General features: G+C 70.9%; 228 protein-coding genes and 1 riboswitch (2 of these 229 only partly in view). Of the genes, 110 read left to right on the top strand and 118 right to left on the bottom strand.

The annotated features are described in order from the left end of the window. A protein-coding gene (locus tag KFLA_RS06595; RefSeq protein WP_041289181.1) for a hypothetical protein crosses the window boundary here: on the top strand, positions 1-13 show its end. 182 nt of this gene lie to the left of the window's left edge; 13 of the gene's 195 nt are visible here — the last part of the coding sequence; its start codon lies beyond the left edge, outside the window; it ends in the stop codon at positions 11-13. 125 nt (positions 14-138) lie between these two features. On the opposite strand, the gene KFLA_RS06590 is transcribed toward KFLA_RS06595, so the two are convergent. Both KFLA_RS06590 and KFLA_RS06585 read right to left on the bottom strand, forming a co-directional pair. Then, positions 139-564 carry a DUF2000 domain-containing protein gene (locus tag KFLA_RS06590; RefSeq protein WP_012918993.1) on the bottom strand — a complete coding sequence of 142 codons (426 nt, stop codon included), beginning with the start codon at positions 562-564 and terminating at the stop codon, positions 139-141. Between the two features lie 59 nt (positions 565-623). Continuing rightward, positions 624-1505 carry a M55 family metallopeptidase gene (locus KFLA_RS06585; RefSeq protein WP_012918992.1) on the bottom strand — a complete coding sequence of 294 codons (882 nt, stop codon included), beginning with the start codon at positions 1503-1505 and terminating at the stop codon, positions 624-626. A gap of 23 nt (positions 1506-1528) precedes the next feature. Between KFLA_RS06585 and KFLA_RS06580 the strand changes: the two genes are divergently transcribed. After that, entirely contained in the window at positions 1529-2320 is a 792-nt protein-coding gene (locus KFLA_RS06580) for an AraC family transcriptional regulator (protein ID WP_012918991.1), read from the top strand. 1 nt (position 2321) lies between these two features. Here the strand turns inward: KFLA_RS06580 and KFLA_RS06575 are convergent, their stop codons facing one another. The 7 genes from KFLA_RS06575 to KFLA_RS06545 form a co-directional block, all read right to left on the bottom strand. Continuing rightward, the gene (locus KFLA_RS06575; protein ID WP_012918990.1) at positions 2322-2564 is read right to left on the bottom strand and encodes an SCO4848 family membrane protein; all 243 of its coding nucleotides are present in this window, start codon (positions 2562-2564) and stop codon (positions 2322-2324) included. A 186-nt stretch (positions 2565-2750) separates the two neighbouring features. Continuing rightward, on the bottom strand, positions 2751-5522 hold the full coding sequence (locus tag KFLA_RS06570) for a helix-turn-helix transcriptional regulator (protein WP_012918989.1): 2772 nt from the start codon (positions 5520-5522) through the stop codon (positions 2751-2753). 203 nt (positions 5523-5725) lie between these two features. Then, the gene (locus KFLA_RS06565; RefSeq protein ID WP_012918988.1) at positions 5726-6469 is read right to left on the bottom strand and encodes a FadR/GntR family transcriptional regulator; all 744 of its coding nucleotides are present in this window, start codon (positions 6467-6469) and stop codon (positions 5726-5728) included. Positions 6470-6640: 171 nt separating this feature from the next. After that, positions 6641-7420, bottom strand: coding sequence for a 3-oxoacyl-ACP reductase (locus KFLA_RS06560; protein WP_012918987.1), 780 nt, complete (start codon positions 7418-7420; stop codon positions 6641-6643). Beyond that, a complete protein-coding gene (locus KFLA_RS06555; RefSeq protein ID WP_012918986.1) occupies positions 7421-8779 on the bottom strand; it encodes an aldehyde dehydrogenase family protein in 1359 nt (452 codons plus the stop codon). Continuing rightward, on the bottom strand, positions 8776-9498 hold the full coding sequence (locus KFLA_RS06550; RefSeq protein ID WP_012918985.1) for a gamma-glutamyl-gamma-aminobutyrate hydrolase family protein: 723 nt from the start codon (positions 9496-9498) through the stop codon (positions 8776-8778). Before KFLA_RS06550 ends, KFLA_RS06555 begins: the two co-directional genes overlap by 4 nt. After that, positions 9479-10843 carry a glutamine synthetase family protein gene (locus KFLA_RS06545; protein WP_041289845.1) on the bottom strand — a complete coding sequence of 455 codons (1365 nt, stop codon included), beginning with the start codon at positions 10841-10843 and terminating at the stop codon, positions 9479-9481. The genes KFLA_RS06550 and KFLA_RS06545 overlap by 20 nt, the downstream gene beginning before the upstream one ends. 150 nt (positions 10844-10993) lie before the next feature. Here KFLA_RS06545 and eat point away from each other — a divergent pair, with 150 nt between their 5' ends. From eat to KFLA_RS06530, 3 genes are all read left to right on the top strand, one after another. Further along, the gene (gene eat, locus KFLA_RS06540) at positions 10994-12433 is read left to right on the top strand and encodes an ethanolamine permease (RefSeq protein WP_012918983.1); all 1440 of its coding nucleotides are present in this window, start codon (positions 10994-10996) and stop codon (positions 12431-12433) included. Between the two features lie 240 nt (positions 12434-12673). Further along, positions 12674-13609: a zinc metalloprotease gene (locus tag KFLA_RS06535; RefSeq protein ID WP_012918982.1), complete on the top strand. Its 936-nt coding sequence runs from the start codon at positions 12674-12676 to the stop codon at positions 13607-13609. Positions 13610-13981: 372 nt separating this feature from the next. Beyond that, positions 13982-15124 carry a D-alanyl-D-alanine carboxypeptidase family protein gene (locus tag KFLA_RS06530; protein WP_012918981.1) on the top strand — a complete coding sequence of 381 codons (1143 nt, stop codon included), beginning with the start codon at positions 13982-13984 and terminating at the stop codon, positions 15122-15124. Positions 15125-15267: 143 nt separating this feature from the next. Here KFLA_RS06530 and KFLA_RS06525 read toward each other — a convergent pair whose 3' ends face one another. The 8 genes from KFLA_RS06525 to KFLA_RS06490 all read right to left on the bottom strand — a co-directional run bounded on the left by KFLA_RS06525 (position 15268) and on the right by KFLA_RS06490 (position 23872). Continuing rightward, positions 15268-16398 (bottom strand): YihY/virulence factor BrkB family protein, encoded by a 1131-nt coding sequence (locus tag KFLA_RS06525; protein ID WP_012918980.1) that lies wholly within the window; start codon positions 16396-16398, stop codon positions 15268-15270. Positions 16399-16442: 44 nt separating this feature from the next. Further along, entirely contained in the window at positions 16443-16955 is a 513-nt protein-coding gene (locus KFLA_RS06520; RefSeq protein ID WP_012918979.1) for a 2'-5' RNA ligase family protein, read from the bottom strand. A gap of 235 nt (positions 16956-17190) precedes the next feature. Continuing rightward, on the bottom strand, positions 17191-18222 hold the full coding sequence (locus tag KFLA_RS06515; RefSeq protein ID WP_012918978.1) for an iron-siderophore ABC transporter substrate-binding protein: 1032 nt from the start codon (positions 18220-18222) through the stop codon (positions 17191-17193). Positions 18223-18277: 55 nt separating this feature from the next. Then, positions 18278-19627: an N-acetylglucosamine/diacetylchitobiose ABC transporter substrate-binding protein gene (gene ngcE / locus KFLA_RS06510; protein ID WP_012918977.1), complete on the bottom strand. Its 1350-nt coding sequence runs from the start codon at positions 19625-19627 to the stop codon at positions 18278-18280. A gap of 100 nt (positions 19628-19727) precedes the next feature. Beyond that, positions 19728-20654, bottom strand: coding sequence for a carbohydrate ABC transporter permease (locus KFLA_RS06505; protein ID WP_012918976.1), 927 nt, complete (start codon positions 20652-20654; stop codon positions 19728-19730). Positions 20655-20664: 10 nt separating this feature from the next. Continuing rightward, positions 20665-21576 carry a carbohydrate ABC transporter permease gene (locus tag KFLA_RS06500; protein ID WP_012918975.1) on the bottom strand — a complete coding sequence of 304 codons (912 nt, stop codon included), beginning with the start codon at positions 21574-21576 and terminating at the stop codon, positions 20665-20667. Positions 21577-21615: 39 nt separating this feature from the next. Further along, entirely contained in the window at positions 21616-23040 is a 1425-nt protein-coding gene (gene ngcE, locus KFLA_RS06495) for an N-acetylglucosamine/diacetylchitobiose ABC transporter substrate-binding protein (RefSeq protein WP_012918974.1), read from the bottom strand. 22 nt (positions 23041-23062) lie between these two features. Further along, positions 23063-23872: a sugar isomerase domain-containing protein gene (locus KFLA_RS06490; RefSeq protein ID WP_012918973.1), complete on the bottom strand. Its 810-nt coding sequence runs from the start codon at positions 23870-23872 to the stop codon at positions 23063-23065. Between the two features lie 209 nt (positions 23873-24081). Between KFLA_RS06490 and KFLA_RS06485 the strand changes: the two genes are divergently transcribed. Together KFLA_RS06485 and KFLA_RS35390 are read left to right on the top strand one after the other, a co-directional pair. Then, positions 24082-25146 carry an N-acetylglucosamine kinase gene (locus KFLA_RS06485; RefSeq protein WP_012918972.1) on the top strand — a complete coding sequence of 355 codons (1065 nt, stop codon included), beginning with the start codon at positions 24082-24084 and terminating at the stop codon, positions 25144-25146. 69 nt (positions 25147-25215) lie between these two features. After that, positions 25216-25761, top strand: coding sequence for an RDD family protein (locus KFLA_RS35390; RefSeq protein ID WP_049797277.1), 546 nt, complete (start codon positions 25216-25218; stop codon positions 25759-25761). Here the strand turns inward: KFLA_RS35390 and KFLA_RS06475 are convergent. Then, on the bottom strand, positions 25660-26307 hold the full coding sequence (locus KFLA_RS06475; RefSeq protein ID WP_012918971.1) for a response regulator: 648 nt from the start codon (positions 26305-26307) through the stop codon (positions 25660-25662). The genes KFLA_RS35390 and KFLA_RS06475 overlap by 102 nt on opposite strands. 70 nt (positions 26308-26377) lie before the next feature. Beyond that, complete coding sequence (locus KFLA_RS06470) at positions 26378-27646, bottom strand: sensor histidine kinase (protein ID WP_158307264.1); 1269 nt, start codon at positions 27644-27646, stop codon at positions 26378-26380. A gap of 219 nt (positions 27647-27865) precedes the next feature. Between KFLA_RS06470 and KFLA_RS06465 the strand changes: the two genes are divergently transcribed. After that, positions 27866-28264, top strand: coding sequence for a DUF805 domain-containing protein (locus KFLA_RS06465; protein ID WP_012918969.1), 399 nt, complete (start codon positions 27866-27868; stop codon positions 28262-28264). Positions 28265-28275: 11 nt separating this feature from the next. Further along, positions 28276-30015, top strand: coding sequence for an alpha/beta fold hydrolase (locus KFLA_RS06460; protein ID WP_012918968.1), 1740 nt, complete (start codon positions 28276-28278; stop codon positions 30013-30015). A 55-nt stretch (positions 30016-30070) separates the two neighbouring features. On the opposite strand, the gene KFLA_RS06455 is transcribed toward KFLA_RS06460, so the two are convergent. Beyond that, a complete protein-coding gene (locus tag KFLA_RS06455) occupies positions 30071-30448 on the bottom strand; it encodes a YciI family protein (protein ID WP_012918967.1) in 378 nt (125 codons plus the stop codon). 243 nt (positions 30449-30691) lie between these two features. Here KFLA_RS06455 and KFLA_RS06450 point away from each other — a divergent pair, with 243 nt between their 5' ends. The 4 genes from KFLA_RS06450 to KFLA_RS06435 all read left to right on the top strand — a co-directional run bounded on the left by KFLA_RS06450 (position 30692) and on the right by KFLA_RS06435 (position 34919). Then, positions 30692-31540 carry an alpha/beta fold hydrolase gene (locus KFLA_RS06450; protein ID WP_012918966.1) on the top strand — a complete coding sequence of 283 codons (849 nt, stop codon included), beginning with the start codon at positions 30692-30694 and terminating at the stop codon, positions 31538-31540. Between the two features lie 107 nt (positions 31541-31647). Next, positions 31648-32883, top strand: a complete 1236-nt coding sequence (locus KFLA_RS35385) for a serine/threonine-protein kinase (protein WP_012918965.1) — start codon at positions 31648-31650, stop codon at positions 32881-32883. A 180-nt stretch (positions 32884-33063) separates the two neighbouring features. Continuing rightward, the gene (locus tag KFLA_RS06440) at positions 33064-33660 is read left to right on the top strand and encodes an ArsR/SmtB family transcription factor (RefSeq protein ID WP_012918964.1); all 597 of its coding nucleotides are present in this window, start codon (positions 33064-33066) and stop codon (positions 33658-33660) included. After that, complete coding sequence (locus tag KFLA_RS06435) at positions 33657-34919, top strand: MFS transporter (protein WP_012918963.1); 1263 nt, start codon at positions 33657-33659, stop codon at positions 34917-34919. The genes KFLA_RS06440 and KFLA_RS06435 overlap by 4 nt, the downstream gene beginning before the upstream one ends. Here KFLA_RS06435 and KFLA_RS06430 read toward each other — a convergent pair. Continuing rightward, complete coding sequence (locus KFLA_RS06430) at positions 34908-36206, bottom strand: hemolysin family protein (protein WP_012918962.1); 1299 nt, start codon at positions 36204-36206, stop codon at positions 34908-34910. The genes KFLA_RS06435 and KFLA_RS06430 overlap by 12 nt on opposite strands. Positions 36207-36338: 132 nt before the next feature. Between KFLA_RS06430 and galT the strand changes: the two genes are divergently transcribed. After that, the gene (gene galT, locus KFLA_RS06425; protein ID WP_012918961.1) at positions 36339-37385 is read left to right on the top strand and encodes a galactose-1-phosphate uridylyltransferase; all 1047 of its coding nucleotides are present in this window, start codon (positions 36339-36341) and stop codon (positions 37383-37385) included. Next, positions 37382-38512, top strand: coding sequence for a galactokinase (galK, locus tag KFLA_RS06420; RefSeq protein WP_012918960.1), 1131 nt, complete (start codon positions 37382-37384; stop codon positions 38510-38512). The genes galT and galK overlap by 4 nt, the downstream gene beginning before the upstream one ends. 216 nt (positions 38513-38728) lie before the next feature. On the opposite strand, the gene KFLA_RS06415 is transcribed toward galK, so the two are convergent. Continuing rightward, positions 38729-39544: a DeoR/GlpR family DNA-binding transcription regulator gene (locus tag KFLA_RS06415; RefSeq protein WP_012918959.1), complete on the bottom strand. Its 816-nt coding sequence runs from the start codon at positions 39542-39544 to the stop codon at positions 38729-38731. Positions 39545-39657: 113 nt separating this feature from the next. Between KFLA_RS06415 and KFLA_RS06410 the strand changes: the two genes are divergently transcribed. Together KFLA_RS06410 and KFLA_RS06405 are read left to right on the top strand one after the other, a co-directional pair. Further along, positions 39658-40809 (top strand): GNAT family N-acetyltransferase, encoded by a 1152-nt coding sequence (locus KFLA_RS06410; protein WP_012918958.1) that lies wholly within the window; start codon positions 39658-39660, stop codon positions 40807-40809. 69 nt (positions 40810-40878) lie between these two features. Beyond that, a complete protein-coding gene (locus KFLA_RS06405; protein WP_041289180.1) occupies positions 40879-41538 on the top strand; it encodes a GNAT family N-acetyltransferase in 660 nt (219 codons plus the stop codon). 44 nt (positions 41539-41582) lie between these two features. Here the strand turns inward: KFLA_RS06405 and KFLA_RS39275 are convergent, their stop codons facing one another. Then, entirely contained in the window at positions 41583-42491 is a 909-nt protein-coding gene (locus KFLA_RS39275) for an NAD-dependent epimerase/dehydratase family protein (RefSeq protein WP_012918956.1), read from the bottom strand. Positions 42492-42633: 142 nt separating this feature from the next. Between KFLA_RS39275 and KFLA_RS06395 the strand changes: the two genes are divergently transcribed. From KFLA_RS06395 to KFLA_RS06380, 4 genes are all read left to right on the top strand, one after another. Continuing rightward, on the top strand, positions 42634-43506 hold the full coding sequence (locus KFLA_RS06395; protein ID WP_012918955.1) for a CAP domain-containing protein: 873 nt from the start codon (positions 42634-42636) through the stop codon (positions 43504-43506). 160 nt (positions 43507-43666) lie between these two features. After that, entirely contained in the window at positions 43667-44662 is a 996-nt protein-coding gene (locus KFLA_RS06390) for a CAP domain-containing protein (protein WP_012918954.1), read from the top strand. 201 nt (positions 44663-44863) lie between these two features. Beyond that, positions 44864-45793 (top strand): CAP domain-containing protein, encoded by a 930-nt coding sequence (locus tag KFLA_RS06385; RefSeq protein WP_012918953.1) that lies wholly within the window; start codon positions 44864-44866, stop codon positions 45791-45793. Positions 45794-45945: 152 nt separating this feature from the next. Next, positions 45946-46203: a hypothetical protein gene (locus KFLA_RS06380; RefSeq protein WP_012918952.1), complete on the top strand. Its 258-nt coding sequence runs from the start codon at positions 45946-45948 to the stop codon at positions 46201-46203. A 6-nt stretch (positions 46204-46209) separates the two neighbouring features. On the opposite strand, the gene KFLA_RS06375 is transcribed toward KFLA_RS06380, so the two are convergent. Then, positions 46210-47157 carry a GlxA family transcriptional regulator gene (locus KFLA_RS06375; protein WP_012918951.1) on the bottom strand — a complete coding sequence of 316 codons (948 nt, stop codon included), beginning with the start codon at positions 47155-47157 and terminating at the stop codon, positions 46210-46212. A gap of 70 nt (positions 47158-47227) precedes the next feature. On the opposite strand from KFLA_RS06375, the gene KFLA_RS06370 reads away from it, so the two are divergent. After that, positions 47228-48016 (top strand): MBL fold metallo-hydrolase, encoded by a 789-nt coding sequence (locus KFLA_RS06370; RefSeq protein WP_012918950.1) that lies wholly within the window; start codon positions 47228-47230, stop codon positions 48014-48016. A gap of 28 nt (positions 48017-48044) precedes the next feature. Here the strand turns inward: KFLA_RS06370 and KFLA_RS06365 are convergent, their stop codons facing one another. The 3 genes from KFLA_RS06365 to KFLA_RS06355 form a co-directional block, all read right to left on the bottom strand. Further along, the gene (locus tag KFLA_RS06365; RefSeq protein ID WP_012918949.1) at positions 48045-48908 is read right to left on the bottom strand and encodes an MOSC domain-containing protein; all 864 of its coding nucleotides are present in this window, start codon (positions 48906-48908) and stop codon (positions 48045-48047) included. Positions 48909-48975: 67 nt separating this feature from the next. Then, positions 48976-49782 (bottom strand): spermidine synthase, encoded by an 807-nt coding sequence (locus tag KFLA_RS06360; RefSeq protein WP_012918948.1) that lies wholly within the window; start codon positions 49780-49782, stop codon positions 48976-48978. A 60-nt stretch (positions 49783-49842) separates the two neighbouring features. Next, on the bottom strand, positions 49843-51039 hold the full coding sequence (locus KFLA_RS06355) for a glycerophosphodiester phosphodiesterase (RefSeq protein ID WP_012918947.1): 1197 nt from the start codon (positions 51037-51039) through the stop codon (positions 49843-49845). Positions 51040-51259: 220 nt separating this feature from the next. Here KFLA_RS06355 and KFLA_RS06350 point away from each other — a divergent pair, with 220 nt between their 5' ends. Further along, positions 51260-52252, top strand: a complete 993-nt coding sequence (locus KFLA_RS06350; protein ID WP_012918946.1) for a malate dehydrogenase — start codon at positions 51260-51262, stop codon at positions 52250-52252. Between the two features lie 72 nt (positions 52253-52324). Here KFLA_RS06350 and KFLA_RS06345 read toward each other — a convergent pair whose 3' ends face one another. Further along, positions 52325-52594 (bottom strand): DUF3017 domain-containing protein, encoded by a 270-nt coding sequence (locus KFLA_RS06345; protein WP_012918945.1) that lies wholly within the window; start codon positions 52592-52594, stop codon positions 52325-52327. Next, a complete protein-coding gene (locus tag KFLA_RS06340) occupies positions 52594-53523 on the bottom strand; it encodes a bifunctional methylenetetrahydrofolate dehydrogenase/methenyltetrahydrofolate cyclohydrolase (RefSeq protein WP_012918944.1) in 930 nt (309 codons plus the stop codon). Before KFLA_RS06340 ends, KFLA_RS06345 begins: the two co-directional genes overlap by 1 nt. A 404-nt stretch (positions 53524-53927) precedes the next feature. On the opposite strand from KFLA_RS06340, the gene KFLA_RS37275 reads away from it, so the two are divergent. After that, the gene (locus KFLA_RS37275) at positions 53928-54314 is read left to right on the top strand and encodes a hypothetical protein (protein WP_148256558.1); all 387 of its coding nucleotides are present in this window, start codon (positions 53928-53930) and stop codon (positions 54312-54314) included. Positions 54315-54369: 55 nt separating this feature from the next. On the opposite strand, the gene KFLA_RS06335 is transcribed toward KFLA_RS37275, so the two are convergent. Next, positions 54370-57441 carry an RHS repeat domain-containing protein gene (locus KFLA_RS06335; RefSeq protein ID WP_012918943.1) on the bottom strand — a complete coding sequence of 1024 codons (3072 nt, stop codon included), beginning with the start codon at positions 57439-57441 and terminating at the stop codon, positions 54370-54372. Positions 57442-57740: 299 nt separating this feature from the next. Here KFLA_RS06335 and KFLA_RS35380 point away from each other — a divergent pair, with 299 nt between their 5' ends. The 3 genes from KFLA_RS35380 to KFLA_RS06320 all read left to right on the top strand — a co-directional run bounded on the left by KFLA_RS35380 (position 57741) and on the right by KFLA_RS06320 (position 61642). Then, a complete protein-coding gene (locus KFLA_RS35380) occupies positions 57741-58301 on the top strand; it encodes a TetR/AcrR family transcriptional regulator (RefSeq protein WP_012918942.1) in 561 nt (186 codons plus the stop codon). Between the two features lie 40 nt (positions 58302-58341). Continuing rightward, positions 58342-60516, top strand: a complete 2175-nt coding sequence (locus tag KFLA_RS06325) for an MMPL family transporter (protein WP_012918941.1) — start codon at positions 58342-58344, stop codon at positions 60514-60516. A 139-nt stretch (positions 60517-60655) separates the two neighbouring features. Beyond that, positions 60656-61642 (top strand): pirin family protein, encoded by a 987-nt coding sequence (locus KFLA_RS06320; RefSeq protein WP_012918940.1) that lies wholly within the window; start codon positions 60656-60658, stop codon positions 61640-61642. Between the two features lie 142 nt (positions 61643-61784). Here KFLA_RS06320 and KFLA_RS06315 read toward each other — a convergent pair whose 3' ends face one another. Together KFLA_RS06315 and KFLA_RS06310 are read right to left on the bottom strand one after the other, a co-directional pair. Beyond that, complete coding sequence (locus KFLA_RS06315) at positions 61785-62423, bottom strand: aminoglycoside phosphotransferase APH(3') (RefSeq protein WP_012918939.1); 639 nt, start codon at positions 62421-62423, stop codon at positions 61785-61787. Positions 62424-62541: 118 nt separating this feature from the next. Next, complete coding sequence (locus tag KFLA_RS06310; protein ID WP_041289179.1) at positions 62542-63825, bottom strand: glycoside hydrolase family 18 protein; 1284 nt, start codon at positions 63823-63825, stop codon at positions 62542-62544. A gap of 143 nt (positions 63826-63968) precedes the next feature. Here KFLA_RS06310 and KFLA_RS06305 point away from each other — a divergent pair, with 143 nt between their 5' ends. After that, positions 63969-64844, top strand: a complete 876-nt coding sequence (locus KFLA_RS06305) for a neutral zinc metallopeptidase (protein WP_148256557.1) — start codon at positions 63969-63971, stop codon at positions 64842-64844. A gap of 39 nt (positions 64845-64883) precedes the next feature. Here KFLA_RS06305 and purH read toward each other — a convergent pair whose 3' ends face one another. Genes purH through KFLA_RS06290 form a run of 3 tightly spaced genes read right to left on the bottom strand, consistent with a single transcriptional unit; the run spans position 64884 to position 68342 of the window. Next, a complete protein-coding gene (gene purH / locus KFLA_RS06300; RefSeq protein ID WP_012918936.1) occupies positions 64884-66443 on the bottom strand; it encodes a bifunctional phosphoribosylaminoimidazolecarboxamide formyltransferase/IMP cyclohydrolase in 1560 nt (519 codons plus the stop codon). After that, a complete protein-coding gene (gene purN / locus KFLA_RS06295; RefSeq protein WP_012918935.1) occupies positions 66440-67072 on the bottom strand; it encodes a phosphoribosylglycinamide formyltransferase in 633 nt (210 codons plus the stop codon). The genes purH and purN overlap by 4 nt, the downstream gene beginning before the upstream one ends. 10 nt (positions 67073-67082) lie before the next feature. Then, a complete protein-coding gene (locus tag KFLA_RS06290; protein WP_012918934.1) occupies positions 67083-68342 on the bottom strand; it encodes a cell division protein PerM in 1260 nt (419 codons plus the stop codon). 155 nt (positions 68343-68497) lie between these two features. Here KFLA_RS06290 and KFLA_RS06285 point away from each other — a divergent pair, with 155 nt between their 5' ends. Further along, a complete protein-coding gene (locus tag KFLA_RS06285; RefSeq protein WP_041289178.1) occupies positions 68498-69835 on the top strand; it encodes a hypothetical protein in 1338 nt (445 codons plus the stop codon). A 56-nt stretch (positions 69836-69891) separates the two neighbouring features. Here the strand turns inward: KFLA_RS06285 and sucD are convergent, their stop codons facing one another. Both sucD and sucC read right to left on the bottom strand, forming a co-directional pair. Further along, positions 69892-70782 carry a succinate--CoA ligase subunit alpha gene (gene sucD, locus KFLA_RS06280; protein ID WP_012918932.1) on the bottom strand — a complete coding sequence of 297 codons (891 nt, stop codon included), beginning with the start codon at positions 70780-70782 and terminating at the stop codon, positions 69892-69894. Between the two features lie 13 nt (positions 70783-70795). Further along, the gene (gene sucC, locus KFLA_RS06275; protein WP_012918931.1) at positions 70796-71968 is read right to left on the bottom strand and encodes an ADP-forming succinate--CoA ligase subunit beta; all 1173 of its coding nucleotides are present in this window, start codon (positions 71966-71968) and stop codon (positions 70796-70798) included. Between the two features lie 196 nt (positions 71969-72164). Between sucC and KFLA_RS06270 the strand changes: the two genes are divergently transcribed. After that, entirely contained in the window at positions 72165-73802 is a 1638-nt protein-coding gene (locus KFLA_RS06270; protein ID WP_012918930.1) for a glycoside hydrolase family 13 protein, read from the top strand. A gap of 57 nt (positions 73803-73859) precedes the next feature. Here KFLA_RS06270 and KFLA_RS39270 read toward each other — a convergent pair whose 3' ends face one another. The 5 genes from KFLA_RS39270 to KFLA_RS06250 all read right to left on the bottom strand — a co-directional run bounded on the left by KFLA_RS39270 (position 73860) and on the right by KFLA_RS06250 (position 78098). Beyond that, the gene (locus tag KFLA_RS39270) at positions 73860-73988 is read right to left on the bottom strand and encodes a hypothetical protein (protein ID WP_012918929.1); all 129 of its coding nucleotides are present in this window, start codon (positions 73986-73988) and stop codon (positions 73860-73862) included. Next, a complete protein-coding gene (locus tag KFLA_RS06265) occupies positions 73985-74836 on the bottom strand; it encodes a carbohydrate ABC transporter permease (protein WP_012918928.1) in 852 nt (283 codons plus the stop codon). Before KFLA_RS06265 ends, KFLA_RS39270 begins: the two co-directional genes overlap by 4 nt. Next, entirely contained in the window at positions 74833-75900 is a 1068-nt protein-coding gene (locus tag KFLA_RS06260) for a carbohydrate ABC transporter permease (protein WP_012918927.1), read from the bottom strand. Before KFLA_RS06260 ends, KFLA_RS06265 begins: the two co-directional genes overlap by 4 nt. Before the next feature lie 93 nt (positions 75901-75993). Next, positions 75994-77280, bottom strand: coding sequence for an ABC transporter substrate-binding protein (locus KFLA_RS06255; RefSeq protein WP_237706740.1), 1287 nt, complete (start codon positions 77278-77280; stop codon positions 75994-75996). A gap of 398 nt (positions 77281-77678) precedes the next feature. After that, a complete protein-coding gene (locus KFLA_RS06250; RefSeq protein ID WP_012918925.1) occupies positions 77679-78098 on the bottom strand; it encodes a coenzyme B12-dependent isobutyryl CoA mutase small subunit in 420 nt (139 codons plus the stop codon). A 182-nt stretch (positions 78099-78280) separates the two neighbouring features. On the opposite strand from KFLA_RS06250, the gene KFLA_RS06245 reads away from it, so the two are divergent. From KFLA_RS06245 to KFLA_RS06225, 5 genes are all read left to right on the top strand, one after another. Beyond that, positions 78281-79177 (top strand): esterase/lipase family protein, encoded by an 897-nt coding sequence (locus tag KFLA_RS06245; RefSeq protein WP_012918924.1) that lies wholly within the window; start codon positions 78281-78283, stop codon positions 79175-79177. Positions 79178-79613: 436 nt separating this feature from the next. Then, positions 79614-80270 carry a M23 family metallopeptidase gene (locus KFLA_RS06240; RefSeq protein WP_012918923.1) on the top strand — a complete coding sequence of 219 codons (657 nt, stop codon included), beginning with the start codon at positions 79614-79616 and terminating at the stop codon, positions 80268-80270. Positions 80271-80333: 63 nt separating this feature from the next. Then, positions 80334-80861, top strand: a complete 528-nt coding sequence (locus KFLA_RS06235) for a DUF6886 family protein (protein WP_012918922.1) — start codon at positions 80334-80336, stop codon at positions 80859-80861. Between the two features lie 179 nt (positions 80862-81040). Continuing rightward, positions 81041-81604, top strand: a complete 564-nt coding sequence (locus KFLA_RS06230; protein ID WP_012918921.1) for a hypothetical protein — start codon at positions 81041-81043, stop codon at positions 81602-81604. A gap of 72 nt (positions 81605-81676) precedes the next feature. Then, entirely contained in the window at positions 81677-82141 is a 465-nt protein-coding gene (locus KFLA_RS06225; RefSeq protein ID WP_148256555.1) for a hypothetical protein, read from the top strand. 39 nt (positions 82142-82180) lie between these two features. Here KFLA_RS06225 and pcrA read toward each other — a convergent pair whose 3' ends face one another. Further along, entirely contained in the window at positions 82181-84502 is a 2322-nt protein-coding gene (gene pcrA, locus KFLA_RS06220) for a DNA helicase PcrA (protein WP_012918919.1), read from the bottom strand. Between the two features lie 112 nt (positions 84503-84614). After that, positions 84615-85505, bottom strand: a complete 891-nt coding sequence (locus tag KFLA_RS06215; protein WP_012918918.1) for a LysR family transcriptional regulator — start codon at positions 85503-85505, stop codon at positions 84615-84617. Positions 85506-85575: 70 nt separating this feature from the next. On the opposite strand from KFLA_RS06215, the gene KFLA_RS06210 reads away from it, so the two are divergent. After that, positions 85576-86328, top strand: coding sequence for an SDR family oxidoreductase (locus KFLA_RS06210; RefSeq protein ID WP_012918917.1), 753 nt, complete (start codon positions 85576-85578; stop codon positions 86326-86328). Between the two features lie 45 nt (positions 86329-86373). Here KFLA_RS06210 and KFLA_RS06205 read toward each other — a convergent pair whose 3' ends face one another. The 3 genes from KFLA_RS06205 to KFLA_RS06195 all read right to left on the bottom strand — a co-directional run bounded on the left by KFLA_RS06205 (position 86374) and on the right by KFLA_RS06195 (position 89102). Continuing rightward, positions 86374-87018, bottom strand: coding sequence for a LysE family translocator (locus tag KFLA_RS06205; protein ID WP_012918916.1), 645 nt, complete (start codon positions 87016-87018; stop codon positions 86374-86376). Between the two features lie 105 nt (positions 87019-87123). Further along, positions 87124-87978 (bottom strand): alpha/beta fold hydrolase, encoded by an 855-nt coding sequence (locus KFLA_RS06200; RefSeq protein WP_041289175.1) that lies wholly within the window; start codon positions 87976-87978, stop codon positions 87124-87126. Positions 87979-88127: 149 nt separating this feature from the next. Further along, positions 88128-89102, bottom strand: a complete 975-nt coding sequence (locus KFLA_RS06195) for a helix-turn-helix transcriptional regulator (protein WP_012918914.1) — start codon at positions 89100-89102, stop codon at positions 88128-88130. A 130-nt stretch (positions 89103-89232) separates the two neighbouring features. On the opposite strand from KFLA_RS06195, the gene KFLA_RS06190 reads away from it, so the two are divergent. Then, complete coding sequence (locus KFLA_RS06190; protein WP_041289174.1) at positions 89233-89628, top strand: RidA family protein; 396 nt, start codon at positions 89233-89235, stop codon at positions 89626-89628. A gap of 28 nt (positions 89629-89656) precedes the next feature. Here KFLA_RS06190 and KFLA_RS06185 read toward each other — a convergent pair whose 3' ends face one another. Beyond that, positions 89657-90391, bottom strand: a complete 735-nt coding sequence (locus KFLA_RS06185) for a Type 1 glutamine amidotransferase-like domain-containing protein (protein ID WP_012918912.1) — start codon at positions 90389-90391, stop codon at positions 89657-89659. Positions 90392-90562: 171 nt separating this feature from the next. On the opposite strand from KFLA_RS06185, the gene KFLA_RS06180 reads away from it, so the two are divergent. Both KFLA_RS06180 and KFLA_RS06175 read left to right on the top strand, forming a co-directional pair. After that, positions 90563-91183, top strand: a complete 621-nt coding sequence (locus tag KFLA_RS06180) for a ClpP family protease (protein ID WP_012918911.1) — start codon at positions 90563-90565, stop codon at positions 91181-91183. After that, positions 91180-91815: a ClpP family protease gene (locus KFLA_RS06175; protein WP_012918910.1), complete on the top strand. Its 636-nt coding sequence runs from the start codon at positions 91180-91182 to the stop codon at positions 91813-91815. Before KFLA_RS06180 ends, KFLA_RS06175 begins: the two co-directional genes overlap by 4 nt. Before the next feature lie 11 nt (positions 91816-91826). On the opposite strand, the gene KFLA_RS06170 is transcribed toward KFLA_RS06175, so the two are convergent. The 4 genes from KFLA_RS06170 to KFLA_RS06155 are packed head-to-tail and all read right to left on the bottom strand — an operon-like array spanning position 91827 to position 93205. Continuing rightward, entirely contained in the window at positions 91827-92162 is a 336-nt protein-coding gene (locus tag KFLA_RS06170) for a YnfA family protein (RefSeq protein ID WP_012918909.1), read from the bottom strand. Next, a complete protein-coding gene (locus KFLA_RS06165) occupies positions 92159-92590 on the bottom strand; it encodes a MerR family transcriptional regulator (protein WP_012918908.1) in 432 nt (143 codons plus the stop codon). The genes KFLA_RS06170 and KFLA_RS06165 overlap by 4 nt, the downstream gene beginning before the upstream one ends. After that, positions 92583-92936: a hypothetical protein gene (locus KFLA_RS06160; RefSeq protein WP_012918907.1), complete on the bottom strand. Its 354-nt coding sequence runs from the start codon at positions 92934-92936 to the stop codon at positions 92583-92585. Before KFLA_RS06160 ends, KFLA_RS06165 begins: the two co-directional genes overlap by 8 nt. Before the next feature lie 41 nt (positions 92937-92977). After that, positions 92978-93205 carry a hypothetical protein gene (locus KFLA_RS06155; protein ID WP_012918906.1) on the bottom strand — a complete coding sequence of 76 codons (228 nt, stop codon included), beginning with the start codon at positions 93203-93205 and terminating at the stop codon, positions 92978-92980. Positions 93206-93352: 147 nt separating this feature from the next. Between KFLA_RS06155 and KFLA_RS06150 the strand changes: the two genes are divergently transcribed. Then, complete coding sequence (locus KFLA_RS06150; protein WP_237706739.1) at positions 93353-94081, top strand: PIG-L deacetylase family protein; 729 nt, start codon at positions 93353-93355, stop codon at positions 94079-94081. Positions 94082-94133: 52 nt separating this feature from the next. Here the strand turns inward: KFLA_RS06150 and KFLA_RS06145 are convergent, their stop codons facing one another. Then, positions 94134-95018, bottom strand: coding sequence for an NAD(P)-dependent oxidoreductase (locus KFLA_RS06145; protein WP_012918904.1), 885 nt, complete (start codon positions 95016-95018; stop codon positions 94134-94136). A 112-nt stretch (positions 95019-95130) separates the two neighbouring features. Here KFLA_RS06145 and KFLA_RS06140 point away from each other — a divergent pair, with 112 nt between their 5' ends. Together KFLA_RS06140 and KFLA_RS06135 are read left to right on the top strand one after the other, a co-directional pair. After that, a complete protein-coding gene (locus tag KFLA_RS06140; protein WP_012918903.1) occupies positions 95131-95703 on the top strand; it encodes a TetR/AcrR family transcriptional regulator in 573 nt (190 codons plus the stop codon). Positions 95704-95743: 40 nt separating this feature from the next. Further along, positions 95744-96490: an alpha/beta fold hydrolase gene (locus KFLA_RS06135; RefSeq protein WP_012918902.1), complete on the top strand. Its 747-nt coding sequence runs from the start codon at positions 95744-95746 to the stop codon at positions 96488-96490. An 89-nt stretch (positions 96491-96579) separates the two neighbouring features. Here KFLA_RS06135 and KFLA_RS06130 read toward each other — a convergent pair whose 3' ends face one another. From KFLA_RS06130 to KFLA_RS06110, 5 genes are all read right to left on the bottom strand, one after another. After that, positions 96580-97902 (bottom strand): C1 family peptidase, encoded by a 1323-nt coding sequence (locus KFLA_RS06130; protein ID WP_012918901.1) that lies wholly within the window; start codon positions 97900-97902, stop codon positions 96580-96582. A 138-nt stretch (positions 97903-98040) separates the two neighbouring features. Further along, the gene (locus KFLA_RS35375) at positions 98041-98646 is read right to left on the bottom strand and encodes a hypothetical protein (RefSeq protein WP_012918900.1); all 606 of its coding nucleotides are present in this window, start codon (positions 98644-98646) and stop codon (positions 98041-98043) included. A gap of 76 nt (positions 98647-98722) precedes the next feature. Then, a complete protein-coding gene (locus tag KFLA_RS06120) occupies positions 98723-99076 on the bottom strand; it encodes a hypothetical protein (protein ID WP_012918899.1) in 354 nt (117 codons plus the stop codon). 55 nt (positions 99077-99131) lie between these two features. Next, a complete protein-coding gene (locus KFLA_RS06115; protein ID WP_012918898.1) occupies positions 99132-99773 on the bottom strand; it encodes a response regulator in 642 nt (213 codons plus the stop codon). Further along, positions 99770-101305 carry an ATP-binding protein gene (locus KFLA_RS06110; protein WP_012918897.1) on the bottom strand — a complete coding sequence of 512 codons (1536 nt, stop codon included), beginning with the start codon at positions 101303-101305 and terminating at the stop codon, positions 99770-99772. Before KFLA_RS06110 ends, KFLA_RS06115 begins: the two co-directional genes overlap by 4 nt. A 217-nt stretch (positions 101306-101522) precedes the next feature. Here KFLA_RS06110 and KFLA_RS06105 point away from each other — a divergent pair, with 217 nt between their 5' ends. From KFLA_RS06105 to KFLA_RS06095, 3 genes are all read left to right on the top strand, one after another. Continuing rightward, entirely contained in the window at positions 101523-102890 is a 1368-nt protein-coding gene (locus KFLA_RS06105; RefSeq protein ID WP_012918896.1) for a PspC domain-containing protein, read from the top strand. Next, on the top strand, positions 102887-103066 hold the full coding sequence (locus tag KFLA_RS06100) for a hypothetical protein (protein ID WP_012918895.1): 180 nt from the start codon (positions 102887-102889) through the stop codon (positions 103064-103066). Before KFLA_RS06105 ends, KFLA_RS06100 begins: the two co-directional genes overlap by 4 nt. A gap of 273 nt (positions 103067-103339) precedes the next feature. Beyond that, on the top strand, positions 103340-104497 hold the full coding sequence (locus KFLA_RS06095; RefSeq protein WP_041289825.1) for a Cmx/CmrA family chloramphenicol efflux MFS transporter: 1158 nt from the start codon (positions 103340-103342) through the stop codon (positions 104495-104497). Here the strand turns inward: KFLA_RS06095 and KFLA_RS06090 are convergent. Continuing rightward, the gene (locus KFLA_RS06090; RefSeq protein WP_012918893.1) at positions 104454-105068 is read right to left on the bottom strand and encodes a CGNR zinc finger domain-containing protein; all 615 of its coding nucleotides are present in this window, start codon (positions 105066-105068) and stop codon (positions 104454-104456) included. The two genes, KFLA_RS06095 and KFLA_RS06090, sit on opposite strands and share 44 nt — an antisense overlap. A gap of 52 nt (positions 105069-105120) precedes the next feature. On the opposite strand from KFLA_RS06090, the gene KFLA_RS06085 reads away from it, so the two are divergent. The 3 genes from KFLA_RS06085 (at position 105121) to KFLA_RS06075 (ending at position 108224) form a co-directional block, all read left to right on the top strand. Beyond that, entirely contained in the window at positions 105121-106572 is a 1452-nt protein-coding gene (locus KFLA_RS06085) for an MFS transporter (RefSeq protein WP_012918892.1), read from the top strand. 81 nt (positions 106573-106653) lie between these two features. Continuing rightward, a complete protein-coding gene (locus KFLA_RS06080) occupies positions 106654-106854 on the top strand; it encodes a cold-shock protein (protein ID WP_012918891.1) in 201 nt (66 codons plus the stop codon). Positions 106855-106982: 128 nt separating this feature from the next. Continuing rightward, positions 106983-108224 (top strand): MFS transporter, encoded by a 1242-nt coding sequence (locus KFLA_RS06075; protein WP_202797087.1) that lies wholly within the window; start codon positions 106983-106985, stop codon positions 108222-108224. Here KFLA_RS06075 and KFLA_RS06070 read toward each other — a convergent pair. After that, entirely contained in the window at positions 108211-109233 is a 1023-nt protein-coding gene (locus KFLA_RS06070) for an alcohol dehydrogenase catalytic domain-containing protein (RefSeq protein ID WP_012918889.1), read from the bottom strand. The genes KFLA_RS06075 and KFLA_RS06070 overlap by 14 nt on opposite strands. 52 nt (positions 109234-109285) lie before the next feature. Here KFLA_RS06070 and KFLA_RS06065 point away from each other — a divergent pair, with 52 nt between their 5' ends. From KFLA_RS06065 to KFLA_RS06055, 3 genes are read left to right on the top strand one after another with little or no spacing between them, the layout of a single operon-like run. Further along, complete coding sequence (locus KFLA_RS06065) at positions 109286-109765, top strand: hypothetical protein (RefSeq protein ID WP_041289171.1); 480 nt, start codon at positions 109286-109288, stop codon at positions 109763-109765. Continuing rightward, positions 109762-110109: a hypothetical protein gene (locus KFLA_RS06060; RefSeq protein WP_012918887.1), complete on the top strand. Its 348-nt coding sequence runs from the start codon at positions 109762-109764 to the stop codon at positions 110107-110109. The genes KFLA_RS06065 and KFLA_RS06060 overlap by 4 nt, the downstream gene beginning before the upstream one ends. Before the next feature lie 46 nt (positions 110110-110155). Beyond that, positions 110156-110566, top strand: a complete 411-nt coding sequence (locus KFLA_RS06055; RefSeq protein ID WP_237706738.1) for a GNAT family N-acetyltransferase — start codon at positions 110156-110158, stop codon at positions 110564-110566. Between the two features lie 30 nt (positions 110567-110596). Here KFLA_RS06055 and KFLA_RS06050 read toward each other — a convergent pair whose 3' ends face one another. From KFLA_RS06050 to KFLA_RS06030, 5 genes are all read right to left on the bottom strand, one after another. After that, complete coding sequence (locus tag KFLA_RS06050) at positions 110597-110872, bottom strand: ubiquitin-like small modifier protein 1 (RefSeq protein ID WP_012918885.1); 276 nt, start codon at positions 110870-110872, stop codon at positions 110597-110599. Further along, positions 110869-112137, bottom strand: coding sequence for a threonine synthase (thrC, locus tag KFLA_RS06045; RefSeq protein WP_012918884.1), 1269 nt, complete (start codon positions 112135-112137; stop codon positions 110869-110871). The genes KFLA_RS06050 and thrC overlap by 4 nt, the downstream gene beginning before the upstream one ends. 10 nt (positions 112138-112147) lie before the next feature. Then, a riboswitch (SAM riboswitch) is annotated at positions 112148-112289 on the bottom strand. 65 nt (positions 112290-112354) lie between these two features. Further along, complete coding sequence (locus tag KFLA_RS06040) at positions 112355-113350, bottom strand: helix-turn-helix domain-containing protein (protein ID WP_012918883.1); 996 nt, start codon at positions 113348-113350, stop codon at positions 112355-112357. Between the two features lie 155 nt (positions 113351-113505). Beyond that, complete coding sequence (locus KFLA_RS06035) at positions 113506-114750, bottom strand: cation:proton antiporter (protein WP_012918882.1); 1245 nt, start codon at positions 114748-114750, stop codon at positions 113506-113508. 58 nt (positions 114751-114808) lie between these two features. Next, complete coding sequence (locus KFLA_RS06030; RefSeq protein ID WP_012918881.1) at positions 114809-115771, bottom strand: DNA-3-methyladenine glycosylase family protein; 963 nt, start codon at positions 115769-115771, stop codon at positions 114809-114811. Positions 115772-115821: 50 nt separating this feature from the next. On the opposite strand from KFLA_RS06030, the gene KFLA_RS06025 reads away from it, so the two are divergent. Next, positions 115822-116271, top strand: a complete 450-nt coding sequence (locus KFLA_RS06025) for a hypothetical protein (protein WP_012918880.1) — start codon at positions 115822-115824, stop codon at positions 116269-116271. An 11-nt stretch (positions 116272-116282) separates the two neighbouring features. Here KFLA_RS06025 and otsB read toward each other — a convergent pair whose 3' ends face one another. The 3 genes from otsB to KFLA_RS06010 are packed head-to-tail and all read right to left on the bottom strand — an operon-like array spanning position 116283 to position 118073. Then, on the bottom strand, positions 116283-117122 hold the full coding sequence (gene otsB, locus KFLA_RS06020) for a trehalose-phosphatase (protein ID WP_012918879.1): 840 nt from the start codon (positions 117120-117122) through the stop codon (positions 116283-116285). Next, complete coding sequence (locus KFLA_RS06015; protein WP_012918878.1) at positions 117119-117751, bottom strand: LytR C-terminal domain-containing protein; 633 nt, start codon at positions 117749-117751, stop codon at positions 117119-117121. Before KFLA_RS06015 ends, otsB begins: the two co-directional genes overlap by 4 nt. Positions 117752-117761: 10 nt before the next feature. Continuing rightward, positions 117762-118073, bottom strand: a complete 312-nt coding sequence (locus tag KFLA_RS06010) for a DUF3263 domain-containing protein (protein WP_012918877.1) — start codon at positions 118071-118073, stop codon at positions 117762-117764. 153 nt (positions 118074-118226) lie between these two features. Here KFLA_RS06010 and KFLA_RS06005 point away from each other — a divergent pair, with 153 nt between their 5' ends. The 6 genes from KFLA_RS06005 to KFLA_RS05980 are packed head-to-tail and all read left to right on the top strand — an operon-like array spanning position 118227 to position 125473. Continuing rightward, a complete protein-coding gene (locus KFLA_RS06005; RefSeq protein WP_012918876.1) occupies positions 118227-119660 on the top strand; it encodes an amidase in 1434 nt (477 codons plus the stop codon). After that, the gene (locus tag KFLA_RS06000; protein ID WP_012918875.1) at positions 119651-120649 is read left to right on the top strand and encodes a Gfo/Idh/MocA family protein; all 999 of its coding nucleotides are present in this window, start codon (positions 119651-119653) and stop codon (positions 120647-120649) included. The genes KFLA_RS06005 and KFLA_RS06000 overlap by 10 nt, the downstream gene beginning before the upstream one ends. 6 nt (positions 120650-120655) lie before the next feature. After that, complete coding sequence (locus tag KFLA_RS05995; RefSeq protein WP_012918874.1) at positions 120656-122053, top strand: alpha,alpha-trehalose-phosphate synthase (UDP-forming); 1398 nt, start codon at positions 120656-120658, stop codon at positions 122051-122053. Beyond that, complete coding sequence (locus tag KFLA_RS05990) at positions 122040-123500, top strand: FGGY family carbohydrate kinase (RefSeq protein ID WP_012918873.1); 1461 nt, start codon at positions 122040-122042, stop codon at positions 123498-123500. Before KFLA_RS05995 ends, KFLA_RS05990 begins: the two co-directional genes overlap by 14 nt. 44 nt (positions 123501-123544) lie before the next feature. Further along, a complete protein-coding gene (gene panD, locus KFLA_RS05985) occupies positions 123545-123967 on the top strand; it encodes an aspartate 1-decarboxylase (protein WP_012918872.1) in 423 nt (140 codons plus the stop codon). A gap of 18 nt (positions 123968-123985) precedes the next feature. Then, a complete protein-coding gene (locus KFLA_RS05980; RefSeq protein WP_012918871.1) occupies positions 123986-125473 on the top strand; it encodes an aminopeptidase P family protein in 1488 nt (495 codons plus the stop codon). 108 nt (positions 125474-125581) lie between these two features. On the opposite strand, the gene KFLA_RS05975 is transcribed toward KFLA_RS05980, so the two are convergent. Continuing rightward, the gene (locus tag KFLA_RS05975) at positions 125582-127537 is read right to left on the bottom strand and encodes a M13 family metallopeptidase (RefSeq protein ID WP_012918870.1); all 1956 of its coding nucleotides are present in this window, start codon (positions 127535-127537) and stop codon (positions 125582-125584) included. 210 nt (positions 127538-127747) lie between these two features. Between KFLA_RS05975 and KFLA_RS05970 the strand changes: the two genes are divergently transcribed. Beyond that, positions 127748-128749, top strand: a complete 1002-nt coding sequence (locus tag KFLA_RS05970; protein WP_012918869.1) for an SMP-30/gluconolactonase/LRE family protein — start codon at positions 127748-127750, stop codon at positions 128747-128749. Between the two features lie 100 nt (positions 128750-128849). On the opposite strand, the gene KFLA_RS05965 is transcribed toward KFLA_RS05970, so the two are convergent. Further along, complete coding sequence (locus KFLA_RS05965; protein ID WP_012918868.1) at positions 128850-129143, bottom strand: HU family DNA-binding protein; 294 nt, start codon at positions 129141-129143, stop codon at positions 128850-128852. Positions 129144-129295: 152 nt separating this feature from the next. Between KFLA_RS05965 and KFLA_RS05960 the strand changes: the two genes are divergently transcribed. From KFLA_RS05960 to KFLA_RS05930, 7 genes are all read left to right on the top strand, one after another. Beyond that, the gene (locus KFLA_RS05960) at positions 129296-130231 is read left to right on the top strand and encodes a 1-phosphofructokinase family hexose kinase (protein WP_012918867.1); all 936 of its coding nucleotides are present in this window, start codon (positions 129296-129298) and stop codon (positions 130229-130231) included. Further along, positions 130228-131013: a 5'/3'-nucleotidase SurE gene (gene surE, locus KFLA_RS05955; RefSeq protein ID WP_012918866.1), complete on the top strand. Its 786-nt coding sequence runs from the start codon at positions 130228-130230 to the stop codon at positions 131011-131013. The genes KFLA_RS05960 and surE overlap by 4 nt, the downstream gene beginning before the upstream one ends. 157 nt (positions 131014-131170) lie before the next feature. Beyond that, entirely contained in the window at positions 131171-132184 is a 1014-nt protein-coding gene (locus KFLA_RS05950) for an LCP family protein (RefSeq protein ID WP_012918865.1), read from the top strand. 118 nt (positions 132185-132302) lie between these two features. Beyond that, positions 132303-132824 (top strand): DUF1990 family protein, encoded by a 522-nt coding sequence (locus KFLA_RS05945; RefSeq protein WP_012918864.1) that lies wholly within the window; start codon positions 132303-132305, stop codon positions 132822-132824. A gap of 58 nt (positions 132825-132882) precedes the next feature. After that, positions 132883-133332: a GNAT family N-acetyltransferase gene (locus KFLA_RS05940; RefSeq protein WP_012918863.1), complete on the top strand. Its 450-nt coding sequence runs from the start codon at positions 132883-132885 to the stop codon at positions 133330-133332. A 155-nt stretch (positions 133333-133487) separates the two neighbouring features. Beyond that, positions 133488-134075 (top strand): GNAT family N-acetyltransferase, encoded by a 588-nt coding sequence (locus tag KFLA_RS05935; protein ID WP_049797529.1) that lies wholly within the window; start codon positions 133488-133490, stop codon positions 134073-134075. Between the two features lie 113 nt (positions 134076-134188). Next, the gene (locus KFLA_RS05930; protein ID WP_012918861.1) at positions 134189-134818 is read left to right on the top strand and encodes a dihydrofolate reductase family protein; all 630 of its coding nucleotides are present in this window, start codon (positions 134189-134191) and stop codon (positions 134816-134818) included. Between the two features lie 110 nt (positions 134819-134928). On the opposite strand, the gene KFLA_RS05925 is transcribed toward KFLA_RS05930, so the two are convergent. Next, positions 134929-136026, bottom strand: coding sequence for an ABC transporter substrate-binding protein (locus KFLA_RS05925; RefSeq protein WP_012918860.1), 1098 nt, complete (start codon positions 136024-136026; stop codon positions 134929-134931). 898 nt (positions 136027-136924) lie between these two features. Here KFLA_RS05925 and KFLA_RS05920 point away from each other — a divergent pair. Continuing rightward, positions 136925-137608 (top strand): uracil-DNA glycosylase, encoded by a 684-nt coding sequence (locus KFLA_RS05920; RefSeq protein WP_012918859.1) that lies wholly within the window; start codon positions 136925-136927, stop codon positions 137606-137608. Here the strand turns inward: KFLA_RS05920 and KFLA_RS05915 are convergent. Together KFLA_RS05915 and KFLA_RS05910 are read right to left on the bottom strand one after the other, a co-directional pair. After that, a complete protein-coding gene (locus KFLA_RS05915) occupies positions 137586-139355 on the bottom strand; it encodes an ABC transporter ATP-binding protein (RefSeq protein ID WP_012918858.1) in 1770 nt (589 codons plus the stop codon). The two genes, KFLA_RS05920 and KFLA_RS05915, sit on opposite strands and share 23 nt — an antisense overlap. Then, complete coding sequence (locus KFLA_RS05910) at positions 139352-141058, bottom strand: ABC transporter ATP-binding protein (protein WP_012918857.1); 1707 nt, start codon at positions 141056-141058, stop codon at positions 139352-139354. The genes KFLA_RS05915 and KFLA_RS05910 overlap by 4 nt, the downstream gene beginning before the upstream one ends. 201 nt (positions 141059-141259) lie before the next feature. Here KFLA_RS05910 and KFLA_RS05905 point away from each other — a divergent pair, with 201 nt between their 5' ends. Genes KFLA_RS05905 through KFLA_RS05890 form a run of 4 tightly spaced genes read left to right on the top strand, consistent with a single transcriptional unit; the run spans position 141260 to position 145380 of the window. Continuing rightward, positions 141260-142480, top strand: coding sequence for an ROK family transcriptional regulator (locus tag KFLA_RS05905; RefSeq protein WP_012918856.1), 1221 nt, complete (start codon positions 141260-141262; stop codon positions 142478-142480). A gap of 40 nt (positions 142481-142520) precedes the next feature. Further along, the gene (locus KFLA_RS05900; RefSeq protein ID WP_012918855.1) at positions 142521-143774 is read left to right on the top strand and encodes a 6-phospho-beta-glucosidase; all 1254 of its coding nucleotides are present in this window, start codon (positions 142521-142523) and stop codon (positions 143772-143774) included. Continuing rightward, the gene (locus KFLA_RS05895; RefSeq protein ID WP_041289169.1) at positions 143765-144823 is read left to right on the top strand and encodes an N-acetylglucosamine kinase; all 1059 of its coding nucleotides are present in this window, start codon (positions 143765-143767) and stop codon (positions 144821-144823) included. Before KFLA_RS05900 ends, KFLA_RS05895 begins: the two co-directional genes overlap by 10 nt. Positions 144824-144852: 29 nt before the next feature. Next, on the top strand, positions 144853-145380 hold the full coding sequence (locus KFLA_RS05890) for a hypothetical protein (RefSeq protein ID WP_012918853.1): 528 nt from the start codon (positions 144853-144855) through the stop codon (positions 145378-145380). A 158-nt stretch (positions 145381-145538) separates the two neighbouring features. Here KFLA_RS05890 and KFLA_RS05885 read toward each other — a convergent pair whose 3' ends face one another. Further along, positions 145539-146390: a mechanosensitive ion channel family protein gene (locus KFLA_RS05885; protein ID WP_012918852.1), complete on the bottom strand. Its 852-nt coding sequence runs from the start codon at positions 146388-146390 to the stop codon at positions 145539-145541. 224 nt (positions 146391-146614) lie between these two features. Here KFLA_RS05885 and KFLA_RS05880 point away from each other — a divergent pair, with 224 nt between their 5' ends. Further along, positions 146615-147070, top strand: coding sequence for a GNAT family N-acetyltransferase (locus KFLA_RS05880; RefSeq protein ID WP_012918851.1), 456 nt, complete (start codon positions 146615-146617; stop codon positions 147068-147070). A 21-nt stretch (positions 147071-147091) separates the two neighbouring features. Here KFLA_RS05880 and KFLA_RS05875 read toward each other — a convergent pair whose 3' ends face one another. Together KFLA_RS05875 and KFLA_RS05870 are read right to left on the bottom strand one after the other, a co-directional pair. Then, on the bottom strand, positions 147092-148411 hold the full coding sequence (locus KFLA_RS05875; RefSeq protein ID WP_012918850.1) for a neutral zinc metallopeptidase: 1320 nt from the start codon (positions 148409-148411) through the stop codon (positions 147092-147094). A gap of 24 nt (positions 148412-148435) precedes the next feature. Beyond that, on the bottom strand, positions 148436-149581 hold the full coding sequence (locus KFLA_RS05870; protein WP_237706737.1) for a neutral zinc metallopeptidase: 1146 nt from the start codon (positions 149579-149581) through the stop codon (positions 148436-148438). Between the two features lie 272 nt (positions 149582-149853). Here KFLA_RS05870 and KFLA_RS05865 point away from each other — a divergent pair, with 272 nt between their 5' ends. Together KFLA_RS05865 and KFLA_RS05860 are read left to right on the top strand one after the other, a co-directional pair. Then, positions 149854-150624: an SDR family NAD(P)-dependent oxidoreductase gene (locus KFLA_RS05865; RefSeq protein WP_012918848.1), complete on the top strand. Its 771-nt coding sequence runs from the start codon at positions 149854-149856 to the stop codon at positions 150622-150624. 25 nt (positions 150625-150649) lie between these two features. Next, the gene (locus tag KFLA_RS05860; protein WP_012918847.1) at positions 150650-151048 is read left to right on the top strand and encodes a PPOX class F420-dependent oxidoreductase; all 399 of its coding nucleotides are present in this window, start codon (positions 150650-150652) and stop codon (positions 151046-151048) included. Positions 151049-151105: 57 nt separating this feature from the next. On the opposite strand, the gene KFLA_RS05855 is transcribed toward KFLA_RS05860, so the two are convergent. The 3 genes from KFLA_RS05855 to KFLA_RS05845 form a co-directional block, all read right to left on the bottom strand. Beyond that, positions 151106-151552, bottom strand: a complete 447-nt coding sequence (locus KFLA_RS05855; RefSeq protein WP_012918846.1) for a hypothetical protein — start codon at positions 151550-151552, stop codon at positions 151106-151108. Positions 151553-151660: 108 nt separating this feature from the next. Beyond that, a complete protein-coding gene (locus KFLA_RS05850; RefSeq protein ID WP_012918845.1) occupies positions 151661-152455 on the bottom strand; it encodes a class I SAM-dependent methyltransferase in 795 nt (264 codons plus the stop codon). A 26-nt stretch (positions 152456-152481) separates the two neighbouring features. Next, entirely contained in the window at positions 152482-152937 is a 456-nt protein-coding gene (locus tag KFLA_RS05845; RefSeq protein ID WP_012918844.1) for a GNAT family N-acetyltransferase, read from the bottom strand. 88 nt (positions 152938-153025) lie between these two features. Here KFLA_RS05845 and KFLA_RS05840 point away from each other — a divergent pair, with 88 nt between their 5' ends. Both KFLA_RS05840 and KFLA_RS05835 read left to right on the top strand, forming a co-directional pair. Further along, positions 153026-153763 (top strand): SAM-dependent methyltransferase, encoded by a 738-nt coding sequence (locus KFLA_RS05840; protein ID WP_012918843.1) that lies wholly within the window; start codon positions 153026-153028, stop codon positions 153761-153763. Positions 153764-153807: 44 nt separating this feature from the next. Continuing rightward, on the top strand, positions 153808-154230 hold the full coding sequence (locus KFLA_RS05835) for a hypothetical protein (RefSeq protein ID WP_012918842.1): 423 nt from the start codon (positions 153808-153810) through the stop codon (positions 154228-154230). 2 nt (positions 154231-154232) lie between these two features. On the opposite strand, the gene KFLA_RS05830 is transcribed toward KFLA_RS05835, so the two are convergent. Genes KFLA_RS05830 through KFLA_RS05815 form a run of 3 tightly spaced genes read right to left on the bottom strand, consistent with a single transcriptional unit; the run spans position 154233 to position 156510 of the window. After that, a complete protein-coding gene (locus KFLA_RS05830) occupies positions 154233-154964 on the bottom strand; it encodes a class E sortase (RefSeq protein ID WP_083792809.1) in 732 nt (243 codons plus the stop codon). A gap of 47 nt (positions 154965-155011) precedes the next feature. After that, positions 155012-155575 carry a molybdenum cofactor biosysynthesis protein gene (locus KFLA_RS05820; protein WP_012918840.1) on the bottom strand — a complete coding sequence of 188 codons (564 nt, stop codon included), beginning with the start codon at positions 155573-155575 and terminating at the stop codon, positions 155012-155014. Continuing rightward, positions 155572-156510 (bottom strand): LysR family transcriptional regulator, encoded by a 939-nt coding sequence (locus KFLA_RS05815; RefSeq protein WP_012918839.1) that lies wholly within the window; start codon positions 156508-156510, stop codon positions 155572-155574. Before KFLA_RS05815 ends, KFLA_RS05820 begins: the two co-directional genes overlap by 4 nt. A gap of 85 nt (positions 156511-156595) precedes the next feature. Here KFLA_RS05815 and KFLA_RS05810 point away from each other — a divergent pair, with 85 nt between their 5' ends. Further along, positions 156596-157420: an alpha/beta fold hydrolase gene (locus KFLA_RS05810; RefSeq protein ID WP_012918838.1), complete on the top strand. Its 825-nt coding sequence runs from the start codon at positions 156596-156598 to the stop codon at positions 157418-157420. Positions 157421-157787: 367 nt separating this feature from the next. On the opposite strand, the gene KFLA_RS05805 is transcribed toward KFLA_RS05810, so the two are convergent. Both KFLA_RS05805 and KFLA_RS05800 read right to left on the bottom strand, forming a co-directional pair. Beyond that, positions 157788-158600, bottom strand: coding sequence for a TrmH family RNA methyltransferase (locus KFLA_RS05805; RefSeq protein WP_012918837.1), 813 nt, complete (start codon positions 158598-158600; stop codon positions 157788-157790). Between the two features lie 68 nt (positions 158601-158668). Further along, entirely contained in the window at positions 158669-159553 is an 885-nt protein-coding gene (locus tag KFLA_RS05800) for a DMT family transporter (protein WP_012918836.1), read from the bottom strand. Positions 159554-159594: 41 nt separating this feature from the next. Between KFLA_RS05800 and KFLA_RS05795 the strand changes: the two genes are divergently transcribed. Further along, the gene (locus KFLA_RS05795) at positions 159595-160092 is read left to right on the top strand and encodes a MarR family winged helix-turn-helix transcriptional regulator (protein WP_012918835.1); all 498 of its coding nucleotides are present in this window, start codon (positions 159595-159597) and stop codon (positions 160090-160092) included. Positions 160093-160112: 20 nt separating this feature from the next. On the opposite strand, the gene KFLA_RS05790 is transcribed toward KFLA_RS05795, so the two are convergent. Beyond that, a complete protein-coding gene (locus KFLA_RS05790; RefSeq protein WP_041289817.1) occupies positions 160113-161084 on the bottom strand; it encodes a phosphotransferase in 972 nt (323 codons plus the stop codon). Between the two features lie 123 nt (positions 161085-161207). On the opposite strand from KFLA_RS05790, the gene KFLA_RS05785 reads away from it, so the two are divergent. The 3 genes from KFLA_RS05785 to KFLA_RS05775 all read left to right on the top strand — a co-directional run bounded on the left by KFLA_RS05785 (position 161208) and on the right by KFLA_RS05775 (position 164039). Then, positions 161208-161963: an SDR family NAD(P)-dependent oxidoreductase gene (locus KFLA_RS05785; RefSeq protein WP_012918833.1), complete on the top strand. Its 756-nt coding sequence runs from the start codon at positions 161208-161210 to the stop codon at positions 161961-161963. A 63-nt stretch (positions 161964-162026) separates the two neighbouring features. After that, positions 162027-162689, top strand: a complete 663-nt coding sequence (lexA, locus tag KFLA_RS05780) for a transcriptional repressor LexA (protein WP_041289167.1) — start codon at positions 162027-162029, stop codon at positions 162687-162689. A gap of 60 nt (positions 162690-162749) precedes the next feature. After that, positions 162750-164039, top strand: coding sequence for a hypothetical protein (locus tag KFLA_RS05775; protein WP_148256554.1), 1290 nt, complete (start codon positions 162750-162752; stop codon positions 164037-164039). Here the strand turns inward: KFLA_RS05775 and KFLA_RS05770 are convergent. Together KFLA_RS05770 and KFLA_RS05765 are read right to left on the bottom strand one after the other, a co-directional pair. Beyond that, positions 164020-164925, bottom strand: a complete 906-nt coding sequence (locus KFLA_RS05770) for an aminoglycoside phosphotransferase family protein (RefSeq protein WP_012918830.1) — start codon at positions 164923-164925, stop codon at positions 164020-164022. The genes KFLA_RS05775 and KFLA_RS05770 overlap by 20 nt on opposite strands. A 97-nt stretch (positions 164926-165022) precedes the next feature. Further along, positions 165023-166300 carry a hypothetical protein gene (locus KFLA_RS05765; protein ID WP_012918829.1) on the bottom strand — a complete coding sequence of 426 codons (1278 nt, stop codon included), beginning with the start codon at positions 166298-166300 and terminating at the stop codon, positions 165023-165025. 180 nt (positions 166301-166480) lie between these two features. On the opposite strand from KFLA_RS05765, the gene KFLA_RS05760 reads away from it, so the two are divergent. Further along, complete coding sequence (locus KFLA_RS05760; protein WP_012918828.1) at positions 166481-167281, top strand: SDR family NAD(P)-dependent oxidoreductase; 801 nt, start codon at positions 166481-166483, stop codon at positions 167279-167281. A 21-nt stretch (positions 167282-167302) separates the two neighbouring features. Here KFLA_RS05760 and KFLA_RS05755 read toward each other — a convergent pair whose 3' ends face one another. Beyond that, on the bottom strand, positions 167303-168082 hold the full coding sequence (locus KFLA_RS05755; protein WP_012918827.1) for an ANTAR domain-containing protein: 780 nt from the start codon (positions 168080-168082) through the stop codon (positions 167303-167305). After that, on the bottom strand, positions 168079-168780 hold the full coding sequence (locus KFLA_RS05750) for an ANTAR domain-containing protein (protein ID WP_012918826.1): 702 nt from the start codon (positions 168778-168780) through the stop codon (positions 168079-168081). Before KFLA_RS05750 ends, KFLA_RS05755 begins: the two co-directional genes overlap by 4 nt. 168 nt (positions 168781-168948) lie before the next feature. Between KFLA_RS05750 and KFLA_RS05745 the strand changes: the two genes are divergently transcribed. Then, positions 168949-169539 (top strand): hypothetical protein, encoded by a 591-nt coding sequence (locus tag KFLA_RS05745; protein ID WP_012918825.1) that lies wholly within the window; start codon positions 168949-168951, stop codon positions 169537-169539. Positions 169540-169759: 220 nt separating this feature from the next. On the opposite strand, the gene KFLA_RS05740 is transcribed toward KFLA_RS05745, so the two are convergent. From KFLA_RS05740 to KFLA_RS05700, 9 genes are all read right to left on the bottom strand, one after another. Next, on the bottom strand, positions 169760-170485 hold the full coding sequence (locus tag KFLA_RS05740) for an HNH endonuclease family protein (protein WP_012918824.1): 726 nt from the start codon (positions 170483-170485) through the stop codon (positions 169760-169762). Positions 170486-170527: 42 nt separating this feature from the next. Continuing rightward, positions 170528-172654 (bottom strand): DEAD/DEAH box helicase, encoded by a 2127-nt coding sequence (locus KFLA_RS05735; protein WP_012918823.1) that lies wholly within the window; start codon positions 172652-172654, stop codon positions 170528-170530. Positions 172655-172951: 297 nt separating this feature from the next. Next, the gene (locus KFLA_RS05730) at positions 172952-173965 is read right to left on the bottom strand and encodes an RNA polymerase subunit sigma-70 (RefSeq protein ID WP_012918822.1); all 1014 of its coding nucleotides are present in this window, start codon (positions 173963-173965) and stop codon (positions 172952-172954) included. Positions 173966-173967: 2 nt separating this feature from the next. Continuing rightward, positions 173968-174393, bottom strand: a complete 426-nt coding sequence (locus KFLA_RS05725) for a VOC family protein (RefSeq protein WP_012918821.1) — start codon at positions 174391-174393, stop codon at positions 173968-173970. 120 nt (positions 174394-174513) lie between these two features. Next, positions 174514-175416: an RNA polymerase sigma-70 factor gene (locus KFLA_RS05720; RefSeq protein ID WP_012918820.1), complete on the bottom strand. Its 903-nt coding sequence runs from the start codon at positions 175414-175416 to the stop codon at positions 174514-174516. Between the two features lie 182 nt (positions 175417-175598). Then, the gene (locus KFLA_RS05715) at positions 175599-177989 is read right to left on the bottom strand and encodes an ATP-binding cassette domain-containing protein (RefSeq protein ID WP_012918819.1); all 2391 of its coding nucleotides are present in this window, start codon (positions 177987-177989) and stop codon (positions 175599-175601) included. Between the two features lie 100 nt (positions 177990-178089). Continuing rightward, positions 178090-178500 (bottom strand): VOC family protein, encoded by a 411-nt coding sequence (locus KFLA_RS05710; RefSeq protein WP_012918818.1) that lies wholly within the window; start codon positions 178498-178500, stop codon positions 178090-178092. Positions 178501-178505: 5 nt separating this feature from the next. Continuing rightward, positions 178506-178955, bottom strand: a complete 450-nt coding sequence (locus KFLA_RS05705) for a helix-turn-helix transcriptional regulator (RefSeq protein WP_012918817.1) — start codon at positions 178953-178955, stop codon at positions 178506-178508. Further along, complete coding sequence (locus tag KFLA_RS05700; protein WP_012918816.1) at positions 178952-181213, bottom strand: ATP-binding cassette domain-containing protein; 2262 nt, start codon at positions 181211-181213, stop codon at positions 178952-178954. Before KFLA_RS05700 ends, KFLA_RS05705 begins: the two co-directional genes overlap by 4 nt. A 62-nt stretch (positions 181214-181275) precedes the next feature. Here KFLA_RS05700 and KFLA_RS05695 point away from each other — a divergent pair, with 62 nt between their 5' ends. Then, positions 181276-182247: a helix-turn-helix transcriptional regulator gene (locus tag KFLA_RS05695; protein WP_041289164.1), complete on the top strand. Its 972-nt coding sequence runs from the start codon at positions 181276-181278 to the stop codon at positions 182245-182247. Here the strand turns inward: KFLA_RS05695 and KFLA_RS05690 are convergent. Together KFLA_RS05690 and KFLA_RS05685 are read right to left on the bottom strand one after the other, a co-directional pair. Beyond that, positions 182222-182977: a ZIP family metal transporter gene (locus tag KFLA_RS05690; RefSeq protein ID WP_012918814.1), complete on the bottom strand. Its 756-nt coding sequence runs from the start codon at positions 182975-182977 to the stop codon at positions 182222-182224. The two genes, KFLA_RS05695 and KFLA_RS05690, sit on opposite strands and share 26 nt — an antisense overlap. A gap of 54 nt (positions 182978-183031) precedes the next feature. After that, positions 183032-183490, bottom strand: a complete 459-nt coding sequence (locus tag KFLA_RS05685; protein WP_012918813.1) for a winged helix-turn-helix transcriptional regulator — start codon at positions 183488-183490, stop codon at positions 183032-183034. Positions 183491-183587: 97 nt separating this feature from the next. Between KFLA_RS05685 and KFLA_RS05680 the strand changes: the two genes are divergently transcribed. Further along, positions 183588-183971 carry a PPOX class F420-dependent oxidoreductase gene (locus KFLA_RS05680; RefSeq protein ID WP_012918812.1) on the top strand — a complete coding sequence of 128 codons (384 nt, stop codon included), beginning with the start codon at positions 183588-183590 and terminating at the stop codon, positions 183969-183971. Between the two features lie 10 nt (positions 183972-183981). On the opposite strand, the gene KFLA_RS05675 is transcribed toward KFLA_RS05680, so the two are convergent. Both KFLA_RS05675 and KFLA_RS05670 read right to left on the bottom strand, forming a co-directional pair. Continuing rightward, positions 183982-184989 carry a sigma-70 family RNA polymerase sigma factor gene (locus KFLA_RS05675; protein ID WP_012918811.1) on the bottom strand — a complete coding sequence of 336 codons (1008 nt, stop codon included), beginning with the start codon at positions 184987-184989 and terminating at the stop codon, positions 183982-183984. Then, positions 184989-185936 (bottom strand): LLM class F420-dependent oxidoreductase, encoded by a 948-nt coding sequence (locus KFLA_RS05670; protein ID WP_012918810.1) that lies wholly within the window; start codon positions 185934-185936, stop codon positions 184989-184991. Before KFLA_RS05670 ends, KFLA_RS05675 begins: the two co-directional genes overlap by 1 nt. A 136-nt stretch (positions 185937-186072) precedes the next feature. Between KFLA_RS05670 and KFLA_RS05665 the strand changes: the two genes are divergently transcribed. After that, positions 186073-186549, top strand: coding sequence for an SRPBCC family protein (locus KFLA_RS05665; RefSeq protein ID WP_012918809.1), 477 nt, complete (start codon positions 186073-186075; stop codon positions 186547-186549). A gap of 129 nt (positions 186550-186678) precedes the next feature. Then, a complete protein-coding gene (locus KFLA_RS05660) occupies positions 186679-187791 on the top strand; it encodes an epoxide hydrolase family protein (RefSeq protein WP_012918808.1) in 1113 nt (370 codons plus the stop codon). A 37-nt stretch (positions 187792-187828) separates the two neighbouring features. On the opposite strand, the gene KFLA_RS05655 is transcribed toward KFLA_RS05660, so the two are convergent. Further along, complete coding sequence (locus KFLA_RS05655; RefSeq protein ID WP_012918807.1) at positions 187829-188125, bottom strand: ANTAR domain-containing protein; 297 nt, start codon at positions 188123-188125, stop codon at positions 187829-187831. Positions 188126-188331: 206 nt separating this feature from the next. On the opposite strand from KFLA_RS05655, the gene KFLA_RS05650 reads away from it, so the two are divergent. From KFLA_RS05650 to KFLA_RS05635, 4 genes are read left to right on the top strand one after another with little or no spacing between them, the layout of a single operon-like run. Next, positions 188332-189036 (top strand): GAF and ANTAR domain-containing protein, encoded by a 705-nt coding sequence (locus tag KFLA_RS05650; RefSeq protein WP_012918806.1) that lies wholly within the window; start codon positions 188332-188334, stop codon positions 189034-189036. Between the two features lie 50 nt (positions 189037-189086). After that, the gene (locus KFLA_RS05645; protein WP_041289163.1) at positions 189087-189791 is read left to right on the top strand and encodes a VOC family protein; all 705 of its coding nucleotides are present in this window, start codon (positions 189087-189089) and stop codon (positions 189789-189791) included. Between the two features lie 55 nt (positions 189792-189846). Beyond that, complete coding sequence (locus tag KFLA_RS05640) at positions 189847-190683, top strand: metalloregulator ArsR/SmtB family transcription factor (RefSeq protein ID WP_012918804.1); 837 nt, start codon at positions 189847-189849, stop codon at positions 190681-190683. Next, the gene (locus KFLA_RS05635; RefSeq protein WP_012918803.1) at positions 190680-191279 is read left to right on the top strand and encodes a dihydrofolate reductase family protein; all 600 of its coding nucleotides are present in this window, start codon (positions 190680-190682) and stop codon (positions 191277-191279) included. The genes KFLA_RS05640 and KFLA_RS05635 overlap by 4 nt, the downstream gene beginning before the upstream one ends. Before the next feature lie 57 nt (positions 191280-191336). Here KFLA_RS05635 and bdeA read toward each other — a convergent pair whose 3' ends face one another. The 5 genes from bdeA to KFLA_RS05610 form a co-directional block, all read right to left on the bottom strand. Continuing rightward, positions 191337-192233, bottom strand: a complete 897-nt coding sequence (bdeA, locus tag KFLA_RS05630; protein WP_012918802.1) for a bis(hydroxyethyl) terephthalate hydrolase — start codon at positions 192231-192233, stop codon at positions 191337-191339. Between the two features lie 100 nt (positions 192234-192333). Then, positions 192334-192942, bottom strand: coding sequence for a QsdR family transcriptional regulator (locus KFLA_RS05625; RefSeq protein ID WP_049797273.1), 609 nt, complete (start codon positions 192940-192942; stop codon positions 192334-192336). Positions 192943-192986: 44 nt separating this feature from the next. Next, entirely contained in the window at positions 192987-193973 is a 987-nt protein-coding gene (locus KFLA_RS05620) for an ABC transporter substrate-binding protein (protein WP_012918800.1), read from the bottom strand. Then, on the bottom strand, positions 193970-194758 hold the full coding sequence (locus KFLA_RS05615) for an ABC transporter ATP-binding protein (protein WP_012918799.1): 789 nt from the start codon (positions 194756-194758) through the stop codon (positions 193970-193972). The genes KFLA_RS05620 and KFLA_RS05615 overlap by 4 nt, the downstream gene beginning before the upstream one ends. Beyond that, a complete protein-coding gene (locus tag KFLA_RS05610) occupies positions 194758-195846 on the bottom strand; it encodes a FecCD family ABC transporter permease (RefSeq protein WP_012918798.1) in 1089 nt (362 codons plus the stop codon). The genes KFLA_RS05615 and KFLA_RS05610 overlap by 1 nt, the downstream gene beginning before the upstream one ends. Positions 195847-196023: 177 nt before the next feature. Between KFLA_RS05610 and KFLA_RS05605 the strand changes: the two genes are divergently transcribed. Together KFLA_RS05605 and KFLA_RS35370 are read left to right on the top strand one after the other, a co-directional pair. Further along, positions 196024-196485 carry a hypothetical protein gene (locus KFLA_RS05605; protein WP_012918797.1) on the top strand — a complete coding sequence of 154 codons (462 nt, stop codon included), beginning with the start codon at positions 196024-196026 and terminating at the stop codon, positions 196483-196485. 5 nt (positions 196486-196490) lie between these two features. Continuing rightward, positions 196491-197360 carry a phosphotransferase family protein gene (locus KFLA_RS35370; protein ID WP_012918796.1) on the top strand — a complete coding sequence of 290 codons (870 nt, stop codon included), beginning with the start codon at positions 196491-196493 and terminating at the stop codon, positions 197358-197360. A 9-nt stretch (positions 197361-197369) separates the two neighbouring features. Here KFLA_RS35370 and KFLA_RS05595 read toward each other — a convergent pair whose 3' ends face one another. The 5 genes from KFLA_RS05595 to KFLA_RS05575 all read right to left on the bottom strand — a co-directional run bounded on the left by KFLA_RS05595 (position 197370) and on the right by KFLA_RS05575 (position 203436). Continuing rightward, positions 197370-198020, bottom strand: coding sequence for a response regulator (locus KFLA_RS05595; RefSeq protein WP_012918795.1), 651 nt, complete (start codon positions 198018-198020; stop codon positions 197370-197372). Continuing rightward, on the bottom strand, positions 198017-199177 hold the full coding sequence (locus tag KFLA_RS05590; RefSeq protein ID WP_049797271.1) for a sensor histidine kinase: 1161 nt from the start codon (positions 199175-199177) through the stop codon (positions 198017-198019). The genes KFLA_RS05595 and KFLA_RS05590 overlap by 4 nt, the downstream gene beginning before the upstream one ends. 103 nt (positions 199178-199280) lie before the next feature. Continuing rightward, positions 199281-199997: a GNAT family N-acetyltransferase gene (locus tag KFLA_RS05585; protein ID WP_012918793.1), complete on the bottom strand. Its 717-nt coding sequence runs from the start codon at positions 199995-199997 to the stop codon at positions 199281-199283. Positions 199998-200037: 40 nt separating this feature from the next. Next, positions 200038-200601, bottom strand: coding sequence for a putative immunity protein (locus tag KFLA_RS05580; protein WP_012918792.1), 564 nt, complete (start codon positions 200599-200601; stop codon positions 200038-200040). Positions 200602-200688: 87 nt separating this feature from the next. Next, positions 200689-203436: a helix-turn-helix transcriptional regulator gene (locus tag KFLA_RS05575; protein WP_049797270.1), complete on the bottom strand. Its 2748-nt coding sequence runs from the start codon at positions 203434-203436 to the stop codon at positions 200689-200691. Positions 203437-203624: 188 nt separating this feature from the next. Between KFLA_RS05575 and KFLA_RS05570 the strand changes: the two genes are divergently transcribed. The 7 genes from KFLA_RS05570 to KFLA_RS05540 all read left to right on the top strand — a co-directional run bounded on the left by KFLA_RS05570 (position 203625) and on the right by KFLA_RS05540 (position 209516). Then, positions 203625-204590, top strand: coding sequence for an alpha/beta hydrolase (locus KFLA_RS05570; RefSeq protein WP_012918790.1), 966 nt, complete (start codon positions 203625-203627; stop codon positions 204588-204590). Positions 204591-204710: 120 nt separating this feature from the next. Further along, positions 204711-205226, top strand: a complete 516-nt coding sequence (locus KFLA_RS05565; protein WP_012918789.1) for a MarR family winged helix-turn-helix transcriptional regulator — start codon at positions 204711-204713, stop codon at positions 205224-205226. Positions 205227-205367: 141 nt separating this feature from the next. Further along, on the top strand, positions 205368-205727 hold the full coding sequence (locus tag KFLA_RS05560; RefSeq protein ID WP_012918788.1) for a nuclear transport factor 2 family protein: 360 nt from the start codon (positions 205368-205370) through the stop codon (positions 205725-205727). A 13-nt stretch (positions 205728-205740) separates the two neighbouring features. Next, a complete protein-coding gene (locus KFLA_RS05555) occupies positions 205741-206376 on the top strand; it encodes an NADPH-dependent F420 reductase (RefSeq protein ID WP_041289162.1) in 636 nt (211 codons plus the stop codon). 116 nt (positions 206377-206492) lie between these two features. Further along, entirely contained in the window at positions 206493-207185 is a 693-nt protein-coding gene (locus KFLA_RS05550) for a hypothetical protein (RefSeq protein WP_012918786.1), read from the top strand. A 306-nt stretch (positions 207186-207491) separates the two neighbouring features. Then, on the top strand, positions 207492-208214 hold the full coding sequence (locus KFLA_RS05545; protein WP_148256552.1) for a hypothetical protein: 723 nt from the start codon (positions 207492-207494) through the stop codon (positions 208212-208214). Positions 208215-208361: 147 nt separating this feature from the next. Beyond that, positions 208362-209516, top strand: coding sequence for an alkaline phosphatase PhoX (locus tag KFLA_RS05540; RefSeq protein ID WP_012918784.1), 1155 nt, complete (start codon positions 208362-208364; stop codon positions 209514-209516). A 57-nt stretch (positions 209517-209573) separates the two neighbouring features. Here KFLA_RS05540 and KFLA_RS05535 read toward each other — a convergent pair whose 3' ends face one another. After that, positions 209574-210152, bottom strand: a complete 579-nt coding sequence (locus tag KFLA_RS05535) for a TetR/AcrR family transcriptional regulator (RefSeq protein ID WP_012918783.1) — start codon at positions 210150-210152, stop codon at positions 209574-209576. A gap of 51 nt (positions 210153-210203) precedes the next feature. On the opposite strand from KFLA_RS05535, the gene KFLA_RS05530 reads away from it, so the two are divergent. Then, positions 210204-211052 (top strand): SDR family NAD(P)-dependent oxidoreductase, encoded by an 849-nt coding sequence (locus KFLA_RS05530; protein ID WP_012918782.1) that lies wholly within the window; start codon positions 210204-210206, stop codon positions 211050-211052. Positions 211053-211239: 187 nt separating this feature from the next. On the opposite strand, the gene KFLA_RS05525 is transcribed toward KFLA_RS05530, so the two are convergent. Both KFLA_RS05525 and KFLA_RS05520 read right to left on the bottom strand, forming a co-directional pair. Then, positions 211240-212235, bottom strand: coding sequence for a zinc-binding dehydrogenase (locus KFLA_RS05525; RefSeq protein WP_012918781.1), 996 nt, complete (start codon positions 212233-212235; stop codon positions 211240-211242). A 19-nt stretch (positions 212236-212254) separates the two neighbouring features. Beyond that, complete coding sequence (locus KFLA_RS05520) at positions 212255-212590, bottom strand: ArsR/SmtB family transcription factor (RefSeq protein ID WP_012918780.1); 336 nt, start codon at positions 212588-212590, stop codon at positions 212255-212257. A 197-nt stretch (positions 212591-212787) separates the two neighbouring features. On the opposite strand from KFLA_RS05520, the gene KFLA_RS05515 reads away from it, so the two are divergent. The 3 genes from KFLA_RS05515 (at position 212788) to KFLA_RS05505 (ending at position 215988) form a co-directional block, all read left to right on the top strand. Beyond that, complete coding sequence (locus KFLA_RS05515) at positions 212788-214023, top strand: erythromycin esterase family protein (RefSeq protein WP_012918779.1); 1236 nt, start codon at positions 212788-212790, stop codon at positions 214021-214023. A 94-nt stretch (positions 214024-214117) separates the two neighbouring features. Next, positions 214118-215341 carry a carboxylate-amine ligase gene (locus KFLA_RS05510; protein ID WP_158307262.1) on the top strand — a complete coding sequence of 408 codons (1224 nt, stop codon included), beginning with the start codon at positions 214118-214120 and terminating at the stop codon, positions 215339-215341. Then, positions 215338-215988, top strand: coding sequence for a HemK2/MTQ2 family protein methyltransferase (locus tag KFLA_RS05505; protein WP_012918777.1), 651 nt, complete (start codon positions 215338-215340; stop codon positions 215986-215988). The genes KFLA_RS05510 and KFLA_RS05505 overlap by 4 nt, the downstream gene beginning before the upstream one ends. A 5-nt stretch (positions 215989-215993) precedes the next feature. On the opposite strand, the gene KFLA_RS05500 is transcribed toward KFLA_RS05505, so the two are convergent. Next, the gene (locus tag KFLA_RS05500) at positions 215994-216581 is read right to left on the bottom strand and encodes a helix-turn-helix domain-containing protein (RefSeq protein WP_012918776.1); all 588 of its coding nucleotides are present in this window, start codon (positions 216579-216581) and stop codon (positions 215994-215996) included. Between the two features lie 155 nt (positions 216582-216736). On the opposite strand from KFLA_RS05500, the gene KFLA_RS05495 reads away from it, so the two are divergent. The 6 genes from KFLA_RS05495 (at position 216737) to KFLA_RS05470 (ending at position 221223) form a co-directional block, all read left to right on the top strand. Further along, positions 216737-217924 (top strand): MFS transporter, encoded by a 1188-nt coding sequence (locus tag KFLA_RS05495; protein ID WP_012918775.1) that lies wholly within the window; start codon positions 216737-216739, stop codon positions 217922-217924. A gap of 113 nt (positions 217925-218037) precedes the next feature. Beyond that, a complete protein-coding gene (locus tag KFLA_RS05490; protein ID WP_237706736.1) occupies positions 218038-218868 on the top strand; it encodes an LLM class F420-dependent oxidoreductase in 831 nt (276 codons plus the stop codon). 119 nt (positions 218869-218987) lie between these two features. Beyond that, the gene (locus tag KFLA_RS05485) at positions 218988-219704 is read left to right on the top strand and encodes a hypothetical protein (protein WP_012918773.1); all 717 of its coding nucleotides are present in this window, start codon (positions 218988-218990) and stop codon (positions 219702-219704) included. A gap of 93 nt (positions 219705-219797) precedes the next feature. Further along, positions 219798-220136, top strand: a complete 339-nt coding sequence (locus KFLA_RS05480) for an ArsR/SmtB family transcription factor (protein WP_012918772.1) — start codon at positions 219798-219800, stop codon at positions 220134-220136. Then, positions 220133-220609, top strand: a complete 477-nt coding sequence (locus tag KFLA_RS05475; protein ID WP_012918771.1) for an SRPBCC domain-containing protein — start codon at positions 220133-220135, stop codon at positions 220607-220609. Before KFLA_RS05480 ends, KFLA_RS05475 begins: the two co-directional genes overlap by 4 nt. After that, complete coding sequence (locus KFLA_RS05470; RefSeq protein ID WP_012918770.1) at positions 220606-221223, top strand: dihydrofolate reductase family protein; 618 nt, start codon at positions 220606-220608, stop codon at positions 221221-221223. Before KFLA_RS05475 ends, KFLA_RS05470 begins: the two co-directional genes overlap by 4 nt. 142 nt (positions 221224-221365) lie before the next feature. Here the strand turns inward: KFLA_RS05470 and KFLA_RS05465 are convergent, their stop codons facing one another. Beyond that, positions 221366-221593, bottom strand: the final stretch of a protein-coding gene (locus tag KFLA_RS05465; RefSeq protein ID WP_012918769.1) for a DUF642 domain-containing protein. The gene runs 234 nt beyond the window's last position; the window shows 228 of its 462 coding nt (coding positions 235-462); its start codon lies off the right edge, out of view; the stop codon is at positions 221366-221368.

Genomic DNA, 221593 nt, shown 5'->3' with positions numbered 1-221593 from the left:
GAACCTGCTGTAAGCCCTGACCCTGACGGCCCCCGCGACACTGCTCGCGGGGGCCGTCGTTGTGCGTTCCCGAGGTGTTCGCGACCAGCGTCGACCGGGGCCGGCGGTGGCAGGAGTTCGAGCCGCGCTGACGGCGGCTCACGGGTGCATGTGGGTGCCCTTGAGGGTTTTGTCGACGGCGTTCTTGGGGCCGTGCAGGGCCAGGCCGACGAGGTCGAGCTCGGACTGGGCGACGGCTTTCACGGCGGCGCGGTTGTCGCGGTCGTTGCCGGTGGCAAACAGGTCGGCGGTGAAGATCGAGTGCGGCAGCCGACGGCCGAGGGCCCGGGAGTGCGCGACGGCCATCAGCTCCTTCGAGCCCTCGAAAACCAGCACGGGCTGGCGGAACATCGGCAGGTACTGGGTGCCGTCGGCATCTTCGTACGGGAGGCCGGTGAGCTCCGGGATGGTGGCGGCCAGGCCGGAGACCAGGAAGGCGGTCACGTTGAGGCGTTGCCAGGTGGCCAGGTCGTCCCGCAGCAGTACGGCGAGCTTGGTGTCGAATCTGATCTGTTCGTCGTCCACAAGCCCAACTCTGCCGGTGCGGCGGCTGGTGGAGCTTGTACGTTTCTGACCAGCTGGGCTCAGCAGTACGGCGGGTTGCTGGTGACGGCGGTGGCGACCCGCAGGAACAGGTTGAACAGGCGGTAGAGGGTGACCATGTCGCCCGACACGGTGACGGTGCGGTCGTCGGTCCGCTCGACGCCGGGCACAGCGATCAAGTGGGAGGCGACGGACGCGGACTGCCAGCGCACGGTCAGCCGGCGGGTCGCCGGCAACCCGGCGGCCCCAGGCCCAACCTCCTGGTCGGCAGCCGGTGCCGATTCGCGCTCCGAGCCGGCTGCCCGAAGGCTGCGCAGGGAGGACCGCACGGTCTGCTCGATGGCGGCCCGCGCCTCGGCGACCGGGACGAGCTGGGCGGCGAACCGGTCCTTGGCGTACTTCACCGGCACGGTGGCGACCGCCGGATCCCACCCGGTCATCTCCGCGCAGGCCGCGTCGTCGCCGGTCAGCGCCGCGACCGGGACGCCGAGCGCGCCGGCGGCCGCGTGCAGCATGCCGATCTCGCCCGTCACCCGGTCGTCCAGCCAGATGTCCTCGATCTCGTGGCCCATGAAGCTGTGGCTGAGCACACCGAGCACCCCGGCCCGGGAGTGGAAGCCGACGCACAGCGCGGCGTCGTACTCGCTGGTCAGGCCCTCGATCATTCCTAGCGGCTTCGGGCGGCCCTTGATCAGCACGGCGCGCGGGTCGAGCAGGTCCGGCAGCAGGTTGCGCATCGGGCCGTGCGCGTCGTTCACCAGGACGGCGGCGGCGCCGGCCGCGTAGGCGCCGCGCACGGCCGCGTTCACGTCCTCGGTCATCATCACCCGGCCCCGCTCGTAGTCCCGGCCGGGCGGCTGCACGTCCTCGGCGTCGACCAGGCCGGTGACGCCCTCCATGTCCGCGCTGATGTAAACCTTCATCGCAGCAGCGTATGTTCTGAACAGTGAGCGGAAGTGCACAGGTCCGGGCCTGGCAGCCAGGGCTGGACGGGGTCGTCGAGGTCCTGCACGCCTACTTCCCGTCCCACGCCTACCCGAGCCACACTCACGACGCCTGGACGATCCTGCTCGTCGACGAGGGCGTGGTCCGCTACGACCTGGACCACCGCGAGCACGGCCTGACCCGGGCGCAGGTCTCCCTGCTGCCGCCCAACGTGCCGCACGACGGCCGCTCGGTCCGGCCGGAGGGCTTCCGCAAGCGGGTGCTCTACCTGGAGCCCGACCGGCTCGGAGCAGACCTGATCGGCGCGGCGGTCGACCAGCCCGAACTGCTCGACCCGGTACTCCGGCGGCGCATCGAGCAACTGCACGGAGTACTGGCGGACGGGCGGGAACCGCTGGAGGCGGAGAGCCGGCTCACGCTGATCGAGCAGCGGCTACGGCAGCACCTGCGGCGGCAGGTGGTCCGGCCGGCCGCGCATCGGGACGCGGGAGTCGCCGGGCGGCTGCGGGAGGTGCTCGACGCGCATCTGCCCGGCGGGATCACGCTCGACGAGGCGTCGAAGCTGGTGCACGCGGACCCGGCGTACCTGGTCAGAGCGTTCAGCCGGGAGTACGGCATCCCGCCGCACCGGTACCTGACCGGACGCCGGGTCGACCTGGCTCGCCGTCAGCTACTGGCGGGCCGGCCGGCGGCCGAGGTCGCCACGCTGGCCGGCTTCTACGACCAGTCGCACCTGACCCGGCACTTCCGCAGGATGCTCGGCGTCACCCCGAGCCGCTTCGCCCGGTCCTGACTCAGACCGTCAGATCCGCGTCCGTACGACGTACGTCGCGGCTCGCCTTGAGCGCACGGACTCCCCAGGTCCCGAGCAGGCCGGCGATGCCGAGGTTGACCACGATCAGCACGGTGTGCGCGACGTAGTACCCGGTCGGGCGGTTCTCGGTGGCGGCCAGGTTCTTGATGAAGGTCACGTAGGTGACGACGTTCCAGACCGCGATCGCGATCAGCACCAGGGCATGCTTGCGTTCGAGTTTCACCCGGCCAGTGTCCCAGGTGCGGAAACGTAGGGGGCGGCCGCGCCTCACTCGGCCGCCCCACCGAGGGGCAGGCGTGGCCCGCGGGACAGCAGGACACGCCTTGGCTCACTACGTGAGGCCGAGATTTCTCCCGGTGACCGGCCGACGGCAAGGGGTGCTCGGCTACCGGCGGGTCACCACAAGGGTTTACCTCTGCGCGAGGTCGGTTCCCCCGCGGTCCACCGTGCGCAGCAGCTGGGTGCGGTTGGCGACGCCGAACCGGCGGTAGAGCCGGGTCAGCTGCGACTCGACGGCCTTCACGCTCAGGTAGAGCGCGGCCGCGATCTCCCGGTTGGTGGACCCGTCGCGCACCATCGCGACGATCTGCAGCTCGTTGTCGGTCAGCTCCGACGGCTGCCGACTGCGGCTCGGGACGTCGAGCCGGGCGAGCTCGGTCTCCGCGACCTCCCGCCAGGCCGGCGCGCCGTACGCCTCGAACTGCTCGATCGCGTCCAGGAACGCCGACCGGGCGACCGAGCGGCGACGGGCCTGCCGGGCCACCCGGCCGCGGGTCAGCTCGCAGCGCGCGAGGTCTAGCGGGTACACCCGGTCGCCGACCCCGGCCAGCGTCTTCTCCAGCAGGTCGAGCGCCGCGGCCGGGTCGCCGCGCTTGGCGATCAGCAGCGCCTCCGAACGGGCCAGGCCGACCCGGACCACCTCACGGTCCAGCGTCTCGGCCCGCTCGCGGATGTCGGCGAGCAGCGCCGCCGCGTCGTCCAGCCGCCCGCAGGCGACCAGCGCCTCGGCGTAGTCGGCGTGCCAGGGGATGACGGCCGGGTCGTACGGCATCGCGGCCTCGCCCGAGTCGGCGATCGCGTCGAACGCCTCGACCGCGCGCTGCGGGTCCCCGGTCAGGACGCCGACCAGCCCGACGCTGGCCAGGGCCGGACCGGTCCACTCGTCGTTGCCGATCACCCGCACGGCCTCCAGCGCCGCCTCGGCCAGCTCCCGCGCCGTCGTCGCGGTGCCGCCGGCCCACTCGGCGCGGGCCGCGATCACCAGGCCGACCTCAGGCTCGTCGCCCAGGTCCTGCATCAGCTGCAGGCACTCGTGCCCGGCGGCCAGCGCCTCGGCGCCGTGCCCGCTGCGTTCGTAGATCGCGGTCGCGGAGATCAGGATGCCGGCCAGCCAGCGCACCGCCCCGCCGTCGCGGACCTCCTCGACCAGCGGGCCGATGCCCTCGATCGCCGCGGCGGTGTTGCCGCGGAACAGCTCCCGCATCGCGGCCATCTGCCGGGCGTGCACCACGGTCTTGGTCAGCGGCAGGCCGAGCGCGAGCTCGCCGGCCTGGCCGAGCAGCCGGTCCGAGGCCTGGCCGCCGCCGACCGCGATCTCGACCGGGTGGGCCGCGCTCAGGGCGTCGACCAGGGCCTCGGTGTCACCGCACCGGCGGGCGAGCTGCTCGGCCACCCGGGCGTCCTCGCGGGCGTCGTCGAGCCGGCGGTCGAAGTACGCGCTGTGGCTGCGCACGATCCGAACCTGCGCCTCCAGCCGGTCGTCGCCCGCGGCGGCCTCGAACGCCTCCGCCAGCAGCTCGATCCGCTGCTCCCGCTCGGGCCAGGCGGCGTCGACGAGCAGCAGCAGCGCCGGCACCTTCACGTCCGGCCGGGTGGCGCACTGGACGGCTTGTCGCGCCATCTCCGCCGACTCGACCAGGTGACCGGCCGCCGCCGCGTCGTCGGCCGCCCGGGTCAGCCGCCGGGCGCGGTCGTCCGGCTCGGCGGCCGGAGTCCGCTCGGCGGCGAGCCGCCACAGCGTCGCGGCGGCTCCCAGCGCACCCCGGGCTCCCGCGGTGGCGGCGGCGTCCTCCAGTGCCGCCGCGAGGTCCGCGTCCGCCTCCTGGGTGGCCAGGGCCCGGTGAGTGGCCTTCTCGACCGGCTCCTCGACCACCGCGGCCAGCCGGGCGTGCGCCTGCCGGCGTGCGGCCGACGTCGCCTCGGCGTACACGAACTCGCGCAGCAGCGGGTGGCTGAACCGCAGCCGGTCGGAGGAGACGTCGATCAGACCGAGCCCCTCCGCCTCGGCCAGCTCCGCCTCGATCGGCCGGCCGAGGGACTGCGCCAGCTGCGCGGTCGTCGGCCGCGGCGAGGCGGAGGCGTGCAGCAGCAGTTCGTGGGTCGCCGGACCGAGGTCGGCGAGACGGTCGCCGAGCAGCGTCTTCAACCGGCTCGACACGGGCAGTGGATCGTTCGGCGAGACGCCCTGCGGGTGCCGCAGCACCGCGCGCCCGAGCTCCAGCGCCATGAACGGGCTGCCTCCGCTCGCGGTGTGGATGCGGCGCGCGGTCCGCACCGGCAGCGGACTGGAGAGCCGGTTCCGCAGCAGGGCCAGTACGTCGGGCTCGGCGAGCGGAGGCACCTCCAGCTGCAGCACGGGCTCCGGGCACGCCTCGGCCATCACCGGGAGGTCGCCGTCGGCCACCTGCTCGGTGGCGAGCATGTGCACGCCGTCGGTCAGGCGGCGCGCGCAGAAGGTCAGCACCTCGAGGCTGGACGGGTCGACCCACTGGATGTCGTCCACGACGAGCAGCACCGGCCCGGACGCCGCCAGGCGCCGCAGTACGTGCAGTACGGCGAGGCGCACGGCCAGCTCGTCCCGCACGGTGTCCGGCGCGCTCGCCTTGAGCAGCGCGACCTCCAGCGGCTGGCGCAGGTGGTCCGGCAGGACCTGCCAGGCCAGCTCGAGCTGGTTCGACAGCAGGTCGAGCAGCGTGACGTACGGGAGTCCGGCCTCGCTCTGGGACGGCGCGGCACTGAGCACCCGCCAGCCCGCGCGGGTCCGGTCGGCGACGAGCGCCCGGGCGAGGGCGGACTTGCCGATCCCCGTCGGGCCGTAGAGCAGCACGCTGCCGCTGGTCTCGAGCCGTGTCCGCGCACGCTCGACCAGTCCGGTGCGCCCGACCAGCTCGTCGTCAGTCATCGATCCACATTCTCCCCGAAGGATTACATTCGCCGACATCACAGTCGAGTGCCACCGGACACGGCGAGTGTCACACACGGATACCTGTCCGCCACCCCCTCGTTACCCATCTGTTCGCGCCGGATTTGGCGCACTGGTGCCAACGGCTCCGGCGTGTCGCCCGCGGTCCCGCCGGTTTTCCCGCACCGGGCGGGCCCCGGCGGTCAGCTCAAGAAGGCTCGCAACAAAGCGGCGGTCCCGGCCAGGTGCTCGTGCATCGCCTGCCGGGCCGCCTCCGGATCGGCGGCCAGGATCGCGTCCACCACCGCCTGGTGCTGCTGGTCGGAGTGCTCGATGTTGGGTTCGAGCAGCGGGATCGCGTCGAGCAACGTGTTCAGCCGCATCCGGACGTCCGCGACCGCGGAGGTGAGCGAGGGTGAGCCGCTGACCTCGGCGACGGCCAGGTGCAGCCGGGAGTCCATCCGCCGGTAGTCCGCGAGCTTGGCCGTCGCCGTGTCGGCCAGGCAGCGCAGCAGATGGTCGCGCTCTCCCCCGCTGAGCGACCGCGACGCCGCCGCCTCGGCCGCACCGACCTCCAGCGCGGACCGCAGCACCAGCGCGTCCTCCAGACCGCCGCCGTTGGCGTGGCTGTCGGCGAGCTCCCTCGCCAGCTTCTTCGGGCCGACCCGGCGCGGTCTCGGCAACCGCTCGTTGACGAAGGTCCCGCCGTACCGGCCGCGGCGCGACTCGACGTACCCGGCCTCGGTGAGAGCCCGGATCGCCTCCCGCAGGGTGACGCGGGACACGTTCAGCCGGGCGGCCAGGTCGCGCTCGGCCGGCAACCGCTCGCCGGGCCCGACGACCCCGAGTTTGATGGCCTGCAGCAACCGTTCGACGGTTTCCTCGAACGGGTTGCCGGTCCGCACCGGCCGGAACAACGCCTCGCCGGCCCGCGCCTCCTCGACCACACCGCCCACCTCTCCCCGTTCTCGCCGCCACCCTAGGCCCACCCACCCCACCCCCACCCCCACCTGCGGGGAGAACCTGCCAACTTGTGGGTTCTGCCCCGGTATACCCGGTGGTTGACCCACAAGTTGACAGGTTCTCCCTTCAAAGGGGGGTGCGGGTGGTGGCGGGGGTCAGAGGGGGGTGACGTACGCCGCGGAGATGCCGCCGTCGACCAGGAACGTGTTCGCGGTGACGAAGGACGCGTCGTCGGAGGCGAGAAAGGCCACCGCGGCCGCGATCTCCTCGGGTTCGCCGAAGCGGCCCATCGGCACGTGCACCAGCCGCCGCTGAGCCCGCTCCGGATCGGCCGCGAACAACTCCTGCAGCAGCGGCGTGTTCACCGGCCCCGGGCACAAAGCGTTCACCCGGATCCCCTGCCGGGCGAACTCCACACCCAGCTCCCGGCTCATCGCCAGCACGCCGCCCTTGGACGCGGAGTACGAGATCTGCGAGGTTGCGGCGCCCATCACCGCGACGAACGATGCCGTGTTGATGATCGAGCCCTTGCCCTGGCGCTGCATGTACGGGATCGCCGCCTTGCAGCAGAAGTACACCGAGGTCAGGTTGACCTCCTGGACCTTGCGCCAGGCGTCCAGCCCGGTCTCCAGGATCGACCCGTCCTGCGGCGGCGAGATGCCGGCGTTGTTGAAGGCGATGTCGACCGCGCCGTAGGTGTCGAAGGCCTGCCGGAACAGGTTCTGCACGGCCGCCTCGTCGGTGACGTTGGTCGGCACGAACAGGCCGCCCACCTCGTCGGCGGCGGTCTTGCCGGCTTCGGGGTCCAGATCGCCGATCACCACCTTCGCGCCCTCGGCCGCCAGCCGGCGCACGCCGGCCAGGCCGATCCCGCTCGCGCCACCGGTGACCACCGCCACCCGGTCCTCGAGGCGGTGTGCCTTCACGTCAGTCATTCAGTCCTCCGTGCTGATGAAGATGTTCTTGGTCTCGGTGAACGCGGCCAGCGCGTCCGGGCCGAGCTCGCGGCCGAGCCCGGACTGCTTGAAGCCGCCGAACGGCGTCGAGTAGCGCACCGAGGAGTGCGAGTTGACCGACAGGTTGCCCGCCTCGAGTCCCCGGCTCACCCGCAGCGCACGCCCGACGTCCCGGGTCCAGATCGACCCGGACAGCCCGTACGCCGTGTCGTTGGCGCGCCGGATCGCGTCCGCCTCGTCCTCGAACGGCACCACCACCACGACCGGGCCGAAGATCTCCTCGGTCAGCGCCGGCGAGTCCGCCGCGAGCCCGGTCAGCACGGTCGGCGGGAACCAGAACCCGGGCCCGTCCGGCGCCGGCCCGCGGAACGCGACCGCGCCCTCGTCGACGTACGCCGCGACCCGCTCCCGCTGCCGCGCGGAGATCAGCGGGCCCATCTCCGTCGCCGGGTCGGCCGGGTCGCCGACCCGCAGATTCTTCACCGCCGGCTCCAGCAGCTCCAGGAACCGGTCGTGCACCGACCGCTCGACCAGGATCCGCGACCGCGCGCAACAGTCCTGCCCCGCGTTGTCGAACACCCCGTACGGCGCCTGCGCGGCGGCCTTGTCCAGATCCGCGTCCGCGAACACCACGTTCGCCGACTTGCCGCCGAGCTCCAGCGTCACCCGCTTGACCTGGTCGGCGCAGCCGGCCATGACCTGCTTGCCGACGCCCGTCGACCCGGTGAAGACCACCTTGCGCACGGCCGGATGGGTGACGAAGCGCTGCCCCACGACCGTGCCCGCGCCGGGCACGATCTCCAGCACTCCTGGTGGGATCCCGGCCTCCAGGGCCAGCTCGCCGAGTCGCAGCGCGGTCAGCGGGGTCAGCTCGGCCGGCTTCAGCACCACGGTGTTGCCCGCCGCCAGCGCGGGCGCGAAGCCCCAGCCGGCGATCGGCATCGGGAAGTTCCACGGCACGATCACGCCGACCACACCGAGCGGCTCGGCCACGGTCAGGTCGATGCCTCCGGCAACAGGGATCTGGCGGCCGAACAGGCGTTCCGGCGCGGCGGCGTAGTAGTGCAGCACGTCCCGCACGTTGCCGGCCTCCCAGCGGGCGTTGCCGATCGTGTGACCGGCGTTCTCCACCTCCAGGGCGGCCAGGTTCTCCAGGTCCGCGTCGACCGCGTCGGCGAACCGGCGCAGCAGCCGGCCGCGATCCGCCGGGGCGATCCCGCGCCAACTGGTGAACGCCTCGGCGGCCCGGGCGATCGCTGCGTCGGCCTGCTCGACCGAGGCCAGCTCGACCGTGCGGACCACCTTCTCGGTGGCCGGGTTGATCACGTCGTAGGTCACCGGGTTCGTCTCCTCAGGGCTTCGTCGACCAGAGCGGTGAACAACCGCAGGTCGTCGGGATTCTCCTCGGGATGCCACTGCACCCCGAGCGCGAAGGCCTGGCCGGTCACCTCGGCCGCCTCGACCGTGCCGTCGCCGGCGCGAGCCGTGACCTGCAGGCCGGGCGCGACGCGATCGAGAGCCTGGTGGTGGTAGCAGTGCACGGTGGTCCGGTCTCCGAACAGCCGGCTGGTCAGCGTGCCGTCGTCGATCTTCACGTCGGTCCGGCCGAAGATCGCGGGCGACGGCCGGTGCTCGTCGTGACCGACCGCCTCGGGAAGGTGCTGCTGCAGCGTGCCGCCCAGGGTGACGTTGAGCATCTGCAAACCGCGGCAGATCGCAAGCAACGGCAGGTCGGCGGCCAGCGCCGCCCGGATCAGGATCGCCTCGTGCTCGTCGCGCCCCCGCCTGGTGCCGACCGTCTCCGGATGCGGCACGGCGTCGTACGAGCCGGGGTCGACGTCGCAGCCGCCCGCGATCACCAGACCGTCCAGCACGTCCAGGACCGACGGGTCGGTGCCGACCGGCGGCAGCAGCAGCGGTACGCCGCCGGCCGCGACCACGGAGTCCAGGTACACCCGGGGCAGCAGCGCCGCGTCCCGCTCCCAGACACCCCAGATGGTGGGCTCGAGGTACGTCGTGATGCCGATTCTCGGGGTGTCAGAGGCGCTCGAAGCCACGGATGCGCTCCCAGTCGGTGACCACGGCGTCGTAGGCGTCCAGCTCCACCCTCGCCGCGTTGAGGTAGTGGTCGACCACGTCGTCACCGAACGCCTCGCGGGCGATCTTCGACCCGCCGAACAGCGCGGACGCCTCCCGCAGCGTCGTCGGCACGTGCGGTTTGTCGCTGGTGTAGGCGTTGCCGGCCAGCAGCGGTTCCAGCTCGAGCTCGTTCTCGATCCCGTGCAGGCCGGACGCGATCAGGGCGGCGACGGCGAGGTACGGGTTCACGTCGCCGCCGGGCAGCCGGTTCTCGACCCGCAGCGACTGGCCGTGGCCGACCACCCGGAGCGCGCAGGTGCGGTTGTCCAGGCCCCAGGCGACCGCAGTCGGCGCGAAGCTGCCGGGCTGGAACCGCTTGTAGGAGTTGATGTTCGGCGCGAGCAGGTAGGTGAGCTCCGGCAGGCAGGCGAGCTGGCCGGCGATGAACTGCTCCATCAGCAGGCTGAAGCCGTGCTCCCGGTCACCGGCCAGCACCGGCTCGCCGCCAGGCCCGCGAAAGCTCAGGTGGATGTGGCAGGAGTTGCCCTCGCGCTCGTCGTACTTGGCCATGAAGGTCAGGCTCTTGCCGTGCTTGGCGGCGATCTCCTTCGCCCCGGTCTTGTAGATCGAGTGGTTGTCGCAGGTGGCCAGCGCCTCGGCGTACCGGAACGCGATCTCCTGCTGGCCGAGGTTGCACTCGCCCTTGGCCGACTCGACGTACAGGCCGGCGCCCTCCATCGCGATACGGATGTCGCGCAGCAGCGGCTCGATCCGGGAGGTGCCGAGCAGTGAGTAGTCGACGTTGTACTGGTTCGCCGGGTCGAGGTCGCGGTAGGACTGGGACCAGGCCTGCTCGAAGGTGTCGTTGAAGACGATGAACTCCAGCTCGGTCCCGACGTACGCCGTCAGGCCGCGCTCGGCGAGGCGGTCGAGCTGGGCCTTGAGGATCTGCCGAGGGCTGGCCGGCATCGGTTGCCCGTCGAGCCACTGGACGTCGCAGAGCACCAGCGCGGTGCCGTCGAGCCAGGGCAGCAGGCGCAGCGTGTCCAGGTCGGGCGCCATCAGCAGGTCGCCGTACCCGCTCTCCCACGACGACATCGCGTAGCCGTCGACGGTGTTCATGTCGACGTCGACCGCGAGCAGGTAGTTGCAGCCCTCGGTGCCGTGCTGCACGACCTCCTCCAGGAAGTAGCGCGCGCCGCAGCGCTTGCCCTGCAGCCGGCCCTGCATGTCGGTGATCGCGACCAGCACGGTGTCGATCTGGCCGCCCGCCACCAGGTCCCGCAGCTCCTGCACGGTCAGCTTGCCGGTTGTGAAGGCCACGGTCGCTCCCGGGTTCATTGGTCTGCGGACAGTCCATTGACGCAACTGCCCGGGCCGATGTCAATGTGGCGTTTCCCTTGACAGCACCCCGGTCCGCGAGGAACCTCGTGGCCATTCCTAGTGGTATGCCCGTAGACCATTGGAGCCACCATGAGCCGGAAGACCTCGCGCGTCGACTACCAGCAGGTGGGCAAGGAGTACCTGGAGCAACGGCAGTTGCGGCGCGGCGCGGCCGGCTGGGTGCTGCTGGCCGGGCTCGGGGTCGCCTACGTCATCTCCGGCGACTTCGCCGGCTGGAACTTCGGGCTGGCCGAGGGCGGCTGGGGCGGACTGCTGATCGCCACCGTGCTGATGGCCACGATGTACAGCTGCATGGTGTTCGGGCTGGCCGAGCTGGCCTCGGCGATCCCGGTCGCCGGCGCCGGCTACGGGTTCGCCCGGCGGGCGCTCGGCCCGCTCGGCGGGTTCGCCACCGGCACCGCGATTCTGATCGAGTACGCGATCGCGCCGGCCGCGATCGCCACCTTCATCGGCGGCTACGTCGAGGCGCTCGGGCTGTTCGGGCTGACGTCGAGCTGGCCGGTCTACCTGGCCTGCTACGTGATCTTCGTCGGCATCCACCTGTACGGCGTGGGCGAGGCGCTGCGGCTCACCCTCGCCATCACCGCGATCGCGGTCGTCGCACTGGTGGTCTTCGTGATCGCGATGATCCCGAAGTTCGACGCCGGCAAGCTGTTCGACATCGTGCCGAACGACGCCGCCGGGGCGAACGAGTTCATCCCGTTCGGCTACGCCGGGGTGCTGGCGGCGCTGGTCTACGGGATCTGGTTCTTTCTCGCGGTGGAAGGGGTCCCGCTGGCCGCCGAGGAGGCCCGCGACCCGCGCAAGGACATGCCCCGCGGCATCATCACCGCGATGGGCATCCTGCTCGTCTTCGCCGGCCTGATCCTGGTCTTCAGCGCGGGCGGTGCCGGGTCGTCGGTCATCGCCGAGTCGGACAACCCGCTGCCGCTGGCGTTGCGGACCGCGCTGGGCGGGGACCCGTGGATCGCCGACTTCGTCAACTACGTCGGCCTCGCCGGTCTGGTCGCCAGCTTCTTCTCGATCGTCTACGCCTACTCCCGGCAGCTGTTCGCGCTGTCCCGGGCCGGGTACCTGCCGCGCTTCCTGTCGGTCACCGGCAAGCGCAAGACGCCGTACCTGGCCCTGGTGGTGCCCGGCGCGATCGGCTTCCTGCTCGCCGCGATCACCCAGGACGGCGCGCTGCTGATCAACATCGCGGTCTTCGGCGCGACGGTCTCGTACGTGCTGATGATGCTCGCCCACATCGTGCTGCGCGTCCGCGAACCCGGCCTGGAGCGGCCCTACCGCACCCCCGGCGGCGTCGTCACCACCGGCATCGCCCTGGTGCTGGCCGTCACCGCCGTCGTCGCCACCTTCTTCGTCGACGAACTCGCCGCCGCCATCACCGCGGGGTTGTTCCTGGTCGCCCTCGCCTACTTCTGGTTCTACAGCCGCCACCACCTGGTCGCCTCCGCCCCCGAGGAGGAGTTCGCCGCCATCCAGCAGGCGGAGTCGGAGCTTTCCTGAACCGCACGGAACGGCCAACCACAACAGCAAAGAGCACCACGCAAACAGAACAGCAGTCGGATGGTCAGTGGCTGAGGCCCGCGACCAGCTTCAGGTTCGCTCGCCCTCGAGCGGGCCCGCGGCGTAGTACTGCCGTGGCACTGGTGGGACGGGGTTGGGGGTGGCGGATCGGCGGGAGGACGCTGAAAATCGGCTGATTCGGCCGCACCGCCCAAGCAGCCCGATCTGGAGGAGCGCGTCATGCGATCTTTCGTTCCCCGTCCCCTGGCCGTGCTGCTGGCCGGTACGGCGCTCGCGTTCAGCCCGCTCGGTGGTCAGGCGACCGCGAAGTTGCCCGCCGAAGGGCTGTCCAACCCGTGCTTCACCCCGGCCGACCCGACGTCGGCGCGCGGTGGCCAAGAAGCCGACCACCGCGAGCTGAGCGTCGCCGAGCAGAAGGCGATCGAGGCGCGCACCGCCGAACTGGTCGCCGCCAAGCGGGCCCGCGGGCTCGCCCCCGCGGCCGGCAGACTGGCGGCCGCGAACGTGCCGGTCTACATCCACGTGATGCGCAGCAGTTCCGGCGCCGGCGACGTGACCAGCACCCAGATCTCCCAGCAGATCGCCGAGCTGAACCAGAACTTCGCCGGTGGCGAGTCCTCCCAGGCCGCGAACACCGGCTTCACCTTCACGCTGGCCGGGACCTACCGGTACAACAACGACCAGTGGCACCGCGACCAGCAAAGTACGACGTACCGGTCGCAGACCCGCAAGGGCGGCAAGAACGCGCTGAACATCTGGCTGGTCAACTTCAGCTACCTCGGCATCGCCACCTTCCCGTGGGACTACGCGCGCAACCCGAGCATCGACGGCGTCCGGGTGCAGTACAGCTCGCTGCCGGGCGGCTCGTCGGCGAACTTCAACCTCGGCAAGACCGCGACCCACGAGGCCGGGCACTGGTTCGGGCTCTACCACACGTTCCAGGGCGGCTGTACGTCGACGAACGACTCCGTCGCCGACACCCCGGCGCAGAGCAGCGCGACCAGCGGCTGCCCGACCGGCCGGGACTCGTGCTCGCTGCCGGGCCTGGACCCCATCCGCAACTACATGGACTACTCCTACGACTCCTGCTACAACCAGTTCACCCCGGGCCAGAGCACCCGAATCAGCAACATGTGGACGGCGTACCGCGCCTGACGCCACCCCCGCCCCCAACCCCGGCTTCGGCTTGAGCGCCGGCCCCGGCTCCAGCGCCAGCTCCAGGGTTAGGGCCAGGTCCGGCTCCGGCGCCAGCTCCAGGGCCAGGTCCGGCTCCAGCGCCGGGGCCGACTCCAGCCCCGCCCCGGCGCCTCCGCCGACCGCCTCAGCGCACTCTGATGGGTTAACCCGTCGGAGACAGGGTTGGCCCATCGGAATTTGGTGGGCCAACCCTGCACTTCGGGGGTCAACCCATCAGACGCGGCGCGCCGCGGGGGAACGGGCTCGGACGGCGGGGACGGGAGCTGGGGGCGAGGGGGAACGGGGTGGCGGGGGTGACTGGTGGACCGGGGGTTGTCTAGAGTGCCGCCGATGCGTGTCCTCCTGACGGCCGGCGCCGCCACCGTGATGCTGGTGGCCGGTCCGCTCACAGCGACCGCCGCCGGCCAGGGCTCGCGGAGTCCGGTGGGCGGCGCGCAGCTGACCACGGGGTCGACGGTCGTCGCCGCCGGAGCGACACCGCCGGCCGTGCACGCGTCGGCGTACGTCGTCGCGGACATCGGCACCGGCGCCGTGCTCGCGGCCAAGGCGCCGCACGCGAAACTGCGCCCCGCCAGCACGCTCAAGACGCTGACCGCGCTCGTCCTGCTGCCCCGGCTGAACAAGAAGGACGTCGTCGTCGGCACCAACCAGGACGCCGGCATCGTGGGCAGCAAGGTCGGCGTGTACCCGGGACTGCGGTACTCCGTCGACCTGCTGTTCGAGGGCATGTTCCTGGCCTCCGGCAACGACGCCGTGAACGCCCTGGTCCAGCACGACGAAGGCGGTACCGCGGGCACGGTCCAGCGGATGAACAAGCTGGCCGCCGACCTCGGCGCGCTCGACACCCACGTCACCGATCCGACCGGGCTGGACGCCGACGGGCAGGTCTCGAGTGCGTACGACCTGGCCCTGTTCGCCCGGGCGGGGCTGGCGCGGCGCGACTTCGCGAAGTACGCGGCGACGAAGTACACGAACTTCCCGCTCGCCGAGTCCGGCACCTACCAGGTCGCGAACCAGAACAAGCTGCTGTTCAACTACGACGGCGCGCTCGGGGTGAAGACCGGTTACACGACGCTGGCGCGCAACACCTTCATCGGGGCCGCCCGGCGCAACGGGCACACGCTGGTGGTGACGATGCTGAACTCGCCGCACGGCGTCACCGGGGACGCGACCGAGCTGCTCGACTGGGCCTTCCGCAACTACAGCACGCTCACCCCGGTCGGCACGCTGGCCCGGCCGACGGCGGCCGAGGAGACGAGCGGGCGGAACACGTCGAAGAAGGGCCCGGTCGCCCCACCACTGCCGAACCGCAGCCGGACGGTGCTGGCACCGGGTCAGGCCGTCCAGGCGATCGTGTTCCGGATCCCGGCCTGGGCGTACGCCGCGCCGGCGTTCCTGCTGCTCGCGCTGGTCCTGCGCCGGCCCCGGGCCCTCCGCGCCCACAGCCGCCGCCCCAAGGGCCGACGCCACTAGCCGCCGTTCTGCCTGCCCCGCCGACTCTGGTGGGTTAACCGTTGAGACCCATGGTTGGCCCATCGGAATTCGGTGGGCCAACCATGCCCGTGGTGGGTTGACCCACGAGAGTGCGCCGGGGGCGCGGTGGGCGGGATCGCGCGTCAGCGGCGCAGGGAGCGGGCGGCGCGGGAGAGCTGGACGGTGATGGCGGTGGCGGTCGCGCCCAGCAGCGCGCCGGCGGCGACGGCCACGGTGTCGGCCTTGCGGGCCGGGATCGGGACCACCTTGAACTTCTTGCCCGGCGGCCCCGGCAGCAGCCCGTTCTCGTCCGGCGCCGGGTCGGTGGAACCGTTCGAGCGCCGGCGCGGCGGGCTGACGGCGTACTCGTCGGTCTCGAACGGCATCGCCGCCCGGGCCGCCTCCTCGGCCTCGCCGGTGTGCCAGCGGTGGTCCAGCGTCGCTTCCTTCGTCCAGGCGGCGATCAGCATGATCGCCCGGGTCATCAGGTAGATCCACACCAGCAGGGCCAGCGGCAACGCCAGCGTCCCGTACGCCGCGTTGTTGCCGATCACGTTCTTCACGTAGCTGTTGCCGAGTCGCTGGGCCAGGTAGAACAGCACCCCACCGACCAGCGCGGCGATCATCGCCACCTTGCGCGGCAGCAGGATCCGCGGCATCGCGGTCTGCAGGTAAAGGAACAGCAGTGCCCCGGCCGCGACGCCGACCAGGATGCTGATCAGGCCGATGCCCCACCGGGCCAGCCAGGTCCCGTCCAGGCCGACCCACTCGACGATCTTGTCGGACAGCCCGACCAGCACCGACGACGCACCCGTCGCGATCAACCCGATCAGGCCGAGGCCGATCAGCGCGCCGAGATCGAACACCTTGAGCTTGACCACGTTGCCGGGCTGGTCGTCCAGCTCGTGCATCGACCGGATCGAGGCGCGCAACGAGTCGATCCAGCCCAGACCGGTGAGCAGCAGCGAGACCCCGGAGACCAGCCCGATGGCGCCGGCGTTGCTGATCAGCGTGTCCAGGTCGATCTGTTCGCCGATGCCGGGCAGGTTGGTCGCGATCGCCTTCTTCAGCCGGTCGACCGCCGACGGGTCCAGCAGCTTGCCGGTGACCGCCGCCGTCAGCACGATCAGCGGGAACATCGAGAGAAAGCCGAAGAAGCTGGTGGCCCCGGCGAGCCGGTTGCCGCGCCGGTCGCCGTACCGCTTCCAGGCCCGCCACAACTGCGTGCGGCTGAACCGTGCCCAGACCGCCTGACCCCGTTCTTTGACGCCCATGGATCTCCTGTACCCCGACCGCGGAGTACTAGTGCTCCGCGGTTCTAGCCTGCCAGCGGGAAGTCGCGTTGCGGGCGCCACACGCCGTCGGCGCCGTGCTCGTAGCGGCTGAACGCGTCGACGTCGAAGGCGCAGTCGTAGTCCGCGAGCGTGTCGTACGCCCGGTCCAGGGACTCCTTGTCCAAGTCGTGCGCGACCGTCACGTGCGGGTGGTACGGGAAGCGCAGCTCGACCTGCAGCGGGCCGGACCGGACCTGGGACTGCAGCACCTCGCAGGACGAGATGCCCTCGGCCAGCGTCACGAACACCACCGGCGAGATCGGCCGGAAGGTCGCCGTACCGCGCAGCCGGATCCGGAAGCTCGGGAACCGGGCGGCCAGCTGCAGCAGGTGCTCGTCGATCGCCGGCAGGTCCTCGTCGGCCACCTCGGTCGGCGGCAGCAGCGTCACGTGGGTCGGGATCGACGACGCCATCGGGTCGCCGAAGTCCGCCCGGTACTTCTGCAGCTCGGAGCCGTAGGGTTCCGCGATCGGGATCGCGACACCGATCGTCGCCATCCGGCGCCTACCGGCCCGGCACCGGGACGAACCCGGCGTCCGGACGCGGCCCCCGGTGCACCCGGGCACCGAGGGAAAGAACCTGCGCGAACGACCCGGCCGGGCGCGGCGAGCGCCCCGAAAGCCCGGTCCGCCCAGGGGTGACGTCGGGAGCGGCTGCTGACATACCCCCGATTCTGCCAGCGCCCGCCCACCGAGCCACACCCGGGCGGTGTCGCCTTGGTCATAAGGCCGGTCAGGCGGTGGTGGCGGGATCGCCGTCGACGGCGGCGGCGAGCTTCGGGACGAGCTGGTCGAGCACGATGGGCAGGCTGAGGACGGAGACGAAACTGGTCGCGCCGTACAGCGCGTCGTCGTGGTTCTCCTCGACGAAGACGTCACGGCCCTGCTTGCGGACGGCAAGGTTCTTGTAGAGCGGGTCGTTCTGCAACTTCGCCGTGCCGCCCTTGGTCGGGAACCAGACCAGCGCCTGCTGGTCGAGCAGCGTGATCCGCTCGGCGCTGAGGTTGCCGCCGAACTTGCCGCCGAGCAACTGGTCGAGCCCGCTCGGCAGGCGGAAGCCGAGGTCGGTCAGCAGCCGCGAGCGCGGGTCCTGGCTGCCGTAGACGAAGTAGCCCTCGTACGGCGTCGCCATCAACGCCGGCTTGTCCTTGAACTCCGGGTGCTCGGCCCGCACGGTGGCGAACCGCTGCTCGATCCCCTGCACCAACTCGTCGGCCTGCCGCGGCTTGCCGACCGCCTGGCCGACGGTCCGCGCGACGTCCTGCCAGGCCACCCCGTAGTCCGGTACGCCGGCCGGCTGCGCCACCGTCGGCGCGATCGCCGTGAGCTTCTGGTAGTCGTCGGCCGAGATCCCCGAGTACATCCCGACGATCAGGTCCGGCGCCAGCGCGGCGATCTTCTCGAACTGGATGCCGTCCTTGTCGCGCAGCACGGTCGGCACTTGCGCGTCGCCGAGCTTCTCCTTCGCCCACGGGAACAGCGCGCCGGGCTTCTCCCCGAACCACTCGGTGGTGCCGACCGGAACCACCCCCAGCGCGAGCAGCGCGTCCTGCTCGACCAGTCCGACCGTCACCACCCGCTTCGGCTCCGCCTTGAGCTCCGCGGTGCCGTACTTGTTCTTGATCGACACCGGGAACGCGCCGGACTCCGCCGAGGACGCCGCCCCGGGCTGGGCCGCGGAGTCCGGCTCGTCACCGGACCCGCAGGCGGTGAGCGCGAGCAGGGGAACGACGAGCAGCGCGAGCGGCCGCAGCAGAGAACGCATCGAAGATCCTCACGAGTTAGGTTGCCCTAACCTTACCGAGGCGGAGAGTGCCGGGTCAGTCGCGGTGGTACTTCGTGATGTTCCGGTCCTGCTTGATCCGGTCCGCGGCCGCCTGGACCCGGGCCGCCCACTCGTCGACCCGGAACGCCCCGGCGAGGAACTGCCCGGTCAGCTCGCCGGCGGTCTTGCCGAACGCCGGGTACCAGTCGGCGAAGTACCAGGTGATCGCCTGGTCCCCGGCCGCGCTGAGCAGGTCCCGGGCCGACCGGAGCGCCGTACCGATCTCCTGGCCGTCGGCGCCGCCGCGGACGACCGTCAGCCGGTTGGTCTCGGCGGTGACCTGCGCGGCGACCTCCTTGGACAGCATCGCCCGCAGGTACTCCACGCCGCCGGACCCGTTCTTGCCCTTGGCTGCGACCACCAGCGGCGCGGTCGGCGCGACGTGCACCCCGCGGGGCAGCGCCGGGGACCCGTCCAGCGGCGGCAGGCCGAACATGGTCAGGCCGAAGTTCGGCGGGATCACCGACTTCATCTCGTTCTCCAGCCAGTTGCCGCACGGCAGCAGGCCGGCCTTCGAGCGCATCAGCAGCGTCTGCGAGCCGGTGTGGTCCAGGTTCGTGCTGCCGGTGGCGATCAGCCCGCGCCGGGTCAGCTCGCCGAACGCGGTGATCGCTCGGGTGACGCTCTGGTCCTTCCAGGCGCCGTCCTCGAGGTTGTCGATCCGCTTGACCACGTCGTGCCCGCCGGTCTTGGCCGCGAGCGTGAGCACGGCCTCCAGCACGTAGTACGGGTGCATGCCGGCGTAGGTGAACGGGCCGACGCCGACCGCCTTCATCTCCGCGCCGAGCGCCAGCAGTTCCGGCCAGGTGCGCGGCACGTCCCAGCCGTGCTGCTGGAACAGGCGGGCGGAGTACCAGAGGCCGTAGACGTCGACGAGATAGTTGAGGGCACGCAGCGTCCCGTCGTACCGGCCGGAGTCGAGCAGGCCCGGCAGCATCGCGTCCTCGACGGCCACGCCGGGGTTGTCCCAGGACGGTGCGCTCAGCAACGGCCCGAGGTCGGTCAGGTGCCCGTCCGCGACCAGCCGGCTGACGCTGAGCGCCTTCTCCCCGGTACTCAGCACGACGTCCGGCGGGCTGCCCGCGGCGAACCGCGACTGCAGCAGGTCCCGCAGCTGCTTGGTCGGCGTCACCGACACCGTCGCCTGCGCGAACTTCCTCCGGTACTGCGGCGCCGCGAACCCGCCGTACTCCTCGGAGACCATCACCTCCAGCGGCAGGTCTCCGGACACGGCGAACGGGTTGTCCGCCGTACGGGCCGGGCCACCGGATGGCTCGTTCGAGGAGCAACCGCTCAGCAGGGCGCCCGCCAGCGCCCCCTGCAACACCGTCCGCCGCTTCAGCACGTCCCGCACCCTAACGGGTCTGTGCCGGCACGTTGAACACGTGCGCGGGACCGTGAACAGGAAACAGCATGTCCACGGTCCCGCGTCGGTGTTCAGGCAGTTACTTGAGCGTCGCGCCGGTGAGACCGGCCTGCACCTGGCGGTAGAAGATCAGGTAGACGACGATCACCGGGACCATCGCGATGGTGAGCGCGGCGAACAGCGTGCCCCAGTCGTTCTCGTACCGCTGGCTGCCGAGCAGGGTCGCGATGCCCTGCGACAGCACCGGCTTCTCCGGCGACAGGAACGACGGCAGCACGAACTGGTTGAACTGGCCGAGCACGTTGAAGATGCCGACGCTGATCAGGCCGGGCTTGGCCATCGGCAGCATCACCCGGAAGAACGTGGTGGCGTGCGACGCGCCGTCGACCAGCGCGGCCTCGGCGATCGAGGTCGGCAAGGTCCGGAAGAACGCGTGCATGAAGAACACCGTGAACGGCAGCGAGTAGGCGATGTAGACCAGGATCAGGCCCTGGTACGTCGACACCATGTCGAAGCCCTTGACGACGAAGAACAGCGGCACGATCGCCAGGAAGGTCGGGAACATCATCCCGGCCGCGAACAGGTAGTAGATGAAGCGGTTGCCGGGGAACTCGTAGCGGGCCAGCACGTAGGCCACCATCGAGCCGAACAGCATGGTGCCGAAGACACCGCCCGTGACCACCACGACGCTGTTGAACAGGTAGTCGCCGACGCCCTTGTCCCAGGCCTTGGAGAAGTTGCTCCAGAGCAACTCCTTGGGCAGCGCCCAGGGGTTGTCGCCGAAGATCTCGCCGGTGCTCTTCACCGACGCGATCAGCGCCCAGAGGAAGGGCACCACGACCAGGATGCTCCAGGCGATCAGCACCGTGTGGGAGAAGACGTTGACCGGGCTGAACACCCGGTCCTTGCCGCCGGCGGGCTGGATCCGCGGCGGCTTGCCGCTGCCCTTTCCGCCGCCCTGGTCCGCCTGCTCGGCCGGGCCCTTGACGTCGATCTGCACAGTCATCGAGTGTCCCTCAGTATTCGATCCGGTCGCGCCGGGTGGCCCGAAGCATGATGGCCGCGATGATCAGCGTCAGGAAGAACAGCACCACACCCATCGCCGACGCGTAGCCGGCCCGGCCGTACTGGAACCCGTTGTCCGCGATCTGCAGCCCCATCACCTGGGTCGAGTTATCCGGACCACCGGGCCCGGCCGTCATCACCGCGACCAGGGCGTAGGCGTCCAGCGCCAGGATGGCCAGGTAGACCCAGGCCGTCTGGATGGTGTCCCACAGCAGCGGCAGGGTGATCCGGAAGAACGTCGCCGCCCGGCCGGCGCCGTCGATGATGGCAGCCTCGAAGATGTCCTTCGGGATGCCGGACATCGCGGCGTTGAACAGCACCAGGTAGAACCCGACACTGCCCCAGATCATCACCCACATCACGCAGTACAGCGCGAGGTCGGGACTGGCCAGGTACTCCGACGAGCCGAGCCCCAGCCGGCGGGTGACCGAGTTGGCCAGCCCGTTGTCGGTGGAGTTCATCACCACCGACCAGATCACCGCGATGACCGGGACGGACAGGACCTGCGGGAAGAAGAACGCGAGCTTGTAGAAGCCGTTCCCCCGCACCCCCTGCACGCCCGCGCTGTTCGCCCGCCCACCTACGTTGAGCAGGTAGGCGAACGTCAGCGCGAGCAGGATCGTGATCAGCGGCACGCCGATCAGCAGCACCACGTTGTTCCCGAGCGCCGTCCGGAAGACGGCGTCGCGGGTCAGGGTCTTGAAGTTCTCCAGACCCACGAACTCGAACTTCGGTGAGATTCCCGTCCAGTCCGTCAACGAGTAGTAGAACGCCTGGGCGAACGGTGAGATCACGAAGATCGCATACAACGCCAGTGGGATCGCGAGGAAGCTCGCGACAAACCGGTAACTGCCGTGCCGCATCTCTCTCCTTCAGAGCAGGGGGGCGGAGGATCAGCTCAGTCAGCTGCGGGTCTGCTTCTTGGTCTTCGGGTCCTTGGCCGTGTCGTCGGCGATCTTCTGCGCCCGGTTGCAGAACTCGTCGGCCGTGATGCGCGCGGCGGCGAGCTCGCCGTAGACGCTACGGATCGGCTTGTCCATGGTCGAGTACCAGGTGGCGAAGTACGTCACCCAGTTGTTCGTGCCGCCGCTGGCCAGCAGTGCGCTGGACGACGCCGCGCCCGGGCTCAGCTTGAGGCCCTCGCCCGCGCCCTTGACCACGGTCGGCGACCCGGTCAGCTCGGTGAACTTGCCCGCGGCCTCCTTCGAGAGCATGATCCGCAGGTACTCCAGGCCGCCGGCCTTGTTCTTGGCCTTGGCCGGCACGATGAAGTTCTCACCGGCGCTGATCTGGGTGCAGTCGACCGGCAGCTTCGCGCCGTCGAGCAGCGGGGTGTAGGCCGCGGTGGTCTCGAAGTCCTTCGGCGCCACCGGCTTCTGCTCGTTCTCCAGCCACGAACCGCTGGGGATGAACGCCGCCTTGCCCTGGTTCCAGGCCGTCTGGGACTGGATGTGGTCCAGGCCCTCGGTGCCCTGCATGATGTAGCCCTTGCCCTTGAGCTCGAGCAGCGCCTCGGCGGCGAGCTTGATCGACGGGTGCTTCCAGGCGTTCGGCTCGAGCGAGTCGATCGCCTTGATGACCTCCGGGCCACCGTGCTTGACGGCCATGTCGAGCAGGATCTGGCCGATGTAGTACGGGTGCTTGCCCTGGTGGGCCAGCGGCGCGATGCCGGCCTTCTTGATCTCCTCGCACAGCGCGAGGAACTCGGTCCAGGTCTTGGCCGGCTGCCAGCCCTTCTCCGCGAACAGCTTCTTGTTGTACCAGAGCGCGTAGACGGTCAGCACGTAGTCCAGGACCAGCGGCTTGCCCTCGAGCATCGCGGCCTCGAGCGTGATCGGCTCGACGGTGTCGCGGACCTTCTTGTTCGGGTCGTCGATCGACGGCGCGTCGAACAGCTCGGTCAGGTCGGCCAGCTGACCGGTGCTGGCCAGCGTCGACATCGGCAGCAGCGAGGCGCCGGAGTTGTCGATCACGTCCGGCGGGTTGCCGCCGTTGAAACGCGGCTGCAGCTGCGGCGTGATGTCGGTGATGCCGGCGTGCTTGATCTCCGCGGCGCCGTACTTCTTCTTGTACAGCGCCTGGTGCGCCTTGGCGTAGTCGTCGCCGTAGCCGCCCTTGAAGATGACGACGTCCAGCGGGTCGGAGTCCTTCACGCCGAACGGGTTGTCGTTCGTCTTCTCCGCGCCGCCGCCGCCGCTGCCGGCGTCGTCCTCGCTGCCCCCACTGGCGCAGCCCGCGAGCAGCGTGCTGCCCCCGGTGGCCATCAGGGTTCCGACGGCCGCGCGCTGCAGGAACAGCCGCCGCGACAGGTTGTTGGGAGTGGTCATGGTCCCGCCTTCCGAGAGTGTTTCAGGCAGTACGACGGATCCGGCCGGCGTACCGTGCTTCAAGGGCGTGGTTGTGGTCGTCGCCGCCCGGGATGTTCGCGGACAGGTAGACCGGTGGGGTCTCGCCGGCTTCGCTGAACCGGCGCAGGACCTCGGCCACCAGCATCTGCGCAATCAGCGCCGCGGTGATGGACGACACGGCGCAGACCTTGCCGAATCCCGGCAGGTCCAGCACGGAATCGCCGTACGGTGCGTGGTTGTCGAGCACGACGTCGGCGAAATCGATCAGTTTCTTGCCCGACGGGTGGCGCGAGTCCACTCCGGCGGTGTGCTGCAGGGAGGTGATCGCGATCAGCGGGTGCCCCTGCTCCTTCACCACACCGGCCAGCTCGACGATCGAGCCGTTGACGCCGGAGTTGGAGGCGATCACGAACACGTCGCCCGGTCGCGCGGCGGACAGCTCGTAGAGCTTGCGCGAGTACGACGGGTCGCGCTCCAGCTCGCCGCCACGCAGCAGCTCGGGCGACTCGCCGCCGAGCAGCACCAGGTCGCGCAGGGCGATCCGGTTGGTGGCGATCAGTCCGCCGGCCCGGCCGGCGATCTCCATCGCCAGCGCCTCGGAGTGGCCGGAGCCGAAGGCCTGGATGACGCCGTTCGCGCGCAGCGCGGTGACGAACAGGTCGGCCGCCTGCTGGATCGGGCCGTCGATCTGCTCGGTCACCGCCGCCATGATCGGCGTCAGCGCGTGAACATACGACTGCGCACTGACGCCGCCGGCGCCGGCCGCGGTGCCCGCGTGCGCGCCGGTGCTGCCGTCTGCCGTACTGGCCATCAGAGGCCCCACCCCTCGACTAATGTGTTCGCCGCGACACTCCTGGTGCCGACAAGTGCGCAAGTTTGCGGTTTGCTGGACAGAACTTTTCTCACCTGACAGCTAAAGTCAAGGCTCATCTCACTCTTCTCCCCAGATCGGGACCGTTGCGTGACCTTGCTTGCAGTTGTTCATAACTAGCCCCGTTTGAGCAGTTTGGAGCACCGCCTATGCCCGTCGAACGCCCGCTCCCGGAACCACGGGGCACAGTGGTCCTGATACCGGCCGGCGCACTGGTCCTGGGCGGCGACCTCGGCGGTACCTCGACCCGGATCGCGATCGCGGACCTGGAAGGCAACGTAGTCGGCCGCGGGGCCGCCGCGGGCGGCAACCCGACCAGTCATCCGGCCAGCGCCGCGGCGAACTTCGGTCAGGCGATCCAGCAGGCGCTGGCCGGCCTCGATCCGGCCCACCCGGTCGACCCGGCGATGGTGAAGACGGCGGTGATCGGCGTGGCCGGTGGATCCGCGCTGTCGCGGCCCGAGGTGCGGGCCCAGTTCGACGCCGCCTGGAGCGGCGCCGGCCTGGTCTGCGAGCCGCAGTACATCGGTGATCTCGAAGTGGCGTTCGCCTCCGGCACCCCGGCGGCCGACGGCGCCGTGCTGATCGCGGGCACCGGCAGCAACGCGGGTCTGGTCCGCGACCACCGGCTGGTGCGCACCGCCGACGGCCACGGCTGGCTGCTCGGCGACGACGGCTCCGGCTTCTGGCTCGGCCGCGAGGCGATGCGCAGTGTGCTGCGCGCTCTCGATCTCGGCGAGCCGATCGGGCCGTTGGGCGAAGCGGTGGTCCGGGCTGTGCTGCCGAACCGCGACGAGACCGCTGTAGCGGAGCGTGAGGGGTACGACCGGCTGCGTGACGACCTGATCCGCACCGTGAACTCCCGTCCGCCGGTCCTGCTGGCGGAGCTGGCCCGGACCGTCGTCACCGCCTGCGACGCCGGCGACGAGACCGCGTACGCGTTGGTGAAACGCGCAGCCGAACTGCTCACTGAGACCGTCGGCCGGCTGCGGACAACGTCGGACAACGGTCCGCTGGTGCTCGCCGGCAGTGTCGCGGGCGAGTCGTCCCCGGTCGGCCGGCTGATCCGGCAGAGCATCCGCGACCATTTCGACGGTGAGGTGCTGACCGCCCGCGACGGCGTCGGCGGCGCCACCTGGCTGGCTCTCGGTGCCCTCGACCCGGGACTGGCCAGCGGCGAGAACCACACCCGGCTGGTCACCCCGCCTGCCTGACCCGACCTCGGTGTCTGCGGGCGCAGACGCGACGACCGGGTGGTCAGCGGTGGATGTGATGATGGCACCGTGACCACGCTCAGCCGCGCGTCGACCCAGGTGGTGCTCCGGCGCTGTGTCCAGTGGACGATCGACCTGCTGATGGTGATGGTCGTGGCGCTGACCCTGGCGGCCGTCGCCACCGTGCTGGCGGTCTGGCTCGGTCTGGAGGGCCGGCCGATCCTGCACTTCGCGATCGGCGCCTACATCGCCGCCGCGATCGTGGCGTCGGCCCTGAACGAGGTGGTCCTGCCGACCCGGACCGGGGCCACCGTCGGGATGGAGGTCACCGGCCTGCGCGTCGTGACGCTGCAGGGCACCCGGCCGACGATCGGCCGCTACGTCGTCCGGCATCTGCTCTGGGTCGTCGACGGCCTGTTCTGGGGTGCCGCCGCGCTGGCCGTGATGGTGTTCACCCCGTACCACCAGCGGGTCGGTGACCTGGTCGCCGGCACGGTGGTGGTGCGCAAGCCGTCAGCCGACGAGCCGGTTCTCCCAGGCCCAGACCGCGAGCTCCGTCCGGTTGCGCAGCCCGAGCTTGCGCTGGGCGCTGGCCAGATGCGACTTGACGGTTGAGAGTGACACCACCAGTTCCTCGGTGATCTCCCCGTTGGTCCTGCCCCGGGCCACGGCGCGCACCACGTCGGCCTCGCGCTCGGTCAGCGGGTGCGGGCGGGCGGTCCGCGGCGCCGCCGCCTGGGTGAAGTGCTCGAGCAGCCGGGCGGTGACCGACGGCGACACCATCGACTCGCCGTCGGCCGCGGCCCGCACCGCCTCGACCAGCAGGTTCGGTCCCGCGTCCTTGACCAGGAACCCGCAGGCCCCGGCCCGGAGCGCGGCGTACACGTTCTCGTCGATGTCGTAGGTGGTCACCACGACCACCCGGCACGGGTCCGCGACGCCCGGCCCGGCCAGCAGCCGGGTCGCCTGCAGCCCGTCGATGAGCGGCATCCGGATGTCCATCAGGATGACGTCGGGCCGCAGCTCGCGAGCCAGCCGGACCGCCTGCTCGCCGTCGGCCGCCTCGCCGACGACCTGCAGCCCCGGCTCGGAGTCCAGGATCAGCCGGAAGCCGGTCCGGACCATCGCCTGGTCGTCGGCCAGCAGCACCCGGGTCACCATCGTCGGGTTCTCCCTCGGTCGGCTCGTCGCTTCGGTCCACTGGTCACCTCGACCGGCTGGTCGCTCCGGTCTACGGCCGGGCCGCGGTCCGGTCCGGGCCGATCGGTTGCCCGGGGCCCGCGTCGACCGGCAGCCGGGCGGTCACCCGCCACGGTCCGGCCGGGCCGGCGTCCGGGCCGCTGACCAAGGTACCGCCCAGCGCCCGGGCCCGCTCGGCCATGCCCAGCAGTCCGTACCCCTCACCCCGGACCGCCGGCGGCTCGACCTCGTTGACGACCTCGAGCAGCAGCGCCGAGGTGAGTCCCCGCCGTTCCAGCCGGGCCCCGACCTCGATCGGCGTCCCCGGTACGGCGTACCGGCGGGCATTGGTGACCGCTTCCAGCACGATCCGGTGCGCCGCGGTGACCACCGGACCGGGCACGCGTTCGCCGGCCAGCTCGTCGGTGATTGTCAGGCGGACCCGCGGATCGTTGCCGCAGGCATCCTTCAGCTCCGCCGTCAAGCGCCCGTCGCCGGCCGTCGCCGGCTCGCTGGACCGGTCGGTGCGCAGCATGCCGACCACCCGCCGCATGGCGGTCAGCGCCTCGCCACCAGCCTGCTCGATCTGCTGGTAGACCGTTTCCGCGGACCCCGGGCCGTCTCCCTCGCCGCCGCCGCGTCGCCGCCCCGCGACCACCCGGGCGCCTTGGGCGAGCACGACGATGCCGGTGATGTGGTGCGCCACGAAGTCGTGCAGCTCGCGGGCGAGCGCGACCCGCTCCGCCTCTCGGGCCGCCGCCAGGTTGGCGGCGTACCGGCCGGCCGAGTCGCGCAGGACCAGGCCCGTGCCCACCCCGGCGCCCCACAACAGAGCCTGCGGCACCGCGAGCAGGGCCCAGGGCGACCCGATGCCGAAGCGCAGCAGGGGCGCCGCGGTCATCGCGAGGCCCGCCAGGACGACCAGCGGAACGATCGTGCGGGCCGGCAGCCGGTGGCACGCGGCACCACAGAGCAGAGCCAGCGCGAGAGCTTCGGTGAGCGCCGGTTGCGCCTGGACCGGCGTACCGAACGCTGCGGCGAGCGCGGTCAATCCGCTGACCAGCAAGGACGCTCCGGCGATCACCACGGTGAGCAGGGCGACCCGGCCGAAGCGGCGACGCAGCACCGCGAGCACGCCGGCCGCCGTCCCGAGGGCCGGCGTGATGCCCGAGAAGGCGGTGGTGATCAGACCGTGGTCGGGTGCCGGCGTCCGCAGCGTGATCACCGTGTCGGCGACCGTGAGCAGGCCGAGCGCGACGATCTCCCCGACCAGCGGCATCCGCCGCGGCCGCGGACCGCGAGAGCTGGTGGCCGGCGTCACGGTCCCAGCATGCCTGGCCGGTAGGCGATTCCGCCTCGACTCCCCGGCCGAACCCGGCATCGGCCAAAAGGACGAGACGCCGCGGGCTCTTTCAGCCGTTCGGTGCTGCCCGGGCCCGGTCCGCTCGCCCTAGGTTCGGTGTGCCGGTGCGTTCGACGCGCACCGGAGGTCCGTGAAACCGCCCCGTCGAGTCACTCAACCTGTCACCGGAGTTCAGCTATGCGCTGGTATCTGACCGTTCTCACCAAGTACGCCGTGTTCCGCGGCCGGGCCGGCCGGGAGGAGTTCTGGTTCTTCACCCTGGCCAACCTGATCGTGTCGGTGCTGCTCGCGGTGGCCGACCGGCTGACCGGCGCCGACTGGCCGGCCGGCGTCGGACCGCTGCCGATCGGCCCGATCGAGGGTGTCTACACCGTGCTCGTCCTGCTGCCGACGCTGGCGGTCACCGTGCGCCGGTTGCACGACACCGATCGCAGCGGCGCCTGGCTCCTGCTCTACCTGGTGCCCGTCATCGGCTGGCTGGTGCTGCTGGTCCTGAACGCGCAGGCCGGCACCCGGGGCGACAACAAGTACGGCCCGGACCCGCGGCCGGCCGGTCTGGCCGCGTCCACCCTGTGAGGAAGGAAGTCATGACAGCACTACGTGCAGGCATCGCCGTGGCGAGCGCGGTCTCGTTGCTGGCGGCACTGAATCCGCTCGGTTCGGCCACCGCCGCCGAACCCGACCCCCTGGCCAGGTACACCGGTCAGCAGCTCAGCTGGACCGACTGCACCTTCAAGCCCGAGGTGCCGACCCAGTGCGCGCTGATGACCGTCCCCCGGGACTGGGCCGCGCCGGACGCCGGCAAGGACCTGAAGGTCTACGTGAGCAAGGTCGCCGCCACCGGGGACAAGGGGCTCTACCAGGGGGTGCTGCTGACCAACCCGGGCGGCCCCGGCGGCCAGGGCACCTCGATGGCTCCCTCGATCGCGAAGTTGCAGCCCAGCGTCAACGCGCAGTACGACGTACTCGGCATGGACCCGCGGGGAACGGGCCAGACGGGCGCTCCCGGGCAGGCCGGTCTGGGCATCACCTGCCAGGTGCCGGTCGGCCGGCTGCCGGAAGGGCCGCTGGACGCGCGGGACCGGTCGCGCAAGAGCATCAGCGACCACCAGCAGATTCCGCGGGTCGTCGCCGAGGCGTGCCAGAGTCAGGCCGACGCGCCGTACATCACGACCTGGCAGACCGCGCACGACATGGAGCTGCTCCGCCAGCTGAGCAAGGCGCCGAAGCTGAACTACGTGGGCTACTCCTACGGCAGCTGGCTGGGCGCGAAGTACGCGTCGCTCTTCCCGGCGTCCACCGGCCGGTTCGTGCTCGACTCCAGCGTGGACTGGCAGGGGCGGCTGCAGGCCGACTTCGAGGACTTCCCGCGGATGGGTCAGCGGCAGACCGAGAAGCTGTTCCTGCCCTGGCTGAACCGGATGCAGCCCGACGTCTTCGGGGACACCGTCGCCGAGGCGCAGAAGGTCATCGAGCAGGGCCGGGGCAAGGCCACGGCACTCGGCCTGGACCCGGACTCGTACGACAGCCTGTTCGCCGGCAACGGCAGTCAGTTGAGCTGGCTGCTGGTGATGCTGAGCCTGACGGTCATCATCAACGGCGACGAGGCCGGCGCGCAGAAGCTCGCGAAGCTGCCGGCCGCCGTGCGCGCGCAGCTGGACACGGTCTCCCGGCAGCGGTTCGGCGTGCCGGCCACGAAGCTGACCACCGCCGTGCTGGTCAAGGGCAACCTCGGTCAGGAGACCCCGGACTACGAGCAGCTCCCGATCACCCGGTTCGCGGTGGCCTGTGGTGACCAGCCGACCAAGTCGACCCAGTGGTACAAGCGGCTCAGCGACTGGCAGGGCCCGAAGTACCCGCTCTTCGGTTGGCAGTACGGCCTGGGCGAGGTCTGCGGGCCGTGGAGCGACACGCCGCGGCAGACCTTGCCCGACCTGCCGAAGTCGGTCCGGGACAACGTGCTCGTCGTCCAGGGCGAGTTCGACCCGCAGACGTCGTACGAGCAGGCGATGGCGGCGGTCCGCAAGGCGCCCGGCGTGGACGTGCTGCGGGTGGACGACAGCCCCTTCCACGGGCAGTACTCGAGCCAGGGCAACCCCTGTGTCGACGGTGTCGTCAACACCTACCTGCTGCACGGCTCGAAGACGGACAACAGCATCTGCCCGTCGGTCCCGCTGCTCGGCGAGAAGCAGGTGTACCCGGTCCACGGCCCGGTCGACCGGTACGCCGACAGCCGGCACGCGGTCCGGATGCCTTCGCCGGAGAACAGCCTGCTGCGGGCGCTGCTCGCCGACCAGATCTCGCGGGTGAACAGCCTCCTGCACTGATCAGCGGCAACACCCGAACCGGGGTCCTGGTGCGCGCACCAGGACCCCGGTGTCGTCATGCCTCGATCGGACGCAGCTCGATAGCGGCGAAGTGGGCTTCCGGGATGCGGGCGGCGATCTCCTCGGCCCGCTCCGGCGTGGCCACGTCGACGATGAAGACGCCGGCCAGCTGCTCCTTCGCCTCCGAGTACGGGCCGTCGGTCGTCGCCCGCACGCCCTGACGGATCCGGACCACCTTGGTCCGGGCCGGCGCTGCCAGCGGTTCGGCGGCGACCAGCTCGCCGGTCTCGGTCAGCTCGGCCAGCAGTTTCTCCAGCTGCTCGGTCAGCGCGTCCCGCGCGGACCGCGGCAGCGCCTGCGCCTCCTTGGTGCGCAGGAACGAGGGGTGTCCCCAGGTCTGCGGATTGCTGTGGATCAGTAGCACGTACTTCACGATCGTTTCCCTTCGTCGAACGGATCCTCTCGCAGCAGAGGTCGGAGGCCCGCGACTCCACTCGACATTTCCCGGGAGAACCCGCCACCTTGTGGGTCGTCCGGCGGAATTCGGGGTCCTGAACCCAGCAGGTGCTGGGTTGTCCCCTGAAGTGGCGCGGCGGGATGTCGGGGTGAAATGTCGAGCGGCGGTGGGGCGCCGCGACGTACCGTCCGACGAGTACCGCAACCAAGGAGTGACCTGGTGAACGAGACTGACCTGCGGCTGCCGGACGGCCGCACCCTGCACGTGTACGACACGCATCCCGGCGACGACGCTCGGGTCGCGGTGTTCTGGCACCACGGCACCCCGAACCTCGGCATGCCGCCGGAGCCGCTGTTCGAGGCGAGCGACCAGCTCGGGCTGCGGTGGGTGTCGTTCGACCGGCCCGGGTACGGCGGGTCGACGGTCGCCCCGGGCCGCACCACGGGCTCGGTCGGCCGAGACGTCGCTCACGTCGCCGACGCGCTGGGTATCGGCCCGTTCACGGTGATGGGCCACTCCGGAGGCGGCTCGTACGCGCTCGGCTGTGCCGCCGTCCTGCACGACCGGGTCCAGGCCGTCGTCAGCCTCGCCGGGCTCGCGCCGTACGGCGTACCGGGGCTGGACTGGTTCGGCGGGATGATCCCGTCGGGCGTGACCGCGCTGACCGCGGCCCGCGAGGGACGGGAGGCGCGGGCGGCGCTGGACGCGTCGGGCGAGCAGTACGACCCGGAGTTCGCGCCGGTGGACGAGGCGTTGTTCTCCGGTCCGTGGTCCTGGCTGGGCAAGGTGGCCGGCCCGGCGCTCGACGCGGGCCCGTACGGGCAGATCGACGACGACGTGTCGTACCTGCTGCCGTGGGGTGCCGAACTGGACGCCGTCACCGCACCGGTCCTGCTCCTGCACGGCGGACTGGACCGGATCGTGCCCGCCGCCCACTCGCGCTGGCTGGCCGCGAACCTCGCCGCCGCGGAGCTCGCCGAGCACCCGGACGACAGCCACATCTCGATCCTGCGCCACGCGGAACCGGCCCTCGACTGGTTGCGGGACCGGGCCGACCAGGCGCGGTGAACCTGCCGCCGCCGATCCTGTGCGTTCGCGGGCCTGCACGAACGGTCACCGCATGGCGGTCGGCGGCGATGGGTACGGGCTCGCGATGAGGCGAAAGGTGGGGGAACATGCTGGTCGCTGAGCGGTACCGGCTGGGCGAGCGACTCGGTCAGGGCGGGATGGGCGAGGTCTTCCGGGCGTCCGACGAGGTGCTGGGCCGGGACGTCGCGCTGAAGCTGCTGCTGCCGACCCGGCGCGACCCGGACGCCACCGCGCGGTTCCAGCGGGAGGCGCGGGCCGCGGCGACGCTGTCCGACCCGCACGTCGTCACGGCGTACGACTTCGGCCCGCACGACGGCGGCTACTTCCTGGTGATGGAGCTGGTCGAAGGCCGGACGGTCGCCGAGGAACTGCGGGAACGCGGGCCGTTCCGCGCGGATCGCGCCCTGGACGTGATCCGCCAGGCCGCGGCCGGCCTCGCCGCGGCGCACCGCCAGGACATCGTGCACCGCGACGTCAAGCCCGGGAACCTCCTGCTCACCCCGGACGGCACGGTGAAGATCACCGACTTCGGCATCGCCCGCTTCCTCACCGACACCACCACCACGCTGACCGCCACCGGGCAGGTGCTGGGCACCAGCTTCTACCTGGCACCGGAGCGCGCGACCGGGCAGCCGGCGGGCAAACCGTCCGACATTTACGCCCTCGGATGCGTGCTGTACCAACTGGTGACCGGGCATCCGCCGTTCCAGGGCGACCAGCCGGCCAGCGTGATGTACCAGCACGTGTCGACGGAACCGACGGCCCCGAGCCACCTGCGTCCGGAACTCAGCGGGCCGTTCGAGGAGCTGCTGTTCAGCATGCTCGCGAAGAACCCGGCCGACCGCCCGACCGCCCAGCAGATCGCCACCGGTACGACGGCGCAGCCGGTGGTCACGGGCGAGCTGATCCCGCCCGCACCGCTGCATCCGCACCGCCGGCGCAAGCTGATCGGCGTCGCGGCCGCGCTCGCGGTGGTCGCCGCGACCACGACCGGCGTCGTGCTGGAAACCCGCGGGCGGGAGCTGCCGGAGACCTCGAACCTCACTCCGGCGACCACCGACCCGAGCACCCCGGCCCGGCCGCCGGCGGCGAAGCCCTCCGCGAAGCCGACGCCCGTCCCGACCCGGCCGTCGACGTCGACGACGACCGTGTCCGACGACGATGACGACCAGCCGGTCGCTTCCACCCGGGTCCCGAAGGAGACCGACTCGGCGGCCGCCCCGGCCGAGGACAGACCCGGCAAGGGCAAGAGCAAGAACGCGGGCAAGAACGCGGACAAGGGCAAGGGCGCCGACAAGGTCGCCAAGTCCGGCAAGAACTGACGCGCGCCTCCACCACTCGGCAACCACGGCCAAAACGCCGGCGGTACGACGCTTACGCCTGCGTCGACCGGCCCGCGGGAGGTTGCTGAGTGGTGGAGTCGCCGAAACCTCCCCACGTCGAGCTGCGGTCATTCCAAGCAACAGCTTGACATCTGGTTCGGCCAGCGGGATATTCCAAGCATGTCCTTGGAATCGGAGTCCCGGCGTAAGCGGCTGCTCGACGACCCGTTGGCGATCCGGGCGATGGCACACCCGGTTCGCCTCGACCTGCAGGCCCTGCTCGGGCGCGAAGGGCCGCTCACCGCGGCCGACGCCGCCCGCCGGCTGGGCATCAGCCAGGCGCTCGCGTCCCACCACCTCCGGCAGCTGGCGAAGTACGACTTCGTCGAGCCGGCGCCCGGCAAGGACAATCGCGAGCGTCCCTGGCGACTGGTCTCCACCTCGCAGTCCTGGCGTAGCGCACGACTCACCTCGGAAGGGGCGGCGGCCGCCGACGTGCTCGAGCAGCTGATCGCCGAGCGTGCGCTGAACAACCTGGCCGAGTGGCAGCAGCGGCGTCTGCAGGAGCCCGACATCCTGGTCGAGAACTCGGGTATCGGCCACACCGCCGTCTACCTCACCGGCGAGGAGCTGGCCGAGCTGGAGGAACAGATCAGCGGCCTGCTGCAGCGCTACGTGGACGAGCGGCCGATCGACGACAAGGCCAGCCGGCCGCCGGGCAGCCGGCTGGTCGACATCACCCGGATCGTCGCCGTGCTGCCCGAGTACGACGCATGAAAGACCTGTGGGCGGTCCTGGCCCGGCGTCGCGACTACCGGCTCCTGCTGAGCGCGGACCTCATCTCGCTGACCGGCGACTGGGTCCTGCGGACCGGGCTCGCCTTCCACGTCTACACGCTGACGGGGTCGACACTGGCGTCGGGTGGTCTGCTGCTGGCGTCGTTCGTGCCGCTGGTGGTGCTCGGGTCGCTGGCGGGCGTGTTCGTGGACCGGTGGGACCGGCGCCGGACGATGATCGTGGTCAACCTGCTGCACGTGCTCGTCCTGCTGCCGCTGCTGGCGGTCCGGGACGAGGGCGGGCTCTGGCTGATCTACCTGGTCGTGGTCACACAAAGTTGCCTACAGCAATTTTTTGCACCGGCCGAGCAGTCGCTGGTCCCCCACCTGGTGGAGCCGGGGCAGCTGGTCACCGCCAACGCGTTGAGCAGCCAGACCAACGACATCGCGCGGCTGGCCGGCGCGGCGCTCGGCGGAGTGCTCGCCGCTACCGGCGGCCTTCCGTTGCTGGCGCTGGTCGACGCCGCGACGTACGCCCTCGCGGTGCTGCTGCTCCTGCGGGTGCGGCACCGGGCAGTCGCCGTGGTCCGCCAGCGCACGAGCGGGGCCCTGCGCAGGGTGAAGGACGACTGGGTGGACGGGATCCGGATCTGCGTCCGGAGCCGGGCGTTGCGCATCGTCTTCGCCTTCGGGCTGGTCACCGGGGTCGGCGAAGGAGCGATGAGCACCTTGTTCGCGCCGTTCGTCAGCGTCGAACTGGGCGGCGACGGTACGGCGTACGGGTTGATCGTGTCGGCGCAGGCGGTCGGCGGGATCATGGGCGGACTGGTCGCGGCGGCGGTCGGGGGCCGGTTCGCGGCGGCGAAGCTGTGGGGCGTCGGGGCGGTGCTGTTCGGACTCGTCGATCTGGCCCTGTTCTGCTATCCCCTGTTCTGGGACGGGCTGGCGCCCGCGTTCGCGCTGATGGTCATCGTCGGTCTGCCCGGCGCCTTCGTCGTCGCCGGGTCGATGACAGTGGTGCAGCGGCTCACCGACGACGCCTCCCGGGGGCGGGTCCTCGGTGCGCTCTTCGCCACCGAAGGCGCCGCCGTCCTGGTCGGCATCACCGCCTCCGGCCTGCTCGGCGACGTCGTCGGCATCATCCCCGTACTCGTTGCTCAAGGCGTCGGCTTCACCGTCGGCGGCCTGGTGGTGCTCAGCCGCAGCAAGGTCCTCGGCCGCAGCACCGCCGGCAGCACGGCGACCGTCTCAGCTGGTTGACGGCTCTTCGGCGGTGACCCGGTGGACCCGGACCCGGGCGACCCGGCGGCCGTCCATCTCGGTGACGGTGATGTTGTAGCCGTCGACGGAGCCCTCGTCGCCGACGGCCGGGACCCGGCCGAGCTGGGCGGCGAGGAAGCCGGCGACGGTCTCGTACGGCCCGTCGGGCAGCTCGACGCCGGTCTCGTCGGCGAAGTCGTCCAGGTTGAGCAGGCCGTCCACCTCGACGTCGCCGCTGCGCAACCGCGTCGTCTCGCCGGCGTCCTCGTCGTACTCGTCCTTGATGTCGCCGATCAGCTCCTCGACCAGGTCCTCCAGCGTGACGATGCCGGCGGTGCCGCCGTACTCGTCCAGCACGATCGCCAGGTGGGTGCTGCGCCGGCGCATCTCGGTCAGCGTCGGCAGCAGTTTCGCGGTGTCCGGCAGCATCAGCACGTCCCGGGCCAGGTCACCGACCCGGACCGACCGGGACGCGACCGCCGGGTCGAACAGGTCGCGCACGTGCACGAAACCGACGATGTCGTCGGCCGAGCCGTTCATCACCGGGTACCGCGAGTGCGGCCGCTCGGCGGCGAACTTCACCGCCTTGTACGCCGGCATCTCGGCGTCGACGAAGTCCACCTCGGTGCGCGGCAGCATCAGCTCGCGCAACTGGCGGCTGCCGGCCTCGAACACGTCGTCGACGATCCGGCGCTCCTCCTCGCCCAGCGACTCGTGCGCGGAGACCAGGTCGCGCAGCTCCTCGTCGGTCATCACCTCCCGGTTCGCGTTCGGGTCGCCGCCGAGGGCACGCACCACCAGGTCGGTGGACCGCGACAGCAACCAGATCACCGGCCGGACCGCCGAGGCGATCCGGTCCACCAGCGGCGCCAGCCCGAGCGCGAACACCTCGGCGCGCTGCAGGGCGAGCCGCTTGGCCGCGAGCTCACCGATCACGATCGACACGTAGGAGATGGCCACGGTGATCAGCACCAGAGCGAGGGTGTCGGCCAGCGACGGGGGCAGGCCGAGGTCCTGCAGGTGCGGCGACAGCCCGTCGGCCAGCGTCGCGCCGCCGAAGGCGGCGGACAGGAAGCCCATCAGGGTGACGCCGATCTGCACCGCGGACAGGAACCGGTTCGGGTTCGCGGCGACTCGGGCGACGGTCTCACCCCGGCGCCCCCGGGTGGCGATCGACTTCAGCTGGCTCTCCCGCAGGGAGACCAGAGCCATCTCGGCCGCGGCGAACACTCCGCCGATCAGCACGAAGACGAAGATCAGGACGATGTTGAGCAGGGTCTCGTTCATGAGCTGGGAGTTCCTAGCGTCCTCTCCTGGACAGCGGGAGAGGACGCGGGAGTAGGGCGACGTCCATCGGTCCAGGGTAGCGGCGGGAGGTCACCTCCCGCATGTTCGATTCTGTTGGTTTATGATTGGTCAATGCAGACACCGCGTGGTGCGCGCCGGACGGACACCAAGCTGTCCGACGGCCGGGACCTGATCTACTACGACCCGGCCGACGCCCCGGTCCGGGTCCCGCCGGCGGACACCCGCGGCCTGGACGCGCCGAAGCCGCAGGTCCAGCTGCGCACCGACCCGCTGACCGGTGACGTCATCACCTACGCCACCCACCGCAACACCCGGACCTACCTGCCGCCGGCCGACCAGTGCCCGCTATGCCCGACCAAGCCCGGCAACCCGACCGAGATCCCGGACCACGACTACAACGTCGCCGTCTTCGCGAACCGGTTCCCGTCGTTCGCCGGGCCCGGCCGGGCCGAGGTGGTCTGCTTCACCAGCGACCACAGCAAGTCCTTCACCGACCTGTCCCAGGGCCAGGCCCGACTGGTGGTCGAGACCTGGGCGGACCGGGTCGCCGAGCTGAGCGCCCGGCCGGACGTGGAGTACATCTTCCCGTTCGAGAACCGCGGCCGGGAGATCGGCGTCACACTCAGCCACCCGCACGGCCAGATCTACGCCTACCCGTTCCTGCCGCCGCGGATCCGGACCCTGCTGGCCCGTGCCCGGGAGCACCGGGACGCCACCGGCGGCAACCTGTTCGCCGACGTGCTCGCGGCCGAGCGCACGCAAGGCACCCGGGTGGTCGCCGAGAACCCGACCTGGACGGCGTTCGTGCCGGAGGCGGCCCGCTGGCCGGTCGAGGTGCACCTCTACCCGCACCGGCAGGTCGCCGACATCGCCGAGTTGACCGACGCCGAGCGCGACGACTTCGCCGAGCTGTACCTGAACGTGCTGCGCCGCTTCGACGGCCTGTACGGCGAACCGCTGCCCTACATCGCCGCCTGGCACGCGGCCCCGGTCCGGGTAGACCGCGAGCTGGGGTACCTGCACCTGGAGCTGTTGTCGATCCGGCGGGCCGCGGACAAGATCAAGTACCTGGCGGGCTCGGAGTCCGGGATGGGCGCGTTCATCTCCGACACCCGCCCCGAGGACGTCGCCGAAACCCTGCGAAAGGCCGGCTCGTGACCACTTTCGAAACAGTTTTCGGAACTGCGCCGGACGGCGTCTGGCGGGCTCCCGGCCGGGTCAACCTGATCGGCGAGCACACCGACTACAACGACGGCCTGGTGCTGCCGATCGCGCTGCCGAACCAGATCGTGGTCAGCGCCGCGGCCCGTGCGGACGGGGTCGTCGCCGTCGCCTCCAGCGGCCAGGACGGGGTGATCGAGTTCTCGCTCGACGCGCTGGAACCGGGCTCGGTCGGCGACTGGGCGGCGTACCCGGCGGGGGCGGCGTGGGTGCTGCGCGAGGCCGGGTACCCGATCGGCGGCGCCAACCTGCTGGTCGACTCCGACCTGCCGTCGGGCGCCGGGCTCTCGTCGTCGGCCGCGCTGCTGTGCGCGACCGCCGTCGCCCTGCTCGGGCTGCAGGAGGTCGAGGTCGACCCGGCCGAGGTCGCCCGGCTCGCCCAGCGCGCCGAGAACTCCTACGTCGGGGCGCCGGTCGGTCTGATGGACCAGATGGCCTCGATGTGCTGCACCGCCGGTCACGCGCTGTACTTCGACATCCGGGCGATGTCGACCGACCAGATCCCGTTCGACCCCGAGGCCGAGGGCCTGACGCTGCTGGTGATCGACGTGAAGGCGCCGCACCGGCACGTCGACGGCGAGTACGCCGCCCGCCGGAAGAGCTGCGAGCAGGCCGCGGCCGTGCTCGGCGTACCGGCGTTGCGGTCGATCGCGCCGGAGGACCTGGACGCCGCGCTGGCCAGGCTGTCCGACGACGTCGACCGGCGCCGGGTCCGGCACGTGGTGACCGAGATCCGCCGGGTCGAGCAGGCCGTCGAGCTGATGCGGGCCGGCCGGCTGCGCGACGTCGGTCCGCTTTTCACCGCCTCGCACGCGTCCCTGCGCGACGACTTCGAGATCACCGTGCCGGAGCTCGACGTGGCGGTCGACACCGCGCTGGCGGCCGGGGCCCTCGGCGCCCGGATGACCGGCGGCGGCTTCGGCGGCTGCATCATCGCGCTGGTCGAGACCGCGGCAGCCGACCGGACCTTCGCCGCGATCGAGAAGGCCTTCGCCGAGCACGGCTTCCGCACGCCGACCTCCTTGGCCGCCACCCCCTCCGCCGGTGCCTCCCGCCTCGCCTGACCCTCCCCACGCACCGAACCGCACACTCTGCTGGGTCAACCCACCAGGTGCAGGGTTGGCCCAGCAAATTCTGACTGGCCAACCCTGCATCTGCTGGGTTAACCCCTCAAGCGCAGGGTTGGCCCAGCAAATTCTGAGGGGTCAACCCTGCATCTGCTGGGTTAACCCATCAGAGTGCTGGGTCCGGCCGCAGGGTCGGGGGTCGCGGAGCGGGGGTCAGGTGGTGGCGAGCACTAGCTCGCAGCCGGTGTCGCGCATCGCCTTGCGCGCCGCCGGGGCGAGACCGGCGTCGGTGACGACGACGTCGAGGTCGTTCCAGGTCGCGAACGTGCTCAGGCCGACCGTGCCCCACTTGGTGTGGTCGGCGACCAGCACCACCTCGCGGCTGGCCGCGATGAACGAGCGGTTGGTCTCGGCCTCCATCAGGTTCGGCGTGCTGAGGCCGTGCTCGGCGTCGACGCCGTGCGCGCCGAGGAACAGCATGTCCAGGTGCAGCGACTGCAAGGCGGCGGTGGCGATCGGGCCGACCAGTGCGTCGGACGGCGTCCGGATGCCGCCGATCAGTACGACGGTCCGGTCCGAGCGGCCGTTGCTGTGGAACACGTCGGCGATCCGGGCCGAGTTCGTCACCACGGTCAGGTTCTCCACCCGGAGCAACTGCCGGGCCAGCGCGTACGTCGTGGTGCCGGCGCCGATGCCGATCGCGCTGTCCGGCTGGACCCGGCGGGCGGCCTCGGCGGCGATCGCCTGCTTGGCGGCGGACTCCTGGGTCAGCTTGGCGTCGAAGCCCGGCTCGTGCGCGCTGCGCAGGCCGACCGAGGTGGCGCCGCCGTGCACCTTGTGCAGCAGGCCGCTGGAGTCCAGCGCGTCCAGGTCGCGGCGGATCGTCATGTCCGAGACGCCGAACCGGTCGACCAGCTCGGCGACCGTGACCGCGCCGCGGCTGTTGACCTCGGCAACGATCGTGGCCTGCCGCTGGGCAGCCAGCTGACCACCCCGGCCACGGGGTTCGGCGGTTCCGGCAGCGTTCACACCGACAGCCTAGAGCGTGCGGCGGGGGAAAGCAGTCGGAATCCGGAGCAGCGCTGGCCCGCGGCCACGAAATGACGTTGCCGCCGGGCGGCCGGGACCGTCACGCTGGCGGCATGCGATTCCCCGAGGACGTCCCGGTGCTGACCGACGGATCGATCACCCTGCGCGCGCACACGACGGCCGACGTCGAACCGGCGTACGAGGCGTGCCAGGACCCGCAGATGCAGCAGTGGACGACGATTCCGGTGCCGTACCTGCGCGAGCACGCGGTCAGCTACCTGACCGAGGTGATCCCGGCCGGCTGGCGCAACGACGGCAGCTTCGCCTGGGCGATCGAGTACGACGGCCGCTACGCCGGCACCATCGACCTGCGCGACACCCAGGGCGGCCAGGGCGAGATCGGCTTCGCGGTGGCGCCGTGGGCCCGCGGGCACGGGGTGATGACGCGCGCGGTGAAGCTGGTGGTCCGGCACGCGTTCGACGTGCTCGGCTGGAACCGCGTGGTGTGGCGCGCGTACGTCGGCAACTGGGGCTCCCGCCGGGTCGCTTGGAAGGCCGGGTTCCGGCACCTGGTGACGGTCGCCGGCGGTGGCCTGCAGCGCGGGGTCCGCCGGGACGAGTGGGTCGCGTCGATCGGCCGCGACGAGGAGCTCGAGCCGCAGGGGCACTGGTGGGACGTGCCGGTGGTGGAGGGCGACAACCTCAGGCTGCGCGCGCTTCGCCCCGACGACGCCGACCGGGTGGTCGAGGCCTGCACCGACGAGCGCACGCAGCACTGGCTGGCGGGGATGCCGTCGCCGTACGGGCGCCAGGAGGCCGAAGCGTTCATCGAAGGCCGGCTGGAGAACTCGGCCTCGGGTGAGGGCGTCTCCTGGGCGATCACCGAGCCCGGCTCCGACCTGCTGCTCGGCAACGTCAGCGTCTTCGACCTGCGGAACCGGATCGACGCGACCATGGGCGAGGTCGGCTACTGGTTGCACCCGCAGGCACGCGGTCGCGGTGTGATGACGGAGGCGGTGCGGCTCGCGGCCCGGCACGCGTTCACCCCGATCGAGCAGGGCGGTCTGGGGCGCCGCCGGCTGGTCCTGTACGCCGCCATCGGCAACAAGGCGTCCGCGTACGTGGCCGAAGCCAACGGTTTCACCCTGACCGGGACGGCGCGGGCGGCCAGTCCGCGGCGCGACGGCAGCTTCGACGACCTGCTCTGCTTCGACCTGCTGAGCACCGACTCCCGCGGCGAAAGCGGGCCGCGTTCCACAGAATGAACCAGCAATGTTCACCAGGCGACACCACTTCCTCTCGCCGTGCGGGCTTTCGGCTGCTTGAATCGACGGGTGAGAGATCGTGAGGAGCTCGTCCGCCGGTGGCAGGCGGGATGGTCGGTTTCCCGGGGCTGGACGACGGTGGAGGACGACAACGACGGCATCCTGACCGTGCGCGCGGGCGAGGACAACCGCGCCATGGAGTACGTCGTGCTGGACGCGGACGACAAACCCGAACGCGTCGAACGCGCCGCCGAGCTGGCCCAGGCGGCCGGGGGTGGCCGGGGCGCCGGCTGGATCACGCTGGCCACCGACGACCGGGAGGCCCGGACCGAGCAGCTCGAGGACCTCGGCCTGGAGGTCCAGCGCGAGCAGGACTGGCTGATGACGATCCAGCTGTCCGAGCAGCCGGCCCTGCAGCTCAACGACCGGTACGCGTTGCACACCGAGCTGGAGTCGGACCTGATCGTCACCCGGGCCACGCTGCACGGCGGCGTGGTGTCGAGCGGCCGGATGGCGGTGGTCGGCGAGGACGCCGTCGCGGACCGGATCGAGACCGACCCGGCACACCGGCGGCGCGGTCTGGGCAGCGCGGTGATGGCGTCCCTGGTGGAGACGGCCGCTGCGCACGGCGCCAAACGCGGAATCCTGATCGCGTCGATCGACGGCCTGCGGCTCTACCGCAGCCTCGGCTGGAAGGTCGTCGCCGACATCGTCATCGCCCGCTGCTGACCGCGGACCTGGCGACTTCCCGCGGGCAGTCGCCAGGTCCGGGGTCAGACGGCGTTGACGGTGTCCCGCAGCGCGTCGTCGGTCGGCGTCGGCCGCAGGCCGAAGGCACGCTCGGCCTGCCCGGAGTCGATCACGAACGGCCGGCGGACCTGGTACTGGAGTTCGCGGATCTCCTTGGCCTGCTGGTCGAACAGCCCGCCGATCCACAGCACCGCGGGCGGCATCGTCGTCAGCCGGGCCGGCGGCGCGCCGGCCAGCTCGGCGGCCCGGGCGGCCAAGTCCCGCAGTGACACCGGCGGCGGGGTCGGCACCAGCCAGGTCCTCCCCCACGCCGCCTCGTCGCCCGCGACCGCCACCAGCGTGCGCGCGACGTCCTGGACCGCGGTCCAGCTGTGCGGTGCGTCCAGGTCCGCCGGGACCGCGACCTTCTTGCCCTTCAGCACCCCGGGCAGCACGCCGATCGTGAAGAACGACGCCGCACCGGCGCCCAGGTAGTCCGATCCCCGGACCTCGGCGGTCCGGATCCGCCCGGCCTGGTGCGCCGCGAGGGCGTCGGCCCACAGCTTGGCGCGCACGGCACCCTTCACCGAGTTCGGCCGCTCCGGGTCCTGCTCGCGGATCGGCCCGGACGGTTCGCCGTACGGGTAGAGGTTGCCGGTGCTGACCAGGACGGCGCCGGTCTTCTCGGCGGCCGCGATCAGCGAGGCGCCGAGCGGAGGCCACTCGGCCGCCCAGCGCGGGTAGGGCGGACCGCCACAACTCAGCAAGCTGCTCGCGCCGCTCGCGATCGCGCTCAGTGCCGCCGGATCGGTGGCGTCCGCGGCCACCTTGGTGATGGCTGGATGTTCGGGTCCGCCGCCGCTGCGGGTGACCAGCTTGACGTCTTCGCCGCGTTCCGCGAGCAGACGCGCGACCGTGGTACCAACCGGTCCGGCGCCGACAACCACCTGCATGAGGGTCCTCCCCTGTTCCACCGCCGGCCGCGAAGATTCGCGGCCGGCTGCGAACGGTAGTACGTCAAAGGTTTGTCAATGCGGGGTTGCGGGGCGGGCCGAGGGGTCGTTCGGCCGGAGTCGATCCGCTACGGTCCGGTCCGTGCCTTCCTCCCAGTACGACGAATTCCCGGGCCACGGCGGTCGGCGGCGGGCGAAGCGCCGCAGCGTGGCCGCCCCGATCCTCGCGGCACTGGTGGTGCTCGGACTGCTCGCGGGCGGCGGCTGGTACCTGACCCGCGACGGCAAGGACGCGGTCGCGACCGGCCAGGACGAACCGCTGACGGCCGGCACCGGGCCCAGCTCCACTTCGCCGTCGGACGAGCCGGCCGAGTTGCCGACGCCGACTGCCACACCGAGCGTGACCCCGACCCCGACGCCGACCCCGACGCTGACACCGTCCCGGACGCCGTCGGCGACGCCGAGCCGGACGCCCCCGAACAAGCCCAGCGCGACCCCGACGCCGACCCGGTCGAGCAGTGCGCCGAGCCGCGGCAGCACCCGGACCCCCACGCCGTCGCCGAAGCCGACCCGCACCAGCACCCCGAGGCCGACCACCACCAAGCCCGCGCCGCCGAGCGGCGGTTCCGCGGAGACCCAGGTCCTGCACCTCACCAACGCCGAACGCCAGAAGGCCGGCTGCGGACCGCTGCGCAGCAATGCCGCCCTCACCCGCGCGGCCGAGGGGCACGCCGCGGACATGGTCGACCGGCACTACTTCGACCACACCAGCCTGGACGGCCGCAGCCCGTTCGACCGGATGAAGGCGGCCGGCTTCACCGGCGGCGCGATGGCCGAGAACATCGCCGTCGGCTACAGCTCCCCGGCAGCCGTGGTGGAGGGCTGGATGAAGAGCACCGGGCACCGCAAGAACATGCTCAACTGCAGCTACACGATGATCGGGATCGGCTATCACAGCGGCCAGGTGAAGCCCGACTGGGGCAACGGCAGCTGGGTGCAGAACTTCGGCGGCTGAGCCGAATCTTCGGGATGCGTTAAGACCGTGAGCGTTCCCGTAACGGTGGCCTCCGGCCTCGGTTAAGGTCCTTGTTCGGTCACCAGGGGGGACCTGGTACGGACGGGCGGGGAAGCACGCAGTACTCCGGTACGAACGAACGAAGAGGATTCGCCCATCCATGACGGACTCGCCTACCCCTGGGCGGCACCGCGGCCGACGAGCGGCGCCCCGACGCAGCCGTGGTCTGGTCGGCCCGGTCGTCAGCTCGTTGTCGGTGCTGCTGGCCATCGGCCCTGTCGTCTGGCTGATGACGAACCGTGACGGCTCGGCGGTCGCGGACAACGACGCGACCAAGGTGCTGAACGTCGCCGAGGACAACTCCGGTCCGGCCGCGGTCGACGACTCCACCTCTCCCGGTGCGCCCGGCAAGACCGGCAAGCCGCAGGCCACCGTCACCGCGACGCTGCCCAACGGGATGACCACCACCATCACGCCCTCCGGTACGCCGACCCTCGGAACGGCAGAGTCGACTCCCGGCACGCCGGTCACTGGTGGGCCGACGACGGTGATCACCTCCCTGCCCGGTGGGGTGACGACCGTGACCGTGCGGCCGAGTGGCCCGCCGACCATCGCCGGCGGCACCGCCAAGCCGAAGCCGCGCCCGGCGTCGTCGAAGCCGACGACCACCACGACCACGACCACCACCACGAGCACGCCGCCGCCGACCACCGAGCCGACGCCGGACGACCCGCCGCCCGGCGGTGGCGGGACCAACGCGCAGGAGCGCGAGGTGCTGGAGCTGACCAACCAGGCCCGGCGCAGGCAGGGCTGCCGTCCGCTGCAGCTCGACGACAGCCTGGTCGAGGCCGCCGGCCGGCACGCGTCCGACATGGTGCGCCGGCACTACCTGGACCACACCAACCCCGACGGCCAGGGCCCGGGCGACCGGATCCAGGCGGCCGGCTTCCGCGGTTCCGGCTGGGGCGAGAACATTGCCGCCGGCTACGAATCCCCGCAGCGCGTGGTCGCCGCCTGGATGAACAGCGACGGGCACCGGGCCAACATCCTGAACTGCAAGTACAACCGGATCGGCATCGGCTTCGATCCCGGCCAGGTGAAGTCCGACTGGGGCTCGGGCAGCTGGGTGCAGGACTTCGGCCGGGTCAGCAGCTAAGTTTTGTCAGCACAAGATGTTGTCGTGGTCCCACCACCGGCTCGCCGGAGTCGGTGGTGAGGTGACAACCGGCCGCCGGTTCACCGGTGACGACAACGGGTAGATCCGTCCTTGCAGACCATCGGGCGCACCTCACCAGCGCCGCGGTGAGACGAATGAGGCACGTCTTGGGGGGCGACCGTGAAGGGAACACGTAGGTAAATGTCAGAGCCCGGAGCCACCGCTCGGCGCCGGCGCAGCAGAAGGGCCGCCCCGCAACCGTCGCGGGTCCGCCGACCGCTGATCGCCATCGCATCCGTCGTCCTGGTGATCACGCCGATCTCCTGGATCCTGCTGCACGAACCGCAGAACGACCAGGCCGACGCGTCGATCCCCTACGTCAGCCGCGACGACGACACCTACATCACCGCGTCGGCCGACCCGGCGGCCGTCACCACGGAGGCCCCGACCACGGCGACGCCGAGCACCCCGCCGACGCCCGGCCAGACGCCGACCCCGACGCCGGTCCCGACCACGACGCCGACCCCGGGCCAGACGCCGGGCACGACGGCACCCACCGACGCGCCGACGGACGGCCCCACGGACTGGCCGACGGACGGGCCGACGGGCCGGCCCACCAGTACGCCGACCGACCCGCCGACCGGAGGGGCGACCACCCCGCCCCAGCCGCCCCCGGACGAGGACTCCCCCGGCCCGCAGCCGACGAGGACGCCGACCCCGACGCGTACGACGACCAGCAGCCCGCCGCCGGAGGACGAGGGCAACATGAGCCCTGCGGAACTGGAGTTGTTCCACCTGGTCGACAACGCTCGCCAGGAACGCGGCTGCGCCCCGCTACGCCGCAACAATGATCTGTCCGACGGCGCGGGCAGCGAAGCCGAAGGTCGGGCCTCCAGCGGCGACGTCGCGGAAACCGGCTCGTCGAAGGCCGCCGCCGGCGGGGACAGCATGACGGCCAAGACAGCGTTCGACCGCCTGAAGGCCGACAGCTCCCGCACGCTGTTCAACTGCGGACTGGACGAGCTGGGTGTCGGCCGAGGCACCGCGACTCGCGAGACGGGCGCACTCTGCGGTCTACTGGGCGTCTGCACCACGAGGACGAGGGTCGCCTGGGTGGTCGACTTCGACTAGTGCCCGCGCGGCTACCCAGCGAGATCCCCGCCACCAGTTGGTGATTTCGGGCGGCTGGGTTGGGCGTGGGGTGCGACCATGGGTGCAGGTGCTCGAGCCCGGACTCCGGGGCGGGGTCGGTTCGAGCCTCCACCTACCGTGCGGGAGGCCGGATGTCCGAGCGCGACGATCTGGAACCGGCCCGGCCTGCACTGTTCGGCATCCCGCCGGACGCGCTGGCCGACGAGCGCCCGGACGGCCGCCCGGAAGCGGCGAAACGGATGGGCCTGAGCCGGCACACCGAGGAGGGCGCCGTCGTGGCCTTCGCCTCCTCGCTCGACCGTACGAAGCCCGGCCACCGCACGATGGCCTGGATCATGCTGGTGATGTTCTCCGCCCCGGCCTTCTACACCCTGCTGCTCCTGTTCTGAGCCGGGCTAGCCGGCGAGGCGGGTGAAGTCCTGGCGGTGGCGTTGCGGGGTGGTGCCCAGGACCTGCCGGAAGTGGTGCCGTAGTGCGGCACTGCTGCCGAAGCCGCTCGCCGTCGCGATCCGCTCGACCGGGTGGTCAGTGGTCTCCAGCAGTGACCGGGCCCGATCCAGCCGCTGGCGGAGCAACCACGCCTGCCCGCTCACCCCGGTCCGGGCGCGGAACTGCCGGGTGAACGTCCGCCGCGACAGGGCAACCGCTGCGGCCCACTCGTCGAGCGAGATGGTCCGGTCGAGCCGGGCCCGCGCCCACACCATCGCCTTCTCGATCACGTCGTCGGCCTCCTCCGGAGGGACCGGGACCGGGATGTACTGGGCCTGCGTTCCACTGCGGTGCGGCGCGACCACGATCCGCCGGGCCAGCTGCTCGGCGACCTCGACCCCGTGGTGGGCGCGGACGAGGTGCAGGCAGCAGTCGAGCGACGAGGCGGTCCCTGCCGACGTCACCACGTCCCCCAGGTCCGACCAGAGCACGTCGGCCCGCACCCGCAGGTCGGCGTACCGCTTCTGCAGGTCCTCGGCCCAGTACCAGTGGGTGACGACCTCGCGCCCGGCGGCGATCCCGCTCGCGGCGACCAGGTAGGAGCCGAGGCACAGGCCGACGACGGTCGCTCCCCGCAGGTGAGCTGCGCGGATCGCGTCGAGCAGCCGAGGCGACGGGGTGACACCGGGCGTCCAGCTGGGCAGGATCACCAGGTCCGCGGTCCGGAGCACGTCCAGCTCGCGCTCGACGTGCAAGCCGAAGCCGGCGTTCGTGCCGAGCCGTCCGGCCTGCTCGGCAAAGACCTGGACGTCGTACAGGTGCTCGGTCCCCAGCCGGTCGCCGAAGACCAGGCACGGCACCGAGAGGTGGAACGGGCTGATCCCGTCGAAGGCGAGCACCGCAACCGTGCGCATGGCCCGATCTTAAGCAAGCATGGCTCGCGGGCCAATGGCGTGCCCAGCCGCCGAACCGCAGGATCGAGTCATGAAGCTCACCCACATCGGCGGACCGACAGCCCTGCTCGAGCTCGGCGGTCTGCGCCTGCTGACCGATCCGGCGTTCGACCCGCCCGGCGAGTACCAGCTCCCGGGACGCGTGGTGAAGAAGCTCACCGGCCCTGCCCGGCAGCCCGAGGACCTCGCCCCGATCGATGTCGTGCTGCTGTCCCACGACCAGCACAAGGACAACCTGGACGACGCCGGCCGCGCTCTGCTCGGGTCGGTCCCCCTCGTCCTGTCGACTCCTGACGCCGCGGCCCGGATCGACGGCGTACACGGTCTTCAGCCCTGGCGGTCGATGCAGTTGCCGCGCCCAGCCGGCGGCACACTCACCATCACCGGTGTGCCCGCCCAGCACGGCCCGGACGGCTGCGAGCCGGTGACCGGTGTCGTCACCGGCTTCCTGCTCACCGCCGACGACCTGCCCACGGTGTACGTCTCCGGCGACAACGCCTCGGTACCGCTGGTCGCTGAGCTGGCCGAGCGGGTCACCGCCGGGGCCGTACCCGGTGTCAGTGCCCGCAGCATCGACATCGCCGTACTTTTCGCCGGTGCCGCCCGAACTCCGCTGCTCGACGGCCGGCCACTCACCCTCACCTCCGAAGCCGCCGCCGAAGCAGCCCACCTGCTCGCCGCTGCGGCGATCGTCCCCGTTCACACGGAAGGCTGGGCGCACTTCACCGAAGGCCCCGACCACCTCGAGAAGACCTTCGCCGCTGCCGGCCTGGCTGCCCGCCTCGCCCTGCCCACGCCAGGCGTCCCGCTGACCCTGTGAATCTGTCCACCGACCGACAGGGAGGGCTCTACCGCGTCGAGGGCGCCGGGTCGGAGCCCTCGGGCAGCCACTCGTGGACCGTGAAGACGTCGCCGACGGCAACTGTGCCGGGCTGCAGCACGGCTGCCTTCAGGCCGAAGCTGACGCCGCCGCCGTAGTCGGGCTGGCGCCGGTACCGCGCGAGCGTGCGGGTCGGCTCGGGGCCGTTCTTCTCGCCGGTCGCCTGGTTCACCGTCGGGACGGCGCAGCGGATCGCGCGGGCGGCGTAGCCGAGCTCGAGCGTGCCGACCGACGCGGTCAGCACCGTGTCCTCGGTGTGCGGCTCGGGCCAGCCGGAGACGACGATGTTCGGCCGGAAGCGGTTCACCGGGATCGGCTCGCCGCCGCCCTCCACGATGCGCGCGTTCAGCTCGTCGATGGACGCCACCGACACGATCAGCAGTGCGTGCGCGTCGCCGAAGAGAGTCTGTCCGGGGTGCACGCCCCAGCCCGGCCGCTCGTGCTCGGGGGTGACCCGGACGAGTGCCACCGACCGGCCGAGCTGCTCGGTGAACCACGCGTCCGCCGCCGGGTCCTGGACCACCCCGGCCCCGAACCACTTGCCGAACAGGCTGACGTCGCGCCGCTTGCCGTCGTACGCGACCTGGATCTCGAGGTCGTTCGCGCCGTCGGCCGACAGCCGCAGTCCGGCGCCGTCGTCGAGCACGTCGACGTGCAGCCGCGCCATCGCGGGCAGGCTGCGCTGGCTCAGGAAGGTGCCGTCGGGCTCGACCAGCATGAAGCTCCGGTCGTGCTGCAGGCCGGCCGCACCGGCCTCGGCCCGCTCGACGGACACCCCGGCCAGGCCCTTCACCGGGTAGTAGGTCAGGGTCGAAACTCTCGCGTCGGACACTCCGGAAACGCTACCGGTCCCGGTGCCGCCGCGGACCGGACGCACGGACAAGCTGACGCCGAATTGTTCACTTCCCGAAGGTGCCCGACGGCGCCGCGGGCGAGAGGAACGACTCCGCGTCGGTCAGCGGCTCCGCCTTGCCGGCCAGCTCGGCCAGCGGCATCACCTCGTACGGCGGTTGCGCGCGCCGCCCCACCGCGGTCAGGTCCGGCACCGGCTGTCGCGACGCCGCCAGCACGACGTTGCCGAACGCCTTGCCGCGCAGGACCTTGCGCTCGGCAAGCACCACCCCGCCGCCGAGCGCCTCGCGCACCGTGGCCGCGACCCGGCGGACGAAGCCCAGCCCGGCCGAGCCGTCGATCAGGTTGTGCACCAGGACGCCGGCCGGCCGCAGCACCCGGGCGCACTCGGCCGCGAACTCCGCGGTGACCAGGTTCGCCGGCACGGCCTCCCGCACGAACGCGTCGACGACGACCAGGTCGACCGAGTCGTCGTACACGGCGCCGATCCCGGCTCGTCCGGTCACCGGCCGCACCTTGATCCCGGACCGTTTCGGCAGCGGCAGCACCTCGCGGACGAACTCGGTCAGGTCCTCGTCCGGCTCCAGCACGATCTGCCGCGACCGCGGCCGGGTCGCCGCGACGTACCGGGCGAGCGTCAGTCCGGCCCCGCCGACGTGCAGCACCGACACCGGCTGCCGCCGCGGCGCGACCACGTCGGCGACGTCACCGATCCGGCGCATGTACTCGAAGCCGAGGTGCGACGGGTCGGCCAGGTCGACCTGCGACTGCAGCGACCCGTCCACCCGCAGCACGAACGTGCCGTCCGCCGCGGCCTCGACGGTGGCTGTGCCGGACTCGACCTTGCGTTCCACCCGGTCATCCTGCCACCGCCGGAGCCCGCGTCCGGACGGCGTACCGTCTGCGCCGTACGGTCAGCGCGCCTCGGTGGCCGCGGCGACCGCGATGTCGGCGTTGTCGGAGAACAGCCCGTCGATCCCGGCCTTCCGGAACGCCGCGATCTCGCCGAACAGGTCGCCGGACTCCGCGGGGACCGCGGAGCTGCGCAGGCTCACCGGCAGGAAGTTGTTCTCCACCCGGAAGGTGTACGGGTGGACGACCAGCCCGGCCCGGTGCGCGTTGCCGACCAGCGCGGTCGGGGCGCCGAGCTTGCCGCTGGAGTCGACCGGGATCACCTGGTCCTTCGCCGGCCCGACACCCTCGGCGTACGTCGCCACCTCGCGCAGCCCGGCCGCGCTGACCACGTCGGCGTACGTGCGCTTGTCCCCCGCCGCCACGAAGTCGTACGGCGCACCGGAGGCGCTGGTCAGCTGCACCAGCGGAACGCGCAGCTGCGGGTCGAGCGCCTTCAGGTTCGCCACCTCGAAGGACTGCACGAAGACCTTCGCGCCCGGGCGGTTCAGGCCGTTGCGGTTCAGCACCTTCACCAGCTCCGGCTCCAGCGCGAGTCCCTGGCGCTGGAAGTACGTCGGGTGCTTGGTCTCCGGGTAGATCCCGATCGGCCGGCCGAGCTCACGCGACAGCCGCTTGGTCAGGTCGATCACCTCCTGCAAGGTCGGGACCTGGTAGCGCTTGTTGAACACGGTGTTCTGCTGCCGAAGCGCCGGGATGCGCTCGGTGGCGCGCAGCGTCTTGAGCTCCTGCAGGGTGAAGTCCTCGGTGAACCAGCCGGTCACCGGCGTACCGTCCAGGTCCTTGGTCTTCTTCCGCGCGGCGAACTCGGGGCGCGACGCGACGTCCGTCGTACCGCCGATCTCCGGCTCGTGACGGGCGACCAGCACGCGGTCCTTGGTGGTGACCAGGTCCGGCTCGACGAAGTCGGCACCCATCCGCGCCGCCAGCTCGTACGCCGCCAGCGTGTGCTCAGGCCGGTAGCCCGAAGCGCCGCGGTGCCCCACCACCACGAAGCCGTCCCGGCCGCGAGCGGCGGCGCGCTCGACGGCGGCGTTCTCGCCGGGCACGGTCTGGCTGGCGACGCCCTGGTCGGCGGCACCGCGGCCGGCCGGAGCGGCGGCGGGAGCGCCGGTGCCGGAAACCTGCGGGGCGAGCAGCGCGGCGCCGACGGTCAGCGCGGAGGCGCCGAGCGCGACGAACTGCCGGGACAGCTTCATCGGATTCTCCTTACACGTCAGGGGACTGCGCACACCCTGCGGCCACCTCGCGACCTGCACACGGCGCCACCTCGTCCGGCCGGCGACCACCCGGTGAACGATCGCTGTCCGCCGGTGCGGGTGAGGTGGTACGGATCACCGGCCCCACCGTCGCCACGGGGCGGTCGGCTTGCTAGCGTCCGAAGAAGTCAGCCCGTCGAACCCCTCTGAGGAGCGTGTCGTGAGCACTACCCCCGTGAAGGTCGCCGTCACCGGCGCCGCCGGCCAGATCGGCTACAGCCTGCTGTTCCGGATCGCCAGCGGTGCGCTGCTGGGCCCGGACACCCCGGTCGAGCTGCGGCTGCTGGAGATCACCCCGGCGCTGAAGGCGCTGGAGGGGGTCGTGATGGAGCTCGACGACTGCGCGTTCCCGACGCTGGCCAAGGTCGAGATCGGCGACGACCCGAACACCATCTTCGACGGCGCGAACGTCGCCCTGCTGGTCGGCGCCCGGCCGCGGACCAAGGGCATGGAGCGCGGTGACCTGCTCGAGGCCAACGGCGCGATCTTCACCGGCCAGGGCAAGGCGCTGAACGACCACGCCGCCGACGACATCCGGGTCACCGTCACCGGCAACCCGGCCAACACCAACGCGCTGATCGCCAAGAGCAACGCGCCGGACATCCCGGCCGAGCGGTTCTCCGCGCTGACCCGGCTGGACCACAACCGCGCGCTGGCACAGCTGGCCAAGAAGACCGGCACCAGCGTCAACGACCTGAAGAAGCTGACGATCTGGGGCAACCACTCGGCCACCCAGTACCCGGACATCTTCCACGCCGAGGTGGCCGGCAAGAACGCCGCCGAGGTCGTCAACGACCAGACCTGGCTGGAGAACGACTTCATCCCGACCGTGCAGAAGCGCGGCGCGGCGATCATCGAGGCCCGCGGCGCCTCCTCGGCCGCGTCGGCCGCGGCGGCCACGATCGACCACACCCGCGACTGGCTGCGCGGGTCGGCCGACGGCGACTGGCTGTCGATGGCGGTCGTGTCCGACGGCTCGTACGGCGTACCGGAGGGGCTGATCTCGTCGTTCCCGGTGATCACCAAGGACGGCAACTGGGAGATCGTGCAGGGCCTGGAGATCAACGACTTCTCCCGCGGCCGGATCGACGCCAGTGCCGCCGAGCTCGCCGAGGAGCGCGACGCGGTCCAGCAGCTCGGCCTGATCGGCTGATCCACTCAGCTGCTGCGTCCGAAGAACCCTGCGCTGGAGCGCGAGGTTCTTCGGACGCAGGTGTTTTCGGGGTCAGTTCGGGACGATGAGGCCGAGCAGGAGGATGGCGGCGCCGACGCCGAGCAGGAGGGCGGTGTCGAACATCCGGCCGCGGACGTGCAGCAAGCCGGCGGCGTCGTCGCTGAGCGCGGCCCGCAGCAAGCCGGCCAGCAGGACGCTGCCCGCGAACACCACGACGCCGTTGCGCCAGTCGTAGAAGGTCATCACGACCAGCCCGGTCAGCCCGACCGCCGCGCAGAGCGTGAGCGGCCACTCGCTGCGCCGCTCGGCAGCAGCCGCCATCAGCCGGCCGCCCCCGCGTCGCCGCCCGCCGAGGCGGTGCTCGTGCCTGCAGCTCCGGGCGCCCCGGGCGCTCCGGCGGCGACGGCCGCCTCGGCGGCCTCGACCACATTGGTGAGCAGCATCGCCCGGGTCATCGGGCCGATCCCGCCGGGCATCGGCGCGATCCAGGCGGCGGCCTCCCGCGCGGCCGGCGCGATGTCGCCGACGATCTTGCCGTCGGCGCCGCGGCTGGTTCCGACGTCGAGCAGCACCGCGCCCGGCTTGACCATGTCGGCGGTGATCAGCCCGGCCGACCCGGCGGCCGCGATCACGATGTCGCCGGTGCGAACCACCGCGGCCAGGTCCTTGGTGCCGGTGTGGCACTGGGTGACCGTGGCGTTCTCGCTCTTACGCGTGAACAGCAGCCCCATCGGCCGGCCGGCGGTGACGCCCCGGCCGACGACGACCACGTGCGCGCCGGCGATCGGTACGTCGTACCGGCGGAGCAGCTCGACGCAGCCCTTCGGCGTACACGGCAACGGGCCGTCCTGCCCGAGCACCAGCTTGCCGAGGCTGACCGGGTGCAGGCCGTCGGCGTCCTTGGCCGGGTCGATCAGCCCGAGGATCGCGTTGGTGTCGACGTGCTTGGGCAGCGGCAGCTGGACGATGAAACCGGTGCAGGCCGGGTTCTCGTTCAGCTCGCGCACCTTGGCCGCGATGTCGCCCTCGGTCGCGTCCGCCGGAAGCACCACCTCGATCGAGGCGATCCCGACGGCCGCGCAGTCCCGATGCTTGCCCGCCACGTACGCCCGGCTGCCCGGGTCGTCCCCCACCAGGATCGTGCCGAGCCCCGGCACCACTCCCTGCTCGGCAAGCTTGGTCACCCGGACCTTCAGCTCGTCCTTGATCGCCGCCGCGGCCGCCTTGCCATCCAGAATCTCCGCCGTCACAAGACAGGAGTCTGCCACGCCCGCCGCTGGCCGCCGGAACCGCGTCGCCGCCGGGTCAGGCGCCGGCAAGACTGGCGTAGCCACGCCTGGACGCCGCGTCACCCCGCACGGCCCGCATGACAGCACGAACGCCTGACAGGCGTGACCAGCGATGTCGGCCGAATGACCGGCTTCGCGGATCAGTTGTCGCCGAGCGACTGCGTGACCACCGGGAGGAGTCCTCTCGGTGGCCACGATCGCGCACCGGTGGAGATTCTTGTCAGCACAGACGGTTGGACTGCTTGACTGCCGCAGAGCTTGTGATAGTCGCTGCGGGCGCGGCGCCACGAAGATGGACGACAAGAGAGAAAAATACTGAGCCGATCCCCAACTGCAGGGCGCTCCATACGACTACAGTATGAGCCATGGAATTCTTGAACACAAAACCGTACACGATGCGAGAGGAGTGGAGGACGCATCTGGATTCCGCTGAATTGACAGCAGTTTTCACGGCCGCCGTCGAGCGCGAAGGAGGACGCGTCGACCGCAAGCAGGACAACGGTTTGACCGCCTCGTTCGGCTCGCGGCCTTCATTCCGATTCTGGGGCCTACTAGGGCATCCGAAACCGGAAGAGGCGGCACCTGTCATTGTCGACGTACATTGGGGACGTGCCGCCTCCGAGACCTCCAGCGTCACCATCGAAGCACGAAGCAACGAAGGTTGGGCGATCTACCGGGGCAGAATGCTAGCCGCTTTTTACCGTGATGTGCTGCGCCAGAAGATTGAAGCACTTAAAGCAGCTGTCATTTGACTAGCGTTCGTGAGATGACGCCCGCTCGGCGCCATCTCACGAACGCGGTCCCTAACTAGTCGTCATCGTCGTCGAGAAGTCTTCGGTTCGTCACGATTCCAAGACCGGCTCCCAATCCGGCCGCGCCACCGAGAAAGGCGCCGGTCCCCGTACCGACCACGGGCACGACGGAGCCGACAATGCCGCCGCTGACACCGAGGATTCCAATGGTGCTACCGATGAGGTTCAGGTCGTCATAGAGTTCGTCGTACCCGTACAGGCCAGTGGGGTCCGTGAGATTGACCGGATTGCCGTTGGCGTAGGCGTAACGGCTAGCGGCGCCGGGTTCGAGGAGTTGGCTGAGTGGGTCTTGGCTTACCCAGTTGGCGGTGGTGGTGTCGTGCCAGCGGACGCCTCGTTTGAGCCAGCCGGTTTGGTCGTCGAGCAGGCCTTGGGTGTAGCGCAGGGGGTTGATGGTGGCGGAGGTGCCGGTGGCGGTCAGCTGTTTGCCGGCGGGGTCGTAGGTGTAGGTGGCGGTCACGGCGCCGGTGTTGTTGACCAGGCCGACGGGTGAGCCTTGGTTGTCGAGGGTGTAGTAGTCGACGCCGGTTGCGGTGGTGAGGGCGATGGGTGAGCCGGTGGGGTCGGTGTCGAGGTAGCTGGTTTGGCCGTTCTTGGTGAACGACTGGATGATCGGTACGCCGTTGCGGTCGCTTTGGCCGTAGACGTAGCTGGTGGTGCTGGTGCCGGTGGTGGTGGAGACGAGTTCGTTCTGGTCGCCGCCGCCCCAGGTGTAGCTGCTGGACGACGAACCGTTGGTGCGGGTCGTCATCTGGCCGGCGGCGTTGTAGGTGAAGGTGCCCTGGGCCGGGTCGGCGGTGCGGTTGCCGGCGGCGTCGTGGCTGTAGCCGGCGGAGCTGATCTGGTTGCCGCTGTTGTAGGCCAGGCCCTGGACCTGGACGCCGTCGATCTTCGTCGAGGTCCGGTTGCCGGCCTTGTCGTAGGCGTAGGTGTAGTCGTGGCCGCCGAAGTTGGTGACACCGGTGAGCCGGTTCGAGGTGTCGTAGCTATAGATCGACCGGGCCGCGTTGAGGTTGTTGGTCGACCAGCGGATGACGCCGGTGTCGGTGGTGGCGGACGCGGACGGGCAGGACTGGCCGGAGACGTAGGGCGAGTAGCAGAAGGAGGTGTCGTAGACCTTGGTGGCGTCGTTGGAGGCGCGGGACGTCCAGGTCCGCGAGATCCGGCCGGCCTTGTCGAACGTGGTCTTGGTGTGCGCGGCGAACGTCGTCCGGGCGGTGTTGGTGTTGAACCAGGTGTCGGTGCGCTTGGCGTTGGCGTCGTAGCCGAACGCGGTGACCTGGCCGTTCGGGGTGGTCATCGACACGACCTGGTTGGCGTTGTCGTAGGTGTAGGTGGTGGTGCCACGCGCGTCGGTCTTGCTCGTGAGGTTGCCGGCCTTGTCGTAGCCGTAGCCGAGGGTGCCGCCGCCGGAGGTGGAGGTGCGGGAGGTGACGCGGTTCTGGGCGTCGTAGGTGTACGTCGTGGTCCCGGAGGCGTCGGTGCGGGTCAGCACGTTGCCGGCGCCGTCGTAGGTGAACGCCACGTCGGGGGTGGTGTCGGAGTACTGGATGGTCTTGATCCGGTCGGCGCGGTCGTAGGCGTAGATGGTGCGCAGTCCGCGGCCGTCACGGACGCTGTGCAGCCGCCCCAAGCCGTCGTAGGCGGCCACTACCGGCAGCAGGCTCGACCCGGTGGGCGGGGCGATGTTGGTGATCTGGTGGTTGGCGTCGGCGGTGTAGTCGGTGACGTTGTCCCGCGGATCGGTCGAGGTGTTCAGCGTGCCGTCGGCGTTGTAGTCGACGTTCGACGTTGTTGTCGCCGAACTGTTCGCCGAACTGAGCGGGTTCCCGGCTCCGTCGTAGGTGAACAACTTGTTGTTGCCCTGGGTGTCGGTACCGCCCGACGGCAGGTACTTCGCAGGCCCGGTGTTGGCGTACGACGCGGTCGAGTCCGCACCCATCGCCGAGGTCACCCCGGTCAGCGACTCACCACCGTTGACGGCCGGGTTGTAGCCGTAGGTCGTGACGCCGGCGACGCCGTTGGTGGAGGTGGCGACATCGTTGAACGCGGTGTAGGTCTTCGACCGAGACCGGCCCAGCGGGTCGGCGGCCGACGTGACCAGTTCCTGGGCGTTCAGCCGGTAGTAGGTCTGCGGCCCGTCGTAGGGGTTGGTGGCGGTGTTGTTCGGGTCCGCGACGTAGGTTTCACCGGAGGAGTAGTAGGTGAACCGGGTCGCCGCGCCACCGGCCGGGTTCTGCTGGGTCACCTTCTTCACCCGGTGCGAGGCGTCGTACTGGATCGCGGTCTGCTTGCCCTCGCCGTTGGTGATCGTGGTCAGGTCACCGGTGGTCGCGTCGTACCCGAACTGGGTGGACTTCGAGGTCGGGTCGGTGATCTTGGTCAGCTTGCCGCCTGTGTAGGTGTAGCCGACGCTGCGCGGCGTACCGTCGTCACCGGTCTGCGCGATCGTCACCAGGTTGCCCGACCAGGTCAGGTCCGCCGTTTTCGCGCCGGTTCCGCCGCGGGTCGAGACGACCTGGGACAGCTTGCCGGTGGTGTAGGTGAACGTCGCGGTCTGACCGTTGCGGTCCTTGATCGAGACGAGCTGGCCCGAGGAGTTGAACGTCGAGACCTCGTTGCTGGCGTGGTCGGTGATCGTCCAGCCCGACGTGGTCTTCACCATCGCGACCTTGAACCCCGCCGGCGGCGTGTACGTCGTCGACGTCAACGGTTTGAACACGCCTTCGCGGCCTTCCGGCGCGAGGTACAGCACCGAGTTGTCGTCGTTCAGGATCACCTTGGTGTCCTGACCGACCCGCATCGCCCAGCCCACGCCGGCCGACCCCGACGGCAAGGCGGCGCCCGACCCGAGGCGCAGACTGTTGTAGGTCAACCCCAGCTGCAGATCGCCCTGGATGCCGGGCAGCGCCAGGTCGGACGTGGTGACCATCAAGTTGCCGGTAGCAACATCAACCGAGGCCGACACCTTGTCGGAGATCGAGAACGGAATCCGGGTCGCCGACGGGCGAGCACCCGTGAACAGCGCCGTGTGCACCGCGGTCGTGCCGGCTTCGGCCGGAGTCACCGCCAATCCTGTGCACAACAGCAGCAGCGCCGTAGCAGCCGAACCGGCCGTACGACGTGATCGTCGAGAAGCAGACATGCAGAAACAACCCCCAAAGCAACGGACGGCTCCCCCGGCCACGACCCCCGAGTCCGGAGAAGGATGCGTCACAGACAGTGTCATGGCAGTCACCTACAGACCAGCGCCGGAGACCGTGAACCGGTTGCAAGAAGCTGCAACCAGGAACCACCAGGTGACCTGAGGCACAATCCTGACCGATCGGTTGAATCCTGGCCGATCGGTCAGCAACACTGGCGAACATGGCAGAGACCAGCCCGGCCCGGGAGCGCACCCGGCGGGAGATCGAGCAGCAGGCGATGGCGCTGTTCGCGAGCAAGGGGTACAGCGCGACCTCCTTGCAGGACATCGCGACCGCGGCCGGCTGCTCGAAGGCGACCGTGCTCTACCACTTCAACGGCAAGGCCGCGGTGCTGGCGGCCGTGCTCGCGCCGTCCCAGCAGGCGCTGAAGGACGTGGTGGCCGAGGCCTCCCAGCTGCCGCCGGCCGAGGCCCAGGAGCTGGCGATCACCCGGTTCAGCGCGCTGGCGGTCGAGCTGCGCGGCCTGATCGCCGTACTGCAGGACGTGCTGCCCACGATGGAGGAGATGCCCGAGTTCGCCGACCTGGTGGCCGACGGCATCGAGCTCACCCACATCCTGGCCGGCCGCGGCGCGGACCGGCTGGAGCAGGAGATCGCCAAGTTCGCGATCAACGGCCTGCTCGGCGAGTGCCGCCACCCCGACGGCCGCTCCGACGAGGAACTGCGCGAACTCTGCGACACCGCTTTCCGCCGCCTGCTGCGGCCCCCGCCGACCCCCTGACGCCTGCCCGGACCCTTCGCCCGAACGGACGTACTGCCTGATGGCCAACCTCCTGTACCGGCTCGGCCGGTTCTCCTACCAGCGCCGCCGCATCGTCGCGGCGATCTGGACCTTCCTGCTGGTCCTGCTCGGCGTCGGCGCGTTGACGCTCGGCGGCCAGACCGCGAACACCTTCTCGATCCCCGGCACCGAGTCGCAGCGCGCGCTCGACGCGCTGGCCAAGGACCTGCCGACCGCGAGCGGCGCGTCGGCGAGTGTCGTGGTCAAGGCCCCGGCCGGCAAGACGCTGATGGACCCGGCGGTGAAGACCGCGGTCGGCAAGACCGTCGCCGAGGTCACCAAGGTGCCGGACGTGGTGGCCGCGGTCGACCCGTACACCAGCAAGGCGATCAGCCCCGACGGTACGACGGGCCTGGTGCAGGTCCAGTTCGGTACCACCGCCGACGAGCTGCCCGAGGCCACCAAGGACGCGTACGACGGACTGGACGCGCTCAGCTCGGCCGATCTCCAGGTCGTGCCGGGTGGCACCGTGGTCGGTGGCCCGCCGGAGATCGGCAGCACCGAGGCGATCGGCGTCGCCATCGCCGCCGTCGTACTGATCGTCACGTTCGGCTCGCTGGTCGCCGCCGGCATGACGTTGCTGACGGCCCTGATCGGTGTCGTCGCCGGGATGGCGGGTCTGTTCCTGCTCACCTCGGTGGTGGAGATCTCCTCGACCGCGCCGATCCTGGCACTGATGCTCGGCCTGGCGGTCGGCATCGACTACGCCTTGTTCATCAGCTCCCGGCACCGTTCGCAGCTGGCCGAGGGGATGGACCCGGAGGAGTCGGTCGCGCGGTCGACGGCGACCGCCGGTTCCGCCGTACTGTTCGCGGGGGCGACCGTCGTGATCGCGCTGGCCGGGCTGAGCCTGGTCGGGGTGCCGTTCCTGACCGCGATGGGGCTGGCCGCGGCGGCGACCGTGCTCACCGCCGTCCTCGTCGCACTGACCCTGCTGCCCGCGATGCTCGGCTTCGTCGGGCGGCGGGTGCTGCCGCGCAAGCTCCGGCAGGCCGGCGCCACGGCCGAGCCGACCGAGGGCTTCGGCTTCCGCTGGGCCCGGCTGGTGACCCGCTTCCGCGTCCCGATCGTTGCTCTCGGCATCATTGGCCTGGGCGTGCTGGCGCTGCCCGTGCAGGACATGCGGCTGGCGATGCCCGACGGCGCGACCGCGCCCGAGAACTCGAACCAGCGGATCGCCTACGACCTGTCCGCGGCCGCCTTCGGACCGGGCTCGAACGGGCCGCTCGTGGTCGTCGTCAAGACGCCCGACGCGCAGCAGTCCGGCGCGCTCGTCGAGCAGGTGACCGGTGCGGCGAAGGGCCTCAAGGACGTGGTCGCGGTGCAGCCCGGCCCGGCCAGCGAGAACGGCGCCACCCGGCTGATCAGCGTCATCCCCGCCAGCGGGCCGGCCAGTGAGCAGACGTCCGACCTGGTCGGCGAGCTGCGCGACGTGATCAAGCCGCTGGCGCAGAACGGCGCCGAGGTTTCGGTGACCGGCAACACCGCGATCGGCGTCGACGTCTCGCAGAAGCTGACCGACGCGCTGCCGACGTACCTGCTGGTGGTGATCGGGCTGTCGTTCCTGCTGCTCCTGCTGGCGTTCCGGTCGATCCTGGTGCCGCTGAAGGCGACGCTGGGCTTCCTGTTCACGATCGGCGCGACGTTCGGCATCACCGTCGGCGTCTTCCAGCTCGGCTGGGGCGCGGAGCTGCTCGGCGTCGACACTCCCGGCCCGCTGGTCAGCTTCCTGCCGATCATCATGATGGGCATCCTGTTCGGGCTGGCGATGGACTACGAGGTGTTCATCGTGTCCCGGGTCCGGGAGGAGTTCGTGCACGGCAAGCACGCCGCCGAGGCGACCATCCAGGGTGTCGGTCACGGCGCCCGGGTGGTGACCGCGGCCGCGCTGATCATGGCGGCGGTGTTCGCGGGCTTCATCCTGGTGCACGACCCGATCATCAAGACGATCGGCTTCGGCCTGACCGTCGGCGTGCTGATCGACGCCTTCGTGGTCCGGATGACGCTGGTGCCGGCCGTGCTGACGCTGCTCGGCGACCGCGCCTGGTGGTTCCCGCGGTGGCTGGACCGGATCACGCCGAAGGTCGACATCGAGGGCGAGACGCTGCGGGTCGAGCCGAAGCCGGCCGAGAAGGATCTGGTCAAGGTCGACTGACCGACGCGTGTGCGGGGCCCGGACAGGTGGTCGCCTGTCCGGGCCCCGTCGTCGTTCCGGCGGCCGGGAACACTTCGGCGGTTGCCGCGGTTGAAGTGTTTAGTTTATATTTGAACTACCTGTCAGCGAGGAGACCACCATGCCCGCCGTGACCGTGAACGACATCACCGTGCTGCCGCGCGTCCACCAGCCCGACCCGGCCGTCGCCCGGGAGCGCGCGGTCCGGTCGGTGACGTCGGCGCCGCACGGCTACGAGGGCGAAGGTTTCCCGGTCCGGCGGGCCTTCGCCGGGGTGGACCTGCGCGAGCTCGACCCGTTCATCCACATGGACCAGATGGGTGAAGTGGAGTACGCGCCGGGCGAGCCGAAGGGCACCCCGTGGCACCCGCACCGCGGCTTCGAGACCGTCACCTACATGCTCGACGGAATCATGGAGCACCAGGACTCGCAGGGCAACGGCGGCGTGATCTCCAACGGCGACACCCAGTGGATGACCGCCGGCAGCGGCCTGCTGCACATCGAGACCCCGCCGGAGCACCTGGTGCTGAGCGGCGGCCTGTTCCACGGCATCCAGCTCTGGGTCAACCTGCCGAAGGCGCAGAAGTGGGCCGCCCCGCGCTACCAGGACATCCGCGGCGGCGACTCCGCACTGCTCTCGACCGCCGACGGCGGCGCGCTGATCCGGGTCATCGCCGGCTCGGTCGACGGGTACGACGGCCCCGGCTCCACCCACACGCCGATCACGCTGGTGCACGCCACGGTGAGCCCGGGCGCGGAGCTGGTGCTGCCCTGGCAGCCGGAGTACAACGCGCTCGTCTACGTCCTGGCCGGTCAGGGCACGGTCGGCGCGGAGCGTCGCCCGTTCCGCAAGGGCCAGCTGGCCGTCTTCGGTCCCGGCGACACCATCCGGACCGCCGCGAGCACCTCGCAACCGCAGGCCGAGCCGAACCTCGACGTCCTGGTGCTCGGCGGCCGCCCGATCCGCGAATCGATCGCGATGGCCGGCCCGTTCGTGATGAACACCCGCGCCGAGGTCGTCCAGGCCTTCGAGGACTTCCAGGCCGGCAAGCTCGGCACGATCCCGGCGGTGCACGGGGCGCCGACCGAGCTGCAGGAACGGAACTGACCACCTTCGGGGTGGAAGAGGAACAGGGTGCACCCGGTGCGCGAGCGAGGCACGTGCGACAGGTCCCCCATCGGCGGTCAACCTCCGCCGCCACGGTCCGCACCACCCCGAGTGCCTACCGCCGCGCTTTCCGCTCGACCGCTCAGAAGTCCCCGGAGTCGTCGAGCGCTGTGTAGTAAGGGATGCGCGGGTCGTCCGGGTCCGCGCCGTACGCCGTGGCGAAGGTGCGGGCGGCGGGCGGACCGCCGTACTGGGGGTTGAGCCGGCCGGACAGGCTCTTCACCATCAGCGCGATGTCGACGTACCGGTCGCCGAGGCCGAGGCGGCTGATGTCCAGGACGCCGGCGAAGCGCAGGGTGTCCGGGTCCACGAAGACGTTCGGTGCCGCGTAGTCGCCGTGGGTCACAACCTGGGCCGAGCCCGGGAACGGCGACCGGAAGGGACAGTCCGGCGGCAGGGCGTGCAGCTCGCGCAGGCCGGCGGCGATCGCGGCGAGGACGTGAGGGCGGTCGGCGGCGGGCCATGGTTGCGACGCATCCCGGCCCGGCAGCTCCGAGGTGAGCATCCAGCCGTCGCCGCGATCCAGGACGCGCGGGCACGGGAAGCCGGTGCCGCTCAGCCAGACCAGTCGGTCGGCGTCGGCGCCGACGGCCGGATCTTCCTTGTAGTACAGGGTTTCCGCGCCGCGTCGGAGGCGGACGACGGTCGCGCCCGAGTGCCCGACGAGAACCGGCTCCGCATTGCGCGCGCTGAAACGAGCAGCCAGCGTTTCGACGTCCACCGGCGTCACTCTAGGAACGGACGCGGACCCCCACCACTCATTAACCCTCCGGATCGCGGCCTGTCGCCCACTGGGCGGTGCCCCGGTGAGAGGTTGATGAGTGGTGGAGGTTCAGCGGTCAGCGCAGGTTGCGGTGCAGGGCGGTGATCAGTTCACCGTCGGCGGTGTCGCCGTCGAGGGACCAGATCATCGCGCCGCCGAGCTTGCGCTGGGAGATGTACTGCGCCTTGCGCTTCATCTCGACCGGGTCGTCCCAGGTCCAAAAGGTGGTGCCGTCGAAGAGCCAGGCGAACCCGGCCTGCTCGTCCCGGTGCACGGTGAACTGGCTCAACTTCGCCTTCAGCAGCCGGTAGTCCTCGTACCCGGCTTCGTACGTCGCCGGCGCCGGACCGGTGGCCGGCTGGAAGAGCCCGTTGTTCTGGTTCGTCACGCCGGTCCAGCCGCGGCTGTAGAACGGCACGCCCATCACCAGCTTGTGCCGCGGCGCGCCCCGGGACAGGTACGCGTCGATCGTCACCTGGGAGCTGAACTCCGCGGTCGACGGGTCGCCGGCCGGGCCGTCGATCGCCGACTGCTGGTTGGTGACCGGATCCCAGGCGCCGTGGTAGTCGTAGCCTTGCGTGGTGGCGAAGGTGAGATCCTTGAACAGCTTCTTCACCTCGAACCCGTTGTCCACCTGGGCCGGCGCGGCCGGCAGGAACGCCGACAGCGTGTAGCGGCCGCTGAACGGCCAGGACATCCGGTCCAGCTGCTTGCGGTACTCGCGCACCAGCGCGGTGAAGTTCTGCTTGTCCTCGGGCCGGATGACGTTGCCCGGGTTGCCTTCGCTGCCCGGCCACTCCCAGTCCAGGTCGATGCCGTCGAACACACCCTTGGCCGCGCCGGCCGGAGCGCCCGGCAGATTGCCCTTGATCCACAGGTCCAGGCAGGACCTCACGTGCGCGGCCCGGCTGGCGGGCGTGAGCGCGGCGTTCGAGAAGTACTTCGAGCCGGTCCAGCCGCCGAGCGAAATGCTGATCCGCAGCTTCGGGTACTTCTTCTTCAGCTGCTTGAGCTGGTTCAGGTTGCCGGCCAGCGGCTGGCCCTCGACGTCGGCCTTGCCGCTCACACTCTGCTCGGCGCTGAACGGCCGCTGGTAGTCGGCCCAGGCGTCACTGCTCACGCACTTGCCCTGCTCGTCCAGGAACCCGAACGCGTAGTTCAGGTGGGTGAGCTTGGCCGCGGTGCCGTTCTTCACCAGGTCACTGACCAGGAAGTTGCGGTCGTACCCGCTCCACTGCGTGTAGTACCCCACCACGCGCTGACTGCCGCCGTGAGCTTCGGCCGGCACCGCGGCCAGCCCCACCGGCGCCGCGACCGCGACTGCCGCGACCAACGCAAGACTTCGACGCTTCACGAACATGATCTCCCCAACGGGCGGTTTGAGGGACAGGTGCGGCACACAGTAGGCCGCCGCGCCGACTTAAGCAATGACTCTGCCGAAAACCGTCCCACCCGAAAGAGCGTTCTCTTACGGGACTGCTGTTGCCGGGGTATCGTCGGGCGGTGAAAACACGGGGATGGACGGCCTGCGTGCTGGTCGGGCTGCTGGTGATGGGGTGTAGCGCGAAGGAGTCGCCGGGCGAGCAGGCCGCGTCCGACGTGGAGGACGCGCGGAAGGCGCTGGCGTCGGTCACGCCCTCGGTGGCGTCGGCCGAGCCGTCGGAGCGGGTCAGCGCGCCGCCCCAGCCGGCGGTCCTGACGAAGAATCCGCTCTACCGGGCCGGGCGGCTGCCCGCGGCCCGGTGCAAGGCGCCGCGGTACGCCGTGACGTCGGTTGCGACCGCTCGGACCTTCTACACCGAGCTCCTGCGCTGCATGAACAAGGCCTGGCAACCGGTGATCCGCAAGGCCGGGTTCACCTTCCAGCCGCCGAAGCTGGTGGTGACGAACGGGCAGTCGCCCTCGTCGCCGTGCGAGTTCGCCGACGGCCAGGCGTACTACTGCCACGGCACGATCTCCATGGACGCCGCCCCCGACCTGGCCGGGATGGAACTCCAGCCGGTGTCGACCAAGATCTGGATGGCCTTCAACTTCGGCCACGAGTACGGCCACCACGTCCAGGTCCTGACCGGGATGCTCGAGGCGAACTACGAGCGCGGGCTGACCCTGAACGGCGTCGAGGTCGCCCTGGAGGAGAGCCGCCGGGTGGAGCTGCAGGCGTCCTGCCTGAGCGGGGTTTTCCTCGGCGCGGACCGCGCGTCGATCCCGGTGACCGCGGACTGGCGGGAGCGCTACCAGTCGATCGTCGGCACCGGCAACGACCCCGAGCGCGACCACGGCAGCCCGAAGAACCACGAACGCTGGTCACTCGCCGGCCTGGACGCCGCCGACCCCGCCGCCTGCAACACCTACGTCGCGGCCTCGGCCCAGGTGTCCTGACGGCGTACGGCGGAGAGTCCCGCCGTACGCCGGCGAGGCTCAGTGGAAGAAGTGCCGGGTCCCGGTGAAGTACATCGTGATGCCGGCCTTCTGCGCGGCCTCGATCGCCTGCTCGTCGCGGATCGAGCCGCCGGGCTGCACGACCGCCGTCACGCCGGCCTCGATCAGCACCTCGAGACCGTCGGGGAACGGGAAGAACGCGTCGGAGGCGGCAACGGACCCCGCGGCGCGGTCGCCGGCCCGGGAGACCGCCAGGCGGCACGAGTCGACGCGGTTGACCTGGCCCATGCCGACGCCGACCGAGGCACCCTGGCGGGCGAGCAGGATCGCGTTCGACTTCACCGCGCGGCAGGCCTTCCAGGCGAAGGACAGGTCGGCGAGCACCTCCGCGGAGGCGGCCTCGCCCGCGGCCAGCTGCCAGGCGTTCGGGTCATCGCCCTCGGCCTGGAACCGGTCGGCGTGCTGCAGCAGCAGCCCGCCGCTGATCGGCCGCAGCTCGACCGTGTCGGCGCTGTCCCGCGGCGGCGCGACCAGCAGCCGGATGTTCTTCTTCGCCTGCAGCACCTCGACCGCGCCGTCCTCGAACGAGGGCGCGACCAGCACCTCGGTGAAGATCTCCGCGACCTGCTTGGCCATCTCGACCGACACCGGCGCGTTGGTGGCGATCACACCGCCGTACGCCGAGACCGGGTCGCACTCGTGGGCCCGCCGGTGCGCCTCGGCGATGTCGGCGCCGACCGCGATGCCGCACGGGTTCGCGTGCTTGATGATCGCCACTGCCGGCTCGGCGAAGTCGTACGCCGTCCGCCGGGCCGCGTCGGCGTCGACGTAGTTGTTGTACGACATCTCCTTGCCGTGCAGCTGCCGGGCCGACGCCAGCCCACCGCTGCCGCTGCGGTAGAGCGCGGCCGGCTGGTGCGGGTTCTCGCCGTAGCGCAGCACCGCTGACTTGGTCCAGGTCGCGCCGGCCCAGGCCGGGAAGCCCGAGCCCTCGCTGCTGTCGGTGAGCACGTTGCCCATCCAGGAAGCGACGGCCACGTCGTACTCCGCGGTGTGCACGAACGCGTCGGCGGCCAACCGCTGCCGCTGCTCCAGCGAGAAGCCGCCGTCGGCGAGCGCGGCCACGATCTCGCTGTAGCGGGCGGGCGAGACGACGACCGCCACGTTCGCGTGGTTCTTCGCCGCGCCGCGGACCATCGACGGGCCGCCGATGTCGATCTGCTCGACGCACTCCTCGACCGACGCCCCGGAAGCGACCGTCGCGGTGAACGGGTACAGGTTGCTGACCAGCAGGTCGAACGGCTCGACCCGCATCTCGGCCAGCTGCTCGACGTGCTCGGCCTTGCGGACGTCGGCCAGCAGGCCGGCGTGCACCTTCGGGTGCAGCGTCTTCACCCGGCCGTCGAGGCATTCGGGGAAGCCGGTCAGCTCCTCCACCTTGGTCACCGGTACGCCGGCCGCGGCGATCCGGGCGGCGGTGGACCCGGTCGACACCAGCTGGACGCCGGCCTCGGACAGCGCCTGCGCGAGCTCCTCCAGACCGGTCTTGTCGTAGACGCTGATCAGCGCCCGGCGGATCGGCCTGCGGTCGGTGCTCACTTCAGTCGAACCTTTCGTCCGGTGATGGTCCAGCCGTCGCGGACCAGCCGGCCGACCCAGTCCACCAGCTGGCGGCGCTCGACCTCCTTGATCCGCTCGGTCAGGCTTTCTTCGGTGTCGTCGTCCTCGACCGGCACGACGACCTGGCTGATGATCGGCCCGGTGTCGACGCCGCCGTCGACGAAGAACAGCGTGGCGCCGGCCACCTTGACGCCGTACTCGAGCGCGTCCCGGGGCCCGTGGATGCCGGGAAAAGCCGGCAGCAGCGCGTTGTGGGTGTTGATGTAGCGGTCGCCGAAAGCGGCCAGGAAGTCGTCGCCGACCAGCTTCAGGAACCCGGCCGAGACGACCAGGTCAGGCCGGTACAACCCGACCGAGGCGGTCAGCGCGCGGTCCCAGTCGGCCCGCTCGGGGTAGTCCTTGACCTTGTGCACGAACGTCGGCACCCCGGCGGCCGCGGCCCGGTCCAGCCCGGCGATGCCGTCGCGGTCCGCGCCGACGGCAACCACCTGGGCGCCGTACGCCGGATCCTGGCAGGCGTCGAGCAGGGCCTGCAGGTTCGAGCCGGAACCGGACACGAGCACGACCAGTCGTGCCGGCTCAGGGGTGGGCGCCACCGGGTCTGTCACGCCGCAAACCCTATCGCCCGGCCTCCGGCTCCCCTTCGGCCGGGCGGCGGGCGGCCAGTACGCCGGCGGCGACGGCGGCGCCGATCGCCATCCCGGCGCCGAGCACCCCGGCGGCCGGCAGGGCCGCGGGGATGCCGATCTCGGCCATCCGGCCGGGACCGGCGGACCCGCCTGACAGCATCATCAGGATCAGCAGCGTCACGGCCGCCAGCAGCGCCGCCATGGCACCACGCAGCGCGAACGCGTCCCAGCCCAGCGCCTCGGCCTCGGGCGCGGCAAGCCCGCGCCGGGTCACCACCACCCCGGCCACCGCTCCGGCAAGCAACGGGACCAGCGCGGTGAGCACCAGCAGGTAGGTCGGAGTCGCCCCGTCGGTCGGTACCGCGGCCAGCAGCGGCAGCGCCGGCAGGTTCCCGACGTCGACGCCGGTCGGTGCGATCGTGGTCCCGGCGCCGAGCTGGAAGCCGGGCCCGGCGAGGAACGCCACGACGTACAGGATGACGTTCGGCAGCAGGCCGAGGCAGATCGCGAACAGCACCACCGAGCCGACGATCCCGGTGTCCAGCAGCTCCAGCATCCCGGTGACCCGGGAGAAGCGGACGGCCAGCAGGACGCCGTACAGGAGTGAGGCGGTGCCGAGGATGGTGAGCACCGCGGCACCGGCGGCCGGGACCGCGTCGCGCAGACCGCTCGGGGTCGCGTCGACCAGGTCGGCGGCGGCGCCGGACTCCACCAGGATCCCGGCCGTGCCGGCGACGAGCGCGAGGGATGCCGCGCCGAGGAACGCCGAGAACGGTGACACCTTCAGCGGGCCGTCGGAGGTCAGCAGCGCGATGAACAGGGCGCCGAACGCGTAGACCGCCGCGAACACGCCGGCCGCGGTCAGCAGGTCCTTGGTCCGGTCGGCCGCGCTGGTCCGCACGGTGAACCGGCCGCCGCGGTACAGGCACCAGCCGAGAAAGAGCGTGATGCCGAGCGGTGCCAGGGTGATCGAGCCGCCGCCGAGCGTCGCTCCGGCCTTGTGCGCGACCAGCCAGACCGCGGCACCGGCCCGGACGGCACCCGACGCGCCGCCGAACGTCGCGGCCAGCCAGCCGATCACGGCAACCGCCGCGCAGGCCAGTACGCCGGTGAGCAGACAGGTGCCGGCGCCGATGACCGCGGCGAGCACCACCGGCCGGGGAGGAGCGACGGCCTCGGGGCGGGCGGGCCCGGGCGGCGGGTGGGATCCTCCGTCGCGGGCGCCCGGACGGCTCAGCATGTCGGTCATCTGACTCCCATCGTCGCCCCGGTCAGGGGGACTGCTCGGTGTGACACGCCGCATGTGGAAGACTTCGCCGGGCTGGCTCCGTGGTAGGCCGATCCCCGTCACCGGGTAGATTCGGCCTGGACCAGGGGTGGAATCAGTCAGGAGGTCTGGAGTCATTGTCCGGTTCCCACCGTGCGCCCCGGGGCGGCAGCCGTGCCGCGGCCCGCGAGGCCAGGCGGCAGCAGAGCCGCCGCCGGAACCAGATGATCGGCGCGGGGGCGGCCGTCCTGGTCCTGCTCGGCGGCGGCGGGATCGCCGCGCTGAACGCGTTCGGCGGTGACGACACCCCCAGCGACGCCAAGTCCAGCGCGCCCGACGACAACGGCGGTGGCGACAAGAACCTGCTCGCCGACGCGAAGGTGCTGATCGACGCCCCGACCGCCAAGCCGCTGACCACCACTGGCAGCTGGGCGGTCGCCGGGACGGCGGACGGCAGCAACGCGCCGGACAAGTCGTTCGTCTGCCAGGCGCAGCGCTTCGCCGACCCGGCCGGCATCCGGACCTGGGTGCGTACCCTCCGCAACGCGGCCACCCGGGACACCGCGGTCCAGTACGTCGAGGTGTCCAACGACGCCGCCGCGGCCGCCAAGTCGTACAGCACGATCACCGGCTGGCTGAGCCAGTGCAACACCCCGCAGGTCCGGTTGGTCGCCAGCTACACCACCCAGGGCCTGGGTGACCGCGGCGTGATCGCGGTCTTCGGCCAGCCGAACGGCTCCAAGTCGAACAAGTACCGCACGGTCAGCGTCACTACCGCGGGCCAGGCCACGATGGTGCTCGAGCACGCCGGCTCCGGCGGCAACCCGCCGAAGCCGGACGGCGTGCTGGCCACCGCGAGCGCCGGGCTGAAGCGGATCTGCGCCCAGACCGGCGCGAGCTGCGGCACCGCCGCACCCAGCGTCCGGCCGGCGCTGCTGCCGACCGCGGAGTCGGCCGGCTTCATGGCGCCGATCGACCTGCCGGTGCTGGCCAGCGTCGACAAGCCGTGGGTCAGCGTGACCGGCGAGGTCCGCTCCGGCACCCTGTGCGAGAAGATCGACCTGAAGAAGGCCAAGGCGACGAAGTCCCGGACGCAGACGTACGTCGTACCGGAGGCGCAGGTGCCGACCGAGTTCGGCCTGGACGCCACCGTCGCCAAGTTCGCGACGCCGGCGACGGCGAGCGCGTTCGTCACCCAGATCCGCAAGAACGTGGACGGCTGCCCGAAGACCACCTCGAACGCGACGGTGAAGTCGACCGGCTCACTCAGCCAGAGCGGGGTCAGGGGCGAGGCGTGGAAGGCGACGTACGACACCGGCGGCGGCAAGGTGTTCACCTACCGGATCGGCATCGCCGGAGCCGGTGACCGGGCGGTCTACCTGCTCTACCCGGTGCTGAAGAACCTCGACATCAGCGACAGCGCGTTCACCGACATCCTCAGCCGCGCCGCCGAGCGGTCCGCGACCTTCAAGTAGCCGCAACGACCTGTGGCCCCGGGCGAACCGCCCGGGGCCACAGGTTTCGTACCGAACTACTTCGACAGCTCCTGCATGATCTCGCGCATCAGGTTGGCGGTCTCCGACGGCGTCTTGCCGACCTTCACCCCGACGGCCTCCAGCGCCTCCTGCTTGGCGGCGGCGGTGCCGGACGAGCCGGACACGATCGCGCCCGCGTGGCCCATCGTCTTGCCCTCCGGCGCGGTGAAGCCGGCCACGTAGCCGACGACCGGCTTGGTGACGTTCTCCTTGATGAACGCCGCCGCGCGCTCCTCGGCGTCGCCGCCGATCTCGCCGATCATCACGATCGCGTCGGTGTCCGGGTCGTCCTGGAACGCCCGCAGCGCGTCGATGTGGGTGGTGCCGATGATCGGGTCGCCACCGATGCCGATCGCGGTGGAGAAGCCGAAGTCCCGCAGCTCGTACATCATCTGGTACGTCAGCGTGCCGGACTTCGAGACCAGGCCGATCCGGCCCGGACCGGCGATGTCGGCCGGGATGATGCCGGCGTTCGACTCGCCCGGGGTGATGATGCCGGGGCAGTTCGGCCCGATGATCCGGGTCTTGCCGGAGGCCTGCGCGGCGGCGAAGAACGCGGCGGTGTCGTGCACCGGCACGCCTTCGGTGATCACCACGACCAGCGGCATCTCGGCCTCGATCGCCTCCAGCACCGCGTCCTTCGTGAACTTCGGCGGCACGAAGACCACCGACACGTTCGCGCCGGTCTCCTTGATCGCGTCCGCGACGCCACCGAACACCGGTACCGGCTTGCCGTCGAAGTCGACGCTCTCGCCGGCCTTGCGCGGGTTCACGCCGCCGACAATGTTGGTGCCAGAGGCAAGCATCCGGGTGGTGTGCTTGGTGCCCTCGGAGCCGGTCATGCCCTGGACGATGACCTTGCTGTCCTTGGTCAGGAAGATAGACATGTTCAGCGATCCCTTACTTCGCAGCCAGCTCGGCGGCCCGCTTGGCGGCGCCGTCCATCGTGTCGACCCGCTCCAGACCGGCCAGCCCGGCCTCGTCGAGGATGCGGCGGCCCTCCTCGGCGTTGTTGCCGTCCAGCCGGACGACCAGCGGCTTGTTCACGGCCTCACCGCGGCCGGCCAGCAGCTCGAAGGCCTGGACGATGCCGTTCGCGACCGCGTCGCAGGCGGTGATGCCGCCGAACACGTTGACGAACACGCTTTCCACCTGCGGGTCGGAGATGATGATCTCCAGCCCGTTCGCCATCACCTCGGCGGACGCGCCGCCGCCGATGTCGAGGAAGTTGGCCGGCTTGACGCCGCCGAACTGCTCACCGGCGTACGCGACCACGTCGAGCGTCGACATGACCAGCCCCGCGCCGTTGCCGATGATGCCGACGGAGCCGTCGAGCTTCACGTAGTTCAGGCCCTTGGCCTTGGCCGCGGCCTCCAGCGGGTCCTCGGCGGAGCTGTCCTCGAACTCGGCGTGGTCCGGGTGCCGGAAGTCGGCGTTCTCGTCCAGGGTGACCTTGCCGTCCAGCGCCTCGACGTTGCCGTCCTCGAGCTTGACCAGCGGGTTCACCTCGACCAGCGAGGCGTCCTCGGCGATGAAGACCTGGTACAGCTTGGCGATCTCGACCGCGGCGGCGTCCAGCACGTCGGCCGGGTAGCCGGCCTGCTCGGCGATCTCGCGAGCCAGGGCCTCGTCGACACCGGTGGCCGGGTCGATCGAGATCTTGGCGACCGCGTCCGGGTTGGTGTGCGCGACCTCCTCGATCTCCATGCCGCCGGCGGCGGAGGCGATGCACAGGTAGTTGCGGTTGGCCCGGTCGATCAGGAACGAGAAGTAGTACTCCTCGCCGATCGCGGCGGCCGGCACGATGTTCAGCGTCTTGACGACGTGGCCCTTGATGTCCAGGCCGAGGATCTCGCGCGCCTTCTGCTCCGCCTCGTCGGGCGAGGAGGCCAGCTTGACGCCGCCGGCCTTGCCGCGGCCGCCGGTCTTCACCTGGGCCTTGACCACCACGGTGCCGCCGATCTTCTCGGCGGCGGCGCGGGCTTGTTCCGGCGTGGTGACGACCTCGCCGACCGTCGTCCGCACGCCGTGCTTGGCGAAGACCGTCTTCGCCTGGTATTCCATCAGATCCACGAGTGTGGTCCCTCTCTGCTTGGTGCAGGGCCTGTTGCAAGTCGTCCGCGGCAGGCTGCGGTGCGTAGGAGAGGCACGGTCGCCGGCGCGTTCCGTCGGGCTGAGACTAGCCACCCCGCCGCGCGCCGCACCAGCCGGGGTACGGGCTGAGACGACGGTCACAGCCTGGTTGCCCCGCCGTGAAAGGCTGGCTGCCATGACTGAAGGATCAACCAGACCAGCTGACGACTGGTGGCGTCGTGCCGTCGTCTACCAGGTGTACCCCCGCTCGTTCGCCGACGCCGACGGGGACGGAACCGGGGACGTGAACGGGATCCGGGCCAAGCTGCCGTACCTGGCCGACCTCGGCGTGGACGCGATCTGGATCAGCCCGTGGTACCCCTCGCCGCTGCTCGACGGCGGGTACGACGTGTCCGACTACCGCGACATCAACCCCGACTTCGGCACCCTGGCGGACGCAGACGCGCTGATCGCCGAGGCGCACGCGCTGGGGCTGCGCATCCTGATCGACCTGGTCCCGAACCACTGCTCCTGGGAGCACCCCTGGTTCAAGGCCGCGCTGGCGGCGGGCAAGGGGTCGCCGGAGCGTGAGCGGTTCTGGTTCCGCGACGGCACCAACGGTCAGCCGCCGACGAACTGGCCCGCCGCGTTCGGTGGCGGTGCCTGGCAGCAGATCGAGGACGGCCAGTGGTACCTGCACATGTTCGACATCTCCCAGCCGGACTGGAACTGGGACCACCCTGAGGTGATCGAGGAGTTCGACGCGATCCTGCGGTTCTGGTTCGACCGCGGCATCGACGGCTTCCGGATCGACGTGGCCGACTCGATGGCCAAGGACGCCTCGCTGCCCGACGTCCCGCTGCACGAAGGTCAGCCGACCCGGGAGAAGTACGTCGGCAACCCGTTCTACGACCAGCCGGGCGTGCACACCATTCACCAGCGCTGGCGCGCGATCGCCGACGAGTACGCCGACACCCCGCAGGGCCCGCGCGTCTTCGTCGCCGAGGCGTGGCTGTCGCCGGCCGAGCGGCTGGCCCAGTACGTGCGCTCGAACGAGCTGCACTCGGCGTTCAACTTCGACGTCCTGCGCTGTGCGTGGGACGCGAAGGAGCTGCGCCAGGTGATCGACTACACCACCGACAGCCTGTGGGCCGTCGGCGCTCCGGCGACCTGGGTGCTCAGCAACCACGACACGATTCGGCACCGCACGCGGTACGGCCGGGACCAGCGCGACGCACTCGAGGGCGCGGGCGTCGTACCGACGGATCTCGAGCTCGGTCTGCGCCGGGCCCGGGCTGCGGCGCTGCTGGAGCTGGCGCTGCCGGGTGGCGCGTACATCTACCAGGGCGACGAGCTCGGTCTGCCGGAGGTCGAGGACCTGCCGGAGGAGGTGCTGGACGACCCGACCTGGGAGCGGTCCGGTCACACCGTCCGGGGCCGCGACGGGTGCCGGGTCCCGATCCCGTGGAGCGGCAGCGAGCCGCCGTACGGGTTCGGGAGCGGTGAGGGGCAGCCGTGGCTGCCGCAGCCGGCCGGCTGGGGGCCGCTGACGGCCGAGGCGCAGGCGGGTGACCCGGGAAGCCACCTGAACCTGTACAAGGCGGCGCTGCGGATCCGCCGTGAGCACGAAGCACTCGGCGAGGGCCGGATGCGCTGGGACGAGGACGTGCCGGCCGGCGTGCTGTCGTTCACCCGCGACCCGGGCTTTCGCTGCGTGGTCAACCTGGGTGACGAGGCGGTCGACCTGCCGGCCGGAGCCGAGGTGCTGCTCGCCAGCGATCCGGTTCCCGACGGCCTGCTCCCCACGGACACCGCCGTCTGGCTTCGCGCCTGACTTTCCCGGCAACGCGAGAAGGGCTGGAACCGTGAGGTTCCAGCCCTTTCGTCGTGACTACCGGTTGCGCCGGTCGCGCCGGTCGCGCTCCTCGCGGTCCCTGCGGTCCCGTTCCTCGCGGTCCCGCCGGTCGCGCTCCTCGCGGTCGCGGCGGTCCTGCTCCTCCCGGTAGCGGTCCGGACTCACTTCACGCCGCCCGCCGTCAGGCCGGCGACGATCCGGCGCTGGAAGATCAGCACCGCGATCACCAGCGGAATGGTGACCACCACGCCGGCCGCCATCTGGGTGCCGAACGGCTGGTCGAACCCGGAGACCCCGGTGAACTTCGAGATCGCCACGTTGGCGGTCTGGATCTCCTTCTTGTTCACCATGCTCAGCGCGATCAGGAACTCGTTCCAGGCCGCGATGAACGTGATGATCGCCGTGGTGAACACACCCGGTGCCGCCAGCGGCAGGATGATCTTGCGGAACGCCTGCGCCGGGGTGCAGCCGTCCACCATCGCCGCCTGCTCCAGCTCCCGCGGCATCTGCCGGAAGAACGTGGTCAGCGTCCACACCGCCAGCGGCAGCGCGAACGACAGGCTGGGCACGATCATCGCCTGGTAGGTGTTGATCCACTCGATGTCGATGAACAGCTTGAGCAGCGGGATCACCAGCGAGATGCCCGGGAACATCGAGGTGGTGATGATGATCGCCAGCACGACGTTCTTGAACTTGAAGTCGAGCCGGGCCAGCGTGTACGCCGCGACCAGACCGACGATCAGGGTCAGGATCGTCGTCACGCCGGCGACGATCAGGCTGTTCAGCAGCGACCGGCCGAAGCCGACGCCCTCACCGAAAACCGCCTGCAGGTTGTCCAGCGACCACGGCGACGGCAGCAGCGAGTTGTCGAACTGGTCCAGCGGCCGCCGGAACGCCGACACGATCATCCAGTAGAACGGCGCCAGGCAGTACAGCACGATGATGGCCACGCCCAGCAGCGGCGCGTACCTGCGCAACGGGCCGGCCTCCGCGGCCTTGATGTTCGTACTCATCCTGAGAACCCTCCTCCGCTGTTCGCTCCGGCCAGTGCCGTCGTACTCGCTCCCGGCGGAGCCGCGTCGCGGTTCCTGCGCTTCTTCCGGCCGTTGGTCTTCTTCTTCTGCACCGCGTCACCGAGCACGTCGGCGCCGAGCAGCTTGACGAACACGTAGGCCACCACCGCGACGTACAGGAACAGGATCGTCGCGTACGCCGCCGCCGGCCCGTACCGGGTGTTCGAGGCCTCGTCGAAGGCCAGCATCGACAGCGTCTCGACCGATTCCTTGTTCGCACCGACGAGCACGTACGGCAGGTCGAAGATCCGCAACGTGTCGAGGATGCGGAACAGCACCGCGACCAGCAACGCCGGCTTCACCAGCGGCAGCGTGATACGGACGAACTGCTGCCACGGACTGGCGCCGTCGACCTTGGCGGCCTCGTACACCTCGTCCGGAATCGTCTGCAGGCCCGCGAGCACCAGCAACCCGATGAACGGTGCCGTCTTCCAGGTGTCGGCGACGATCACCGACAGCACCGACTGCCAGCCCTCCGTCGACCACAGGATCTGCTGCCCCAGCAGCGCGTTCGCCGCGCCGTCGGCCTGGAAGATCCACTTCCACAGCAGCGCGGAGACGACGGTCGGGATCGCCCACGGGACCAGGATGCTGGCCCGGACGATGCCGCGACCCTTGAACGCCTTGTGCATCACCAGGGCCATCCCCACGCCGAGCACCGTCTCGAGCAGCACACAGGTGATGGTGAAGAACGTGGTGTTGTAAAAGGCGTTCCAGAAGCGCTCCCCGGTCTCGCCGGAGAAGATCGCCGTGTAGTTGTCGAGGCCGACGAACTGCGACCCCTCGATGACGAAGCCGTCCTCGTCGAACCGCTGGCCGCTGGTGTACAGCGACTCGCGCAGCGCCGAGATGATCGGGTAGACGACCACCAGGGCGAGCACCAGCAGCGTCGGCGACAGCAGGATCGCGGCCAGCCGGCCGGTCCCCTCGTCGAACGTCGTCTGCCGCTTCGGCTTGCGGCCCCTGGCCGGCGGCACGGCGGGGACCTGGGCGGATGAACTCATCTCAGCCTCCTTCTCTCTGCCTGGCGCGCAGGCAGGGACAGGCCGGGGCCGGTGGGTGGCACGTCGCACCACCCACCGGCCCCGCCACATCGATCATTGAGTGATGAGCGAGCTCAACTTGGTCTGCAGATCGGCGAGCGCCTGCTTGGGAGGCGTCTGCTTGCTCGACAGCGCGCTGTAGGCCGCGTCCTGGATCGCAGTCGTCACGTCGCCGTACTTGATCACCTTCGGCCGCGACTTGGCGGTCTCGATCGACGCCTTCAGCGGCGCCAGGTACGGGTACTGCTTGTTCAGCGCGGGGTCCTCGTACAGCGAGGCCCAGGTCGGCGCCTGCGAAGTCTTCTGGACGTTCGCCTTCTGCCGCTCCTCGCTGGCCATGAACTTGATGAAGTCCGCGGCGGTCGCCTTGTTCTTGGCGAACTCGGAGATGCCGTAGTTGTGGCCACCCAGGGTGGACACGCCCGGGCCGGTCTTGCCCGGCAGCGGCGCGACCTGGAACTTGCCGGCCACCTTCGACGAACCGTCGGTCTTGTTCGCCAGCGCGTACACGTACGGCCAGTTGCGGTGGAAGACGAGCTTGCCCTCCTGGAAGGCCCGCCGGCCCTCCTCTTCCTTGTAGGTGATCGCCGCGGCCGGGATCTGCTTGTTCTTGAAGGCGTCGACCAGGGTCTGCAGCCCGGCCAGTGCCTCCGGGGTGTCGACGTTCGGCTTGCCGTCCTCACCGACGACCACACCGCCGGCGGAGTTGACCGCCTCGGAGAAGTTCACCGTCAGGCCTTCGTACTTCTCGAACTGGCCGGCGTAGCAGCTGGCGCCCTTGGCCTCGGGCAGCGCGAGCACCTTGGTGCAGGCGGCCGTCATCTCGTCCCAGGTCTTCGGCGGCGCCGTGACGCCGGCCTTCTGCAGCCAGTCGTTGCGGTAGTACAGCAGCCCGCCGTCCGACGTCACCGGGACGGCGAACAGCTTGTCGCGGTACTTGCCGGTGTCCACGGTCGACGGCAGCAGCTTGCCGAGGTCCGGGAACTGGTCCTCGGGCAGCTCGGTGATCCACCGGTTCGCCGCGAACTCGGCGGTCCACACCACGTCCAGGTTGAGCACGCTGAACGCGTCCGACTTCGCCTGCGCGTTCTGCACCATCTGCTGGCGCTGCGCGTCGGCCGACTCCGGCAGTTCCTTGATCTCGACCTTCTCGTCCGGGTGCTGGGAGTTCCAGGCCTGGACCTGGTTCACCAGGTTCCCGGAGGTGTCCTTGCCGGTGGCAAAGGTGATCGGACCACGCCCTTCGAGCGCTCCCCCGGTCGATCCACCGCCGCCACCGCTGTCCCCGTCGTCACCGCCACACGCGGACGCGAGCAGCACGAGGCTGCCGGCGACGGCCACAGCGACCGCCTTGCGTGTGTGTGATCGTTCAAACCTCATCGTGTACCTGCCCTCTCCCGATGGGATCTCACTTGGTCCTGCGCCGGTCGTCCACAGTCCCCCACCACGCTGCGATCCGCCCTGTCCGGACAGTAACCGAGATCGGGGGCGATGTGTCCTGAGCCACACCCGCCGCCGTCTCGTTGCACGGACAAACGCATGGCTGTATGCGACCGCGATTCGACAGCCCGCACAACCGGGTGTTTCTTAACGATTCGGTATTACCGATTAGTAACTTCACTGGAACACCGCCACCGGTTCAGAACGACTGCAGACGGTCGCCATCACGCTCCGGAGCGGATCCGCCGCTCCGCTTGGGGACCTGCACAACCCGGCACAGGTACCCCGTGGCGGAGATCTCAGGCGGTCGCGGCCGAGGCGTCGCCGACGTTGGTGCGGACCCAGTCGACGATCTCGGCGGTGGTGGCGCCGGGGGTGAAGACCCGCCGGACGCCGATCTCGGCCAGCGGCGCCAGGTCGGCCTCGGGAATGATGCCACCGCCGAACACCACGATGTCATCGGCGTCGCGCGCGGCGAGCAGCTCGCGGACCTTCCTGAACAACGTCATGTGCGCGCCCGAGAGCACCGACAGGCCGATCGCGTCGGCGTCCTCGGCGATCGCGGTCTCGACGATCTGCTCCGGCGTCTGGTGCAGCCCGGTGTAGATGACCTCCATGCCGGCGTCGCGCAGAGCCCGGGCGACGATCTTCGCGCCCCGGTCGTGCCCGTCCAGTCCCGGCTTGGCGACGACGATGCGCAGGGTGCTGGTGGCTGGCATGGTGAGGCCCTTTCCGTCCTGAGGCGCCGCGTTGCGTCCAGATTCGCAGGCTATCCGAGGCGCACCTCACGGATAAGACACGAACCCGTGTGTTCCCCGACACGCGATCTGGGAACCGGTTACCGTGAAAAGCAGGATCGGACCAGTGGCGCGGGGGTCTGATTGCGAGTGAGGAGTCGCCGATGAGTGCGGAGGCGGTCGAACAGCCCGGGAATCCCGGCCCTGACCTGGCGCCGGCAGACGCCCGGAGCACCCTGCGCGACGCGCTCGACGGACTCCGGTACGGCGCCCGTTCGGCGCTGTCGCCGCGCGTGCTGCAGGGGGCGGCGGTGGAGTTCGGCTGGATGACCACCCGGCTGGCGATGTACCCGCTCGGCCTGGTCGGCGGCGCCCGGACCCGCGCGGACCGGCTCACCCTGGACGGCCTCACGCCGGCCCAGCGCAGCCTGCTGGTCGGCGACGTCCGGGCCGCCGGGACGCCGATCCTGCTGTGCCACGGCATCGTCGACAACCACACCGTGTTCACCCTGATGCGCCGGCACCTGGCCCGCCGCGGGTTCACCAGCATCCACACCTTCTCGTACTCGCCGCTCACTCTCGACGTCCGGACGACGGCCGAGCGACTGGGCGAGGAGATCGAGATCCTGTGCAAGGAGACCGGCTCGGACCAGGTCCACCTGGTCGGCCACAGCCTCGGCGGGCTGATCGCCCGGTACTACGTCCAGCGGCTCGGCGGGGACGAGAGGGTGCACACCTGCGTCACCCTCGGCACGCCGCACCAGGGCACCGTGGCGGCCCGGCTGCTGCCCTGGCCGCTGGTGAAGCAGCTCCGCCCGGACAGCGACCTGATGGACGAGCTGGCCGAGCCCGCCCCGGACTGCGGGACGCGATTCGTCGCCTTCTACAGCGACGTCGACCAACTCATCGTGCCGCAACGCCGGGCCCGGATCAGTCATCCCGACCTGACAACGCGTAACATCCGGGTGCGCGGCGTGGGCCACCTGTCCCTGCCGTTCCACGGCGAGGTGGTGCACCAGATCACCGGGGTGCTCTCCCATCTCGACGAGCAGGCTGCCTGACCAGGCAGGTTTTTCTGCGCGCTTGAGCGGATGCACGTGCAGCCGCTCATGCAAAAGTTTCGTGAAGGAGAGCCAGAAAAGGGGGTGGCGGGGTTTGTCGCCTCGTGACCCATCCGTTATGGTGCTTGAGCCCACCGGGGAAGAACGTCCCGGCCGGGCGGACAGTGCCCCTCCCCTGTGACCGAAAGGCCACGTTGTGTCCCAGCACCGTGCCGCGGGTAACCGCGTCACGCCAGGCAACAGTGCTGCGCGCAAGACCGGCGCATCACGTCACAGTGCCAAGCATCGTGTTGCCCGGCGTAACACCCCAGGTAGTACCCAGATCGTCGGTCTCACCGCAGCCCTCGCGGCAGCGGCCGGAGCTGTCGGCTTCAGCCACAGCTCTCTGGCTTCGCCGACCCAGGCGAACTCCGCGGTCAACGTCGCAGCACTCTCGATGGGCGACAGCCAGCTCTCCGAGGTCACCACGGCCCGGATCGAGCGGCGTCAGCTCGCCACCCGGGACTCCTCCCGGGTCGAGCTGACCAGCACCGACGCGAACAAGAAGCAGGCCGCGGCCGACCGGCTCTCCAAGGCCCGCGCCGCCAAGCTCGACGCCACCCGGGCCCTGACCGCCCGGCGCGCCTCCGCGCTCGCCGCCGCCAAGGCCGCCGCGGAAGCCGCCGCCGAAAAGATCCGCGTTGCCGCCAACCGGTGCGAGATGGTGATCTCCGACTACCACATCACCGCCACCTTCGGGCAGGGCGGCAGCCGCTGGGCCGCGAACCACACCGGTGTCGACTTCGCCGCGCCGATCGGCACCCCGATCCGCTCGGTGAAGAAGGGCGAGGTCATCTTCGCCGACTGGGCCGGCAACTACGGCCGTCAGGTCAAGATCAGGCACCAGGACGGCACTGTCACCACGTACAACCACATGTCGAAGTTCACCGTCGAGGTGGGCGAGACGGTGTACGCCGGTGACCAGGTCGGCGCGGTCGGTGTCACCGGCAACACCACCGGCCCGCACCTGCACTTCGAGGTGCTGCCCGCGGACGGCGGTCGCGCCATCAACCCGTTGACCTGGCTGCGCAACGAGTGCGGTCTCAACCCCTGATCGGCCCGTACCACCTGCCTTTCAGCTCGCTCTTCGACCTGAGTACCCCCTAGGCTCACGGGCATGCGTCCGGCCGCCGGTGAGGTCCTGCATTTCTCCGAGGACCCCACCATCGAGGTTTTCGTGCCGCACGTAGCCGCCACCGCGGTGGAGCCGGCCGCCTACGTGTGGGCCGTCGGCCACGACCGGGCCCCCGACTACTGGTTCCCCCGGCAGTGCCCCCGCGCGATGGCGTGGGTCGGCCCCGGCACCACCACGGCGGACCAGTTCCGCATCATCGGCGAAGGCTCCGGCACCCGCGTGCACGCGGTCGAGTACGGCTGGCTGGAAGCGATCCGCACCGTCGAGCTGTACGCCTACCGCTTGCCCGCAGCGGATTTCGCCCCGCACGATGCGGCGGTGGTCGCGACAACCGAGGTCCGGCCGCTCGGTCCGCCCAAACGCGTCGGTGATCTCTTCGCGCTGCACGCCGAGGCAGGAATCCAGCTGCGCGTGCTGCCGAACCTGCACGAGTTCTGGGACGCGGTGGTCGCCAGCACGCTGAAGTTCAGTGGTATCCGGCTGCGCAACGCCCTGCCGCGGGCCGACTGAAACTCCCGCGCTTGCCGTGCGCCGGCGGTGGCATCATGGCTCGGTGACCCGGAGGGACACCTGGTGGCCGAGCCGCCCTCCAGGGTCGGTTGCGTAAGGTTTGCGGCGTTCGCGTTGCGTAGCGGGGCCGTGGTGGGTCACTCTGGGGGCTCGGCCCTCCCCGGACGACAGGTCCCTCCATGCCCAAGGCAGCTGACAGCAGCAACCGCCGGATCATCCTGGCGGGAGCCAACCCTGGGCTGCGCCTGTTCGACGAGGCCGGCCGGGTGACGGCGTACGCGTCGATCTGGATGGTCGACTGGTCGGTGCGCGGAGCCGGTACGGCGGTCGTGCTGTGGTTCGACGGCATCGTCCGGGTGGTCTCGGAGGACGTCGACCTGGCGGCCTGGCTGGAGCGGTACTTCGTCCGCTCGTTCCTCGAGGTCCAGGGCCTGCCCTGGCACGAGCCGGCGGTGGAACGGGACCTGGTCCAGGTCTCGATGAACCTCGCCGACGGCCTCAGCGCGAAGGCGGCCGACATCCAGATCGAGATGGGCGGCGTGCTCGACCGCCGGCTCTTCGCGACCGACACGTTCCAGCTCGCCGACGGCGTGCACAGCCTCAGCCTGGTGATCGCCCCGGTCCGCTCCGCCACCGTCTCCATCGGCGGCGCCTCGGTCCCCGGCTTCGTCCAGGTCGACGGCTCCCCCGACCGCCCCGGCTCCTCGGCGTTCCTCACCACCGCCGAGGTCTGGCGCCGCTGAACGTTCGGCCCGCTGACCTTGCCAGGTGCGATGATCGCCGCACCTGTGAGGGCCGAGCCGGGGGTCGATGACGTGACCGAAAATGCGCCTGACCTGTGGACGACCGCGCTCCACCGCAACGGCCGGCTGGTGCTGCCTGCCCGGCCGCGAGTCAAGATCTACCTCCTGATCGCCGCGGCCGTTCTCCTCACCAACGGCGGCGACACGGTCAATCGCCTGGTCAGCGACGACTCGTGGAGCGTCTTCGATTACTTCGACCCGATCTCCGCACTGCTGGCCGCGGGCGCTCTCGTCACGCTTCTCAACAATCTCCGGATCGGCCGCTACACCCTGACCGTCGACTCACTCGGCGTCACCCTGGGCCGCACCAGCCTCCGCTGGCCCGACATCACCCGCATCGAACTCGACGACGACGAGGTGGTCGTCCACTCGCACCCAACCTCCGGTACCGGCGAGCTCCGCCTCACCGAGAGCACCCTCCACCACCCCCAGCAGTTCGCCACCTGGCTCCAGGCCGAGCACCGGTCCCGTCGCTGACCACCGTCCCGGCGTACGACGGCCGAACCGCACCCCGTCCTAGCTGATCTTCTCCACCGGGGCGTAGCGCAGGAGCAGGCGTTTGACGCCTTCGGAGCCGAAGTCGATGTCGGCCTGGGCCTGCTGGCCCTCGCCGCGCACGACGACGACCGTGCCCATGCCGAAGCTGTCGTGCACCACCCGGTCGCCCGGGTTGAGGCTGATCACCGGCTTGTCGGACGCCGTCCGCCGGGCCGGCTCGTAGCGGCTCGGGATGCCGCTGCCCCGGCTCGTGCCGGTGCCGGACCAGCGGGTGATCGCGGACTCGTCGCGGCGCCAGTCGAGCAGCTCCGCCGGGATCTCCTCCAGGAACCGGGACGGCGGGTTGTGCTGCGGCGCGCCGTACGCGCTGCGCACCGCGGCGCGGGAGATCGCCAGCCGCTGCCGCGCCCGGGTGATGCCGACGTACGCGAGCCGGCGCTCCTCCTCGAGCTCCTTCATGTCGGTCAGGGACCGCGAGTGCGGGAAGACGCCGTCCTCCATCCCGGTCAGGAACACCACCGGGAACTCCAGGCCCTTCGCCGTGTGCAGCGTCATCAGCGTGACCACGCCGCCGTCGTCGACCGCGTCCGGGATCTGGTCGGCGTCCGCGACCAGCGCCACCCGCTCGAGGAACGCCTGCAGGTCGGACGGCTCGCCCGCCGCCGTCCGCTCCTCGACGAACTCCCGGGCGACCGAGATGAACTCGTCCAGGTTCTCCAGCCGGGTCTCGTCCTGCGGGTCGGGTGACTTCTGCAGCTCCTCGTAGTACCCGCTGCGGTGCAGCGCGACGTCCAGGATGTCGTCCGGCGGCGCACCCGAGTCGACCATCGCGGTCAGCTCGTCGAGGATGTCGACGAACGACTGGACCGCGTTCACGCTGCGGCTGGCCATCGCCGGCGCGTCCTGGGCCCGGCGCATCGCCTGCGCGAAGGAGATCCGGTCCCGGGCCGCCAGCGCCTCGATCGCCGCCTCGGCCCGGTCGCCGATGCCGCGCTTGGGCACGTTCATGATCCGGCGCAGCGAGACGGTGTCCTCGGGGTTCACCAGCACCCGCAGGTACGCGAGCGCGTCGCGGACCTCCTTGCGCTCGTAGAACCGGACGCCGCCGACCACCTTGTACGGGTGGCCGGTGCGGATGAACACCTCCTCGAACACCCGGGACTGCGCGTTGGTCCGGTAGAACACCGCCACGTCCGACGGCTTCACCCCGTCGGCGTCGGTCAGCCGGTCGATCTCGTCGGCGACGAACTGCGCCTCGTCGTGCTCGTTGTCCGCGACGTACACCGCGATCTGCTCACCCTGGCCCTGGTCGGACCACAGGTTCTTCGCCATCCGGCCCTCGTTGCGGCTGATCACCGCGTTCGCCGCCGACAGAATGGTCTGGGTGGAGCGGTAGTTCTGCTCCAGCAGGATCGTCTCCGCGCCGGCGAAGTCCTGCTCGAAGGCGAGGATGTTGCGGATCGTCGCGCCCCGGAAGGCGTAGATCGACTGGTCGGAGTCGCCGACCACCATCAGCTCGGCGGGCGGCACGACCGGCCCGCTGCCGCCCGGCTCGTCCTCGCCGCAGAGCTCACGGATCAGCGTGTACTGCGCGTGGTTGGTGTCCTGGTACTCGTCGACGAGCACGTGGCGGAACCGGCGGCGGTAGTACTCCCGGACCTCCGGGAAGGCCTGCAGCAGGTTGACCGTGGTCATCAGCAGGTCGTCGAAGTCCAGCGCGTTGGCCTGCGCGAGCCGCTCCTGGTAGATCCGGTAGCACTCGGCGTACGTCTCCTCGAGGTGGTTGGAGGTCTTCGACGCGGCCGTCTCGTGGTCGATCAGCTCGTTCTTCTGGGTGCTGATCCAGTTCAGCACCGCGCGCGGGTTGTACCGCTTGACGTCCAGGTCGAGCTCGCGGCACACCAGCGTCATCAGGCGCCGCGAGTCGGTGTCGTCGTAGATCGAGAACGTCGAACTGATCCCGAACCGCTTGATGTCACGCCGCAGGATCCGCACGCAGGAGGAGTGGAACGTCGACACCCACATCAACTTCGCCCGCGGCCCGACCAGCTCGACGACCCGCTCCCGCATCTCCGCGGCCGCCTTGTTGGTGAACGTGATCGCCAGGATCGACCCCGGGTGCGCGTCCCGCGCCGCCAGCAGGTAGGCGATCCGCCGCGTCAGCACCCGGGTCTTGCCCGACCCCGCCCCCGCCACCACCAGCAACGGCTTCCCCGCGTGCACCACGGCCGCCCGCTGCTGCGGATTCAACCCCTCCAGCAGCGCGTCGGGGTCGGCCTTCACCTTCCTGGGCTCCTCGAGCGGCACCGGAAGTTCGTCAGGAGAAAAGAGCGTCGTCATCGCGTACCAGGGTAGGCGCTACCACCGACAGTCCGCGTACGGCGGTCCTTCCGCTCCGCCGGCAGCCTGGACCGTCGGGCCGGCCCCCCAGCGAAGACGATGGGTCCGGCGGTCACAGCTCCGCTGGTCGTGCGTTCGCGTGCCTGATCGCGGCCTCGACGAACCGGGCGGTCTGGACGGAGCGGCTGCCGGCGGGCCAGACCACCAGCATCCGGTACGGCTCGGCGGCGGGCACCGGCCGGTAGACGATGTCGGGCCGGAGGTTGCGATCGGCCAGCGACTTCGGCACCAGCGCAACCGCTTGACCGAAGGCGACGACCTCGAGCAGCTGTGCGGTGTCCTGCACGATCGGCCCGTCCACCGCATCCTCCGGGCGCGCGGACCAGTAGTTGCGGTCGGTGGCTCTCGCGCGGTCCCAGCGCGGCGCGGGGATGCCGGCCAGGTCGTCGGGTTCGAGCTGGTCACGCCCGGCCAGCTCGTGGGTCGCCGGCAGCGCGGCGACCCGCGGTTCGGCGTACAGCAGTTCGGTGTCCAGCCCGCGGTCCTCGAACGGCCGGCTGACCAGCGCGACGTCCGCGCGACCGTCGCGAACCATGTCCGCCTGCTGGCCGAACCCGCTGACGACGACCCGGATGCCAGGCAGGTCTTCACCGGCCCTGAGCTCGGCGACAACACGATGCAGCAGCTCGGTGGCGACCCCCGGTTTCGCGGTCACGATCAGCTCCTGGGACGACAGACCGGCTCGCTGCGTCCGTCGTACCGCGGCATCCAGCGCATCGAGGACCTGGCCGGACTCCTTGAGCAGGGTCTCGCCTGCGTCGGTCAGGACCAGCCGTGGACCCGAGCGGTCGAACAGGCCGACGCCGAGCCGGTGCTCGAGCTGGCGGATCGCGCGGGACAACGGCGGCTGGGCGATGCCGAGGCGTTCTGCGGCGCGGGTGATGTTCAGGTCCTCGGCGACCGCGCGGAAGTAGCGCAGTTCGCGAATCTCCGGCTCCGGCATACCTTCAGGGTATGGCGGACGACCTGATCGGTGTTGGTCCTGACCCGGGTCGTGCGGCTCCACTGGAGCCATGCACAAGAACAAGGAGATCGCCCTGGTCACGGGCGGCAACAAGGGCATCGGCCACGAGATCGTCCGGCAGCTCGGCATCCTCGGGTTCACCGTCTACCTGGCGGCCCGCAGCTCTGTACTGGGCGAGTCCGCGGCGCAGGCACTGGCCGCCGACGGGCTCGACGTACGGTTCGTGCAGCTGGATGTGACGGAGGTCGACTCGGTCGAGGCCGCGGCCAAGCAGGTCGAGGCGGAGGCCGGCCGCCTGGACGTCCTGGTGAACAACGCAGGCATTGTCGCCGAGTGGGACACCGCCGTACCGGACATCACGGCGGCGCAGGTCCGGGAGGCCTTCGAGGTGAACGTGTTCGGCGTGGTGACGGTGACGCACGCTTTCGTGCCGCTGCTGCGGCGGTCGTCGAACGCGCGCATCGTGAACATGTCGAGCGGCCTGGGATCGGTGAACCAACTGTCGGAGCTCGACGGTCTGCTGGCCACCCAGGGCTTGCTTGCCTACAGCTCGTCGAAGGCGGCCTTGAACGCGCTGACCCTGGTGTACGCGAGTGCGCTCCGGGCGGACGGGATCAAGGTCAACGCCGCGACACCCGGTCTCGTCCCGACCGACCTGAACACCCGGGCCGCGGTGCCGCGCGGCGATCGGACCACCGCCGACGGAGCGCTCGTACCGGTCGCACTGGCCACACTTCCGGCGGAGGGCCCGACGGGAGTGTTCAGAGGGCCTGGATCGCTGGACGAGGTCGCTCCCTGGTGAGCACCCGACCGGCGAGGCACCCGAGACGAGTGCTTCAGTGTTCGGTCAGGGAGCGGCGACGGGGTGGCTGCGGTCGGTGGCGAGCTTGACGGCGAAGACGGCCAGGGCTGTGCCGGTGAGGTAGCGGTGGATTGTGGACCACAGGGGTTTGCGACTGAAGAACAGCGCGACCGAGCCGGCGGTGATGACGAAGATCGCGTTCACCAGGACGCCGACGGCGGTCTGGGTGAGGACGAGGATCATGCTCTGGGTGCCGATGTGGCCGCGGGACGGGTCCACGAACTGCGGCAGCAGGGAGATGTAGAGGATGGCGATCTTCGGGTTCAGCAGGCAGGTGAGCAAGCCCATGCCGAAGAGCTTGCGGGGGCGGTCCGGCGCCAGCGCGTTCGGGGTGAAGGCGGAGCTGCCGCGCAGGGCGTTCCAGGCCAGCCAGAGCAGGTACGCTGCGCCGGCGAGCTTCAGCACCACGTAGATCTCCGGCACCAGCGCGAACACCGTCGCCAGCCCGGCGGCCGCCGCCAGCAGGTAGATCACGAAGCCGACGCCTACGCCCGCCAGCGAGATCAGCCCGGCACGACGGCCTTGCACGACCGAGCGCGAGACGAGGTAGATCATGTTCGGGCCGGGCATCACCACCAGCCCCAGCTCGACCAGCGCGATGCCGATCAGTGCCTCGGTGCTGACCACCATCACGCGTCCCCTTCCGCCGTCACTGCCGCAGCGAAACTAGCAGCCGCGACGGTGCTGGCCGGAGCAATATTCTTCCGGTGAGACGCCGCGGGAGGCGGTGGTGCGCTACAGCGCCAGCATCGCAGCGGCGACCTCGTCGGCGGCCGCGTCGGGGATCGCGGTCGCGGCTTGTTCGAGGACGAGGAGGCGCGCGGTCGGGATCTCACGGGCGAGCGCCTCGCCGTTGCCGACCGGGAAGAACCGGTCACGGCGACCGTGCACCACGAGGGTCGGGATCCTGAGCTCGGGGAGACGCTCGCGCCAGCGAGGCGTGCAGTCAAGGCCGGCGAAGACCAGGTTCAACTGGTTGGCCGGCTGAACACCCGGCTCGGTGCTCGGCGCGCGGTCGAAGATGCGCTCGGCGGTCGCCCGCGCCGTACCAGGATCGTCGCCGCGGAGCTCCGCGGCCGCGGCGGCGAACTCGACGGCGGCCCGGTCGGACCAGTCGGGCATCGGGAGCGCGAACCGCCGCTGCATCATCTCCGCGTCGTGATCGGGCAGGTCGTCGTCGACGGGTCCCGGCGCCACCGGCCGGGTCCCGACGAGGGTGAGCGCCGCGAACGACTCCGGGTGGTCGAGCGCGGCGACCTGGGCCACCATGCCGCTGACGCCGATGCCGGCCAGGTGCGCCGGCCGTTCATCGAGTCCGCGAGCGAGTGCGGCGGCGTCGGCGGCGAGATCGCGCAGCGTGTACGCCGGATTGCCGGGATCGACCGACGTCGATGCGCCGACGTCGCGCAGGTCGTACCGCACGACGCGCCGTCCACCCCGAGCCAGCGCCTCGCACAACGAGTCGGGCCACGACAACATCGTCGTACCGCCGACGAGCAGGACGAGCGGAGCCGCCGCGTCCCCGAAATGCTCGACCCCGAGCGTGACACCTTCCGGCGTGCGGAACGAGCCGACCGTCGAACCCACCATGACCTCCAGAGACCCGTGACACCACGAGGTGCCGCCTCAGATGTATCTCATCAGCGGGTCGGGCTCCTTCCGTTCCCGGGCAGTTCGACGGAGACCTACTCGGAGCCGCCTGCGCGAGCCACCGCACCCAGTCGTACTGCTCGAGGACCTCAGGACGGAGCTTCGTACAGGGTGGTGATCGCGGTGGCGCGGTTGTGGAGGGCGATGCGTAGCCATTGGGGGGACAGGGCTTCCGCGTTTCGGGCGAGTTGCCACAGGGCCCATTCGGCGTGTCTGGAGTCTTGGAAGGTGACCTCCAGGCGGAGCCAGCCGTCGGGATCGGGTTGTTCGGAGAGGACGGCCAGTGCGGTGCCGACGAGGTCCTCCCGGCGCGCGGGGGCTACCCGTACGAGTACGCAGACCTGGTCACCGCCGGTACGGAAGCGGGTACTGCGTTCCTGCCACGCGCGGTCCAGGTCGACGTGGTCCGGGCGCTCGGCGGGTTCGGCGAGTTCTTCGGCGGCCACGATCCGGGACAGCCGGTACGTGCGGTCCTCGCCGGATCTCTTCGCCAGGAGGTAGCCCTGGTCGCGAACGGTGACCAGGCCGATCGGGTCGACCGTGCGCCACTGGGGGGTTTCGTTCAGCGCCGCGTAGTGGATGCGCAGTTTGTGCCCGGCCAGGACGGCGCGCCTGACCTCGGCCGCGATGACGTCCGGGACCTCCTCGGCGACCACGCGACGGGAGAGAAGGTCGGTCTCCGGGTCGATGAGGAGTCGCTCGGACACGCCGGCCGCGGTGTCCCGGTGGCTTTCGGGAAGCGCGTCGACCACCTTCAGCATGGCCGAAGCGAGCGCCGAGCCGAGGCCGAATGCCTGCGCGCCGCGGCGGGATCCCGCGACCAGCAGGGCGAGGGCTTCGTCGTGGTTCAGGCCGGTGAGCTCGGTCCGGAAACCGGGCAGCAGGGCGAACCCGCCGTGGCGGCCGCGTTCGGCGTACACCGGGACGCCGGCGGCGGACAGCGCCTCGATGTCGCGCAGCACGGTGCGGGTGGAGACCTCCAGCTCACGGGCCAGGGCGGGCCCGGTCATCCGGCCGCGCTGGCGCAGCAGCAGAACCAAGGAGACCAGCCGGTCGGCACGCATCCGCCGACTCTAAACGAATACACGCCACAGGGTGTCGTGATTCGTTGGCAGGCTCGGTGGCACGACGTCACACCTGGCGGCCGCCGAGTCGACGTACTCCTTGCAGCGAAGCGAATGGACTGAGATGGCAATGGAACGAACGGCAGTCAACCCGGTCATGTGGTCGAAGGAACTGGGATTCAACCAGGGCGAGGTCGTCTCCGGGCAGACCCGGACCCTGTACTGCTCCGGGCAGACCGCGATGGATGCCGAGGGCAAGCCTCAGCACGACGGCGACATGGCGGCGCAGGTGGCGCTGAGCCTCGACAACCTGGAGGCGGTGCTCGACGCGGCCGGCATGTCGCTGGCGAACCTCGTCCGGCTCAACGTCTACACCACCGACGTCGACCTGCTCTTCCAGCACTACGGGGTCCTGGCGTCACGGCTGGGCGCCGCCCGGGTCCTGCCGACCACCACCATGCTCGGCGTCACCCGGCTGGCGATCCCCGGCCAACTGGTCGAGCTCGAGGGAACCGCCGTCGCGTAACGCGATCCCGCGTTGTCGGCAGGAGGTGTCAGGACTGGAACAGCTTCCACTGCCCCTCGGAAACGACCTCGGCAACACCGTCGACCACCTTGACGGCGGTCTCGTCGTCGATCGCGTACGTCGGCACAGGGATCCGCGCCGCCCACTTCTCCGCGTTGGCCAAGGACGCGTCGGGGTGGTGCGGGTGCTCCAGGTGCGGAATCACCGCGAAATCCACGAGTCCCGCTCCCTGTCCCGTGACCAGAATCCTGTCCACCTCGCCCTGCGGTGTGGCGAAGACGATGTGCTCCGGCTCCAGCGGTCCGTCCTTGCCGGCGGGCGGTTCGGTGTAGGTCTCGACGAAGGTGGACGCCGCGGCGAGACTTCCGGCGCTCACACCGACATAGACCGCCTCCGACCGCAACGTCGGCAGCAGCTCGGTCAGTCCTGAGCGCCGCAGCCAGTCGGCGAGAAACAGCGGGTCGCCGCCCCCGACCAGCAACGCGTCGGCGTCCCGGACCGCCGGCACCCAAACATCCGGCTCGATGCTCGGCAGCACCGACAGCTCCAGAATTCCCAGCGATTTCCACCCCAGCTCGCACAAGGGCGACGGGCCGGCGCCGTAGACCGCCCGCCACGCCATACCGGGTCCACCGGGGAAGGGGTAGAGCGCGGTGGGAATGAAGAGCGCGTTGGACTCGGCGATCGGTTTGCCCAACAGCCCGACCAGCGCCTCGCGAATGCTGTCGTTGGTGATCCCGGACGACGTGAGCAGAACTCTCATGCCCCTACCTTCTTCCTGTGGCTGCCATCGCATCGTGCCCGAGTTGCCACCGCACGGGAACCCGCTCAGCGCCGGCAGTCCGCACCACATCCGGGATTTGTCGGCTGAGAGCAGAGTTGCTGGGAGCAGAAAAGGTGGGGTGGGAGGGGGCCGGGCGGTCATGGTGGGGGCATGGGTGATGAGAGCAAGATGCCGATGTTCGGCGAGCAGGCTCGGTTGCAGTTGTTGCGGCGGCGGGTGGTGGTGCTCGACGGGCAGTTGAACGACGACAACGGGACGTTGATCGCGACGCAGATCCTCACGCTGGCCGCGGAGGATCCGGAGACGGACGTGGCGCTGTGGATCCACTCGCTGGGTGGGTCGGTGCCGTCGATGCTGGCGATCCGGGACGTGATGCGGCTGGTGCCGTGTGACGTGGCGACGGTGGCGCTGGGGCTGGCGTGCAGCGCCGGGCAGTTCCTGCTGTCGGCGGGGACGAAGGGCAAGCGGTACGCCCTGCCGCACGCGCGGGTGCTGATGCACCAGGGGTCGGCGGGGATCGGCGGGTCCGCGGTGGAGATCGAGATCCAGGCGAACGACCTGCGGCACATCCGCGACACCGTGCTGCGGCTGGTCGCCGAGGACACCGGGCAGCCGCTGGAGACGGTGTACGAGGACTCGTTGCACGATCACTGGTACACCGCGGAGCAGGCGCTCGAGTACGGCTTCATCGACCACCTCGTGGGGTCGTTCGACCAGGTGATGCCGGTGCACAGCACGGCCGGCGCCGTAGAGACGGGAGCAGCACGATGAGCAGCTACACCATCCCCAACGTGATCACGCAGAGCCCGCGCGGCGAGCGCATCATGGACGTGTACTCGCACCTGCTCTCCGAGCGCATCATCTACCTGGGCACCGGAATCGACGCCGGCGTCGCGAATGCGCTGATCGCTCAGCTGCTGCACCTCGAGGCGGACAAGCCGGACCAGGACATCAACCTGTACATCAACTGCGAGGGCGGCGACATGACCGCCATGCTCGCGATCTACGACACCATCCAGTACATCCGGTCGCCGGTGTCGACGCTCTGCGTGGGTCAGGCGATCGCCGCCGGCGCCGTCCTGCTCGCCGCCGGGGAGCCCGGCCGGCGCGCCGTTCTCCCGCACGCGCGCATCGTGCTGCACCAGCCGGCCGCTCGCGGCCAAGGCACCATCCCGGACCTGATCCTGCAGGCCGACGAGGTGGTCCGCGTCCGGGCGCAGGTCGAGTCGATCCTGTCCGCGCACACCGGCCAGACGATCGAGCAGCTGCGCCACGACACCGACCGGGACCACGTTCTCACCGCCGAAGGCGCGCGGGCGTACGGCATCGTCGACGAGGTCATCCAGCACCGGGCCCAGGTCACCACCTTCCAGCCCCAGTCCACCTACGCGGCGGCCGGCTGATCGCGCGGAGGTCAGCTGGTGCGCGGGGCGTACATGATGACGGCGACTCCGGCGAGGCACAGGGCGGCGCCGAGCAGGTCCCACCGGTCGGGGCGGAAGCCGTCGACGGCCATGCCCCAGGCCAGCGAGGCGGCCACGAACACTCCACCGTACGCGGCGAGGATGCGGCCGAAGTTGGGGTCGGGCTGGAAGGTGGCGACGAAGCCGTAGGCGCCGAGAGCCAGGACGCCGGCCGCGATCCACCACAGGCCGCGGTGTTCGCGCCAGCCCTGCCAGATCAGCCAGGCGCCGCCGATCTCGGCGAGGGCTGCCAGCAGGAAGAGCACCACCGAGCGAACCACCGTCACGGCGTACGCCGGGCCAGGTCGGTGAACGGGATCGGGCAGTCCGGCGTACCGGCGCAGGTGGTCAGGTCGTCGCAGCCGGCGGACAGCGCCGCCCGCAGGGTGTCGGCGATGACCGTGAGGTCGGCGATCTTGGTCTCCACGTCGGCCAGTTTCTCGCGGGCCCGGACCTGCAGGCCTGCTGCCTCGCCGGGGCCGTGGCGGTGGCGGGCGGTCTCGAGCAGGTCGGCGATCTCGGTCAGCGTGAAGCCGAGGCGTTGCGCGGCCTTGATCACGCGGAGGGTGGTGACCGCCTCGCCGGAGTACTGCCGGTGGCCGCCGAGGCTGCGGTCGGGCGGGTCGAGCAGGCCGCGGCGTTCGTAGTACCGGAGGGTCTGCAGGTTGACGCCGGCCGCCGCGGCGACCTGTCCGGGGCGCAACGTGTCACTCATGCGGCGGCTGCGCTCGGGTCGCGAGTGCGTCCAGTACGGCGACCTGGGTCGGCGGGACGGTGATTCGCACCAGCAGGTGCTCGCCCTCGTCCGCCAGCGCGAAGGAGAAGAACGAGCAGCAGCGGGTCTCTCGCTCGGTCAGGTCGGCCACAACCGCCCGGAGTTCGCCGTACGACGTGCCTGCCGGCGGGCTCAGCCGCAGCTCAGCCGTTGACCTGTCCGGTCGGCTCAGCTGACGCAGCGAGGAAGCGAAAACCGCGTCGAACTCCGCAACGCGCAGTGGCTGCTCCGCCGTCGGCAGCGTGCAGGCGGTCGTGACCCAGTCGTCGGCCAGTGGAAGGTCCATGAACCGACGATAAACCTGTACCTGAGTATCAGATGCAAGTCTCAGACAGCGGTTCGGTCGTCCGGTGCGGGAGTGATCGGGCGGGACGAGTCGATGGTGCCGGCGAGGTCGACCAGGGCCAGGGCGGCGGCGAGCGAGAGGGCGACGACCAGCAGGTCGTGCGCGTTGCTCAGGGCGAGCACGACCGCGGCAACGAGAAGCAGGGTCAGCACGGTCGCGGAAATCAGACGGCGTACTCCGGAGCCGGCAGCGGGACGGGAGGCGGACATGGCATCACACTCGTTCGGGCAGAGCCGGGGTGAACGGCAGGAGTCGGATTCCGGACCCAGTACCCCGCCCAGCCGCGACCGAATCGCGCAAGCCGCCGCGATTCACCCGGATTCCGGGACGCCGGACCGGACGTTAGGGTCGGCTTCGTGAGCGTGCCAGTGGGGAACCCGCGACCGGACGACGAGATCGAGCGCGTCCTGGTGGTGGCCGCGCACCCGGACGACATCGACTTCGGCGCCGCCGGCACCGTCGCGACCTGGACCAAGGCCGGGCTGGAGGTCCACTACTGCCTGGTGACCGACGGCCAGGCGGGCGGTTTCGAACCCGACCGCGACCGCGCCGAGATGCCCGCCGTCCGCCGGGCCGAGCAGACCGCGGCGGCCGAGCACGTCGGGGTCCGCGACCTGCACTTCCTCGGCTACATCGACGGCCGGGTGGAGCCGACGCCCGAACTGGTGCGCGACCTGGTCCGGGTGATCCGGCAGGTCCGACCGCACCGGCTGGTCGGGCAGTCGCCGGAGCGGTTCTGGTCCCGGCTGCAGGTGTCGCACCCCGACCACCTGGCCACCGGCGAGGCCACCGTGCGCGCCTTCTACCCCGCGGCCGGCAACCCGTTCGCGTTCCCGGAGCTCGACGAGCAGGCCTGGGACGTCGGCGAGCTCTGGATGATGGAGCACCCCGAACGCAACCACTACGTCGACGTCACCGACACCGTCGACCAGAAGCTCGCCGCCCTGATGTCCCACCAGAGCCAGCACCCCGACCCCGACAACCTGCCCACGATGATCCGCCAGTGGCTGCGCGAGAACGCCGCCGAAGCCGGCCTGCCCGCCAACCACTACGCCGAGCCCTTCACCGTCATCCGCCTGCCGTGATGACGGTTGCTGATCAGCCCGGCGCGGCAGAGCACTCGTCGGGCAGGCGTCGTCACGCCTCGGCCTTTTTCATCACCTCCACCAGGGTGGAGAAGCTGTCCGCGGCGTGGCCGGCGTCCATGCCCCGCCGGAAGAGCTCGACGACCGCGGCCGGAAGCGTGGTGTCGACTCCCGCGTCGGCGTTGGTGTGCAGGACGTGCTCGACGCTGGCCTTTCCCATGGCGAGGCGGTCCACGTCGCCGAGGTGCCGGCCGGCGTCGATGCGCTCGGCGTAGAAGGAGAAGAAGCCCGGCAGCGAGTTCGCGGTTTCCACCGCGTGCGGCAGGATGTCCGCCGCCGTCAGGCCGTTGGCGTCGGCGAGAACGACGGCCTGCCAGTAGCTCAGCATGGAGGTCCAGAACATGACCATGCCGATCTGGTACATCAGTGCCGCGAGCCCGGGGTCCTCTCCCCGGTGGTCGGTGCGGCCCGTGATGACTTCGAGCGCGGGCCGGTGCTGGTCGAAGACCGCGCGTGGGCCGCTGTAAAAGGTCGACGACTCGGCCTGACCGATTCCGGCGGGTGGCACGGTGACGCCGCCGGTCAGCTGGACGGCGCCGCGCTCAGCCGCCCAACGGGCCGCGGCCCGGGCCTTGTCCGGCGTGTCCGAACTCAGGTTCACCAGCGTCCGGCCGGACAGCGCCGCCGCGGCGGGTTCGAGCGTGGCATACATGGCGTCGTAGTCCGTGAGGCTGAGGATCACCAGCTCGTTCGCGGCCAGTGCTTCCGCCGCGTTCGGCGCGAGCACCGCCCCTCGGGCGACCAGGTCCGCCGCGCGCGACGCGGTGCGGTTCCAGACGGTGACGTCGTACCCGCGGTCGAGGAAAGCGCCGGCCATGGCCTGTCCCATCGGGCCGAGCCCGATGACGGTGACCGACTGCTGGTTGCTGCTGCTCATCAGAAACATCTCCTCGGTGAATCACTAGAACGATCGCTCTATTCAGAGCACCGCGCGAACGTACCACACCCCTAGAACGAGCGCTCTACTCAGTGACCGCTACGGTGAGACCATGCAGACCAGCACGCAGGACCGGATCGTCGTCGCCGCCTCCCGGCTCCTGCAGCGCCAGGGCTACGTCGGTACGGGAATCAAGCAGATCGCCCAGGAGGCGCAGGCCACCCTGGGCTCCGTCTACCACTTCTTTCCCGGCGGCAAGGGGGCCGTGGCCGTCGCCGCGATCAAGCACAGCACCGAGGAGTTCGCGACGCTCCTGCGGAAGGCGCTGGACAGCGAGGACGACCCGGCGGAGGCGGTGATGGCCTGCGCCAGGCAGCTCGCCGACGAGCTCCGCGAGTCTGGCTGGATCGACGGCTGCCCAGTCACGGCAGCAGCCCTGGAGACGCTCGGCACCGACGCGGAGATCCAGCAGGCGTGCGCCGACGCTTTCCGCAGCTGGGAGCAACTGGTGCACGACAAGCTGCTGCGCTGTGGCTTCTCTTCCCAGAGCGCCCGGGAGCTGGCGACCACCGTCCTCTCCACCCTGGAAGGCGCCGAAGTCACCGCCCAGGTCAACCGCAGCCAGGAACCACTGCTGGTGGCGGGCCGGCAACTCGCCCGCCTCGTACGCACGTACCAGGTCTAAAGAGTTTGCGGCGGGGGGCATCTGCGGTGAGGCTCCCGGTATGACGATCAGGTATTGGGTGGCTGGGGCGGGGCCGGCGGTGCTGCTGGTTCATGCGGGGGTGTGTGACGCGCGGATGTGGGCGCGGCAGGTCGAGGATCTGCGGCGCGATCATCAGGTGATCACGGTGGACCTGCGGGGGTACGGCGAGACGCCGCTGGCGCCAGGGACCCGGTACTCCGACGCAGGAGATCTGCTCGAGGTGCTCGACGAGCTGGGGCTCGACAGCGTCGCGGTGGTCGGGGCGTCGTACGGCGGCAACGTGGTGCTGCAGGCGGCGAGCCGGCGGCCGGCGAGGTTCCACCGGCTGGTGCTGCTCGCGCCGCCGGTGGACGGGGTCGAGCCGACGGCCGACCTCCGGGCGGTCTGGGACGAAGAGAACCGGCTGCTCGAGGCGGGCGACGTGGAGGCGGCAACCGCGCTCAACGTGCGGAGCTTCCTCGGCCCGGAGGCGGACGACGAGGCGCGGGCGCTCGTGCACACCATGCAGAAGCGGGCGTTCGAGCTGCAGCTGGCGGCGGGCGACGACCTCGAGAACGAGGAGTACGAGGTGACGCCGGCCGCGATCACGGCGCCGGTGAAGCTCTTCTGCGGTGCGCGCGACCTGCAGTTCTTCCGCGACGGCGCGGAGAAGCTGGCGAAGGAGCTTCCGGACGTGGAGTACGTCGAGCTGCCGTGGGCCGGCCACGTGCCGACCCTGGAACGCCCCGCCGAGGGCGTCGCCCTGGTCCGCGCCGCACTGGGCTGACCCACGAACCCCCGAACGGCAACGAGCCCCGGAGCTTGAGTGCTCCGGGGCTCGTTCACGCGGTACGGCGTACCTGGGAGACACGCCCCCTAGTCGGCCAGCGCGCCCATCGGGTCCCAGGCGGGCAGCACGATCGGCTCGTCGTCCAGGCGGGCCTGCAGGTCGGCGGGCAGGGCGGACCGGCGGACGGCGATCTCGAAGACGTGCTCGCCGAACCACGAGTCGTTCATCGTCCAGAAGCCGTTGTCGGCCTTCTCGTCGCCCCAGCTGTTCTCGACCCGCCAGCGCCGCGGCTTGCCGTCGACCAGGTCGACGCCGGTGAACAGCATCGCGTGCGTCATCAGCGTCTCGTGGTGCAGCAGCCGCTCGGCCTTGTCCAGGGTGAACTCGGTGTCGTAGACCGCGCCGAAGTCGTACAGGTTCGCGTCCCAGTAGCCGAGGTCGGCCGACATCTGCTTGCCGACGTCGCAGCCGAACCAGACCGGCTCGCCGCCGACGATCGCGTCCTGGGCGAGCTGCTTCATCAGGTCCATCTCGACGTTCAGGTAGACCACCGGCGGCGCGTCGACGACGTTGCCCAGGTAGTCGACGGTGAACGTCCGGCCGGTCGGGCTGGACTCGCGCGGGTCGTGCACGAGGCAGACGTAGTCGTCGACCGGCAGCGTGACGTACTTCGCCGCGAACTCGGCCGGAGTGGTCCAGCCGTCGCGGTGGAAGGTCTTGTCGCTGTCCTTCCACTGCCACAGGAACTTCTGCGGCGGCGTGCCGAGGTGGATGCTCAGCACCCGGTGGATCGTGGTGAGCAGCTCGGCCTTGCGGCTGCGCTGGGCCTCGACGCCGTCGAGCTTGCGCAGGTCCCGGGCGCCCTGGCGGAGCAGCTTGCGCAGCGCGTCGTTCAGCTGCGCGGTCGCCGACGAGCTCTCGGTCTCCGGCATCGCGGTCTTCGGCACCAGACCGTGCTTGCGGACCAGCGCGACGAACATGTTCCACTGGCCGCCGTCGCCGATCGGGTCGGACAGCAGGTGCGCGACGGTCCGGTCGTCGACGTCGCGGTCGGCGGTCTCGATGACGGCCTCGAGGAAGAAGTTGGCCCGCTCGAACTTGTCCCAGAACAGCAGGTAGTTCTGGGAGAACTCGAAGTCCTTCACGCCGAGCTTCTCGGCGGCGCCGGGCCGGAGCAGGTTCAGGCCGGCGAACAGCCAGCAGCGGCCGCTCTTCTTCTGGTTGGTCACCTTCCAGTCGTCCAGCAGGTTCGACACCGAGTGGTCGATCGAGGTGACGACCTGGCGATCCAGGGCGATCTTGGTGACCGGGGTCTCCGTGACGGCGTTCTGCATCACCCGGTACTGCGGGTTCGACGCGAACTCCTTCTCGAAGAGCGCGAGCTGTTCGGCAGTGAGATTCCGCTCCATGACAGTCGACGGTATAACAGCCCCGAAGGGCCCCGCGCCCCAGCCGGGGTGGCGAATCTGTGCCCTGTCCGGATCAAGCCATCGCTCGCCATCCCGTGGCACGCCATACCGCGAGACCGCCGTACGACGTCGTCGCGGTCAGGGGGTGAGGAAGCGGCTGGGGTCGCCGGCGGCGCTCGCGGAGGAGGCCAGCCAGGCGTTGAAGCCGACGGGGTCGCGGCGTTCCAGCTCGTCCAGGTAGAGCTGGCGCAGGCGCACGACCGGAAGGGTTCCGGGGCCGGACCGGAGTTGCTGCGAACTGGTGGTCCAGGCGCGGCAGAGTTCGGCGGTGGTCATCCGGCTGACCCGGTCGACGTCGTCGCGAGGCGCTTCGTTCGCGTCGCCGAGGCCGAGGCCCAACCGGCCGGCCAGGGCGAGCGCCCGGCGCAGTACGGGCGGGGAGGTCAGGGCGACGATCATCGCCACGATCAGGCCCGCGAAGCCCAGGAACGAGCAGAGTCCACCGACGGCGACCACCGCGAGCGCCGACAGGTAACCGTGCAGCACGGATCGTGAGAAGCGGCCTCTCCGACCGCCGAGCTGGTCGTCCTGGCCGTCGCGGGCGCACCACAGCACCAGCGACGTGACGAGTCCGCCGACGAGCAGCAGGCCGAGCAGCGAGGACAGCGTCCACAGCATCACGGCGGCCGCCACCCCGAGCAGGCCCGCGAAGGTCGCGAAAGATCTCCAGACCAGCAGTCCCATCCCGCCCGCCTCCCACCTCAACTCACTGAGGCGAGGAGGTACCCGCTGCGGCGCGCGATATGCCGGGTGCAGAAGTTCAGTGCCAGAAGACGGCGATGACCGCGTTCAGCAGGGTGAGGCCGCCGATGCCCATCAGCAGACCGCGGCTGATCGACGGCCGCTTGCGGTGCACGAACACGAGCACGGTGATCACCAGGACGACGACCAGCTTCACGCCGATCTTGGTGTTGTCGACGGTGAAGTCGTCGTCCTTGACGCCGGACGCGAGGCCGACCAGCAGCACGCCGGTGAGCAGCTGGGTCAGCGCGCCGTGCAGCATGGCGGCGTTGACCACCGGCTCCTTCGCCTTCAGCTGGGTGAAGAAACCGCCGAAGAGCGCGGCGAAGCCGACGAAGTGCAGCAGCGTGAGCGCGTCATGCAGAAAATTCATGCCCACACAGTAGTGAGCCCGGCCGGCCGTACGGCGCCCGCCGGGCCCCTGACACTCAGACCAGGCGGCGGTCCGTGGCCCAGCGGGTCAGTTCGTGCCGGTTGGACAGCTGCAGCTTGCGCAGGACCGAGGACACGTGCGTCTCGACCGTCTTCACCGAGATGAACAGCTCGCGGGCCACTTCCTTGTACGCGTAGCCGCGAGCGATCAGCCGGAGCACCTCGCGCTCGCGCTGGGACAGCCGGTCCAGGTCCTCGTCCACCGAGGCGATGTCGATCGCTCCGGAGAACGCGTCCAGCACGAACCCGGCCAGCCGCGGCGAGAACACCGCGTCCCCGTCGGCGACCCGGCCGATCGCGTCGACCAGTTCGGTGCCGCTGATGTTCTTGGTGACGTAGCCGCGGGCGCCGGCCCGGATCACGCCGATCACGTCCTCGGCCGCGTCCGACACCGACAGCGCCAGGAACTTCACCTCGGGGTGTCGCTGGTGCACCTGCTTCATCACCTCGGTGCCACCGCCGCCGGGCAGGTGGACGTCGAGCAGGACCACGTCCGGCTCGGCCGCCACGATCGCCTTCACCGCGCTGTCCACGTCGGCGCCCTCGCCGACGATGTCCACGCTGGCGCCGATCTCGCTGCGTACCCCGGCCCGGAACATGTCGTGGTCGTCGACGACCACCACTCGCCTCTGGCTCATCTGTCCATCTCCAGTCGCACCTCGGTGCCCGTCTCCGGGCTCGACCGCACCGTCGCGCGGCCGCCGTGCCGTTCCATCCTGCCCATCACACTGTGCCGCAGTCCGAGCCGGTCCTCCGGCACGCCGTCGGTGTCGAAACCCTTGCCGCGGTCCCGGACGAACATCTCCGCCCGGTCGCCGTCCACCTCGACGAACACGTCGATCTTGTCCGCGCCGGAGTGCTTGGCCGCGTTCACCATCGACTCCCGGGCCGCGCGCACCATCGCCGACAGCTCCTCGGTCAGCTCGCAGTCGCCGACCGTGACCACCTCGACCGGTACGCCGTGGGAGTCCTCCACCTCGGCCGCGGCGCGTTTCGCCGCGCCGGCCAGGGTCTGGTCGGTCTTGTCGTCCTCGTCGTACAGCCAGGAGCGCAGGTCCCGCTCCTGCGACCGGGCCAGCCGGACGACGGCGCGCGGGTCGCTCGCCTGCTTCTGGATCAGCGCCAGCGTCTGCAGCACCGAGTCGTGCAGGTGCGCGGCCATGTCGGCGCGTTCCTGGGAGCGGATCCGCTCGCTGCGCTCGGCGTTCAGGTCGCGGCTCAGCCGGTGCACCCACGGGCCGGCGATGACGCCGAGACCGACCACCGCGAGCAGCAGCGCGACCAGCACGTCGCCGACCATCGAGAGCCGGTTGTTCTGCACCAGGAACACGGTGACCGCGGTGCCGATCAGCACCAGCCCGACCAGCACCCGGACGATCGACTTGATGCCGCCCTTGCCGAACAGCACGCCCAGCGTGGGCGCCTTGTTCGTCCAGGCGGCCTTCTGGGTCTCGTCGGCCTGCCGCCAGATCAGCGCCAGACCGGTGCCGGCGAACACCAGCGGCCAGAACATCTTGCCGGCGATGCCGAGGCCGGCCGCCTGCAGGAGCAGCAGGACGCCGACACCGACGACCACCAGGGCGATCACCTGGCCGCGGTTCTTGTCGCGGCGGCGGGCCTTGGCCTCGGTCAGCGGCGGCGGCTGGTCGGAGCGCATGCCCTTGCGGGTCGCGGCGGCCAGACCGGGCGCGGCCGGCACGGTCGGCGCCGCCAGCGGCATCAGGAACCACAGCGCGGCGTAGATCAGGACGCCGAAGCCGCCGAACACGGTCGCGGCGATGAACACCAGCCGGACGGCGATGTCGGAGACGTTGAGGTGGTCGGCGATGCCGCCGGCCACCCCGCTGACGACCCGTCCCTCCGACCGCCGGTAGGCCCGCCGTACCGGCGGCGCCTCGCTCGCGGGACCTGGTCCGTACGACGCCTGCCCGGGTCCTGCCCACGGCCCACCACCCGGTACGCCGTACTGCCCGGGCCCGGCCGGACCGGCGCCGTGCGTGCCGAAGTGGTTGCCACCGGGGGCGCCGTACTGGCCGGCCCAGGCTTTCTGGCCGGGGCCGCGCTGAGTCTGGCTGTGTGCGCCGGGGTGGTTCGGGCCGTGCGGCGGCGCGGGAGGAGCCCCGGGCGTCGGGGTTCCGCCCGTGGGCGCGGCAGCGGCTGGTTGCGTCATCACCACGATCGTCACATGCGGACGGGGCGGAGACCAGCAGGCTTCTCCCCGGCCGCCACCTCACCGCGTGGCCCGCCCACTCAGGGTCGGACCGGGGACAACCCGGAGCCGCCCGGTCCGGGCCCGCCGCGACGCCGCCGCCGCGAGGGTGGTCCAGGGGTCCGCGCAGGGGGATCCCCGATGTTGCCGCGCGCCCGAGCGGGACACTATCGATGACATGGAGCAGAACTCGAGCGGCTTCGACCGCGACCAGCTGCGCAACGTGCAGAGCTGGCGCCGAAGCAGGTCGGACCGGATGCTGGCCGGCGTCTGCGGCGGCATGGGCCGTGCGCTGAACGTCGACCCGGTCCTCGTCCGCGTCGTGATGGCCGTGCTGGTCCTCAGTGGGCCCGGTCTGCTCTTCTACGTCGCCGCCTGGGTGCTGATGCCGGACGAGGGGTCCGACACCTCGGCCGTCCAGGGGCTGCTGGGCAACCGGGTCCGGCCCGACCACCCGTGGTTGTGGCCGGTGGTGATCGGCGTCTGCGTCTTCGTCGCGATCGTGGTGATGTCGTCGTTCAACTTCGGCAAGATGGTGCCCGGCCCGCTGGTGGTGCTGGGGCTGCTCTGGCTGTTCGTGTTCCGGCGGAAGCCGAAGGGCACGAACTGGTCGCACGGCGGTCCGCACTGGACCGGCCACAACCCCGGCCCGGATCAGGCGCCCGGCCAGACCCCGGGCCAGGCTGCGAGCCAGGCTGCTGCCCCGGTCCAGGACCTGCCGCCGCACGCCGCCGCGGCGTACCAGCCGACGGCGTACCAGACCACCCAGCACGTCCCCCCGAACGGCCCGCCATCCCCCCCGGCGGGTCCGTCGTCCTCGGCCACCCGGCGACTCCAGGACCGCACCGTCGAACCGGTCCAGCCGGTGTGGACCGAGGACGACCCCCTCGGTCTGTACGCCGACGAGCCGCCGCGGGCTCCGGCCACGGCGACCGCCGCCGGGCCGCCCGCGAAGGGCGTGCGCGGGGTGAAGTCGGGCGTGATCGCGCTGACCGGGCTCGCGATCGCGATCGCCTGGCTGGCCCAGGCGCCGACGCCGGTGATGCTGGCGATCGGGCTGGCCACGCTCGGCGGCGGGATGCTGCTCGGCGGGTTCTTCGGCCGGACGATGGCGCTGCTGCCGGTCGCCATCCTGCTCGGCGCCGGAGTGGCCGTCAGCACCGTCTTCCCGTCGCTGCCGCGGGACTTCAAGGACGTCAACGTCGTGGCGGCGCCGCAGGCCACGATCACCGCGACCAGCAACGTCTACGTCTTCGACGCCGGGGCCGTGCACCTCGACCTGACCAAGGCGACCTTCGCCCCCGGCGCCCGGGTGTCGGTGCACGGTGGCGTCGGCGAGGTCGTGCTGAAGCTGCCGCCGAACGTCGACGTCAGCGGTACGCTCGGCGCACAGACCGGTGAGGTGGTCGGTCTGGCGCACCGCGAGAGCGGCAAGGCCGCCAAGGTGACGCTGGACGACCTCGGTGCCGACGGCAAGGCCGGGCCGCAGAAGCTCACGGTGGACGTGCAGCTGAAGCTCGGTGCGATCAGGGTGGAGCGCGGATGAGCAAGCCGAAGGCGGACGTGCCCGGCGTCATCGCCGGCACCGTGGTGTCCGGCGCCGCCACCATCTACCTGCTCAACGACCAGGGCGTCGTCCGCACCGAGGACCTCGGCCTCACCGCCGCCGTGCTGCTGGTCGTCGCCGGCTCCATCGGCCTCGCCGCCTCCCGCCGCAGCTGACCCAAAACAGTTCGAGTTCTCCGGCCTGTTTCTCCTAGGCTGGGCCCGTGTCCAGCCCGGAGGCGTCCAGACGCTAGTGCGTGTCTCTCAGCTCCGCGCAGTAGGCGGGGAGCTGAGAGACGCGCCCTCATCACCGACCGCTTGGTGGCTGGCTTTCCGTGTCCTCTGCAGCCCTCGGGCCGTCGGCGATGTGCGTCCTCGCGCGGCGGTGACCCCCTTCTGCTCCCGCCGCGTCCATCGCTCGTGGTTGCGGAGTTCTGCATGCCTTTTTCCCTGCCTTTTGTGCTGTACCTGCTCGGCCTGGCCGTGTTCGCCCAGGCGACGTCGGAGTTCATGCTCTCCGGTCTCGGTCCGGACATCGCCCAGGACCTGGGCGTCTCGCTGCCCACGGCCGGCTGGCTGACCTCGGCCTTCGCCGTCGGCATGATCGTCGGCGCACCGGCGATCGCCGTACTCGGCCAGCGCTGGCCACGCCGTACGACGTTGCTGGCCACCCTGACCGTCTTCCTGCTCGCTCACGTCGTCGGAGCGCTCACCAGTGATTTCGCCGTCCTGCTCGTCACCCGCGTGCTCGCCGCTCTGGCCAACGCGGGCTTCCTCGCCGTCGCCCTCGCCACCGCGAGCAGCCTGGTCCCGCCCGGCGCCAAGGGCCGCGCGACCTCGGTCCTGCTCGGCGGTACGACGCTCGCCTGCATCGCCGGTGTGCCGGGCGGAGCGTTGCTCGGCCAGCACTTCGGCTGGCGGGCGGCGTTCTGGGCGGTGGCGCTGATCTCGCTGCCCGCGTTGCTGGCGATCCTGCGCTCGGTCCCGCACCGGAGCACCGGCCCGGCGGTTGTCGGCGGTCTCCGTCCGACGCCGCGCCTCGTCGTCCTGCTGCTGCTCGGCGCATTGGTGAACGGGGCAACGTTCTGCTCCTTCACCTACCTCGCGCCGGTGCTCACCGAGGTGACCGGTTTCGCCGGGTCCTGGATTCCCGCGCTGCTGGCGCTCTTCGGCCTCGGCTCCTTCGTCGGCGTCAGCCTGGCCGGCCGGTACGCCGACCGCCGCGCGTACGGCGTCCTGGCGGGCGCCGGTGTCGCGTTGCTGCTCGGGTGGTGCGGGTTCGCCTGGTCGGCCGAGGAGACGGCGGCCGTCGTCGTACTGGTGTTCCTGCAGGGCTTGCTGTCGTTCGCGGTCGGCTCGGCGCTGATCTCGCTCGCCCTCTACGCCGCGGCCGAATCCCCTGTGCTGGCAGGTGGTCTGGCCACGGCGGCCCTCAACGTCGGTGCGGCGTTCGGTCCGGTGGCGGGCGGTCTCGGCATCACGGTTGCCGGCGAGCGGGCGCCGTTGTGGTGCAGCGCTCTGCTCGTCGGCGTCGCGCTCTGCGTGGCGTCGGCGGCCGGAATGCTCAGCGGCTACGGCGCTCGGCGCGACGGGCGACGTACCGGCTGATCTTCTGGCTGGTGCCGCAGATCTCCATCGAGCACCAGCGGCGGCTGCCGTTGCGGGAGCCGTCGACGAACAGCCAAGGACAGGCCGCGCACCGCTTGACGCGCGGCAGGTCCGGGCCGGTGAGCAGGACGTAGGCCTGGTGGGCGACCGGCCACAACGGCGACCGGAGCTCGGCGAGCTCCCACGCCGGGGTGGCGTCCACCAGGTCGGCCCGGTCGATCGCCTCGACGACGAACGGCCGCAGCTGCCGCCAGCCCTCGTCGGTCGGTACACCGTCGATGACCTGCCCGAAGATCAGGTTGAGCGCGTCCCGCAGCTGCGCCGCCCGCCGGACGACGGCGGCGGCCTCGGGCGGCTGCTCGGCGGCCAGGTCGAGCAGGGGCAGCCCGCTCGTGAGCAGACCGACGCGCTGTGCCCAGACCAGCAGAGCGCGGTAGTCCGCGAGGTGGTCGAAGCGCCGCGGTCCGAGCGGGTCGTCCACCGTGTTGGCGAAGTCGAGCGCGAGATCACCGCCGACGATGGCGAGCTCGGGAATACCGTCCGGCAGCGGGGCCGCCTGCACTGTTTCCATCAAAATCGACTTTACCAGTTTGACGGTGGAGTGATCGGGCACTGTTTCCAGTATGCACGCTTTGACCGGTAACAAGACGCGAGCTGGGCAGGGGTCCGGGGTCACGGCCGGGCTGGCGGTGCTCTGCGTCGCCCAGTTCGTCGTGGTGCTGGACGTGACCATCGTGACGACCGCGCTTCCGGTCCTGGGTGCCGACCTCGGCTTCGCCGCGGCCCGGCTGTCCTGGGTGATCACGGCCTACACCGTCGTCCTGGCGGGCCTGCTCGTCCTGGGCGGGCGGGTCGCGGACCTCGTCGGCGCGGCGCGGATGTTCCGCGTCGGGCTCGCGCTGTTCTCGGTGGCATCACTGGCTTGCGCACTGGCCTGGTCACCGGACGCGTTGATCGGCGCCCGGATCGCGCAGGGCGCGGGAGCCGCGTTGCTGTCGCCGGCGGCGCTCGCGGCGCTGACGGATCTGGTGCCACCCGCACAACGCCGTACGGCGCTGGGCTGGTGGACCGCCGCGGCAGCCGGTGGAGGCGCGAGCGGCTGGGTGCTCGGCGGCCTGATCACGGAGTACGCCGGGTGGCGCTGGGTGTTCGCGGTCAACGTGCCGATCGGCGTGATCGCGTACTTGGTCAGCCTGCGAGCTGTTCGGACCCGGGCTCGCGAGGACCGTGCGGCAACGACGCTGGACCTGCCGGGCGCGGTCCTGGCGACGACCGGGATCGCGGCCGCGGCGCTGGGACTCACCTGGCTGGCCGAGGCTCCGACACAGTGGCACGGCTGGGCTTCCGTGGTGATGGCGGCCGCCCTGCTCGGCTTGTTCGTGCGGACCGAGCGACGGGTCCGCGAACCGCTCGTCCCCGGCTCCCTGCTCCGTACGCCGGGAGTGGTCGCGGGCAATCTCACCGCTGCCGCGCTGACGGCGTCGACCACGCCGGCGATGTTCACCGTGACGCTGTACGTGCAGGAGACCCTGCGTCTCTCCCCGGCGAAGGGGGCACTGCTTTTTCCCGCCTTGAACCTCGCCGTCATCGGCGGATCGCTGGTCGGCCCGGTCGGCCTGCGGCGATTCTCGGTCCGGTCGATCCTGTTCGGCGGGTTCGGGCTGGTGGTGGCCGGGATCGGGCTGCTGTTCGCACTGCCGCCGCGCGGGCTTCCGGTCGTGCTGCTGGTCGGGGCCTTGCTGCTGATGGGCTTCGGCCTGGGCTGCGCGTCGGTCGCGTCGACCACCGTCGGTACGGCGCACGTCCGGCCGGGTGAGCGCGGCATCGCCGGCGGAGTGCTCAACTCGTCCGCCCAGCTCGGCACCGCGCTGGGGCTGGCCGTCGCGTCACCGCTGATCGCCTCGGCCGCACCGATGACCGGGTACCGTCTCGGCTTCGCCGTCGCTGCCGTCATCGCCGCCTCGGGCCTGCTCGCCGCGCTCACCACCCCGGCCGGCCCGAGCACCGCCGACGCCGCGGAACCGGCCGAGGCGGCGGACGCGCCCGGCCGAACCTCCCCCGGCCGGCTCGGCTAGGCTTGCAGACCGCCCGGTCGGTGAACCGGGCACCCGAGGGGTCCGAGTGAGCGGATCCCGTTGCAGGTCACGGGAGTACTGATGGTGCGCGGCACCGTGAAGTGGTTCAACGCCGACAAGGGCTACGGCTTTCTGGCCGTCGAGGGTCAGGACGACGTGTTCGTCCACTGGAGCAAGATCGTCTCCGACGGCTACAAGACGCTCGAGGACGGCCAGCAGGTCGAGTTCGAGGTTGTCGACGGCCCCAAGGGCCGGGAGGCCGACGCGGTCACCCCGATCTGATCCGAGCCGCCTCGGGGCGGGCACGGTTGCCACGCCGTACGAACTCCGGTAACGTGCCCCACCCCTAGCGACGCCTCAGGAGCCAGTGGGTGGGGGTTCACAACCCACCGAGTTCCTTGGAGGCCTTCGTGCTTCGGCATCGTGATTTCCGCCTGTTGCTGGCCGGTCAGACGACCAGTCAGCTGGGCGCCCAGGTGAGCGGGGTCGCCATCCCCCTGCTCGCCGTTCTCACCTTGGACGCCTCACCCCTGCAGCTGGGGCTGCTCGGCGCGTCCAGCACCCTGGCGTTCGCCGTCATCGGCCTGCCGGCCGGTGCCTGGGTCGACCGGTTCCGGCGGCGGCCGCTGCTGGTCGGCTCCGACCTGACCAGATGCGTGCTGTTGGCAACCATTCCGCTGGCGGCGCTGACCGGCACGCTGACCATGACGCAGCTGATCGTCGTCAGCCTGCTCACCGGCGTGGCCCGGGTCTTCTTCGACGTGGGCTACCAGAGCTACCTGCCGGCCGTGGTCGGCAAGGGCCAGGTCCTGGCCGGGAACTCCGCCCTGGAAGCGATCCGCGCGTCCGGCCAGGTGGTCGGTCCCGGGCTCGGCGGCTGGCTGGTCGCGATCGCGGGCGCGGCGAACGTCATCGCGGTCCAGGCGGTCACCTTCGCCGTCTCGGCCGCCTGCCTGCTCGGCATCCGGACGGCGGAACCGGCTCCGCGGCGTACGGAGGGGTCGCTGCGTGAGCAGATCCGCGCAGGGCTGACCTTCGTGCTGCGGACCCGGGTGCTGCGGTCGCTGGTGCTGTCCAGTGCCCTCGGCAACTTCGCGTTCGCGCTGGCGTCGGCGGTGACGATGATCTTCCTGGTCCGTGAGCTCGGGCTGTCGCCGACGCTGGTCGGGCTGGTCTTCGCGGGTGCGTCGCTGACGGTGGTCCTGGGTGCGTCGATCACGCCGCGGCTGGCCCGCCGGTTCGGTTCGGCGCGCATCATCTGGCTCGCGCCCGCGGTGATGGGTCCGTTCGGTCTGCTCGCTCCGCTGGCTCAGCCGGAGTGGTCGGTGGAACTGGTCGTGGCGCTGGTGCTGGTCGGTTCGGCGACCGGCGAGCTCGGCCAGATCATCTACGCGATCACGTCGGTGAGCCTGCGGCAGCGGCTGTGCCCGGACGAGTTGCTCGGCCGGGTCAACGCCACCACCCGGTTCGCGATCATGGCGCTGTTCCCGCTCGGCGCGCTGCTCGGCGGCGTACTGGGTGAGTACGTCGGCCTGCGGGCCACGCTGGTGGTCGCGCTTGGCCTGATCGCGGTCTCGCCGCTGCCGGCCTGGCTGGCGCTGCGCGGGATCCGCGAGGTCGAAGAGGTTCCGAGCTGGGTCAGGGCCGGATAACCGTCACACCGGCAGGAGTCCCGGCCGTCAGCGCGTCCAAGGCGGCCGGGACCTCGTCGAGCGAGATCGTCCGGGCGATCAGGTCGGCCGGCTTCAGTACGCCGGACGCGACCAGCTCGAGCATCTCCGGATAGGCGTGGGCAGCCATCCCGTGGCTCCCCAGCCATTCCAGCTCCTGGCCGATCAGCCGCGACACGTCGAGCTGCACGCCGGCCGGCAGCAGACCGACCTGCAGGTGCCGCCCGCGCGGCCGCAACGCGAGCAGGGCCTGCTGGACGATCTCGTTGGACCCGAGGGCGTCCATCGTCACCTGCGCCCCGCCACCGGTCAGCTCGCGGATCTCCTCGACTGCCCGCGGACCCGCCTGCACGGTCGCGGCCGCGCCGTACGCCCGCGCCAGTTCGAGCGCGCCGGGATTCGTGTCGACCGCGATCACCCGGGCGTCCAGCGCGGCGGCGATCATCACCGCGGACAGCCCGACACCGCCGCACCCGAACACCACGACGTCCTCGCCCGCCACCACCTTGCCGACCTGCCGCACCGCCCGGAACGAGGTCGCGAACCTGCACCCCAGCCCCGCCGCCGTCTCGAACTCCAGCTCGTCCGGCAGCCGAACCAGGTTCACCTCGGCAAACGGCACCGCGACGTACTCCGCGAACGAACCCCAGTAGTTGAACCCCGGCTGCAGCTGGTTCGGGCAGACCTGGTGGTTGCCCGCGAGGCACTGCTCGCACGTCCCACACGCACAGATGAACGGCGTCGTCACCCGGTCCCCGACCTGCCACCCGGTGACGCCGTCGCCCACCTCCGCGATCGTCCCGGCCAACTCGTGCCCCGGCACATGCGGCAACACGATGTCCGAGTCGTGCCCCTGCCACCCGTGCCAGTCACTCCGGCACAACCCGGTCGCCTGGACCCGCACGACCACCCCACCCACAGGCACCCCCGGCCGCCCCACCTCCCGAACCTCCGGCACCACCCCGAACCGCTCCACCACCACAGCCCGCATCCCGCCATCTTTCCACGTTGTGCGCGCAGGACTTCTGAACTACCTTTGAAATATGGCGGAGCAACCTGAAGTGACCTTCTCGGACCTGCTGCAGCGTCCCAGCGAGACCGTGGACAAACTGAAGGCGGGCCGGAGCCGTTCACTGCGGGTCCACCGCCGCGGGGCGGAGGACGACCTGATCCTGACCACAGCGGCCCGAGCCAGCCAGGACAGTCAACTGCTCGGCGTGGCCACGCGCCTGCTGCGGGCCGTCATGAACAACCCCGTCATTCGCTCGCAGTACCTGCTGGACCTGCTGCCGCAGGTGTTCCCGTGGACCCGGTTCCTGACCGTCGACGACCAGGTGGAGTTCGCGCAGGAACTGATCGACGTGATGGACGCCAGCGCCGAACTGGACTCACCCGCCGCAGTGCTCGCACTCATCGCCCAGTGGCGGCACACCGCTGAGATCTACGCCGATCCCGAACTGCTGGCCGCCCTCCGATCGGAGGCTGTCGACGACTTCGGTCCGGTCTCCCGGCCGGTCGAGTGAGCCCCGGCAAGCGCGGCGACCGGGTCGCACCACCGGCGGAGCCCGGTCACTGGGAGCTGCGGTTCGCCTCTTCCGACGCCGGCAAGGGCTGGGAAGAGCTCTGTCGCCAGGCACCCGGCAACACCCTGCGGGCATGGGAGGCCATCCGCTCGGAGCCGCAGCCGTTTCCGCAGACCGACCGCCACCACCGCCTCAAAGGCAAACTGCTGGCGACGGTGAACGGCCTCGAACAATGGCAGTACGAGGTCACCGGCGCCGGCCGCATCTGGTATCTCGTCGACCCGGCCAAGAAGACCGTCTGGATCCGCCATGCCGCCACCGGCCACCCGAAAGCCACGGACTGACGAACTCCGGCATTGGTACGCTCCGCACGTGTTCCGGGAAGCAAGTGTGGCTGACTTCGACGGTGTGCTGCGGCTGTACGGGCAGTTGCATCCGCAGGATCCGGTGCTGCGGGACCGGACTGTGTTCGACGAGATCGTGCGGTCGCGCTGGCTCCGGTTGTTCGTGCTGGACAAGGACGGCGAGATCGTCGCGACGACCTACCTGAACGTGATCCCGAACCTGACGCGGGCGGCGGCGCCGTACGCGGTGATCGAGAACGTCGTGGTCGACGAGACCCACCGGGGTACGGGCCTGGGCAAGGAGATCATGGCCGGCACGTTGCAGGCCGCCTGGGACGCGGGCTGCTACAAGGCCATGCTGATGACCGGCTCACGGCGCGAGTCCACCCACGCCTTCTACCGCTCCTGCGGCTTCCGAGCCGACGTCAAGACCGCGTACCACGCCCGCCCCGCCTGAGCCCGCACCCCGGATCGGCAGTGCGGGGTGTCAGCCGCCCGCGACGGCCGGGATGATGGAGACCTGGCCGCCGTCCTTGATGGTGGTCTGCAGGCCTTCGGCGAAGCGGACGTCGTCGTTGTCGACGTAGACGTTGACGAAGCGGCGCAGTTCGCCGGAGTCGTCCAGGACGCGACCCTTGATGCCGGGGTACGACGCGTCGAGCGACTCCAGCACCTCGTTCAGGGTCCCGCCCTCGACGGAGACCTCGGAGGCGCCCTGGGTGTAGGGGCGCAGGATGGTGGGGACGCGGACGCTGACGCTCACTGCAGACCTGCCTTCACGAAGGCGTCGTAGGACGCGGGAATGGTCACCTTCGGGCCGACCCGGTCGGCCACGGCGTCGAGCGTCTTCAGCCCGTCGCCGGAGTTGATGATCACGGTCTCGGCCTCGGGGTCGAGCTGGCCGGTCTCGACCAGCTTCTTCAGCGTCGCGACGGTCACCCCGCCCGCGGTCTCGGTGAAGATGCCCTCGGTCCGGGCCAGCAGCTGGATGCCCTCGACGACCTCGTCGTCGCTGACGTCGGCGATCACGCCGCCGGTGCGCCGGGCGACGTCGAGCACGTACGGGCCGTCGGCGGGGTTGCCGATCGCCAGCGACTTCGCGATGGTGTCCGGCTTGACCGGCTTGACCACGTCGTGGCCGTCGCGGAAGGCCTGGGCGACCGGTGAGCACCCGGTCGCCTGCGCGCCGTACACCTTGTAGTCGGTGGCGTCGACCAGCCCGAGCTTGCCGAGCTCGGTGAAGCCCTTGTCGATCTTGGTGAGCTGCGAGCCGGACGCGACCGGGATGACGATCTGCTGCGGCAGCCGCCAGCCGAGCTGCTCGGCGATCTCGTAGCCGAGCGTCTTGGAGCCCTCGGAGTAGTACGGGCGGACGTTGACGTTGACGAACGCCCAGCCCTCCTCCTCGCCGGCGATCTCGGAGGCGAGCTTGTTCACGTCGTCGTAGTTGCCCTCGACGGCGACCAGGGTTCCGCCGTACACGGCGGTGGTGATGATCTTGGGACGCTCGAGGTCCTGCGGGATGAACACGACCGAGCGGATGCCGGCCCGGGCGGCGGCCGCGGCGACGGCGTTGGCCAGGTTGCCGGTCGACGGGCAGGCGAAGACCTTCAGGCCGAGCTCGCGGGTGGCGCTCAGCGCGGACGCGACCACGCGGTCCTTGAACGAGTGCGTCGGGTTGCCCGAGTCGTCCTTCACCCACAGCTTGCGCAGGCCCAGCTCGCGGGCGAGGTTGCCGGCGTCGATCAGCCGGGTGTAGCCGGGCTCGGTGTTCGGGAAGCTGGCCACGTCGACCGGGACGGGCAGCAGCGGCTGGTAGCGCCAGATGTTCTTCGGACCGGCCTCGATCTGCTCACGGGTGATGGTCGGGAACTCGTACCCGACCTCGAGCGGACCGAAGCACTCCATACAGGCGTAGAACGGACCGAGCGGCGACTTCGCCCCGCAGGCCCGGCAGCTCAGGTGGGTGCCGTTGCCGAAGGCCCCTTCGCGGATGGTGTGCGTCGAACCGGTGACGGTCTGGCTCATGGAGGTTCCCTCCTCATCTTCCCCGGGCGCCGGATCTCGGCGTGGGACGGATTTGGCACCGTTCCGCCGCGAGCGGCCCCAGGACGGGGCCTCCACGGGGAGGGTTGCCGGGACTTCAACGGGCCGTATCCCTCAGTCCCTCTGGATGAGCAGGTCCGAGGTTACCCAATCGGGTCCATATTGTGTCTCGCGTTCTCAGCATTCGAGACGTCGGATCTCATCCCGTCCGGCCCTCCCGGAACGCCCGCCGGTACGCCGACGGCGACGTCCGCAGGCTTTTGGCGAAGTGGTGCCGAAACGTCACCGGGGTGGCGAACCCGGCCGCCAGCGCGATCTCCTCGACCGGCGCGTCTCCGCTCTCCAGCATCGCCAGCGCGGCCTGGATCCGCTGGGCGATCAGCCACTTCGCCGGGGTCGTCCCGGTGGCCTTCACGAAGTGCCGCAGGTACGTCCGCGGCGACAACCCGGCCTCCCGCGCCAGGTCCGGTACGCCGATCGGCTCGGCCAGGTGCTCCAGCGCCCAGCCGAGACTCCGGGCGACCGGCGCGTCGACGGGATCGGGCGGCATCGGGGCCTCGATGTACTGCGCCTGGCCGCCGGAGCGGTACGGCTGGATCACCAGGCGGCGCGCCACGGCGTTCGCGACCGCGGCGCCGAGATCCTTGCGGACCAGGTGCAGGGCCAGATCCAGCCCGGCCGCGCAGCCCGCGCTGGTCAGCACGTCCCCCTCGTCGGTGTAGAGCGGCTCGGGGTCGACGTCGACCGCCGGGAAGCGCTCGCGCAGCAGGTCGGCGTACCGCCAGTGGGTGGTCGCGCGGCGGCCGTCGAGCAGGCCGGCCGCGGCCAGGGCGAAGGCGCCGGAGCAGATCGAGACGATCCGGGCGCCGCGGGCGTGCGCGCCCCGAAGGGCCTCGATGAGCTGCGCAGACGTCGGCGCCGTCGGGTCGGCGACGCTCGGGACGACGACGGTGTCGGCAGCGGCGAAGGCGTCCAGGCCGTGTGGCGTGCTCAGCGTCGCGCCGCCCAGCACCCGGATCGGGTCGGGCGTCTCGGTGCAGACCTTCAGCTCGTACCAGGGCTGGTCGATGTCCGGCCAGACCAGGCCGAACACCTCGATCACGATGCCGGCCTCGAACGCCGTCATGCCGTCGTAGGCGAGCACGGACACCGTGGGGGCACCCTCCCTCGGGACACCTTCCGTGACCAGTGGCATGTCGAAATCTTAGCGATAGGGGTCTGCTGTGCCACTTCTGCGCGCGAGCGGTGGTACCGACGATGGAGGCATGTTCGAGAAGCTGAAGGACTTCGCCGCCGGGATCCACGCCGCCGCAGCCGTCCGGCACGGCGTCGAACCGCCGCAGCGGGCGCTCAGGCGTTCTCGCGACGGCGTTCGAGCAGCCGCATCATCGGAGTCGCCGCGACGCCGTGCAGAACGACGCTCAGCACGACCGTGAACCCCACCGTCGCCCACAGCCAGGGCAGGTCGTCGGCGAAGTCCGTGCCGGCGTACGCGAGGTAGTAGATCGAGCCGACGCCGCGCACTCCGAAGGCGGCTGTCACCCAGCGTTCGGAACGGCGCATCTCCGTCCGCTGCACGCTCAGCCAGGCGGTCAGCGGGCGGAGAACCAGAATCAGCGCCGCGCCGATCAGGACGCCGGTCAGGTCCAGCGGTTTGAGCAGGCCGCCGGTGATCGCCACCCCGAGCAGCAGCAGGATGCCCCAGGTCAGGATGTGCTCGAGCTGCTCGATGAAGCTGTGCAGCTCCTCGTGGAAGTCGTGCCCGCGCTCGGCCGACCGCAGCGCCAGCGCGGCGACGAACACGGCGAGGAACCCGTAGCCGTGCAGCACCTCGGCCAGGCCGTAGACGCCGAGCGTCATCGCCAGGGCCAGCACCGGCTCACGGGAGTCGGCCAGCCGAAGGCTCGGCAGCGGCGCCGAGAACGCCATCCGCCCGAGCAGCCGGCCCGCCACCGCGCCGACGACCACGCCGATCACCGTCTTGCCCACCAGGTCCCAGGCCACCCACTCCAGGGCCCAGTCTCCGACGGCGCCCTTGGTCGCGACGAACACCGCCAGATAGACCAGGGGGAAGGCCATGCCGTCGTTCAGGCCGGCCTCGGACGTCAGCGCGAACCGGACCTCGTCGTCCTCCTCCGGCTCGGCGCCCTCGCCGGTGGTCGGGCCCTGGACCTGGACGTCGGCGGCCAGCACGGGGTCGGTCGGCGCGAGCACCGCGGCCACCAGCAGGGCGACGCCCGGAGCGAGGCCCAGCAGCCAGCCGAGTCCGGCGACCGCCGCGACGCAGGCGGGCATCGCGACGAACAGCAGCCGCCAGGTGACCGCCCAGCGCCGCCAGCCGATCGGCCGGTCGATCGCCAGGCCGACACCCATCAACGCGATCAGGATGGTGAGCTCGGCCAAGCGCTCGGTCAGCTTCGGTTCGGCGAGCGGGCTCAACTGCCCGCGGTCGACGACGAAACCGAGCAGCAGCCCGGCCCCGAGGAAGGCGATCGGCGCCGAGATCGCATAGCGCTTGAGCAGCCGTGGCAACACGGCACCGAGCAACAGGGCGAGCCCCGCAACCAGATAGAGGCCGTCCCCGTCAATTTGCATGGTGGAGACCTAGTGCCCAGTTGGCGCGGCCCAATCCGCACCGGACTTGTGCAGAACCTCACCGCAGGCGGTGCGTCGCCCCTGGAGTGTGGGTGGGCAGGGCCTTGCGCGGCCCGTACCGCGGGTGGCCGGGGCCGGCCAGCTCGAGCAGGCGCTGCACGCGGAAGCGGTGGCCTCGGTACGGCTCGATGAGCTCGGCGGTGCCGTCGTCGTCCAGCTCCTCGCCGGTCAGCGCGTAGGACACGTTGCGGGAGACGTGGTAGTCGGCGAAGGAGAACGCATCGGCGTCTCCATGAGCCCGCTGCCGGACCTCTGCCGCCGTCCACACCCCGACACCGGGCAAGGAGCGCAGCCGGCGCTCGACCTCGGCCGAGTCGGTCAGCTCGAGCGTGCGCTCCAGCGCCTTCGCCCGCGTCGCGGCGGTGATCACCACCCGGGACCGGCGCCCCTCCACCCCGGCCCGCAGCCACTGCCAGGACGGGATCAGCCGCCACTCCTCCGGAGCCGGCGGCACCATCAGCACCCGCCCGTCGGGAGCAGCCGGGCCGGGCGCCGGTTCGCCGTACTCGCGCAGCAGCAGGCGCCAGGCGCGGAACGCCTCCTTGCCGGTGACAACCTGCTCGATCCCGGCCGCGGCCATCGCCTCGAACACCGCGCGCGTCCGCGGCACCCGGAAGTGTGGGAAGCGCCGGGCCGCGTCGACCAACGGCTGATGCTCCGGCCGAGGCTCGAACCCCTCCCAGCTGTCGGCCTCACCGAGCAGCTCGGGCACGCCGTCCAGGGCCCAGGCAGCACCCGGCCCCCACGCCTCGGCCTCCACCTCAGCCACCGCGGAGTACGGCGTGAGGCGCAGCAGCACCGGCCCGTCGGGAGTGCGGGTGGCTCGCCAGACCGTCCGTCGCCCAGGCTCCAGCACGTACGCCGGGTCGCCCGGCCCCTTGCGCAGGCCGCCGATCACCATGTGGGGATCCACCGGCCGTCCGGGCCGCCAGCGTCGTACCACCGAACTCACGGCACCCATCCTGACGCATGCCGCCGACAGAACCACCGGGAGCAGAGCAAACTTGGGTCATGACGGTCTGGCAGACACTGAAGCTGGTGGGCAACGTCATCAACCTGTCCACGGTCGCCGGAGCGCTGGTCGGGCTGATCGGCCGGGCGCGGTTCAGCCGCGGGCCACGGGGGCTGTTCTACGCCACCGGCTACAAGCTGCGCTTCCCCGTGGCCGGTGCGTTCACGATCGGCAACCTGGTGCTGACCAAGCACGACCGGGCCTACCTGGACGCCCGGCCGATCCTGGTCCGGCACGAGGAGCGGCATTCCTGGCAGTACTTCTGCCTGGTCGGCCTGCCGCTGCTCCCCCTGTACTGCGTGGGCGCTGCCTGGTCCTGGCTGCGCACCGGCTGTCCGGCGTCGCGCAACCCGTTCGAGCGCCTCGCCGACCTCGCGGACGGCAACTACGTCGAGCACCCGGTCCAGCCGTTCGGCCGAACGCTCCAGCAGACCTTCCGGCGCCGCTGACTACCGACTGGTCAGCGGGTCCGGGCCGCGATGGCGTCGGCCAGCGCGGTCAGCACGGTCACGACGCCCGCGGGATCGTCCACCACGATGTCGCCGGCCTCGATCAGCTCGGTCGCACCGGAGGACCGCGCCGCCACCAGTACGGCGTACAGGCCGTCGGCGCGAAGCGCGTCGAGGGCGCGGAAAGCCGCGAGGTCGCCGAGGTCGTCACCGGCGTACAGGACCGAGCGGGCTCCGGTGGACTCGACCAGGCGGCGCAGCGCGACACCCTTGTCGATGCCGGGCGGTCGCAGCTCGAGCACCAGGTTGCCCGGCTCGAGGCGCAGCTCCAGTGACTCGGCCAGCTCGGTCAGCGGCGCACGCAGAGTCTCCAGCGCGCCGGACGGATCAGCCAGTCGGCGGGTGTGAACCGCCAGCGAGCTCTCCTTGTCCTCCACGAACGCATCCGGCACGCCGGCTGCCTGCAGCACCGCCGGCAACTGCTCCCGGGCGACACCGACTCCACTGGGCACCGGGTCACTCGTGACCGAGCCCGTCGCCGCCTCCCAGCGCTCCAGCCCGTAGTGCCCGAGGACGACGAGGCTTCCGAGCCCGGGGTGACCTGTCACGCCGGACAGCTCCGTGGCGACCAGCGCCGGGCGGCCGGTCACGATCGCTACCTGACTCACGCTGCGGGCCAGCCTGGCCAGCGCGTCCAGGGCTCCGTCGGCCGCGCGGGACATCGCCGGGTCCTCGACCAGCGGGGAGAGAGCACCGTCGAAGTCGGAGGCGATCACCGCCCCGGCCGGATCGGCGACGATGGCTTCCCAGCCCTGCCGGCCAGCCTCGGTCACCAGTACCGGGGTGCTCATCCCGCGTAGTCCGCGGTCAGGATGACGGTGAGCCGGTCCTTCTTCATGTTGTCCAGCGCGTCCTTGATCCGGGCCACGCCGAGGTCCTGGGCCAGCTGGGCCGCCTCGGTCTGCATTCCGGCCGGGTAGTACACGGTGCTGGTGGCCACCTTGCCGCGCCAGTTGTCGGCGCCGGACACGCTCCAGCCGGCCTGGCGGGCGCGATTGCCGACGGACTGCGCGAGGCCCTTGCGGGTGGTGTTGTTGTAGATCTCGACCGCCGGCCGCTGCGAAGGCGGCACGCTGACGCTGGACGTCGGCTGCTCGGTCGGCTCGGTGCCGGCCGGATCCGTCGGCGTGCTGGTCGGGGTGTCCGCCGGCTCGCTCGGGGTGGTCTCGGTCGGCATCGGCTCGGTCGGCGTCCGGCTCGGTGTCGGCTCGACGGTCGGCTTCGTGCTGGGCGCGGCGGTCGGCTTGCCGGCGGGGGTGGTGGCCGGGGCGCTCGGTGTCTGCGCGGCCGGCTTGGCGTCGTCGGCGACGCTGTCGCTGCCCCGGGTCCCGAACAGCACCAGCAGGCCACCGACGACGGCAACCACGGCGACCACGGCCACCAGGGACGAGAGGACCTGCCCCCGTTCGTCCTTACGCATCACGGTGATCTCAGACCTCGATGCCCAGGCGGCGGGCCGAGCGGGCCCGCTGACGGGCGGCGCGCAGGCGGCGCAGCCGCTTGACCAGCAGCGGGTCGTGGGCGAGGGCCTCCGGCCGGTCGATCAGCGCGTTGAGGACCTGGTAGTAGCGGGTCGCGGACATCTGGAACTGGTCCCGGATCGCCTGCTCCTTGGCCCCGGCGTACTTCCACCAGTGCCGCTCGAAACCGAGGATCGCGCCGTCCCGCTCCGAGAGCCCGGCAACGGCCGGCTGCGCCGCGTCGGCGCCGTCGGCCGACGAGCTCGCGTTCGCGCTGTCCACTGCTGACTCCCGTGCGGTCGGTGATCGTCCGTCCGCGCTCCACTCTACGGTCGAACCACAGCGATGTCATTCACCGCGCAACAAACCCGCCGTGTCGCGAGCAGGCCCCGCGCGCCCCGGCCGGCTCGCGTCAACTCTGGCAGGATCGAGGCTGTGAGCTCAACTCGGCAGGGCCTCGGCGACGTGTCGCCGGGCCCGCGACCCGCCCTCGTCTCGGTCGAAGAGCTGCAGGCCAGGATCCAGGAGGTCGATCCTCTGGTCCGGGCCGTCTGCACGCCCAACCCGGCCGCGGCCAGCGATGCCGCGCGCCTGGACACCGAGCGGGCCGACGGGCGCGTCCGGGGTCCGCTGCACGGCGTCCCGGTGCTGGTCAAGGACAACATCGACACCGCCGACCTGCCGACCACCGCGGGCTCGCTGGCGCTGGCCGACCAGCCGCCGCCCCCGGACGACGCCCCGCTGGTCCGCCGGCTGCGCGCGGCGGGCTGCGTGATCCTGGGCAAGACGAACCTGAGCGAGTGGGCCAACTTCCGCGGCTACACCTCGACGTCCGGCTGGAGCGCGTACGGCGGCCTGACCCGCAACCCGTACGCCCTGAACCGGTCCGCGGGCGGCTCGTCCAGCGGGTCCGGCGCGGCGGTCGCGGCCGGTCTGGCCGACTTCGCGATCGGCACCGAGACCAACGGCTCGATCGTCTGCCCGGCCGCCCTCAACGGCGTGGTCGGGCTGAAGCCCACCGTCGGGCTGGTTCCGCAGCAGGGCATCATCCCGATCTCGCACTCGCAGGACACGGCCGGCCCGATGACCCGCACGGTCGCCCAGTCCGCGGCGCTGCTGACCGTGCTGACCGGCGGCGGTACCGACTACCTGGAGCACTGCCGCGGCGAGGACCTCAGCGACGTCCGGATCGGCGTACCGCGGGGGTCGCTGTGGGGCTACTCGACCGGGCTGGACCAGGCCACCGAGCGTGCGTTGGAGCTGCTCAGCCGGTGCGGGGCGACGCTGGTCGATCACCTGTCACTGCCGACGCCGGCCGACGACGACCAGCTGCAGGTGCCGCTGCACGAGTTGAAGGTCGGTCTCGCGGCGTACCTGGCGACTCGCAAGGAGGGTGCTCCGCGCACTCTCGAGGACCTGATCGCGTTCAACCGCGAGCACGCCGACGAGGAGCTGACCTGGTTCGGGCAGGAGCTGTTCGAGCGGGCCGAGGCGACCGAAGGCCTGGACTCGCCGGTCTACGTCGCGGCCCGGCTGTCTGCCTTGCGGTCCGGCCGTGACGGCATCGACGACCTGCTGCGCGACAACCAGCTCGACGCCCTGGTCGCGCCCGCGTACTCACCGGCCTGGACGATCGACCTGGTCAACGGCGACCACGTGCTCGGCAGTTCGTCCTCGCACGCCGCGCTGGCGGGCTACCCGCTGATCTCGGTGCCGTCCGGGATGGTGGCCGGACTGCCGGTGGGCGTTGTCTTCAGCGGCACCGGCGGAAGTGACGCCACCCTCATTCGCTTGGCGCACGCCCTGGAAACCGCGAGAATCGCAGCCGACGGCCCGTTCCCGACCCCGGAGTTCAGACAGTGGGTATAGACCAGGTCCGCTGGGGCGTAGTTGCTACCGGCAACATCTCGACGTCGTTCACCAAGGACCTCGGGCTGCTCGACGACGCCGTGGTGACCGCGGTCGCGTCCCGGTCGCTGGACAGCGCGAACGCGTTCGGCGACACGTTCGGCATCGAGCACCGCTACGACGACCACCGCCGGCTGATCGACTCCGGCCAGGTCGACGTGCTCTACATCGGTACGCCGCACCCGCAGCACTACGCGACCGCCCGGGCCGCGCTGCAGGCCGGTATCGCGGTGCTCTGCGAGAAGCCGGTCACGCTCACCGCGCGGCAGGCCCGCGACCTGGTCGGCGTCGCCCGGGAGAACAACACGCTGTTCGCCGAGGCGATGTGGATGCGCACCAACCCGGTCGTGCAGGCGATGTTCGCCGACCTGGAGAAGGGCGTGATCGGCGAGCCGATGGAGGCGCTGGCCGACTTCGGCTTCCACAAGCCCCAGCTACCGGCCCGGCTGCTCGACCCGGCACTCGGCGGCGGCGCGCTGATGGACGGCGGCATCTACCCGATGACGTTCGTGCACATGGCGCTCGGCCGGCCCGACGAGGTCAAGGCGGTCGGCTCGCTGAGCCCCGACGGCGTCGACCTGAACGTCGCGATGGCCTGGCGGTACGACTCCGGCGCGGTGGCCGCGCTCACCTGCGGCCTGCGCTCGCAGAACCCGTGGACCGCCTCGGTCAGCGGCCCCGAGGGCAGCTTGCTGCTCCCGCACCGGTTCCACCACCCGGAGTACTACGTCCGCAGCACCGCGTCAGGACAGGAGCGGGTGGACGTCGCGACGCATGGACGTGGGTACCACTACGAAGCAGCCGAGGTGATGCGCGCCCTGCGCGCCGGGCAGATCGAGTGCCCGGCCCTGCCGCACGCCGCGACGATCGAGATCCTCGAACTGCTCGACGAGACACGTGGACAGATCGGGGTCAGCTACCCCGGCGACGACGAATACCTGGGTGGATAACAGCAGATGCCGAGCGGACGCAGTTCCTTCGTGGTGGTGGCCAACCGGCTGCCGGTCGACCGGGTCGAGATGCCGGACGGCACGACAGCCTGGCGCCGGAGCCCCGGAGGCCTGGTCACCGCACTGGCCCCGGTGATGCAGCGGCACCACGGCGCCTGGATCGGCTGGACCGGCGGCAAGGACGAGAAGGTCGACCCGTTCGACGAGGGCGGCATGCACCTGGTCCCGGTGACGCTGTCGGCCGAGGACGTCGAGCTGTACTACGAGGGCTTCAGCAACGCCACCCTGTGGCCGCTGTACCACGACGTGATCGTGCCGCCGGAGTTCCACCGGGAATGGTGGGAGGCCTACGTCGCGGTGAACCGGCGGTTCGCCGAGGCGGCCGCGGACGCCGCCGACGACAACGCCGTGGTCTGGGTGCACGACTACCAGCTCCAGCTGGTCCCCGCGATGCTGCGCCGGCTGCGGCCCGACGTACGGATCGGCTTCTTCCTGCACATCCCGTTCCCGCCCACCGAGCTGTTCGCCCAGATGCCCTGGCGGCGGCAGATCCTGGACGGCCTGATGGGCGCCGACCTGGTCGGCTTCCAGCGGCCCGGCGCGGCCTCGAACTTCGCCCGGCTGGCCCGCAACCGGATGGGCCTGCGCACCCGCGGCGACCGGATCCACCTGCCCGACGACCGGATCGTGCGGGCCAAGGCGTTCCCGATCTCGATCGACGTCGGCGAGCTGGAGCAGATCGCCCGTCAGCCGGAGACCGAGGCCCGGGCCCGGGAGATGCGCGCGGAGGTCGGCAACCCGGCGCACATCCTGCTCGGCGTGGACCGGCTGGACTACACCAAGGGCATCCGGCAGCGGCTGCGCGCGTTCGGCGAGCTGCTGGACGAGGGCCGGGTCTCGGTCGACGACGCCGTGTTCATCCAGGTCGCCACGCCGTCGCGCGAACGGGTCGAGCAGTACCGGGTGCTGCGCGACGAGATCGAGCTGCTGGTCGGCCGGATCAACGGTGAGCACGGCCGGATCGGCACCCCGGCGATCAACTACCTGCACACCTCGTACTCGCGGACCGAGATGGCGGCGCTGTTCCGGGCCGCGGACGTGGCCGTGGTGACGCCGCTGCGCGACGGCATGAACCTGGTCGCCAAGGAGTACGTCGCCTGCCGGTACGACGACACCGGCGCGCTGGTGCTGAGCGAGTTCGCCGGCGCGGCCGACGAGTTCCGGCAGGCGTTCCTGGTGAACCCGCACGACATCAACGGCATGAAGGACATCGTCGTCGACGCGATGAACACCGACGACCGCCAGCTCGGCCGCCGGATGAAGGCGATGCGCAAGCACCTGGCCGCGCACGACGTGAACGTGTGGGCGGCGTCGTTCCTCAAGGCACTGCATGCCGAGGACTGACGACCGCTCCGGCACCCGCGTCCTCGCGCTCGACCTGGGCACGTCCTCGGCGCGAGCGCTGGTGCTGCTCGCCGAGGACGCCTCGCCGGTGCCGGGCGCGCTGGCCCGGCACAAGATCGCGCCGACGTACAGCACGACCGGCTCGGCGACGATCGACCTGCACGCCTACGTCGAGGGTCTGCTCAGCTGCCTGGACGAGCTGCAGCAGAACGGGCACCTCGAGGACATCGCCGCGATCGTGCTGTCGTCGCAGTGGCACTCGATCGTCGGGCTGGACGCCCGGGGCGCCGCGCTCACCCCGGTGATCACCTGGGCGGACACCCGCTCGGTCCAGCCGCAGCTGGATCCGGCCTTCGACGAGCGCGCGTTCCACGCCCGGACGGGGTCCTGGCTGCACCGGCTCTACTGGCCGCGAAGGATTCCGTGGCTGCTGTCCGAGGTCCCGGCGGTGTCGTTCGCCGGACTGCCCGACCTGGTGCTGGAGCGGTTGACCGGCGAGCGGGTCACCTCGGTGTCGATCGCGTCCGGGACCGGGTCGCTCGACCTGGCCACCGGCGAGTACGACGCCGAGGCGCTGGCGATCGCCGGGATCACCGCCGACCGGTTGCCGGTGATCGTGCCGACCGGCTGGACCGGCGTCCTGTCGGCGAGCTACGCGCGGAGGTGGCCGGGGCTGGCCGGCGTACCGGTGCATCCGCCGACCGGCGACGGCGCCGCGTCGAACGTCGGCACCGGCGGGTACGACGAGTCGACGGCCGCGGTCACCGTCGGTACGTCGGCGGCGGTGCGGGTGGTGCACCCGATCGACCAGGCCCCGGAGCTGCCGTGGGAGCTGTGGCGGTACCGCGTCGACGACAAGCGGGCGGTCACCGGGATGGCCTTCTCGGCCGCGGGCAACCTGCACGCGTGGCTGACCACCGTGCTCCAGCTCGACGAGCACCACCAGGAGCCGACCGGCATCGAGATCGGCTCGTCGCGGGTGATCGCCATTCCCTTCCAGGCCGGCACCCGGCCACCGGAGACCGTGCCCGGCGGGTCCGGCGTGTACTTCGGCCTGTCCTTCGACGACACCGCCGCCGACCTGCTCGCGGCGTCGCTGCAGGGCGCGTCGCTGGAGATCGACCGCGGCCTGCGGATGCTCGACGCGCTCTTCGGCCGGGAGCTGCAGGTCGTGCTCGGCGGCGGCGGTATCGACGCCTCCGCGTGGTGGCGCCGCTGTCTGACCGCGACCTTCGCCCGCCCGGCCGTGGTCTGCGCCGAGGCCGAGGTCGGTGCGCGCGGCGCCGCGGCCGTCGCTCTCGGCCTGTCCCCCGCCCCCGGCGGCGAGCACCTCGACCCGTCGCCCGAGGAGGCCGAGCGAGTCGCCGCCCTCCGCCCGCGCTACAGCGTGCTGCGCACGCTCGCCGTCCAGGCCGCCCCGGAACTCAAGGTCCCCACCGGATCGTGACCGCTGCCACTGACAGTGGTGGGAGCGGCCTGGATGATGGCCCGATGCTGCGCGAAATGATGAAGTCGAAGGTGCACCGGGCCACCGTCACCCAGGCGGACCTGGACTACGTCGGGTCCTGCACGCTGGACGCGACCTTGATGGACGCGGCGAACCTGCTGCCCGGTGAGAAGGTCGACATCGTCGACATCACCAACGGCCACCGGCTGTCGACGTACCTGATCGAGGGGCCGCGGGACTCCGGCGTGGTCGGCATCAACGGCGCCGCGGCGCACCTGATCCATCCCGGCGACCTGGTCATCCTGATCGCCTACGGGCAGTTCGAGGACGCCGAGGCGAAGGTGTTCGCGCCGAGCGTAGTCTTCGTGGACGGGCGGAACGCGATCACCCGCATCGGCTCCGACCCCGCCGAGGCGCTGCCGGACACCGGCACGCTCCGCGGTGACGAACTGCACACCCAGCGTTGAGATGAGGACTGGTCGACGATGACCCAGAGCACCGAGCAGGTCCCCGCGGAACCCTCCGGCCCGGCGACCGACCCGGCCGCGGCGCAGGCCACCGAACAGGCCCCGAAGACGGCGACCCACGACACCCAGCCGAAGGATGCGCTGCGCCGGTTCATGAACTCCGGCTGGGGCGACATCGAGCGCACCGACGCGACCCTGCGCGACGTCGCGAGCTGGACCGCGAAGCGCCGCGACGCGCTGTCGCAGGCCTTCCCGGGTGAACGGCTGGTGATCCCGGCCGGCACCTACAAGGTCCGCTCGAACGACACCGACTACGTCTTCCGGCCGCACACCGACTACGTCTGGCTGGCCGGCGACCAGACCTCCGACGCGGTGCTGGTGCTGGAGCCGAACGGCAGCGGCCACGACTCGGTGCTGTACTTCCGCCCGCGCTCCGAGCGCAGCCAGGGCGAGGAGTTCTGGCGCGACCGGATGTACGGCGAGCTGTGGGCCGGGCGCCGTCCGTCGCTGACCGAGACCGCCAAGGAGTACGGCCTGGAGACCCGGCACGTCGACCGGCTCGGCGACGCGCTCAAGGGCGACGTGCCGACCCGGGTCCGGCGCGGCGAGGACAGCTCGCTGGCGTCCCTGCTCAGCGGCGTGAAGGTGGACGCCGACCGCGACCACGAGCTGGCGGCGACGCTGTCGGAGCTGCGGCTGGTCAAGGACGCGTTCGAGATCGAGCAGCTGCGCGAGGCCTGCGCGATCACCCACCGCGGCTTCTCCGACGTGCTGGCCGAGATGGACCAGGTCCGCAAGTACGGCGAGCGCTGGATCGAGGGCACCTTCTGGCGCCGGGCCCGGGCCGAGGGCAACGATGTCGGCTACACCTCGATCGCCGCGGCCGGCTCGCACGCGACCACGCTGCACTGGATCGAGAACGACGGCCCGGTCACCGACGGCACGTTGATGCTGCTCGACATGGGCGTGGAGAACCGCAACCTCTACACCGCCGACATCACCCGCACGCTGCCGGTCAACGGCGAGTTCACCCCGCGGCAGCGCGAGCTGTACCAGCTGGTGCTGGACGCGCAGAACGCCGGGATCGGCGCGCTGCGGCCCGGCGTACCGTTCGCGGCCGGGCACCAGGCGGCGATCGAGGTGCTGGTGAAGGGGCTGGAGGCGATGGAGCTGCTGCCGGTGTCCGCCGAGGAGGCGCTCGACCCGGACAGCATGATCTACCAGCGCTACACGCTGCACGGCGTCAGCCACATGCTCGGCATCGACGTGCATGACTGCGCCGCGGCCCGTAACGAGCAGTACCGCGGCGACCTCGAGGCCGGCTACGTGCTGACCGTCGAGCCCGGCCTGTACTTCCAGGCCGAGGACCTGACCGTGCCCGAGGACCTGCGCGGTATCGGCATCCGGATCGAGGACGACATCCTGGTCACCGACGACGGCACCGAGAACCTGTCCGCCGCGATGCCCCGCGAGGTCGAGGACGTCCAGCGCTGGATGGCCGGCTGACCCCGCACCACTCACCAAGCGCCGGTCTCCCGGGCGGCGGTTCACGCGCTGAGCGTGAACCGCCGCCGCTGCGGGGGCCGGCGCTGCTTGGTCAGTGGTGCAGGTCCGCTACCAGATCCGGACGCGCTGCTCCGGGGCCAGCCACATCGCATCGTCCGGGCCGACCCCGAACGCCTCGTGGAAAGCGTCGATGTTGCGCACCACCGCGTTGCAGCGGAACTCCGGCGGCGAGTGCGGGTCGATCGCCAGCCGGCGGACCACCTCGGCCGGCCGGGTCTTGGTCGACCAGGCGTTCGCCCAGGCCAGGAAGAACCGCTCGGCCCCGGTCAGCCCGTCGATCACCGGCGCCTCGGCACCAGCCAGCGAGATCTCGTACGCCGTGTAGGCGATCGACAGTCCGCCCAGGTCACCGATGTTCTCGCCGAGTGTGAGCGCGCCGTTCACGTGCTGCCCCGGCGCCTCGGCCGGCTCCAGCGCGTCGTACTGCTCGACCAGGCGGTTGGCCCGGACCTCGAAGGCCGCCCGGTCCTCGTCGGTCCACCAGTCGCTGATGTTGCCGTCGCCGTCGTAACGCGAGCCCTGGTCGTCGAAGCCGTGCCCGATCTCGTGCCCGATCACCGCGCCGATCGCGCCGTAGTTCAGCGCGTCGTCGGCGTCCAGGGCGAAAAACGGCGGCTGCAGGATCGCGGCCGGGAAGACGATCTCGTTCATCGCCGGGTTGTAGTAGGCGTTCACCGTCTGCGGCGTCATCTGCCACTCGGTCCGGTCCACCGGGCCGCCGAGCTTGGCCAGCTCGCGGGCCGTCTCGACCGCGACCGAGCGCCGGACGTTGCCGACCAGGTCGTCCGGCGCCACCTCGAGGGCGCTGTAGTCGCGCCACTTGTCCGGGTACCCGATCTTCGGCGTGAACCGGCCGAGCTTGTCCAGCGCGCGCTGCCGGGTCTCCGGGCTCATCCAGTCCAGGGCCTCGATCCGCTGCCGATACGCCTCGACCAGGTTGCCGACCAGCTCGACCATCCGGGCCTTGGCGACCGGCGGGAAGAACTCCGCGACGTACAGCTGCCCGACGGCCTCGCCGAGCGCGGAGCCCACCACGCCGAGGCCGCGCTTCCAGCGCTCGCGCAGCTCCGGGGCGCCGGTCAGGGTGCGGCCGTAGAACTCGAAGTTCTCCGCGACGAAGGCGGAGCTCAGCAGCGGAGCGGCGCTGTGCACGATGCGCCAGCTGAGCCACTCCTTCCAGTGGTCCAGCTCCAGCTCCTGCAGCGCCTCGGCCGCGCTGGTGAAGTAGTCGGGCTGCCGCACCACGACCTGCTCGAACGCGCTCTCCGGCACGCCGGCGTTGGGCAGCCAGCGCGACCAGTCGAAGCCGGGCATCAGCGCGTCCAGCCGGGCTCGGTCGAACTTGTTGTAGGTGGCCGTGACGTCGCGGTTCTTCACCACGTCCCAGTGACCGGCGGCCAACCGGGTCTCCAGCGCCAGGATCCGCTCCGCCGCACCCTCGGCGTCGGCCAGCCCTGCCAGGCCGAGCATCCGGGCCACGTGCGCGACGTACGCCGTCCGCTGCTCCTGGAACGCGTCGTCGCGGTAGTAGGACTCGTCGGGCAGGCTCAGCCCGCCCTGGGTGAGGTAGACGACGTACTGGTCGGACTTCTTCTCGTCGACGTCGACCCAGTAGTGGAAGATCCCGCCGACGCCTTGCAGCTCCAGCGTTCCGAGCGCCGCGACCAGCGCGTCGCGGTCCTCGATCGAGCCGGCCAGGGCCAGCTGGTCCGCGATCGGGTCCGCGCCCAGCCGCTCGACGGTGTCCTCGTCCAGGAAGGAGCGGTACAGGTCGGCGATCTTGCGGGCCTCGCTGCCCTCGGGGTGACCGGCGTCCAGGGTCCGCTCGACGATCGAGCGCACGTTCAGCTCGGCGGTGTCGCCGAGGGCGTGGAAAGCGCCGTAGATCGCCTTGTCCGCCGGGATCTCGTGCTCGTCCAGCCAGCGTCCGTTCGCGTGCCGGTACAGGTCGTCCTGCGGCCGAACGGTCGTGGACAGCCCCGTGATGTCGATACCTGCCGTCATCGTCTCCCTGTTCCCCTCCGGTCCGCGGACCGCTGTCCGTGGCCTGTGTCCGATGCTCTGGCGGCGACAGTACCCGGTGCCGGTGGCCGTCGGTGAACCGTTCGGACGGTTGGCCCGTTGACCTAAGGTTGAAAGCACAACCAGGCCGCACGTCGGCTACTCGGGGGCGTCGCGCCGACCAGGTCACCCAGACCAGGAGGTAACCCGCTCATGTCCGGCCCGCTGTCCCGTCGCGCCCTCGCGGCGACGGTCACCCTGTCCGCACTGTTCCTCCCCAGCCTCACCACCACCGCCTCCGCCACGACCGCCGCCGCCAACGGCTCGGTCACCACGGCATCCGCGGCGACCGCCACCGACGGCCGGTCGCCGAGCTTCCCGCGGCGCTTCGAGCTGCCGGCCGGGTTCCAGCCCGAAGGCATCGCGATCGCCCGCGGTACGGCGTACTTCGGTTCGCGCGTCGACGGCGACATCTACGCGGCCGACCTGCGCACCGGCCGGGGCCGGGTGATCAGCCAGGGCCCGGGCACGGCCTCGCTCGGCCTGAAGGTGGACCGCCGCGGCCGGCTGTTCGTGGCCGGCGCCGCCGGGGGCAACGGCCGGGTGATCGACACCCGGACCGGCAAGGTGCTCGCGAGCTACACGTTCACCACGACCACGCCGACGTTCGTGAACGACGTGATTCTCAGCCGCGACGCGGCCTGGTTCACCGACTCGCGGCGGCCGGTGCTCTACCGGGTCCCGCTCGGGCGGCACGGCAAGCTGCCGGCCCAGTCGGCCGTGCGGACGGTCCCGCTGACCGGCGACTACGTGCACGACCCGGTCAACAACAACGGCAACGGGATCGCGCTGACGCCGGACCGGCGCGCGCTGATCATCGTGCAGTCCGCCACCGGCTTCCTGTTCCGGGTCGACCCGCGGACCGGCGTGACCCGCCGGATCGACCTCGGCGGCGTGCTGATGACCAACGGCGACGGGCTGCTCCGCTCCGCAGACACCCTGTACGTCGTGCAGAACCGGCTGAACAAGATCGCGGTGCTCGATCTCAACCGCAGCGGCACCCGGGGCCGGCTGGTCCGCGAGATCACCAGCCCGGACTTCGACGTTCCGACGACGGCGGCGTTCTTCGGGCCGCGGATCTACCTGCCGAACGCCCGGTTCACCACGCCGCCGACCGCGACCACGCCGTACTGGGTGAGCGCCGTCCACCGGTAGGCGGACTTGCAGCACTCACCAACCCCTGCGATCTGGCACCCCGCTCGGTGGCTCGGGCGGGGAACCAACCGGACGGGCGTCTTTGATGAGTGCTGGCGGTTCAGGAGATCGTGCGAAGGTCGCCGCGTGCGGCGGCCTTCAGCCGGCTGCCGCAGGACAGCCGGACGGAGTAGCCGGCCGGGATCGACAGCGGCTCACCCGTCTGCGGGTTCCGGCCGGTGCGCGGCGCGCGCAGGACCCGCTCGATGCTCAGCAGGCCGGTCAGCGAGACCTTGTCACCCTTGTGCACGGCCTCGGTGACGACGTCGCCGAGCGCGTCGAGCACCTTTTCGGCCTGGTTGCGCGGAATGCCCGCCTTCGCCGCCACCCCGGCGACCAGCTCGTTGCGATTCACGGTTCTCCTCCGGCTCGTGCCGCCGACCCGCGCCCCATCCGCGGATCGGTCGATCGCCGAAACCTTAACCGAAATGAATGTCGTTAGCGAGAAGGGTTCGCATTCCGGGCGCCGGGAGTGGGTACCTGCAGAGGCCTCACGGAAGGAGAACCATGGGTGAAGGGGTGATGGTGTTCGCGCCGGCACCGCAGTTGACCGTGACGATCGAGCAGGTCGGGCACGAGCCCGAGCTGCACCTGCACGCCGGCGGCCAGGCGATCTGGCAGGCCCGGATGATCTCGTCGCTCGGCGTACCGGTGACCTTTTGCACGGTGCTCGGCGACGGCGAGGTGGGCCAGGCGCTCACCTCCCTGATCGAGCAGGAGGGCCTGGAACTGAAGGCGATCCGGCGCCGGTCCGACAGCGGCTGGTACGTGCACGACCGGCGCGGTGACGACAGTCGGCAGGAGATCGCCCAGCACGCCGGAGCACCGCTGGGCCGGCACGACAACGACGAGCTGTACGCGCTGGCGCTGTCGGAAGGGCTCAAGGCCGGGCTGTGCGTGCTCAGCGGCGTGCCGGACCCGGCGCTGGCCTCGCCCGACACCTACCGGCGGCTGGGGACCGACCTGCAGCGCAACGGCGCCAAGGTCGCCGCCGACCTCACCGGGGATCACCTGGCCGCGGTGCTCGACGCCGGACTGACGTTTCTCAAGGTCAGTGACGAGGAGCTGTACGCCGACGGCCTGGCGGACGAGTCGGCCGGTGACGAGAGCGTCGTGAAAGCCGCCAAGGAGCTGGCCGAGCGCGGCGCGGAGACGGTGGTGATCAGCCGGGCCGAGAAGCCCGCGATCGCACTGGTCGACGGCGAGGTGCTGCAGGTCCACATGCCCGAGCTGAGTGTGCGGGACCACCACGGAGCCGGCGACTCGATGACCGCCGGCGTGGTCGCCGTCCTGGCGCGGGGCGGGGACGTCCGCGAAGCCATCCGGACCGGAGCCGCGGCCGGCGCGCTGAACGTGACCCGGCACGGCCTCGGGACCGGCCGGGCCGACGCGATCAGCGAACTGGTCGGCCGCGTCCGGCTGGAACCGCTGGAGGACGCATGACGCGCGTGCTGATCACCAACGACGACGGCATCGACGCCCCTGGCCTGCGGGCGCTGGCCGGGGCCGCGGTCGAGGCCGGGTACGACGTCGTCGTCGCGGCCCCGGCCGAGGAGGCGAGCGGAGCCAGCGCGGCGCTGAGCGCCTACACCGACGACGACGGGAAGCTGCTGATCACCCGGCGGAACCTGTCCGGTCTCGACGGCGTCCCGGCGTACGGCGTGGCCGCGTCACCGGCGTACATCGTGGTGCTGGCGACGCTCGACGCCTTCGGCCCGGCGCCCGACGTGGTGCTGTCCGGGATCAACCGGGGCGCGAACGCGGGGCGCGCGGTCCTGCACTCCGGAACCGTGGGCGCGGCGTTCACCGCCGCGGCGTACGGGATGCCGGCGCTCGCGGCGTCGCTGGACGTGCTGTCGCCGCTCGACCCGACCCGCGGCGGCAACGCGCTCGCGGTGCTCGACGAGACCTCGGACGAGTCGCGCAACTGGGCGACGGCGGCCCAGTACGTCGCCGAGGTGCTGCCGCGGCTCGATGGCCTCACCGACGGGGCGGTGCTCAATCTGAACGTGCCAGATCGCCCGGCGGAGGAGATCGCCGGGCTGGCCGAGGCGAAACTGGCCGGCTTCGGTCAGGTCCAGATGGCGGTGGCCGAGAGCGGCGAGGACTTCCTGCGGACCTCGGTGCAGGAGAACCGGACCCGGGCCGAGGACGGCACGGACCTGGCGCTGCTCACCGCGGGGCACGCGACCCTGACCACGCTCCGCGGACTGCTGGAACTGTGAGGCGCCTCGGCAGCGCCGCCGCCGGTGGTTCAGTTCGATCCGCGCGCGGATTTCGTTCTTTCGGCGGAGGCCGGGACGGGGCGCGGTCTGAAAGTCTGGGGCCGAACCGTTCGGTGGGGGGACGCGGGCGCCACGGCGGGCCGGATACGGTCGTGCCATGAGTCAACCGCAGCCCATCGACCGCCGCCTGGTCGGTCGTCCTCCCGTACGCCCGAAGAAGCGGGGCAACTGGTTCGGCCGGATTCTCGGACTGGTCGTCCTGCTGTTCCTGCTGACCCTGGTCTGCGTGCCGCTCTACGCGTGGGGCCGGATCGACAAGGTCGACGCGGCGCCGGCCGGCAAGCGACCCGCCGACGCGGCCGGTACGACGTACCTGATGGTCGGTTCCGACAGCCGCGAGGGGCTGAGCACCGAGGACAAGCGCAAGCTCGGCACCGGCAGCGTCGGCGGTAAGCGCACCGACACGATCATCCTGCTGCACGTGCCGGAGTCCGGTCCGCCCGCGCTGATCAGCGTGCCGCGGGACAGTTGGCTGAGCGTGCCCGGCAAGGGCAAGGAGAAGGTCAACGCGGCGTACGGCAACGGCAACCCGAAGCTGCTGATCCAGACCCTGGAGAACTACACCGGGCTGCGGATCGACCACTACGTCGAGATCGGCTTCGGCGGCTTCGCCTCGATCATCGACAGCGTCGGCGGTGTCGACGTGTGTTTGCCCAAGGCAATGAAGGACCAGAAGGCGCACATCAACCTGCCGGCCGGCTGCCAGGAGCTCGACGGCCCGAAGGCGCTCGGCTACGTCCGGTCCCGCTACGCCGACCGGCAAGGCGACCTCGGCCGGGCCAACCGCCAGCGCGAGGTGATCGGCCTGGTCGCGGACAAGGCGGTGTCCTGGAAGACGTTCGTCAACCCGTTCCGCTACTACAGCATCGGCACCTCCAGCGCCGACGCGCTCACCGTCGACGAGGAGATGGGACCGGTGGACCTGGCCAAGTTCGCGCTGGCGATGCGCAAGGTGGCCGGTGGCGGCGAGGGTGTCTCACTGACCCTGCCGATCGCCGACGCGGACGCCCGCCGCTCGGGCCAGAGCGTCGTCCTGCTGAGCGACTCCAAGGTCAAGGCGCTCGTGCAGGCCCTCAAGGAGGGCAGGACGGCCGGCTTGAAGGCCGGCTGATCGGGGCACCGGACCTCCACCACTCACCAACCCTCGGTCGACGAGGGTTGCCCTGGCCGACGGACGGCGCCGGCGGGCTTGCTGAGTGGTGGAGGTCCTCACGACGGAAGGCACTGGGATGAAGCTGGCCGACCTGGCCGACCTGCGGTTCAGCTACGACGCGATCGGCGCGACCCGGTACGAGGAGACGCCGCCCGACTACCACCGGCTGGACCTGCGCACCCGGATCGGCGCCGGCGACGAGGTCTTCCGCAAGGCCGGCGAAGCCGTGACGACGTGGCAGATGCACCGCGGCGCCGGGATGCGCATCGACGCCACCGACACCCCGGCCGTCATCGGCGCCAACGTTCTCGGCCGCCTCGGCGTCGGCCCACTGAGCCTGACCATCCCCTGCCGGGTGGTCTGGACCGCCGACGACGACGACCACATCGGCTTCGCCTACGGCACGCTTCCCGGCCATCCAGAATCCGGCGAGGAGTCCTTCCTCGTCACCCGCGACCCCGACGGCGTCTACTTCACCCTCCGCGCCTACAGCCGTCCCGGCGCCTGGTACACCCGCCTGTCCGGCCCGTTGGGCCGCTCCACCCAGCACCTCTTCGCCCGCCGCTACACCCAGGCCTTGCAACGCCTAGTGGCCTGACAAAGTGTTGCCGAAGTGGACCTGTAGCTCACTGCGGCTTCGTCCCTAGGCTCCCCCCATGCCTACGGTCCGCCACGCCACTCCTGCCGACATCCCGCAACTGGTCGACGCCTACGACTGGCTCTTCGCCCCACCCGGCCTCAAGCCTCCCCACTGGGACCCGGTCGTCGCCGCCGACCGGCTGACCCGCGTCATCGCCGGCCCGCGCACCGCCGTACTGGTAGCCACCGAGCAGGACCAGGTCGTCGGCTTCTGCACGCTCTACCTGGACATCGAGTCGGTCCGCTTCGGCCAACGCTGCTGGCTGGAAGATCTCGCCGTGTCCCCCACCCAGCGCTCCACCGGCGTAGGCACCACCCTGCTGACCACCGCCCACCAGTGGGCTGCGTCGAACGGCGCCGACCACCTGGAACTCGACTCCGCCAACACCCGCACCGACGCCCACCGCTTCTACCACCGCCACAACCCCGGCGCCCTCTCCACCACCTTCAGTTGGCACCTGGCATGACAAAGGCCTCGCAAGCTCATACCTTGCGAGGCCAGCAGCATTCCTACCAGGCCGCACCGACAAGGCGGTGAAGACACACCCAACGCAAGGTGTCCTACGGGGCCGCCCGAACCTTCAGGCGTCGCACGGAGCTGGGTCGCCGTACTGTGATGGGCATGAGCGACGACGGGTTGGCGGCGACGGATGGGGCGGCTCGGTACGGGGTGGGATTGCTGAGTGGGGACGTGGTCACACTGCGGGCTACGGCGGACGAAGACCTCAAAGTTCTTGCGGAGTGGTGGAACGTGAGCGACGCGGCGGCGTTGCAGCACACGATGGTGCGGCCGTCGCCGGTGGGGCAGGCCGAGGAGATGTTCCGGGCGTGGAGTGTCAACAAGTCGGGGACTCTGGACACCGGGTTCAGCGTGGTGCTGACCGGGAGCAGGGAGTTGATCGGTCACGCGACGCTGTACGGCGCGACCACGCCGGCGCGGGCTGCGACGTTCGCGATCATGGTGGGGCCGGAGTACGTCGGCAAGGGGTACGGGACCGAGGCGACCCGGATGATGCTGCGGTACGGGTTTCTCGAGCTCGGGCTGCACCGGGTGGAGCTGACGGTCTGGGCGTTCAACACGCGGGCGATCGCGGCGTACGCGAAGGCCGGCTTCGTCAAGGAAGGTGTACGACGGGCGGCGTGCTTCCACAACGGCGCGTTCCACGACCAGGTGTTCATGGGTGTGCTCGCCGAGGAGTTTCTCGCGTAGCAGAACAGGTCGGGCCGAGATCCGGGCGCGCTGTCGGATCGGGGCCGCCGCGTTCGTGGAAGGGGTGCGCGGCCGCCCGCCCGGGGCGCCCGAGGACCAGGGAGCTGCCCACCATGAAACTGACGACGATCACCAACATCTCCGTCGACGGCGTGATGCAGGGACTCGGCGGGCCGGAGGAGGACGGCGGCGACGGGTTCGAGCGCGGCGGCTGGGCGCTGCCGTTGTTCGACGAGCAGGCCGAGACGGTGCTCGGGCGGATCTACCAGCGGGCCGACGCGTTCCTGTTCGGCCGGCGGACGTACGAGATCTTCGCCGCCTCGTGGGGAACGGGCTCCTGGGGCGCGAACCAGGGCGACAACCCGATCGGGCAGGCCTTGAACACGCGACCCAAGTACCTCGCCTCGTCCACGCTGACCGACCCGCAATGGGCCGACACGACGGTGCTCTCCGGTGACGTCACCGCCGCCGTTCGGGAGCTGAAGGCCAAGCCGGGAGGTGACCTGCAGGTACACGGCAGCGGCCGCCTGGTCCGCTCGCTGTTCGCCGAGCAACTCGTCGACGAGATCATCCTGCTCACCTATCCGGTAGTCGTCGGCCAGGGCACGCGGCTGTTCCCCGCGGCCGGCCCCGACACAGCGCTCGAACTGGTCGAGTCGCAGGTCACGGCGAACGGCATCACGATCCAGCTCTACCGGCCCAGCGGGCGCCCGCAGTACGCGGGTGCTGACGTGACCACGTGACGCAGCTCTAGGGCATGTTGATCAACTCCCTGCAGTCGCGAGCAGGTGCCCGGTGCGGCGAGGTGCCGTACCGGGTGCCGCGCAGCACGCAGGGAGTTCATCAACACGCCCTAGCTGGTGTGGAGGACGCGAAACCGTCCCGGGTCGGCTGGATCGCGATCGACGACCTGGACCGCGGGCCAGGTCCATTGCCAGACGCTGATTCCCGGCGTACGGCAGAACTGGATCCGCCCGCGGGTTCCGTCGACCGCCACCTTCGGCCAGGCGTCGGCGATCCGCGCCCGGTCGATGCCGTGGGCACCCAAGATCTGCGCGAGCACCGCGATCGCGTCGTACCCCTCGAAGGCGACGAAGGAGGGCGGGGTGGCCAGCCTTCCCCGCAGCTCCGCCTCGACCTTGGCTCCGAGTGGAGTGAGACGCTCGGGCCGGTAGCGCAGGAACGGGATCGCGGCGCTGTCGTCGCCCAGCAAGCTCGCCCAGTCGGCAAACTCCGGTTGCCCGGCCGGAGCGCCGATCAAGATGTCCGCGAGGCGCGGGTCGCTGCGGACAGCCTTGACGATCGACACGGCGGGATCCGGGTAGCCGACCAAGAGCAGCAACGCCGTCGCGTGGTCGCCGACGAGTTCGTCGCACACTTCGGCGGGTGTCAGCGCAGACATGTCGAGCTCGACGACGCTGCCGCCGCGGGCAGCGAGATAGTCCCGCAGAATGCCCGTACCGGTTGCCCAGTAGACGCTCGGCTGCTTGGCGACGGCGATTCGAGTGTGCCCTTGGCTCAGCAGAAAGTCCGCGTAGATCCGCCAGCCGTGCGACTGCGCCGGGGCAAGACGCGCCACCCACTCCGTCGGCTGCTCGGTCAGCCCGTCGAGCACCGCCGACGAGCACAGAAATGGCACCTCCAGAGCGTCCGCCCTGGCAGCAACTGCCCGAGCCACCACGCTGTGATACTCCCCGACCAAGGCAGCCACCCCCAGCCCGGCCAATTCCTCCACCGCCGACGCAGCCTTCACCGGATCAGCCGCCGTATCGCGAACGATCAACTCCAGCGACCGTCCACCAATCCCGCCGTCCGCATTCACATCGCGAACGGCCAACTCGAGCCCAGCCAGCAGATGCTGACCAGCCTCAAACCACCCAGGCCGACTCAACGGCACAAGCGCCCCGATCCGCACCACGGAATCTCCATCCGACGACAACGGCGTACTCATCTGGCATCTCCCCGGTCGGCAACCCGCTCGCAGTCTCCCCCGCCCACCGACCGATCCACCAGTAGCGTCCCAGCCGTCCCACCCGAAACCCGCCGCTCCCAAGCCTTGCCGGCTCCAGGTTTCGTCGGTGCCCTCGCCCGCCTCGCACAGCCAGCGGCGCGGTCGGCTGCCCGTACTTACGAACACCCCCTCACCCCCTCACCCCCTCACGCCGTCACCCCGCCGTACGGTCCACCTCGGCCGCCCACCTCCGCAGACACACCACCCCGCCGTACGGTCCCCTCCGCCCGCCCACCTACGCCGCCGCGTCTGACGGGTCGACCCATGGGAAACAGGGTTGGCCCTTCACATTCTGGTGGGCCAACCATGCGTCTGATGGGTCAACCCAGCAGACTGCTCGAGCCGGGACCACACCCGTCGGGTACGCCGTGCGGAGTGCGAAGCGCCGACAGGCGTTGACACCGCCAGGACGCGTGAGCCCGGACCAAGTTCTGCAGGTCCGTCCGGAGCCCTTCCCACGATGACTTTGAGCACGGCATCGCCACCACCCGCGTCTCACGATGACCACCCCGTGCACAAGGTCAGCCCGTGGTGGCACCGATCCGGCTCTTGGGCGCGCGCCGGGGTGGAACAGCACCTCGGCTCCGGATGCCGAGGCAGACCAGTGACGACGCGGCCGATGTCCACCACGGGCTCGGGGCGAACGACTTCGGCGCGCACTCGCGACTCGGGCGGCCGGTTCCGCTCTCCGGCTCTTCGGATTCCGCTCTTCCGCTCTCCGGCTCTTCGGATTCCGCTCTCCGGCTCTCCGGCTCTCCGGCTCTCCGGCTCTTCCGCTCTCCGGCACTTCTAGACGATCGCCGCTCACCCCGGGTGCGAACTGCCGGCCGGGGCTGGGATGCTTGGGCGGGTGAAGACGTTGGATGAGTTGATGGCGGCGGACTGGGCCGAGGCGCTGGAACCGGTGGCCGCGCAGGTGGGCAAGATGGGCGAGTTCCTCCGGGCGGAGATCGCCGCCGGGCGACCCTACCTGCCAGCCGGCGAGCACGTCCTCCGGGCGTTCCAGCGCCCGCTCGAAGACGTCAAGGTGCTGGTGGTCGGCCAGGACCCCTACCCGACCCCCGGACACCCGGTGGGCTTGAGCTTCTCGGTCGCGCCGGACGTCCGGCCGATTCCCCGCAGCCTGGCGAACATCTACCGCGAGCTGATGGCCGACGTCGACGTCCCCGCGCCGTCCAACGGAGACCTCACGCCCTGGGCCGACCAGGGTGTGCTGATGCTCAACAGGGTGCTCACCGTGCAGCCGGGCAAGCCCGCGTCGCATCGCGGCAAAGGCTGGGAAGCCGTGACAGAGCAGGCGATCCACGCGCTGGTGAAGCGTGGCGGTCCGCTGGTCGCCATCCTCTGGGGACGCGACGCGCAGACGCTGAAGCCGATGCTCGGCGACGTCCCGTCCGTCGAGAGCGCGCACCCGAGCCCGATGTCGGCCGACCGTGGCTTCTTCGGTTCCAAGCCGTTCAGCCGCGTGAACGCTCTGCTGGTCGAGCAGGGCGGCACACCTATCGACTGGCGGCTTCCCTAGCGGTCGTGCCGGTCCAGCTGTGCCAGAGCTGGGCGTAGCGGCCGCCCGCGACGAGCAGCTCGTCATGCGTCCCGGACTCCACGATCCTGCCGTGGTCCATGACGACGATCCGGTCCGCCTGCTGGGCCTGCGTGAGCCGGTGCGCCACCACCAACGTCGTACGGCCTTCGGTGGCGGCCAAGCTCGCTCGCTCGAGCTCACGCGCGCCGGCTGATCCGGCCTCCGCCGTCGCCTCATCCAGTACGGCGACCGCGGGGTCGGCGAGCACCAACCGTGCCAGGGCGACCTGCTGGGCCTGGGCGCCGGTCAGCTGCTCCCCGTTCTCGCCTACTTGCGTCTGCAGGCCGTCCGGCAGAGCACGCACCCACCCCAACGCACCGACACGCTCCAGCGCAGCCTCCACCTGGGCATCCGTTGCGTCCGCCCGAGCCAGCCGTACGTCGTCCACCAGCGGGCCCGAGAACACGTGGACCTCCTGGCTCAGCAGGGCGACCTGTGCGCGCGTCCGCGCCTCACCGAGCTCCCGGATGTCCACACCGCCGAGCCGGACCACTCCGGCGGTCGGGACGAGGACACCAGCCGCGACAGCAGCCAGCGTGGTCTTTCCAGCTCCACTGGCGCCGACCAGCGCGACCCGCTCACCAGGCAGCAGCTTGAGCGACACTCCGTCGACCACCAGCGGGCCGTCGTACGAGTGACCGATGCCGGCCAGCTCCAGCGACGCATCAGCAGGCGTTGGCGCAGCAGGCGGCTCCGAGGCCTCCGGCAGCTCCAGGACTCCAGCCAGTCGAGCCAGTCCGGCAGCAGCCGTCTGGACGGCGTCGAACTCCATCAGCAGCGCCCCGATCGGGTTGAACAGTCGATGGAAGTACAGCGCGGCCGCAGTCACCGCACCGACCGTCACCGCGTCCCCGCGAACCAGGAAGAACCCCGCGACCAAGATCCCGGTCAGCCCGACGAACTCCGCGTGGTTGATGCGCGACGAGAAGAAGCTGTAGAGCTTGAACACGTTCAGCGACAGGTCACGCGCCACCGCCGAGCGGTCCCGGATCCGCTCCAGCTGCGCGTCCTCCAGCCGGTACGCCCGGACCGTCGCGGTGCCGCGCAGCGACGTGATGATCGCCTCCGACCGCTCCCCGAGCGCCACCCGTTCGCGCCGGTAGAACGGCGCCGACCGCGGCAGGTACCAGCGCAGCGCCCACACGTACATCGGCAGCGACAGCAGCCCGGCCAGCCCGAGCCGCCAGTCCAGCGCGAACATGCCGACGGTGGTCAGCACGATCGTCAGCGTCGCCGACAGCAGGACCGGCCCGACCTGGGTCAGCGCCGCGGCAACCGACGAGACGTCGTCACCGACCCGCGAGAGCAGGTCACCGGTCCGCACCTTGTCCAGCACGGGTGCCGGTAGGTGCAGCACGCGGTCCAGCACCTTCTCGCGCAGCCGCGCCAGCACCGTCTCCCCGACCCGCGCCACCAACGTCACCCCGACCGCAGTCAGTACGCCGGACACCAGCGCCGCCCCACCGATCAGCAGCACCACCCGTACGACGGCCGACCGGTCGGCGCCGGCCGCGATGTCGTCGACCAGCACCCCCAACGCCCAGGGCGCGACGAGTCCGGCCGCGCTCGCTCCGGTGATCACCACGGCGGCAACCACCGACATCACCGGCAGCCGGCGGATCTCCTGCCACAGCACGGACCACGTGCCGCGCGGACCGGCGACGGGCAACAACTCCGGCCCGCTCATCGCAGGACCACCTCGGCGTAGATCGAGTCTGCGGCCGCCAACTCGGCGTGCAGCCCTTCAGCCACTACAGCTCCGTCCGCGATCACGACCACCCGATGCATCTTCCCCAGCAAGGCCGGACTGCTGGTCAGCACAAGCGTGGCCAGCTCGGGCACACCGCGAACCTCCGCAAGCCCCTCGGCCAGGATCTCCTCGGTGACCGCGTCCACTGCCGTGCTCGGGTCGTGCAGCACGAGCACCGGTGGTTCGGCCAGCAGAGCTCGCGCCAGGCCGAGACGTTGCCGCTGTCCACCCGACAAGGTGCGGCCGCGGTCGGCCATCAGGTGATCCAGCCCGCCGGGGAGACCGTCGATCACGTCAGTGGCAGCTGCGGCCGCGACAGCCGAGTCGAGGCGGCTGCTGTCATCAGAACCGGCCAGAAGGTTGCCGCGCAGCGTCCCCTCGAACAGATCGGTGTCGTGCTGCTCGATCAGCACCGACCGCCGCAGCAGGTCGATGTCCAGCTCCTCCATCGCCAGACCGCCCACCGACATGACGCCCTCATGCCCCGGTGCGCGGCCGGACACGACCGCCAGCAAGGCGTCCGCGTCGCGCGGGTCGTAGCAGAGCACACCGACCAGCTCCCCGCGCTGCAGCGTCAGGTCCACCGCCGACAGGGTCTTGTAGGTGACGTTGTCCAGCGCCAGCAACGGCTTGGCCGGGTCCAGTGCGGTCGCCGATCCAGTGGTAATCAACGCTGGCGATCCGAGCACCGATGCCAGCCGCCCGGCTGAGGCCTTGGCCATCGCGGCGACCTGGCTGCAGTACCCGAGCGTCCCGACCGGCTCCGCCACGAACTGCGCGAGTCCGACCACAGTGATCAGCTCGCCGACGCTGATCCGCCCGTTCAGCGCGAACCACCCAGCGACTCCGGCGACAGCGGCCAGCAGCAGACCACTGAGCGCCGTCGTCACGCCGTCCTGCAAGCCATTGGTGGAGGCAGCTCGCAGCGTGGCCTGCAGAGTCGCCTGGCTGGACCGCCGGTACCGCTCGGCCGCGTTGTGCTGTGCTCCGATCCCTCGCAGCGCCCGGAGCCCGTTGACGAGGTCCGTCGCCAGTGCCGTCGTACTGGCGATCGCCTCCTGCTGCGTCGACGTACGACGGGTCAGCAACGGCGACAGCGCCTGGATCCCCAGTACCAGCAGCGGTACGCCGATCAGGACGCCGACCCCCAGCGGCACGTCGACCATCAGCAACGCCACCGAGGAGACAGCCAGCGCGGTGGACGCCGAGACGCCCATCGCCACGGCCCGCATGATCAGCGACGCCTTCTCCGCGTCGGAGGTAGCGATGGACAGCAGCTCACCGGCGCGCAGACCGGTCTGGTGGCCCCGCGGATCGAGCACGCGCCGGGCGATCTCCAGCCGGACCAGATGCGTCTCGTGCTCGATCGAGCGGACGACCTGCCGGGCCCCGGTCTTCCAGGCGTTCGACAGGACGGCGAACAGCGCCACCATCATCAGCACGCACCACAGCAGCGGCTCCAGCTTTCCGGTGGAGACGGCCCGGTCGACGAAGATGCCGATCGCCACCGGCACCGCGGCCTCGGTCGCCTGGTGCAGCGACAGCACCAGCACGCCGAGCGTCACCCGGCCCCGGTGCCGGCGGACGGACCGGCGCAGCATTCTCCCGGCGGTGAGGTCTTCCCCCAGATCGAACGTCACGGACAGACCTCTCCACAGGCGGCGGCAAGTTAGCCCACCCTAACCTCAGCGGTGCGCAACGACCGCCCGGAGTTCCGCGGATCGATTGACACCGCCCGAGGACAGCCCGTACGGTCTCGGCGCAATAGGAAACTTTCCTAACAATTGATGCATCTGGCTCGGCGCGGTGGTCACGAGCGGGAAGGAGGGCAGGGTTAGCACATGGCCAGCACACCCGGCACTCCCCGCCTGCTCCGCGCGATGAACGACCGCGCCGCTCTCGACCTGCTGCTCACCCAGGGCCCGCTGTCCCGCACCACGCTCGGCAAGCTCACCGGCCTGTCCAAACCGACCGCGTCCCAGCTGCTGTCCCGGCTGGAGAGCGCCGGTCTCGTCCGAGCCAGCGGCACCAGCGGCGGCCGGCCCGGCCCGAACGCGCAGCTGTACGAGATCAACGGCGGCATCGCGTACGTCGCCGGCCTGGACGTCACCCCGGCCCGGATCCGCTCGGCCGTGGCGGACCTGACCGGCCAGGTGATCGGCCGGTACGAGCTGCCGACCCCGGGCCGCAGCGCGAAGGGCACCGTCGAGCGGGTGGTCAAGGCGATCGACGGCGCGCTCGGCGACGCCGGCCTGGCCAAGGATCGGCTGCACCGCGTCGCGATCGGCACGCCCGGCGGGTTCGACCCGACCACCGGCCGGCTGCGCTACGCCACCCACCTGCCCGGCTGGCACGCCCCGCACCTGCTGGACGAGCTCGCCGCGGCCATCGGCGTACCGCTGGAGGTCGAGAACGACGTCAACCTCGCCGCGGTCGCCGAGCAGCGTCTCGGACACGCCCGCGCCAGCGACAACTTCGTGCTGCTCTGGGGCGAGGAGGGCATCGGCGCCGCGATCGTGATCAATGGCCGGCTGCTGCGCGGCGCGACCGGCGGCGCGGGCGAGGTCGCCTTTCTGCCGTTGCCGGGCACGCCTCTGGTCCGCAACGTCGGCCGCAACAACGCCGGCGGCTTCCAAGAGCTCGCCGGCGGCGAACCCGTGCTCGCCCTGGCCCGCTCCCAGGGCCTCAAAGCCCGTACGCCGCAAGCCGCGATCGCCGCCGCGCTGGAGACGCCCGGCGCCGGCGACGAGGTGCTCACCGAATTCGCCCATCGGCTGGCCGTCGGCCTGGCCGCGGTCGTCGCGGTCGTCGACCCCGAGCTGATCGTGCTGGCCGGCGGGGTGATCACGGCCGGCGGCGAGCGGCTGCGCGGCCTGGTCCAGGCCGAGCTGGCGGAGCTGGCCGTCCCCCGCCCGCGACTGCTGATGACGGGCGTCCCCACCGACCCGGTGCTGTCCGGGGCCCTGCAGTCAGCCCTGAGCGCCACCCGCGACGAAGTCTTCGACACCGCCGGACCGGCCGTTGGCGGCGGCACCGACCAGCCCTACCCGCACCAGTCCTAACGGCCTTCACCGAAGGCGTCACACGTACAGGGGTCACAGGTTGAAACTCACAGTCGTAGGCGGCGGATCCACCTACACTCCCGAACTCATCGACGGCTTCGCCCGGCTGCGTGACTCGCTGCCGGTCGACGAGCTGGTGCTGGTCGACCCGGCCGAGGACCGGCTCGCGCTGATCGGCGGGCTGGCCGAGCGCATCTTCGCCAAGCAGGGCCACCCGGGCCGGATCAGGACGACGACCGACGTCGACGCCGCGGTGGACGGGGCTGACGCGGTCCTGCTGCAGCTGCGCGTCGGCGGCCAGGCCGCGCGCAACCAGGACGAGACCTGGCCGCTGGAGTGCGGCTGCGTCGGTCAGGAGACGACCGGGGCCGGCGGGCTGGCGAAGGCGCTGCGCACAGTGCCCGTCGTCCTGGACATCGCGGACAAGGTGCGGGCGGCCAACCCGGACGCCTGGATCATCGACTTCACCAACCCGGTTGGCATCGTGACGCGGGCACTGCTGTCCGAGGGGCACAAGGCAGTCGGGCTCTGCAACGTGGCGATCGGCTTCCAGCGGCGGTTCGCGCGGCTGCTGGACGTGGCGCCCGAGCAGGTCGCGCTGGACCACGTCGGACTCAACCACCTGACGTGGGAGCGCGCAGTACGGGTCGACGGCGTGGACCGGCTACCGGAGCTGCTGGCGGCGCACGTCGGCGAGCTGGCCGAGGACCTGCATCTTCCGGCCGAGTTGCTGCTGCAGCTGGGCGTCGTACCGTCGTACTACCTGCGGTACTTCTACGCGCACGACGAGGTGGTGCGCGAGCTGCTGGAGAAGCCGTCCCGGGCCGCGGAGGTCGCCGCGATCGAGAAGCAACTGCTGGACCTGTACGCCGATCCGGCGCTGGACGAGAAGCCCGCGCTGCTGGAGCAACGCGGTGGCGCGTACTACTCCGAGGCGGCCGTCGCGCTGGCGTCCTCGCTGCTGAACGACACCGGCGACGTGCAGGTGGTGAACACGCTGAACAACGGCGCCCTGCCGTTCCTGCCCGACGACGCGGTGATCGAGGTCCCGGCGACGGTCGGGGCGACCGGTACGACGCCGCTGCCGATCGCGCCGCTGGAACCGCTCTACGCGGGACTGGTCGCGAACGTCACGGCGTACGAGAATCTGGCTCTGGAGGCTGCTCTGAAGGGTGGTGCGGACCGCGTGTTCACCGCGTTGCTGGCACATCCGCTGGTCGGGCAGATCGAGTACGCGCGGGCGCTCACCGATCAGCTGATCGCCCACAACCGCGAGCACCTGCCATGGGCGTGACCGTGGCGGACGAGACCGAGGCCGTGCGGGCACCGCTGGTTCCCGGCGGCGTGCTCGCCTTCGACGCCGGCAACAGCAAGACCGACGTCGCCCTCGTCTCCGCCGACGGCCAGATCCTCGGCACCGCCCGTGGCGGCGGCTTCGAGCCCCACCTCGTCGGCGCCGAAGCAGCAGTCGCTGGCCTGGCCCCGCTGGTATCCGCAGCAGTCCGCTCCGCCGGCCTCACCCTGCCCGGCGGCGGGATCGCTGTGGTGGAGCAGGTTTCCGCATGCCTGGCGAACGCGGATCTCGTGGTGGAGGAGGAACGGCTGGCGGCCGCGTTCAGGTCGTACGGGTGGGGCCGCCGGGTGCACGTCGCGAACGACACCTTCGCGCTGCTCCGGGCCGGGATCGACGAACCCCGCGGTGTCGCGGTGGTCTGCGGCGCCGGCATCAACTGCGCCGGACTGCTGCCCGACGGCCGGACCGCCCGGTTCGCGGCGGTCGGCAAGATCTCGGGCGACTGGGGCGGCGGCCAGCAGCTCGCCGACGAGGCGTTCTGGGCGGCTGCCCGCGCCGACGACGGCCGGGGACCGGCGACCGCGCTGACCACCGTGCTGCCGCGGCACTACGGCGTACCGTCGATTCCCGCGCTGATCGAGGCGCTGCACCTCGGCGACATCCCCGCGAGCCGGCGACTGGAGGCGACTCCGCTGCTGTTCCAGGTCGCGGCCGGCGGCGATCCGGTGGCAACCGACGTCGTCCGGCGCCAGGCCGAGGAGATCGTCGCCATGGCGGTCGTCGCCCTGCGCCGCCTCGACCTGCTCGGCGAACCCGCCCCGGTGATCCTCGGCGGCGGCGTGCTCACCGCCAACCACCTGCTGCTGCTCGAGACCATCACCACGATGCTCGCCGCCGAAGCCCCGTACGCCGTACCGCAGGTTGTCGAGGTGCCGCCGGTCGTCGGCGCGATCCTGCTCGGCCTCGACCACACCGGCGCACCCCGGGACGCCCACGCCACCACCCGCGCCGCCTACGCGTCGATCGCCTCGGCTCCATCCCTTGCTTGACGGTGTGCATGCGGTGTAATCATGATTACATGAGTACACAGGTGGAGGACGAGCGGGTCCGCGGCTGGCTGGCCGGGCGGTTGCCGCAGGAGTGGTTCGACGGGGAGCCGGAGGTGAGCATCGACCGGGACGAGATCCTGGTCGTGGGCACGATCCCGGCTCCTCAGCAGGAAGGCGAGGTCAGCGCCGCCGCGCGGTCGGCGGCCGAGGAGGGCCGGATCAAGCAGTTCCGCGAGGACACCCGCGAGCGGCGGATCGAGATCGCCCGCGAACTGGAGCACGCGACCCGGCGAAAGGTCGCCTGGGGCGTGCGATGCGGGGAGACGCGCACCGTGTTCACCTCCCTGTCCGCGCCGGTGATGACGCGACTGCGCCAGCCGGAGCGGCAGGTCCTGGACACCCTGGTCGACGCCGGCGTTGCCCGCTCACGCAGCGACGCCCTCGGCTGGTGCGTCAAGCTCGTCGCCCAACACAGCGAAACCTGGCTCAAGGACCTGCGCGAGGCGATGGAAAAGGTCGAGAACGTCCGCCGCGCAGGCCCCGACGCCCAGAGCTGACGGCGGGCCTGCGACCACCGAGCCGGGACCTCGGACAGGGAATAGCCTGTCCGAGGTCCCGGCTTGGGGTGCGAGGTCCCGGCTTGGCGTGCCAGGTCTCGGCGCGTGGCCGGGCGGGCGCGATCCGACCTGGTCGCGTCCGCCCGGGGTGCGTGAGGTCAGCGCTGGCCGTCGGACCAGGTGCCGTTGGAGCCGTTGGACCAACTGCCGGACTGCGGGGCGCCGTGGCTGGCCGGGTACTGCTCACTCGAGTGGCCACCCTGATCAGTCTGGTAGCCGTTGCCGCCCTGGTAGCCGTTGCCGGGCTGTTGGTAGCCGGTCTGGCCGCTGGTGCCGTTCGAGCGGTCGGCGGCCAACTGCGAGCCGCGGTCGAACAGCGTGCGCAGCGCCTCGCCGGCCATCTCGCGGCCCCCGAGACCGAAAGCGAGGCCGAGGGCGAGCGACAGGCCGCCGAGCACGATCAGCAGGGTGTTGCCGGTGAGCTGGACGGCGATGCCCAGCTGGGTCAGCGCGGCGAACGCGGCGTACACCAGGATCGCGTACTTGCCGACCTTGGCCAGCGTCTCGTTGCCGGTGGCACCGCGGATGATCGCGGCCAGGAAGTTCGCGAACAGCGCCGCCAGGCAGACGATCACGATCGCGGCGAAGATCCGCGGGATGTAGCCGAGCATCGCGCTCATGAAGTTCGAGATCTCCGGTACGCCGAGCGCCGAGGCGAACATCGTGAAGCCGATCAGGAACACGAACCAGAACACGACCTTGCCGAGCATCGCCGACGCGGTCAGCCCCGTCCCGGAGCGCTGCAGCACCCCGGACACGCCGGCCCGCTCCATCCACTGGTCGAAGCCGACCTTGCCGAGCAGCTTGCTGACCAGCTTGCCGAGCACCTTCGCGACCAGGTAGCCGACGGCCAGGATGACCAGGCCGCCGATCAGGTTCGGGACGAAGCCGAGAAGCTTGCCGAAAGCATCTTCGAACGGCTGGGTGAAGTCGATTGCCAGTGCGGACATCGGACATCTTCCTTCCGGACCGAGCCCGCACCGCCGCCACGCACACCGAATCCACGCGACCCCGGCCACGGGCGGATGTGGTGTCTGGTCCACCCGTGCCCGGCCGGCCCGCGCGCAAACGCCTTTCCGGTACCGCAAAGTGATTGCGTAAGGCAAGGACTGTGACGACCGGACGTTGCTGACCCGGCGCCCGAACCGGTTCAGCGCCCTGTCATCATGGCGCCATGACCGATGCCGTGATCCGCCGCGCCACCGCCGCCGACGTCGCCGGGATCGTCGCGCTGATCGCCGAGGACCAGCTCGGCGCCACCCGGGAGTCGCTCGACGACCTGACCCCGTACGACGCCGCCTTCGCCGCCCTCGACGCGGACCCGAACCAGGTCCTCGTGGTTGCCGAGAGCAACGGCGAACTGGTCGGCACGCTGCAGCTGACGATCATCCCCGGCCTGTCCCGGCGCGGTTCCTCCCGCGGCCTGGTCGAGGCCGTCCGGGTGGCCGCCTCGGCCCGCGGCACCGGTCTCGGCACCACCTTGATGCAGTGGGCCGTCGACGAGTCCCGCCGCCGCGGCTGCACCCTCGTCCAGCTCACCTCGGACAAGACCCGCACCGACGCGCACCGCTTCTACCAGCGCCTGGGCTTCACCAACAGCCACGAGGGCTTCAAGCTCCGCCTGGACTGACCCCCTTAAGGCGTACCGGCGTCAGCTCACCTTCGCGGCGGGGGCGACGAAGGTGTTGCAGGAGGCAGGGTTGGCGGTTTTGAAGGAGACGCCGGCCCACAGCCACTGGTTCTTGCGGGAGCCGTGGTCGCGCTTCTTCTTCGGGTTGTACTCGTCGCCGGAGTGCTTGGTCTGGAACTCCCAGGCGGTCAGGCGGCGACCGGTCAGGCCGAGCGCGGCCTTGTTCGCGCCGAGGAAGGCCGCGCCGAGGCAGCTCGCCTGGAGCTCCATCCGGCGGTTCTCCTCCAGCTTGGCGGGCTCGGTGGTCGCCCAGCCCTCGCGCGACCTGGACGAGATCAGGATGTTGGTGAGCATCTGCACGTGGTGCGCGTACTCGTGCGACAGCGTGCTCATGATCGCGGCCCGGCCGGACTCGGGCGCCTGCCGGAAGAGCTTCGCGTCCTGGTCACCGCGCATCGTGATGGTCTCGTCCTCGCCGCAGTAGAAGGCCAGGTTGCTCTCGCCCGTGCAGGACGTCTGGTTCTTCGCGTACAGCACCAGCTTCGGCGCGCGGAACGGGTAGCCGGCCTTGCGGACCAGCGGCTCCCAGGCCCGGTTCAGGCACGGCAGCAGGGCCCGGTAGTAGCGCAGAGCCGCGGCTTCGGAGCTCGGCTTGATCTTGGGGTCGGCGCAGTTGACGGCCGGGACCTTGCCCACGGTGTAGAGGGCGTTCTGCTTCACCCGGACGGCGTCGGGGACCGGCGTGGCGGTCACCGTCACGGTCGGCTGCGGCGGAGCCGGCAGCGGGGCGTCGGTCTGCTTGACCGACGGGCGGGCGAGCGGGTTCGCGACGGTGTCGTAGGAGTCCATCATGCGGTAGCCCGCGACGCCGGCGCCGCTCAGGGCGATCACCGCCAGCACCGCGACGGCGACGATCACCGGCTTGGAGAACTGCCGTGGCGGCTTCACCGGCACCGGATCGGCGGCGAACTGCGGCGTCCTGCGGGCCGACGACGAGCTCCAGCCGACCGGCCGGCTGCCGCCGCGCTGACGGCTTCCGGTCAGCGGCGCACTCGGTGCTCCCGGCAACGGAGCGGGCGGTGGGGCGCCGTACCCGCTCTGCCCGGGCTCGGTCGGCAGCGGCGCCGCCACGCGCGGCCGCGGCTCGCCGGCGCCGACCGGTACCGCTTTGCCCAGCCCTGTCGCCTGCCCCTTGGCACGCAGCGGCCGCGGCGTCTCGGCGCCGCCGACCTGCCCGTCGCCACCCGGCAGGAAGTGCCCAGGACCGGGCGCAACCGCGGGCGTGCTGATCTCCGGGCCCGTGGCAGGATCCGGGGTGGGCGGTGTCGGCTCGTCGGGCATGCGTCGTTCCCAGTCCTCGATGGGTCAGCTGACCTTGGCAGGGGCTGCGACGAAAGTGTTGCAGGAGCCCGGATCGGCGGATCCGAAGCCCCGCCCCATCCACAACTCGACGTTGCGGCGGGAGCCGTGGTCGCGCACCTTGTCCTTCGAGTCCTCGTCGCCGTTGTGCTTGCTGCGCCACCGGTACGACTCGAGCAGCTCGCCGCGAATCGGGAACGTGGCCTTGACCGTGCTCAGGAAGACCGAGGACAGGCAGACCGCCTGCAGCGCCTGCCGGCGGTCCTGCTCCAGCCGGGCCGCCGCGTTCGGCGCCGTGTCGCCGAGGTTCTCGGTCGCCTCGAAGATGCCGGTCAGCTCCTGCACGTGCACGCCGTACAGGTAGCCGAGCTCCTGGGCCATGTCGATCCGGGTCTGTGAGCGGTCCTTGCCGTACTTCTCCGGCAGACCCTCCCAAGGCAGCGTGACGGCGCCGCCGTCGGCCGCGCAGTACGACGGGACCTCGTGCTGGACCCCGCAGGCCGTCTCCTGGCCGTTGTCGAAGATGATCAGCCGCGGCTTACGGAACTCGTGGCCGGCCTTGCGCACGGCCGGCTCCCACGCCTTGTCCAGGCAGCCGAGCAGCGTCTGGTAGTAGGCCCGCACGTTCTCCTTGGACGTCGGCCGGTACTGCGGCTCCCGGCAGTTCGCCGGCGCCAGCTTGCCGGTCCGGTAGAGCTTGTTCTCCTTCGCCACCACGACGTCCGGGGTAGGCGCGGCGACCGGCTCGTTCCCGTCGGCGGGCTCGTCACTGGCGCGGACCGACGGCGTGCCCATCGGGTTGGCGACGAAGTCGTCGTACGCCGGCAGCAGCTTCACCGCGGCGAAAACTCCGCCGCCGACCAGGAGCAGCGCACCCGCGACCAGCCCGGACACCAACGCCTTCGAGCGCTTCTTCTCGACGTACGGGATCGGCTCCGGCTGGTACCGCGCCTTGAACGCGGCCGCGGCGGGATCGCCGGGCGGCGGCGGGCCGAGCCGCGATCCGCTCAGCTGGGGCGGTCCGGCCGGCGCCTCCGCTCCGAGCCGAGGCGTCGGCGCCGTCAACGGCGTACTGCCGGACGACGCCGGGCTCGGCGATGTGCCGGCGACCGAGGTCGCGTCGGGTCTGGCGGAAGCGGGGGGCGGGGGCACGGGCTGGTCCCCGGCGCCACCGGGCAGAAAGTGCCCAGGCTTGGGTGCTGCATCGTTCGCCATGCTGTCCCGCATCTCCCCCAGTTCGCGGCACGCGGCCGGCCCACCCACGGTGATCGGCGCGGAACCACCCCCAGTCCCGAACCGCCGCCTGATGCTACTTGCGGGCGGGCCCGACGGTGTACTGGATTGCAGTGATTGACATCGATCCGCGACCTCACGCCGCACTTCGGTACGCAGCGTGACCGCTTCCTAGCGTTACGGAGTACCGGATGAGCGTGCTGGACACTTTCGGGTTGGACGGACGCCGGGTCCTGGTGACCGGCGGCAACCGCGGTCTCGGGCGGGCGTTCGCGCTCGCGCTGGCCGAGGCCGGAGCCGACGTGGCGATCGTCGGCCGGGACGCCGGCCGCAACGACCAGGTCGTCGCCGAGATCGCCGCCCGCGGCCGGCGAGGGCTCGCCGTCACGGCCGACATCACCCGGCGCGCCGACGTGACCGCGATGGTCGACCGCGTCACCGAGCAGCTCGGCGGGATCGACGTGCTGGTGAACAACGCCGGTGTTGCGATCCACCGCCCGGCGCTCGAGGTCCCCGACGACGAGTGGCAGCAAGTGATCGACCTGAACCTGACCGCGCTGTGGAACACCAGTACGGCCGTTGCCCGCGGCATGATCACGGCAGGCAACGGCGGGGTGATCGTCAACGTGGGCAGCATGTCCGCGCAGATCGTGAACCGGCCGCAGTGGCAGGCGTCGTACAACGCGTCGAAGGCGGCCGTGCACCACCTGACCCGCAGCCTCGCCGCGGAGTGGGCGCCGTACGACATCCGGGTGAACGCGATCGCTCCCGGCTACGTGAAGACCGACATGGCGCCGGTCGACCGGCCCGAGTTCCGGCAGCACTGGATCCTGGACGCACCGCAGCAGCGCTACGCCACCCCCGAGGAGATCGCGCCGTCCGTGGTCTACCTGGCCAGCCGGGCCTCGGCGTTCATGACCGGCTCGGTCCTGCTCATCGACGGCGGCTACTCGGTGTACTGACTGGAGCTCGCCCTAGCATGGCGGCATGGTGTTGAACGACGCGGTGCGCGAGTTGCTGGATGGCAAGAACCCGGCGGTGCTGACGACGCTCAACCCGGACGGCAGTCCGCAGAGCTCGGTCGTCTGGGTCGGCCGCGAAGGCGATCAGGTCGTCATCTCGAGCACCGGGGGGCTCCGCAAGGTGCAGAACCTGCTGCGCGATCCCCGCGCGAGTCTGCTGGTGATCGACCCGGCCGACTCCGGCCGGTACGCCGAGCTCCGCGGCACGGTGCAGGTCGCCGAGGACGCCGGCCGGGAGGTCGCCATCCGGCTCGCCGAGCACTACGAGGGCGACGGAGCCGGCCAGGAGTACGCCGACCTGCCGGCCGAGGTGCAGCGCGTGGTCCTGCGCCTGACCCCGACGAAGGTCCACGCCCACACCTGATCCACCGGTGTCACTCCACCCGGCCGACGGCCAGCTGAAGGAGGCCGCAGGCAGCGGTCAGACCCGCCGCCAGTTGTCCTCCCCAGCGGCGCACTCCCCGCGCCAGACCCAGCTGGTGACGATCTCCCCCACGCCGATCCGGGCGGCGGTGGTGCCGCCGGTCCCCTGGGTGAAGTTGGCGGGACCGTAATGCAGGCAGATCCGCCACCGCGCCCCGTTCAGGCTGGTGGTGAGGGTGATGTGGTCGGCACCGGGGTAGCGATCCCCGTTGTTCCAGACCCAGGCACCGCGTTCCCCCGGGTGGAGCAAACCGCTGAGGTTGCCGTCGTCCTGGTACTTGAGCGTGCTGGTGCCGTTGGCGTTGGTCCAGTAGAAGCAGGTGTTTCCGGCAAGGCAGGACGCCGCGCTGGCCGGTGGTGCCGTCACGATTCCACCGACGGCCGTCAGTGCCAGTACGGCGCCCAGCCCTGCGAGAGCGCGTCGGGTACGGAGTCTTGCTGACATGGGTCCTCCTGAATGACGGGCGAGTGCTCCAAAGAGCGGTCGCACAGCACTCAAGGCGAAGCCGCTTTCAAACGGCTTTCACGGATCCGGGTCGGCCGGCCCGCGGTGTCAGCCGACCCGGCCGATGGCCAGGTAGTGGAGGCTGGTGGCGATCATCGCCGGGTCGGACTCGACCAGGCGCGCCAGCGTGATCGCGGCCGGCATCAGACGCGGGACGTCGGACGGAGCGGCGTTCTCCAGCGTGTGCGCGGCCGGGCCCTCGACCCCGAGCACGAAGACCTCGTTCAGGCCGGCGTCGTCGAGCTCGGCGCCGAGTTCGTCCGCGTGGTGGAAGTACGCCGTGGTGAAGCCGTTCGGGTCGTCGTGGTGCAGGCCGGTCGCCAGCACGTCGACGAACGAGCCGAGGTTGTCCTCGGACAGCTGTCCGTTGTTGCCGCACTCCAGCAGACCGGCGTACCGACTGATGCCGACGGCAACCACCAGTCCGCCGCGCCGGGTGACGCGACCCGCCTCACGCAACGCCTGCAGCCGATCGGCCCGATCCACCAAGTGGTACAGCGGACCCAGCAGCAGCGTCGCCCCCACGCTGTTGTCAGCTTGCGCCAGCTCGCGCGCATCGCCGAGCGAGGCCGTGAACCCGCCGGCGGCTGCGGCCACCGCCACGTGCTCCTCCAGCGGATCGACCAGCTCCACCTCGTAGCCGTCGGCGGCCAGCCAGCGGGCATGCACGCCCGTCGCCCCGCCGACGTCGAGCACCCGGGCCGGTGCCGGCGGCAGGTACCGCCGGATCAGTTCCTGCGTGCGGAGGAACTCCAGCTGACCGTGCCCGCTGCGCGCCAACCGGTCGTGCTCGACGTACCGGTCGCGGTAGAAGCTGCGGATCAGCGGATCGAGTGGCGTCATCCACTCATGATGGTCAGCCCGACTGGTCAGGACACCTGGTTTTCTCCGCCGGGCAGGGCGAGCACGAACTCCGCGTCGCCGTACTGGTTGGTGCCCAGGTCGGTGAAGCCGGCGGCACGCAGTACCTTCGCGCAGGCCTCGTTGGCGGGTTCGACCTCGGCGTGGACCGAGGCGGCGCCGTGCTCGCGAGCAAGGTCGACGAGCAGCGCCAGGGCCGCGTGGCCGAGCCCGCGCCCTCGATACGCCGGCGCCAGGTAGTACATGATCTCCGCCTCCCCGTCGAGGATCTCCAGGTCGACGAAACCGATCGGTTCGTCGCCGTCGCGGACCAGTCCGCCGGCCCGGGTGGGGGCCTCGAGCAACGGTGCCCACCTGGTCACGGCCTGGCCGTAGAACTCGAGCACGGCGCCGCCGGCCGGGTCGTCGGCCGTCCACCGCTCGACCAGTCGCAGCCCTTCGGCATCCATCGGCTCCACCCGCATGCGACGACTCTGCCGCGCGCCGCGACAGTTGTCGACCCCCGGTGAAACCCCCTTGCGAGGCACCTGGTGGACCGGGTTGGCTGTGCCGATGCAGTGGATGCAGCGGGCGGAGTACCCGCTCTCGTCGAAGTACGACCCGGAGTGGGTGCTTGCCAACGACATGGGACCGCACCCGCTCTGGCTGCTGGAGGACCTGGCCCGCGACCTGGACCTGCGGCCCGGCATGCGGGTGCTCGATCTGGGCTCCGGCAAGGGCGTGACCAGTGTGTTCCTGGCCAAGGAGTACGGCGCCCAGGTGTGGGCCGCCGACCTGTGGATCGACCCGACCGACGCCGCCGCCAACTTCACCGGCCTCGACATCACCGCGCTCAAGGCGGAGGCGCACGCGCTGCCGTTCGCCCGCGAGTTCTTCGACGCGATCGTCTGCATCGACGCCTACGAGTACTTCGGCACCGCCGACAACTACCTCGCCTACCTCACCTCCTTCCTCCGGCCGGGTGGTCAGCTCGGCGTCGCCACCCCCGCGCTGCGCCGGGAGATCCGCGAACTCGGCCACATCCCCGAGCACATCAAGAAGCTGGTCGGCTGGGAGGCGATCGCCTGGCACACCGCCGACTGGTGGCGGTTCCACTGGGAGATCACCGAGCTGGTCGAGGTCACCTCGGCCCGGCTGCAGGAAACCGGCTGGCAGGACTGGCTGACCTGGTCGCGGGCCGTCAGCGAGCACCGCGGCACGACCGACGACTCGCTCGCGATGCTGGAGCAGGACCAGGGCGAGTACCTCACCTTCGCCCTGCTCACCGCCCGCAAACCCGGCGGCAGCTGACCCCCGTGCCGGCCGGGCCGGGCCGGCACGGGATGCTTGGGGGCATGAGCTGGGCTATCTACGCGATGCGAGGGCCGGGCGGCGTGCGCCGGCTGGACGAGATTCCGGAGGGCTACGCACCGCCTTCACTGGGGACCGCGGACGAGGTGGTCGCGATGGTCCGCGAGGTGGTGCCGGCCGTCGACGCCACCAAGAAGTCCTGGCTGGTGCTGCGCAGCGACGACTACGACGTGGAGCTGTCGATCGGCAAGGGGGTCGACGTGCACGACGTCACCTTCTACCTGAACGACGGCCCGCGCTCGATCCCGGTGGTGATGGAGATTAGCCGCCGCCTCGGCGCCACGCCGTACGACACCGAGTCCGGCGACTTCCTCACCGAGGAGTCCCGGCCACCGGTGCCGCCGCCGCTCACCGAGGAAGAGATCAAGGCCAACAAACCGAAGTGGTGGAAGTTCGGCCGGGCCTGAGCTCAGCGCGCGGGGCGGGTGGCGACCAGGGTGCCGATCTTGTTGATGCGGTGCTCGGGGTTGCCGAGTGCGTCCTTCCAGTAGTTGCCCTGGGCGTGGTCCTCGGGGGTGGCGCAGGTGCTGAGCGTGATCATCGCGCGGGCCGGGACCACGCCGGGACGGCCCGGGACGGCGGCGTTCTGCTTGGCCAGGTCGGCCGGTTTCCGGAACGAGATGGTCATCGTCTGCTGGATCACGTAGTCGTAGACCGTGCCGCCGGCCGTCACCAGCACGTGGTCGCCGGGATCCAGGGCGGGGATTCGCCCGAACGGGCGGCCGTGGGTGGTGCGGTGGGCGGTGACGATGAAGTTGCCGATCTCGCCGGGGCCGACGCCGCCGCGCGGGCCGCGGGGTGATGCGGCGACGCCACGGTTCTGGATGACCGTGCCCGGCCGGTCGTCGGCGGTGCCGTTGTAGGCGACCACTCGCAGGCTGCTGATGCGGAGGGCTGGGATGGCCAGTCGCTGCACGGTTGAGGCGCGTGCCGGAGGCGGTGCCTGAGTGGTCGGCCTGGCCGACGGCGTGGTGGGCCGACTGGTCGACGCGCTGGGGCCGGTGGACGGAGCGGGCGGCGTACTGGGGGCGGGCGTGGTGAGGGGTGCGGTCGGCGGCGTACCGGCCGAGTCCTCGGTGACCTCCGAGCACCCGGTCAGCACCCCCGTCAGCAGCACTGCAGCCACCAACCGCCTCACCATGTCAGCAAGGTAGACCCACCGACCGAAAACCACCCGAAAACGCCAGGTCAGCCGAGCAGTTCCAGCCTCGCCGGGCCCAGGCTGAGCTGACCGTCGTCCAGCGGTTCGCAACGGATCCCACCCCGTCCGCGCAGCCCCTTGAACGCTCCGGCACCGAGGACGCTGTCCATCCACGCACACGGATTCGCCGGCCGGTGCGCCTGGAACCGCACCGGCCCGGCACCCGAGTCGAGCGCGAACCGCGCGCCGTCCACCCGCTCCCCCGACGGCAGCCTGCGCGCGGCCAGCTCGTCGACCGGGAACCCCCGCAGTACGACGTTGCGGCGGAGCAGGTGCGGATCAGGCCCCTCCGGCCACCCCAGCTCACCAGTCAGCGCGTCCAGGGCCTCCGCGGCGAAGAACGTCACCGCCCCCTTCCGGTGCACGGCCTGGTTGAAGTAGCGGTCGCCGACCAGCCCCAGTCCGGCCCGGACGCTGACCCGGTCGACCACTCCGTCCAGCGGATCGGCCCGCGGTCCGTCCGCCGGTCTGCCCTCGTAGGCGTGGACCGGTGACACCAGCAGGGCGACGATCTCCACCCGTACGATGCCGGGCCCGTCGTACGGCGTCACCCGTCCGCCTCGGGTCGCGGCAACCACGCGTCGGCCGGACCGCCGAGCCAACTGTTGGCCGCAGCCAGCCGATCGACTGCGGCGTGGAGGGCAATCAGGCCCGGGTGATCGCTGTTACGCCGCCAGTGCATCGCCCACGGATACAGCGGCACCGGATCGACCACCGGGCGCAGTACGGAACCCGGCACCTCCGGCTGGGTGCTCAACGCGAGGATCGGCGCGTTGCGGTCGTGCAGGTGTTTGGCGAGCTCGTCAGCGCCGAGCACATGCGGGTGAGCGCCGCCCACCTCAACCCCGAACGGCGCCAGGAGCTGCAGTACGGCGTGCTCCCAGCCCGGCGTCACGTGATCACCAGCACGGAAGCACACCCCGGCACTGTGCAGCTGAGCCAGCGGTACGGCGTCCAGCTCTGCCAGCGGGTGCTCCGCAGGTAGCAAGACCGCCAGAGGTTCCCGGCGAACCTCACGCCCTTCCAGCTCGGCATAGGTCTCGGTGACCCTTCCGAAGCTCACGTCGAGCCGCTCGGCCAGCAGGTGTGGCACTGCTGCTTCTCCACCGGTGTGGAACCGGGCGAAGAACTCGATCCCGGGCGCGAGCCGTCGAGCCTCGGCCAGCACCAGCGACGGAGTCAGACCGGGCCCGACCACGTCAACCGTCAGCGAGCGTCCCTCGCCGCGCAGCTCACGCACAGTCGAGTCATGCAGGGCCAGCAGCTGCCGCGCCCGGTCCAGCAGCGTCAGGCCGGCCGGAGTGAGGGTGACCCGGCGGGTGGTCCGGTCGAGCAGTCGTACTCCGGCGCGCTCCTCCAGCCGCTGGATGTCCCGGCTGAGCGCCTGCTGCGCGACGAACAGCTTCTGCGCGGCCCGGCTGAAGTGCAGCTCCTCCGCCACGACGACGAAGTACCGCAGCAGCCGGATCTCCAGGTCGTCGGGCATGTCCCCTTGTTAACACACCTGGCGTGTTGATCGGCGGCCAAGAGGTGTTGGAGTCTCGCCGGGTGCCTGCGGGATCGTCGATGGCATGACAACGATCACGCAGACCTCGCTCACCGTTCCCGGTGCCACCCTGTACTACGAACTGCGGGGCAGCGGGCCCCTCGTCGTCCTGGCCGGAGCGCCGATGGACGCCGACTCGTTCGCGCCCCTGGCCGAGCTGCTCGCCGCCGACCACACCGTGCTCACCACCGACCCGCGCGCGATCAACCGGAGCCAGGTCGAGGACCGCGACCAGGACTCGACACCGGCCCAGCGCGCCGACGACCTGTCCCGGCTGATCGCGCACGTCGACGCCGGACCGGCGGTGGTGTTCGGCTCCAGCGGCGGCGCGGTCTCGGCGCTCGCGCTCGCCCAGGCCCATCCCGAGCAGCTCACCGCGGTGATCGCGCACGAGCCGCCGGTCGTCGGCCTGCTCGACGACGCCGCGACGGTGCACGCCGGAACCGATCAGCTGTGCGCGACCTACCTGGCCGGCGACGTGCTCGGTGCCTGGCGGATGTTCTTCGCGCAGGCGAACCTGGCCATCCCGGACGAGGCGCTGGCGATGATGTTCGGCGGCGACCGGGACCCGCGGGCCGTAGCGGACGAGCGGTTCTGGTTCGAGCACGAGCTGCGGCCGAGCACCCACTGGATGCCCGACCCCGCCGTACTGCGGTCTGCCGGGATCCAGGTGCTGGTCGGCATCGGGCAGGAGTCGTCGGGACAGCTCTGCGACCACACCTCCCGGCGGCTCGCTGCAGCGCTCGGCGTACAACCGACGCTGTTCCCCGGCGACCACACCGGTTTCGCCGAGGGGCCCGAGGCGTTCGCGGTGGTTCTGCGTGACGTACTGCGCCGAATCCACGCCTAGGTCACCCGCTTTCCGCTACCGAGCGTGACAGTAGCGATCTCGGCGCGCCTCGGTGACGTGGGCCGGTTCCCGGGTGACAGTGGTGGGGATGACCATCGTCGACCAGGCACCCGCCGCGCGGGTCGTGTGCAAACCGTGGTGCAGTCCCAAGCACTACCGGTTTTGCGGCGGCCCGTGCTGCCCGCACCTGCACAGGATTCCGTCGCTCACCCCAGACGGCAAAGACGCCGGCCGAGACCCGGCCCGCCGAACTGGCCGCACTCGTACCGGCGTCTGAAATCCACCGTTGAGGTGTTGCACCCCGCTTGGTACCCGACGGCCCGAATCGCATGCGCCGTCAACACTGTGATCTGGACCACTCAGGGGTTCAGCGCCGGTTGGCGACCTCGAACGCCACCACGGCCGCCGCGACCGCGACGTTGAGCGACTCCACTCCGTTGTGCAGCGGGATCCGCAGGTCGGTGTCGGTGGTGACCGAGATGCCGTGCGTCTCGCCACCGAGCACGAACACCGCCCGCGGCGCCAGCTCGGTCCGGAACAGCGAGCGCTGGGAACGGGCCGACAGCCCGTAGATCTCGTACCCGGCGGCCCGCAGCGCGTCCACCGCACCCTTCGCGGTCGGCGCGTTCACGATCGGCGCCTGGAACGCGACCCCGGCCGAGGCCTTGATCACCAGCGGCCCGACGTGCGGCGTACCGGCCCGGGGCAGGATCACACCGTCGAAGCCCGCGCCGGTGGCGGTGCGCAGGATCATGCCGACGTTGCCGGGATTCGTCACGCCGTCGAGCAGGAACACCTTGGTCGGCCGCCGGCCGCGCTGGCGCAGGAAGTTCGGCAGCGGCGTCATCCGGGGCGCGTCGACGTCGGCGACCACGCCCTGGTCCTGCTTGCCGTTGCCGGCCAGCCACTTCACCCGGGTCGAGGAAGCCCGCTCGACCGGCGTCCCGAGCCGGCGCGCGGCGGCCAGGATCTCGTCCAGCGAGCCACCGCCCGCGTTGTCCGCGACCACGACTTTCGCCACCGACAGGGCGGGGTCGTTCAGCGCCTCCAGCACCGGCTTGCGGCCGTAGATCGTGATCCACTTGTCCCGCGGCGACAGCTCGGCCCGGTCGGCACCTGACTGGTCGCGGGCACCGCCGCCTGCTCGGTTCCCTGCTGCACCACCTGTCCGCCGACTCACCGCGCCACCCTACTGCGGACCAGCGAGACGGTCCGTCAGCTGGGTACGGTCCCGGCACCCGCATCGCGTCAGCTGACCGGCTCCGGAACGGTGCCCCGGCGTGGTGCCCGGCGTGGTCGGCTCATCGTGATCCCGCCCAGCACCAGGACCAGCCCCACGACCTGTCCGAAGCTGAGGCGATCACCGGACAGTGTGGTGCCCAGCAGCACGCCGGTGACCGGGTTCAGCAGCCCGACCAGCCCGACCGTCGCCGCGTCGAGATGCCGCAGCCCGGTGAACCAGGCCAGGTACGCCGCCGCGGTCGCCACCAGCCCGACGTACGCGAAGCCGGCGACGGCCTGGGCGTCCAGCGACGGCGGTGCTCCCTCGACCACGATCGCGACCGGGACGAGCACCAAGCCGCCGGCGACCAACTGCCAGGCGGTGGTGGCGATCAGCTCGCCGCCCGATCCCCACTTCTTCGCCAGCACGTAGCCGCACGACGACATCGTCAGCGCCGCCAGCGAGGCCAGTACCCCGCCGGCATTCACCCGCTCCACCCCGCCGCCGAGCATCAGGCAGACGCCCGCGATGCCCGCACCGGCGCCGAGCAGCACCCGTGGCGCCGGCCGCGCGCCGAGCAGCATCCAGGCGAACAACGCCATCGTCAGCGGCGTCGCCGACATGATCGTCGAGGCCACACTGACCGGCAGCAGCTGCGACGCGACGTAGATCAGCGCGAAGAACGCCCCCATGTTGCAGATCCCCAGCACCACCGACCGCCACCACCAGGCGCCGCGCGGCCTGCTCCGGGCGAAGGCCAGCAGCAACAGACCCGCCGGCAGCGCGCGCAGCACCGCGCCGTACAGCGGGTGACCGGACGGCAGGTACTCGTGGGTGACGAAGTAGTTGGTGCCCCAGGCAACCGGTGCGATCGCCGTCACCAGCAACCACCGACGGCGATTGTCTTCCATGGAAACTACTATATCTTCCCCGGAAGAGATAGGCTGACGCGGTGACCGAGGACCACGTCGACCGGATCCAGGCCGCCTGGCACACCGAGCGCCCCGACCTGGACGTAAGCCCGCAGGGAGTGATCGGCCGGCTGCACCGGATCGCGGCGCACCTGACCGCGGAGCTGGCCGTCGGCTACGCGAAGTACGGGCTGTCCGAGGGTGAGTTCGACGTGCTGGCCGCGCTCCGCCGCGCCGGTACGCCGTACGAGCGGGCGCCCGGCGAGATCGCGCTGCACACGATGGTCACCACCGGCGCGGTGAGCAAAAGGGTCGACCGGCTCGAGCAGGCCGGGCTGGTCCGCCGGCTGCGCAGCAGCACCGACGGCCGCGGCCGGATGGTCCGGCTCACCCCGGCCGGCAAACGCCTGATCGACAAGGCTTTCACCGCCCACATGGCCAACGAGCAACGCCTCCTGGCCGCCCTCAGCGCGTCGGAGTCGGAGCAGCTGGAAGCCCTGCTCACAACCTGGCTGGCCGCCCTGGAACCGCCCGACTGACTTCTTCGCCGCTCGAGCTGTCAGAGCGCTTTCGCCCAGCCGGCCGGGTCGTCGCCGGTCGGCACGGCTTGGATTCCCACCCACAGGGCCAGGGTTTCCAGCCAGGCATGTTCGGCCGGGCTGAGTCGGCGCACCGACTCGTAGCCGGCCAGGAAAGTACGCCGTACGCCGGGTGCTGTCGGCTTCCACTCGGTGAACAGGGTGCTGAGGTAGACGAACGCCTTCGCCAGGTCGTGCACCGGGTGCTGCCGGGCGATCTCGTCGAAGTCCAGGATGCCGACCACGGCGGAGTCGCGGGTCAGCAGGTTGGCGGCCCGGTAGTCGTTGTGCACCAGTTGCTCGCGGGTATCGAGCGGCGGCAACGCGGCCACCGCCGCGGCCAACCGCTGAGAGGCCGCAAGCGTCACCCCACGATCGTCCGTCGCCAACCACTTCGTCAGCCGCTCGCGCAGATCCTCGCCCGAGTCACCGGTTGCGCCGTGGCTGACCGCCGGGTCGGCGTCGGCGTACTCCGCCAGCGCGTGGTGCAAGCTCGCGAGGCACGCGCCGGCCGCGTGCACCGCCGCCTCGTCGCCGACGTCGAGCCAGTCCCCGTCGATCTCCGGCAGCACCGCCACCGACAACTTCCCCGACGGACCACCGAGCACCACCCGAGTCCGGCCGTCGACCGCCGGCACCGGCGCCGCCACCGGAACCCCGCGCGCAGCCAGTGCCCCCAGCAGCCGAGCCGATGCCGCGAGCTCCTCGAACCTCTGCTCGGCCCGCGACCACTTCACCACCAACCGGCCTTGCTCGGTCCGCATCCAGACGATCGCGTTGGCATCACTGATCACCACCCGGTCGCACCCCTCGACCGCGATCCCCCAGACCTCGGCGAGCACCTCCGCCACCCAGTCCGACGCCCCGTCGAACCCCAGGAGCCCGAACCGCTCCCGCAGCGCCCCTTCCGGCTCGACCGGCTCCCACAACATCGACAATCCCGACGGCAACATCACCACAACTTACAAGTGGAGAGAATCAGGCAAGAGTCGAAGAGAATCCGTCTACTGATCCGACACGCCACAGCATCTACTGGAAGCAGCAACACTCACCCAGACGAAGGCGGAAGCACGATCATGCAAATCGCGATTATCACCGGCGCAAGTTCCGGCATCGGCCGCAGTACCGCTGTCCAGCTCGGCCGGCGCGGCGTGGCGGTCATCCTCACCTACCACGGCAACCAGCAGGGCGGCCTCGAGACGGCCGCGCAGATCGAGCAGGCCGGTGGCCGGGCCGTCGCCCTGCCGCTCGACGTCGGCCGCAGCGAGACCTTCCCCGCGTTCGTGCACGCCGTCCGCTCGGCCCTGACCGGCTGGGACCGGACCACGTTCGACCAGCTGGTGAACAACGCCGGCATCGCGGCGGCGGCGCCGTTCGAGGACACCAGCGAGGAGTTGTTCGACCAGCTGCTGCGCGTGCAGTTCAAGGGACCGTACTTCCTCACGCAGCGGCTCCTGCCGCTGCTGGCCGACGGCGGCGCGATCGTCAACACCACCAGCAACTCCGCCCTGCCCAGTGGCCTGACGCCCGGATACTCGGCGTACGGCAGCCTGAAGGGCGCGCTGATGGTGCTCACCAGCTACCTCGCCAAGGAGCTCAGCCCGCGCGGGATCCGGGTCAACTCGGTGGCTCCCGGCGCGACCAGGACGCGGCTCGGCGGCGACGCGTTCGACAAGTACCCCGAGGTGATCGCGCCGCTCGCGGCCAGGACCGCCCTGGGCCGGATCGGCGAGCCCGACGACATCGGCCGGTTCGTCGCGGCGCTGCTGTCCGAGGACGGTGCCTGGGTCACCGGCCAGAACATCGAGGTCTCCGGCGGCTTCGGACTCTGATCCGGCCGGTCCCAGGCGGTGCGGTGCCGGGAACTGGGGGTGGCTGCCTCTACGATTCCGCGAGTGACCAGCTACGACACCCTTGACCCGTTCGAGCACCTGGACGCCTCCTCGCTGCCGGAGCGCCAGCAGCGCATCCTGGTCGCGATCCGGGACTGGGTCGTGCGGCACGGCTACTCCCCGAGCACCCGGCAGATCGGCGAGGCGGTCGGGCTGCGCTCGGCGTCGTCGGTCTCGCGGCACCTGGCCAGCCTGGAGGAGAAGGGCTTCCTGCAGCGCGGGGCGTCCATGTCGCGGCAGCTCGACGTCCGGCTGTTCCTGCAGGACACCGCGTCCCGAGCGGTGGCCGACGACTCGGTCTCCGTCCCGGTCGTCGGCGACATCGCCGCCGGTACGCCGATCTCGGCCGTCGAGCACCTCGACGACCAGCTCACCCTGCCCCGCGGCCTGACCGGGCGGGGCACCGTCTTCGGTCTGCGGGTGCGCGGCGAGTCGATGATCGACGCCGCGATCTGCGACGGCGACATCGTCGTGGTCCGCCAGCAGAGCGAGGCGCACTCCGGCCAGATCGTCGCCGCGATGATCGACGACGAGGCGACCGTCAAGGTCTACCGGCGCCGCAACGGGCACGTGTACCTCGAGCCGCGCAACCCCGACTACGAGGTCATCGACGGCGACCGTGCCGTCGTGCTCGGCGTCGTGGTGTCGGTCCTGCGCAGCGTCTGACCCGGCAGAGCTGAGGCGGGTGCGGTGGTGGAACGGGCCGGCCGGCGCGGCACGTGGTGGATGGTGGGTCTCGTGGTCCTCGCCGTCGCCGCGGCCGGTACGACGTACTCCGTGCTGGGCCGGCGGGCCGAGGAGCCGGCGACGGCCGGACCCCCGAGCCCGCCCGTCACGCGCCCGTCGGCGGCTGCCGGGTCCTCCGGACCGCCCGGCGACAAACGCATGCTGGCCGAGATCGACGCCGTCCTGAAGACCCGGGCATCGGCTGTGCGGACCGGGCAACTGGCGCAGTTCCTGCAGCACCTCGACCCGCAGAACTCCGCGCTCCGCCGACGTCACCAGCAACTGTTCGGCAATCTGCGCAAGCTCGGCCTCCGGCATCTCAGCTACCGGCGCGAGGGCGGCTGGGTCCCCGAGCCGCAACCGCAGCACGGCAGCGAGGCGCGCGCCTTCCGGGTGATGATGCTGGTCCAGGTCACCGGTATCGATCCCGCACCCCGCTTCGTCCCGCTCGGGTACACCTTCGCCGAACGCGGCGGCCGCTGGCTGCTCGTGGACGACGACGACCTCGCGGGCGAGCAGGACCGCGGTACCTACCGCGAGCCGTGGGACCTCGGCCCGATCGAGGCGGTGCGCGGACCGGGCGTGCTGGTCGTCGTCCCGGCGAACGAGCGCGCCAACGGCCGGCGGCTGGTCGGCGAGGCCCGTCGCGCCACGCCCGCCGTGCGGGCCGCGCTCAAGCGGTCCCCGGCCGGCGTCCTGGTGATCGCGATGGCCGACCAGCGCTCGATGGACACCGGCTGGCAGACCGGTGGGCACCCGGCCGCCGCGGTCGCCGTGCAGAACTTCAGCCCGGTCACCGCGGCGGCGACCCGGTTCGAGGTCACCGGCAGCCGCGTCGTCATCAATCCCACCGAACGCACGAAGGCCGACCGCTTCCTGCTCGCCCACGAGTTCACCCACGCGGCGATGGCACCGCTCGGCGGCAAGGCGCCGACCTGGCTGGTGGAAGGCCTCGCCGAGTACGTCGAGTTCCGGCTGACGTCGCGGCACGGCGACCACCAGCGGGTCGCCGACCGGCGGCGCACGCTGCTGCGGCAGGCGATCCCGGCGGTGCGGCGGCTGCCGACCGACAACGACTTCCGCGGCGCCTACGACGAGCAGAGCTACGGCGTCAGCTGGATCGTCGTCGAGTACCTCGCCGACGAGTACGGCATCAGCACCCTCAACGCCCTGTACGCCGACCTTGCGCGCGGCCCCGAGGATGCCGCCGCCCGCGAGCGGGCCCTGCGCCAGCACCTGGACACCTCGGAGGCCGAGCTCGTTGCCGCCGTCAAGGAGTACGACGGCTGAATCCCTGTCCCAGCAGACGTTCCAGGGTCCGGCGGCCGAGCAGACTCATCGGGGGATTGCTCTGCTCGTAGTACCAGACCAGCCCCATCGCCTGTTGCAGTGCCCACGCCTTGCCCCGCTGCCACTCCAGGTCGGAGCAGCCGAGGTGGTCGCGGAACGCCTGCCGCGGCTCGGGGTCCAGCAGGTGCCAGGCCGCGACCAGGTCGAGCGCGGGATCGGCCGGACCGAACCCGCCGACGTCGATGATCCCGGCCAGCCGATCCGCGGCGACCAGGACGTTGCCCGGGATCAGGTCGCCGTGGGTCATCACGTCGGCGCCGGTCCGCGGCAGCTCGCGCAGGTCGCTCCAGAGCCGGCGCAGCGCGGAGACGTCCATGAGCCGTTCGCTGCGCTCGAAACACGTCTCCATCCAGTCGTCGCTGTCCGGCAGGAGGCCACCTCGTCCTTCCCGGTCGAACGTCCTGCCGGCGGTGTCGATCGTTCGAACCTCCCGGACGAACGTCGCCAGGTCCCGCGCGAACGCCACCGACCAGCCGGGCGCGTCCGGGGTGGCCGGCGTACCCGGGACCCAGGTCTGAACCGACCACGGCAGCGGGTATCCGGCGCCCGGCTCACCGAGGGCGACCGGCTCCGGCGTACGGAACGACGTCCGCCCGGCGAGCTCCGCGGCGGCGGCCGCCTCGGCCTCCAGCGATCGCCTGACTGCGGCGGGATCGTCACCCTGCAAGGGGAACCGGACGCCGAACCGGTCGCCGATCCGGAACAAGGCGTTCACGGTGCCGTGGGACACCACCTCGGTGACCGGCTCGTCGGCCCACTCCGGAAACTGTTCGGCGACCAACTGCCGCACGGTCGCCGCCGATACACTCAACTGCCCCTCGTGCATCACCACCCAGCGAGCATGCCATCTACCGTGAACTCGTCCGGGCGAGGGCCCTGGCGAGTCGTGCCCCTGACCTGTGACCAGGGGCACGGCTCAGTGGTCAGCGGGTGCCGGCCCGGAGCTGGGCGACCTCCTGCCGGGTCAGCTCGCGCAAGGCGTCCGCCGAGGTCGAGACCTTGTGCTGCTCGCCGCCGCCGCCGACGTCTCCGCCGCCGAACCTGATCGAGGCCCAGTTGTTCTGCGCCGCCAGGGTGGTGCTGCGGTTGTCGTCGTTGACGTCGGCCGCCGCGGTGTCGGTGGTGTCGCCGTCGCAGTTCCAGTCGATGCCGAGGTTGGCCGCCCCCGAGGTCCGGGTGGTGCCGTCCGGGCACTTCCACTTCGTCCGCCAGGTCGAGGCCGCGCTGGTGTTCAGGCCGACGGACTCCCGCAGGCTGGTCTCGGTGAGCGCGGGCGGCGCGAAGGAGGAGTAGCTGAACCAGGCCGAGCCGCTGGTCCGCGGTACTCCGTCGAACTGGAAGAAGTAGTTCATCACGCTGAGGTAGTTCGGCTTGTAGTTGGCGTGGTCCGTGCCGCCGTGGGTGAGACCGAGGTTGTGGCCGAGCTCGTGGATGAACGTGCCGACGGCCATGTTCTCGGTGACGGTCCACTTGCACTTCGGGCCCATCGTGACGATGAACGTGTCGTTCGGGATCGCGAAGGCGTTGCCACTGCTGCACGTGTTGTCGTAGTCGTCGGCCCAGAGCATGTAGTGGAAGACCGCCTGCCGGGCCGGCGCGAAGTGGACCGCCTTGATCGCGTCGGTCTGCTGGACCGCCGGCTGCAGGTTGCTGTCGTACGGCACCTCGTTGCCGCCGCCGAGGTCGTACGCCGTACCGCGGGCCGCGCCGGCGTCGAGGTGCAGCCGGATCCCGGTGCTGCCGTCGGGGTTGCTGACCGGCGCGGTGGCGAACACCTCGACGATCCGGTCCAGTGCGGTCGTCGATGCGAGCCGCCCGGCCATGTAGTCCATCTCGACGAACAGGTCCTTCTTGGTCGGCGTCGCGCCGAGCGCCGGCAGGTCGACGTCGATCGTGCCGTTGCCGTCGGCGTCGTACCCGTTGGTCTCCCAGAGGTCCGGCAGTGCGTCACCGTCGGTGTCGGTCGCGGCCGGCGACCGGACGCCGCCGGGCGCGGACGCCGCGTCGGCGGCCGTGGTGCTCGGGGCGGGCGGCGCGTCGGCGGCCGTGGTGCTCGGGGCGGGCGGCGCGTCGGCGGCCGTGGTGCTCGGGGCGGGCGTGTCGGCCGCCGGGACGGCGGCGACGGCCCCACCGGCCGCGACGGCGGCCAGGGCGAGCGAGGCCGTCGTGGCCAGCACGACGGGGCGGGGGCGGAATCTCATCGGATCTCCTCGATCGTCTCAGCGGCCGGAGCGCTCAGCCGAACGCTCCTTCTCACGACCGCGCTGCGGCTGCCTGACCGCGCAACCTTCGGCAGGATGTAGCCAACCGGCCACTCTGCGCAAGAGGTGTTCCGGCGCCGGTCGCCGGTTGCGGGCACTTTCCCGGGGTACCGCGAAGGCATGGCTGACCAACGACCTCTCGCCCTGATCACCGGAGCCTCCAGCGGAATCGGCTTGGAGCTCGCCAAGCAGTTCGCCCAGCACGGCTACGACCTTGTCGTCGCCGCCGAGGACGGCGGCATCGAGTCGGCCGCCGTCACCCTGCGCACAGCCGGCTCCGAGACCGTGCAGGTCGAAGCGGTCCGCGTCGACCTGGCCACCTCCGACGGCGTCCAGCGGTTGTACTCCGCCCTCGGCGGGCGCGCCGTCGACGCCGCCGCGCTGAACGCCGGCGTCGGCCTGGGCGGGGCGTTCCTCGACAACGACCTGGGTGACGAGCTGAAGCTGATCCAGCTCAACGTCGTCTCCACGGTGCACCTGGCCAAGCTCCTGCTCCGCGACATGATCGCGGCCGAGTCCGGCAAGCTGCTGATCACCTCGTCGATCGCGTCGACGATGCCGGGCTCGTTCCAGGCGATCTACAACGCCAGCAAGTCGTTCCTGCAGTCCTTCGCCGAGGCCCTGCAGAACGAGCTGAAGGACTCGCCGGTGACCATCACGTCCCTGATGCCCGGCCCGACGGAGACCAACTTCTTCCACCGCGCCGGGATGGACGACACCCCGATGGGCCGCGCCGGCAAGGACGATCCCGCCACCGTCGCGCGGCAGGGCTTCGAGGCCCTGATGGCAGGCAAGGACCGCCAGGTCACCACCACCTTGAAGACCAAGGCCCAGGAGCTGAGCAACAAGATCCTGCCGGACAAGCTGAAGGCCGCGGCCCACCGCAAGATGGCCGAGCCCGACGAGCACAAGGACGACTGACCGCCGCCCCGGCGTACGCCGTCAACTGGTCGGAGGGCGGCCTTCGCCGGCGGCCTCGACCACCTCGGCCGCGACGGTGCCCAGGGGCCGGCCGCGCTCCGCGGCCAGTGTCAGCAACCGGTCGAAGGCCTTGTCCAGCTCCAGCTGATCGGTCTGGGCCAGGACACCCTTGGCCTGTTCGACCACCACCCGCTCGTCCAGGGCGGCCCGCGCCTGCGCGATCACGGCGTGCGGCATCACCCTGCCCGAGTGCACGATCGCGATGGTGGCGATGTCCGCGAACGCCTGCGCCACGGAGCCTGAGCCCTCGACCGCCGCACTGTCGGCGAAGAACAGGTTCATCGCGCCGAGCGCATCCCCGTGCCAGAGCAGCGGTACGGCGCGCACGCCCCCGACGCCGACCGCGCGGAACGTGTCCACCAGCAGCGGCCAGCGGTGCTCGATCTCCCTGACCCCGGTCGCGGTGACCGTCTCGACCGTGCGCACCGCGTCGAGGCAGGGTCCTTGCTCGACCTGCAACTGGTACAGGTCGAGCTCCTCGGCCCGATGACTGGTGGCTGCCAGCAGCTCCAGTTCCCGGTCGTCGGGGCGAGCCAGCAACACTCCGGCGGCCGCGGCTCCGACTGCCCGCGCGCAGCCGGCCAGCAGCAGCGTGGTGGTGCCGACGACGTCGTGGTCCGCGGTCAGTGTCGAGGTCGCCGCGGCCAGCTCGGTGAGCGCGCGGTCCGGGCGAGCGGCTCCCGGACGGGCGGCCTCGTGCGGATCGACGGCTTCCGGCTGGCTGCCTTCGTGACCGGTCATGCAATCCCCTCGGTGAAGTCGAGCTCACGGCGGACGACCTTGGCCGCGATGTCGCTCAACGTGGTGTCGTGCGCGTAGGCGTGGGCCCGCAGGATGGCCAGCGCGTCGTCGGTGGACAGGCGCAGCTGCGCGATCACCATCCCGGTGGCCTGGTGGATCTGGGCGCGCGCCGACCAGGCGCCGCCGCCGGTGACGCCGTCCTCCGACGTCGGGTCGCGCAGCAGCGCGGCGCCCACCGCGTCGGCCAGGAACTGGGCGGTGTCGGTGGACTCGGGCAGCGTGTCCCCTTCGGTCACGTACAGGCTCAGCGTGCCGAACACGGACTGCCGTGACGGTCGCATCGGAAAGCAGCTGATCCGGAGCTCGCCGACCGCCTCCCGGGCGGCCCGGGTGAACTCCGGCCAGCGTTCGTCGGCCTGCTCGCCGAGGTCGACCGTCACCGGCAGCCCGGTCTGGAACGCCTCCCGGCACGGCCCCTGCCCGAGCAGTTCCTGCAAGTCCTCCAGCCGGGCGGCGACCTCGTCGCTGGACGCGAGCGTGATGCGGTTCGACGTCGCGGTGTCGACGGTGATCGACGCGCCGGTGACACCGAGGATCAACCGGCTCGCCTCGCAGAGCCGCTCGGCGAGGTGCCGTTCCTTCGCGTCCGCGGCGGCCAGCCGGGCCAGTTGCGCCAGGATCGCCGCATGATCCGTCAACGGTTTCTCCCGGCGTGGGACCGGTCGTCCCACTGATCAGTGATCACAACCCAACGGTACGCCCACGGCAACGAATCCTGCCGCCGATCCGCTGGTGGCACGCGGTTTGTCGCCGACTACGCAGGGTACCGATCAACTGAACGTCGACGAGACGACGAGGTGAGTCGGATGACGGACGGCCTGCGGCAACTGCTCGGCCTGACCAGCTACGACGTGAACGGCGCGAAGATCGGCCCGGTGGTCGGCCTGCACCCCAGCGAAGGCGGCGAGATCGAGTGGGCCACGGTCGCCCGCGGCCGGGCCGCCGGGAAGCACCACCTGGCACCACTGGTCGGAGCCCGGCTCGGCGCGCACGGGGTTCACCTGTCCGTGCCGAAGGCAACCATCAGGAAGGCGCCGGAGATCGAGGCCGAGGGCCCCTTGTCCGTGGCGCAGTCCGAGCGGCTGATCGGCCACTACGGCCTGGCCCGGCGGGAAGCGGCCCCGGATTCCACCGCCGAGGTGCGCCCGGTCGCCCGCCGCCGCCGCGGTACGGCGTACGCGAGACTGGGCGGACGCCCCCGCCGGTCACGACCGGCCGGCCGGCCCGACCGCGGCCGCTCACGCGCCACCGAGCCGAGCCCGGCGATCGTCGACCGCGCCCCCGACCCGCTGCCCACCCCGCCGCCCCAGTCGCCCGCCACCTTCGACTGGCGATCGGCGGCCGGCAAGCTCTCGGCCTTCGTACGCCGCGCCGCCGGACGCCCGCCGAAGATCTGACGACCCGAGCCGCGTCGTCGGCCAGGACCAGGTCCGCGACGTCCGCGGCCGACCGTTTCGCCCCGGGTACCTGCCGGGCAGCACCCGGTCGGCGTCGTCGCTCGCACGAAGGCGCCGACTGGGTCTCCACTGCTAGGGCGTGTTGATCAGTTCCCAGCAGTCGCGAGCAGGTGCCCCGTGCCGGGTGCCGCGCAGCACGCAGGGAATTGATCAACACGCCCTACGGGCAGCTGCGGGTGATCGTCCGGGCCGAGTCCTGGTCGGCTTTGGTGACGGGCAGTGCGTACTTGCGGGCGACCTGGAGATAGCGCAGGACGTAGGCACAGCGCGAAGCGCGGTTGACCGGCAGCCACTCGCCAGGACCGTCATCGTTCTTGGAGGCGTTGGTCGGGCCGTCGACGGCGAGCAGGTTGAGGCTTTGGTCGTTCGCGAAGTCGACGCGGCGTTGCACCGGCCACCGGGCCGCGCCCAGGTCCCACGCCCGGCCGAGCGGGTACACATGGTCGATCTGCACCTTCGATGCCTCCGCCTTGCGGAACTCGGTCCGCCGGCCGGTGTACGGGTCGGACGGCAGCGTCCCGGCCACGACGACACACTTCGACCGGGCCCGGTACTGCACTCCGGTGAGCTGGGCGGCGAGCACGTCGTTGCGGGTGTCGCAGCCGTTGTGACCGCCCGGACCGGTGTGGTCGTCGGTCCAGCTCGGGCCGAAGTTGTCCCGCCGGTACCCGGGAACGTCGGGCCGCGCGGCGACGACCCGGACCTTGCCGAGCTCGGCGGTGATCAGCTTCCCGATCCCGGTCGCGGGTGGCGGCGCGACCGGCGTACGGGTCGGGGCGGAGCGGCCGGGAGACGGTGCACCGGGGTCGGCACCGGCCCCCGGATAGTTGCATCCGGCAACAAGGAGGGCGAGCAGGGCGAAGGCGGGGGGAAGGGGACGCGTCACCGGCCGAAACGTACCGGTCGGCGCCGACAACCTCTCACCGGGTCAGGCCCGGGCAGCCAGCGCGTTCGTCAGCAGTTCCACCAGCGCCTCGAGCTGGACGTCGGCCGACGCCCCGACCTCCTCGTCGGAACCGTCCAGCGCCATCGCGGCCAGCCCGGCCTTGGCGTCGATCAGGTCCGCGATCCGGGTGTCGATCGTCTGCGCGGCGATGATCCGCCACGCGGTGACCGGCTCCTCCTGCCCGATCCGGTGCACCCGGTCGATCGCCTGCGTCTGCTCGGCGTTCGTCCAGGACAGCTCCGCGAGCACGACGTTCGACGCGACCTGCAGGTTGAGGCCGACACCGGCGGTCAGCAACGAGCAGACCGCGATCGCGACGCCCGCGTCGTTCACGAACGCGTCGATGTTCTTCTGCCGTGCCGTCGACGACTGGTCGCCGCGGATCGAGCAGTAGCGGATGCCGCGCTCGGCGAAGGTCTGCTCCGCGACGTCCATCACCTCGATGTGCCGGGCGAAGAACACCACCTTGCCGACGTTGTGCGCGAGCTGGGCGGCGTAGTCCGCGGCCAGCCCGGCCTTCGCCTTGCCGATCCGGCGGACCAGGCTGAACACGTTCTCCGCGGACTTCGCGGTGTCGGCCCGCTCCCAGCCGGCCACCCGGCGGACCAGGTCGTGGTCGATGCCGTCCACCTCGCTGCCCGAGCTGCGGGTCGCGATCGCACTGTCGTACCGCGCGACCAGGCGGTCGGCCAGTTCCCGCTCGGCGTCCCGGATCGACCGGCCGACGGCGCCGTCGAGCTCGACCGGCAGGTCGGCGACCCGGCGGGCCGGGATGTCGGCGGCCACGTCGACCTTGCGGCGCCGGACGATGCCCAGGTCGATCACCCGCGCCCGGGCGGCCGCGGCGAAGCCCGGGTCGGCCGGGGTCAGCCCGGTCTCCTCGAGCGCCTCCATCAGCTCGGCCCCCGGGCTCTTCTCGTCGATCCAGCCGAGGAACTGCCAGATCGCGGTGAAGTCCTCGATGTCGTTGATCAGCGGCGTACCGGTCAGCGCCATCAGCAGCGGCCGGCCGGCGCGGGTCCGGATCCGCTCGGACAGCTGCAGCACGTTGCGGGACCGCTGGGACTTCTTGTTCTTGATGAAGTGCGCCTCGTCGACGACCATGCCGCGGAAGCCCAGGTCGCCGAGCCAGCCGACGTGCCGGTCGAGCACCTCGTAGTTGACGACCACGATGTCGGCGAAGCCGTCGATGGTGTCGCCGTCGCCGTGGATCACCGTCGCCTTCTTGTGCGGCGTCCACAGCCCGGCCTCACGGGCCCAGTTGGTCTTCACCACGTTCGGTACGACGACCAGCAGCGGGTACGCGTTGGCAGCCTGCGCGGCGAGCAGCGCCTGCGCGGTCTTGCCCAGGCCGGGCTCGTCGGCCAGCAGGAAGGTCCGGTGACCCGCGGCCGCCGCGGCGACCAGTCGCGCCTGGTGCGGCATCAATTCCCGCCCGCCCGGCGCCAGCAGCGACGTGGGCGCGGGCAGGGTCTTGCTGGCCGAGGCGGCGGCGTGCTCGAACGACCTGAGCAGCGGGCCGATCAGCTCCCAGCCGGCCAGCCGGCGGGCGCGCGGCTCACGCGGCGCGGCTGCGGAGAAATCGGGAGCCAGGAACGGGTTCGCCAGCTGCCGGGAAACCACCGACTGCGGCACCACCCGGCGGGCGGGCGCGGCGGGCGCCTCGGTCGGCTCGGCCGGTGCGGGCTTCTCGGCCGGCGGCTCGAGACCGGCGGCCAGCATCATCTCGCGCTTGAGCGCCACGGCCGCCTCGGACATCACCGCGTCCTCGGCGAGCAGCGCCAGCAGCGAGGTGTCCCGCGCGGCCGTCTTGGCCAGGATCGTCGCCACCCCGTCGAGGCGGCGCAGCTGCTCGGCGCGGTAGGCGTCGGTGGCCCCGGGATCGGCGTTCACCCGGGTCCGCTCCTCGCGGACCAGCAGCGCGACCACCTGGAACTTGGTCCGGACCGACGGCTGGGCGGTGCCGCGCTCGACGGCGGCCTCCACCTCCCGGACGGCCTTGGCGAGCACCGGGATGAGCCCCTGGGCGTCGGCGTCGCGGACGCGGCGCCGGCTGCGGGAACCGGTACGGGTGGCGGCGCCGGGCTGGCGCTGGCCTCGTCGGGCCAAGGATCCTCCTCGGGACTGCCAGGGCACGCTGCCATGGCGGACGGCAACACCGCACACCCGGCTGCAGGACATCGCCGGGAGTGGCCTGAGGTGGCGACTCTTCATCGCGCGGCGCGGTCCACCACTGCTGTGAGCGATCGACGGGTCGGACGTCCGGCCGGACCGGCCGGTGGGTGGCTCCGACAGCGAGAACCGAGGCACAGCGGGCTGGGCGATCGGCCTCACCAAGGGATGTCGCCGAGGTTCGGTGCGCCCCCATACTAGCGCCCACAGCGGTTCGCGTCCCGGCCCCGGCCCCTACGGATCCGAAATTCGTCGTCCGGGCCCCCGCGTCCCCGACTGCTCCGCGCCGGTGCCGAGCTCGGGCGGCAGCCCGAATGCGGGGAACCGGGAGTAGCCGAAGGTGATGATCTCGGCGATCGCGCCGCCGGAGATCCGCAGTACGTCGAGCTTGAACGCGCGGAACACCGTGTCGCCCGGCCGGCGCAGGTACGTCGCGGCGGCCGGCAGCCGGTTGGCCGAGGTCGGCACCAGGCGCCACTCCCCGTCGCGGTCCGGCCCGAACGCCCGCTCCAGCAACGGCCGGACCGCGTCGAGCCCGGCGAACGACAGCTGGTCGGGCGGCATCGACACCCGGATGTCCTCCGCCGCGATCGCGACCGCCGCCGCCACGTCACACCGCTCGTGCGCGTCGATGAACCGATCCAGCAGCGCCCGCTCCTCGGCCGTCGGCCGGGCAGCGCTCCAGTCCGTACGCCGTACCGGCAAGTGCTGCTGCATCGTCGCGCGGGCCCGCTGCAGGGCGCTGTTCGCCGCCGCCACGCTCGTCTCCAGCAGGGCAGCGGTCTCGGTGGCCGGCCAGCCGAGCACGTCCCGGGCGATCAGGGCGGCCCGCTGCCGCGGCGGCAACGCCTGCAACGCGATCAGGAACGTCAGCTCGATCGTCTCCCGGTCCACCGCCACCGCGTCCGGCTGGTCGGTGGGCGGGGCGACCTCGTCCAGCAACTGGTCCGGGTAGGGCTGCAACCACACCATCTCCCCCGGCGACGCGGCCTGCCGCCGGGCGTGGCGCCGGGAGACGTCCAGGCACACGTTCGTCGCGATCCGGTACAGCCACGCGCGGAAGTAGGTTCGGCCGTCGAACCCGTCCCGGCCGCGCCAGGCCCGCAACAACGTCTCCTGGACGGCGTCCTCCGCGTCGTCGAAGGACGCCAGCATCCGGTAGCAGTGCAGGTGCAGCTCCCGGCGGTGCCGCCCGGCCAGCTCGGCGAACGCGGCCTCGTCACCCGCGAACGCCGCCTCCTCCAGCACGGTCAGAGCCGGTCGGGGTTCGTCGTCCGGACCTCCTGGACGGTCCAGCCGTTGCCGTCCGGGTCCTCGAAGGTCAGGAACGTGCCGTAGTCGGCCCGGTTCGGGTCCAGTCCGGGCTGCTGACCCTCGGCGGTGAAGTGGAACGGCTCGCTGACGTCCACGCCCCGCTCGACCAGCTCGGCCCGGGCCGCCTCGATGTCGTTCACCACCAGGTGCGTGCCCTGGTAGGTGCCCGGCGCGGCCTTCGTCAGCCCGGTGCCGATCGTGATCGAGCAGGCCGAGCCCGGCGGCGTCAGCTGCACCACCCGGAACGCGTCGCCGGCCCGGTGGTCGACGTCTTCGCGGAACCCGAGCTGCTCGGTGTAGAACGTCTTCGCCCGGTCCACGTCCGACACCGGCACGATCACGAGTTCGAGCTTCCAGTCCATCAAGGCCTCCCAGCATCGCGGTCGGCCTCAGTCTGGCCGACACTCTCACCCGGTAGAACGACGGCCGGCCCGGAAACTCATCGGTGCTGCGATGACACGTTTCGCGGCCGGCCGGCCGGGCTACCGCGTCAGCGGGTTCTCGGTGTCCAGGTAGGCCATCTTGTGCGGGTTGCGGACGGCGTAGATCCGGGTGATCCGGCCGTTCTCGACGGTCAGGCTGAGGGCGGTGTCCCGTGCGCCGCCCGGGTCGATCCGGGCGGCGGGCGCGCCGTTGAGCCAGACCGAGGTCAGCTGCAGGTCCGGCGCGTGCGTCGCGATGCCCGCGAGCAGGGTGCTCACCCGGCGAACGCCCTCGAGCGGCGCCATCAGCGCCTGCACCACGCCGCCGCCGTCGGTGACCAGCACCACGTCGGGCGACAGGACGTCGAGCAGCCCCTGGACGTCGCCGGTCCGGACCGCGGCCAGGAACCGGTCGACGACCACCTGCTGCTCGGCCGGGGCGACCCGGGTCCGCGGCCGGCGCGCGGCGACGTGCCCGCGGGCCCGGTGCGCGATCTGCCGGACCGCGGCCGGGCTCTTGCCGACCGCCGCCGCGATCTCGTCGTACGGGACGTCGAAGACCTCACGCAGTACGAACACCGCCCGTTCGATCGGCCCGAGCGTCTCCAGCACGGTCATCATCGCGATCGAGACGCTGTCGGCGAGCTCGACGTCCTCGGCCACGTCCGGACTGGTCAGCAGCGGCTCCGGCAGCCACTCCCCGACGTAGTCCTCGCGCCGGCGCGACACCGTCCGCAGCCGGTTCAGCGCCTGCCGGGTGGCGATCCGGACCAGGTACGCCCGCGGCTCCCGCACCGCCGCCTGGTCCGTGGCAGCCCACCGCAACCAGGTCTCCTGCACAACGTCTTCCGCATCCGCTGCCGACCCGAGCATCTCGTAAGCCACCGTGAAGAGCAGCCCTCGATGCGCGACCAACGGATCCTCTTCCTCCGTCGTCACCCCACCACCACTACCGCCCACCATCGTCCCTCCACCCGTCTCGGCACCAACACCACCAAGACACCACCCACCCCTCCCCTGTGACACCCCACCCCACCCTCAGCCGCCACATGCTGGGTTCTCCCCCGGAATACGGACGGGTAGACCCACAATGTGGCGGGTTATCCCCCCACGTTGGGGCGGGGGTGGGAGGGGTGGGGGGACGGTCAGGGCTTGATGTAGGCGGCGAGGTGTTTGGCGGTGAGGGTGGTGGAGTCGGCGACGAGGTCGGCGGGGGTGCCTTCGAAGACGATCCGGCCGCCGTCGTGGCCGGCGCCGGGGCCGAGGTCGATGATCCAGTCGGCGTGCGCCATCACGGCCTGGTGGTGCTCGATGACGATGACCGACTTGCCGGAGTCGACCAGCCGGTCGAGCAGGGTGAGCAGCTGCTCGACGTCCGCGAGGTGCAGGCCCGTGGTCGGCTCGTCCAGGACGTAGACGCCGCCCTTCTCGCCCAGGTGGGTGGCGAGCTTCAGCCGCTGCCGCTCGCCGCCGGACAGCGTGGTCAGCGGCTGGCCGAGGGTGAGGTAGCCGAGCCCGACGTCGGCGAGCCGGCCGAGGATCGCGTGCGCGGCCGGGATCTTGGCGTCGCCGTCGCCGAAGAACTGCTCGGCCTCGGCCACCGACATCGCCAGCACCTCGCTGATGTCGCGGCCACCGAGGTGGTACTCCAGCACGGCCGCCTGGAACCGCTTGCCCTCGCACTCCTCGCAGGTGGTCGCGACGCCGGCCATCATGCCCAGGTCGGTGTAGATCACGCCCGCGCCGTTGCAGGCCGGGCAGGCCCCCTCGGAGTTCGCGCTGAACAGCGCCGGCTTCACCCCGTTGGCCTTCGCGAACGCCTTGCGGATCGGCTCGAGCAGCCCCGTGTACGTCGCCGGGTTGCTCCGGCGGGACCCCTTGATGGCGCCCTGGTCGATCGACACCACCCCGGCGTCGGCCGGCATCGATCCGTGCACCAGCGAGCTCTTGCCGGACCCGGCCACCCCGGTCATCACGCAGAGCACGCCGAGCGGGATGTCGACGTCGACGTCCTTCAGGTTGTTCGTGGCGGCGCCGCGAATCTCCAGCCTGCCGGTGGGGGTCCGGACCTCCTGCTTGAGCGCGGCCCGGTCGTCGAGGTGCCGGCCGGTGATCGTGCCGGACTTGCGCAGACCGTCCAGACTGCCCTCGTAGCAGATCGTGCCGCCGCCGGTTCCGGCGCCGGGACCGAGGTCGACGACGTGGTCGGCGATCGCGATCGTCTCCGGCTTGTGCTCCACGACGAGCACCGTGTTGCCCTTGTCCCGCAGCTGCAGCAGCAGTTCGTTCATCCGCTGGATGTCGTGCGGGTGCAGCCCGATGGTCGGCTCGTCGAAGACGTAGGTGACGTCGGTGAGCGAGGAGCCGAGGTGGCGGATCATCTTGGTGCGCTGCGCCTCACCGCCGGACAGCGTGCCGGCCGGCCGGTCGAGCGAGAGGTAGCCCAGCCCGATCTCCGCGAACGAGTCGAGCAGGTGCTGCAGCCCGGCGAGCAGCGGCGCGACCGAGGGTTCGTCGAGCTCGCGGATCCAGTCGGCCAGGTCGCTGATCTGCAGCGAGCAGAGGTCGGCGATGTTCTTGCCGTTGATCTTCGACGACAGCGCCTCCTGGCTGAGCCGGGTCCCGTCGCACTCGGGGCAGGTCGTGAACGTCACCGCCCGCTCCACGAACGCCCGGATGTGCGGCTGCATCGCCTCGACGTCCTTGGACAGGAACGACTTCTGGATCTGCGGGATCAGGCCGAGGTAGGTCAGGTTGATGCCGTCGATCTTGATCTTGGTCGCCTCGCGGTACAGCAGGTCGTGCTGTTCCTTCTTGGTGTACTTGCGGATCGGCTTGTCCGGGTCGAAGTAGCCGCAGCCGCGGAAGATCCGCCCGTACCAGCCCTCCATGCTGTAGCCGGGAATGGTCAGCGCGCCCTCGTTGAGCGACAAGCTGTCGTCGTACAGAGCCGACAGGTCGATGTCGGTGACCGAGCCCATGCCCTCGCACCGCGGGCACATGCCGCCGAGCCGGTTGAACGTCGCCTTCTCGGCCTTGGTCTTGCCGCCGCGCTCGACGGTGATCGCGCCGCTGGCCCGGACCGAGGGCACGTTGAAGGAGTACGCGTTCGGCGAGCCGATGTGCGGCTTGCCGAGCCGGCTGAACAGGATGCGCAGCATCGCGTTCGCGTCGGTGGCGGTGCCGACGGTGGAGCGAGGGTTGGCGCCCATCCGCTCCTGGTCCACGATGATCGCGGTGGTCAGGCCCTCCAGCAGGTCCACGTCAGGGCGTGCCAGTGTCGGCATGAAGCCCTGGACGAAGCTGCTGTAGGTCTCGTTGATCAGCCGCTGGGACTCCGCGGCGATGGTGCCGAAGACCAGTGAGCTCTTGCCCGAGCCGGACACCCCGGTGAACACCGTCAGCCGTCGCTTCGGGATCTCGACGTCGACGTCCTTGAGGTTGTTCACCCGGGCGCCGTGCACGTGGATCAGGTCGTGGCTGTCGGCGTCGTGCGGCGCGGGCGACCGCCGGGCCTTGCTCGGGGCCTTGCTCATCGTCTCTCCAACTGTCGGGCGGAACCGTCTCCGGTCTCCGTCGGCGTCGTCTGGGGCAGCCGGCCGGCCTCGAGCCGGACGGCGGGTGGGCTCGCGGCGCTCAGGCCAGTTGCTGGATCCGGAGCAGGTTGCCGGCCGGGTCGCGGACGGCGCAGTCGCGGATTCCGTACGGCTGGTCGGTCGGCTCCTGCACGATCTCGGTGTCGCCGGCCTGCAGCTGCTCGAAGGTGGCGTCCAGGTCCTTGGTAGCCAGCAGGATCGCGCCGTAGGTGCCCTTGGCCATCATCTCGGTGATCGCCTTGCGCTCCTCCTCGGTGATGCCCGGGTCGGCGGCCGGCGGGTGCAGCACGATCGAGGTCTGCGGCTGCCCGACGGGGCCGACCGTGATCCAGCGCATGCCGTCGTACCCGACGTCCTTGCGGACCTCGAAGCCGAGCGTGTCGCGGTAGAAGTTGAGCGCGGCGTCCGGGTCGTTCTGCGGCAGGAAGCTGCTGTGAATGATCAGGTCCATGGCGCTCACGCTAGCTGCGGCTCGGTGACCGGCGCTTCTCGATTCCTGATCGGTCTGGTCACCTGTTTCGCGACGCACGACGGAATGCCCTCCGTCGCGGCGGCCGCCTCCCGCCGGTAGGTGCTCGGCGGCACCCCGACCAGTTCGGTGAACCGGGTGCTGAACGTGCCCAGCGACGAGCACCCGACCGCGAAACAGACCTCGGTGACACTCAGGTCACCCCGCCGCAGCAGCGCCATCGCCCGCTCGATCCGGCGGGTCATCAGATAGCCGTACGGCGACTCTCCGTAGGCGAGCCGGAACTGCCGGCTGAGGTGCCCGGCCGAGATGTTGACCCCGCGGGCGAGCGCCTCGACGTCCAGCGGCTGCGCGTACTCCCGGTCGATCCGGTCCCGGACCCGTCGCAGCAGCGCGAGATCCCGCAGGTTCTGCTCCGCGCTGGCTTTGCTGGTCACTCCCCGATCGTGCCATGGCCCGGGTTCGTTGCCCAGAGCGCGGAAGCGGTGGGGGTCGCCTGGGTCATCAGGTCCCGGACAGTGCCCTCGTACAGAACCCGTCCGCCGTGCTGGCCCGGTCCAGGCCCCAGGTCGACGACCCAGTCGGCCTGCCGGATCACGTCGAGGTTGTGCTCGATGACGACGACGGTGTGGCCGCGGTCCACGAGCTGGTCGAGAATGCCGAGCAGCGTGTCGATGTCGTTCAGGTGCAGTCCGGTGGTGGGTTCGTCCAGCACGTAGAGCGTCGGCTTGTCGGCGTCGTGCAGCTCGCGGGCGATCTTGAGCCGCTGGCACTCGCCGCCGGACAGCGTGGTGAGCGGCTGTCCCAGCCGCAGGTAGCCGAGGCCGACGTCGGCGATCGCGCCCAGCGCCTTGACCACGGCCCGGTCCGGGAAGCGCCGGACAGCCTCGTCCACGGTGAGATCGTCGATGTCGGCGATGGACAACCCGGCGACCTGGTACGCGAGCACCTCAGCCGTGTAGCGCCGGCCGTCGCAGCTCTCGCACACCGTCTCCTGCCCGTCCATGAACGCGAGGTCGGTGTGGATCACGCCGAGCCCCTTGCAGGTCGGGCAGGCACCTTCGGAGTTCGCGCTGAACAGAGCAGCCGAAACCCCGTTCCGCTGGGCGAAAGTACGCCGGACAGCGGGCGCGATGCCGGTCCAGGTGATCGGCGTGGACCGCCGGTTGGTGGTGACCGCCTTCTGGTCGATGACCACCGCGGCATGCTGCTCGACCAGCTCGGCGGCGAGGCTGGACTTGCCCGACCCGGCGACACCGGTGAGCACCGTGAGCACACCGGCCGGCAGGTCGACGGTGACGTGGCGCAGGTTGTTGCGCGTCGCGTCCGCGATCGTGATGCTGCCGTGCCCGGTGCGCGGTACGGGCGTGATCGGGCGGCGTCTGCGCAGCGCCCGGCCGGTCGGCGTACCGGCCTCGAGCAGCTCGCCGAAGCCGCCCTGGAACACCAACCGCCCGCCGTCGTCGCCGGCCCCCGGACCGACCTCGATGATCTGGTCGGCGACCGCCATCACGTCGGGGTCGTGCTCGACGACCAGCACGCTGTTGCCCTTGTCCCGCAGTTGTTCCAGCAGCGCGGTCATTGCCGGGGTGTCGTGCGGGTGCAGCCCGACGGTCGGCTCGTCGAACACGTACAGCATCTCGGTCAGGCTGCTGCCGAGGTGCTTGACCGTCTTGATCCGCTGCGACTCGCCACCCGACAGGCTCGTGGTGGCCCGGCCAAGGTGCAGGTAGCCCAGCCCGATCGTGATCATCGCCTCCAGCCGCGCGGTCAGCGCCCGGACGACGGGAGCCACGGCCGGGTCGTCGACCTTCGTCACCAGCGCCGCCAGGTCGGTGATCTCCAGCCGCGCCAGCTCGCCGATCGTCCTGCCGAGCACGGTCGCTGTCCGGGCCGCCTCGGTGAGCCGGTCGCCGTGGCAGTCCGGGCAGGTCGTCGACCGGGTGAAGCGGCGGATGACGTCCTGCTTGCGCTCGGACAGGTCGCCCGAGGTGTGCAGGTAGATCCGCTCGAAGCGCTCGACGACCCCCTCGTAGTCCCTGGGCGGCTTGGTTCCGAGCTTCGCCGCGGCCTCACCGCCGTACAGCAGGGCGTCCCGTTCGGTCGGGCTCCACTCGCGCAGCGGGGTGTCGAGGTCGAACGAGCCGATGTCGGCGTACTGGTTGTACCAGTAGCCGCCGTGACCGAAGCCGGGCAGCAGAATCGCGCCGGCCGCGAGCGACTTGTTGAGATCGAGGAACCGGTCGACGGCACTGACGACCACCTCGCCCAGCCCCGCGCAGGCCGGGCACATGCCGGCCGGATCGTTGAACGAGAAGTGCCCCGACTCACCGACGTACGGCGTACTGGTGCGGGAGAACAGCAGCCGCAGGTAGGTCCAGGTGTCGGTGATCGTGCCGACGGTCGAGCGTGCGTTGCCGCCGAGCCTGCGCTGGTCGATCACCACCACCGGCGACAGCCCGTCGATCTCCTCGACGTCCGGGCGGCTCCACCGGGGCAGCCGGTTGCGGGCGAACGGCGGGAACGTCTCGTTGAGCTGGTGGCCTGCCTCGGCCGCGACGGTGTCGAAGACGAGCGACGACTTGCCCGAGCCGGAGATGCCGGCGAACACCACCAGCTGGTTGCGAGGGATGTCGGCGCTCAGCCCGGCCAGGTTGTTCGTGCGCGCCTCACGGATCCGGATGTGCTTTCCCATGACTGCGAACGTAACCGGATATGTGGCCGGATCCTGACCGCTTAGTGCGGAAGAATCGAGGCGTGGCCGATGTGACCGAACGAATGCTGGCGTTGCTGGCGACGTTGCAGACCGGGCGGGCATTCAGCGGCGCGGAGCTGTCGAGCCGGCTCGGTGTCAGCGCGCGCACGCTGCGCCGGGACATCGACCGGTTGCGGGGCTACGGCTACCCGGTCGACACCCAGCCCGGCCGGGGCGGGTTCTACCGGCTCACCGCAGGCCGCGCGTTGCCACCGCTGGTCCTGGACGACGACGAAGCAGTGGCGACGCTGCTCGGACTGGCGACACTCGCCGCCACCGGTGAGGCCGGCGAGGGCCGGTTGGACGAGGCAGCCACGCGTGCGTACGGCAAGATCGACCAACTGCTGCCCGGCCGGCTCCGGCCCCGCGCGGCCGCGATCCGGTCCACGCTCGAGGCGGCTCACCAGCTCGCCCCCGCACCGAGCCCTCAACTCCTGGCCGACCTCGCCGACGCGATCCGGGCCCGGCGGACGGCGGTCTTCGAGTACCAGAGCCCCACCGGACGTCCCAGCAGCCGCCGCGTCGAGCCGCATCGGCTGGTCCACCTCAATCTGCGCTGGTACTTCGTTGCCTGGGACGTCGAGAAGCAGGACTGGCGCGTCTTCCGCTGCGACCGGATCGAGCAGCTGCAGATCATGACGAGCCAGTTCGAGCCCCGGCCGATTCCGGCCGACAGCGCTGTCGACTACCTGCGGCAAGGGCTTGGCAAGGAGCGACAGACCATCCGCCTCACCGTGCACGCTTCGCTGACCCGGGTCGCCGACGCGCTCCGGCACCAGGACGCCGACCTGGTCGCCGTCACCGACCAGCAGGTCGACGTCACCCTCAAGCTGGACAACTGGCAGTGGCTGCTGCTGAACCTGGCCTCCCTCGACGCGGACTTCGTCGTGCACGAGCCCCCCGGGTTCGTGCACGCACTGCGCGCCTTCACCGACCGTCTCGCCCGGGCTACCGCTCGAGGCTCGTCAGCGTGAAGGCGGTCAGGAACCCGAGCATGGTGATCAGGCCGATCGCCAAGTGCGCCTGCTCGAACGCCTCGGGAATCATCGTGTCGGCGATCATCGTCAGGATGGCTCCCGCCGCCAGCGCCGTGATCGCGGCGAGCACCGCCGGGCCCGCGTCCCCGAGCACGGTGTAGCCGGCGACCGCCGCCAGTCCGCTGACGACCGCGATGCCGGTCCACAGGCCGAACACGTACGCCCGGGAACGCCCGGCCTGTCGCATGCCGGCCGCACTCGACAGCCCTTCCGGCACGTTGCTGATGAAAACAGCAGCGACGGTGACGGCGCTGACCTTGCCGCCGCCCAGCAGGCTGGCGCCGATCACGATCGACTCCGGGATTCCGTCGAGCAAAGCGCCGAGCGCCAGGGCGGTGCCCGAACCGGCTTGCTGCTGCTCCGACGGCTGCCGCGTTCCCGACCGCTTCCGGTGCCGCGCACCGCGCCGGGCCAGGAGGACGTTGCAGCCGGTGTAGATGACCGCGCCCACCACGGCACCCAGAACCGTCGGCCCGAGGCCCGCTTGGTCGTAGGCCTCGGCGATGAGATCGAACGACACCGCCGACAGCAGGACACCCGCACCGAAGGCCATCACCGACGCGATCAGCTTCTGCGGTATCCGCGCCAGGAATCCGACCGCCGCACCGACCAGCAGCGCTGACCCGGCCAGCAATCCCCAGCCGCCCGCTTGCAACCATTCCGGCACACGCCCTCGGTCCCCTGTTCCGCCGGACCGAAACGAAGGCCGACGTCCGGAGTACTACGCGACGTCGGCGGCGCCGGGCCCCGGGAGCAGGTCGATGTCTCCGGCGTGCATGGGCTCTCCGCAGTGGGCGCAGCGCAGGTCGACCTGGCTGACCTCGCCGCAGGCGTGGTGCCGGTACAGAACCGGCGGACCGGCCGCGCCGGCGAGCCACTTGTCCCCCCACCGGACCATCACCATCAGCAGGTCGACAAGCTCCGTCCCCTTGCCCGTCAGCACGTACTCGTAGCGCGGCCGGTTGTCGTACGGCCTGCGGTCGAGCACGCCCTGCGCGACGAGCCAGTTCAGCCGTTCCGTCAGCACCTTGCGGGAGATGCCGAGGTCGGCCTGGATCTCGTCGAACCGGTTGATGCCCACCCACACGTCCCGCAGGATCAGCGGTGACCACGGCTCGCCGATCACGTCGAGCGTGCGGGCGACCGAGCACGCCATCTTGCCGAAGTCCGTTCGCTGCATGCGACCAGGCTAGCAAGGGGGGTTCCCTCAGGGAACCCGAGCCTGCTACGGTCATGGAGTCTCTTCAAGAAACTCGACCGAACCGGAGGTCAGACCGATGCTCGACAGCGACCTGCGCCGCATCCTCGACGGCACCGTGTACGCCCACCTCGCCACCGTGCTGCCCGACGGCTCCCCGCACACCGTTCCGGTCTGGGTCGGGACCGAGGGCGACCACATCGCCTTCCTGACCGGTCCGGAATCCCGCAAGGCCCGCAACCTGCGCCGCGATCCCCGGGTGGCGCTGTCGGTGGCACCCGCCGACAACCCCCACGAACCCCTCGTCGTCCGCGGCCGGGTAGTGGAGTGGCTCGAAGGCGACCGGGCCTGGCCGATCATCGACCGCATCGCCCTGAAGTACCTCGGCCAGCCCTACCCCCGCGACGAAGAGCGCGTCGTGGCGCTCATCCACCCCGAACGCCACACCATCGGCGTCGGCTGACGCGCGATGCTCAGTCGTTCGGCTCCAGCGCCGCGGGCAGACCGGCCGCGGCGGTGAGGCCGGCGTCCGGGAAGACGACGACGCGGCTGATGCCTCGTGCGGTCATCGTGAAAACGCCGACGACCGCGGCGGTGTAGCGACCGTCCGGCTCACGGTGGTACGCCGCGGCCGCGGGTTGCCCGTTGACCTCGGTGCCGACCAGGCGCCACGTCCCCACGTCCTCCAGAACGTGCCGGCCGAGGTACGGCAGGCAGACCTGGATGCCCTGGAACCAGGTCGTACTGGGCGGCACCTCGATCGAGGCGTCCTCGCACAGCAGGCGGCCGAGCTCCGCGACGTCGGCGGTCTCGAACGCGGTGATGTAGCGCCGCAGCAGCTCCTGGGCCTGCGGGTCGTCGAGCTGCAGGCGGTCCTCCGGCTCGGGTTCCAGCTCGGCGATCCTGCCCCGGGCCCGCTGCAGCAGGCTCTTGACCGCGGCGACACTGATCCCCATCACCTCCGCGACCTCGGCGGCCGGCCACGCGAGGACCTCCCGCAGCAGCAGTACGGCGCGTTGCCGCGGCTGCAGGTACTGCAGTGCGGCGACCAGCGCCAGCCGGACCGAATCCCGCTCGACCACGATCGACTCCGGCGTCTCGTTCGCGCGCAGCAGAGCGTCGGGCAGCGGCTCGACCCAGGCGACGGACTCCGCCGGTCGCGGCGGCTCGTCAGGATCGTTGCTCGGAGCCCCTGTTCCGGCCGGCAGGAACCGCCGCCGCCGCTGGTCGAGCGCGGTCAGGCAGGCGTTGGTGGCGATCCGGTAGAGCCAGGTCCGCAGCGACGACCGGCCGTCGAAGCCCGCAGATCCCCGCCAGGCCCGCAGGAACGTTTCCTGGACGAGGTCTTCGGCGTCGTGCACCGAGCCCGTCATCCGGTAGCAGTGCGCGAACAGCTCGCGGCGGTATCCCTCCGCCCGGTCCGCCAGCAGCGCCGCGTCGGCCACAGTTCGCCGTACCTCCCGTTCGTCGACCGTCGCCATCAGCCGATGAACTCCTTGGCGAAGCGACGGATCGCGTCGGGATTCAGGCTGTCGTGGAACCCGATCACCAACTCTTGCACGCCGACCGCCTCGTACGCCGCGATCCGGCGGCGCACGGTGTCGACCGTGCCGTAGAGCAGGTACGAGGCGAAGTCGCCCGGGTAGAACAGACCGGTTTCCGGCGCCAGCGCGCCCTGCGCCTCGTCGTCGGTGCCGGCAATCAGGCAGGCCGTCGTCACGGTCCGGCGGATGCCGTCGAAGTCGGACCCGACTGCGTCACAGTGCGCGCGCAGGATGCCGAGCTTGCGCTCCACCTCGGCCGGGGACGCCATCAGGTTGCAGGCGTCGGCGTACTGCGCGACGAGCTTCAGCGTCACCTTCTCGCCCCCGCCGGCGATCATCAGCGGGATGTGCGGCTGCTGGACTCCGCGCGGCTGGTTCACCGCGTCGACGAGCCGGTAGTACTTGCCCGCGAACGTGGTGACGTCCTGCGTCCAGAGCGAGCGAATCACCTGGACCGCCTCCCGCAGCCGGCGAAGCCGCTCCGGCCCGTCGTCGTACGGGTAGCCGAAAGCCTCGTAGTCGCGCTCGTACCAGCCCGCTCCGATGCCGAAGTCCAGCCGGCCGTTCGACAGCACGTCGACCGTCGACGCCATCTTCGCCTGCAGCGCCGGATTGCGGTACGCGTTGCCGCTGACCAGCTGCCCGAGGCGGATGCGCTCGGTGCGCGCAGCCAGCGTGGTCAGCAGGCTCCACGACTCGAAGACGTAGGCCTGGGACGGCGGGACGGTCTGCAGGTGGTCCGGCAGGTAGACCGCCGCGAACCCGGCCTCCTCCGCGGTCTCCGCCAGGCGGGTGACCACCGCGGCCGCCTCGACGGGATCGTCGAACGACGCGAGCTCCTGCCCGAATCCCGTCGGCAGAAAAAGGCTGAACGCCAAGGGCATGACCGGTTCCTTCCAGCTGGTGACGACCACTCGCCGTACAGACCGCGCGCGGACCGGAAAGGAATCGCGGCCGGAGGTACGAAGTAGGCGATCGTCACCGACGCGAGACACCGCACCGGCGCTCGAGACTGAAACCATGACAACCTTTCCCACTCAGATCGACCTGACCGCACCGGTCGTCGTACGCCTCAGCATCGAGATCGCGGCGCCGCTGGAACGTGTCTGGCAACTGCACACCGACGTGAACCGCTGGGCCGACTGGCAGACCGATATCGCCACCGCCGTCACCGACGCGCCGCTCGCGCCGGGGGTCAGCTTCCGCTGGACCACTCATCACCTGGACATCGTCTCGACGGTGTACGCCGTCGAACCACCGCAGCGCATCCTCTGGGGTGGGCCGGCGCACGGCATCACCGGAATCCACCAGTGGACCTTCGAGCAGGCCGGCGGCATCACCACGGTGCGCACCGAGGACTCCTGGGCCGGCGAGCCGGTCCTCACCGACATCGACGGCATGCGCAAGGCGCTGACCGCATCACTCGAGGCCTGGCTCGACCGGCTGAAGGCCACCGCCGAGGGTCTTCAGCCATCACCGACCACGCCGACGTCCTGACCGATGCACTGCCGAAACCGGCTCGCCGCTGTTCGGCCACCTGACCGCGACGGCAGCTCGAACGCACTCGGAGGACTACGCTGGCCGGAACTGCCCGGACCGAGAGGGGTCGTCATCAGACCGAACCCGATGGTGGCCGTCACCGAGGCCGACCTGGACGACCTGCGACGCAGACTGCGCGCCACCCGCTGGGCGCCCGACTGGCCGGACGCCGGGTGGTCGGCCGGCACGGACGCCGGGGAGCTACGGCGACTCGTCGACTACTGGTCGTCAGGCTACGACTGGCGTGCGCAGGAGGCGGCGATCAACGCTCTGCCGTCGGACGTCGCCGCAGTCGACGGCGGCTCCGTCCACTACCTGCGGTTCGATGGCGAGCGTCCCGGCGGGTTGCCGATCGTGCTGACCCACGGCTGGCCGAGCACGTTCCTGGAACTGGTCGAGCTGGCCCGTCGCCTCGCCGCGCCCTCGCAGTACGGCGGGCAGGCGGCGGACGCGTTCACGGTGATCGTTCCGGCGCTGCCCGGCTTCGCGTTCTCACCCCAGCAGACGACGCTGCCGCCCGCCCGGCCGACGCACGAGCTGTGGCACCAGTTGATGCGCGACAAGCTGGGGTTCGAGCGCTATGCCGCGCACGGCGGGGACCTCGGGGCGGGCGTCACGTCCCGGTTGGCCGAGGCACATCCCGAAGCACTGGTCGGCATCCACCTGCTCGCTGTCGCGGATCCGCCGGAGGTCGAGCCGGACAGCATCACGCCGGAAGAACAGGCCTACCTCGACGCGCGCGCCGCCTGGACCACGGACGAGGGGGGCTACCAGCACCAGCAGATGACCCGCCCGACGACCCTCGGTTTCGGGCTCTCCGACTCACCGGCCGGGCTGCTGGCCTGGATCCTCGAGAAGTACCGCGCCTGGACCGACACCGCCGATCGGCCGCCGACGTTCGACGACGACTTCGTCCTGACCCAGGCGTCGCTGTACTGGTTCAGCAACACGATCTCGACCTCGTTCCGCCCGTACTACGAGTACCACCGGGCCATGACCAACCGGCTGCGGCAGGTCTCGGTGCCGACGGCGCTGGCGGTCTTCCCCGCGGACCTCGGCCGGCCGCCGCGGAGCTGGGCGGAGCGCACCTACAACCTCCAGCGCTACACGACGATGCCGCGCGGCGGCCACTTCGCGGCCCACGAGGAGCCGGACCTGCTGACCGACGACCTGATCCAGTTCTTCGGCACGCTGCGCTGACGCCGGCTTTTCGGTGCTCGTCGCAACCGCCGGCTGGTCACTCCACCGGGAGAGCGCCAGACTCCGGCAGGTTGCGCAAAGCGTCTTCGAGGAGCCGGGCGACGGCCCGGTCGGAGCAGGTGCGGTCTCCCTGCCAGACCTGATGGATGAAAATGTCCGCCACCTCGTCCGGTGGACAGTCACACTGCCGGGCCCAGCCGTGGACCAGCTCGCCCGCCTGCCGCGCACTCACTCCGAACGACTCCATCAGCACGCCCTTGGCCTGCTCCACCGCTGCCGAGAAGCCGTCGTCCGGCTGGGCGCCGTTCGGCTCGGCGAAATCCGTCTGCACCATGGTCCCGCACCTCACAACGAGAGCTGGCCGCGATCCCGGGCTGGATGTGCAACCCGTACCGCCAGCCCCTCACCAGTACCCCTCGGAAACCGCCGACATTCCCGGCCGTGGGGCGGAGGCAGGCGAGCAACGGTGTGTCATGATTGAGATCGTTCACTCCGGCAGCGTGGGTGCGCTGGTAACGCGCGCCCATCTGGAGCCGAAGTGTGACGACGTTTCACCCTGGCACCGCCCATGCGGCGGACACCTTCGCCCGGCTGGCGATGGAGCTCTACGACGCGCCCACGGTGAACGAGACCGTCGAAGCGGTCGTGCAGTTCGCCCTGCAAGCCGCCAACTGCACGCATGCGGGGGTCGCTCTCGCTGTCCGTGGCGGCCGGGCCGAGATCGCCGCGGTGACCGACCCCGCGGTGCACTCGCTCTACCAGCTGCAGATCGAGCACGGCGCCGGCCCGTTGTTCGCCGCGCTGACCGGCCGGACCGTCGTCAACATCCCGGACGTGAGCGCCGAGAAGCGCTGGCCGCAGTGGCGCGCGCGGGCGAGTGCGGTCGGGATCTGCAGCGTGCTGCACGTGCCGATGGCGGCTCGCTCCCAGGCGATCGGCGTACTGTCGCTCTACAACCGCCGGCCGCACGCGTTCACCGTCGACGACGAGGCGATCGCGCATATCCTGGCCCGGCACGCCTCGGTCGCCGTCGCCTCCGCGCGGCACGACCAGAGCATGGCCCAGGCGGTCGACGCGCGAAAGCTGGTCGGCCAGGCGATGGGCATCCTGATGGAGCGGTTCGACCTCGACGGCGACCGCGCCTTCGCGATCCTGAAGCGCTACTCCCAGGACACCAACACCAAGCTGCGGGACGTCGCCCAGCACCTGGTCGACACCCGAGCCCTGCCGACCCACCGGCAGTAGTCCGCGGATCGCGGAAGCCGAACGTCCGGGAGCTGTCCTACCGTCCGAGCATGGACATGTTGACGGGCAAGCAGATCGCCGAGGCCGGACTGAGCGACTGGCGGAGGCTGGCACAGGGACTGCACGCGCGGTACGTCGTCGGCAGCTTCGGCGCCGGCGTACGGTTCGCTGCGGCGGTGGGTGAAGCCGGGGAGGCGCTGGGTCACCAGCCCCGGGCGACGATCGGCGGCGGGCACGTCGACCTCAAGCTGGTCAGCGACGACGCCGTGTACCGCGACGACAACGGTGTCGAGCACTTGGTGCACTGGGTGACCCAGAAGGACGTCGACCTCGCGCGGCGCATCACCGAGATCGCTGCCGCGCAGGACGCCAAGGCCGATCCGGCCTCGATCACCGCGATCGAACTCGCGCTGGACACGGCCCAGGCGGCCACGATCGCGCCGGTGTGGGCCGCCCTGCTGACCGGCAGCACCGATGCCCGCGGGCGCGGGACCGTCGGCGACGACGTGCGCGACGTCTCGGGGCAGGTGCCGACCTTGTGGTTCCAGGGGACCGACGAGCACGCGACGCCGCGCCAGCGGTTCCACCTCGACGTCTGGGTGCCGCCGGAGGTCGCCGAGCAGCGGATCGCGGCCGCCGTGGCCGCCGGCGGAGTGGTCGTCGACGACAGCGAGGCGCCGTCGTTCACGGTGATCGCGGACCAGGACGGCAACAAGGCCTGCGTCTGTACGTCGCTGTCCCGCGACGGCGGCTGATCCCGCCCGAATTATTCGTTGACAAGAATATTCTTTGTGATGAATACTGAACGGCATGGACGACCTCCTTGCCGCACTGGCTGATCCCGCGCGCTGGCGGCTGGTGAGCCTGCTGGCCGAGCGACCCCGCTCGGTCGGCGTGCTCGCCCAGCTCGCGCAGGCCCGGCAGCCGCAGACCACGAAGCACCTGCAAACGCTCGAGCGCGCCGGCCTCGTCACCTCCCAGCGCACCGGCCAGCGCCGGATCTACGCGCTGCGGCCCGGTCCCCTGCGCGACCTGGCGACCGCGCTCACTGAGCTCGCCGACACCGCGGACCAGACCGGCGGCCCGCGGGCGACGTACGACCGGTACGGAATGGCGCTCGACGCCGAGCGGCTGGCGGCGGAGAAGCCTGGATGGGCCGACGGCCGGGTGTTCAGGTTCCACCGATCGTTGACCGGGCGGCCCGACGTCGTCTGGCGCCACCTCACCGAGGCCGACCTGCTGGCCCGATGGTGGACCTCCGACGACCTCCGCGTGTCCGAGCTCGTTCTGGAGGCGCGGCCGGGTGGCCGCTTCGTCCTGGAGTACCGCGACGCCGAGGACGACGGCTCGGACGTCGTCGCCGGCCGCGCCGAAGGAGTCGTCGACGACGTGACCGACGGCGAGCGCTTCGCGTACCGGCTCTCCCCGCTGCTGCCCGACGGCAGCGTCGCGTTCACCGCCCACGTCGACCTCACCCTCCGGCCGACCGACGCCGGCACGGACGTCGACGTGCTCTACCGCATCACCGACAGCACCGTCGACTCCGCAGACTTCGTCGCCGGCATCGAGATCGGCTTCGGCCAGAGCCTCGACCGGCTGGCGACGACGATCGCCACCACCACCACCCACACCAGGAGCACGCCATGACCGACTCGACCGCCCGCAAGGTGACCGCCAACCTCTCCCTCAGCCTCGACGGCCACTACAACGGCCCCGGCGGAGCGAACGACTTCGGCGCCTTCATGCCGTACGTGTCCACCGATCTCGCCCGCGACCACATGACCAGCCTGTGGGAGAACGCGACGACCGCCGTCCTGAGCCGGGGCAACGCCGAGGGCTTCTGGGGCTACTGGGCGCCGCTCGCCGCCGACGAGAACGCCGACCCCCGCGACCGCGGCTACGCGCACTGGCTGACCACCACCGAGAAGGTCGTCTTCTCCACCACGCTGACCGAGGCCCCGTGGGAGCGCACCCGCCTGGTCAACGCCCCCGCCGCGGACGTCGTCGCCGAGCTCAGGACCACCGGCACCGGCGACATCCTGGTCAACAGCAGTCCCAGCATCATCAAGCCCCTGCTGGCCGCGGACCTGGTCGACCGTCTCTACCTGATGATCTTCCCCGAGATCACCGGCGGCGGCGGACGCCTCTTCGACGACGGCCTGCCCGCGTCGACCTGGACCCTCACCGACCAGCAAACCGGCAAACTCGGCGAACTCGCCCTCGTCTACGACCGCTCCCGTTGATCCCCGACGACAAAACCTGCCCACCCCCGACGGAGGGGTGAGCAGGTCCTCGGGACGTCAGCTGCTGGGGCAGGTGTCGCGGTACTCCGAGATGGCGCGGTCGCCGGTCGGAGCCGGGCAGAGGAACTGCTCGTAGCGGGTGTCGTCGTCGACGAACCGCTTGAGCCAGGAAATGCTGTACTTCGCGATCGTCGTGTTCGACGTGTTGGGGGCGAAGTGCGAGGCGCCGGCGAGTTCGAGGTACGCCTTGTCCGGAGTGCTGGGAAGGCTGTTGTAGAAGGGCTCGGCGTGGGTGGTGACGGACGCCACCGAGTCGTTCTGCGCGCCGACGATCAGGGTCGGCACCCGGTTGCCGGACCAGTTCTTGGTCGTGTTCCACGGCGTCAGCGGGATCGCCGCCTGCAGGGCCGGCCGGTCCTTGGACGCCTCGAGGCTGCCGCCGCCGCCCATCGAGTGGCCCATCACGCCCAGCCGGGAGGCGTCGATCCGGGTCCGGACCGAGCTGCGCTGGGTGAGGTAGTCCAGGGCCGCGAGCAACTGGTCGCCCCGGCTGGACGGCTGGTCGTACCGCGACAGGGTGTCGATCGTGAAGACCACGAAGCCCTGCGACGCCAGCCGCGGACCGAGCCAGCTCATGCTCGACTGGGCGGCGGTGTAGCCGGGCGCGATCGCGACGGCGCCGAAGGTGCCCTCGGCGGTGCTGGTCGGGTAGTAGATGGTGCCGCCGCCGAAACCACTGACGACGGCCCGGGAGACGGACTGCTGCGACGTCGCGAACGGGCCACGAGCGGCCTCGATGCTGGAGGTCGTCGGGGCAGGCCCGCGTTCGTACGGGTTCTCGGCCGCTTGCGCTCCCGGCACGACGGCCAGGCCGCCGGCGGTGAGGGCAAACACCGTGGTGACCAGACCTAGCAGCCGCGCGGCCGGTCCTGTTCTGCGCGCATGGTGATTCATCAGACCGCGACTCCTTGCCAGAGGAAGGTCCCGCCCCGTCGCCCTTCGGCAACACCTGGTGAGACATTAGAACCGAATGTCTCACTCGGCAAGCAGTTGCCTACGATTCGTGAGAAGGGCCACGCGCAGCGTCACCGAGCACCAAAGCCCGGTACAGTCTGCCGACCTCGGCCGGACGGGCCGGCCGCCCGGCGATCACGTCGGCGTAGAAGAACGACTCGGCCATCCGGACCAGCGCGTAGGCCAGGTCGTCGATGTCCAGCAGCGGCGTGAAGCCACCCGCCTCGGCGTCCCGCCGCAGCAGCCGGGCATGCGCCTGCCGTACGCCGGGGTGCACCGTGCCGAACGGATCGGTCAGCACCCGGATCGCGAGCAGCGGTTCCTCGTCGAGCAGCCGCCGTACGCCGGTGTTGGTGGCGGCGCGGATCCCGTACCACTCCAGCTGCTTCAGGCACCGCAGTTCGCCCTCGGGGGTGTGCAGCGCATCGCCGTACTGCTCGGCCCAGCGTCGCTCGCACAGGTCCAGGGACCGGTCGGACAACCAGGCGAGCGCGAGCCCGAGCAGCTGCTCGCGGTTGCCGACCCGGCGGAACAACGTTGCCCGCGACAACCCGAGCTCCGCGGCCACCCCGTTCAGCTCCACGCGCTGACCGTCCGCGATCTGTTCCGCCGCGTGACGAACGATCCGCTCCGCCGAAACCACCACCACGTCCGCAGTCTAGGGCGTGTCGATCACCACGCCCTAGGCGGCGGTCAGCGGCCGATGGAGCGGAGGTACTCGGCGAGCTTCTCGGCGGCGTCGGCGTTGCGGGGACCGCTGACCAGTTCCCCGATGCTCAGCACGAGGAAGCGGTTGTCGCGGACCGCCGGCACGGTCCGCAGCGCCGGCTGCTTCTTGAGGAAGGCGATCTTGGCGGCGGCGGGCTGGTCGGCGTAGTCGACGACAACGATCACCTCGGGGCGCCGGCCGGTGACCGCCTCCCAGCCGACCGAGGTCCAGTCCTGGTCGAGGTCGGCCATCACGTTGACGCCGCCGGCCGCACTGATCACGTCGTTCGGCGCGGCGTACCGGCCGGCGGTGTACGGGCTGTCGGTGCCGGAGTCGTACACGAAGACCCGAGCCCCAGGACCGCTCGGCGCCGTACTCCGGACAGCCTCGAACCGGCGACGCAGCCCGGCGACCAGCCGGTCCGAGCGGTCCTGGACGCCGAAGATGCGGCCGAGATTGCCGAGGTCGGCGTAGAGCGCCTCCAGCGGTGGCATCGCGACGGGAGCCGGGCCGTAGCCGAAGCACGTCTCGGTGTGCACGTAGCTGTTGATGCCGAGCCGGCCGAGCAGCTGCGGGGTGATCCCCCGGTCGTCGGAGAACCCGGCACCCCACCCCGCCAGGACCCAGTCGGCCTTGGCGTTCACCACGATCTCCCGGGTGATCCGGGCATCGCCGAGACGCTCGACCTTGCGGTAGTCGCCCTTCCACGGCGAGTCGCTCAGCGCCGGATCGAAGATCTTGTTGACGACGTAGCCGCGCATCCGGTCGGCCAGGCCCAGCGCGAACATCTTCTCCGTGCCGCTGACGTCGTACGCGACCGGCCGCTGCGGGACGGCGTACGTCTGCTCCTGCCCGCAGTTCTTCACGGTGACCGTCGATCCGGCCGGTTGATCGGTTCCTTCGACGGTGGCCCCGCAGGCCACCGTGAGGGTGAGGACGGGCAGCAGGCCGAGAACGCGGCGGGCGATCATGAGTGGGCCTCCGAGATGGTGGGAGCGAGATCGTGCAGCAGTTGCGGTACGCCGGTCGTGGGGTGCGCCACGACCGTCATCGCGACGCCGAACACGTCGCGCAGCAGTTCCGGGGTGAGGACCGTGTCCGGGGTGCCGACGGCAACGATCCGGCCGTTGTCGAGCACGGCCAGCCGGTCGCACACCGCGGCCGCGAGGTTGAGATCGTGCAGAGCGACCAGCACAGTCAGCTCGGTCGTCTGCAGGAGGCGCAGCAGCTCGGCCTGATGCCGCAGGTCGAGGTGGTTGGTCGGTTCGTCGAGCACCAGGACGGACGGTTGCTGGGCCAGCGCCCGGGCCAGCGCAACCCGTTGCCGCTCCCCGCCGGACAAGGTCAGCACCGAGCGATCCGCGAGCCGGTCGACGCCCGTCTGCTCCATGGCGGCGCGGCAGATCTCCAGATCGCTCCGACCGAGGGCGCGGTTGCCGCGCAGGTGCGGAGTACGGCCGAGTTGCACGATCTCGGTGACGGTGAAGTCCAGGTCGGTCTGCTGGTCCTGGGTCATCGCGGCGATGTGGCGCGCGCTCTCCCGCAGGCCGATGCCGGCCAGGTCCGCCCCGTCGAGCAGGACGGCTCCGGCGGTCGGCCGCAGCGCCCGGTAGACGCAGCGCAGGGCGGTCGACTTGCCGCTGCCGTTCGGCCCGACCACGCCGACGACCTCGCCGGCCACCGCGGTCAGCTCCAGCCGGTCGACAAGTGCGCGGCCGGCGACCTCGACGGTGACGCCGGTCAGTGCGACCTCCATCAGCGGCCTCCGAACAGGTACCCGCGCCGCTGCAGCAGCACGACGAACACCGGTACGCCGATCAGCGCGGTCACCACCCCGATCGGCAACTCCTGCGGAGCGACCACGGTCCGGCAGGCCACGTCGACCCAGACCATGAACACCGCACCGGCCAACGGCGCGACCACCAGCACACGGCGATGTCCCGCGCCGACCAGCATCCGGGCCAGGTGCGGCAGGACCAGTCCGACGAAACCGATCGCACCGCTCACCGCGACCAAGACCCCGGTGACCACCGCGGTCAGGGCGAACAGCTTGCGGCGAAGGGTTTCGGCCGGCGTACCGAGGCTGGCCGCCGTTTCGTCGCCGAGCGCCAGGACGTCCAGCTGACGGCTCCACCGCCACAGCAGCACCGACCCGGCACCGACCGAAATCGTTGCCAGCGGCAAAGATGCCCAGGTGGCCGACCCCAGACTGCCGAGCAGCCAGAACAGCACCGTGCGCGCCGCCTCGCCCTGCGGGGACAGGAAGACCACCAGACTCATCGCGGCCTGGAAACCGTAGGCCATCGCAACGCCGGTCAGCACGAGCCGCAGCGGACTCAACCCGGCACCGGACCGCGCCGCGGCGTACACGAGCACGGACGCGATCAGCGCGCCGAGAAAGGCGGCGAACGACAACGCGTAGATGCCGAGACCGGCGAACAGCCCGAACACCACGACCGCGCTCGCCCCGACCGACGCCCCCGAGGAGACACCCAGGACGAAGGGATCGGCCAAGGCGTTGCGGACCATCACCTGCACCGCGACCCCGACGCCGGACAATCCCGCCCCGACCACGGCCGCGAGCAGCACCCGCGGCGCGCGGACGTCCCAGATCACCGAGTACGCCGTCACCTCCGAGCCGTCGATCACGCCGCCGGTGAGCCCCGCCCACAGGTATCGCAGCGAGTCCCCGTACGGGACCCGTATCGCGCCGAATCCCATCGCCAGCAGCACGGACACCATCAGGACGACCGACAGCCCGGCCACGATCAGGGCCTGCCGGTCGCCCCGGCCTGGTCCGGTCTCCGCACCGGGAGCGGGCCGAACGGTATCCACTGGTAACACGAGCACTCCTGACGGTTGTTGCCGCATCCTCCAATCGGTCAGTACGAGCGGCTCTGCGGCACAGTTCCCCGGCAGCGTGTCGATCGCCCGATCGGTGGAGAATGTCGCTTTTCGCGGTGCCGGCTGTCGCGTCCGGAGGACTGTGTACGGCGGCCGGCGCGTCTACCGTGCGGAAGCATGAGCTCGAATCCTCAGCAGACCACAGCCCGCACTCTCGGTCTGCCCGTCTGGGCACTGGTCGGCCTCGCCCTGCTCGCGGCGCCTCGGGTGGTGCTGCACGACCTCGGGCTGGCGACCAACGGCCCGCTGGCCGGACTGCTCGCCCTCGGACCGGCGGCGGTCTGGATCGCGGTCGCGGTTCTCGCCCGGCTGCCTCGCCCCTGGGTCTCGCTGCTCGTGGTCGGAGTGTTCTACGGTTGTTTCCTGGCGATCGGGCACAACATCTTCTGGGACGAAGCGTTCGGCGACTCGCCGCCGCGCCTGGGCGGCAACCTCGACGGTGAGCTGTCGCCCGGGACCGAGGAGCTGCTGGCCCGCGGCGCGACCACGATCAGCAGCGTGTTCACCGGCGCCGCTGTCGGGTTGATCTGCGGCCTGGTCGCAACCGTGATCCAGCGCTTCACCACGAGAAGGAGCTGACCTGCATGGCCGCCCCGGCGCAGAGCGAGCAGATGCGCAGGCTCGCCGGCCTGCTCGGGGTGAAGCTCGACCCGTTCAGCACCGGCGGGGAGAGTCTCACCTTCGGCATCACCGGGACGGAGCTGCTGGTCACGATCCCCACCGAGCCCGGCGAACAGGACGTGCAGCGGCAGGCGGAGCTCACCCGGCGCGTCGCCGACCGAATCAGCATTCCCGTGCCGGAGATCGTCCGGGTGGTCGCGGAGGCCGAAGCGGTCGTCGTACGGCGTCTGCCGGGCGTGCCGCTGATCGCCGTACCGACGCCGCAACGTGCAGCGCTCACCCGTTCGGTCGCGCTGGCCGTCGGCACCGTGCTGGCGGAGCTGCACACCTGGGACCGGGACGGCTACGCGGATCTGGCGCCGGTCGACGAGTACTCGCCCGAGGAGTGGCGAGCCGAGACGGCCGAGCTCGTCTCCGACCTGACTCCGCTGCTGACCACCGACCAGCGCGACGACGTACGCCGGTTCCTCGGCCGGCCCGCGCCACGACCGGCCGGACGGCACGTTCTCAGCCACAACGATCTCGGTATCGAGCACATCCTGGTCTCGCCGGACGCGGTGACGGGAGTCATCGACTGGAACGATGCCGCGATCACCGATCCGGCGTACGACTTCGGGCTGCTGCTCCGGGACCTCGGTCCGGAGGCGCTCCGGACCGCGCTCGCCCGCTATGCGCACCAGATCGGCGGCGATCCGGAGCTGCTGGAGCGCGCGAGCTACTACGCTGTCTGCGCGCTGCTGGAAGATCTTGCCTTCGGCCACGAAACCGGGCGGGTGGAGTACGTGGCAAAGAGCCTGCACGGCTGGCGATGGACGTTCCAGGCGGCCGGCTGAGCGCGCCGATCAGTCGACCAGTCCGGCCTTGTGCGCCAGCACCACCAGCTGCGAACGGTCCCGCACTCCCAGCTTCGCGAGCAGCCGGCTGACGTAGGTCCGCGCGGTCTCCGGGCTCAGGAACAGTGCCTGACCGATCTCCTCGTTGGACAGTCCCCGGCCGACGTGCGCGAGGATGTCGAGCTCGCGCGCGGTGAGCCCGGCCAGCGTCTCCTCCTGGACCTTGCGGGACGGCATCCGGCTGATCCGGTGCATCATCAGCTTGGCGACCTTGGGCGCGATCGGCGCCCCTCCGGTCACGGCGGTCCGAATGGCGCCGCGCAGCTCGTCGGCGGCGAGATCCTTGAGCAGGTATCCCGACGCGCCCGCCTGGACGGCGTCCACCACGTCCGCGTCGTGGTCGAAGGTCGTCAGCACCACGACAGGCGTGTCCTTCAGCAGCGGGTCCGCACGGATCGCGGCCGTCGTCTCCACACCGCCCATCACCGGCATCTGCAGGTCCATCAGCACGACGTCCGGCTGGTGCTCACGGGCGAGCGCGAGCGCCTCCCGGCCGTCGCTTGCCTCGCCCACGACCCGAAGGTCGTCGGTGTTGTCGATCAGCAACCGAAGCCCCGCCCGGACCAGGTCCTGGTCGTCCACGACAAGTACTCGGATCATGGCTGGTCCTCTCGGGAGTCCGGGGCTTTGCGCGGCAGCTTCGCCTCGACGTACCAGCCGTCGGCCGCGGCCCGAACGGTGAGCGAGCCCCCGGCGGCTTCGACCCGCTCCCGCATGCCGGCCAGACCGTGCCCCGGCGAGTACGTGGGCGGTCGGGCGGCCTTTCCGTTGTCGCGGACCAGCACGTGCAGCCGGTCCTCGTCGTCGACGCGGAGCCGTACGCCGAGGTGGTCGGCGTCGGCGTGCCGGAGCGTGTTCGTGACCGCCTCCTGGACGACCCGGAAGGCGGCTGCCTCGATGTCCGGCGAGGCACTCGCTCCGTCCGCCAGGTCGAACTCCACGGTGTACCCGGCGGCCCGCGGTGCCCTGAGCAACTGCGGCAGCTGGTCGAGGCTCGCGGCGGGGGCCGCCGCCGGAGCCGAGGAACGCAGCAGCGCGACGGTCGACCGCAGCTGGGTCATCGCTTCGCTGGTCGACTGCCGGACCAGGTGCAGCGCCTGCGACCGCGCCTCGGCGTTCGGAGCCTCCCGCGCCACGTTCGTGTGCAGGGACGCGACCGCCAGCGCGTGGCCGATCGAGTCGTGCAACTCCCGCGCCAGGCGAAGCCGTTCCTCCCGGGCCCGTGCCTCGGCGCTGAGCAGAGTCTGGTGCTCGGTGAGCCGCGCCACCTGGTCGGTCTTCTCCCGCAGCGCCCGGTGCGCGCGGACGCTGGAGCCGAGCGCGACGACCGAGGCGATCAACGCTGTGTGCCCGACCAGCTCGTACCCGACGACGTACCCCACCGGCTGCCCGATCAGGAGGCGGAACGTGGTCGACACCGCCAGCACCAGCACCGACGTCAGGATCGCCGCGCGCAGGTACCCGGCCTCCGTCGCGGAGTACACGGCCGCCGCGATCGGCACCGCGACCCCGATCGCGGGGAATCCCGCGGTGTAGTAGGTGAAGTAGCCGAGCGCGGTCAGCAGCAGCACGGCCAGCGGCATCGTCCGCCGGACCACCATCAACAGCCCCAACCCGGCCGCCCACAGGTACGCCAGCGGATCGACCGGCCCCGAACTGCCCTGACCGGCCGACACCGCGATCGAGATCACCACCGTGACCCCGACAGCCAGCAGCACGTCCGCCGCCCGCGGCGTCATCCGGAACGAGTCGATCACCTCCCGATCGTACGAGCGCCACCCCGCCCCGGCGTACGCCCTCAGGCAACCCCACCCTCTCCTGAAAGCGACCACCGGCGGCACCACCCGCTGGCTCCAGTCCTCACCGCACCGTCCACAACCATCCGAGCGGCTGCAGACCCAGCTTGGCGGCGACTGACTGGGACGCGACGTTGTCCCGGCTGGTGCTGTAAAAGACGACCTCGCGACGCAGACGTTCGAGCTTCCACCAGGCGACGGCCACTGCCGCGGCGAGTCCGGCCCCTCGATGGTCCATCCGGGTCCACACACCGGCTTCAGCGCTGGCCGGCGTGGCGGTGGGCGTGTGGCAGATCGAGACCGGCTCCAGACCGTCCACGGCCATCGCCCAGGATCCGAGCTCTCCGCTGATCAGCTGTCGCCACTCACCGACCTCCCAGTTGTCCGGGCGAACAAATCGCTGTGCGGCCACAACACCGGCGTCGTCGGACACGACGATCGGCAAGCTGCTCTGCGGAGCGTCGGCGGTAGCAGGAAACACGTAGCAGGGACCGCCGTCCACGGTGAGCGCTGACGGAAACGCTGCGCTGTTGAGCAACTGGTTCTTCACCTGGGTCACCACAGCCGGTTCACTGTCCGGTGAGAAGCTGCCGATGAGGGCAACGTCGACCACCGCGGCGGCCGCCGCGCTCAGAGCGAGTACTCGGGCGTTCGGCGACCAGCCGAAGACCGCGGCGACGTCCGATGTCGCGAGGCGCGGCCAACCTGCCGGGCGCGGACGGACCAACCCGAAGATCGTGTCGATCTCCAGCTCCAGTAGGCGCTCGTCGTCACTCGTCACGGTCTGAGAGTACGAGCCCGCACCTCAGGGTCGAGCATTCTCAACGGCCGGCGGCGGGTGGTTCGCGCAGCGATGCGTCCAGGATGCGCAACAGCTCCCCGGCGCGCCCGCCGCCGGGAGGTGCGGCCGGGTAGCGGGACAGGACGTCGGTGACGACGGCGCCGGCGAGGGTCCGGGCCGTCTCGACGTACGCGGTGCCGACGGCGTGGTCGTCGCCGGCGTCCAGTTCCAGCGCCCGGGCGGTGTGGGCCGCGGAGCCCAGGATGTGCAGGACCTGGGTGGCCTTCGCCAGCGGATGCAGGTACGCCGATGCGCCTGCGTGACCGGCGGCGCGAGCCGCATCAGCCGCGGCAGCACGTCCTGCCTCGCGGGCCGACTTCGCTGCCCGGTGCGCCGCCAGCGCGGTCACCCGGAGCGCCTTCGTCCGGCTGCCTCCGGCGACGAACGTGCGGGCTTCGTCGAGCACCGCGCGGGGGCGCGGATCGTCAGGACAGTCACGCTCGAAGACGACCAGGGCCGGCTCCGCGCAGGCGACGGCGTACGCGGTGATCTCGCGCAGCTCCGGCAGGCTGAGCTCGATCGTCAGAACTTCGGGAGTCTCCATGGGCTTCAACGGTATCGTTGAAGCCCGGAGTTGAAACTTGCTCACGGCATCCAATCGGGATGCGCGCGGAGACCCTCAAGAGCAGGGTCAGTCCGAGCCGCCACCCGGCAGCCGCTTCAGCGCCTCGACCAACTGCCCCCGGCTGGTGATGCCCAGCTTCGGGAACACCTTGTACAGATGCGCCGCGACCGTCCGGTGCGACAGGTAGATCTGGTCGGCGATCTCCTTGTTGGTCAGCCCCGCCGCCGCGAGCCGCATGATCTGCAACTCCTGCGGCGTGAACGCCACGTCGCTGCCCGGTCGCCGACCTCCCGACGGCGGCGTGATGCCCGCGGCCCGCAACTCCGCCGCGGCGCGTTCTGCCCACAGCCGGGCGCCCGACCGGTCGAACACGTGATGCGCGGCAGCAAGCTGGTCCCGCGCCGCGGCGATCCGCCGCGTCCGCCGGAGCCATTCGCCGTACGCCAACTGGGTCCGGCCGACTTCCAGCGCCGCCGGGCACTCCTCCGCCTGCGCGACGGCCGCCGCGAACCGTTCGCCAGGATCGTCGGTGCCGAGAACGGCGTAGCTGCGATGGACGAGCATGCACAGGTGTGCGGAGTCGAAACCGGCGGCCTCCTTCTCGGCACCGGCCACCACCTCGGCGACCTCGCTGGTCTTGCCCGACCGGACGCCCGCTTCCGCGAGGTCTGCCACCGCCCACAGCATCGTCGTGCGATCCATCGACAGGTCGCTGAGCAGCGTCCACGCATCCCGGAAGCGCCGCTGCTGCAGGGCGATCAGACCGGCGGCCCAGTTGCTTCGGGCAACCGTCGACGTCCAGGTTAGCTCCACCGGCTGAGCCATGCTGCGCTCCACCGCTCGGGAAGCTTCCGTCGCATCGCCCCGCCAGGCCTGCGCGAGAGCGCCGGAAGCAGCAGCCGCCGTCGCCACCGACGTGAGCCCGAGATCGGCGGCCATCCGCTCGGCCAGCGCCCCGTCGGCGATTCCGTCCAGCACGCCACCGGTGAGAACGCGGCTGCACGCCAACCACGCCAGGAGATGCGCCTCGTCGGCCGTGCCGCCGGTACCGCGCAGATGCTGGTACCCGGCCAGCAGTCCGGCGCGCGCGGTGCCCAGATCCTGCGTTCTCTCGGCTGCCAGCCCGACCGTCAGCAGCACCCGCGGATCGGTCACGGCGGGAGGCAGCAACTTGCGCAGGTGTGCTGCGCGCCCCGGGGGATCCAGCAGCGCCAGCGCGATCTGCTGCAGGGGATCCGGCCGCCCGAGATCGATGGACTCCAGCTCATCGACAAGGAGCTGCAGGTTGCCGGAACGCTGGGGCCGCAACGCGAGCTGAACCGCACCGGCCCACAGCAGCACCACCCGTTCCTCGGCATCGCCACTGGCGAGACGGTGCAGAAGCTGCGTCACCGTCGCCTCGCTGCGCAGCGGCAGGCCGGCCATCAGCGTGCTGACGATCTCGGTGCTGGCCAGTTGGACGCTCACCCGCGCGGTGTCGGCCAGCGGCAGTGCCTCCTCGACGGCACGCACCGCCTCACGGGTCAGCCCGGCACGGCGTGCGTTCTCGGCCGCCGCGGCAAGCCGCCGACCGCGCTCGCCCGGGTCCGGTGACAACGCCGCCGCGCGCTCGTACAGGGCCGACGCCTCCGCCTGCGCGCCCCGGCCGCCGGCGTACGCCGCGGCGGATTCCAGCTCCGCGGCCAGTTCCTCGTCGGCCGCGAACGCCGCGGCGGCGCGGTGCCACACCGAGCGGACCGGGTCACCGATCACGCCGCCCAGCGCCCGGTGCGTACTGCGGCGCTCGCTGGTCGACGCGGCGCCGTACACGACCGAGCGCATCAGCGGATGGCGGAAGCGGATCACCCCTTGGCTGACCTCGACAACGCCGGAGCGTTCCACCGCGTCGAAGGCCTCCGGCCCCGATCCGAGCGCTCGGCCGGCCGCGAACAGATCGTGGACTCCGAGGCCTTGGTCCGCGGCGGCCAGCAGCAGCAACGTGCGAGACTCCGGCCGCAGTCCGGCGACCTGATCGAGGAAGGCCTGTTCCAGCCGGCGGGTCGTCGGCAGGAACACCGGCAGCGCACTCCCGTTGGGGAACTCGTCCTGCACCACCCTCGACAGCTCTGCGAGCGCCAGCGGATTGCCCGCCGCCTCACGCAGTACACGCTCCCTGAGGGACCGGCTCATCGGCCCGGCCACGCAGTCCAGCAGCCGAGCCGCCTCGTCGTCGGCCAGCGGGCCCAGATCCAGCTGGAGGGCCGGGATCGACCGCAGCGCGTCGACCTCGTCCGCGGGCGTGCGGGTGGTGACCAGCAGCAGAAGACGGTTGGCAGCCAGCCGGCGGGCGACGAAAGCGATCGCATCGGCGGTCGAACGGTCGAGCCACTGCAGATCCTCGACAACCACCACGACCTTGCGGTCGGACGCCAGCTCCTCCAGCAGGCCGAGCACGGCGAGGTGGATCATCAGCCGTTCCGGTGCGGGACCGTCCTCGAGACCGAACGCACCGAGCAGGGCCTGGCGTTGCCGCGGCGGCAGCGAAGCGGCCCGGTCGAGAACCGGGTGCAGCAATTCGTGCAGCGCCGCGAACCCGGACGGCGTTTCGCTCTGGATCCCCGTGCACCGCAGTTCCAGGAATCCTTCGTCGCGGGCCAGCGCCGCGGCCCGGTCGGCCAGCGCCGACTTGCCGATGCCGGCGTCACCGGTGATCACGACCAGGACGCCACCGCCACCGCCACCGCCGGCGTCGGCGTCGGCGGCGGCCGCGCTGGTGATCGCCTCACCCAGGCGACTCAGCTCGGCCGTGCGGCCGATCAACGACTTTGCACCCACCGGCTTCCCGTCACCATCCCGAGGCATCGGCCGAACAGCTCGGCACGCTCCGCCATATTAGGTGACACTTCACCTAACCGCAAAAACAGCCTTGACGCAGGAGCAGTCAGATGACGGATGCCGCCCGGCCGGGCCGCCCCGCAGGATCGGTTCCGAGCGAACCGCTCACCGAAGAAGGGAACGATCCGATGAGTGACCCCGTGAAGCCGGTCCTGGAGCCGGCGGCGCAGGCCTTCGCCGACGCGAACTCCACGCCGCCCTTCCTGTACCAATTGACGCCGGAGGAAGGCCGCAAGATCGCCGACACCGTGCAGACCGACCCGACGCCGGTCCTGCTCGACGCCGACATCTCCGACCTCAGCATCGACGGTGGCCCGACCGGCACCGTCCGGGTCCGCATCGTGCGGCCCCCGAACGCGACCGGTGTGCTGCCGGTCATCCTGTACTGCCACGGGCTCGGCTGGGTCTTCGGCGGCCCGACGACGCACGACCGGCTGGTCCGCGAGCTCGCCGTCGGCGCCCAGGCCGCGGTCGTCTTCCCGGACTACGACCTGTCCCCCGAGGCGAAGTACCCGACCGCGATCGAGCAGATCTACGCCGTCGCGACCTGGCTCCGCGACAGCGGCGCCGAGCAGAGCTTGGACAGCACCCGCGTCGCCGTGGCGGGCGACTCGGTCGGCGGCAACATGGCGACCGTGCAGACCATCCTGTCGAAGCAGCGCGGCGGACTGCAGTACAAGGGTCAGCTGCTGTACTACCCGGTCACCGACGCGAACTTCGACACCGGCTCGTACGAGCAGTTCGCGGAGGGCTACTTCCTGCCGCGCGAGGGCATGAAGTGGTTCTGGGACCAGTACACGACCGACCCGGCCGAGCGCGCCGAGATCACCGCCTCCCCGCTGCGCGCGTCGCTCGACGACCTCGCCGGCCTGCCCGAGGCGCTGGTGATCGTCGCGGAGGCCGACGTACTGCGCGACGAGGGCGAGGCGTACGCCGCCAAGCTGCGCGCCGCGGGAGTTCCGGTGACGGCGGTTCGGTACGGCGGTGTCATCCACGACTTCGTCGGCCTGAACCCGTTGCGCCGGACCTTCGCCGCCGAGGGCGCGATCGCCCAGGGCGCGGCGTTCCTGGCCAGGGTGCTCGGCACCGACTGACCGGCACGGGCCGACGCCGGCCCGGTACGGCGAGCAGCTGCGCCCTGGCGCGACGATGACCATGCCGAGTGCGATGATGCTGACGACCCGAAGACGTCACGGTCAGCTGAAGCCGAGGATATGTCCGACAACCATCGTCTGCCGCCCGAGTCGCCGTACGCGTTCCTCTCGCCGGCCGAGGCCCGCGCCTGGTTCGCGTACATGCGGCTGCAGCTTCGGCTGCGGTACGAGATGAACCGTCAGCTCCGCGCCGACAGCGGCATCTCGCTGGCCGACTACGACGTCCTGGTCGCGCTGACCAGCGAGCCGGACGGCCGGATGCAGATCTCGGCGCTCGCCACCCGGATCGGGTGGGAGCGCAGCCGCACCTCGCACCACGTGAAGCGGCTGGAGACCCGCGGGATGCTCACGCTCACCAGGTCGGCCCACGACAAGCGGGCGGTGGACGTCACACTGAGCGCGCAGGGCTGGCAGAAGCTCCGGGAGGCGTCTCCCCAGCACATCGAGCTGGTCCGGTCGATGTTCTTCGACGGCCTCGGCAGCGACGCGCTCGAAAACCTCACCAGCGCGCTCGAGGACATCTACGAGACAGTGATCGAGCGCGGCACGCTGCCTCGGCCCGTCGACCACCCCTGAGCCCAGCAAGCAATCCAGCGCCGGCGGCGTTCCCGCCCCGGCGTACTGAGTCCTGCGCTGCCCTCCGGCGTACGGCGAACCGGTCCGTGGACCGCCACGCCCCGGGGCGCGCGGACCTTGATCCACACGGAAGGAACACTGATGGCCGACACGATGGCCCAGTTGATGAAAAGCAGTTCGAACCTCGTCTTCGGTGAGCGGGACGCCGCCGCCCGGCGCGTGGTGATGGACCGGATCTTCAGCGAGGACGTCACCTTCGCGGACGCGGAAGGCGTGCTCATTGGCCGCGACGCGCTGCACGCGAAGGCACAGCAGCTGCTGGACGGCGCTCCCGGGTTCGTCTTCACCGAAGCCGGTCCGGTCTACCAGGCCCAGGACCTCGGCTGCCTGGCCTGGAACTTCGGGCCCGCCGGACAGCCGCCGGTGGTGTCCGGGATGGACATCGCCATCGTCAGGGACGGCCGGATCGCCTCCCTGCACACCGTTCTGACCAGGTCGTAAGGGGATGGGAGCCATGAAGACCCTCGGAATTCTCGGTGCCGGCAACCTCGGATCGCAGGTGGCCCGCGCTGCCGTGGCGGCGGGCCTGTCGGTGGTGATCGCGAACGCGCGGGGCCCGGAGTCGCTGGCCGAGCTGGTGGCCGAGCTCGGTCCGGCGGCACGAGCAGCCGACCCGGCCGAGGCCGCCGAAGCCGCCGACCTCGTGATCCTGTGCACGCCGCTGAACGCCTACCCGGACCTGCCGGCCGACCAGCTCGCGGGCAAGGTGCTGGTCGACGCCACCAACTACTACCCGGAGTTCTTCGGGGCGATCCCGGAGCTCGACACCCGGTCGGAGACGACGTCGGAGTTCCTGCAGAGCCGGTTGCCCCGCAGCATCGTGATCAAAGGGCTGAACAACCTCGGCGCGGCCGACCTCACCACCGACGGCCAACCCGCCGGCTCCGCCGACCGGCGCGCGCTCGCGGTGGCCGGCGACGACCAGGACGCCAAGTCCCAGGTCGTCTCGCTCATCGACACGCTCGGCTTCGACGTGATCGACGCCGGCGCCCTGAGCGAAGGCTGGCGCTTCGAGCGCGACCAGCCGGCGTACGGGACGCGGCGCGACGCCGACCAGATGCGGACCGCGCTGTCGCAGGCCACCCGGTAGCCTCCCCGCCGCGAAAGGGGTGGTGCTGCCGCCCACCGCCGCTCACACTGGGACATCCGGCGTCACGCCGGATGTCCCAGTCACGTCCGCGGCTGTCACGGAAGGGCGGTACCAGGATGGGAGATCGGGCGAGGCGGCAACCGCCGGTCGGCACGCCGCCGTCCCTGCAGGGCATCGATGCCGTCGGCAACCCGCACGCGCAGTTCCTCGCCACCGAGCACTGGAGCCTGCTCGCCACCCGCAGCATGACGTGGAGCGAGATCTTCAGCCGGACCGGCACCTACCTGACCGTGCTGTCGGCAACCGTCATCGCGCTCTCCCTGGTGGCGAACGCGAGCGGCTTCGGGCGCGACTTCCAGATGTTCGCCCTGCTGGTCCTGCCGGTGGCGCTGCTGATCGGGCTGGGCACGTTCTTCCGCCTGATCGAGGCCGACGTCGAGGACGCCTGGCTGGTGATCGGCATGAACCGGCTCCGGCACGCGTACCTGGAGCTCGCGCCGGAGCTGGAGCCGTACTTCGTGACCAGCCACCACGACGACGCGCCCGGCATGATGACGACGTACAGCTTTCGCAACCGGGTCGGGCTGACCCACTGGATGTCCGGGTCGCCCGTCGTCGTCGGCATCATCAACGCGGTCGTCGTCGGTGTGCTCGCCGGAGTGATCTGCGAGATCGCGAACGCCGGTGACGTGCTCCGCACCGTGGCCGGCGCCACGGCCGCCCTGCTGGCCGCGGCCGTGCTCGGCGTCGTCGGCTACCGCAGGGTCCGCGAGGTCTCCCGCGAGTACCAGCCCCGCTTCCCTGGCTGATCCCGATCGAACTTATGCACCCGGCTGCCCTCGGGACGTCGGATGCATAAGATTTCAACCACTGAGCGCGAGGCGGTCGCGCGCGCTGCTGAGCCCAACGCGCGCGACCTGAGCGACCTCTCTTCCGCGCGGATTCACGGTCACCTGGCCCGTAGGTGCCCAGATTCGCCGGTCCCACCCCTGTTCGGTCCGCCCAACTGCGATCAAGCGAGTGCTTGACGCCGCAGGCATCCGGCCGGATATGCTCCGCTGGCCATCGGCACTGGGGGGAATCCAGTGCCTTCTGCCACTGGAAAGAACCCTTTGATGAAGCTTCGTCGTACCGTCATGTCCGCTGTCGCCGCGCTCAGCGTCGCCGCCGTGCTCCCGCTCAGCGCCTCGGCCGTCCGGCCCGGCCCGACCCCGCCGGCCGACGCGCCCGCCAAGGCCACCGCGGCCACCGCAGCCGGCGTCTGCAACCTGTCCGCGCCGACCCGGGTCGCGATCAGCCGCCCCTACCTGGAGCTGCCGATCCGCATCAGCGGCAACTGCACCGCCGCCGGCAGCACGTCGTACTGGGTCCTCACCCACCCCAGCCGGGGCCCGGTGAACGAGGTCGGCTTCGAAGACACCACCACCTACCCCTGGGACATCCTCAGCGACGACCCGATCGGCGTACAGAAGTTCGTCGCCGACGGCGCCTGGGACCCGGCTGACCAGCCGCTCACCCAGAACTCCCCCACCACCACGATCAAGCTCGCCGCCGGCGCCTGGATCTCCTCGACCCGCACCGCCGACGTCGTCACCCTCAAGGGCACCTCGCTGCTGTACTCGGTCAGCAAGAACATCTTCTTCAAGCGCTCCGCCAGCGGCGTCTTCCAGTACCGCGACCGCGGCACCACCACCTGGAAGAACCTCAAGGCCGTCACCACCAACAGCGCCGGCGAGGCCACCATGGCCTACCGCTACACCCCGCTCCGCGACTACCGCTTCGCGCTGTACTCGACCTCCATCAGCTGGGACCTCGCCAGCGCCACCACCACCCGCTGACCCACCCGGCACCCGCGGCGCGGAGACGCCTCCGAGCGTGCGGGCGCGATGTCCGCCGTACGGGTTTGCGGCAGCCGGGCTTCGGGTTGCGTTCATGTGGGTGAGATTCACTGACGGCTCCGCCCTTGTCACTGTGAGGAGTCAGTCGTGGATCGTCGGAGTTTTCTTCGTGCGGCAGTGATCGGTTCGTCGGCCTCGGTCGCGTTCGGGTTCAGCGTGACGCCGCAGGCGTTGGCGTTTCCGGCGCAGACCGGGCCCAGCCCGTACGGCGGTCTGCGGACCGCCGACGCGAACGGGATCATGCTGCCGCAGGGTTTCACCAGCCGGGTGCTGGCCAGGTCGACCCGGGTCGTGAGCGGTACCAGCTACACCTGGCACAGCGCCCCGGACGGCGGAGCCTGCTTCGCCGACGGCACCGGCTGGATCTACGTGTCCAACTCCGAGATGAGCAGCGGGAGCGGTGGTGCGAGCGCTCTGCGGTTCAACAGCAGCGGCGCGATCACCGGCGCGTACCGCATCCTGTCCGGCACCACCCGGAACTGCTCCGGCGGCGCGACCCCGTGGGGCACCTGGCTGTCCGGCGAGGAGACCGACCTCGGCTACCTCTGGGAGACCGACCCGTTCGGCACCAAGGCCGCGGTACGCCGCCCGGCGATGGGCCGCTTCTCCCACGAGGCCGCCGCGGTGGATCCCGACCGGCGCGTCATCTACCTCACCGAGGACGTCTCCGACGGCGGCTTCTACCGGTTCGTGCCGACCACCTGGGGCGACCTGTCCGCCGGCACCCTGCAGGTACTGCGTGAGTCCGGCGGGGCGCTGTCCTGGGTCAGGGTTCCCGACCCCGACGGCAGCCCGACCGCGACCCGCCGGCAGGTGTCGGGCATGAAGATCTTCAACGGCGGCGAGGGCTGCTACTACCGCAACGGAACCTGCTTCTTCACCACCAAGGGCGACAACCGCGTCTGGGCCTACAACGCGGTGAACAACACGATCGCGATCGCCTACGACGACAACCTGACCAGCAGTGCGCCGCTGACCGGCGTCGACAACATCACCGGCACCACCGTCGGCGACCTGTACGTCGCCGAGGACGGCGGCAACATGGAGATCTGCGTCATCACCCCCGCCGACGTCGTGGCGCCCTTCCTCCGCGTGACGGGCCAGTCCGGCTCCGAGCTCTGCGGTGTCGCCTTCAACCCCGCCGGCAACCGCCTGTACTTCTCCTCCCAGCGCGGTACCACCGGCTCGAGCAGCGGCGGCATCACCTACGAGGTCACCGGCCCCTTCCGCACCACCCGCTGATCTCACCCCGGCGCCCGCTCGGCACCTCCGAGCGGGCGCCGGGAGGGTGTTCCACCGTCAGCCGGGACCGAGGGCGCGGACGGCGAGCTCGGTCAACGCGTCCGCATAGGCCTCGTCGAACGGGTGCGTGCGCAGGATCCAGCGGTGGTAGACCGGCCCGAAGATCACCTCGACGGCCACGTCCAGGTCGATGCCGTCGGCCACTTGGCCGGCTCGCTGCGCCGCCTCCAGCCGCCGCTTGGTGGCGGCCAACTGAGGACCGAGCATCCGGGTCATAACCTGGTCGCTGAGCGCCGCGTCCTGCTGCATGTCGATCATCACCGCGCGCAGCGTCGCCGAGGTCGCTTCGTCCGCGAACTCGGCAGTCGTTGCCCGCAGTACGAGGCGCAGGTCGGCAGCCAGGTCACCGGTGTCCGGCCACTCGGACTCGGGCTGCTCGGTGACCAGCGCGTCGAGCACGACCGCACCCTTCGACGGCCACCACCGGTAGATCGTCTGCTTGCCGACACCGGCCCGGGCGGCGATGCCCTCGATCGACGTCTTGGCGTACCCGACCTCGGCGACGGCCTCGGCGGCCGCGGTGAGGATCGCGGTCCGCGCCCGGTCGCTGCGCCGCCGTTCGTCTGGACTTCCCATGGACGAGACGATACGGTCCGTCTCGTTGAGATTCAACCGAGAGGGACATCGATGAGACTGTGGTTGATCACCGGAGCCGGCCGAGGTCTCGGGCGCGCGTTCGCGGAGGCGGCCCTGGAGCACGGCGACCGGGTCGTCGGGACGATCCGCCAGGACGGCGTGCTCGACGACCTGGTCGAGCAGTACGGCGATCGACTGGTTCCGCGCCGGCTGGACGTGGCTTCCCGTGCCGAGGTCGAGAGCGTGGTCGCGGACGTCGTGACCACGGTCGGTACGCCGGACGTCGTGGTGAACAACGCCGGATACGGCTTGGTCGGCGCGATCGAGGAACTGAGCGAGGATGAGCTCCGGGCTCAGTTCGACGTCAACCTGTTCGGCGCCGTCTGGCTCACCCAGGCCGTCCTGCCGCACCTCCGGGCGCGAGGATCCGGCCGGATCGTGCAGGTTTCCAGCGTCGGCGCGGTCGGGCACCTGCCGCTGTTCGGTGCCTACAACGCGACGAAGTGGGCACTCGAAGGCCTCAGCGCCGCCCTCGCGGACGAGGTCGCGCGCTTCGGCGTCGGCGTTCACCTGCTGCAGCTCGGCGGCTTCGCCACCGACTGGGCCGGCTCCAGCCTGCGCTTCACCACCGCGGACCCGGCGTACGACGAAACCCGCGAGGCCATCCTCGGCATGCCCGGCTATCCCACTGCGGCCATGGTCGCGGAGGCGGGAGAACCCACCGAGGAGTCCCCGGCAGTCGCCGCTCGAGCCCTGCTGGCCCTGCTCGACGACCCCGAACCGCCCCTGCGCAAGATCATCGGCACCGGCGCCCACGACATGGTGAAAACGGCCCTTGAGTGGCGTCGCGACGACTATCTCAGCGACCCGGCCTTCAGCTGGCCCGACCAGCCGAAGTAGCCCGCGAACTACGGGACGAACGGGGCGGGGGAGGCGTCGAGGACGAAGGCGGAGGATGCCGGCGGCGCAGGTGACCGCCAGAGCGATGGCGGTGGTGCCGAGTGAACAACGAGAGGGTGGCGACGGTCCCACCGATGCCCACGGCAAGGAACCGGATCGCCTGGCCCTGGTCCTGCTGCCAAGGAGTTCACGGGCGGAGCGCGAGCTTGCCGGTGGTGCCTCGGGATTCCAGCTCGGTGAGGGCCTTGGCACCGTCGGCCAGGTCGTAGACGGTCGGCTGACCCGGCGGGTAGACACCGACCGCCCTCAACTCGGCCAACTCGGCGACGATCTCGGCGTAAAGATGCGGCGCCTGCTCGATCAGTACGCCGATGTGCAGGCCGATCACGTGGATCTGGTGGCGGAAGTTGAGCTCCCAGTTGCTGATCGACGCCTCGCCGGCGGCCACGCCGTACACGACGACCGTGCCGGTGACGCGCTTGGCGGCCGCCAGGCCGGCCCGGAACGTCTCGCCGCCGACGGACTCGAGGACCAGGTCGACGCCGTGGCCGTCGGTGAGCCGCAGTGCCGCGGCGGCGACGTCCTCGGTCCGGTAGTCGACGACATGATCGGCTCCCAGGGCGCGCACGGTGTCGTGCTTGTCCGCGGAGGCGCTGGCGATCACGGTGGCTCCGTAGTGCTTGGCCATCCGCACCGCGGCCTGCCCCACTCCGCCCGCTGCCGCGTGGATCAGCACGGTGTCGCCGGCCGCGACGCGCCCGAGCGGCCTGAGGGCGGCGAGCGCGGTGGCCCAGTTCAGGACGAGACCCAGCGCCTGCTCGTCGGTCCAGCCTTCGGGGACCCGGGCGGCGCCGGCCGCGGGCATCACCATGTACTCCGCGAACGCGCCCGGGCCGGTCCCGATCACGTGGTCGCCGATCGCCAGGTCGCCCACTTCGGAGCCGAGGGCAACGATTTGGCCGGCCGCCTCGAAGCCGGCGACGTAGGGGGCCCGCGGTCCGCCGTCGTACGTGCCGCGGGTCTGCATCACGTCGGCGAAGTTGATGCCGGCCGCACCGACCCGGATCAGCACCTGCCCCGGTCCGGGCGTCGGCACCGCAACGTCGTCGTCCAGCCGCAGGTCGTGCGGGCCGGTCAACGTCGGCTGCGTCAGGGCGCGCATCGTGGCGGGCAGGTCAGGCATGGGCACGGCTCCGATCGTGCTAAGAGGTCTGGCGAACAGGGGGCGCGCTGCGCAGTACGACGTCGAGCAGCCCCGGGAAGCGACTGTCCAGCTCGTCGTAGCGCAGCTGGTTCCAGCGCCGCTTGCCTTCTTCTCGCTGCCGGATCACCCCGGCCTCGCGAAGGATCCGGAAGTGGTGCGTCAGCGTCGACGGCGCGACGGTCACCGGGAAGGTCCCGCAGGCCTGCTCACCGTTCTCCCGCAGGCTGCCGACGATGGCCAGCCGGGTCGGGTCGGCCAGCGCGTGCAGAACGGCGTGGATCGTCAGCTCCCCGACCTCCGGATGCACCACGGCCGGGCGGCGAGCGTGCGGCACTCCGACCTCCTTTCGACGATCGTCGTACATGATCGTAACTCAGTTCGACGATCCTCGAAAGGAAACGGCACAGCACGCCGGCACTCTTCCCGAGTGCCGGTCTCCGTTGTGTCCCCCGCTTGAAGGTTCTGCCGCCACGTACTGCGATTGCCGCCGGAAAAGTCTTCACAAGGTACTTCAACGATACCGTTGAATACATGACTCCTGGTTCCGAACTGGCCGCCGATCCCGTCGATGCCGTGACCGTGCGGAAGCTGCTGCCGGGCAAGCCGCGACTACTCGCCCTGGGCGAGCCGACGCACGGCGAGAACGTCCTGCTCGAGCTACGCAACGACCTCTTCCGGCAACTCGTCGAGCTGGAGGGCTACCGCACGATCGCCCTCGAGAGCGACTGCCTGGCCGGCCTGCTCGTCGACGACTACGTCACCTCGGGGACCGGCACCCTCGACGACGTCATGGACCGCGGCTTCAGCCACGAGTTCGGGGCGCTCGCGGCCAACCGCGAACTGGTCCGCTGGATGCGTGCCTACAACAACGACCGGCGCCGGTCCGAGCACCTCCGCTTCGCCGGTGTCGACGGCCCGCTGGAGATCTCCGGCGCCGCGAGCCCGCGGCAGGCACTGACCGCACTGCACAGCTACCTCACCACCTGGGTGGCTGCCGACCTGCTGTCCTGCACTGCGGAAACCCTCGATCGCCTGCTCGGCGCCGACGACCGATGGACCAACCCTGCCGCGATGATGGACTCGTCGCGGTCCGTCGGGCAGAGTCCGGACGCGACAGAGCTCCGGCTGCTCGCCGACGACTTGACGGCGCTGCTCGATGCGCAGTCCCCGCACCTGATCGAGGCATCCGCACCGGACGACTGGGAGCGCGCCCTCCTGCACGGCCGCACCGCCGTCGGCCTGCTGCGCTACCACTTCTGGATGGCCGACAGCTCACCGAGCCGCACAGCCCGGCTGCTCGGCATACGGGACTCGATGATGGCCGCCAACCTGCTCGCGCTCGCTCACCGCGGCCCGATCTTGGTGAACGCGCACAACGGTCACCTCCAACGGCCCCAGAGCTCCATGCGGTGGGGCGGCCAGGCGGTTGAGTGGTGGAGCGCCGGCGCGATCGTCAGCGCCCAACTAGGAGACCAGTACGCCTTCCTCGCCACGGCTCTCGGCACGATCCCGCACCAGGGGGTCGACACCCCGGCTCCGGACACCATCGAAGGCCTGCTCTACGCGCAGCCGCAGGAGCAGTACGTGGTCGACCCCCGCCAACTCGCCACAGTGCCCGCAGTCCTCCGCAGCTCCCCGTGGTACGGCTACGCGCCGCTGGATCCAGCTCAGGTGTCCAGCCATGACGGCATCGTCTTCGTCAAAGACGTCCGACAGAACCGGGCCACGGACCATGAGCGCCCGTCCGCGCGAGCCTCGGACGGTTGACCTGCGCCCGAGCGGGGTAACGGTGGAGCGGGTTCAGAGCGGAGCCTCAGGAACGCCGGGGCGCACGCACGCCCGGCACGGACGAGGGACCCCAGTGACTGACGCCAAGTCCGTCGACCCCGCAGCGGGCGCCACGATCGGCCGTCCGAGGCTGAGCGCGCCCGCTCCGGGCATCGGCGCCTCGCCGCCCGGTCGCCCACCGCATGCTGGACCTGCCGGGCATCCTGGGGCCGACGCGCCCTTCGATCCCGAGCTGCTCCGGTCGGTGTTCTCGAGCACCGTCCCCGGAACCGTGGGCTTCGAGGAGGAACTCCTCGTGGTGCATCGCGAAAGCTGGATGCCTGCTGAAGCCGCCCCGGTCCTGGCGAGCCTTGGCGACCCACGGGTGAAGCCCGAGCTGCCTGCCTGCCAGCTGGAGATCGCGACCTCCGTGCACAGGGATGTCGCCGACGCCGTCGCGGAGCTCCGCACGTGCCGAGAACTCGTCGCTACCGCCTGCGCCCCTGACCTTGCGCTGGTTGCCGCCCCGGTACATCCCCTCGTCGAGGGTCCCACCGCGCTGTCGCCGACGGAGCACGCCGCTGGGCTCAGCGCTCGCTACCGGGACGTGATCAGCCGCCAACTGGTCTCCTCGTTGCAAGTGCACCTGGCCTTCGGCGACGCCGACTGCACCCTGAGCGTCTACCACGCTCTGCGGGATCTGCTCCCCGAGCTGACCGCGCTGGCAGCTTGCGCGCCCTTCACCGCCGGACGCGACGCCGGGCTGTGCTCGGTGCGTCCGGTGGTCGCCTCCCAGCTGCCCCGCCAGGGCGTACCTCCGATCATCACCTCCTGGCACCAGTACGCCGAGGACCTGAACTGGGCGGTCCAAGGCGGCGCGGTCGCCAACGCGTCGGAGTGGTGGTGGGAGCTCCGCCCGCACCTTCGGTACGGCACGCTCGAACTGCGGGTCCTCGACGTCCAGGCGACCACGGCGCAGACCAGCGCGATCGCCCGATTCGTGCACGCGCTCGGGGCGAGGCTCGCCGACCTGCACCACCTAGGCCGGCTCGAACCGCCCGCGCCGACCTGGAGAATCGCAGAGAACCGGTGGTCCGCGCTGCGGGACGGCGTCCGCGGCGAGCTGCTCGACCTCCGGACCGGCGAGGTCCGGCCCACCCGTCGCCGGCTCCATCACCTCATCGACACCACCGAACCGTACGCGCCGGGCAGCCTGGACGACGTCCGGGCGATGGTCGAGCACCCACCGGTGGAGCATCTCAGGGCGCTCGGTCCCGAGCGCGTGGTCCCTTGGCTAGCGGAGGTGTTCACCGTATGAAGTTCATGACCCTGCCGGGCGTCTTCGCCCCGATCTCCGACTCCTGGATGCTGGCCGACGCGATCCGTCAGGAGTCCCTCGGCCCGGGGTCGCGGGCGCTCGACGTCTGCACCGGCAGCGGGGTGCTCGCCCTCACCGCGGCTCAGTGCGGCGCGACCACGACGGCGATCGACGTCTCCCGGCGGGCGCTGCTCACCGTCCGCCTCAACGCGCTGCGGCACGGCCTGCGCGTCCGGACCCTGCGGGGCCAGACGTTCGGCCCGGTCGCCGGCGAGCGGTTCGACCTGATCGTGAGCAACCCGCCGTACGTGCCGTCGCCGCGCGCGGACGTACCGCGGTCCGGCGCGAGCCGGGCCTGGGAGGCCGGCCACGACGGGCGCATCGTGCTCGACGCCTTGTGCGACGAGGCTCCGGCCCACCTGCGCCCGGGCGGGGCGATCCTTCTCGTGCACTCGTCCCTCATCGGCACCGACACCACCTTGGACCGGCTCCGCCGAGCGGGCCTCACCGACGCCGAAGTACGCGTGAGCCAACGCGGACCACTGGGCCCGTTGATGCGCGCGCAGCAGGCCGCGGGCACGATCCCCGCCGACATCGACGAGGAAGACGTGGTGATCATCCGCGCCACCGCTCCGCTGACCGACTGACGGGGTCAGGATCGGGATTTGGTGGACGCGCGGACGTGCATGCGCTCCCCCTGCTTGCCGAACAAGCTGAGCAGTTCCACGGCGCCGCGGCCCGTTGAGCCGAACCAGTGCGGCGTCTGGGTGTCGAACTCCGCGGCCTCACCCGGACCGAGCACCAGGTCGTAGTCGGCCAGGACGAGGCGGAGCCGGCCGGTGAGCACGTAGAGCCACTCGTGGCCGGCGTGCACGCGGGGCGAGGGTTCGTTGTCCGAGGCGGGAATCGTCAGCTTGAACGCCTTGGGCTCTCCCTGATCCCTGGACAGCGAGACGAACAGCCGCCCGTTCGACCGGCCGGCGTTCTGCGGCACGCGGGGGTCCACGACGCGCGGCGCTGCCACGATGTCGTCCAGCGGCACCGCGAGCGCGGCGGCGATCGGCAGCAGCAGTTCCAGACTGGGCTTGCGCTGCCCCGACTCGAGTCTCGACAGGGTGCTGGTCGAGATCCCGGTGGTGCGGCTCAGCTCGGCCAGCGTCACGCTCTTCTTCTCGCGCATCCGGCGCAGCCTGGGGGCGATCTGGCTGATCGTCGCAGCGACAGCAGGCAGGGTGTCCATGCCCTCAGCCAAGCAACCGATCCCGGTTTCGGCAAGGAATGTTGTCGCTTTCGCAGCATCGTCGCGACGCTCGTCGTCGAGGAGGTGGCCATGAGAAGCCAACGAACTGTGGGGCACGACGCGACAACTGCCGGCCGACCGGGAGGTGCTGACCGATGACGCGGACCAGCAGGCGACTTCCCTTCGGGGTGTACGTGCTGGCCTTCAGCCTGTTTTCGATGGGCAGTGCGGAGTTCTTGCTCGCCGGCGTGCTGCCGGCGGTAGCGGACGATCTCGAGATCTCGCTCGCGTCGGCCGGCGGATTGATCACGGCCTTCGCGGTCGGCGTCGTCCTGGGCGGGCCACCGCTCGCGGTCGTCAGCCTGCGCTGGCCCCGGCGGACAACGCTCGTCATCACCCAGGCGATCTTCGCGTCCGCCATCGCCGTCAGCCTGGTCGTCGACAGCTACCCGGTGGTGCTGGGCGCTCGCTTCGCCGCCGGCGTCGCGTACGCGGGGTTCTGGGCCGTCGCCGCGGTCACCGCGATCAGCCTGGTGCCGCGCGACCGAACCGCGCGCGCTTCCGCGGTGGTGGTGAGCGGACTGAGTCTGGCCATGATCGCCGGCGGACCGGCCGGCGCGCTGATCAGCTACTTCGCCGGATGGCAGGGCGGCTTCTGGGCGGTTGTCGTGCTCACGGTTCTCGGTGCGGTTTCGGCTGTCGCGGCACTGCCCGAGACGACTGCGTCGCAGGAGCCCAGCGTGCGGGCGGAGCTCGACGTGATGCGCCGGCCGAAGCTGTGGTGGGTCTACGCCGCCACCCTGCTGAGCACCGCGGCGTACATGATCTCGTTCAATTTCCTGTCCGCACTACTGACCGACGTCACCCACCTCCCGGCCGTCTGGGTGCCCGCCGTTCTCGCGTTGTTCGGCATCGGAGCGTTTGTCGGCCTGTCGATCGGCGGCCGGATCGCCGACCGCCGCCCGTACGACGCTCTGCTCGCAGGAGCGGGCGGGATCCTGGTCTGCTCGGTCCTGCTGGCAGTACTCGCGGAGCACAAGCTCGCGGTCGTTGCCTTGGTCGCCTTGCTCGGCGTCGCCGGCTTCGTGCTCAATCCCGCCATCTACGGCCGCGTCTTCAGCATCGCCGCCGACGCCCCGACGCTGGCCGGAGCCACCACGGTGTCGGCGTTCCAGCTCGGCATCAGCCTGGTGCCACTGCTGGCCGGCCTCGCCCTGCACGCAGGCGCCGGCCTGGCCTCGATCGGCTGGATCGGCGCCGCCCTGGCGCTGGCCACGGTCCCGGTCGTCCTGCTCGAACGACGCCCGCCCACCGCGAGCAACATCACGAGCCGCAGTCGGTGAGCCCGGACTTTCAGCACCCTCTTGTCGCGCAATCATTGGTTGCTATACGTTGCAACCAATAGTTGCTGCGGGAGACGGCGGCACCCGACAGTGTCAACGGGAGGGAACTGACTGTGGATCTCGGCAGATTCGGCATCTGGCGGCACGAGGACGGACTCTCGCCGGAGTACGCCCAGGAGATCGAGCGAGCCGGCTTCGGCACCGTCTGGATCGGAGCCAACCCGAAGGGCGATCTCGCACTGCCCGAGGCGATGATCGCCGCGACCGACCGGCTGATCGTTGCCACCGGCATCATCAACCTGTGGACCGTCGGCGCCGCGGAGGTGGCCGAGTCGTACCACCGCATCGCCCGGCGCTTTCCCGGCCGGTTCGTGCTCGGCATCGGCATCGGGCATCCCGAGACGGACCGGGAGTACGCGAGTCCGTACCAGACGATGGTCGACTACCTCGACGTGCTCGACCGCGCCGGCGTACCGCCGGACCGACGGGTACTGGCCGCGCTCGGTCCCAGGGTGCTGCGGCTGGCGGCAGCGCGGACGGCCGGCGCGATCCCGTACCTGACCACCCCGCAGCACACGCTCCAGGCGCGCGAGCTGATCGGACCGAAGCCGCTCATCGCCACCGAACAGATGGTCGTCCTGGACACCGACGTCGAGCGGGCGCGCGCCCTGGGGCGGCAGCGGGTGGCCGACCCCTACCTCCGCCTCACCAACTACATCTCCAACCTCAAGCGCTTGGGCTGGAGCGACGCCGACCTGGTCCCGGACGGCAGCGACGCACTGATCGACGCGCTCGTTGTGCACGGCGATGCGAAGAACGTCGCGGCCGGTCTGGTCGCGCATCTCGACGCGGGCGCGAACCACGTGTGCGCACAGATCCTGGCGGACGACAACGACTATCTGCCCGCGCTGCGGTCTCTCGGTGAAGCGCTCGGCACCCTCTGACCACGACACCTCTCGAACTTGTGCAGAGTTTCGTTTGCTGCCCATCGGCCCGGGTACCGACCCGGTCAGCCAGCCGGCGGGGGACGGACGGCTTCACGCGCTCCGTCGAGAGGACAATCATGAGTAGCGCAGCACCAGAAGGCAGCCGTCGCGACGATTCCGCGACCGGCCGGCCGGTTCCCGAAGACAGGCTGATCGACCGCGACGACCGGTCAGCCACCCACGCCGATCCCGACAACGGCAGTCACACACCGGACGCGGCCCTGCCGAGGGATCGTCACAGCGTCGTCAATCGCGAGAAGGAGGAGTACGGCGGAATCAAGGCCGGGTCGGCCTTCTTCGGTTGGCTGACGGCCACCGGGACGGCCGTGCTGCTGACCGCCCTGCTCACCGCCGCCGGCGCCGTGGTCGGCGTCGCCACCGGGACCAGTACCGCCGACGCGACCGATCAGGCCGACGCCAATGCCGAGACCATCGGCATCGCCGGCGGCATCCTGGTGCTCGTCGTGCTGTTCATCGCGTACTACTGCGGCGGCTACGTCGCCGGCCGGATGGCCCGGTTCAACGGCCTGAAGCAGGGGCTCGCCGTCTGGCTGTGGGCCGTGGTCATCGCCGTCGTCGTCGCCATCGTCGTGGCGATCGCCGGCAACGAGTACAACGTGCTCGGCAGGCTGAACAGCTTCCCCAGGATCCCTGTCAGCGAAGGCAGTCTCACCACCGGCGGCATCGTGGCTCTGCTGCTGGCAGCGGCCGCCAGCCTCGTCGGCGCACTGGTCGGCGGTCTGGCCGGCATGCGCTTCCACCGCAAGGTCGACAAGGCCGGTCTCGGCCGCTGACCTGCGCACCTCCAGGGCGGCCAGGGTTTCTCCCTGGCCGCCCGATCACTTAGCCCTTGCGCTAAGTGTTGACCAGCGCTAATACTTAGCCTCATGGCACAGTATTCGGCGGAGGTCGACGGCGTGTTCGTGGCGCTGGCGGATCCGACCCGGCGCGGGGTGATCCGGCGGCTGGGGCGGGGGCCGACCAGCGTGGGTGAGCTCGCGGGCGAGTTCCCGATGACCCTTCCCTCGTTCATGAAGCACATCCGCACGCTCGAGACGAACGGCCTGATCCGCACGGTCAAGGCCGGGCGGGTGCGCACCTGCGTACTGAATCGCGACCGGCTCGCGCTGGTCGACGACTGGCTCGCGGAGCAGCGCCGGATCTGGGCCGACCGCACCGACCGGCTCGAGCGCCTCGTCACCGAACCCCTGGAGGAACAGTCATGAACCCCGATCTCGACCTGGCCCTGGAGCGGGTCATCCGAGCGCCGCGCGAGGTCATCTGGCGGGCCTGGACCGATCCGGCCCGCTTCGCGAAGTGGTGGATCCCGGCACCGGCCATCTGCCAGGTCGAGCGGCTGGAAGCCCGGCCCGGCGGCGCGCTCGTCACCTCGATGAGCGACGACGGAATCACGTTCGTCCCGCAGCTCGACGCGACCTTCCTGGTCGTCGAACCGCTGGAGCGACTGGTGTACACCAACGCGATCGACAGCGCCTGGCGCCCGGCCGATCCGGAGCCGTTCCTGATGACGGCCGAGATCACCTTGGCCGACCATCCCGACGGTACGGACTACCGGATCCTCGTCCGGCACGGCGATCCGGCCACCCGGGCCCGCCACGAAGAGCTCGGTTTCGCGGACGGCTGGGGCACGGTGCTGAAGCAGCTCGCCGCGGCGGCGGAGAGCGAGGCCGGCCGATGAAGCTGGTCCTCACCGAGTTCGTCACGCTCGACGGGGTCAGCCAAGGTCCCGGGTCGTCGACCGAGGACACCACCGACGGTTTCACCCAGGGCGGCTGGCTGGTGCCGCACCTCGACGAACTGTTCGTCCAGCGGACGTCCGAGTGGCTGGACCTGGCCGACGGACTGCTGCTCGGCCGGCGGACCTACGAAGCCTTCGCCCGGGACTGGCCGCAGATCGACGACCCGTTCTCCGCGCGGATGAACTCCCTGCCGAAGTACGTGGTCAGCAACACCCTGACCGAAGGGACCTGGAATCCGACGACCGTACTGCGCGGCGACCCGATCGCGGCCGTCGGGAAGCTCAAGGCGCAGCCTGGGCGGGAACTGCAGATCCACGGAAGCGCACGGCTCGGCAACTTCCTGCTGGCCGCCGGCCTGCTCGACGCGGTCCGGCTCGTCATCGCGCCGGCCGTGATCGGTTCCGGCCGGCGGCTGTTCGACCACCGCGGCGGTTCCGGCGGCCTCCGCCTGACCAAGCACGAGAGCACGCCGAAAGGCCTTGTTCTGCTGGAGTACGACGTCGTCGGCGCCGCCCCGGTGGCGCAGTACGAGGGCGTGTCAGCCTTCGTGTAGGCCGTACCCCTACTTGCCTGCGGACCTGGCTCACGGCGATCCGGGCAGCTGCCCTGCACTCCGCCCACCACCAACTGCAGCGGTGCCGGATTCGCCGCTTTCGAGCCACGCCGTCTTCGCCGCCGCATCGCGGTCCTGGCGGTCAGCTGATTCGATTGACGGTGGCAGCCGAGGCGGGGCAGAGGATCAGCAGGCAGCTCTCCACCTTGACGTCGTCGATCACCGCGCCCCAGGCGGACCCGGAGGTGCCGGCGAACTGCAGCACCGAGGACGCCGACAGCAGGTTGGTGAAGTAGAAGCTGCGGTAGACCCACCCCATGCTGAAGTTGTTCTTCCCGGCGATGCTGAACGTGAAGGTGTCCACCTCCTG

The organism is Kribbella flavida DSM 17836, assembly GCF_000024345.1.
Taxonomy (GTDB): Bacteria; Actinomycetota; Actinomycetes; order Propionibacteriales; family Kribbellaceae; genus Kribbella; species Kribbella flavida.
This window is presented reverse-complemented; position numbering and strand designations above follow the sequence as displayed.

Bases quoted from the DNA above. Each gene is read 5' to 3' on its own strand.
- KFLA_RS06585 (WP_012918992.1), bottom strand. From the start codon at position 1,505: ATGAAGGTTTACATCAGCGCGGACATGGAGGGCGTCACCGGCCTGGTC.
- KFLA_RS06570 (WP_012918989.1), bottom strand. From the start codon at position 5,522: ATGACTGACGACGAGCTGGTCGGGCGCACCGGACTGGTCGAGCGTGCG.
- KFLA_RS06560 (WP_012918987.1), bottom strand. From the start codon at position 7,420: ATGACTGACGTGAAGGCACACCGCCTCGAGGACCGGGTGGCGGTGGTC.
- eat (WP_012918983.1), top strand. From the start codon at position 10,994: ATGAGCCGGAAGACCTCGCGCGTCGACTACCAGCAGGTGGGCAAGGAG.
- KFLA_RS06535 (WP_012918982.1), top strand. From the start codon at position 12,674: ATGCGATCTTTCGTTCCCCGTCCCCTGGCCGTGCTGCTGGCCGGTACG.
- KFLA_RS06530 (WP_012918981.1), top strand. From the start codon at position 13,982: ATGCGTGTCCTCCTGACGGCCGGCGCCGCCACCGTGATGCTGGTGGCC.
- KFLA_RS06525 (WP_012918980.1), bottom strand. From the start codon at position 16,398: ATGGGCGTCAAAGAACGGGGTCAGGCGGTCTGGGCACGGTTCAGCCGC.
- KFLA_RS06520 (WP_012918979.1), bottom strand. From the start codon at position 16,955: ATGGCGACGATCGGTGTCGCGATCCCGATCGCGGAACCCTACGGCTCC.
- KFLA_RS06515 (WP_012918978.1), bottom strand. From the start codon at position 18,222: ATGCGTTCTCTGCTGCGGCCGCTCGCGCTGCTCGTCGTTCCCCTGCTC.
- KFLA_RS06505 (WP_012918976.1), bottom strand. From the start codon at position 20,654: ATGACTGTGCAGATCGACGTCAAGGGCCCGGCCGAGCAGGCGGACCAG.
- KFLA_RS06500 (WP_012918975.1), bottom strand. From the start codon at position 21,576: ATGCGGCACGGCAGTTACCGGTTTGTCGCGAGCTTCCTCGCGATCCCA.
- ngcE (WP_012918974.1), bottom strand. From the start codon at position 23,040: ATGACCACTCCCAACAACCTGTCGCGGCGGCTGTTCCTGCAGCGCGCG.
- KFLA_RS06490 (WP_012918973.1), bottom strand. From the start codon at position 23,872: ATGGCCAGTACGGCAGACGGCAGCACCGGCGCGCACGCGGGCACCGCG.
- KFLA_RS06485 (WP_012918972.1), top strand. From the start codon at position 24,082: ATGCCCGTCGAACGCCCGCTCCCGGAACCACGGGGCACAGTGGTCCTG.
- KFLA_RS06475 (WP_012918971.1), bottom strand. From the start codon at position 26,307: ATGGTGACCCGGGTGCTGCTGGCCGACGACCAGGCGATGGTCCGGACC.
- KFLA_RS06465 (WP_012918969.1), top strand. From the start codon at position 27,866: ATGCGCTGGTATCTGACCGTTCTCACCAAGTACGCCGTGTTCCGCGGC.
- KFLA_RS06460 (WP_012918968.1), top strand. From the start codon at position 28,276: ATGACAGCACTACGTGCAGGCATCGCCGTGGCGAGCGCGGTCTCGTTG.
- KFLA_RS35385 (WP_012918965.1), top strand. From the start codon at position 31,648: ATGCTGGTCGCTGAGCGGTACCGGCTGGGCGAGCGACTCGGTCAGGGC.
- KFLA_RS06440 (WP_012918964.1), top strand. From the start codon at position 33,064: ATGTCCTTGGAATCGGAGTCCCGGCGTAAGCGGCTGCTCGACGACCCG.
- KFLA_RS06435 (WP_012918963.1), top strand. From the start codon at position 33,657: ATGAAAGACCTGTGGGCGGTCCTGGCCCGGCGTCGCGACTACCGGCTC.
- KFLA_RS06430 (WP_012918962.1), bottom strand. From the start codon at position 36,206: ATGAACGAGACCCTGCTCAACATCGTCCTGATCTTCGTCTTCGTGCTG.
- galT (WP_012918961.1), top strand. From the start codon at position 36,339: ATGCAGACACCGCGTGGTGCGCGCCGGACGGACACCAAGCTGTCCGAC.
- KFLA_RS06410 (WP_012918958.1), top strand. From the start codon at position 39,658: ATGCGATTCCCCGAGGACGTCCCGGTGCTGACCGACGGATCGATCACC.
- KFLA_RS39275 (WP_012918956.1), bottom strand. From the start codon at position 42,491: ATGCAGGTGGTTGTCGGCGCCGGACCGGTTGGTACCACGGTCGCGCGT.
- KFLA_RS06390 (WP_012918954.1), top strand. From the start codon at position 43,667: ATGACGGACTCGCCTACCCCTGGGCGGCACCGCGGCCGACGAGCGGCG.
- KFLA_RS06385 (WP_012918953.1), top strand. From the start codon at position 44,864: ATGTCAGAGCCCGGAGCCACCGCTCGGCGCCGGCGCAGCAGAAGGGCC.
- KFLA_RS06380 (WP_012918952.1), top strand. From the start codon at position 45,946: ATGTCCGAGCGCGACGATCTGGAACCGGCCCGGCCTGCACTGTTCGGC.
- KFLA_RS06375 (WP_012918951.1), bottom strand. From the start codon at position 47,157: ATGCGCACGGTTGCGGTGCTCGCCTTCGACGGGATCAGCCCGTTCCAC.
- KFLA_RS06370 (WP_012918950.1), top strand. From the start codon at position 47,228: ATGAAGCTCACCCACATCGGCGGACCGACAGCCCTGCTCGAGCTCGGC.
- KFLA_RS06355 (WP_012918947.1), bottom strand. From the start codon at position 51,039: ATGAAGCTGTCCCGGCAGTTCGTCGCGCTCGGCGCCTCCGCGCTGACC.
- KFLA_RS06345 (WP_012918945.1), bottom strand. From the start codon at position 52,594: ATGGCGGCTGCTGCCGAGCGGCGCAGCGAGTGGCCGCTCACGCTCTGC.
- KFLA_RS37275 (WP_148256558.1), top strand. From the start codon at position 53,928: ATGGAATTCTTGAACACAAAACCGTACACGATGCGAGAGGAGTGGAGG.
- KFLA_RS35380 (WP_012918942.1), top strand. From the start codon at position 57,741: ATGGCAGAGACCAGCCCGGCCCGGGAGCGCACCCGGCGGGAGATCGAG.
- KFLA_RS06325 (WP_012918941.1), top strand. From the start codon at position 58,342: ATGGCCAACCTCCTGTACCGGCTCGGCCGGTTCTCCTACCAGCGCCGC.
- KFLA_RS06320 (WP_012918940.1), top strand. From the start codon at position 60,656: ATGCCCGCCGTGACCGTGAACGACATCACCGTGCTGCCGCGCGTCCAC.
- KFLA_RS06310 (WP_041289179.1), bottom strand. From the start codon at position 63,825: ATGTTCGTGAAGCGTCGAAGTCTTGCGTTGGTCGCGGCAGTCGCGGTC.
- KFLA_RS06290 (WP_012918934.1), bottom strand. From the start codon at position 68,342: ATGACCGACATGCTGAGCCGTCCGGGCGCCCGCGACGGAGGATCCCAC.
- sucD (WP_012918932.1), bottom strand. From the start codon at position 70,782: ATGTCTATCTTCCTGACCAAGGACAGCAAGGTCATCGTCCAGGGCATG.
- KFLA_RS06270 (WP_012918930.1), top strand. From the start codon at position 72,165: ATGACTGAAGGATCAACCAGACCAGCTGACGACTGGTGGCGTCGTGCC.
- KFLA_RS06265 (WP_012918928.1), bottom strand. From the start codon at position 74,836: ATGAGTACGAACATCAAGGCCGCGGAGGCCGGCCCGTTGCGCAGGTAC.
- KFLA_RS06260 (WP_012918927.1), bottom strand. From the start codon at position 75,900: ATGAGTTCATCCGCCCAGGTCCCCGCCGTGCCGCCGGCCAGGGGCCGC.
- KFLA_RS06250 (WP_012918925.1), bottom strand. From the start codon at position 78,098: ATGCCAGCCACCAGCACCCTGCGCATCGTCGTCGCCAAGCCGGGACTG.
- KFLA_RS06245 (WP_012918924.1), top strand. From the start codon at position 78,281: ATGAGTGCGGAGGCGGTCGAACAGCCCGGGAATCCCGGCCCTGACCTG.
- KFLA_RS06240 (WP_012918923.1), top strand. From the start codon at position 79,614: ATGGGCGACAGCCAGCTCTCCGAGGTCACCACGGCCCGGATCGAGCGG.
- KFLA_RS06235 (WP_012918922.1), top strand. From the start codon at position 80,334: ATGCGTCCGGCCGCCGGTGAGGTCCTGCATTTCTCCGAGGACCCCACC.
- KFLA_RS06230 (WP_012918921.1), top strand. From the start codon at position 81,041: ATGCCCAAGGCAGCTGACAGCAGCAACCGCCGGATCATCCTGGCGGGA.
- pcrA (WP_012918919.1), bottom strand. From the start codon at position 84,502: ATGACGACGCTCTTTTCTCCTGACGAACTTCCGGTGCCGCTCGAGGAG.
- KFLA_RS06215 (WP_012918918.1), bottom strand. From the start codon at position 85,505: ATGCCGGAGCCGGAGATTCGCGAACTGCGCTACTTCCGCGCGGTCGCC.
- KFLA_RS06210 (WP_012918917.1), top strand. From the start codon at position 85,576: ATGCACAAGAACAAGGAGATCGCCCTGGTCACGGGCGGCAACAAGGGC.
- KFLA_RS06205 (WP_012918916.1), bottom strand. From the start codon at position 87,018: ATGGTGGTCAGCACCGAGGCACTGATCGGCATCGCGCTGGTCGAGCTG.
- KFLA_RS06200 (WP_041289175.1), bottom strand. From the start codon at position 87,978: ATGGTGGGTTCGACGGTCGGCTCGTTCCGCACGCCGGAAGGTGTCACG.
- KFLA_RS06195 (WP_012918914.1), bottom strand. From the start codon at position 89,102: ATGCGTGCCGACCGGCTGGTCTCCTTGGTTCTGCTGCTGCGCCAGCGC.
- KFLA_RS06190 (WP_041289174.1), top strand. From the start codon at position 89,233: ATGGAACGAACGGCAGTCAACCCGGTCATGTGGTCGAAGGAACTGGGA.
- KFLA_RS06185 (WP_012918912.1), bottom strand. From the start codon at position 90,391: ATGAGAGTTCTGCTCACGTCGTCCGGGATCACCAACGACAGCATTCGC.
- KFLA_RS06180 (WP_012918911.1), top strand. From the start codon at position 90,563: ATGGGTGATGAGAGCAAGATGCCGATGTTCGGCGAGCAGGCTCGGTTG.
- KFLA_RS06175 (WP_012918910.1), top strand. From the start codon at position 91,180: ATGAGCAGCTACACCATCCCCAACGTGATCACGCAGAGCCCGCGCGGC.
- KFLA_RS06165 (WP_012918908.1), bottom strand. From the start codon at position 92,590: ATGAGTGACACGTTGCGCCCCGGACAGGTCGCCGCGGCGGCCGGCGTC.
- KFLA_RS06160 (WP_012918907.1), bottom strand. From the start codon at position 92,936: ATGGACCTTCCACTGGCCGACGACTGGGTCACGACCGCCTGCACGCTG.
- KFLA_RS06155 (WP_012918906.1), bottom strand. From the start codon at position 93,205: ATGTCCGCCTCCCGTCCCGCTGCCGGCTCCGGAGTACGCCGTCTGATT.
- KFLA_RS06145 (WP_012918904.1), bottom strand. From the start codon at position 95,018: ATGAGCAGCAGCAACCAGCAGTCGGTCACCGTCATCGGGCTCGGCCCG.
- KFLA_RS06140 (WP_012918903.1), top strand. From the start codon at position 95,131: ATGCAGACCAGCACGCAGGACCGGATCGTCGTCGCCGCCTCCCGGCTC.
- KFLA_RS06135 (WP_012918902.1), top strand. From the start codon at position 95,744: ATGACGATCAGGTATTGGGTGGCTGGGGCGGGGCCGGCGGTGCTGCTG.
- KFLA_RS06130 (WP_012918901.1), bottom strand. From the start codon at position 97,902: ATGGAGCGGAATCTCACTGCCGAACAGCTCGCGCTCTTCGAGAAGGAG.
- KFLA_RS35375 (WP_012918900.1), bottom strand. From the start codon at position 98,646: ATGGGACTGCTGGTCTGGAGATCTTTCGCGACCTTCGCGGGCCTGCTC.
- KFLA_RS06120 (WP_012918899.1), bottom strand. From the start codon at position 99,076: ATGAATTTTCTGCATGACGCGCTCACGCTGCTGCACTTCGTCGGCTTC.
- KFLA_RS06115 (WP_012918898.1), bottom strand. From the start codon at position 99,773: ATGAGCCAGAGGCGAGTGGTGGTCGTCGACGACCACGACATGTTCCGG.
- KFLA_RS06110 (WP_012918897.1), bottom strand. From the start codon at position 101,305: ATGACGCAACCAGCCGCTGCCGCGCCCACGGGCGGAACCCCGACGCCC.
- KFLA_RS06105 (WP_012918896.1), top strand. From the start codon at position 101,523: ATGGAGCAGAACTCGAGCGGCTTCGACCGCGACCAGCTGCGCAACGTG.
- KFLA_RS06100 (WP_012918895.1), top strand. From the start codon at position 102,887: ATGAGCAAGCCGAAGGCGGACGTGCCCGGCGTCATCGCCGGCACCGTG.
- KFLA_RS06090 (WP_012918893.1), bottom strand. From the start codon at position 105,068: ATGGAAACAGTGCAGGCGGCCCCGCTGCCGGACGGTATTCCCGAGCTC.
- KFLA_RS06085 (WP_012918892.1), top strand. From the start codon at position 105,121: ATGCACGCTTTGACCGGTAACAAGACGCGAGCTGGGCAGGGGTCCGGG.
- KFLA_RS06080 (WP_012918891.1), top strand. From the start codon at position 106,654: ATGGTGCGCGGCACCGTGAAGTGGTTCAACGCCGACAAGGGCTACGGC.
- KFLA_RS06070 (WP_012918889.1), bottom strand. From the start codon at position 109,233: ATGCGGGCTGTGGTGGTGGAGCGGTTCGGGGTGGTGCCGGAGGTTCGG.
- KFLA_RS06065 (WP_041289171.1), top strand. From the start codon at position 109,286: ATGGCGGAGCAACCTGAAGTGACCTTCTCGGACCTGCTGCAGCGTCCC.
- thrC (WP_012918884.1), bottom strand. From the start codon at position 112,137: ATGAGCCAGACCGTCACCGGTTCGACGCACACCATCCGCGAAGGGGCC.
- KFLA_RS06040 (WP_012918883.1), bottom strand. From the start codon at position 113,350: ATGCCACTGGTCACGGAAGGTGTCCCGAGGGAGGGTGCCCCCACGGTG.
- KFLA_RS06035 (WP_012918882.1), bottom strand. From the start codon at position 114,750: ATGCAAATTGACGGGGACGGCCTCTATCTGGTTGCGGGGCTCGCCCTG.
- KFLA_RS06030 (WP_012918881.1), bottom strand. From the start codon at position 115,771: ATGGGTGCCGTGAGTTCGGTGGTACGACGCTGGCGGCCCGGACGGCCG.
- KFLA_RS06025 (WP_012918880.1), top strand. From the start codon at position 115,822: ATGACGGTCTGGCAGACACTGAAGCTGGTGGGCAACGTCATCAACCTG.
- otsB (WP_012918879.1), bottom strand. From the start codon at position 117,122: ATGAGCACCCCGGTACTGGTGACCGAGGCTGGCCGGCAGGGCTGGGAA.
- KFLA_RS06015 (WP_012918878.1), bottom strand. From the start codon at position 117,751: ATGCGTAAGGACGAACGGGGGCAGGTCCTCTCGTCCCTGGTGGCCGTG.
- KFLA_RS05995 (WP_012918874.1), top strand. From the start codon at position 120,656: ATGCCGAGCGGACGCAGTTCCTTCGTGGTGGTGGCCAACCGGCTGCCG.
- KFLA_RS05990 (WP_012918873.1), top strand. From the start codon at position 122,040: ATGCCGAGGACTGACGACCGCTCCGGCACCCGCGTCCTCGCGCTCGAC.
- panD (WP_012918872.1), top strand. From the start codon at position 123,545: ATGCTGCGCGAAATGATGAAGTCGAAGGTGCACCGGGCCACCGTCACC.
- KFLA_RS05980 (WP_012918871.1), top strand. From the start codon at position 123,986: ATGACCCAGAGCACCGAGCAGGTCCCCGCGGAACCCTCCGGCCCGGCG.
- KFLA_RS05975 (WP_012918870.1), bottom strand. From the start codon at position 127,537: ATGACGGCAGGTATCGACATCACGGGGCTGTCCACGACCGTTCGGCCG.
- KFLA_RS05970 (WP_012918869.1), top strand. From the start codon at position 127,748: ATGTCCGGCCCGCTGTCCCGTCGCGCCCTCGCGGCGACGGTCACCCTG.
- KFLA_RS05960 (WP_012918867.1), top strand. From the start codon at position 129,296: ATGGGTGAAGGGGTGATGGTGTTCGCGCCGGCACCGCAGTTGACCGTG.
- surE (WP_012918866.1), top strand. From the start codon at position 130,228: ATGACGCGCGTGCTGATCACCAACGACGACGGCATCGACGCCCCTGGC.
- KFLA_RS05950 (WP_012918865.1), top strand. From the start codon at position 131,171: ATGAGTCAACCGCAGCCCATCGACCGCCGCCTGGTCGGTCGTCCTCCC.
- KFLA_RS05945 (WP_012918864.1), top strand. From the start codon at position 132,303: ATGAAGCTGGCCGACCTGGCCGACCTGCGGTTCAGCTACGACGCGATC.
- KFLA_RS05940 (WP_012918863.1), top strand. From the start codon at position 132,883: ATGCCTACGGTCCGCCACGCCACTCCTGCCGACATCCCGCAACTGGTC.
- KFLA_RS05935 (WP_049797529.1), top strand. From the start codon at position 133,488: ATGAGCGACGACGGGTTGGCGGCGACGGATGGGGCGGCTCGGTACGGG.
- KFLA_RS05930 (WP_012918861.1), top strand. From the start codon at position 134,189: ATGAAACTGACGACGATCACCAACATCTCCGTCGACGGCGTGATGCAG.
- KFLA_RS05925 (WP_012918860.1), bottom strand. From the start codon at position 136,026: ATGAGTACGCCGTTGTCGTCGGATGGAGATTCCGTGGTGCGGATCGGG.
- KFLA_RS05920 (WP_012918859.1), top strand. From the start codon at position 136,925: ATGCTTGGGCGGGTGAAGACGTTGGATGAGTTGATGGCGGCGGACTGG.
- KFLA_RS05915 (WP_012918858.1), bottom strand. From the start codon at position 139,355: ATGAGCGGGCCGGAGTTGTTGCCCGTCGCCGGTCCGCGCGGCACGTGG.
- KFLA_RS05905 (WP_012918856.1), top strand. From the start codon at position 141,260: ATGGCCAGCACACCCGGCACTCCCCGCCTGCTCCGCGCGATGAACGAC.
- KFLA_RS05895 (WP_041289169.1), top strand. From the start codon at position 143,765: ATGGGCGTGACCGTGGCGGACGAGACCGAGGCCGTGCGGGCACCGCTG.
- KFLA_RS05890 (WP_012918853.1), top strand. From the start codon at position 144,853: ATGAGTACACAGGTGGAGGACGAGCGGGTCCGCGGCTGGCTGGCCGGG.
- KFLA_RS05885 (WP_012918852.1), bottom strand. From the start codon at position 146,390: ATGTCCGCACTGGCAATCGACTTCACCCAGCCGTTCGAAGATGCTTTC.
- KFLA_RS05880 (WP_012918851.1), top strand. From the start codon at position 146,615: ATGACCGATGCCGTGATCCGCCGCGCCACCGCCGCCGACGTCGCCGGG.
- KFLA_RS05875 (WP_012918850.1), bottom strand. From the start codon at position 148,411: ATGCCCGACGAGCCGACACCGCCCACCCCGGATCCTGCCACGGGCCCG.
- KFLA_RS05865 (WP_012918848.1), top strand. From the start codon at position 149,854: ATGAGCGTGCTGGACACTTTCGGGTTGGACGGACGCCGGGTCCTGGTG.
- KFLA_RS05860 (WP_012918847.1), top strand. From the start codon at position 150,650: ATGGTGTTGAACGACGCGGTGCGCGAGTTGCTGGATGGCAAGAACCCG.
- KFLA_RS05855 (WP_012918846.1), bottom strand. From the start codon at position 151,552: ATGTCAGCAAGACTCCGTACCCGACGCGCTCTCGCAGGGCTGGGCGCC.
- KFLA_RS05850 (WP_012918845.1), bottom strand. From the start codon at position 152,455: ATGACGCCACTCGATCCGCTGATCCGCAGCTTCTACCGCGACCGGTAC.
- KFLA_RS05845 (WP_012918844.1), bottom strand. From the start codon at position 152,937: ATGCGGGTGGAGCCGATGGATGCCGAAGGGCTGCGACTGGTCGAGCGG.
- KFLA_RS05840 (WP_012918843.1), top strand. From the start codon at position 153,026: ATGCAGTGGATGCAGCGGGCGGAGTACCCGCTCTCGTCGAAGTACGAC.
- KFLA_RS05835 (WP_012918842.1), top strand. From the start codon at position 153,808: ATGAGCTGGGCTATCTACGCGATGCGAGGGCCGGGCGGCGTGCGCCGG.
- KFLA_RS05830 (WP_083792809.1), bottom strand. From the start codon at position 154,964: ATGGTGAGGCGGTTGGTGGCTGCAGTGCTGCTGACGGGGGTGCTGACC.
- KFLA_RS05815 (WP_012918839.1), bottom strand. From the start codon at position 156,510: ATGCCCGACGACCTGGAGATCCGGCTGCTGCGGTACTTCGTCGTCGTG.
- KFLA_RS05810 (WP_012918838.1), top strand. From the start codon at position 156,596: ATGACAACGATCACGCAGACCTCGCTCACCGTTCCCGGTGCCACCCTG.
- KFLA_RS05800 (WP_012918836.1), bottom strand. From the start codon at position 159,553: ATGGAAGACAATCGCCGTCGGTGGTTGCTGGTGACGGCGATCGCACCG.
- KFLA_RS05790 (WP_041289817.1), bottom strand. From the start codon at position 161,084: ATGTTGCCGTCGGGATTGTCGATGTTGTGGGAGCCGGTCGAGCCGGAA.
- KFLA_RS05785 (WP_012918833.1), top strand. From the start codon at position 161,208: ATGCAAATCGCGATTATCACCGGCGCAAGTTCCGGCATCGGCCGCAGT.
- KFLA_RS05775 (WP_148256554.1), top strand. From the start codon at position 162,750: ATGGTGGGTCTCGTGGTCCTCGCCGTCGCCGCGGCCGGTACGACGTAC.
- KFLA_RS05770 (WP_012918830.1), bottom strand. From the start codon at position 164,925: ATGCACGAGGGGCAGTTGAGTGTATCGGCGGCGACCGTGCGGCAGTTG.
- KFLA_RS05765 (WP_012918829.1), bottom strand. From the start codon at position 166,300: ATGAGATTCCGCCCCCGCCCCGTCGTGCTGGCCACGACGGCCTCGCTC.
- KFLA_RS05760 (WP_012918828.1), top strand. From the start codon at position 166,481: ATGGCTGACCAACGACCTCTCGCCCTGATCACCGGAGCCTCCAGCGGA.
- KFLA_RS05755 (WP_012918827.1), bottom strand. From the start codon at position 168,082: ATGACCGGTCACGAAGGCAGCCAGCCGGAAGCCGTCGATCCGCACGAG.
- KFLA_RS05745 (WP_012918825.1), top strand. From the start codon at position 168,949: ATGACGGACGGCCTGCGGCAACTGCTCGGCCTGACCAGCTACGACGTG.
- KFLA_RS05725 (WP_012918821.1), bottom strand. From the start codon at position 174,393: ATGGACTGGAAGCTCGAACTCGTGATCGTGCCGGTGTCGGACGTGGAC.
- KFLA_RS05720 (WP_012918820.1), bottom strand. From the start codon at position 175,416: ATGGTGGGCGGTAGTGGTGGTGGGGTGACGACGGAGGAAGAGGATCCG.
- KFLA_RS05715 (WP_012918819.1), bottom strand. From the start codon at position 177,989: ATGAGCAAGGCCCCGAGCAAGGCCCGGCGGTCGCCCGCGCCGCACGAC.
- KFLA_RS05710 (WP_012918818.1), bottom strand. From the start codon at position 178,500: ATGGACCTGATCATTCACAGCAGCTTCCTGCCGCAGAACGACCCGGAC.
- KFLA_RS05700 (WP_012918816.1), bottom strand. From the start codon at position 181,213: ATGGGAAAGCACATCCGGATCCGTGAGGCGCGCACGAACAACCTGGCC.
- KFLA_RS05685 (WP_012918813.1), bottom strand. From the start codon at position 183,490: ATGCAGCGAACGGACTTCGGCAAGATGGCGTGCTCGGTCGCCCGCACG.
- KFLA_RS05680 (WP_012918812.1), top strand. From the start codon at position 183,588: ATGCTCGACAGCGACCTGCGCCGCATCCTCGACGGCACCGTGTACGCC.
- KFLA_RS05675 (WP_012918811.1), bottom strand. From the start codon at position 184,989: ATGGCGACGGTCGACGAACGGGAGGTACGGCGAACTGTGGCCGACGCG.
- KFLA_RS05670 (WP_012918810.1), bottom strand. From the start codon at position 185,936: ATGCCCTTGGCGTTCAGCCTTTTTCTGCCGACGGGATTCGGGCAGGAG.
- KFLA_RS05665 (WP_012918809.1), top strand. From the start codon at position 186,073: ATGACAACCTTTCCCACTCAGATCGACCTGACCGCACCGGTCGTCGTA.
- KFLA_RS05660 (WP_012918808.1), top strand. From the start codon at position 186,679: ATGGTGGCCGTCACCGAGGCCGACCTGGACGACCTGCGACGCAGACTG.
- KFLA_RS05655 (WP_012918807.1), bottom strand. From the start codon at position 188,125: ATGGTGCAGACGGATTTCGCCGAGCCGAACGGCGCCCAGCCGGACGAC.
- KFLA_RS05645 (WP_041289163.1), top strand. From the start codon at position 189,087: ATGGACATGTTGACGGGCAAGCAGATCGCCGAGGCCGGACTGAGCGAC.
- KFLA_RS05640 (WP_012918804.1), top strand. From the start codon at position 189,847: ATGGACGACCTCCTTGCCGCACTGGCTGATCCCGCGCGCTGGCGGCTG.
- KFLA_RS05635 (WP_012918803.1), top strand. From the start codon at position 190,680: ATGACCGACTCGACCGCCCGCAAGGTGACCGCCAACCTCTCCCTCAGC.
- bdeA (WP_012918802.1), bottom strand. From the start codon at position 192,233: ATGAATCACCATGCGCGCAGAACAGGACCGGCCGCGCGGCTGCTAGGT.
- KFLA_RS05620 (WP_012918800.1), bottom strand. From the start codon at position 193,973: ATGATCGCCCGCCGCGTTCTCGGCCTGCTGCCCGTCCTCACCCTCACG.
- KFLA_RS05615 (WP_012918799.1), bottom strand. From the start codon at position 194,758: ATGGAGGTCGCACTGACCGGCGTCACCGTCGAGGTCGCCGGCCGCGCA.
- KFLA_RS05605 (WP_012918797.1), top strand. From the start codon at position 196,024: ATGAGCTCGAATCCTCAGCAGACCACAGCCCGCACTCTCGGTCTGCCC.
- KFLA_RS35370 (WP_012918796.1), top strand. From the start codon at position 196,491: ATGGCCGCCCCGGCGCAGAGCGAGCAGATGCGCAGGCTCGCCGGCCTG.
- KFLA_RS05595 (WP_012918795.1), bottom strand. From the start codon at position 198,020: ATGATCCGAGTACTTGTCGTGGACGACCAGGACCTGGTCCGGGCGGGG.
- KFLA_RS05580 (WP_012918792.1), bottom strand. From the start codon at position 200,601: ATGGAGACTCCCGAAGTTCTGACGATCGAGCTCAGCCTGCCGGAGCTG.
- KFLA_RS05570 (WP_012918790.1), top strand. From the start codon at position 203,625: ATGAGTGACCCCGTGAAGCCGGTCCTGGAGCCGGCGGCGCAGGCCTTC.
- KFLA_RS05565 (WP_012918789.1), top strand. From the start codon at position 204,711: ATGTCCGACAACCATCGTCTGCCGCCCGAGTCGCCGTACGCGTTCCTC.
- KFLA_RS05560 (WP_012918788.1), top strand. From the start codon at position 205,368: ATGGCCGACACGATGGCCCAGTTGATGAAAAGCAGTTCGAACCTCGTC.
- KFLA_RS05555 (WP_041289162.1), top strand. From the start codon at position 205,741: ATGAAGACCCTCGGAATTCTCGGTGCCGGCAACCTCGGATCGCAGGTG.
- KFLA_RS05550 (WP_012918786.1), top strand. From the start codon at position 206,493: ATGGGAGATCGGGCGAGGCGGCAACCGCCGGTCGGCACGCCGCCGTCC.
- KFLA_RS05545 (WP_148256552.1), top strand. From the start codon at position 207,492: ATGAAGCTTCGTCGTACCGTCATGTCCGCTGTCGCCGCGCTCAGCGTC.
- KFLA_RS05535 (WP_012918783.1), bottom strand. From the start codon at position 210,152: ATGGGAAGTCCAGACGAACGGCGGCGCAGCGACCGGGCGCGGACCGCG.
- KFLA_RS05530 (WP_012918782.1), top strand. From the start codon at position 210,204: ATGAGACTGTGGTTGATCACCGGAGCCGGCCGAGGTCTCGGGCGCGCG.
- KFLA_RS05525 (WP_012918781.1), bottom strand. From the start codon at position 212,235: ATGCCTGACCTGCCCGCCACGATGCGCGCCCTGACGCAGCCGACGTTG.
- KFLA_RS05515 (WP_012918779.1), top strand. From the start codon at position 212,788: ATGACTCCTGGTTCCGAACTGGCCGCCGATCCCGTCGATGCCGTGACC.
- KFLA_RS05505 (WP_012918777.1), top strand. From the start codon at position 215,338: ATGAAGTTCATGACCCTGCCGGGCGTCTTCGCCCCGATCTCCGACTCC.
- KFLA_RS05500 (WP_012918776.1), bottom strand. From the start codon at position 216,581: ATGGACACCCTGCCTGCTGTCGCTGCGACGATCAGCCAGATCGCCCCC.
- KFLA_RS05495 (WP_012918775.1), top strand. From the start codon at position 216,737: ATGACGCGGACCAGCAGGCGACTTCCCTTCGGGGTGTACGTGCTGGCC.
- KFLA_RS05485 (WP_012918773.1), top strand. From the start codon at position 218,988: ATGAGTAGCGCAGCACCAGAAGGCAGCCGTCGCGACGATTCCGCGACC.
- KFLA_RS05480 (WP_012918772.1), top strand. From the start codon at position 219,798: ATGGCACAGTATTCGGCGGAGGTCGACGGCGTGTTCGTGGCGCTGGCG.
- KFLA_RS05475 (WP_012918771.1), top strand. From the start codon at position 220,133: ATGAACCCCGATCTCGACCTGGCCCTGGAGCGGGTCATCCGAGCGCCG.
- KFLA_RS05470 (WP_012918770.1), top strand. From the start codon at position 220,606: ATGAAGCTGGTCCTCACCGAGTTCGTCACGCTCGACGGGGTCAGCCAA.